The organism is Rahnella sp. CFA14(1/10), assembly GCF_004195095.1.
Taxonomy (GTDB): domain Bacteria; phylum Pseudomonadota; class Gammaproteobacteria; order Enterobacterales; family Enterobacteriaceae; genus Rahnella; species Rahnella perminowiae.
In genome coordinates this window covers 1-230,686 of record NZ_SEWS01000010.1, presented here as the reverse complement: position 1 = coordinate 230,686, position 230,686 = coordinate 1, and the positions used below count along the sequence as shown (strand labels likewise).

Here is a 230,686-nt window from a genome sequence, read left to right as displayed (position 1 = left end):
GTCCAAGTCTACCGTTTCCAGAGTTATCACCAACCAGACCAATATTTCGCCAGATGCCCGGGAGCGCGTGCTGGATGCCATCCGCACACTGAATTATCAGCCAAGTAAACTTGCGCGGGCGCTGACGTCCAAAGGTTTTGATGCGATTCTGGTGATTTCCACCCGTTCGACCAAAACCACCGCCGGTAACCCTTTCTTCTCCGAAATATTGCAATCCATTGCCCTGAGAGCTGAAGAAGAGGGTTTTGATGTTATTTTGCAAACATCCAAAAATAGCGAAGAAGATTTGCAAAAGTGTGTCGCGAAAATAACTGAAAAAATGGTGAAAGGCGTGATAATGCTCAGTTCGCCTGCCGATGAATATATCCTGGAGCAACTGGATAATTGTCAGGTGCCGGTGATGGTGATTGGCAATATTGAAGGAACGTATCAGCACGTTTTCTCCGTCGATACCGATAATTTTCAGGACAGCTACCGGCTGACAGAACATCTTATTTCGCTCGGTCACCAGGATATTGCCTGCCTGCACGCGCCGCTGGATTACCACGTATCCATTGATCGTCTTGCGGGATATAAGCGCGCCATGCAGGATGCCGGTCTGCCCGTGCAACCCGACCTGATGATTGACGGCGGTTATACCACAGAAAGTGCCTATCTGGCGGCGACAACATTATTGCAATGTGCCCGTCCGCCGACAGCCGTTTTCGCCACCGATGCCGTGAAAGTCATGAGCATTTACCGTGCGACCCATGAACAGAAAAAGATCATCCCCGACGAAATTTCCATCACCGGTTACAGCAGTGACAATATTTCCCCCCTCCTTTCTCCGGGGCTTACTGGCATTGAAATTCCTATCCGCGAGTTAGGCTGTCAGGGTTGCGGTTTATTATTCGATAAAATTTTTGACCGCCCCGGCACTCACTCCCGCACGCTGGTGCCGACCCAATTGGTGGTGAATCATTCCGCCATACCGCTCGCGGCCAGAAAATAAAAACCCCAACCGGAAAAACGGCTTCCGGTTGGGGATGAGAGGCATCAGAAAGAATAGGTCACACCGACACCGGTATAATGGAATTTGGTCTTCGCATTGGCGCTGGCATCGGTATTATCGTGCAGCTGCAATTCGTAGGCATATTCCAGTGAGATGGCAAAACCGTTAGGTAAAGGCTGATTGATTAACAGCCCGAATCGCGTATCAGTTTCGCCCTCACGCTCTGCGCGGTCATCATTGTAATAATAGGTATCCAGCGTCCGGCGGGCATAAGGTGTAAGCACGGTTTTCCCGCCGGAGAACAGATCGACACTCACCGGCAAATAGATACGCGCCTCCTGTTTGGCGAATTCGCCACGCTGGCTGTCACCGGTATTCCATCCGCGATCTAAATAATAACTGACCTGCATTGCGATATCGTCGGTGAAGCTGTATTTCAAACCCGTCTCACCTTCAAGCTCTTTATTCAGATAGCCGTTATCATCCATACTATTATAATAATTATACAACGCCATCCAGCCGTTATATTTCAACGCAGGACTGAGTGAAACCGACCAGTCTGGCTGAATGGTATAACGCTGGGTATTATAAGAACTGCCCTCTTTCTTCTTATCTTCATTATATTGCCACTGGTAGTTCCTGAAACCGAGCATCAGCCCCAGTGCATAATCTGCATTATCGGCAAACTGATAATGCGCATCGAATTCAACCTGATTAAACCAGTCGCTGCGTGTGTTTTGGGAATAATCAACATTATGATCTTCCTGATAAAACGCGCCGTATAAGTTCCACTTCCCTTTGCTGAAGTTAACAAATACCGTGGGTTCATAAGCGCCGTCTTTATCGCCCTGACCTTCTGTGTTCTCAGTTTCCTGCATGGCACCGATCTGCACCTGCCAGGGTTCGGCAGGTAACGCTGCGTTGCCGATCGGTACCGGTGTCAGCATTTCCGGTGAGTTATGATCTTCATTTTTATTCACGCTTTCGCTCTCAGCGGAAAAAGCCGACGAGCAGACTGCGCCGCATAATAATGCGGCAGCCACTTTTATTTTCATTATAATAATTCCTTTTACAGTAGGGACGGATGGATATTAAAAACAGCTAACCTCTTTTAAAATTCGTATTATTTATACATGTTAGTGAAATGGATTATTAATCTGCGGCAATCACTTGCTCTGTGTCACCATCAAAGAAATGACATTTATTTATATCAAAGCGCAGGGGTAATAATTGCCCGGCCTGATAATCGGTATTCGCGTTTGAACGGCAAACAAACTCATGACCGCCAACCGAGCAATACAACATAAATTCTGCACCGGTCAGTTCAGCCACTGTAATTCGCGCATCAAAATGTGCACTCTGCTGCTCCGCACCGGCAATATCCTCAGGTCGGATACCGAGTACCAGCGGTTTACGCTGATAACCCTGCGTATTCAGTATCGCCAGTTTGTCTTCAGACACCGGAATACGCAGGCTTTCCGTCACGAAAAAGTCACCATCCAGCGCGCCGCGGATAAAGTTCATCGCCGGAGAACCAATAAAACCGGCCACAAACATATTTTGCGGATGGTTATAGACCGTCTTAGGCGCGCCAACCTGCTGGATAACGCCGTCTTTCATGACCACAATCCGCGTTGCCATGGTCATGGCTTCGGTCTGATCATGAGTGACATAAATCATTGTCGTATTGAGTTTATGATGCAACTTGCTGATTTCAGCACGCATCTGTACCCGCAGCTTGGCATCAAGATTCGACAGCGGTTCGTCCATTAAAAAGACTTTGGCATCCCGCACAATGGCACGCCCGAGCGCAACCCGCTGACGCTGGCCGCCGGATAATGCCCCCGGACGTCGCGCCAGGTACTCATTCAGCCCGAGGATCTGCGCCGCATATTTCACCCGCTGGCTGATTTCCTCCGGCGCAATTTTTCTCAGCTTCAGGCCAAACGCCATGTTGTCGTACACCGACATATGCGGATACAGCGCATAGTTCTGAAATACCATGGCGATCTCGCGATCTTTCGGCGCGACGTCGTTCATCCGCACGCCGTCGATCAGCAGATCGCCGGAAGATATTTCCTCCAGCCCCGCGATCATGCGCAGGGTCGTGGATTTTCCGCAGCCGGAGGGGCCGACAAACACGATAAATTCTTTATCCGCGATCTCCAGATTAAAATCCTTCACCACGTGAACCTGCTTGTCGTAAATTTTCTGAATGTGTTGCAGTGTAATCTGAGCCATAATTTTCCCTTAAATGTCAGCGTGATGACGCAACCATTGCTGCCGGATAACCGCCCAAGACAGCCCCTCAGTAGAAGCCAGACGGTAATTTGCCCCTTCCAGCGTCGCACCAATGCCTATGGCGAAAATACCGCCGGCACGCAGGGCATCAATGCCCGCCTGCGCATCCTCAATCCCAACGGCATGTTGCGGCGAGATATTCAGCGCCTCGCAAACGTTGAGAAAAATTTCCGGATGGGGTTTGGAATGCTTGATACGGCGGGTGTCCGCGACATAATTGAAAGCCTGCTCCAGTCCCAGCGCCCTCAGCACCCGCGGGGCATTTTGTGAAACGGAAGCCAGACCGGTAAGCACACCCTGCTCGTGCAGCGTATGCAGCAATTCCCCCATCCCCGGCAAAATATCCGTCGTGGTCAGTCCGGCAAGTAAGCCGACATAATCAGCATTTTTCTCAGCAGCCATTGCGTCACATTCGGCCTGCGTAAAACTCCCGGTTTTTCCGCCCGAGGCGAGGATCCTCAGCAGTGATCCCTGACGACTGACGCCTTTGAGCTGCTCATTAAACCCAGTATCAATGTGGATCCCGATGCGCTGCGCCAGCCGTTGCCAGGCCATAAAGTGCAGATGGGCGGTATCCACCACCACACCGTCGAGGTCAAAAATGACGGCACGCGGCAGCAGGGGTTTAGTTTTCATCATGAGATCCTTCCAGAACGAGGCTTTCCGTAAACATATGAGAGATGCCGTTGATCCAGACCTTCAGCGGCCGGGCATCCGTTTTGCTGAGAATAAATTGCTGTGGTTCGAGGGTGACCATCAGGCGCGTTCCGCGCCAGTTCAGGGGGAACTGCAACCGCGTCCAGCCCTGCGGCAGTGAGGGCCAAAAATGCAGCTCACCTGACTGATAATCCAGCCCCGCAAACCCCATCAGTGCCCCTGTCCAGATAGCCGCAGCGGCTGCCGCATGAATGCCGTCATCCGAAGAATGAGGTTCCTCGCCCAGATCGATGCGGCACGCCTCGCGGTAAAACTGCAATGCCTGCGCTGTTTGCCCGGTCCGGGCGGCAACAATCGCATGCACCGATTTGCTCAGCGAAGAATCATGAATCGTACGCGGTTCATAAAAACGGAGATTGGCAGCCTGGCATTGTGGCGTGAACTGCGCGGGCAGCAGTTGCATGAGCATGACCACATCGGCCTGTTTGAGGATCTGCATCTCGTTGATTTCTGCACGGGAATAGTCCAGCAAAATGGCCTGTGTACCCTGCCGGGATTTATAGGGAGTCAGGTCGCACTGAGGTTTGCTGAGAAAGGAATCATCCTGCGCGATCACGCCCTGCGCATCGGGCTGCGGCAGGTACAGGTGCGTCAGGAAATCTTCCGCCTGTGTGAAAAATGCAGCATCCTGGTGATTAAATGCCTGCAAATACCGGCAGGCTTCCTGGACGTTGTACTGCGCCATATAATTGGTAAACGCATTATTATCAATATGTTCGGTATATTCATCCGGCCCGATGACATTGAGAATTACCCACCGGTCCCCACGCCGTTCAGTGCGGCTCATCCAGAACAGGGCTGTCTCTTTCAGCAACGCCAGCCCCATTTGTTGCATAAATTCAGCGTCGCGCGTGGCCTGAAAATAGCCCACCGTGGCATAGGCGATATCCGCCACCAGATGATGCTCAGCTAACGCTGATGCCACCCGTTGCCGCTGACCGGTACGGATATTGATCGCCGCGAATTCCGGCGTTTCCTCTTTCCCGCTGAACGCACTTTCCCACGGGAACAGCGCCCCCTGATAGCCGTTACATCTGGCTTTCTCCTGCGCCTGCACCAGATTCCGATAGCGGTATTCCAGCAGTTTTCGCGCCTGTCCGGGCGCATTCAGCAGCGCAAAAGGCAGGATAAATATTTCGGTATCCCAGAATACATGCCCTTTATAGCCTTCGCCGGTCAGTCCTTTCGCCGCCACACTGGCACGCGCATCATGCGCCGGGATCATCAGCTTCAGGTGATAAAGCGCAAAATCCAGTGCACGCTGATCCTGTGGATGATCTGACGCCACGCAGACCCGCGATGCCTGCCAGTAATGCTGCCAGTGACGGGTATTTTCCATCAGCAGTTGTCCGTAACCTTGCTGTGCATGCACCGTTAAGGCTTCCAGGCAGCGTGCAGCGAAGGTGTTTTCAGGCAGGAAGTCCGCATCGAGCGATGTGGCAATCCAGCTGAATTTCTCCAGCGTGACCGCTTCACCGGCAGATAACGGCAGGCCGATATGTTGTAATAACTGACGGTTTTTCGCCGAAAAACTGCTGCTGGCGCGGGCGGGAAACAGGCACTGGCTGGTGATGACCGCCTGCTGCTGGCCGTCTGTGGTCTCATACCAACCCTGTAAAACGTTTTGATCGAAAACCCGCACCGAGCGCTCGTTCAGATGCTGCCTGCCGCTGTTGGTCTGCGTGGCATCCATGCCGGTACTGACGCACAGATGCGCGTCAGTATCCAGTGCGGTGACCGTTAAACGGCTCGCCACCAGCATCAGCGGAGAAAGCGCCACAAAACGACGGGTTTCGATTTTGAACCGCTGCCCGGCGGGCGACTGCCACACCAGTTCGCGGTAAAGCTCGCCGTTCATGGTGCGCAGTTCGCGCTGACAGGCAATCAGGGTGCCGGAAAGCAACGATAAACTTTCGCCGTTCAGCTCAATACGCATGCCGGTAATATCCGGCAGATTGACCAGTTCGGTGACTTCCGTCGCATTCGCGCGGTGATAAAAACCCGCGACAAACATGCCCCGCTGCTGGTCGGTATAGGCTTCCTCGTGACAGCCACGGATGCCAATCCGGCCATTGCCACAGGCATGCAGGCTCGCGTACTTATTCAGGCGATGGGGTGAAAACGGTGCTTCGGGCAGGATCTGAGGCTGGATCATAAATACACACTCTCTCCCGACTCTGCCGACGCATAGATTGCCGCCACCAGTTGCTGGACCCGGTATCCCTGTTCAGCATTTGCAACATCTGCCCTGTCTCCGCGCACTGCCCCGACAAATGCCTGAACGCTGCGTGCATGGCGTTGATCGTCAGCAACGTCCCGGTGGAATAACCTCACCAGTTCGCCCTTTTCATCGGTATATACCTGTACAGGAAACAGCGTGGCACCGGCTTTATCACCGCAAAACTCAACGTTCATGACCGACTGTGGCTGTATGTTCAGCGCAAACGAAGTTTCCAGACGCAGCAACCCGCCGTTGCAAAACTCAATAGCGGCAAATACCGAATCTTCCACGCTGTATTTCTGCGGATCCCAGCGTCCGAACTGCCCTTCACTTTTACGGTTGCCGATTTTCTGAAACATCTGTGCGGTCACCTTGCGTACCGCCGGAAAACCGAGCACGTAGAGGGCGGCATCCAGCATATGAATGCCGATGTCGATCAGCGGTCCGCCGCCGGACTGCGTTTTATCCGTAAAATTTCCCCAGCCGGGCACACCGCAGCGGCGTAGTGCCCGTGCGGTGGTGACATAGACCTCACCCAGTTCACCGGCTGTGACTTTTGCGCGTAAAATGCGTGCATCTTCGGCGAAACGGTGGTGAAAATCATAGGCCAGTAACCGTCCGGCCTGTTCTGCTGCCTGCCACATTTCCAGCGCCTGTGCGGCGCTCATAGCCGGTGGTTTTTCACAGAACACATGACAGCCGTGCCGCAATGCCGTGATCACCTGCTGATGATGGAAAAGGTTGGGCGTACAAATGCTGACGATATCGGGATGTTCAGTTTCCAGCATTTCTTCCAGCGAGGTACAGGCGCGGGCGATACCGTTACGCTCTGCAAATGCCTGCGCGCGCGCCCTATCGCAGTCCACGACAGCCACCAGCTCAAGCCCCGGAAGCTGGCGGTAACAGGCCGCATGGACCTTTTCCGCCACCTGACCGGCACCGACCAGCGCCACTTTCAGCGTTCCTGCCGTACTCGTTATAAATTCCATTTTGCGGCCTGTCCGTCAGAGTAAATTGCGAAGATAGGTCAGGGAATCCTGATAAGCCTGTGCCGGATTTTCTGCCCGCACACGGCATTCGTAGACGATATAGCCGTCGTAACCATCTTCTTTCAGTTGCTGAAATGCGCGACCAAAATCAATACTGCCGCTGCCAGGCTGGTAACGGTGATTGTCAGCAATGTGGACGTGGCCGAGCAGATCACGTTGCTGATGGAATGCAGCGCTGAGGCAGTCCTCCTCAATGTTCATATGGTAAAAGTCGCCGATGATTTTGACGTGCTCAAGCGCGCCTTCTTCGATATAACGGCGTGCCTCTGCCAGCGTGTTTATCATGTGATCCTGATAGCGGTTCAGCGGCTCCAGATACACCGTTGTGCCGGTGCGTCTGGCCACATTTTCCAGCTCCCGCAGGGATGCGCTGACCGCCAGACGGTCGCCCGCCTGACTGCGCGGCGAGGTCATCGGCGGCAGGCGATAGGTAAACATGCCCCAGGCGGCAGGCACGATGATCCCTTTACCGCCGGCCTGCGAAAGCGCTTCCAGAATCGCCGTGATTTGCTGCACCCCGTTCAGACGACGCTCTTCAATGAAATCGCCGATCCAACCCTCATAGCCGCCGCAGGCAGTGATCACCGGCAGGCCGGTTTCGGCAATGGCGGCTTTCACGTCGTCAAGATGGTTCACCAGCAATTTGCCGTCGATCTCAAAGCCGTCGAAACCCATTGCCTTGATAAATTTGAATTTCTCCAGAATGTTTTCCGGGAAGAACGCCTGATTTTGTGTACCGATTTTCATGTCTAAGTCCTTTTAGAAAGTGATGCCGAGTTTGATGCTCTGATCAGGATGTTGATCGACGTATTTCATGTAGCTTTCCGCGCTGTTGCTGAACGTGACCACCGGGTCGATCAGATCATCGCAGTTCAGGTAGCCGTTCATCAGCAGTTCCCAGCAGGCGTCTTCGATGCGTTTACGGCTCCAGCGGGGATAGTCAGGATTAGGTTCGCTGCATGCGCGGGAAAAGATGATTTTGGCGTTGTTGAAGTGGGCTTCCCGCCCGAGGTTAAAGCCTTCGGCGAAAGGTTTGGCAAAGGCGACATAAGAAATAGTGCCGCCGTAAGCGATGCCGCGCAGCGCCGCCTGCAACGCCTGGGCGTTGCCGCTGGTTTCGATAATGACGTCAGCACCCAGCTTGCCGGTGAGCTTTTTAATCTCCAGTCCGATGTCAGTGCCGATCGGATTAAACACCGCATCCGCGCCGTTTTTCAGCGCAATCTCCCCGCGTTTTTCCAGCGGATCGACGCCAATCACGATGCTCGCACCGGCCTTTTTCGCCAGTTGCACGGCGATTTGCCCGATGGCACCCAACCCGACAATCACCACGAAATCCCCCACGCGGACATTGCCGTCGCGCACACCGCTCATGGCAAACTGTGCCGGGTCATAACAGACAGCGTTTTTCCATGAGGCACCGGCGGGCATTTTGCGTAATTTGTAATTGTTCACGGCGTTGACGATCACCGTTTCGCTCAGCGGTCCGTAGGTACAGACATCATCACCCAACGCGTAATCCGTCACCTCGTCGCCCCTTTCGCAGACGGTGCCCACCACCATGTTGCCGAGCTGGAATTCGCCGAACACAATACCCCGCGGCGCATCTGCCGGACGCGGCACAAACATGCCCCATTCAGCAGAAAATTCTTCGTCGATAAACGGGCTGACGCCGCGAAAATCTACCACTTCGGTGCCGTGTTTCGGTGCGCCAAATTTCACGCGAATTTTGACTTCATGCGCCGCGACCGGGCGGTCCGCATAATCCATCAGTTCAGCCACGCGCGGCTGGGTTGCGACCAGTTTTTTCATCGGATATTCCTTCATCTTTCATCAGTCAATTTAAGGGGTTACGTCAGCCTTTTACGCCGCCGTCGGTAAGATTGCCTTTGATAAAGCGCTCAGACAGTGCATACATCAGCACCACCGGCAGCGCGGTCACCAGCGAAGCGGCCATCATTCTTCCCCAGACATAATCCGGTGTACTGAACAGCGTGTTCAGTCCAACAGGCAGGGTGAAATTGGCGGAACTGGAGAGGAAAATCGAGGCAAAGAGATAGTCATTCCACGCCACCATAAAGCAGTACACAAATACCGAAATGATGCCCGAGATCGCCAGCGGCACGGTGATGTAGAAAATGATTTGCAGCCGGTTGAGGCCGTCCATCATTGCCGCTTCTTCAATATCGTGAGGAATGGTGTCGAAGTAACTTTTCAGCATAAACACCGCAGTCGGTAACGTCTGGACCACCATGGTGATCACCAGTGCAGTCGTGGTGTCGTAGAGTCCCAGTGCCGATATGATTTTAAACAGCGGTACCACCAGCAAAATGCCGGAAAACATGTAGACGGTATAAAAGCTGGCATTGATGGTGACGCGCCCTTTAAAACGCAGTCGCGACAACGCATAAGCGCCAAGAATGCCGAAAAACACGGCGATCACAGAGGCCAGCACCGACACGGTCAGGCTGTTTTTAAAATAACTGAGGAACGGGAAAATCTGCGGGTTGAAAATATCCACGTAATGGTGGAAATCCCACGCCTGCGGGAACAGCGTCGGATGACGGGAAATCGCCTCTTTGCTGCTTTTGAACGAGGTCATCAGCATGATGAAAAACGGAAATAACATCACACCCAGAAAAATCAGCAGGCTGACATAAAAGCCCGCTTTGCGCAGGATCTTGCGGTTAGTTGCTGCCATTGATATTCACCCGTTTTCTGGCAAGAAGAATCACGATAAAGATCAGGGCAAACAGCACCATGGATATGGCAGCGGCTTTGCCTAAATCATTAAAAGCAAAGGCGGTTTTATAGAGATACACACCCAGAATATTGACCTTGTTGGTCAGCAGATAGACGTCAGCAAACATGTAGAACATCCAGATCGCGCGCAGCGTGACCACCGTTGCCAGTACCGGCATGATGGCGGGCAGCGTGACGATGCGGAATTTCTGCCAGGCATTGGCACCGTCCATACCTGCGGCTTCGTACAAGGATTTATCGACGGTCTGCAAAATCGCCAGAAATGAGATAAAGGCATAGGGGAAGTAGCGCCAGATGGCGAACAACACCACCAGAATAAAACTACTGACCGGGTTGTCGAACCACAGCGGGGCATCTCTGAACAGGTGCAACATGTCAGCCCCGATCACATTCACAATGCCGTAGCCATTGTTGAACATGTATTTCCAGGCGAATACCAGCGAAATGGAAGGCGTGACGTAGGACAATATCACCAGCGAACGCGCCGTTTTGCGAAAGCGGAACTGACGGTTAAAAAACAGCGCGACGCCCAGCCCCAGCCCGGTGCTGCCCGCGACGACCAGCGCGGTGTACCAGAATGTCACCCACAGCGAATGATAAAAGCCCGGGTCACTGAGAATGCTGAGGTAGTTATCCAGCCCGACAAACCGGTTATCGAGACGCGGATTCAGCGGGATTTGCAGAAAACTGATCTGAATATTCGACAGCATCGGATACGCCACCAGCAGCCCCAGCAAAAGGATGCTGGGGGCGAGCAGGAGCAGCGCAAACCGACCGTCAGAATGGTTAAATTTACGTAATTTCATCATCTTCCCTGAGAGTTCAGGCTCCTGCGTTTAGCGTTTTTGCATCAGTGTTTCGATACGCTTTTGCCCTTCCGCCAGCGACTGCTGCGGATCCTTCTTCCCGACGGTCACGCTATTGAGCATTTCGCTGAGTACTGCGGAACCTGTGATATCGCCCATTGCCGCGAAGTTTTTCTCCCCAACGGAACCGAAGACCTGCACGTTAGCAAACTCGTTCACCAGCATTTGTGGCAGCGTGCCAAATGCCTTAATCACCGGGTTGTTTTGCCAGGTGGCGTTACCGGTCACGCCTTTGGTCACCGGTAACGCGGCACCCGGCGACATCAGCACCCACGCCGTGGCGTTATCCGGTTTTTCGAGGAAGCTCACCCACTGTTTGGCAGCTTCACGCTCAGGCGTATCCAGCCCGTTAGAAATGGTCAGTGAGGTGATGGTGCCGTAAACAGCTTTGGATTTTTCGGTCGGCACGGCAAAGCCGAGATCGTCAGCTTTACCTTCGCTGTACACCGCCGGAAGAATATAAGTGGAGTAAATTGCCATTGGCACCGTGCCGTTCATAAAGGCGTCTTTGATTTCCATGACATCATTGGAGCCGGGCATGGAGAAGGTGGCAAGCTGACGGTAATAGGCCAGCGCCTGTTGCATTTCCGGCGTATTCACCGTGATTTGCCCCTGTGCATCAAAGACGTTGGCATTATTGGAAAGCGCAAACTGCGAGAAAGCCTGTTCGGTCAGGACACTTTCAGCAGTCGGTAACGCGATGCCGTATTTTTTCCGGGCGGGCTGATTAAATGCCGTGGCAATGCGGGTGATATCCTGCCAGTTTTGCGGCGCGGAAAATCCGGCCTCGGACAGTTGTGATTTGTTGTACCAGATCCCCTGTATCCAGCCGTGGATAGGAACGCCGGTATAGTGCTGGCCCTCTTCCGTGCGCACGATGCGTAATACGCCGGGATAAAACTGGTCTGCACCGATGCCGTCGATCACCTGCCTGATGGCATCACGGTCAATCAGTTGTTCCTGATCCATCACTTTGGCGTAATCGTGACTGACTTCGATAACGGCCGGCAGTGCGCCGGTACGGGCCAGCGTAATCACTTTGGTGTTGTAGGCGTCTTCTTCTACCGGCACCGGTTTAATGGTGATCTGCGGATTTTCCTGTTCAAATTGCGCGATCAGCTGATTAATCACCACCTGACGTTCCTGCTCGACCGAAGAATGCATAAACTCAATGGTAACTTGTTGCTCTTTAACATCCTCACAGGCCGATAAACATAATACGGATAAGACTAACGGGGTTATAAGGATATATTTTCTTTTCATTGTTATATTCATGAACATCTCCTTTGCTAATTTATAGCCAGCCGGAATCACTGGCCTGTGAAATATCAAACCATTAGGCTATTAAGCATTTAAATAACGACTTCTTTAATGACACAACCAGATATATTGGTAAGCCTTTAATGTTATTTCTCCGTGGCATTCCAAAGAGAGATGGCCAGGTAAAACCTGATAACTCCCCGAAGGGAAATTTATCTGAACAGGTGTTGCGGAAAGGTTGAACAGGCAAACTATTTCTTCCTTACCCTGCCCCCGGGTAAAAGCAAACACACTTTCATGGCATTCAATGACACGCATCGGCGCACAAGGATGAAATGCCGTTTGTTCAGTCCGGCAGGCGATTAATTTTTTCAGTTCGCAAAATACCCGTGCACGTAATGAATCAGGTTTCGACAATATCTTTTCAATTTCCGTGACATCATATTTTTGCCGGTTAATTGCCCGGTTATGCCCCGCGATTTTTGTGCCCTGAATATCGTTACGTGAACCGAGAATACTTTGAATATACACCGCAGGAACACCGGGGAACGCCAGCAAAATGGCGTGCGCCAGCATGAAGCGCTGCAAACGGATATCATCACCGTCCGCCTGCCGGTTCAGCGCATCCATATAGGTGACGTTGATTTCATACGGACTGGTGCTGCCATCCGGATTATTTTTATACGACACCCGTGCGCCTTCCTGTTGCAGCGCCTCCACCAGCCTGAGGATTTCCGGTTCCGGCAGTAATCCCCGCAACGGATTGAGGCCAATGCCATCATGTGAAGCAAGAAAATTAAAGAAGGTAGTGGCGGGAGTACAGGCATCCAGACCGGCGGCCCAGCGTTTCAGCGTTTCGCCATTTTCACAGTGTATGGCATGCAGAACCAGTGGTGGCAGCGGGAACTGATAGACCATCTGCGCTTCATCATACCCGTTACCGAAGTAACTGATGTTGTCCTGATGTGGCACGTTAGTTTCGGTAATAATCACGGTGCCGGGGGAAACATAATCCACCACAGCGCGGAATAACTTCACCAGTAAGTGCGTTTTGTGCAGATGAATACAGGAGGTGCCGGGTTCTTTCCACATGTAGCCGACCGCATCGAGACGCACATACTCAGCGCCTTCTGCGAGGTATTTCAGCAACACGTCCAGCATATCGCGCAACACGTCAGGATGCGCAAAATTCAGGTCGATCTGATCCGCGCTGAAGGTGGTCCAGACATGGCGGGTTTCGCCATTTTCACAACGGAACGCGGTTAACAGCGGCGACTGTCGGGGGCGGGTCACGCCAGATAAATCACTATCCCCGTTCAGGCTAATAAAATAGTTTTCGTATTTCGGATTACCCGCCAGAAATTGTCTAAACCATTCACTGCTGGCGGAAATATGATTGCACACATAATCAAACATCAGCCGTGAAGATAATCCAAGCTTGCGAACATCTTCCCAGTCCCCCGCCACCGGACTGACTTGCTGATAATCAATTACGGAGAAACCATCATCCGACGAATAAGGATAAAACGGCAGAAGATGCACAATATTAAAAACATCCGCCAGATGACGCTGATAAAAATAATCAAATACGGAGAGTGTTTTTTCTTGTTTGTTTGTGAACTGATCTGCATAGGTGATCAATACCACATCTTTTTCATCCCATCCCTGTTTGGCAGTATAGGCCATTTCATTTCTGGCAACTTCAATACGTGTAAACAGATCATCTAAAAATACCGGTGACAGTTTCCCGGCATATATGTCTTTCAGTAATCCCTTAATAGCTTCCATGATTCTTCCTTTTTCGTGGGACCGCTCCCACGAAAAAGGAAACTACTCCTGCGTCCGGAAGTTGTCAACGAGGCAAACAGGCCGGAAGAATCAATACAGGGAGAAAAAGAGAATTATTATTGCAATCTGTGAGCAGATTCAAAATAAAGAGGATAAACAAATAAAGGATAAAAAAGCAGGGATTATCCCTGCTTATCCATCTTCTCAACAATCTTCTTCTCGACCTCAAACGGGTCGATACCACGCAGTTGCAGGCGACGGAAACGGATGATGTTAAATCCGTTCATCAACAGAAAACTGCCTTCAATCAGTGAGCCACCAATCGAGCCAAGCCAGATGTTATGCGCTACCCAGCAACACGTAGAGCACCACATAATGCAGCGGGTTGTCAGTCCGCTGGTGCGGAACAGTGCCCAGGTACTGACCACGGTCGCGCCGACGGGCAAGAGTTCAACCCAGTGGTGGGCACGGCTTAGCCCGAGCACCAGCGTCAGAACGATGAAAATCACCATAATCCACTGATTACGGGTACGCAGGGAAATCAGTGTGCGCAGGGAATTGAGTAAGGCGCTCATGCCTGCAGGGGCAGCCCCCATCATCAGAAAATGCACGCCAATAATCGCGCTGTAGGCAGAAAGTTGTTGTTTAAAGCGGCGGTCGCTGCGGTTGAAAAACATTGTGATGCCAACCATAAAGGCCACAACACCCACTGACTGGGCAAACCAGTAATACGTCATTTGTCAGGCGTCTCATACGTGAAATGCTTACGCTGCAAAAGCAAACGGCGCTTCATAATTGAAACGCCGTTTCATTCTAACGAGAAAACTGAACTGTTACAATGTGACACCGCTTTTAAAGATGGCTAATTCGCGGAAATCATTAAGTTCGTTTTTGGCTTTGCGGCCATCAGCGATCGCAACGATCAGATCCACAAATTCACCCAGCAACTGATCCATACTGACATCGTGGATCAGGCGTCCGGCATCAAAATCGATCCAGTGCGGTTTTTTTGCTGCCAGTTCACTGTTGGTGGCCAGTTTCACTGTCGGCACAAAGCCGCCGTAAGGCGTGCCGCGTCCGGTACTGAACAGCACCATATGACAGCCTGCACCGGCCAGCGCACTGGTGGCGACGGCGTCGTTGCCCGGCGCACTTAGCAGATTCAGCCCAGGCATAGTCAGGCGTTCGCCGTATTTGAGTACGTCCACCACCGGGCTTTGGCCCGCTTTTTGGGTACAACCCAGCGATTTTTCTTCCAGCGTGGTGATACCCCCGGCTTTGTTACCCGGAGACGGGTTCTCATAAATCGGCTGATTATGTTCGATGAAGTATTGTTTGAAATCGTTCACCATGTGAACGGTTTTCTCAAACGTACTTTCATCGCGGCAACGGCTCATCAGGATCCGTTCTGCGCCAAACATTTCAGGCACTTCTGTCAGCACGGAAGTACCACCGTTGGCGATCACATAATCAGAGAAACGTCCCAGCAGCGGGTTAGCCGTGATACCCGACAAGCCGTCAGAGCCGCCACATTCCAGCCCGAATTTCAGTTCGCTGAGTTTACCGGGCACACGTTTGTCGTCACGCATTACGGCATACAGTTCGCGCAGACGTTCCAGACCCGCTTCCACTTCGTCGTCAAATTTTTGCAGCGTCATGAAACGCACGCGCTCTTCATCGACTTCGCCCAGCGTTTCACGGAATACGTCCACCTGATTGTTTTCACAACCGAGGCCGATCACCAGCACCGCACCGGCGTTCGGATGGCGTACCATGTTTTGCAGCATCGTACGGGTGTTCACATGGTCATCGCCCAGTTGCGAACAACCAAACGGATGCGTGAACAGGTAAACACCATCGGTGCCTTCCGCATCATTGGTCTCTTTAAGGAAACGTGACTGGATCTGACGCGCGATACCGTTGACGCAACCGACGGTCGGGATCAGCCACAGTTCGTTACGGATCCCCACCTGTCCGTTTTTGCGGCGAAAGATCTGCACATCGCGATCCGCCATTTGTTCCGGCAGGCTGGCGAAGTCCGGCTGATACTGATATTCGTCCAGATCGCTCAGGTTAGTTTTGCCGTTTTGCGAATGGATATGCACACCTGGTTCAATCGCCGTCAGCGCATGCCCGATCGGCAGACCGTATTTCACGATGTTTTCCCCCGCCGCAATCGGGCGCAGAGCAAACTTATGACCACGTGCAACAGGCTGAGGCAACACCACGGTGTAACCGCCTGCTTCGACCTGCTCACCCGCGTCGATATCGCGCAAAGCAACGGCGACGTTATCAGCGGTATGGATTTGAATGATACTTTGCATAGTTGCTCTCTTAGCTGTAAGCCGCCAACGCATCGCGCATGCCACGGTCTTCAATTGACTGCAATTGTTCGGTCACTTTTGCCGTCAGACCCGGCACGGTATTCAGATCACGTCCCCAGTGTTCTTCATCCGCCAGCACGGTCTCGACCAGCCCGGCCAGCGGCAGGCTGCCGTTGCGCACGTTGCCCCAAAGTTCGGAGAAGCGGCTCAGCCAGTGTGCATCGTCCTGCAGCGGATAAATTTCACCGTTACGTTCGCCACGATAAAACGCCAGCAATGCTGCCAGCGCAAACGTCAGGCGCGGCGGCAGGAGCTGATTCTTTTCCTGGCTCGCCAGCAGTTGCGGCAGAATGCGGGTGCGGTATTTGGTCATACCGTTCAGGGCAATCGACAGCAACTGATGCTGGATGAACGGGTTGCGGAAACGGCTGAGTACCGCCTGAGCAAAGGACGTCAGTTCATCCTGCGGCAAATCCAGCACCGGAGAGATTTCCTCGGCGATCGCCAGTTCGACAAAGCGGCTGATTTGCGCATCATTCATCGATTCGCCCACGGTATTCAGCCCTGACAGGAAGGCCACAGGCACCAGTGCGGTGTGCGCGCCGTTAAGGATCGCCACTTTGCGTTCTTTATACGGTTTGATGTCGTCAACCAGGCGGATATTCAGCGGCAGTTTGTCCAGACGCAGTTCCTGAGCGAGACTTTTTGGCCCCTGGATCACGAACAGATAGAAGTGTTCGGCGCTGTCGAAGAAACTGTCCTGATAGCCCAGTTCTTCCTGCAGGCTGTCAACTTCACTGCGCGGATAACCGGTGACGATGCGGTCAACCAGCGTTGAACAGAAGGTGTTGCTGCTTTCCAGCCACTGAGTAAATGCCGCTGGCAACGCCCACTGTTGTGCGTAACGCAGCACCAGTTCCTGCAATGCTTCACCGTTGTAGTCGATCAGTTCACAGGGCAGCAGAACCCAGCCTTTATCAGCCGCACCGGAGAAATGTGTGAAACGTTCGAACAGTAACCGGGTCAGTTTGGCCGGGAAGCTGGCCGGAGGCGTATCGTCCAGACGGTCACTTTCCACATAGCTGATACCCGCTTCAGTGGTGTTAGAGAACACGAAGCGGATATTCGGATCGTGGGCCAGCGCCAGATACTCATCAAACTGATGGTAGATATTAATTTCACGGTTAACGGAGCGGATGATCCGGGTATCACGCACCGTTTGCCCTTGTTCGTTCAGGCCGCTGATGATGGTGGTATACAGGCCATCCTGCGTGCTGAGTGAAGGCGGGAAGTCGGTGTCAATCGGACGAACCACTACGATCCCGGCATCCAGATCGGTATGTTCGTTCAGCAGGTCGATTTGCCAGTCGACAAACGCCCGCAGGAAATTACCTTCACCGAACTGAATAATTTTGTCCGGATGTTGACGGCCAGGGAAGTCACGGCGATTTAACCTTTGCATCTCACATTCACCTTAATTTGCTCAGACTCCGGTCTTTGAGGGCGGGAAAATTGCCCCGTGGCCGTCGTTGTCTATTGGGATAGTTGTTTGTTATTTAAGTATTTATTTTCAGGAGCGCAGGAACCTGCGCTCCGTCGTACTGCTCAGTTCCTGCAGATCAATTCAGTTCAATCTGGAAATACTGTTTCGCATTATCGAAGCAGATGTTTTTTACCATGCTGCCCAGCAGTTCGATGTCTGCCGGTGCTTCGCCATCTTCCACCCAGCGACCGATCATCTGGCACAGAATGCGGCGGAAGTACTCATGACGCGTATAAGACAGGAAACTGCGGCTGTCGGTCAGCATGCCAACGAAACGGCTGAGTAAGCCCAGGTTAGCAAGCTGCGTCATCTGACGTTGCATACCGTCTTTCTGGTCGTTAAACCACCAGCCGGAACCGAACTGCATTTTGCCCGGCATCCCTTCTCCCTGGAAGTTACCGACCATGGTGCCGATCACTTCGTTATCACGCGGGTTCAGGCAATACAGGATAGTTTTTGGCAGGCCACCGGCCAGACCTTGTGCGCCCAGTAATTTAGACAACGGTTCAGCCAGCGGCTGGTCGTTAATCGAGTCAAAACCGACGTCTGCGCCAATCAGCTGGAACATACGGGTATTGTTATTACGCAGCGCGCCAATGTGATATTGCTGTACCCATTCACGACGTTGATATTCAGACGCCAGGTACAGAAGAACGCCGGTTTTGAACTGAGCAATTTCTTGTGCAGTTGGCGTTTCACCACTCAGACGACGGGCCAGAATGCCATCCAGCGTTGCGTCATCCGCTTCACCATAAACCACCACATCCAGCGCATGGTCTGACACTTTGCAACCGTGGGCCGCGAAGTGATCCATACGTTTTTTCAGGGCATCGCGGAGATCGCTGAAACGGGTAATGGACACATCTGCGGCAGCTTCCAGTTTCTTCATGTAATCCACAAAGGTTGCCGCTTCGATGTTGAAAGCTTTGTCCGGGCGCCAGCTTGGCAGCACTTTGATATCAAAAGCGGAATCCAGGGCGACAGCTTTATGATGTTCCAGTGAATCGATAGGATCATCCGTGGTACCGACCATTTTCACGTTCATCTGTTTCATAATGCCGCGGGCAGAAAATGCATCCTGCGCCAGCAATTCATTACCACGTTCCCAGATTTCGCCTGCGGTAGACGGCGAAAGCAGTTTACCGGTGATGCCAAACGGACGGCGCAGCTCAAGGTGAGTCCAGTGATAAAGCGGGTTACCGATAGTGTGAGGAACGGTTGCCGCCCAGGCGTCAAATTTTTCGCGGTCGCTGGCATCACCCGTACACATACGTTCAGGCACACCGTTGGTACGCATTGCGCGCCATTTGTAGTGATCGCCTTTCAGCCAAATGTCATACAGGTTTTTGAATTTGTAGTCCTGCGCAATCAGCTCAGGCGGCAAATGGCAGTGGTAGTCAAAAATGGGCTCATCTTTCGCGTAGTCATGATACAGGCGACGTGCGAATTCAGTGTCGAGAAGGAAGTCTTCCGTTAAAAACTGCGCCATCTTAAGTTCCTCATCATCAATTCTGTAGAGTTATCACTCAATGGTGCGAAGTTATCACACCAATTTAAGCTATCGTCCAGTACTTTTTAACGGACAAAAGCCGCTAAACCGCCTGATTTCATTCCAAAAAAACAAACTAATTCTCTGTAAAACAATGGCTTTATCGCCATCAGGTACTGGTGCTTATTATCCTCACAATCAGAGTGTCATTTTGTGATGTCACTCAAACTTTAAATCTGTATGACAAGTTAATTGATGCCCAATGTAATAAAAGTTCGGTGATTCTTTAATTACACCTTTCCCTTCAGCCTGCCCCCGCCCGTGCCACAGCGGAGCACCATCACGTAAGGCTCCGGCGACCGGATGCTCATTTGTCGTACGGATTATCTCTCATAAATGAACAAATAAGGTCGTTCATTAACTGTGCGTTTTAAATGTGATCGTTTCGTAAAGTTGTTACACCAATTACGTTTCGATAATCAGATTGTCATTGTTACTGATGGTTCTAAAAGTGTGAAGCTGATCATGCCAAAGGCCACTTTCATTGTAAAATCAAGTAAATAAGTCTGTAGTTAAAAAACTTACGTAACCACACAATATAAATGTGGTTTTGTGATGTCATTCAAATTTTAAATCTGTATGACAAGTTATCTTTGCATCGCCCGGACAAGAGCGTCAGAGATTACCTGCCACGTCCCTTCGCTGTTGCCCGGGCAAAACACTTCCCGGGTGCAGTCATCCCTGGCGAAGCAGTAATTCTGGTGTTCAGGACGTTCATCGGACACTTACGCACAGATAACAATAACGCAGTGCGTAATAACACGGGCAGCTCCCAGTGAAATCATCTGGCGGCCACGTTCCCGAAAATACTTTAAGGAAGCCAGAACCCCACGCTTGTTCAGGTGGTGCGAAATGCGCCCTGACAGCCTGATGTTGTCATCGCCGGATTATTTACTGGGAGAGAGTTAAATGGGTAAGATTAAAGGGTTACGCTGGTACATGATCGCCCTGGTGACATGCGGCACTGTATTAGGTTATTTGACACGTAACGCCATTGCAGCCGCAGCGCCAACGCTGATGAGCCAGTTAAACATCACCACACAGCAATATTCATACATCATCGCCGCCTATTCTGCCTGCTATACCCTGATGCAGCCGGTCGCCGGTTACGTTCTCGACGTCATGGGCACCAAAGTAGGCTATGCCATGTTCGCCATCATGTGGGCAGTCTTCTGTATGGCGACCGCGCTGGCGAGCAGTTGGGGTGGCCTGGCTATCGCCCGCGGTGCCGTCGGTATGGCTGAAGCCGCGATGATCCCTGCTGGCCTGAAAGCCAGCAGTGAATGGTTCCCGGCCAAAGAGCGTTCTATCGCCGTAGGTTACTTCAACGTCGGTTCATCAATCGGCGGGATGATTGCGCCGCCACTGGTCGTCTGGTGTATCGTGATGCACAGCTGGCAACTGGCCTTCATCATTACCGGTGCACTGAGCCTGATCTGGGCGCTGAGCTGGCTGGTCTTCTACAAGCATCCTAAAGATCAGAAGAAACTCAGCACTGAGGAACGTAATTACATTCTGGAAGGTCAGGAAGCACAGCATCAGACCAACAACGGCAAGAAAATGTCTGCCTGGCAGATCCTGCGTAACCGCCAGTTCTGGGGCATCGCGCTGCCACGTTTCCTGGCGGAACCTGCCTGGGGGACGTTCAATGCCTGGATCCCGCTGTTTATGTTCAAAGTGTATGGCTTTAACCTGAAAGAAATCGCGATGTTTGCCTGGATGCCGATGCTGTTTGCAGACCTCGGTTGTATCCTGGGCGGCTATCTGCCACCGTTATTCCAGAAGTACTTCAAAGTTAACCTGATCGTTTCCCGTAAGCTGGTCGTGACCATGGGGGCGGTTCTGATGATTGGCCCTGGCATGATTGGCCTGTTCACCAGCCCTTACGCCGCTATCGCTTTATTGTGTGTAGGTGGTTTTGCTCACCAGTCACTGTCCGGTGCGCTGATCACTCTGTCTTCTGACGTGTTCGGTCGTAACGAAGTGGCTACTGCCAACGGTCTGACCGGGATGGCAGCCTGGATGGCAAGCACCATGTTTGCTCTGGTGGTCGGTGCGCTGGCCGATACCATCGGTTTCAGCCCGCTGTTTGCGGCCCTTGCTGTCTTCGACCTGCTTGGTGCCATCATCATCTGGACAGTCTTGCAGAACCGTTCTGCTGTAGAACCTGTCCCGGCCCCGCTGAAAACCGCGAAAGCCTGAGTTCTTGTTTGTCAGCCCGGTAAGTATCTTTACCGGGCTTTGCTTTTTCTGCCCTTTCTGCGGTGCCTTTCTGTCCAATGTACGGTGCATCAACCTTTCGTAAAACGTATACTGGCACTGGTATAATAAATTTACAGGTCTGTCCGACACTCACTTCTTACAGGTTTCACTACTTTAAAGAGCACTCATATGGAATCCACAGACACCAGACGCCTCTATCAACAACTGGCTGCCACGCTCAAGGAACGCATCGAAACAGGCTTATATCCGGTTGGCGAGAAGCTGCCCGCCGAACGTCTGATTTCCGATGAAATGGATGTCAGCCGCACGGTCGTGCGTGAAGCGATTATCATGCTGGAAGTTGAAGGTTATGTAGAAGTCCGTAAAGGGTCGGGAATTCATGTGATGTCCAATCAACAGCGCCACCTTGTGGTGACCGATTGTGGCAGCGAGTTTGGTACCGCCGGTCCGTTTGAGCTGTTACAGGCACGTCAGTTGATTGAAAGTAACATCGCTGAATTCGCCGCCACGCAGGTCACAAAGCAAGACATCATGCGTTTGATGGAGATTCAGGAGCATGCGCGCCAGGAAGACCGCTTCCGCGATTCCGAATGGGATTTAAAATTCCACGTGCAGGTGGCACAGGCCACGCAGAATAATGCCCTGGCGACTATCGTGGAAAAGATGTGGAGCCAGCGTTTGCATAACCCGTACTGGCGCAAACTGCATGAGCACATCGATGAGAAGTCTATTGAGAGCTGGTGTGAAGAACATGATCTGATTTTGAAAGCCTTGATCCGCCGTGATCCGCACGCCGCCAAACTGGCGATGTGGCAGCATCTGGAAAATACCAAACAAATGCTTTTCCGCGCCACCAGCGATGATTTCGAGTTCAACGTAGACCGTTATCTTTATTCAGAAAACCCGGTTGTTCATCTCGATCCGCCGTTACTGAATACTAAATAAATTCCCCTTAAGGCAGGTTAATTCCCCCAACCTGCCTTTTTCCAGCTTCTGCTTTCTCCCCGTCAATCCTGTCAGGCACTGTCGAGTAGTGTCAGTCAATGTAAAACCCTTTTCCATAATGTGCTTCAGACTTAAATGATCGGTCTCAACACGCTATATTTACCTGTCTGAGTTATTGTTATTTTGTTACAGTTAGACCACTTTTTTTACCCGTTCAGGCCCGGTTAAACAGGCGCCGGGACGCGTAAATCCCCGAAGAACTCATGACCAGAAGCCCGCCAGGGAAAAGGCGACCTTATCAGTAAAACAGGCAGCGTCGAGACGAATTCTCCGCTGATGTCTTTCGCTGACCCACTGAAAATGATGGAGTTTTACTACACCGATGGAAATTATCAGTTCGCTTATCGATGCCCTCTGGCAGCAAGATTATAAAACCCTGGCTAATCCGCAATTAGTCTGGGCGTTGTACCTGATTTTATTCATGATTATTTTTCTGGAAAACGGCTTGTTGCCTGCGGCTTTTTTGCCGGGCGACAGCCTGCTGATCCTGGTGGGCGTGTTGATCGCCAAAGATGCCATGAATTTCCCCCTCACCATTTTCCTGCTGACCAGTGCGGCCAGCCTCGGTTGCTGGCTGAGTTACGCTCAGGGAAAATGGCTGGGCAACACCCGAATAGTACAAAGCTGGCTGGCCCATTTACCTGTGCATTATCATGAACGTGCGCACGCACTTTTCCATAAACACGGTCTTTCCGCCTTGTTAGTCGGGCGTTTTCTGGCCTTTGTACGTACACTGCTGCCAACCATTGCCGGGCTGTCAGGCCTGAGCAACAGCCGTTTCCAGTTTTTCAACTGGGCCAGCGGGTTGTTGTGGATCCTGATCCTGACCTCGCTGGGGTATTTCCTCGGTAAAACCCCGCTGTTCCTGAAGTACGAAGATCAGGTGATGAACTGCCTGATGCTGCTCCCTGTCCTGCTGCTGGTCGGTGGCCTGGTCGGTTCGATTGTCGTGTTGTGGCGCAAAAAACATGCAGACCGACAGAACAAAGGCAAGAACGCATAATGAAGCGCAGATTGTTCAAACGTTCATTTATCTGGCCTGTGCTGCTCATACTGCTGGCCGCCGCCGCTATGATCGGGCTGGCAGTATCACGTCTGCCGGCACCGGCCGGCGCGCTGCAAATCCGCCCCGCCAGAGCGGGCATCTCCTTACCTGATGGTTTTTATGTATACCAGGGGCTGAGCCAGCACGGCATCCATATTAAAAGCATTACGCCACTGGATGATGCTTTGGTGGTGCAACTGGACACCGCCTCACAACGCAAAATGGCCGAAACCGTATTACAGGACATTTTGCCAGCCGGATTCATCATCCGGTACTACGAACCTCCGCATGATAAAACCTGGGTGGCTAAACGGGATCTTGACCGCATCAAATTTGGATAAGAAAACGCGCAGGATTTGTCTCATATCACCGCCTGTTCAGCGGTGATATGATTTAGACGCTACACATTCAGGAAAAAATCATTAATGGAATTAAGTGCCACACTCACTTAAACGTCAAAAGGAAACCTGACGATGAAAATCACGCTATCTGCCCTCACGCTTGTTCCTGCATTGCTGTTCACCACAGCCGCTTTTGCCGCACCTCAGCCGGAAAGTTGTGTAACCAAACAACAGGAAATCCAGAAACAAATCGGCGAAGCCCGTGCGCATAACAACCAGAACCGCATTGACGGTCTGGAGAAAGCATTACGTGAAAATAAAGCGCATTGCACCGATGCAGGTCTGAAAGCTGAAAACCAAAAACGTGTTGATGAAAAACGTGAAAAAGTTGCCGAACGTGAGCAGGAGCTGAAAGAGGCTCTGGCCAAAGGCGATCACGAAAAAATCCTCAGGAAACAGCAAAAACTGGAAGAAGCGACGTCAGAACTCAAAGAAGCGGAAGGCCATTAATCGCTTTTCAGCCTGACAGATTTTATCTCATGCCACAGCTGATTTTCAGTGATCTTGCCTTTTGAAACAGACGATTCGCATTTGCGATCACCCGAATATCCGCTATGTTAAAAGTTCGAATCAGTTAACGTATGGAGTGACTTACACATGGCTAGTAATACATCAGAACAACTGCGCGCTGAACTCAAGTCATTGGCGGACACCCTGGAAGAAGTTCTCCAGACCTCTACCGACAAGCCGAAAGCTGAACTCGATAAACTGCGTGGTAAAGCAGAATCCCTGCTCAAAGATACCCGTGAGCGTCTGAGTGACACAGGTGATAAAATTGCCTATCAGACCAAAGAAATTGCGGGCAAAGCTGACGATTATGTGCGTGAAAAACCCTGGACGGGCGTCGGTATTGGTGCCGCGGTCGGTGTTGTGATTGGCGTTCTGTTAGCCCGCCGCTGATTATGGCTGAACCAATCAAACCTGCGCCACAAGGGCCGGGAAAAGGGTTATTTGACATCGTTTCACGCATTGCTACCGTGGTGGTAAGCATTGTTGAAACACGTGTCCGGCTGGCCGTGGTTGAGCTGGAAGAGGAAAAGGCCAATATTTTCCAATTGCTGCTCATGGCTGGCATTACCCTGATATTTACCGCCTTTGGTCTGATGAGTTTGCTGGTGGTTTTATTCTGGGCCATTGACCCGGCCTATCGCCTTACGGCGATAGCAACGACGACCGGCGTGTTGCTGCTTCTGGCGGTGATCCTGGGTGCAATGACGCTGGCGAAAGCCAAACGTTCAACCCTGCTTAGCCTCACCCGTAAGCAACTGGACATCGATCGTGCCCTGCTGGAAAAGGATGACGAGCTATGAGTATCCCGAACCGTGCTATCGAAAAAGTCAGGTTGATGCGCAAAATTGAGCGTCAGCGCAGCGAGCTTTCTCAGGCCGGTTCAGACTGGCTGGATGCCACCGCGAAAGTGGATCACTATTGGGTAAAACTCGTGGATATGCGTAAATATCTGGTTGTCGGCTCCAGTCTGCTGGCCGTTTACGGTATTCGCCATCCCAGCGCAGTGGTTCGCTGGTCACGGCGCGCTTTCGGCATCTGGGGCACCGTAAAATTGTTCCGTAAAACCCTCGGCAACAAATAGTCTCAACCTCCGCAATCAAAAAGGGCTGATGGGCAAACCATCAGCCCTTTTCTTTTTGAATAACAACCCCGTGGCTGTTCAATTTATTTGAATCATTCAGACAGATTTACTTGCTAACATAACTTATTCATCCGACTTATTATCTCGTCATCAACTGATGCGGTAACGGCAGGAAACATTTTCCGACCGGGCCGGTAACACTTTTAACCCAATTTGGGTATATCACTCTCGGAGTCGAAGATGAACAAGTTACAAGACACTGCTTTGCTGGTTGCGCGTATTTTGATGCCAGTGCTTTTTATCGTTGCAGGCTGGGGCAAAATTAACGGTTACACCGCGACTGCGGGCTATATGACGTCTATGGGCGTGCCAAGCTTCTTCCTGCCACTGACTATCTTGTTAGAGTTTGGCGGTGGTCTGGCCATCTTGTTCGGCTTCTTTACCCGCACCACAGCGCTGATCACGGCAATTTTCACTATCCTGACGGCTCTGATCTTCCACACTGATTTTGCACAGGGCGTGAACCAGATGATGTTTATGAAAAACCTGTCTATCGCTGGAGGATTCTTCGTCCTGTTTGCTTCCGGTCCTGGTGCATTCAGCATCGACCGTCTGATCAAGAAAAACTGGTAATTGCTCCGACACCAGGGAGTGACAGCTCAGCTATAATTAAATAAGACACTATGTCAGACCTGCAGGGCGATGTGATTTATCACCTCGCCCTTTTTTATTACTTATCGGTAAATCTCCCCTAAATCATTCGAGTTGCATCAAGGCGGCAACTGAGTAAATCCCCGGGAGCATACAATAGTATGTGACTGGAGTTTGAGAAGACAGCCAACGCAGAGGCAGCTCGAAGGATGATGGGGAAGGAGGAAAAATGGGGCAACTAGTCAATGGCGTTTGGCAGGACACCTGGTACGACACCAAGTCAACCGGCGGTCATTTCAAACGTTCAGCAGCGCAGTTTCGCAACTGGATAACGCCTGACGGTGAACCGGGCGAGCATGGCGTTGGCGGCTTTACCGCAGAACGTGACCGTTATCATCTGTATGTTTCACTGGCCTGCCCGTGGGCGCACCGCACCTTACTGATGCGAACCCTCAAAGGACTGGAGGAGATTATTCCGGTATCTGTGGTACATCCGCTGATGCTGGAACACGGCTGGACGTTCGGCACCGATTTTCCGGCAGCCACCGGCGACGATTTGTATCATCTCAATTATGCCTATGAAATCTATCTGCGGGCGCAGAATGATTACACCGGCCGCGTCACCGTGCCGATCCTGTGGGATAAAAAGCAGCAAACCATCGTCAGCAATGAATCCGCTGATATCATCCGCATGTTCAACAGCGCATTTGATGCCGTGGGTGCCAAAGCCGGAGATTACTATCCGCAGGCATTACGCTCAGAGATTGATGAGATCAATGAGTGGGTGTATCCGCAAATTAACAATGGTGTCTATAAGGCGGGTTTTGCAACGTCTCAGGATGCCTACGACGAAGCGGTTGAGGGTGTGTTTAACGCGCTGTCCCGTGCTGAGGAATTGCTGAGCAAGCACCGCTATCTGACCGGCAATCAGCTGACCGAAGCGGATTTGCGTTTGTGGACCACGCTGGTGCGTTTTGATCCGGTGTATGTCACTCATTTCAAATGTGACCGCTACCGCATCAGTGATTACCCGAATCTGTATGGTTTTCTGCGTGATATCTACCAGATGCCGGGCATTCGTGAAACGGTGGACTTCGCGCACATTCGTAATCACTACTTCCGCAGCCATGCAACCATCAACCCGTATGGCATTATTTCCACCGGACCGGCGCAGGATTTAGACTCTGAGCACGGCCGCGATACCCGTTTTTGATTTCGTTCTGCTCCTTCCCCTTTCACCAGGGGAAGGTTGGCATCGGGTATGGGTTTACTGAATAAAAACGCTATGACTTCACTTCCCGCGTAGCCAGTAGCTTTGGAATTTCACGCAGGAACCAGGCTTTCGCCTCACCCATGCTGTCGCGACGCCACGCCATGATAATATCGATTTCACGGTTATATTCCGCACTCACCACCCGCAAACGCCCTTCCTCGATATCTTTCTCGACCATCGGATAAGGCATTGTCGCCACCCCTAATCCCGCCAGTAACGCTTTACGCTTCTCTTCAATGGTGCTGACCGTCAGACGCTGCTGTTTATCCAACAACTGAACGGTTAATACCGGACGCTCACGGGCAGTATCCGCCACGGCGATCCCGCGATATTTAACCCGGCTGACTTCCGACAGCGGCTCGGCTTCAAGGTGGATCGGGTGATCCGGCGCGGCCACATAGATACTGGCCAGCTTATACAGTTTACGGCTGTTAATTTCGGTAGAAGATCGGAAATGCATATCCGGCGCGATCACGATATCTGCGCGGCCTTGCTCAAGACGTTCCCACGCGCCGGCCAGCACTTCGGTGATCAGAGAAACCTGCGTATTGGCTTTCAGCGCCAGCTTTTCAATCAGCGGGAACAGTTGCGCGGCCGGCGATAAGGCTTCACAGACAATGGTGATATGGGTTTCCCAACCGCGGGCCAGCGCTTCGGCATCCACCGTTAGCTTGTCTGCAGCTTCCAGCAACACCCGTCCGCGCTCAAGCAACATCCGGCCAACATTGGTGAATTTTGTCCGATGACCTGAACGGTCAAATAACACCACATCCAGTTCTTCTTCCAGTTTCTGCATGGTGTAGCTCAGTGCAGACGGGACGCGGCCCAGCTCATCAGCAGCTGCGGCGAAACTCCCCCTGCGGTCAATCGCATCCATGACCCGTAATGCTTCCAGTGTGAGTGCGCGATCCTTAGCCATTCTTTTCTCTTTCAGGAAATTTGAATATAGCGACCAGATTAACTGGCTAACAATCACACGTCCAGACGCTTACCATTTATACATCGAAATTTTTAAGAGAGGCGACCGCCATGATTACCAGCAGAACGGCAAAAGAGTGCGGTACCGCTGACTTTGGCTGGCTCCAGGCACGGTATACATTCTCCTTTGGCCATTACTTTGACCCCAAACTGATGGGATATGCGTCTCTGCGCGTCCTGAATCAGGAAGTGCTGGCACCCGGCGCCAGTTTCCAGCCACGCACCTATCCTCGCGTGGATGTGCTGAATCTGGTGTTACAGGGTTCAGCGGAATACCGTGACAGTGAAGGCAACAGTACCGGGGTCAGTGCCGGTGAAGCCGCATTGCTGTCGACGCAGGCGAATGTCAGTTACAGCGAACTGAATACCAGCACCACCCGGCCACTGACACGGATGCAACTGTGGCTGGATGCCTGCCCTGAGCATGAGAATCCGCTGACGCAGAAAATGACGCTGCCGGAGGTCACGCATTTCCTGCTGGCCTCACCGGACGGTGAAAACGGGAGCCTGCAACTGCGGCAAAAGGTGTGGATCCATCATCTGGATTTAGCGGCAGGTGAAAAAATTACGCTGCCGGTACGCGGGCCACGCGCATATTTGCAATCGATTCATGGCCAGGTGGATGCTCTGGGATCAGCCAGCCGTGAACTGCAAAAACTGGCCTGCGGTGATGGCGCATTTATCCATCAGGAAAACAGCCTGACGGTTTGTGCCTGCACCCCGTTACGGGCGCTACTGATTGATATGCCACTCTGATTCTCCGGCCCTTGTTATAAAAACCACACCGCACAAATTCTTTTGTGCGGTTTTTTGTACACCTGTTTATCAGTTTCCCTCAGGGAAATGCTATCCGGTCCTGCTTTTTTCGTCCTGTCATCGTGCAATTTGCGGGACAGACTAACCTTTTACCGTGATTCGATGGGACAGACCCCATATCCTTTCAACTGTCTGAAAAACAAATAAATAACCTCAAAACAGTCAGTTATTAAAAGTCATGAATGATCATTAATATTGATACTTAAATCTTTATATTGATGTTTGTATTTATAATATTCATTTAAATGATCTTACAGGTTGTATTTTGATAATTAAATTATAATTTATTTTTTGTCTTCTTTATTGCCCCATTATCTATACGAACGCTTTATTTTGATTTATGCTTTTCAACGCTGGTCAGGAAAATGGGGGTTTATAATAAGGAGTGAGATGCACTAATAGCTTTAAAACGTTAGACATAACATTAAGACTTTAGTCTTACATTCTATTTTTATATTACTCCCACTGTATTTCAGCGGGATCGTATTACTATGTCATTTTATAAATATATTTCAAGCCTAAGGATTAAGGTATGAAAAACGCAATTAATGCGCTAAAGCGCAAAGCAAATCAATATCAGGAACTTAAGAAACAACGCGGTGTGACCTTACTGGAAATCATCATCGTGCTGGGCATTATCGGTATTATTGCTGCAGGTGTTGTAATCCTGGCAAACCGTGCCTTTACTGCGCAGGATATCAGTGATTTAGCCGATAATACCAACTCAGTGCGGGTAGGGACGACTGAAGCTTATAAAGACAGTGCAGAATACCCTGCGATGGTGAGTGCTGTTGATCTAACTAAGTCGACAATTGGTACTGCAACCGACACGACTGGCTCAATAATTTCTACGTTAGTTAAAATGGGGAAAATTTCTGCGGCTGAAGCCTTTAATGGCATGTCAAATGATGCGTTTGAAATTGGTGGGGTTAAATACGTCTCTGAAGATGCAAAAGCGAAAGGCTTCTATCTGGTGATAAACGGGCTGGAAACAGAAGACTGCCGTAACATTGCTTCCCAGCTGGGCGGACAATGGGATTATGTGGCTTCTGGTACTGCCGCAGCCGGCGCACTCGTAACACCACAACCGGAAGAGTTATCCGGCGAACCTACCACGTCTATTCTCAAAACCCTGACTGCCGATACCCTGAGTCCGACAACCATCGTGGCTGCAGGATTCTGCGATGCATCAACAGGTTCAGATAATGCGCTGATTTTAGGCAGTAAATAATTGTTTTTATGAGTACAGGAGCCTGCGACCGTTATCGTTGCAGGCTCATTTTCGATGACTTCCATAACGATGGGAATTTTTATGCCAAAGGTAAGCAACAGCAAAGGTTTTACCTTACTGGAAATGATCGTTGTAATGGGAATCATGGGTCTCATTTTTACTTCATTCGCTCTCTTTAAAAAGAAACAAATAGAATCAGTGGCCAGAGAAAACCTGACCAATATTATTGCGAACGAAGTGCATGGCATGTTGCAATTTATTAACAGGGATGAAATTCAGATTACTGAGGACAGCGACGCTGATGGTGAAATGGATTTCATAGTGAACCCGCTTTTCGACAGAACGATTTCTACAGCTAATGAAAAAGGTAAAACTTATGGCTGGCGTGTAGAGGATCAGGCTTTCAGCACTGACCCGAAAGACACTGACCATTTTATTCAGTGGGATAACACATTGTCTCGTGGTTATTTCACCAGCCATCGCTGTTACAGCACGGGCAACAAGAAAGTCGCTGATAAGGAATTCAAGGTAGAAGATTTAGCCTGCAATCAACCGGCAAACAACCAGGATAAATCTCTGGTATTAGAACGTGTGGATCTGGTGGGTGACGAAGAGACACGGACTATTGATCGCGTTGATTTCTACGTGAGTTTTCATCCGGGAATTAACGGTAAAAATGATATGGATAAATTTACTATCGAAAATTATGCGACAGCGTTTAGTAAAGCATTCACTCATTACGACCTGGCATATCAACACGCTGATTATATCTATCGGCGGGAAGCAAAGGGCACCGATGTAGCAAATTTCGGCACCGGCTGGAAACTGCTGAAAACCCATGACGCGAAGACAAATGACGAAGCGGTACCTTTCGGCAGCATGGTGTCCTACCTCGATAAGATTGACCAAACTGCCGCTCAGCTGGGGGTTAGGTTTAGTTTTAAGGCAGGTATGGGGAAAGTGATAAAACCCGATGGTTTAGTCGGCGTGGATAAGCTCTGCTGGAATCTTAAAGAAAATATGATGACGCATTGCCTGGAAGTTGAAGACGGTACAGGCCGGAACAATGAGGAAGGCGTCATGCATCTGACAGCCAAAGATGCCAACAACCAAACTGTAACGGGAACATTAATGGCGAATGTTATTTTTGAAGGTGAAGCTTTCGATCCTGAAAAAGGAAATATCATTGCGCTCATGACCAGTCCGGTTGTTTCCTATCACTCCTTTGGCAATAAAAAAGACAGGGGCACCAATGATGTCATTATTGATGACCCAGATAACTATGATAAAAGCGTCACCGATGAGCCGGGGTATATTAAAATTCCGGTGCAAAAATGCCCCTTAGCGCCTCCGGCCCCGGGTAATCCCCAAAATGCGCCGCGAGTACTTTATCCACGGCTGGCTGCTGCAATCTCATCCATTGTCGCTGATGTAGGCAAACAGGGAAACGCGGGCAGCGAAAGTGAAGGCGGGGAGGATTTTTCTGATTTCTCCAACAGCGAAAATAACCGGACAACGACAAAAGGCGTTTTAGATCATTTAAGCGGTGTTGCCGTGCAGGTGAATCTCATCCGGGAGAATGACAAGAAAATATCTCCTGACGATTACTGGGTCATCAGCGCCACCAGTGGCGTGTTTGATAATATTTCAGGGAAAGGTGTCAGTGTCATTAATCCAAGTTCACTTTCAGTTGTGCTGACTTCATGGTGTAGCTCGATCAAACAACCCGCTGCTGGGGCTGATGCCCCCATGCCGCCCTATTAGCGCAACGTAAATGAAGGTACGGCACTGTATTTTTATGAAAAATTTCAGGATGAAATAAGATGAAAATTAATATGATTGGATGCGTTATTATACTGTCCGTGGCTATGGGGCAATATGCACATGCAATGGTCAATGCCGATGGCACTATTTCAGCAACATCTCAACCCCCTTCAGTGAGTACATCCTCACAAACAGGCCGCAACCCCTTCTCCGGCGGGAATTCTCCCGCGTTGCCCATTCCTGCTGAACCTAAGGGCGTCTTATCAACTCCTTTACAAGTGACTTTGTTATTGAATAGCGGTGATCTGCTGAGCCAGGGTTTACAGAAATGGGCCAGGGACTTCGGATATAAATTACTTTGGCAAAGTAAAAGTGATTATTTAATTTTTAGCCCCATCACCCTGACAGGCAAAAATGAAGACGAGGTGCTGACAGGTTTAGGGGATCTTTTTGCTTCTGAAAATTATGGATTAATCATCAAAAACTATCAGAAGAACCGCGTTTTACTTGTTGATGATATGTAACGACTGATTTTCAGGATAAGGATATATGAAAACTAGAATTGGATTAATTACATTGGTATTGCTTATTCAGGGGTGTACCCATGAATTCAATCAGACATTTGCACGTGAAAATGTTAAGGATACATTACCGGGAGCGACTTCTGCAGGAGAAATGAAAGTTAAACCTTATGTGAAATATGATGCTGCTTATTTAGGTAAAAAAGTGGATTACAGTTCTACGCGGCAAACACTGCTCGCTAAGAAAGTTACTGTGAACTCCTATGAACCCACTGATCTGAATACCGTGCTCGATGCTTTACTCGCGCAAACAGGTGTCAGCCATAAAGTAAATTTGGCTTTCCCCGACCAGAAAGGCCTTGAAGGCGGTAAAGTAAACATTGAAGCACACAGCATTAATTTCACAGGGACTTTTGAAGAATTCATGCGCTATGTTTCAGCCCTTTACGATGTGAATACTACCCTTGATGAGAATAATATTCTTAAAGTGGATGCTTATAGCGTCTATGCCATAAAACTGGATTTTTATGGAGAAAATAATAAATTTGAAGCCAGTCTCGATCTTTCGAATGATGCGGTTAGCAATGGGGGACTTAAAGGTAAATCAGAAACTAAATTCGAATCTACATTTTGGGATGACGTTGAAGACATGGCAGAAAAGTATGTCTCAAGCGGCATGTATACCGTATTTAAAGATGCTTCCATCGTAACGCTAACCGGACGGCCGTCAGAATATAAAGCGTTGAATGATGTGTTGCAAAAATACCAGGCTGACAATAATCGCCAATTCATTGTCACCTACAAAATTTTCACACTCAATAAAGAGAAAATGGAAGAGTATGGTGCAGGTCTGAACATGTCCTATATAGACAGCGGTGAAAGCATTGTTATTAATACTGCCATGATGAGTACAATGGATAGTGGAATGACGCTCGGTGCGGGTGCTGATCATGCACTCAGTGTATCGGCCAAATTGAACGCACTCTATTCCCTGACGGGCAGTAAAGTTCTGCAGAGCGGGACATTTGTCACCCGTAATAACACGCCGGTACCGCTCAATATGACAAATTCTCAATACTATGTTTCCGGGCGAACACGCACCATTAATAATGATAATGGTCAGGAAGATGTAGAGATCGAAACCTCTGAAATCATCACCGGCACCAGTTTTATTATTACCCCACGGATCAATAAAGACGGTCGGGTAGAAGTCACCAGCGGTTTTACCAAGAGTCAGTTAAATTCTATTGATGTTTTCGACACCGTACAGTTGCCCAATGTGACTACCACCGAGATGTTTAACTCTACAGCGGTTACGCCGGGCAGTTTACTCATGGTCGCGAAGTATGAAATGAATGACCTGAGTAAAAATAAAGAATATCAGTTGTTAGGTTATGGTGAAAATACGGCTGACGATGAGAATACCGTCGTGATGGTTGTGGGTATTGACTATTATCGTGCACCTCTGAATCATTAATTATTGGATGTGACAGTCATGTTAAATACACTATCGCACAATAACATATTGACCGGTTTAATCTGGGACTTACCCATACACGATAATATGGCGCCGGGATATCTAAAATGGATGGCAAACATACGGCGTAGTCACCGGAGATATATTTATAGTGTTCAGGGGGATGCTGAAGTCAGTGAGCTTATCGGTTATTCTGAAAGAACATCTCCGGGTTGTGAACCTTTTGCTGTCCATCTTAGAAATCTCTATGGTGACGGATTCTATTATTTTTCTGCAGGTAAAGGACAGATTTACTTGCTGATGATCATGGACGGTATCATTATCAGCGGCAGTGACTGTGTTATTACTGAAAATTTCTTTCAGGAAATGGTGGCTTCGTTGCCTGAGTCAAAATACGCCAGACTTCAGGTAACTGAAATTTCATTGGCGCAATTAGACACTATTGCTGAATCTTGTAAATCAAATCAGAAAATTTTCAAAAAGAAACAACGTATGTTTTGGAGCGCAGTAGGATTTGGCATATTTTTGTTACTTATTGCGTCATCTGTTTTTCTATATACTATTATTTCCGGATAAAAAATGATCAAAAAATTAAAATTACGGAAAAATACGCTACCGGTTTCTAAGAATACTAAATTAGGTATTGCCGCCGCCACTCTGGTATTGTTGATTGCGGCAGGTTTTGCCGGTTGGTATTACTTAGTGTATGAACCTGGTCAGGAACTGAAAGCAAAAAAAGTTCGTGAACAAACACAACTGGCCGCAGATGTTAAAGCTGTTGACGCCTTCTATTTGAAAGCGCTCACGGGAGGAAGTATTTCGGCCTTCACTAAACTGGCCGTTGAGATAACCAATAGTTATAGTAAATTGTATAACATGAATTATACGAATGAAACATTCTCTTGTGATGCACAAAAGTGCGCATTCAGTTATCAGTTAAGCAAGGGAGCGATATTTAGCGTTGCCCAAAAAATTTTCTGGGGAAAAACCTATAACGCCAACTTTTCTGAAAACACTTTTGATTTTACAGAGGTAAAATCGGGTCTCAGCGAAAATCCCCTCCTGAATGCCTATAAAAGGAAGCAGGAAATTTCGCCTCCTGCCTGTAGCAATGCATTGAATTATATTTACTCCTATAACTCTGCGACGGGAAGCGAACAGGCGCTGAAAATAACCGCCCTGCCAGGCGCTGCTGTAATAGCAACTGAAAAGAAAATCTCACAGAGAGGTAAGGCGAAATATTACGGTTTAAACGTTATTTCGTGGGAAATGTCACTTCCCAAACCACTTCATTATCTGGATATATTGAAGATCGCCAGCGTACTGGAACGTCATGCCTTTAGGGACGCTTTTATCATTCAAAAAGTTGATAGTAGCAAGGAAAATAAAATTACAGGAGTAATGGTATGCAGAAGCGGAAAATAATCCTCACTACCCTGGTCGCTTTATTTTCGACCAGCAACTTTGCTGACGAGATCAGCACAACCGGTCAGAATACCTCTCCCGTCCCTGCGCCTGTACAGGAACATATTTCCAGGCTGATGGAAGAAGACATGCAGTTTAATCAGTCTCAGCGACTGCTTTCCCAGCAACTTGCCTTGGCGAAATTACGGCTTGAGATGGCGAAAATCAAAAATGAAGCAGCTGAACTGAATCCGGTATCTGCGATGCCAATGATGAACGACGGGCCTTCAGGCGAAGAGCCGAAAACCGAATCAGCGCCGGTGGATGAGCCCCGGGTGATGATGTTGTCGCAAATTGCAGGCATTACCAAAGCGGCTGTTTCAGTGGGCACGAAAACAGTATTCGTGCGTATAGGTGAAGTCTTCTCTGCTAACGGAAAGCGCTATACGGTACATCAGGATAAAAACGGGCAGCACTCATATGTTCAGGAAATTTCCCGGTGATCCTCGATTTTGTCCGGCTTACCGAAGAATCCCTTCACAATGGTGAATGGACTTTCTCTGAAATAGAAGATCATATGCTTCTGGCCCGCTCGCAGGGGCAGGAGTTTCTGGTCTCCCAACGCTCTGTAGTAGAAGAGTTGCATATTATTCAATATGAAATTCGCAAACTCAATGATGTTCATCGTCATCAGGTACTCGGGGTAGCGGGGGTCAGCGAAAGCGTTTATTTCAAAATTTTCGAGCTGGTTTCATTACAGAAGCTCAGCAGTGTGGCCCTGGATATCAGTGAAACGCAGAAAGAGCTCGAGGCGATATTAATTGAAGCGGTAAATATGGGGGCCAGTGACCTGCATATAACCCGCAACGATATCCTGGCTCAGCTGGAAGTGCGTGTAAACGGTATGTTGGTGCCCATGATGCAGATGGCATCCAGCAAATGTGATGAACTGGTTTTCGTGCTGTATAACGTCCAGGCCAGTACACGTGACACCACGTGGAACCGCACCATTCCGCAAAGCGCCAATATCCTCTACACACTTAATAAACTCAGTTTCCGCTTCCGCTATGCGCATTTCCCCATTTTTGGTGAGACGAATGATTGCTATCACGCCGTGTTACGTATTATTCCTTCCGGATTATCGAAAAGTGCCGTCGCAAATCTTAGCAGGCTGGGTATTTCAGATGATGAGTTGGAAGATTTAAAAAAAATCCTCAGTAATCCTTATGGTGCTTACATCATTGCCGGTACGACCGGTTCGGGTAAATCTACAACGCTGAAGAATTTAATGGAATGGCTGCAAATAAACCGCTACAGCAGCAGAGGGTGTTTCCTGACGGTAGAAGACCCGGTTGAGTATCAGATCTTCGGTGCCAAACAAAGCTCTGTCGTCAGTGTAGAAGGCGGTGGTTTTCATTCTGCGATTAAATCTGCACTGCGCCGGGATCCGGACGTTCTGATGGTGGGAGAAATACGTGACAATATTTCGGCCAATGCGCTTGCCGGTGCCGTAGAGAGCGGGCACTACTGTTTCACGACCGTGCATGCCGGGAATATCGTCTCATTACTTCAGCGTTTATCTGCGATGGGTATCACCAGCGATAAACTTTCTACACCCGGTTTTATTGCCGGATTGCAGTGCCAGAAGCTGGTTCCGGTTATTTGTCCCCATTGTCATCGTTCCGTTGAAATGACATTCGGTGGAAAAATAATGTCGCTATATGAACAAAATGAATCTGGTTGCGTTCATTGTAAATATACCGGCATCAGCGGCAGACAGCTGGTGATGGAGTATATGCTTCCCACTTACGATGAACTGGCGGCGATTTCAAAACAGGAATGGTTGCAGGTTTATACCCTATGGCGGAAAAAAAGGCTGTCAGCACCTGGCCTGAGCGAAGGGTTTGAAATAAAAGAAAAGGTCTTCGCTGAGATACTTCGCGGTCGGGTTTGTGCAGCCTGGTTTAGCATGGAATTTGGTGACGTCGAACAGGAAAACATGGCGGTGATCCTTGGCAAAATTCAATAAAAAACAACGATTATTTCTCTATAAATTCTGTGCTGACATGATCAGCACAGAATTACCACTTTACGATTCTTTGTTAAAACTTCAGGTTGAAGGAAAAAGCCTGTTGGGATCTGGCTTTGCCAAAAACATTGGCATATTAACCAATAACATGAAAGCAGGTCTGACGGGTGCATCTATTGCGGTCATGTTTGATGGCCTTGTTCCACAAAGTGAGCTGAGTGTTATCAATGCAGCCGAACAGAGCGGCAGTCTCGCTGACGGGTTTATAACCTTAGTTAATGTCATCACTTATAATAGTGAGTTAAAGAAAAAACTGACGTCTGCCGTCCTCTTTCCTTTCATTATGCTGATCCTGTCATTAACAGTGATCGCAGGCTACTCTGTCAAAGTATTTCCTGCCTTTGAAAGTGTTGTCCCGGTGACTAAATGGCCAGGTATCACCCAGTCACTTTATTCTTTTGGTCTATCCCTGGTCGCAGGGTTATGGATCTACATGTTAATTGCTATTATTTTGACCGTCTTTATTATCCGGTTTGTCATGATTAATCTTTGCGGCTCATTCAGGAATAAATTTCTTGACCGCATTTTACCCTTTTCCACTTACAAGCAAATTGCGGCCTCTATCTTCCTCAACAATCTGGCGCTAATGCTTAAGAATGGGATCCCACTGAATGATGGCCTGGCGATCATTTTATTGAACTCCAACCGATGGCTGAAAAATCATATCAACACTATGCGGGAGAAAATGGCGATAGGGTTAGGATACGGTGATGCGCTGAACACCGGATTATTTGGCCCTGAAACTTTGCTAAACATTAGCCTCTATGCGGGCTTATCGTCATTTAATGAAGTATTAACCTCTGTATCGCATAAATCAAGAGAGCATATCAGAGAATATATTCAGAAATTATCCGGTTTACTCAAGTCATTATCTACCCTCGTTTTAGGTGGCTGTGTTATATGGGTTTTCGCAGCACTGTTCGCCCTTTCAGATACATTAGGGAAAATGGGCGCAAGCGGTTCTTTTTAAAAGGATGTATGATGAAAAAAATAATTATGCTTTTCATTATCTTGAATATAGTATCGGTTAATAGCTTTTCGGCCAAGATACCTAAAGGAGGCGCGTTCAAATTTGCTGAACCTGATAGCGGTGGCGGTACAGCACAACCGCTGGATATGCCTCTCGCGTTACCTATTGCTAATTTTTTTGGATATACCCGAAGTGGTAACAAATATTCCTATGAGGAGAAAAACTCCCTGCCAATTGCAATAAATATTATGTATATAGAATCCTCTTCCGGACAGGTTCCTGCCCAGCGTTTACCGGAGATAACAGATGACAATTTTGATTTCTCAGAACACTACCTTCACTATGATACACAAGCCAATTACAGCTGGGTGAGTGGCGGTAAAGAAGGAGACTGGGGCCTCCCCATCATTAATGCGAAACCCTATCAGAAAGGCGACCCTTTCCCGGCAATTACGGCATGTTCAGGTACGCCTGTCACCCTGAAAGAACAGCGTTATAAATGTAAGCCAGCAATGACGAGCTCGACGCGAAACCTCTCTTTATATGATGAACTGATTGAACTGGCCGCCAGCAAAAATCAAAAATTATGGGTTGGCACGGTTATTTTCCCCCGGGCTTCAGACGGCCCTGAAGGTAATACCAGTAATAACAGCACGGGAGGGGAAGGACATGAACTGGTTGTTTATCTTCCTCATCGCCATATGGAAGTCATACACTTAGAAGCCTTGTTGCTCGGCGATGCGGATGGAAGTGAGCAACGGCTTGCAGCATGGACACTCCAAAGTGATGACGGAGAATATTTCGTACCCTATACAAGTTTCAGGATCAACAATGATTATCCTGCCAATTATGCTTTCGTTTCAAACGGGAAAGATACGCTCAATCATCGTAAAACGGAGAGTATGTATCTTATTCCCTACTACCTGGATAACGAGAGGATAGCCATAACAGATGTTGCTGCAATTCATACTCGTCTTGCCGGAGGTGTGCATTGGTCGGGGCTCTGGCAAGGAGAGGGGGCTATTAACGAGCAAGGTATACGGGGTAGTGATATATTTACATGCCTGAATGGTGCTAAAGGATCGGTGGATGATTATACCGACTTAGCCCATTTCCAGGATCCGGCTGTCGATTCGTTTAGGGAAGTGCCCGGTTTCAATATTATCCATGTTCCGGAAGGGCAGAAAGGATTTACCTTTGCACAAATGATGGAAAAGCAACCGACATCAGACAATGCTTATATTTGCGACACCAAAGGCACTCAGTTATTTTCGCAGCGATTAGAAATTGCAACGGAAGAACGACCAAATATATTCATTGATTTTATGGAAGTAAAAAAAGGTATCACAGAGAAATAATGCTCCCACTGAAAATACCGTATTCTTCCGTTCATTCTCGCAGGGAATTTTTTAATGACGCTTTTCTATTTTTGGTTTTATCCTATCATGGCACTGATATTCGGATTGTTTATTGGCAGCTTTATTAATGTAATGATTTACCGGCTTCCGTTAATGATTTTTTCTGAATTAAGCCCGGAACCGGATGCGGTAAAAGTAAACCTCTGGTGGCCCCCCTCCCATTGTCCGGCATGTGGGGCGCCGGTCTGGAAACGTGACAATATTCCTGTTCTGAGCTGGTTGTGGCTGAAAGGCAAGTGTCGTCATTGTCAGAGCACTATCTCTCCACAGTATCTGATATCCGAAATACTGTGCGGTAGTGTTTTTACCTTGCTGACCCTGGTGGCGCTGCCGCAGTTTACTGAAATTCAGGTCTGTTGCTTTTTCCTCTATTTCTGCCTGCTCTACAGCTTGTCAGTGATTGATTTTCAGCATTTGATTTTGCCTGACGGTTTAGTATCGCTGCTGCTATGGAGCGGCTTACTGGGTTCGGTTTTGGGTACGACTGATATTGCGCCTCGCTCAGCGATTTGTGGCGCAGCGCTTGCCTGGCTTTTGCTTTATACCCTCATGGCAGCCTATGAAAAATTACGTGGCCGCGAAGGATTAGGTTATGGCGACGTTAAACTGATGGCTGCCATCACCGCCTGGCTGGGCATGGAAAAACTCCCTGAACTGATTCTCTGGTCTGCAGGGTCCGGTATTATTGTTTACCTGCTCTGTACAGTACTCAACAAACGCCGGTCGCTGGATGAAGACCATCCTGAATCCGCCAAACATTACATCCCCTTCGGACCTTCAATCGCCATGGCCGGACTGGTGATGTTTTTTATTGAGCGACTTTAATCCATGCGCCGGGTATTACTTTTCCTGCTGCTCATTCCGCTTTTAACTCAGGCGACGGACGATGTGGCGGTAACGCTGGCTCTGATTCAGGCTACGCGTCCCGATGTTGAAGTTATTGAGGATCATTTTTCTTCAGCAATGTTACTGACTGCCCCAGGAGACAAAGTATCAGAGGGGAATACAGAGACATCAAAAACATCGTCAATTCGCTATCCCCACTTCCTTTCGCCATTAAATATTCCGTTGCGGATCACGTCCCCGTTCAGCCTGCGGTGGCACCCCCTCATGCAACGTTTTTCCCCGCATGAGGGGACTGATTTTGCCGCGCCACGGTTAACGCCGGTGCTGGCTACGGAGAAGGGGATCGTCGTGGAAGCCATGTCTCATCCGACTGCGGGAAATTACGTGGTAATACGTCATCCGCTCGGGTGGCGTAGCCGCTATCTGCATCTTGACAGGATCACTGTGGCCACCGGGCAAGAAATTGAACGGGGCAAAGTGATTGGCTACTCCGGGAATACCGGACGCAGCACCGGGCCACATTTGCATTTTGAGCTGATGTATCACGGGCAGACAATGGATTCAGCAAAACTCCTGTCGGCTTCAGAGACAAATACTGTTCTGCCTGCCGCAGCCGTCAGTCCGCCGAAACCTGCGGTTCCGAAAATTATATTGGTCACGGAAATAGGCGGTCAGGAAAAAGTGATGGTGAAATATAAAGGGAAAACGATCTACGCCGGTGCAAACCAGACAGTGTTTGGACATTACAAAGTTCTGTTGCAGAACGGACGTTATCGTTTGTACAAGCTGTCCTGAAGGGAACAAAAGCGGGTGTATCCCTGAGGGGAACACCCGCTTTTGTTTTCAATGGAGTGGAGTTGACCGTTAAGCCGGGTTCTGTCGTGGACAGTCATTCGTCTAGGCCAGCAATCGCTCACTGGCTCAAGCAGCCTACCCGGGTTCAGTACGGGCCGTACCATGTGAACCCCTATTTGGCCTTGCTCCGGGTGGAGTTTACCATGCCACGAACTGTTGCCAGCCGCGCGGTGCGCTCTTACCGCACCCTTTCACCCTTACCTGATCCCGCTTGCGCGGGCCATCGGCGGTTTGCTCTCTGTTGCACTTGTCGTAAGCTCGCGCTTCCCAGGCGTTACCTGGCACCCTGCCCTATGGAGCCCGGACTTTCCTCCCCTCCTTCTGTCTCCCCCGAAAGGGACGGCAAAGAAGCGGCGACTGTCTGGTCAACTCCGCGGCGGATAATAGGGTATTACGCCCTATTTGTCACCCTCTTGCTCATCAAGCGCGTATTTATACAACGCATTCTTCTTCACACCGTGGATTTCAGCGGCCAGCGCGGCAGCTTTTTTCAGTGGCAGTTCTTTTTGCAAAAGCGCCAGAGTACGCAGGGCTTCTGCCGGTAACGCTTCGGTATCCACTTTATGGCCTTCAACAATCAGCACCATTTCGCCGCGCCGGCGCGTTTCGACCTCCTGCACCCAGGCCAGCAGCTCGCCGACAGGCGCACCGTGAATATTTTCCCAGGTTTTGGTCAGTTCACGCGCCAGCACCACATACCGCTCAGGCCCCCACACTTCGACCATATCCTGCAGACTGTCGAGTAAACGATGCGTTGATTCATAGAAAATCAACGTGCGCGGTTCTTCAATCAGTGACTGCAACGTATCTTTACGGGATTTGGTTTTAGCGGGCAGAAACCCTTCGTAACAGAAACGATCAGAAGGCAAACCCGCCGCACAAAGGGCGGTGATCGCCGCACAGGCACCGGGTAACGGCACCACGCGGATACCGGCTTCGCGGCAGCGACGCACCAGATGATAACCGGGGTCATTAATCAGCGGCGTACCGGCATCCGAGACCAGCGCAATGGTCTGGCCTTCCTGCAATTTCGCCAGTAAATGCTCGGCTTTCTGCTGTTCGTTATGGTCATGCAGCGGGTACATTTTTGCGGTGATCGCGAAATGTTGCAGCAGCAATCCGGTATGGCGGGTATCTTCTGCAGCAATCAAATCGACACTGTTCAGTACGGCCAGCGCGCGTTGGGTAATATCCCCTAAATTGCCAATTGGCGTCGGTACGATATACAGCGTTGAGGCAGAAATATCTGCTTGATCGTCTTGATTCATTGTTTCATCCGGATTGCCGATTTAATATTGAGCATCTTAAAAAAACATCACTGGAAACTGAATGCCTTCCTCAATGACCTTTCGTACCCGTTCGGGACGTTTACTCCCTGCCATCATCGTGGCGATGCTTCTCGCCAGCTGTTCTGGCCAGGCGCCGCAGGCACCGACAGAAAGTGTCCAGGGTGCAGCGTCCGGCAGCTCTGACTATTATTTGCAGCAGGCGCAGCAAAGCAGTGATGATAACAAGGCTGACTGGCAATTGCTTGCAGTGCGTGCCCTGATACGCGAAGGCAAAGCGCCTCAGGCGGCGGAGCAACTGGCTAAAGTACCGCAAAATCTGACCGCCGCTCAAACCGTCGAGCAGCAACTGACCAGTGCAGAAGTGCAGGTTGCGCTGAAAAATTATCCGGCAGCCGCCACCAGCCTGAGCCAGCTCGACCCTCACAGTCTGACCAACGATCAGAAAGCCCGTTATTATCAGGCGCAAATCGATGCCAGCCAGGGACGCACCAGCCTCGGCGTGATCCGCGCCTATATCGCACAGGAATCGCTGTTACAAGGACAGCCACATCAGGACAATATTGACCACACCTGGATGGCGTTGACGCAGCTGTCCCCGCAGGACGTCAGCAGCATCGTGATCAATGCTGATGAAAATACGTTGCAGGGATGGCTGGATTTACTCAGCGTATGGCAAAGCAACAAGCAGGATCCTGATTTGCTGAAAGCCGGGATTAAAGACTGGCAACGTCGTTATCCGGTGAATCCGGCAGCGAAAAGTCTGCCAACTCAGCTTAATAATGTGCTGACCTTCCAGCCTGCCTCAACCGGCAAAATTGCACTGTTCCTGCCGATGAGCGGCCCGGCACAAGTTTACGGGAATGCCATTCAGCAGGGCTTTAATGCGGCCATGAACGGTCAGATCAGCCTGCCGGCGCCGCAGGCAGCAACGGCGGATGCTAACGCACAACCGCAGGCACCGGCTGACCCGAACGCGGCCGTCAGTACCTCCGCACCGGATGCCGGCGCACAAAACACCCCGGCGCAGACCGATCCTTCACCGGCCCAGCCGGCCGCAACGCCGGCGGCGGCCCCCGTTGCCAGCAGTAATGCGCAGGTGAAAGTGTATGACACTAATGGTCAGCCGCTGGCCGCACTTCTGACGCAGGCTCAGCAGGATGGCGCAACGCTGGTTGTCGGTCCGCTGCTGAAAGATCAGGTGAATGAACTCTCTTCTGATCAGACCCCGCTGAATGTTTTAGCGCTCAATCAGCCAGAAACTGAGAAAAACAGCCCGAATATCTGTTACTTTGCGCTCTCGCCGGAAGACGAGGCACAGGATGCTGCGCGCCACATGTGGTCTGAGCAGAAACGTACGCCGCTGTTACTGGTGCCGCGTGGCAACTTCGGCGACCGTATCGCACAGGCTTTTGCTAATGAATGGCAGAAACTGGGCGGCCAAACCGTGCTGAAACAAGGTCTCGGTTCAGCCGGTGAATTACGTTCTTCTATCGGCAGCGGTATCCGCCTGACGGGTACGCCGGTCATCGCCAGTGATGCCGCCGCGCCAGCACAAGCGCAGGGCGTGACTATTGGTGGCATTACTATCCCGGCACCGCCAACAGATGCACAGATTACGCAAGGCAGTACCGGGGGGGCGGTGGATTCCGTCTACGTTGTCGCGACACAAAGTGAACTGACGCTGATCAAACCGATGCTGGATCTTGCCGTAAATGGCCGTTCACATCCGGCAGTCTATGCCAGTTCACGTAGCTACCAGGCAGGTGCCGGGCCGGACTACCGTCTGGAAATGGAAGGCGTACAGTTTAGCGATATTCCGTTGCTGGCAGGCGGTAACCCGGCGCTGATGCAGCAGGCAGCCGCGAAATTTGGTAACGATTATTCACTGGTTCGTCTCTATGCGATGGGTATCGATGCCTGGAGTCTGGCGAATCACTTCTCCCAGATGCGCACATTGCCTGGCTTCCAGGTTTCCGGCAGCACCGGAGATTTGAGTGCCAATGGCAACTGTGTCATCCACCGTAAATTGCCATGGCTGCAATACCGCCAGGGCTCGCTGGTGCCAGTTTCTTCTTAAGAGAAAACTGAAACAGCATGACTGAGATCGGAATTCTCAACGATTACAGGTACAAGGACGTACTGATGAAGCCTTTTTTGTCAAAGACGCGGGCGTGCGGCGATAAATACGAAGCCTTTGCACGGCGCTATCTCGAAAAAGCCGGGTTAACCTTTGTGGCGGCCAATGTGGCCTGCCGTGCCGGTGAAATTGACCTGATTATGCATGACCAGCAAACCTGGGTGTTTGTTGAAGTTCGTTACCGGCGCAACGCCAGTTTTGGTGGCGCAGCGGCCAGCGTAACGGTTCAAAAACAGCAGCGCCTGTTACGCGCTGCGTCTTTCTGGCTTGCAGGAAAGAATGCAAGCTTTGACACATCATCTTGCCGTTTTGATGTTTTTGCCATCACCGGCAGCCAGGTAGAATGGCTGCGTGATGCCTTCAATGCGGAATAAATATTACGACGACTGACTGGACGACAACCCGTGCTGGATAGAATCAAAGTCTGCTTTACAGAAAGTATTCAAACTCAGATTGCGGCGGCAGAAGCTTTGCCTGACGCGATTTCCCGCGCCGCGATGACGCTGGTGCAATCGCTGCTCAACGGCAATAAAATTCTGTGCTGCGGCAACGGCACCTCTGCGGCAAACGCACAGCATTTTTCCGCCAGTCTGATTAATCGTTTTGAAACTGAACGACCGAGCCTTCCTGCAATCTCATTATGTGCAGATAACATTGTGCTGACTGCGATTGCCAACGATCGTCTGCATGAAGAAATTTATGCTAAACAGGTGCGCGCCTTAGGTCAGGCGGGTGATGTTCTGCTGGCCATTTCTACCCGCGGCAACAGCCGTGATATTGTCAAAGCCGTTGAAGCAGCGGTAACCCGTGATATGACTATTGTCGCATTAACAGGTTATGACGGCGGCGAACTGGCGGGTTTACTGGGGCCTCATGATGTTGAGATCCGTATTCCGTCTCATCGCAGCGCCCGCATTCAGGAAATGCATATGCTCACAGTTAACTGTCTCTGTGACCTGATAGATAACACGCTGTTCCCACACCAGGACGATTAAGGAGATCACATGAAGGCGAGTCCTCTCTTTGCAGTATTGTTAAGCGCCCTTCTGTTACAAGGCTGTGTCGCCGCTGCGGTAGTTGGTGCAGCTGGCGTCGCAACAAAAACAACGACTGACCCACGTACGGTCGGTACGCAGGTTGATGACAGCACGCTGGAAGCCCGTGTTTCTAACGCGGTGAGCAAAGATAAACAACTGAAAGACGAAGCCCGTATCGTGGCGACAGCGTATCAGGGTAAAGTCCTGTTAACCGGTCAGGCACCGACGGCGGATATGGCCTCACGCGCCAAACAAATTGCGATGGGTGTTGAAGGCGCAACGGAAGTGTATAACGAAATCCGTACCGGTAAACCGGTCAGCATGGGCACAGCGTCTATGGACACGTGGATCACCACCAAAGTCCGTTCTCAGCTGCTGACCAGTGATTCGGTTAAATCCTCTAACGTCAAAGTCACTACCGAAAACGGCGAAGTGTTCCTGCTGGGTCTGGTGACGCAGGAAGAAGGTAAATCTGCGGCGGGGATTGCTGCTGGCGTGAGCGGCGTTAAACACGTCACTACGGCATTTACCTACGTCAAATAATTCAGTGCGTGATAACAAAAAGGACAGCCTGCGTGCTGTCCTTTTTTGCGTTAATGACCCGTACTAATGAAGTTTATGTTCTTGCAGAAAAGACTCCCCGCCGAGCTGGCTCATCTGGCGCAGTATCCATTGCTGACGGCGAATGACATACGCGGAAGGCGCGTTGACTTTGAACAGGTGCGGATTCGGCAACACGGCCGCCAGTAACGCAGCCTGAGAAGCGGTCAGGCGACTGGCTGGCTTATGAAAGAAATGCTGCGCAGCCTGCTCGACGCCAAAGACGCCGTCGCCAAACTCCACAATATTCAGGTACACCGTCAGAATGCGACGTTTTGTCCATACGGTTTCAATGCCCACCGTCAGGCCGGCCTCCAGCCCTTTACGCACCCAGCTGCGCCCGTCCCACAAAAACAGGTTTTTAGCGGTCTGCTGGGACAGTGTGGAAGCCCCCCGCATTTTTCCGCCGTCTTTATCCAGCACCGACTGAATAGCATCGACATCAAATCCCCAATGGGTCGGGAATTTTTGATCTTCTGCTGCCATTACCGCGAGCGCCATGGGTGAGGAAATCTCACGCATTGGCACCCAGTCCGAATGAGCAACATAGCCAAAATCACCGGTCAACCATGCGGAAATCTGCCGTTCCACCATCACGGCAGAAAAAGGCACGGGTATAAAAGAAAAAAGAAGGATGCCCGTTATCCATAAGCTGAGTAAGAGCAGGATTGCGCGTTTCATCCATAACAGCGGCAACCGCAACCCGCTCTTTCGAGTCATTTTATTCATTTGGCGCTTTCCACAACACATCCGACCATCTAATCAATCTCAATAATAACCTGCAAGATCAGGCTAGCGAAATGGTGAACAATATTGCTAACAACTCAGCAATAACAATGAAACTTTTACTTACATTCAGCCCAGGTAATTCCGATTAAACTACTGCCATCAAGGAGTTCCGGCAAATAGCCTGAAATGCTTACTTTTTTCACGATGGATAATTTTTAAGCAAAAAAGTAAAATACTTGTAACCTAATCCGCGAAAAATACATTAGCAAAAATTATGATTAAGATCGGCAAAAGTGAATCAATTCTCATCGATTATTCATGGGCGAACGGATGCACTAAGTCAAATAAATTACCCGTGATGTATAAAAATCAGCATCCCGGATGACTTTTTATCAGATAAAAAACACATCAACCTAAGTGAAATTTTTTCATTTAACATAAATTTCAGGTCGCTTGGGGTTTCCGAAAAGCCAGTTCGTTAAAATTCAGCATAAAAACAGATATTACAAAGAGTTATACATTGTTTTAGATTTTATAGAACCGGTTTCAGAAACGAGCATATCGCAAATCCGCCGGTAAAACAGTCTGCTCGTGTTCAGTTCCATAAGCAAAATTGCATGTCGCCGATACAACATCAACAGGCTTCATTTGTATTCTGTGAAAAATCCTGCGATAAAGGCTTGATGTTTTGTATAGACAAAGACTAATCTACATCACAGTTTTTAATGAATGTTGTAACAGCCTTGCTTATATTTGTTATGTTGATTGCTACAGGATGTATTAGACTTTAAAACTGAATTCCAAGACCTGCGAAAACCAAACCCTAAAAACTATCGTGGGTTACCTCTTTCCCTGGTGTTGGCGCAGTATTCGCGCACCCCGGCCTCGGCTGGGGTTATTTTTTTTCAGCGTTTGCCGTCCAGTCACGCAATACTTTGATGTCATTGCGCCATTCAGCCTTCAGCTCATCAACCCATTCCTGAACATTATCCCACCAGGCAGGCAGCGTCGGGGTCTGGATCTGTTGTGCCAGTTGCTGTAAATGTTTCAGGCCAACGGAACCGGCCGCCCCTTTGATTTTGTGGCCTTCCTCGGCAATCCCTTTCTGATCTCGCGCGGTCATGTTGGAATCCAGCACAGCCAGATAGCCCGGCATCATTTTTTCAAACATATCCGCACTCTGATAAATCAGTTTCGCCCCGACCAGGTCGATGTACTGCTCGAGCATGGCGGTATCAAGCAACGATTCGCTGTCTTTCATCACTACAGGCTCCTTTTCCAATACGCAAACGTCAGGCTGATGATCCCAGAACTGCTGAATCATCGTGGTCAGTGCGGAAACAGACAGCGGCTTGCTCAGCACATCATCCATTCCCGCATCAAGATACTCTTTTTTGTCTTTCAGCACGTTTGCTGTCAGGGCAATCAGCGGCGGCAGAGATTGCCCGGCGTAATCGGTACGTAGCTTACGGGCGATATCCAGTCCGGTCATGTCCGGTAGCTGAATATCCAGCAGCACCAGATCGAATTCGTCGGGATCAAACATCTCCAGCGCATCATGGCCGTTCATCGCCACTTCAACGCTGTTGCCTAACTTCTCCAGCACCGAACGCGCCACAATCACGTTCAGCTCGATATCTTCGACCAGCAGCACATGCAGCGCCGGTAACGGCATGTCTTCTTCGTCACCGGCCAGATCAGCCGGTGCATCCAGCATCGGTGCGCGGACAGTCAGCGTAAAGCAGGAGCCCTGCCCCGGCACACTGCTGACGGTGATATCGCCGCCCATCGCCTGCGCCAGACGTTTTGACACCGCCAGTCCGATACCCGTACCGGTTGCCGGTTTACCGCCGTTGCGATCTTTTACCTGATAATACATGGCGAAGATTTTGTCCTGCTCATCCTGCGGGATCCCCAGACCGGAATCGCGCACAACAAAGCGCAGCATATCGTTCGGCTCATAATGCACGCTCAGTACAATCTGACCTTCGCGGGTAAATTTGACGGCGTTGCCAATCAGGTTCCATAAAATCTGGCGCAGACGCGTGCCGTCCGTCGTAATGCTGCGCGGCAACGGCAGATCAGGCTCCATGATAAATTTCAGCCCTTTCGGCTGAGCCAGCAGGCCGGAAAGATTTTCAAGATCAGTCAGGAATTCGGTAAAATCGACCGGCTGGTTATCAAGCTGCACTTTGCGGCGTTCGATCTTATCCATTTCGATAATATCGTTGAAGATATTACCGAGGGTGATGGCGCTGACATGGATAGTTTTCAGGTAGCTGTGCTGTTCTTTATCCAGTTCAGTATCGAGCAGTATGCGGCTTAGCCCGACGATGCCATTAAGCGGTGTACGCAGCTCGTGGCTGATCGTTGAGATAAAGGTGGTCTTCTCACGGCTGGCATTCTCTAACGCGTCCTGATAGCGCTTACGCTCGGTAATATCGCGTCCGAAGCCCATCAACCCGTGCCGCTTGCCGATGCGGTCATAAAACGGCACTTTGCGCAATTCAAAGCAGGCTTTACGTCCGTCCGGATAGACCAGCCATTGTTCGTAGGTCAGGGAAACATTGTGACGGAAAACCTTCTCGTCAGTCTCAACCACTTTCTCGGCGATATCCGGCGTGTAAACATCGTTAGGCGTCAGGCCGATCAATTGCTTCTCACTTTTGCCGGTCAGCAGTTCCATCGCACGGTTACAGCCGGAGAATTCTTTGTCTTCGTTACGGTAATACACCAGGTCCGGCGAGGCATCGAGGAAAGAGCGTAATAATGCAGATTGCTGACTCAGTTCGATTTGCGCCTGTTCGCGGTGCTGCATTTCAAGTTTCAGCTTATCGACCACCGCCAGACGTGCTTCTTCCGCTTTCACACGGTCGGCGATTTCCTGATTCAGCTGGGTGATATTGTCTTTGAGTTGCTGATTAAGTTCGAGGTCTCGGTGGCGCATTTCCTCCAGTTTATCGACCAGACGCGCTAAACGCTGACGTGACTCTTCAAGCTGTTCAACCACCACCGACAGGAAATAAACCGCCCAGGGCGTAATCAGCAAACCAAAGAAGATGGAACGAACGACGTCGATACTCTCAACCTGCCCGCGCAGGAGCATAGTGACCGCCATCTGGACAATCATTGCCAGCACCACCAGCGCAGATGCCAGCAACAGTGAAAATCTCACCAGCCCCAGCTTGACCATCAGATCGACATAATACTGCGCTAAAACCCGGATTTGCTTCATAACGTTTCCCTTAAAACGAAGTCCTCTGAATCATACCGCAAAACCTCCCCGGCGTGATGGCAGGGCATAAATTGAACGTGAAGTTTGCGAGATGCACCTTGCAGGGGCTTGTCATGGTGCAATGCAGGTAAGGGGGGCAGAGTATTGACTATTATCTGCGGTGATATTATTAATATCGGCCGGCTTTATCAGGCCGCAAGCATCGCCAACTGCCGTCCGGCTAACATTTTTTCCTTTTATCCTCCGAATATCTTCCCTGCCGGCGTATTTCGCACAGGCATAACTATTCATTATTACTGCAAATAAAGTCACTCCTGGCAGTATGAATAATTCTTATTACAAACCCGCGACTAACACATTATTACTGTCAGGTTAAAAACAGTGACAAACCGCATGTGCACAGCATTTTCCAGTATAAAATACTGGTAATTACGCCCCTGCCAGCATGGTGCGGAGATCTTACGCTTTCCCCATAGTGAGTCAGCTCACACTTTACGGGCATGACCCTATCGAAAATACGCCAATAAAAACACCATAAATTAAATATATTTCAATAAGTTAAATCGCTTTATATCACTTTTAATATAACTTAAATCGCCATTTGACCTGTCTGTGCTTTCTCGCTAAGTTGGGAGTCCGCTGGAAGCAATCTCGACGGGTGAGCAACTCGTCATATTTATGCAGTAATTGAAGACTCCCTCATTAAAACAAGTCAACCACCACTTGTGAGAACCATCACGAGAGGACTTTGACGGAGATGTCCGGGCAATCAACGCACCGCAAGAGTGCGCGAAATTGCGGATAAACCTCTGTGTATAAGCCCGCTCGTGATTGGTGTGAGAGTCTCGCAGAGCCTGGGGAGGTTCACGTAATGTTGTACGATAAATCCCAAGAGAGGGACAACTGTGGTTTCGGCCTGATCGCCCATATAGAAGGCGAACCTAGCCATAAGGTCGTGCGTACTGCGATCCACGCACTGGCCCGTATGCAACACCGTGGTGCGATCCTTGCTGACGGCAAGACCGGCGACGGCTGTGGCCTTCATTTACAGAAACCTGACCGCTTCTTCCGCATGATTGCCGAAGAACGTGGCTGGCGTCTGGCGAAAAACTATGCCGTTGGCATGCTGTTCCTCAGCAAAGATGAAAAAGAAGCGGAGGCAAGCCGCCGCATTGTTGAAGAAGAGTTGCAAAACGAGACGCTGTCCGTGGTGGGCTGGCGTGACGTTCCGACTAATCCGGACGTACTTGGTGAAATCGCGCTTTCCTCCCTGCCCCGCATCGAACAAATTTTTGTCAACGCGCCCGCCGGCTGGCGTCCGCGTGACATGGAGCGTCGCCTGTATATGGCGCGCCGCCGCATTGAGAAACGCATTCAGGATAAAGACTTCTATGTCTGCAGTTTCTCCAACGTGGTCACGATCTATAAAGGCCTGTGTATGCCGGCGGATCTGCCACGCTTCTATTTAGATCTGGCCGACCTGCGCCTGGAATCGGCCATCTGCCTGTTCCATCAGCGTTTCTCGACCAACACCGTACCGCGCTGGCAGCTGGCTCAGCCTTTCCGCTATCTGGCGCACAACGGTGAAATCAACACCATCACCGGTAACCGCCAGTGGGCACGTGCCCGTGCGTATAAATTCAAAACGCCGCTGATCCCTGATCTGCAAGATGCTTCACCTTTCGTGAATGAAACCGGTTCGGATTCCAGCTCGCTGGATAATATGCTCGAACTGTTCCTGGCAGGCGGGATGGATTTGCTGCGCGCCATGCGCTTGCTGGTGCCGCCAGCCTGGCAACAAAACCCGGACATGGACGACGACCTGCGCGCGTTCTTCGATTTTAACTCCATGCACATGGAGCCGTGGGACGGTCCTGCCGGCATCGTAATGTCAGATGGTCGTTATGCCGCCTGTAACCTTGACCGTAACGGGCTGCGCCCTGCGCGCTATGTCATCACCAAAGACAAGCTGATCACCTGTGCCTCTGAAGTTGGCATCTGGGATTACCAGCCTGATGAAGTGGTCGAAAAAGGCCGCGTCGGACCGGGCGAGCTGATGGTGATCGACACCCGCAGTGGCAAAATTCATCACTCCGCTGAAACCGATAACGACCTGAAAGGCCGTCACCCTTACAAACAATGGATGGAGAAAAACGTCCAGCGTCTGGTGCCGTTCGAAGACCTGCCGGAAGATCAGGTGGGCAGCCGCGAGCTGGAAGATTCGTTACTCGAAACCTTCCAGAAGCAGTTCGGCTACAGCAGTGAAGAACTCGATCAGATCATCCGCGTGCTGGGTGAAAACGGTCAGGAAGCCGTCGGTTCCATGGGCGATGATACGCCATTTGCCGTGCTCTCCAGCCGTCCGCGTATCGTGTATGACTACTTCCGCCAGCAGTTTGCGCAGGTCACCAACCCGCCAATCGATCCGCTGCGTGAAGCCCACGTGATGTCTCTGGCGACCAGCATTGGCCGTGAGATGAATGTGTTCTGCGAAGCCGAAGGTCAGGCTCACCGCCTGAGCTTCAAATCGCCAATCCTGCTGTGGTCTGACTTTAAACAGCTGACCACGCTCGACAGCAAGCATTATCGCGCTGAAACACTGGATATCACGTACGATCCGACCGAACAAAATATGGAGCAGTTCGTCCAGAAACTCTGTGACGAAGGCGAACAGAAAGTGCGTAACGGCGCGGTTCTGCTGGTGCTGTCTGACCGCAACATCGCCCCGAACCGTCTGCCGCTGCCTGCGCCCATGGCCGTCGGTGCGCTACAGTTGCGTCTGGTTGAGAAAAGCCTGCGCTGCGATGCCAACATCATTGTTGAAACGGCCAGCGCCCGTGACCCGCACCATTTCGCCGTGCTGATTGGTTTCGGTGCCACAGCGGTTTATCCGTATCTGGCCTACGAAACGCTGGCAAAACTGGTTGACTCGCAGGTCATCGAGAAGAAATACCGTGAAGTGATGCTGAATTACCGTAACGGCATCAATAAAGGCCTGTACAAGATCATGTCCAAAATGGGCATCTCAACCGTTGCCTCTTACCGTTGCTCTAAACTGTTTGAAGCGGTCGGTCTGGCGAAAGATCTGTGCAACACCTGCTTCAACGGCGTCGTCAGCCGTATCGGCGGTGCCGGTTACAGCGACTTCGAACAGGACTTGCTGAACCTGTCCAAACGCGCATGGCTGAAACGCAAAACGTTGGATCAGGGCGGTCTGCTGAAGTTTGTCCACGGTGGCGAATACCATTCCTATAACCCGGACGTGGTCACTACCCTGCAAACTGCCGTCAACAGCGGTGATTACGACGATTATAAGAAATACGCCAAACTGGTTAACGAACGTCCGGTGGCCACGCTGCGCGACTTGCTGAAAGTCACGCCTAAAGGCCAGCCGATCCCTGTTGATCAGGTTGAACCGGCGGAAGGTTTATTTACCCGTTTCGATACGGCTGCAATGTCTATCGGCGCACTGAGCCCGGAAGCGCATGAATCTCTGGCCGAGGCGATGAACAGCATCGGCGGACGTTCTAACTCCGGGGAAGGCGGCGAAGATCCGGCGCGTTACGGCACCAATAAAGTGTCCCGTATCAAGCAAGTTGCATCGGGTCGTTTCGGGGTAACACCGGCGTATCTGGTGAATGCCGATGTTATTCAGATCAAAGTGGCGCAGGGTGCAAAACCAGGCGAAGGCGGCCAGTTGCCGGGGGACAAAGTGACGCCGTACATCGCGAAACTGCGTTATTCCGTGCCGGGCGTAACCCTGATTTCTCCACCGCCGCACCACGATATTTATTCCATTGAAGATCTGGCGCAGCTGATTTTCGACCTGAAACAGGTCAACCCGAAAGCAATGATTTCGGTGAAGCTGGTTTCTGAACCGGGCGTCGGCACTATCGCCGTCGGCGTGGCAAAAGCCTACGCCGATCTCATCACGATCGCTGGCTACGATGGCGGCACCGGCGCAAGCCCGCTGTCTTCCGTGAAATACGCCGGCTGTCCGTGGGAACTGGGGCTGGTGGAAACACAACAGGCGCTGGTGGCGAACGGGCTGCGTCACAAAATTCGTCTGCAAGTGGATGGTGGCCTGAAAACCGGCCTCGACATCATCAAGGCAGCGATTTTGGGGGCAGAAAGCTTTGGTTTCGGGACCGGCCCGATGGTGGCGCTGGGTTGTAAATACCTGCGTATTTGCCACCTGAACAACTGTGCAACGGGCGTGGCAACTCAGGATGAAAAACTGCGTCGCAACCATTATCACGGACTGCCGGAACGTGTGACGAACTACTTCCGCTTCATTACCCAGGAAACCCGTGAAATCATGGCCGCGCTGGGCATCAGCCAGCTGGTGGATCTGATTGGTCGTACCGATTTGCTGACTGAGCTGGACGGTTTCACCGCCAAGCAAAACAATCTCGACCTTTCTGCGATACTGGCAACGGCCACACCGCATGAAGGTAAATCTGTGTACTGCACAGAAAGCAACCCGGCATTCGATAAGGGTCAGCTGAATAAAGACATTCTGGAACAGGCATCACCCCATATCGATTCGAAGCAGAGCAAAGCGTTCTACTTTGATATCCGCAACACTGACCGTTCAGTGGGTGCTATGTTGTCCGGGGCGATTGCGGAGAAACACGGTGATCAGGGTATGGCGGCTGATCCGGTGCGCATTAACTTCAATGGCACCGCGGGCCAGAGTTTCGGCGTCTGGAACGCTGGCGGCGTAGATTTAATGCTGACCGGCGATGCAAACGACTATGTGGGCAAAGGCATGGCCGGTGGCCGTATTGCCATTCGTCCGCCAATCGGTTCTGCATTCCGCAGCCACGAAGCCAGCATCATCGGCAACACCTGTTTGTATGGTGCAACCGGTGGCAAAATGTTTGCGGCAGGCCGTGCGGGTGAGCGTTTCGCTGTCCGTAACTCCGGTGCTATCACTGTGGTAGAAGGCATCGGTGATAACGGCTGTGAATATATGACCGGTGGTATTGTGTGTGTGCTCGGCCGTACCGGCGTCAACTTCGGCGCAGGCATGACCGGTGGTTTCGCTTATGTCCTTGATGAAGATGGCGAATTCCGCAAACGTGTTAACCCGGAACTGGTTGAAGTCCTGGAAGTGGCCGATCTGGCTATCCATGAAGAGCATCTGCGCGGTTTGATCATCGAACACGTACAGTTGACCGCATCGACCCGTGGTGAAGAGATTTTGGCGAACTGGCCGGAGTGGGCGCCTAAATTTGCCCTGGTAAAACCGAAGTCCAGTGATGTCAAAGCATTGTTGGGTCACCGTAGTCGTTCCGCAGCTGAGCTGCGGGTACAAGCGCAGTAAGAGGTTAAGATGAGTCAAAACGTTTATCAATTTGTCGACTTACAGCGTGTTGATCCGCCTAAGAAAGCGCTGAAGATCCGCAAAATTGAGTTTGTGGAAATTTATGAGCCGTTCTCAGCGACGCAAGCCGCCTCACAGGCAGACCGCTGTCTGTCGTGCGGTAACCCTTACTGTGAATGGAAATGTCCGGTACATAACTATATTCCGAACTGGCTGAAGCTGGCGAACGAAGGCCGCATCATGGAAGCGGCAGATCTCGCGCACCAGACCAACAGCCTGCCGGAAGTCTGCGGGCGCGTTTGCCCGCAGGACAGACTCTGCGAAGGTTCCTGCACCCTGAACGATGAGTTCGGTGCAGTGACCATCGGTAACATCGAACGCTATATTAACGATAAAGCCATTGAGATGGGCTGGCGTCCGGATATGTCTCACGTACAGCCAACCGGCAAACGCGTGGCGATTATCGGCGCAGGGCCGGCGGGTCTGGCCTGTGCTGATGTCCTGACCCGCAACGGTGTGAAAGCGGTGGTTTACGATCGCCATCCGGAAATCGGCGGCTTGCTGACTTTCGGCATCCCGGCCTTTAAGCTGGAAAAATCGGTGATGACCAAACGTCGTGAAATCTTCACTGAGATGGGTATCGAGTTCCAGCTCAATACTGAAGTCGGCAAAGACGTCACCATTGATGCACTGCTGGCAGAATACGATTCTGTGTTCCTCGGCGTCGGGACTTATCAGTCAATGCGCGGTGGTCTGGCGAATGAAGATGCACCGGGCGTTTACGATGCCCTGCCGTTCCTGATCGCCAATACCAAGCAACTGATGGGTTATGCCGACAGTCAGGAAGAGCCTTACGTCACCATGGATAAAAAACGTGTGGTGGTGCTGGGCGGGGGTGATACTGCGATGGACTGCGTGCGTACCTCAATCCGTCAGGGTGCTACTCACGTGACCTGTGCATACCGTCGTGATGAAGAGAACATGCCGGGCTCACGTCGTGAAGTGAAGAATGCGCGCGAAGAAGGGGTTGATTTCAAATTCAACCTGCAACCGCTGAGCATCGAACTGAACGATTCTGGCCGCGTATGTGGTGTACGCATGGCGCGTACTGAACTGGGCGCACCGGATGCTCATGGTCGTCGTCGTGCTGAAATCGTGGCGGGTTCCGAACATGTAATGGAAGCCGATGCCGTGGTGATGGCGTTTGGTTTCCGTCCTCATAAAATGGAATGGCTGGCAGCCCACGACGTTGAGCTGGATACCCAGGGGCGTATCGTGGCACCGGAAGGCAGCGATAATGCCTTCCAGACCAGCAACCCGAAAATCTTCGCCGGTGGCGATGCGGTTCGCGGTTCCGATCTGGTGGTGACCGCTATTGCTGAAGGCCGTAAAGCAGCAGAAGGCATCATGAACTTCCTCGAAGTCTGATCCATCGCCTCATAAAAAGGTCTGCTAACAATGGTTGGCAGACCTTTTTTACGCATAACTCAAAAGAATTCCTCATGACATCCCCTTTTCTGCCGGTTATTCGTCGAATATCCTCATAGCGTCAGGCTCAGCTTCGGTTCAAGCGAATAACGTGTTCAATGATGACACAGCAAATCTGCACTGCCGGAAGGAGAAGTCAGCGGACTGAAGGCAATAAAAAACCCCGCGTAACAACGCAGGGTTTAAGCACGGAACCGGACTGAGTGGGTTGTTACTTCACTACGCGCAGTGCCGGACGACCACCGCGTGGCGGCGTTGGCGGCTCATCGTTCGGATCTTCTTCAGCCACATCGGGCAAATCGCCATCAATGACTGACATCGTCGGTTCTGCCGGCTCATCAGCGCTCAGATCCCCCTCAAAGGCACCTTCGGCTTCATAAGCTGGTTCCGGTTCGAACATGGTACCAGCACCGTTTTCGCGGGCATAAATCGCCAGAACAGCGGCAATTGGTACAAACACGTTACGCGGTACGCCACCAAAACGGGCATTAAAGCGTACGTCATCGTTACCCAGTTCGAGATTGCCGACAGCACGCGGCGCAACGTTCAGGACAATTTGTCCGTCACGCGCAAACTCCATCGGCACCATCACGCCTGGCATCGTTACGTCAACCACCAGATGCGGGGTTAACTGGTTGTCGAGCAACCAGTCATAAAAAGCCCGCAGCAGATAGGGGCGACGCGGAGACATGTCGGTCATCTCCATACCTTAACCTCGGGTATGCAAACGCATTTCGCGCTCTGCTTCGGTCAGGGAAGCCAGGAAAGCATCTCGTTCGAAGACGCGAGTCATATAACCTTTCAGCTCTTTAGAACCGGCACCGGCCAGTTCAATACCCAGTTCCGGCAAACGCCACAGCAGCGGAGCCAGGTAACAATCAACCAGGCTGAACTCTTCGCTCTTGAAGTAAGGCATGTATGAGAAGATTGGCGCAATAGCCAGCAGCTCTTCACGCAATTGCTTACGCGCGGCATCGGCTTCGCTTGCCGAACCTTGCTCGATCTGACGCATCAGCGAATACCAGTCATTTTCGATGCGGTGCATCATCAGACGGCTCTCACCACGGGCAACCGGATAAACCGGCATCAGCGGCGGATGCGGGAAGCGCTCATCAAGATATTCCATGATGATGCGGGATTCGAACAGGGTCAGTTCACGATCAACCAGCGTCGGTACAGTGCGGTAAGGGTTGAGGTCAATAAGATCCTGCGGCAGGTGATCCATCTCAACCTGCTCGATCTCGACACTGACACCTTTCTCCGCCAGTACGATACGTACCTGATGGCTAAAAATGTCGGTCGGGCCGGAAAACAGCGTCATTACCGAACGTTTGTTGGCAGCGACAGCCATGAAAACCTCCAAGTTTATCTAGAATATTACAGCGAGTTATCGCCAGCCTGCAGTTTTTGTCCCGTAGTTTCATAGACAACCATCGGCAAGGCGAACCCAGCCAGGAAGCGCGGCAACGTCAACTGCTCGGCGAACAGGTACAAAAGTGTGTGATAGTTTACCAGATTTTACGCAGGCTGTGGGGCACGGTGAAACGATTTCATGGCGAATTGTGTGTCAGGAGATCATTTTCTTCCGCAATTACCGAAAAAAAGACATAAAAAAACCCGGTGAAACACCGGGTTTTTGACGCTGATTTTCGTGCCGAAGCACTGAGCTGCAAAAGCAGCAGAAAATTAACGTTTGGAGAACTGAGGACGACGACGTGCTTTACGCAGACCGACTTTCTTACGTTCAACCTGACGAGCATCACGGGTAACGAAGCCTGCTTTACGCAGTTCGCCACGAAGATTTTCGTCATATTCCATCAGTGCACGGGTGATACCGTGACGGATAGCACCAGCTTGACCGGAGATACCACCACCTTTAACGGTGATGTACAGGTCGAATTTCTCAACCATGTCGACCAGTTCCAGTGGTTGACGAACTACCATGCGGGCAGTTTCACGACCAAAGTACTGTTCCAGGCTACGCTGGTTAATTACGATGTTACCACTACCCGGTTTGATGAAAACACGAGCGGCGGAGCTTTTGCGGCGACCAGTGCCGTAGTATTGATTTTCAGCCATTGCCTATAATCCCGAATTAAATGTCAAGAACTTGCGGTTGTTGCGCCGCATGAGTGTGCTCGTTACCCGCGTAAACTTTCATTTTACGGTACATTGCACGACCCAACGGGCCCTTTGGCAACATGCCTTTAACCGCGAGCTCGATCACGCGTTCAGGACGGCGAGCGATCATCTCTTCAAAGGTCGCTTGCTTGATACCACCGATGTGGCCGGTGTGATGGTAATAAATCTTGTCGTTACGCTTGTTGCCAGTGACAGCAACTTTTTCTGCGTTCAGAACGATGATGTAATCACCAGTATCAACGTGCGGAGTGTATTCCGCTTTATGTTTGCCACGCAGACGGCGGGCCAGTTCAGTGGCCAGGCGACCTAAGGTCTTGCCGGTAGCGTCAACTACGAACCAGTCACGTTGTACGGTTTCCGGTTTAGCTGTAAAAGTTTTCATTAAAAGCTTACCCAATTAAAGTTACACGTTGGCGAACACCCGAACGCTTACTTGTTTATAAAATAAGTATTTGAGGTTCACACGACCATCGTCCAGCAAACCTACCCCTTCGAATAGCCAATGCTGGCACTTATAAAGTTTCGGGAAAAAAACTTTGTAGTAACGTGGGGTCGCAAGATTATAGAGAAGTCTCCTGCAAAGATCGAACCCTTTTTCGACAAAAAGGAAGATTTCCCTCCCCGCCTTCTGAGGGTTCACCCTGCAGGCTTTACTGACGCTTTTTATACCACGAACTGATCAAAAAATAACCATACAAAAAATCACGGCAGATGCGGCCGTCTGAGGTACTCCTCGCTCTGCATCTCCTGCAGACGTGACAGACAACGCTGATATTCGAATTTCAGCCGTTCGCCCTGATAAATGTCAAACATCGGGACGGCGGCGGAAATGACCAGTTTTACATGGCGCTCGTAGAATTCATCGACCAGCGCCAGAAAACGCCGGGCTGCGTTCTCACTGTCTGCGCCCATCACCGGCACATTGTGCAGCAGTACGCTGTGATAGATTTTCGACAGCGCAATATAATCGAGCTGGCTGCGCGCCTCTTCACATAAGGTATGAAATTCCACCGCCAGCACGCCATCAACGGCGGCAATAGCCTGCAGCGGACGATGATTCACTTCCAGCAGCGGTCTTTCGCCCGTCTGCGCACCGCTGTGATTGCCGGTCAGTTTCCCTAACATTGAATGCATCGCGTCAGCAGTTTCCGGCCCCGCAGGTGTCAGCCATAAATTGGCCTGCGTCAGCGTGCGCAAACGGTAATCGATACCTGCATCCACATTGAGCACATCGCAGTATTCTTTAATCAGATCAATCGCAGGCAGGAACCGTGCCCGTTGCAGGCCGTTGCGGTACAGCAAATCAGGCGGAATATTTGATGTCGCAATCAGCGTGATACCCCGGGCAAACAGGGCCTGCAATAACGTCGCCAGCAGCATCGCATCGGTAATATCCGAAACAAAAAACTCATCAAAACAGAGCACATCGGTTTCTGCTTTAAAGCGGTCCGCGATCACTTCCAGCGGATCTTCCTGCCCCTGAAGTTGCGTCAGTTCCTCATGGACGCGCAACATAAAACGGTGGAAATGCAGGCGAAGCTTGCGATCACCGGGCAGGCTGTGGAAAAACAAATCCATCAGCCAGGTTTTGCCGCGCCCCACTCCGCCCCACATATACAGCCCCTGTACCGGTCGCGAAGGGGTTTTCTGCGGACTTTTGGTAAACAAACGACTCAGCAACCCGCCACGGCTGGCAGACCGGGGACGTGTCAGGGGCTGCGCGGACAATGCCTGGTAAATCGTATCGAGCTGTGCGACAGCTTGTTTCTGAACGGCATCCGCCTGGAACTCACCGGCATCCACAGCGTTCTGATAAAGAAAAAGGGGTGATTGAGATTGCATCTTCGTTAACGTCCCTGAGAAAAAAATTTTATGTTTTTCACGTCGTTTAGCCGCTTTTTTGCCGTGGATTCGCCGCTTTTCCCGGCTGTCTGTGTATGAAAAAACCAACAGATGGCAGTGATTTTCCCCGCAGGATTCCACTCTGACAAGGTTAACGGTTATAGTGGAGCTATTGCATGACGCATGCGTGTAACAATTACGTTAAAACCATTGTGTAAAAAAGTTAAGTCATAAAAGTTACGTGAAAAAGCCCTGCGGGACAACGAAGTCAAAATAGGAGTCATTATGACCTGGGAGTATGCACTCATTGGATTAGTGGTCGGTATCGCAATTGGTGCGGTGGCGATGCGCTTTGGTAATCGTAAATTACGTGATCAACAAGTCATGAAAAACGAACTGGAGAAAAGTAAAGCCGAACTCGACGAATACCGTCAGGAGCTGGTGGGCCATTTTGCCCGCAGCGCAGAGTTGCTCGATAACATGGCGACGGATTACCGTCAGCTGTATCAGCACATGGCTAAAAGCTCCAACAATTTACTGCCCGATATGCCTGAGCAGGATAATCCGTTTAATTATCGTCTGACCGGTTCTGAAGCCGATAATGATCAGGTGCCGGTGCAAATGCCACGCGATTATTCTGACGGCGCGTCCGGTTTGCTGCGTGGCGAGCGTCCGGTTCGTAAATAACAGACGCCCCTGACCTGCACAACAATCGTTATGCAGTTACGGCACATGTCCCGTGCGTGTGCCGTTCTCAAGACCCTTCCCGTGTTGTGAATCACCGTTCTGTTATCCATAACTGACGTCCATTACAGAAAGCGAGAGTGTTATCGTGATGAAGAAAAAGTTATTTTTGCTCAGTGTGTTAGCTGTTAGCCTTGGATTAACTTTCGCTTCTGCGCCTATGGCGAATGCGGCTTTACCAACGGAAGTTCAGGGACAACCTTTGCCAAGTCTGGCACCGATGCTGGAAAAAGTATTACCCGCCGTCGTGGGCGTTCAGGTTTCCGGCACCCAGCCGCCAAGTGCGGATGTACCACCAGAATACAAGTTCTTCTTCGGTCAGCAGGATCCGGAACCCAATCAGGGGCCGCAGCCTTTTGAAGGGCTGGGTTCCGGTGTCATTATTGATGCCGCCAAAGGCTACGTGCTCACCAATAATCATGTGGTGAACAACGCGGATAAAATCAACGTTCAGCTCAACGATGGCCGCGAATACAAAGCCAAACTCATCGGCAAAGACGATCAGTCCGATATCGCGGTGATCCAGCTGATTGATGCTAAAAATCTGACACAAATTACGATGGCGGATTCCGATAACCTGCGTGTAGGCGATTTTGCCGTTGCCGTGGGTAATCCGTTTGGGCTCGGCCAGACCGTGACATCCGGCATTGTTTCTGCCCTTGGCCGCAGCGGCCTGAACCTTGAAGGGCTGGAAAACTTTATTCAGACTGATGCGTCGATTAACCGCGGTAACTCCGGTGGCGCGCTGCTCGACCTGAAAGGTGAACTGATTGGTATCAACACCGCCATCATTTCCTCGCAGGGTGGCAGTGTCGGTATCGGTTTTGCTATTCCGGTGAACATGGCGAAGAATCTCAGCCATCAGCTGATTGAATTTGGCGAAGTGAAACGCGGCCTGCTGGGGATCCGCGGCAGCGAAATGACACCGGAACTGGCACAGGCATTCAAACTCGACAGCCAGCGCGGCGCTTTCGTCAACGAGGTGTTGCCGGATTCGGCAGCGGCAAAAGCCGGTATTAAACCGGGTGACGTGCTGATTACCCTGCAGGGTAAAACGCTGAGCAGCTTTGCTGAGTTACGCGCGAAAGTGAGCACTGCCGGCCCGGGAGTCACGATGCAGATTGGTTTGCTGCGCGATGGCAAACCGATGACTGTCAGTGTCACGCTGGATAAAAGCCCGGCCGTGGAAGTCAGCATTGAGAAACTCAATCCGGCATTACAGGGTGTGACGCTCAGTGATACCACCGATAAAAAGACCCAAGGTGTGCATGTTGATGACGTGAAGAAAGGCACGCCGGCGGACCAGATCGGCCTTGAAAAAGGTGATGTGATTATTGGTGTCAACCGCGAGCCGCTCGAAAATCTGGCAGCCTTCCGCAAAATTCTGGAAAGCAAACCGGACCTGATCGCACTGAGCATCTTGCGTAAAGGACAAAATATCTACTTATTCATGCCGTAAAGCGTTGAAAATCGGACGCAGGTGCTGCTGCGTCCGATTAAGTCATGCTATTCTTCCCTCACTTTTATCTCGCATCCCATACACCCATGTTTGTTAAGCTCTTGAGATCCGCTGTTATCGGCCTGATTGTTGCTGGCATTTTGCTGGCGGCGGTACCTATGTTGCGTAAAAACATCACAGAACCGCTGTTTGACAAAAACTTCGCCCAGAACAGCGAAGAACCCGTCAGTTATAACTCAGGCGTCCGCCATGCTGCTCCGGCCGTGGTGAATGTCTATAACCGCAACATGGGTAACAGTACACAGAACGAACTGGCCATCCGCACACTGGGTTCCGGTGTGATCATGAACGACAACGGCTATATCCTCACCAATAAACACGTGATCAATAATGCCGATCAAATTATCGTCGCCTTGCAGGATGGCCGCGTATTCGAAGCGTTGCTGGTCGGCTCTGACAGCCTGACTGACCTGGCCGTGCTGAAAATCAACGCCGGAAATCTGCCGGTCATCCCGATTAATCCACATCGTACCCCGCATGTCGGTGATGTCGTGATGGCAATCGGTAACCCCTATAACCTCGGTCAGACAGTCACACAGGGCATTATCAGCGCCACCGGTCGTATTGGCCTCAGCCCGTCCGGCCGCCAGAACTTTCTGCAAACCGATGCCTCGATCAATCAGGGTAACTCCGGCGGTGCGCTGGTGAATTCGCTCGGGGAACTGATGGGGATTAATACGCTGTCCTTTGACCAAAGTAATGACGGCGCCACGCCGGAAGGCATCGGCTTTGCTATCCCGACCGCACTGGCGACAAAAGTCATGGGCAAGCTGATTCGTGATGGCCGTGTTATTCGGGGTTATATCGGGATCAGCGGGCGTGAAGTTTCCCCTCTGCACGGGCCGAACAGCGGACTGGATCATATTCAGGGAATTGTGGTGAACGAAGTCACGCCAAATGGCCCGGCGGCAAATGCGGGTATGCAGGTCAGAGACGTGATTATTAACGTCAACAACAAACCGGCCGTTTCCGCTATCGAGACCATGGATCAGGTAGCAGAAATTCGTCCGGGAACCGTCATTCCGGTAGAAATTATGCGTGATGGTCAGAAACTGACATTGCAGGTTACCGTGCAGGAATATCCTGACCACTGACAACCATTCATTGCAGAAACGAAAAAGCCGGAAAGGTTTCCCCTTCCGGCTTTTTTATTGCGCAGGCGTTATGAATCACTCGCCTTTAAAGCGCTCGATTTTTGCACCCAGCTGACGCAGTTTATCTTCGATACGCTCGTAGCCACGATCGATGTGATAAATACGGTCAACCACGGTCACACCTTCGGCAATACAACCCGCCAGAACCAGACTTGCAGAGGCCCGTAAATCGGTCGCCATCACCTGAGCGCCAGACAGTTTTTCAACGCCATGGCAAATGAGGGTGCTGCCTTCGATTTCAGCGTGTGCGCCCATACGGATCAGTTCAGGTATGTGCATGAAACGGTTTTCAAAGATGGTTTCGGTGATCACACCTGTACCTTCTGCTACCAGGTTCAGCAAGCTGAACTGCGCCTGCATGTCAGTCGGGAAGCCCGGATGCGGCGCGGTGCGGAAGGTCACTGCTTTGGCGCGTTTGCCATGCATATCGAGACTGATCCAGTCTTCGCCCACTTCAATATCGGCACCGGCTTCACGCAACTTTGCCAGTACGCCATCCAGCGTATCAGGTCGGGCTTCGCGACAGGTAATCTTGCCACCGGAAATCGCCGCCGCCACCAGGAAGGTGCCGGTTTCGATACGGTCAGGCACCACGCGGTAAACCCCGCCGCCCAGACGGGCAACACCTTCGATGGTAATTTTATCGGTGCCCGCACCGGTAATTTGCGCACCCAGTGTATTGAGGAAATTCGCGGTATCGACGATTTCCGGCTCACGCGCGGCATTTTCAATAATGGTGGTGCCTTCAGCCAAGGTCGCCGCGCTCATGATAGTGACCGTTGCGCCCACGCTGACTTTATCCATCACAATGTGCGCGCCTTTCAGGCGGCCATCGACAGAGGCTTTCACATAGCCTTCTTCCAGAACAATGGTCGCGCCCAACTGTTCCAGACCCGTAATATGCAGATCAACAGGACGTGCACCGATAGCACAGCCGCCCGGTAAAGAAACTTCGCCGCGACCGAAACGCGCCACCAGCGGGCCAAGCGCCCAGATGGAAGCACGCATGGTTTTTACCAGATCATACGGCGCACAAAACTCATTCACCGCACTGGCGTCAACGAAAACAGAACCGTTACGTTCGATTTTGGTGCCCAGCTGGCTCAGCAGCTTGATGGTGGTATCGATATCTTTCAGGTGAGGAACGTTCTGGAGTTCAACAGGTTCTTCAGCAAGCAGTGCGGCAAACAAAATAGGAAGTGCTGCATTTTTTGCACCAGAGATAGTGACTTCACCACTCAGGCGAGTCCCACCCTGTACACGAAATTTATCCATTATGACTGCTCTCTATTTATTAAAACGACAGGTCAGATAGGAGGAAGCTGCCGGAACGCCGGCAGTCTTATAAACCGCTCAGTTTACGGTCACGCGCCCATTCTTCAGGGGTATAAGCCTTGATAGACAGAGCGTGGATTCGATTGTCGGCGATGTATTCCATCAGCGGCGCGTAAACGGTCTGTTGTTTTTTCACGCGGCTCATGCCATCAAACATCGCACCAACGACAATGGCCTGAAAATGACTGCCATCGCCAGTAATGTGGGCTTCGTCCAGTGCCAATGCCTTCATCAGCACGTCTTTAATTTCACTCGTTTCCATAGGGATCTATTCTTCTGAAGAATCATAACAGCCCGATATCTTATAGGGATTGGCGCAATTCTTAAACCACGAAAAAGCCCCTGACGAAGAGTTTCGCACAGGGGCTTTATGGACATACCGATAACGCTTCATATCCCACAGCCTAACCCACGGGAACTGCTCAACTATTTATTCAACAGAACAAGTCGTGGTCTCCGACGGAATAATGTCCTGAAGGTTATACAAAGCAATCAGTGTTCTCAGCCTGTCAGTGATACCCGCAATCGTCAGCGTAATCCCCTGCTGACTGGCTTCCTCGCGTAAATGCACCAGCAAAGCCAGGCCAGAAGAGTCAACACGCGCCAGCCCGGAGACGTCCAGACAGGTCACGCCGGGCATCAGCTTTTTGCGTACATCCCAGAATGCCACCAGCGTTTCGCGATCTAACTCACCGTGCAACGACAGTCGCGGCGGCTGCGATTCCCAGCGCAGGGCTTCACTCATTGTTGTTTATCCAGCGTGATCGGCTGAGCAGCGGCTTGTTTCAGGCGCTCAGTCAGGCCATCAATACCTTTCTGGCGCAAAATATCTGCCCATTCGTTCTGTTTGGTCGAAATCATGCTGACGCCTTCGGCGATCATGTCATAAGCCTGCCAGTCGCCGGTGCGGCTGTTTTTACGCCACTGAAAATCCAGACGAACCGGAGGACGGCCGTTCGGATCGGTAATCGTGACACGGATAGCAATGATGTCTTTACCCGCGTAGGACTGCTCAGGCTGCACCGTATAGTTCTGGCCGTTGTACATCGCCAGAGCCTGGCCGTAAGCCTGTTGCAGGTAGTCTGAGAACGCCGCGAAGTAAGCGTCGCGCTGTGCAGGTGTCGCCTGTTGGTAATAGCGGCCTAACACCAGCGCGCCGGCGTATTTGATTTGCACATACGGCAACAATTCTTCACGAACAATCTGGCGCAGATAGTTAGGATCCTGCTTGATTTTCGGTTGTTCGGTTTTGAGGCGGGTGAAGGTTTTGCTCGCCGCTTCATTCATCACGCTGTAAGGATTGGTCTTGTCCACGGCGGCATTCGCCAGCGGAGCCATAACCACCAGCAGTGCAGCGATCACTAAACGTTTAAACATACTTATTTCCTCTTTTATGGAGAATCCGTGATGGCAAATTGTTAATGGGCAGCCGGTTGCGGCGCCGTATTGGCGTCAGGTGCAGCATTCCCTGCAGGTGCCGCCGTTGCGTCAGGATCAGCCTTACCATCGCCACTCTTATACAAGAACTGACCAATCAGGTCTTCGAGAACCAGCGCTGATTTAGTGTCCTGAATAACGCCACCGTTTTTAAGGATAGTCGTTCCCATTTCAGGGTCTTCAAAACCAATATTTAACGCCAGGAATTGCTCGCCCAGCAGACCAGACGTGCGGATCGCCAGCGTACTGGTGCTCGGGATCTGGTTGTATTTCTGGTCGATATCCATTTCTACACGTGGAGAATAATTTTTATCGAGCGTGATGCTGCTGACGCGGCCGATCACCACGCCACCGACTTTGACCGGTGAACCGCTTTTCAGGCCACCGATATTGTCGAAGTCAGCAGAAATACGGTAAGTCGGGTCGGAGCCGATTGAACGGATGTCGGCCACTTTAAGACACAGGAAGATCACAGCAATCAAAGCGATGATTAAAAATGCGCCTACCCAGATTTCACTCTTTTTCGTTTGCATGGTTTAATTTCCAAACATCAGTGCTGTCAGCACAAAATCCAATCCCAGCACCGCCAGTGACGAATGCACCACAGTACGTGTCGTTGCCCGGCTAATCCCTTCGGACGTCGGTATCGCATCATAGCCATTGAACAATGCAATCCAGGTCACGGTGATAGCGAAAACAAGGCTTTTAATCAGACAGTTAAGCAGGTCGGTCCGCCAGTCTACGGCAGTTTGCATCGCTGACCAGAAGAAACCACTGTCGATGCCTTTCCAGTCCACTCCCACCAGCGATCCCCCCCAGATCCCCACGGCAACAAAAATCGCCGTCAGCAAAGGCATGGAAATCAGACCGGCCCAGAAACGCGGTGCCACAACGCGGCGCAGCGGATCAATGGCCATCATCTCCAGGCTGGAGATTTGCTCGGTGGCTTTCATCAATCCCAGTTCAGCGGTCAGCGCAGAACCCGCGCGCCCGGCGAAAAGCAGTGCAGTGACCACCGGTCCAAGCTCGCGCAGTAAAGAGAGCGCCACCATCATACCGAGGCTGGCCTCAGCGCTGTAGGTGGTTAAAATCAGATACCCCTGCAAGCCAAGCACCATGCCGATAAACAAACCGGAAACCAGGATAATCAACAGGGAAAGTACGCCAACGCTGTAAAGCTGCTTGATCAGCAGCGGCCATTGTTTGGCAAATTGCGGCTTACCGACCAATGCCCGAAAGAGCATCAGTCCGGCACGACCAAAAGACGCACAGGTGTTTATCCCGCGACGTCCGACTGAGGCGAGTGCCTTAGTTAACATAAGCAGATAACTCCATCATCCGAGCAACTCGGTTTTGTAATCACCGGCCGGGAAACGGAAAGGCACCGGTCCGTCGGCAATACCATCCAGGAACTGACGAACGCGCGGATCAGGATTATTTTGCAACTCCTCTGGCGTACCTTCTGCGATGACATGCTGTGCGGCCACGATATAGGCATAATCAGCAATGCTCAGGACTTCAGGCACGTCGTGGGAAACCACAATGCACGTCACGCCCAGCGCATGGTTCAGCTCATCAATCAGTTTGACCAGAACGCCCATGGTGATCGGATCCTGCCCCACAAAAGGCTCATCGAACATAATCAGCTCAGGGTCCAGCGCAATGGCACGCGCCAGTGCGACGCGCCGCGCCATACCACCGGACAATTCGGCAGGCATCAGATTACCGGCACCGCGCAACCCTACCGCTTCCAGTTTCATGGTCACCGTACTGCGCAGTAATTCCTCCGGTAATTTGCTGTGTTCACGCAACGGGAACGCCACATTCTCGAACACAGTCAGGTCAGTAAACAATGCACCGGACTGAAACAACATGCTCATTTTCTTGCGCGACTCGTACAGCTTGCGACGGGACAATGTCGGAATGTTGTCGCCGTCGAACCAGATTTCGCCGTTGTTGGGCGTAAGTTGACCGCCGATCAGACGCAGCAAGGTGGTTTTACCGATCCCCGAAGGCCCCATGATTGCGGTGACTTTGCCACGCGGCACTGTCATATTTATCTCTTCGAAAATGGGACGATCGCCACGCACGAAACTCATGCCTTTGATCTCAACCAGATTCGATTCGCTTTGACTCATTCAGTTTTTCCCTTCGGAATGCTTTCGCTAAGAATACGTCTGACACGCACAGGGTATCGTATAACTTTGGTATTTTTACAAAAACTTACCCCGGTTTCGTTACCAAAGTTGCCATCGATTTACTTTTCAGCCACAGATGGTCAAAATCAACCAATTACCATTTTAAATTAAAAGCCTTCATCGTCTAACATACAGGAACCTGGTGGCATTGTTTTCAGACAAAATGTCGCCTTAGCTCATGTTGACGAAGGAATCGCCTGCCCGTAAAGGCAACGAACCTCGCATTATACCCAATAAAGGATGTTTCATGCTTCTCGCTATCGTACTGATGATTGTCGGCTTGTTACTGTTAGTGTATGCCGCTGATCGTCTGGTGTACGGAGCCGCAGTGCTGGCACGCTCGATAGGCATCTCCCCGCTGGTAATTGGTATGACTGTCGTCGGCGTCGGAATATCTCTTCCTGAACTGGTCGTTTCCACCACCGCGGCTATCAACGATCAGATGGATTTGGCCATCGGAAACGCCATTGGTTCGAATATCATTAATATTCTTCTGATTTTGGGCGGTGCCGCCCTGATTCATCCACTTTCCGTTCGTTCTGATATATTACGCCGCGAACTCCCATTATTGTTACTGGTCACGGCTCTGTGTGGTTTTCTGTTAAGCGACGGAGAACTCAGCCGGCTTGATGGTGTTTTGTTGCTGGCCAGTGCAGGCGTGTTCATGATGCTGGTGATAAAAATCGCCCGTGCTGCCGAAAAAGAAGGCCTGGATACGCTGACCTATGAGCAAATGTCCGAACTTCCACAAGACAGCAGCAATACGGTCGCATTTTTATGGCTGGCGCTGGGCTTTATCATCATGCCCCTGGCATCGGGCATGATCGTTGATAACAGCACCGTCATCGCGCGTTATCTGGGTGTCAGCGAACTGGTGATCGGCCTGACGGTCATCGCCATCGGTACCAGTCTGCCGGAACTGGCGACCTTTATCGCCGGTGCTATCAAAGGCGAAGATGACATTGCGCTGGGTAACATCATTGGCGCAAACATTTTTAATACCTGTCTGGTGCTGGGATTACCCGCGCTGGTGGCACCAGGTTCGTTCAACCCGGACGCATTTCATCGCGATTATTGGGTCATGCTGGCGGTCAGCGTGGTGCTTTCCGGGCTATGCCTGATGCGTAAACACCGTATCGGCCATTTAGCCGGTGCATTATTGCTGTGTGGATTTATCGCCTATATGGCAGTGCTGTTCCTGTTACCAGACAGCATTGCCTTCTGAACTCTGTCAGGAACCGACTATGGCTAACGATACCTTCGCCCCCGGTTTTGATTTTCAGGCCGTCGGACGTGATGTACTGAAAACAGAACGTGAAGGACTTGAGCAGTTAGATCAATACATTAACGGTGATTTTACCCGCGCCTGCGAAAAAATTTTCGCCTGCAATGGCAAAGTCGTTGTCATGGGCATGGGCAAATCCGGTCATATTGGCCGTAAGATGGCCGCCACCTTTGCCAGTACAGGCACTCCGGCCTTCTTTGTGCATCCCGGTGAAGCCAGCCACGGTGACCTGGGCATGGTGTCAAAGCAGGATGTCGTCATTCTGATTTCCAACTCCGGTGAAGCCCATGAAATTCTGGGGCTGATTCCGGTACTCAAACGCCTGGGCATTACGCTTATCTGCATGACGTCTAACCCTGAAAGCACGATGGGAAAAGCGGCGGATGTCCATCTTTGTGTAAAAGTGCCCAAAGAAGCCTGCCCGCTGGGGCTGGCACCGACCAGCAGCACCACAGCGGTGCTGGTGATGGGCGATGCTCTGGCTGTCGCACTGCTGGAAGCTCGCGGGTTCACACCGGAAGATTTCGCCCTGTCACACCCTGGCGGAGCACTGGGTCGCAAGCTGTTGCTTCGCGTCAGCGATATCATGCACACCGGAGATGAGATCCCGCACGTCAGCCGCGAGGCGTCGTTACGGGATGCGTTGCTGGAAATCACCCGTAAAAATCTGGGCATGACGGTTATCTGCAACGATTTGATGAAAATCGAAGGGATTTTTACCGATGGGGATTTGCGACGCATCTTTGATATGGGTGTCAACATCAATACGGCATCAATTGCGGATGTGATGACGACAGGCGGCATTCGCGTACGTCCGTCACTGCTGGCAGTTGATGCGCTGAATTTAATGCAGGACAAACACATCACGTGTGTGATGGTTGCTGATGGTGACCAGTTGCTGGGTGTGTTACATATGCACGATATGCTGCGCGCTGGCGTAGTTTAATTGAGGAATTCCCTAAATGAGTAATAGCGCAGCCCTGGCGGAAACCTGCTACGGTCCGGTCAGTACGCAAGTGCTTGAACGGGCGAAAGCGGTCCGCCTGCTGATTTGCGATGTCGATGGCGTCATGTCTGATGGCCTGATCTATATGGGAAATCAGGGAGAAGAGCTGAAAAGTTTCAACGTTCGCGATGGTTACGGTATCCGCTGCCTGCTGACATCCGGCATCGAAGTCGCGATTATTACAGGCCGCAATGCAAAATTACTGGAAGATCGCGCTAAAACTCTGGGTATTCGCCACTTGTATCAGGGCCAGTCGGATAAGCTTTTGGCCTTCCGCGAACTGTTAGATACACTGTCTCTTCGGGCCGAAGAAGTGGCATACATTGGTGATGACCTGATTGACTGGCCGGTGATGGCCGAAGTGGGTCTTTCTGTGGCGGTTCAGGATGCACATCCTGTTTTGTTACCAAAAGCGCATTATGTTACCCGTATCGCTGGCGGGCGTGGTGCAGTTCGCGAACTGTGTGATTTGATTCTGCTGGCGCAGGGCAAGCTGGAGGACGCCAAAGGGCTGTCGATATGAGTAAAGCAAAACTTTGGGTTATTCTGGCGCTTACCGCCATTGTCCTGGTGCTGATTGGCTGGTCATTGTCTGACAACAGCGATGATGTTCCGCAGGTGGTTAACGATCAGGATCCGACTTATCAGACTTCCCACACCGTTACGATGGTATATGACCCGATGGGCAGCCTGACGTATAAACTGGTGTCAGACGAGGTAAAATATTACACCACGGATCAGGTGTCGTGGTTTACTCATCCGGTCGCGACCATGTATGACAAGAACAAAGTAGCCACCTGGGTATTACGTTCCGATAAAGCGAAACTGACTCAGGATAAGATGCTTTATCTCTATGGGCATGTGCAGGCCGATAGCCTGACGCCTGAGACATCACAGCTGCAAAGAATCAAAACGGACAATGCACAGGTTAACCTGACGACACAGGACGTTGCCTCAGACGATGAAGTGACGCTTTATGGTACAGGTTTTACATCTAACGGCATGAAAATGCGTGGTAATCTGCGTGATAAAACAGCAGAGCTGATCGAAAAGGTATCGACTTCCTATGAAATTCAAAGCAAAAAATAAAATCCGTGATCTTCTGATCGTCAGCTCATTGTTAGCCGTCAGCGTTCCGGCATTTGCCTTAAAAGACGACACAACGAAACCGATCACCATTGACTCGGCAAATCAGGCACTTGACGTCAACACCAATACCGCGACGTTTACCGGCAATGTGGTGGTGAATCAGGGCACGATCCAGGTTAAAGCCGATAAAGTGGTGGTGATACGTCCGCAGGGTGTGTCCGGTAAAGAAGTGGTAGAAGGTTACGGTAACCCGGTGACGTTCTATCAGATGCAGGACAACGGTAAACCGGTAAAAGGCCATGCCCAGAAAGTCCGCTACGAAGTGGAAAATGACCTCGTCACGCTGACCGGCAATGCTTACCTTGAGCAACTGGACAGCAATGTGAAAGGCGACCGCATTACTTATCTGGTACAGAAACAGCAAATGGAAGCTTTTAGTGATAAGGGTAACCGTGTGACGACCGTTCTGGTCCCTTCGCAGCTGCAACAAAAAGCGCCTGCAGCGGGCGGCCAGCCGACCAAAAAGAGTAACTGATATTTTATGGCTAAATTAATCGCAGAGAATCTCGCCAAGGCATACAAAGGCCGTAAGGTCGTTGAAGATGTCAGCCTGATGGTCAACTCGGGTGAAATCGTCGGGTTATTGGGCCCAAATGGTGCGGGTAAAACCACCACCTTTTACATGGTCGTGGGCATTGTCCAGCGCGATGCGGGCCGTATCATCGTTGATGATGAAGACATCAGCCTGCTGCCGCTGCATACCCGCGCCCGTCGCGGTATTGGTTATCTTCCGCAGGAAGCCTCCATATTCCGTCGTCTCAGTGTATTTGATAACCTGATGGCGGTGCTGCAGATCCGTGATGATCTGACCAAAGAACAGCGTAATGACCGCGCGAATGAATTAATGGAAGAGTTCCATATTTCTCATTTGCGCGATAACCTCGGTCAGTCACTGTCCGGTGGTGAACGACGTCGTGTGGAAATTGCCCGTGCGCTGGCAGCAAACCCTAAATTCATCCTGCTGGATGAACCGTTCGCCGGGGTTGACCCGATTTCCGTTATCGACATTAAAAAAATCATTGAGCATTTACGTGACAGCGGCCTCGGCGTACTGATCACTGACCATAACGTGCGCGAAACACTCGACGTTTGTGAACGCGCGTATATTGTCAGTCAGGGGAAATTGATTGCCCACGGCACGCCAGCCGACATTCTTGCTGATGAACAAGTTAAACGTGTTTATCTTGGTGAAGAATTCCGTCTGTGATCTGTGCCGCCGGAACCGTGCCTGTTTCCACCTACACTGAAACAGGCCGTCTCTGACAGAAGTGTTGCCGTTTTCACTCATCAACGGAATTAAGCCAAGATATGAAGCAAGGTTTGCAACTCAGACTCAGCCAACAACTGGCTATGACTCCCCAGTTACAACAGGCCATCCGCTTGTTGCAACTGTCCACGCTTGAGCTCCAGCAGGAGATCCAACTCGCGCTGGAGAGCAACCCTCTGTTGGAACAAACTGACCTTCATGAAGAAATCGACTCGGTAGAAGCCACCGACAGCGAGGGGTTAGACACCCGCGAGGCGCTCGAGCAAAAAGATATGCCGGAAGAATTGCCGCTCGACGCGACCTGGGATGAGATTTACACCGCAGGCACGCCGTCCGGTACCGGTAATGATTACAGCGACGACGAGCTGCCCATTTATCAGGGTGAAACTACCCAGACCCTTCAGGATTACCTGATGTGGCAGGTTGAGCTGACGCCGTTTTCTGATACTGATGCCGCGATTGCCACATCAATTGTCGATGCGGTGGATGACACCGGTTACCTGACCGTCTCCCTTGAAGACATCCTCGAAAGCGTCGGTGATGAAAACATCACGATGGACGAAGTTGAGGCCGTGCTTAAACGCGTTCAGCGTTTTGATCCGGTGGGGGTGGCAGCACGTGACCTGCGCGATTGTCTGCTGATCCAGCTGTCTCAATATGCCACTGACACGCCTTTCATCACTGAAGCCCGTCTTATCATCACCGAACATCTCGATTTGCTGGCGAACCATGATTTCCGCGCACTTATGCGATCAACCCGGTTAAAAGAAGATACACTCAAAGGAGCGATGCTTCTGATCCAGTCTCTGGATCCGCGTCCGGGTCAGTCGATCAATACCGGCGAATCCGAATACGTGATCCCGGATGTGCTGGTGCGTAAAGTGTCAGGGGTCTGGACGGTAGAACTCAATTCCGACAGCATTCCGCGTCTGAAGATTAACCAGCAGTACGCCGCGATGGGTAACTCCACACGCAGCGACAGCGACGGGCAATTTATCCGCAGCAACCTGCAGGAAGCCAAGTGGTTAATTAAAAGCCTGGAAAGCCGTAACGACACGCTGTTGAAAGTGACGCGCTGCATCGTTGAGCAGCAGCAGGCGTTCTTTGAACTGGGTGAAGAATTTATGAAACCTATGGTGCTGGCCGATATTGCCAGTGCCGTGGAAATGCACGAATCGACGATTTCACGCGTGACGACACAAAAGTTCCTGCACAGTCCGCGTGGTATTTTCGAACTGAAGTATTTCTTCTCCAGCCATGTCAGTACAGACAGCGGCGGCGAGGCATCGTCAACCGCGATCCGGGCGCTGGTGAAGAAATTAATCGCAGCGGAGAATCCTGTAAAACCGCTCAGTGACAGCAAGTTAGCAACCCTGCTTTCCGATCAGGGAATTATGGTTGCGCGCCGGACTGTCGCCAAATACCGAGAGTCTTTGTCCATCCCGCCCTCAAACCAACGTAAACAGTTAGTTTGACCTCAACAGAGAAGGAAGACATTATGCAGCTCAACATTACCGGACATCACATTGAGATCACGGATCCCCTGAGAGAGTTCATCACGTCGAAACTGGCTAAGCTCGAGCAGTATTTCGACAGGATTAATCAGGTGTATGTGGTGTTGAGCGTGGAAAAGGTGCAGAAAGTAGCGGAAGCCACTTTGCATGTGAACGGAGGCGAATTACATGCCACCTCGGAACATCAGGATATGTACGCAGCGATTGATGGGCTGGTTGATAAACTGGCCCGACAGCTGAATAAACATAAAGACAAACTGAAACAGCACTGACATTCATGTAGCCAACCCTGTGCTACAAACCTTCGGGCATCGGCTTGTGACCTTCGGGAAACGAGCCGATATAGCTTTAAGGGTGAAACAGCGCAAAAGTGAAAGATGACATGATTAACGATACTGCAATGCAATTAACGTCGGTGCTTAATGCCGAATGCACCAAAAGCGGCGTTCATTGCGCCAGCAAAAAACGCGCACTGGAAATCATCAGCGAGCTGGCCGCCAAACAATTAAATTTGTCGCCACAGGTGATTTTCGACGCTATTTTGACCCGCGAACGTATGGGGAGCACCGGGATCGGTGCCGGGATCGCCATCCCGCACGGTAAGCTGGAAGAAGACACTTTACGTGCCGTTGGCGTGTTCATTCAGCTTGAACAGCCGATAGCTTTTGACGCCATCGATAATCAGCCGGTAGATTTGCTTTTTGCCTTGCTGGTACCGGCAGATCAATGTAAAACCCATTTACATACATTATCTTTAGTCGCGAAGAAATTAGCTGATAAAACAGTATGTCGCCGTCTGCGTGGTGCGCAAAGCGACGAAGAACTGTTCCAGATAATGACTGAAAACGAATAAATTGCTGATTCCCGGTACGGTGCCGGGAAAATGAATTCTGAACACTGAATGCCAGGGGAGTGTCACCATGGTGCTGATGATTGTCAGCGGCCGTTCCGGTTCCGGGAAGTCGGTTGCCCTACGGGCATTAGAAGACATGGGTTTTTACTGTGTGGACAATTTACCGGTGGTGTTATTGCCGCAGCTTGCCCAGACACTCGTTGAACGTAATACGTCAGCGGCCGTGAGCATTGACGTCCGTAACATGCCGGAAACACCCGAAGTTTATGAGCATGCGATGTCACAACTGCCGGAGAGTTTTTCGCCGCAGCTGTTATTCCTTGATGCCGACCGTAATACTTTGATCCGCCGTTACAGCGACACCCGTCGTCTGCACCCGCTTTCCAGCAAAAACTTGTCCCTCGAAAGTGCCATTGATGAAGAAGCCGATCTGCTCGAACCGCTGCGTTCGTCGGCGGATCTGATCATCGATACCTCCGAAATGTCCGTGCATGAACTGGCAGAAATGCTGCGTACCCGTCTGCTGGGTAAACGCGAGCGCGAACTGACCATGGTGTTTGAATCCTTCGGCTTCAAACACGGCATACCAATTGATGCGGATTACGTCTTCGACGTCCGTTTTCTGCCGAACCCGCACTGGGATCCGAAACTGCGTCCGATGACCGGCCTTGATAAGCCGGTGGCGGCGTTCCTCGACCGTCATACTGAAGTGCATAACTTTATCTACCAGACCCGCAGCTACCTCGAACAGTGGCTGCCAATGCTGGAAACCAACAACCGCAGCTATCTGACCGTCGCCATTGGCTGTACCGGCGGTAAACACCGTTCGGTGTACATCGCAGAGCAACTGGCCGACTATTTCCGTTCCCGCGGGAAGAATGTGCAGTCCCGCCATCGCACGCTGGAAAAACGCAAATCATGACGGTGAAACAAACGGTAGAAATCAAAAACCGGTTAGGCATGCACGCCCGACCGGCAATGAAATTGTTTGAACTGGTGCAGAGCTTTGAATCAGAAGTTATGCTGCGCAACGGCACGGGCATAGAAGCGGAAGCCAGCAGTGTTATCGCGCTGCTGATGCTCGACTCCCCGAAAGGCCAGAAAATCGAAATCGAAGCCACGGGGCCCGACGAAGAACAGGCGCTCACCGCTGTCGTAAATCTGATCAACTCCGGTTTTGACGAGGACTAATCCCCGTCATATTTCAAGTTGCAGGTGCGTTGGCTGCGCTCAGTTACCCGAATCACTTACCCGTGTAAGCTCATCGGGACTCCTTCGTTTGCCACCTTCCTCAACTCGAACTATTTTGGGGATAAGTAAGATTTTAAATGCGTGAAAGGCAATCTATTGCAATTGCCTTGAAGCTTTCAAAATTCTCACTGCTCAGCAAACGGCTCATTGAGCGTTCCCGCACAAACGTCACGAATAAATCGTAAATCGCCATCGCCTCTTCATAATCTGCTTTGCTGATCGCCAGCAGGAAAATTACGTGTGCGGTCTCCCCTTCACCCCATGCAATGCCCTGGGGAGAGAGCAACGTGATTACCACGGTTTTCTTTGCCAGCAACCCCAGCGAGTGCGGCAGCGCAATGCCTTCACCCAGCATGGTCGAGACAATCTCTTCACGCTCTACCACCGACGGATAAAACGCCTGATCGACATAACCTTCCGCTTCCAGCTGCGAGCACACATGGCGGAATAACTCCGCCTGCGTCATCGGTTCATTGATGATCATAAAATGTTTTTCGTCGAAGAATTTTTCCAGCATATAAGGCCGCGTGCGGTCTACCAGAACCAGTTTACCGAGCTGCTCCATTTGGTATTCGGTCGGGAATGGCGACAGCACCACCACCGGCTTATTTTTCTCACTGATGCGGGCATTGGAAATAATAAAATCTTCGTCGATGTGTTCCAGTTGCTCATAATCACGCAACGTCACAACCTGCTTCATCACCAGTTGCGGATACTTGCGATTAATCTGCGCCTGAATCATGCGGATTGTCGAATTGCCGGTATCACATACCAGCATCACCTGCGGGTGTCGCTGGTAGCCGATATTGTAATGCCGCTCCAGCCCGACGCCGATGTGCAGCACCAGAAAACCAATCTCGTTTTCGCTGAGTGTATACGGCGTGTATTTCCCCCAGCTTGAAACCGCCGCCAGCGTGACGTCATAGGCCATCGGATAATGCTGTTTGATGTTGTTTAGCAGCGGATTGGGAATATTAATCTGATACTTCACCCGCGTAATCATGGTTTTAATGTGCGTCAGCAGATCAGCACGCAGCTGCTTATCGCCTTGCAAATCATAGTTATAGTGCGAGTTGATATACGAAAGAATGTAATCGACCAGCGATTCATCATCATCTGCATTGATGTCTGTCGGCAGAATTTGCTGTACGCGACGCGCGGCGATATTCACCCGCAGATACGCTTCTTCAGAGGCAGGAATTTCCTTGCCAACCAGCGCTTTCAGCTCTGCCGCCAGCCTTACAGAAACCTGTTTCACCGCCGGGTCGCCATCTTCGGCATCAAAATCAGTCAGCGGATAGCCTCTGGCGATACGCTTAATGGCCACCGCACAATAAAGGATCAGATAGTGCTCGCCCTCATCAGTCAGTTGAATAGAAGACTGACTCAGAAGCTGATGCATAAAGCGCGTCAGTGGCACCAGCGCTTCCGGTTCCAGGCTTTCCGATTTGAGCAGCGGATTGGTTTGTTCTTCAGCATCGAGCTGAAACAGCAGGTCAGTCAGGCAGGCACGGATTGCCAGCTCAGCGCCAAACAGCTTCATGCCATAGCGCGGCTTGGTTTCGATATTCAGGTGATAGCGGGCCAGATGCTCCCTTACCTCAGCCATATCATTTTGCAGAGTTCCGCGGCTGACAAACCATTCATCGGCCAGATCTTCCAGCTTTAATGAAAAGGCAGAAGTCAAAAAGCGGATCAACAACGTCTTCACCCGCCCGGCGGCTGTGCGGGGTGTCGGATTCGGTTTAGGTTGTGTCGATTGCTGCAACGACGAGAACAGGCCATGGTCATCAATCCGTAGCTGATATCCGCTGCCACGACTGTGTATAAAAGTCGCGCCATAGTCTGCGATGATTTCATTAAGCGCAGTGATATCCGCACGAACCGTTCGCGTCGACACCGACAGACGTTTTGCCAGTTCGTCCTGAGGCAGCGTTTCGGTTTGCAGCGCATCAAACAGTTGCGCCAGACGTTGATTGGGAAATCTCACCATAGTTCTTCCAGTTCGTTTCAACGGGCCCCCGTTCACAGCAAATGCGTGTCGCGAACGGGGGTGTCACTGTTGCCGAGCCATTTAAGGCACCATCACCCTCGGTGAAGGGCTGCCCACCGTCACATAACTATCGGCAAAAGACAGCGTGCCGCTTTCGGCTGATACCTTGAATCTGGTGATGTTATCGCTTCGTTGATTCATTGCGTAAATATATTTGTCCTCCGGCAGCAAGTGTCAGAACCTTAACCCACCAGTTTTCTGACGCTGGCCAGCAGGGTTTTCACATCCTCAGGACGCGTATTACCCGATGCACTGTCGATGATCGAGCTGTAAATATGCGGGATGATTTTGGTGACACCTGCCGCCAGCGCGATTTCCATAATCGGCTCGAAGTTTTCCAGGTCGATACCGCCGGTCGGCTCAAGCCAGAAATCCTGTTCGGCACAGGCACGGGCCACGGCAGCGAATTCGTCACGGGTTTTCAGGCCCCCCATCGGGAAATACTTCACCGAGCTGCCCCCCATGTCTCTGAGCAGCGCAATGGCCGTTTCTACCGGCACAATCGCGTCAGCAGAGCCTGAACTCAGCGGTCCGGTATTGATTTTCACCAAACCCGCTTTACCGGTTGGCGAAATCAGACCGTTCACCACGCTGTCATTCTGCCCCAGCAAGGCACGGCTGGTGCCGACACCGGTAAAGACCTGGTTGACGTGTTGCGGCTGAACCTGTGCAGAAATCTGGCTGACCATCAGCGACTGACGCGGATCGCCTGCGCCTAACCCGACGGACAAAGCGTTTTCAATCAGCGCCGCATATTCCTTCATATCCGCTACCGCGCTGGCCACATCCGCGTAATTTTTTGACAGCACGCCGACCAGCACGTGGCCTTCTGCGGCTTCATAGATATCACGCGCATTGTTTTTTGAGCCGGCCAGAACGTTCAGACACACACGGTCACGGTAGAAGTTCGGAGTCAGCTTCATGCGTTGTCTCCCTTGAAAAGTTGTTTAAAACGTTGTGCGACGATGGCAAGCTGAGGCGGCGTTACGCTGCGTACGTCGACTTCAATCTTGCCTTCATTGGCCCGGTAACCACGAAAATAAATCGCGATATCGCCGCTCTTCATGGCGTCCACAATGGCTTTGGTTTTCCAGCCGAGTACGGCTTCATCGAAAGTAATTTCCGTGCGGGCGATATCACGTCCGGCGCTGTCCCAGACCACGCGGCCAGTCACACCCTTAATTTCGTTCAGGCTGGCAATGAATGGCGTCATCTTGTCGACCATTTCCTGTCCGGTGGTTTTCGGCAGGGTGAGATAGCTTTCGATCGCCTGCGTCAGGCCGAGAATGCCTTCTTTGCCGACTTTCATCGCACGGCCAATGCCGCCGGATTGCAGTTTTACCCATTCGACATACTGTTTTTTACCGAGCACCAGGCCACTGGTCGGCCCTTCGATGGCTTTAGCACCGCTGTAAATCACCAGATCCGCACCCGTTTCGTAATAACACGTCAGATCTTCTTCAGCGGCAGCATCGACGATCAGCGGCACGTTATGTGCACGCGCCACTTCGGCGGCTTCGGCGACTGATAAAATACTTTTCTGCACCGAGTGGTGTGATTTGATGTACATGATTGCGGCCGTGCGCGGCGTAATGCAGGCGGCAAGTTGCGCGGCAGAACATTCGTTGGCATAACCGGCTTCCACTACCTTGCCGCCGCCCATCGTCACCATCGTTGCGACCGGCGCACCGAAATTCACGTTGTGGCCTTTTGGCAGCACGATGTCGTGCGGAATGTCCAGCGGCGCGGCATGCAGGTTTTCCAGCAGCCAGGCATCATCTTTCACAATCACCGCCGCGACAGATTGCGCGATCCCGGCCGAGGCGCAGGAGACGACCACCGCGCTTTCGACGTGAAGCAATTTCGCGATGTAAGCGCCGGTTTTGTTCACCAGATCTTTCATTTCAAAGTAATGATTCAGACCGGTATTCACTACCGCTGCCACTTCCTCGCGCGGAGTAGAAACACCCAGTGCCGTCATGCGACCTGATGCGTTAATAACCTGTTTTAAATCATATTTTTCATATAAAGATTGTTCAGAAGACATGAGCAGATTTCCCTTCTTCGGTTAACAGGATGACACCCGCGACCACGGCGGCCAGGGGCACCAGCACACTTTCGCCCTTCGCGGACTTTCCTTCGGAATCAATAAACACCTGCGGTGCCTGACGTAACTCGAACAGTGTCAGATCGGCATCTGCGCCTGCGTCCAGACGGCCTTTGGCAGGCAGACAGAGTGCACCGGCGGCGTGAGTGGTCACGCAATCAATGACCTGTGGCAATGTCATGCCGACGCTGAAGAACTTCGACATTACGGTCGCCAGACTGTGAACCGGCCCGTTCAGGCGGTTGCGGCAATAAATATCGGAGCTGATGGTGTGCGGCAAAATGCCCTGCTTAATAGCCAGTTCTGCTACTTCAAAGCTGAAACTCGCAGTGCCATGACCGACATCCAGCAACACGCCACGGCTGAGCGCACGCTTAACGGAGTCGCGCAGTACGCCTTCCGGCGAGAGAATGCGGTTCGGCTTGCCGTTATAACAGTGAGTAATGATGTCACCTGAGGTCAGCAAATCAGCGATTTCATCGAGGTTCGGCGGGTTATTGCCGATATGCACCATCAGCGGCAGAGGAGCGTTTTCCTGCTGTATTTCTTTGGCGCGCACCAGCGGTTTCAGACCGTTCTGCCCGACCACGCTGCTGCTCATGCGTGCTTTGATACCAATGATAAAACCGGGATTTCGCGCGATGGCATCACGCACGCCGATCTTGTCAATCTGCGTCATATCCGCCAGTTCGTTTTGCGTCACAATGCCGGTGCGGGCGATATTCAGGAAAGCATAAACATTGGTTTTCGCCTTACGGGTGATCTGATAGAAATCGTCGATATCATTTGCGCCGGTGCTGCCGGCATCCGCCACGGTGGTGACACCGCAGGCGACCCCGATCAGATCAGCTTCATCATGATAAATCGGCGATTTCGGGTAACAGTGAACATGGGAATCGATCCAGCCAGCGCTGGCGTAAACCTTACCCTGCAGATCGAGAGTCTGGCGGGCAGTGGCACCGGGGGCCAGTGTGCCAATGGCGGCAAATTTGCCGTCGCGAATTGCAATATCAGTCAGGCTACCGTCTGCGCGTAATGCCTGCCGGATGATTAAGTCATACATACGACATTCTCCATAACCTCGGGCATCAGGAGTGCTCCTGACGCCCGTTTACCGCTGATCCGCTGCTGTTGCTACAGTGAAACAGGGAAGATAGCGCCCAGCACCATCGCACCGAGAATGGCACCACCGGTAATCGGCTTCTGCCACAAATAGAAACCCAGCGCACCCATCAGCGAGCCCAGACCGATAGGAATCGATGCCGCCATTGCTGACAGGATAATCAGCGGCCCGAGGAAGCGGCCCGAGGCGTTACCCGCGCCCATCATGACGTCAGCACCGTAGGTTGAATTGCTCTGATTGATGGTAAATTTACGCGCCAGAATGATGATGTATCCCACGGCTAACCCGAGGATCAGGCCGGTCACCAGTGAGGCCGCGAAGTTCGCCACCGGAAAGATGATCCCGGCGCCGAGCAACAGTGCCGGAACGCCCAGGCCGATACCGGTCTGGATCGCGCCGCCGATATCGAGAATACCGACCAGCGAGCCTTCGATGATGCGGGCAAACAGGAAACTGGCACCGAAAGCCGCCACTGCGCCGTACACGCCGGTGTCCATGCCGGAACGCAGCATCGACACAAAGGCCACTTCGTTAAACGCGCCGATGCCGTACAGGTAATACATATGTGTCCCGGCGAAAACGCCGGAAGACAGCAGTCCGACAAAGATCGGGAACGACCACTCGGCGTACCAGAAACCACGTTTGGCTTGTTCTTCCATTGTCATGCTCCCTTACTTACCGCTGAGTGAATTGTGAATGCCGTTCAGCCATGTCGGGACGTCCAGCATGAATGACTGCAACAGCTTGACGTCGAACCCGCGGAAGAAGCCGCTGAGGACAAACAGCGCGATAATCGCCGCCATCATCACTTTGGTGACGTGGTTCCAGCCGCTTTCTTCAACACCTTTACCAATCAGAATACCCAGCACCAGACCCGGCACGGCGTTACCCATGATCATCTGCGCCATACCGCCAAAAATGGTGGCCCAGAAACCGGAACGACGCCCTGCATCGATTGCCGCCAGCCAGAAAATTACCGGCATCACGGTGTTTACCAACAGGTTAGCCGCAGGTACCAGCACTTTAATTGCCGTAACCTGTAACGCTGCAGGTACCGCAGAGGCGGTAGTGTTGAGGAAGGCGACCACAATCATGCCGATGATGCCGCCCGCAATCGCCATCTTGCGCGGGTCGTGCAGGGTTTCAGCCACATTGCGGTTTTTGAACATCAGGGCGGCGGTTGCCCAGTGAGGAATAATGCGGTGGTCAACGTCCTGAGTGAAAGAACCTGCCGCCACGGAAGAAGCCCAGGCGTTGAAGAAGAAGCCGAGACCAAAGGAGAAATGTGAAGCCGGATCGCCTTCACAGGAGTTTAATTCCCCAAGCGTACGAAAAGCCCCCATTCCCTGCACGGTGGGTGCATGAAACATACGTGCGGCACCCGCACCTACGCCCACACCGACCAGTCCGCCGATAATAAGCGACTTAAATAAAATAATTAAAAACATCAGTATATCCTTGTCATTTATAGCTAACGTTTTTATTTCGTGACAAAAACTACCTGTTCCGTATTAATAACAGTCAGGTTGACGGTAATGTCTAACGCCACGTAATAACTCTTTCTTTCCCTGGCCAGAAAAAAGAACAGAAACTTTTCCCTTTTGACTGATTCTTCTGCCTTTATTATCTTGACGTCCTGCGGTTCAATGCGTAGCAAGACATTATTGGCAGATGACTTGAGAACCGTTCTCTGAACCTGACTCAGTGCGGAAGAAAAGGCGGCAGCCTTATTTTCGCCTTTTCCTTCAACCCGGACCGTCGTGGTTAATTGTTGCTTCATTACGCCTGACCATACTTCTTGTTATAAGCTTCAACCAGACGCTGCCCCAGTTCTTCTTTATCCATAAAGCCGAACCCTAATACCAGACAGCCTTCGTTAATTGCCGTAACTCCTTCATCCACGGAGCGCATCCCATATTTAGCTTTATATCCGTATTTGTTTTGTGCGGTAATCGCACCCGCACCGCCACTGCCGCAGAAAGAAATACCTAAGCTGGCACCCTCTGCTTTCATCACATCGCCGAGTTTCATATCTGCTGCCATGCCAGGGACAACAATGGCTTTTCCACCCGCTGCTTCCACGCCTGCTGCCACTTTCTGGCCTTTCCCTAAACGGTCGCCGATCACCACTAATACTTGTCCCATGTTTCACATCTCCGGATTAATTAATTCGCTAAATTTTCGGTAAAATTTATTCAGGCTCATTATCTCTTGCGACTTCGAAATGCACCGAGAGTAAATACGCCTCCTCAATCGGTAAATTTCCAAACCAGCTGACCACTTCCTCTGCCATTTGCATGGACTCGGCAGAAATTTCATCAAATAAATCTTTCTCGACATCAGGTAACGGCTCGCCGGTAATAGAGCGTAATACCATGGCTTTAACGTGTGACGTTAACATCTGCAACTGAACATCTGTGGTGTAGATATTCTTTGCACTTTGCATCGCCTGAATATCCTTTAATACTTGCTCTGTTATCGCCGCCGCATCATTCAATCCAATCCGCCCGGCCCCGTTCACAGATGCGCTTGCGTTATTCACTCGCGATTACCTCTCTCCTTGTCTGACTCACTATTTCCAGCCGTTTATTTTGTCTGTCTTTACCCTAACCCCGCGTACATTTCCTGTGTAGAGGGTCTTTTTCCAGTTCGAAGTGGAAATACGATGCGCTGAGCAGATCTCATTCGCAAAACGAAAAGTTAAGTCGCCATATCACTGAATATTGCGGCATGTAGCAGCGTATTTCGCTGGTAATCGGAATTTTCGCAATACGGATTAATTCCCACACAATGCTTTCATTTCCGCCTGAGAATGCCTAGTATCAAAGAACACATGCAAATTACCGACACCCCCGCGCTTACCCGCGGGGGTGTTATTTTTTGCCGACCGGCACCCCACCCGCATGAGGCGGGTGATGCAAAAGGAACCACGGAGAATGTTATGAGTAAACCGACACTGATCATCAACGAACTTGACGCAGAACGCCTGGATACACTGCTGGCACAACCGGCCTTTGCCAACAGCCCGGTGGCCGATGCACTGAACGAAGAGTTAGATCGCGCAGAGATTTTGCCGCCTGAGCAAATTCCGGCCGATGTGGTCACGATGAACAGCAAGGTGCGCTTTACAGAAGGTAAAGACGGCGAAGAACACATCCGCACGCTGGTGTATCCGGCAGCATTGCAGGACAGCAACGAGCAATTATCGGTGATGGCTCCGCTCGGTGCTGCGCTGCTGGGGCTGCGCGTGGGCGAAAGCATTACGTGGGAAATGCCCAATGGTGCTGAGAGTGACATTACCGTGCTGGAGTTGTTGTTTCAGCCGGAGGCAGCGGGAGAGCTGAGACGTTAAGGGTTTTCTTTTGCAGAAGCCGCTGCAATGGCGGCTTTACTTAAGAATGAGAAAATTTCGGTTTCTCATATGCAGAAGCCGCTGCACAGCTTTACTAAAGACCGAGAACATTTCGGTTTCTCACCTGCGGTGATCGCTTAACGCGCAGCGCCGAAACCGCCCAAGAGGGAGAAGTGCTTTCTCCCTCTTGGATCTCCCTCCGCTTTTTTACTGCGCGCTGTCGCTGGCGGCTATGTTTCAGGTAACGCGGAGACAGGCTGGAAATCTGAAACATAGCCAGCGAGCGGAGCGCGCAGTTTAAGACGTGGAAATTCCAAAGAGGGCTCGTCTTAGCCCTCTTTGGTCGGTTTCGGCGCGAAAGACCGAGCGATCACCGCGATTAAAAAACCGAAACTTTCACCGCCCTCAGCATTGAGAATGCCGCTCAGACACCGGCCATCTGCTTACTTAAACTTCTTGTGGTTCTCATTCCTTGTGGCTTTAAACCCTTCCGCTTCTTTCTTCGCTTCATCAATCTTTCCGGCTTTCGCCAGTTCTGACGCCTTATCAATCTGTCCGATCAACGTATCCAGCCCTTTGTGATAATCCTGTATTTCAGGGCTGTCAGGGGCTTTACCTTTCAGTTTTGGTGGCGTCGCTTTTTTCGCGTCTTCGGCAGCCGCTTTCATGTTTGCCAGACCCGTGGTCAGCTCGGCCTGATCGTTGGTTTTCAAAACCTTGCCGTAGTTATCAGCAATGGTGTCCATGTCCGTTTCTAAATCTGCTGCCAGTGCTGCCGTGCTGCTTCCGAGCAGGGCTATCACCGCTAACGCCATCAGTTGTTTACGCATGATTTTCTCTCTGTTGTTATTTATTTGTTAGATAAAACGACATTACTTGTAAGGCTTTATAAAAATAAGCTGAGAGAGAGAAAAACGGCATGAATTTTTTGTAAAGAATTAAAGCAGCGATCGGGCGACCGCTGCTTCAGGAAGGGTTATTCGCCAGCGATTTTCATTGCGGGTAACAGCACGGAACCACACTGGATATTGCTGCGAGTCTCGATATCGCTACCAATCGCGACCATGTTGCGCCACATATCTTTCAGATTACCGGCAATGGTGATTTCGCTAACCGGATATTGAATTTCACCATTCTCGACCCAGAAACCGGCCGCGCCACGTGAGTAATCACCGGTGACGCCACTGACGCCCTGTCCCATCAGCTCAGTGACGACCAGGCCTTTATCCAGTTTACGCAGCATGCCTGCGAAATCATCCCCCTGACCCGCGATGCGCCAGTTGTGGATGCCGCCCGCGTGACCGGTGGTTTGCAGACCCAGTTTACGGGCGGAATAACAGGTCATCAGCCAGTTTTGCAGCACGCCGTCTTTGACGATATCACGACGCTCGGTGCGCACACCTTCGCTGTCGAAGGGCGTGGAAGCCAGTCCCTGCAACAGGTGCGGATGCTCTTCAATAGTCAGCCAGTCCGGCAGGATTTGCTTACCCAAGCTGTCGAGCAGGAAAGACGATTTACGGTAAATGCTGCCACCGCTGATCGCCCCCACCAGATGCCCGAACAGACCCGTCGCCACTTCGGAAGCGAACAATACCGGTGCCTGCATGGTCGGTAATTTGCGCGGAGCCAGACGTGACAAGGTGCGGCGGGCACACTCGGTGCCGACCCACTCAGGGTCTTTCAGATCACTCATTTTGCGGGCGATGGAATACGCATAGTCGCGCTCCATCTCACCTTCGTGTTCAGCAATCACTGAAGCGGAAATGGAATGACGCGTTGAGCAATAGCTCTGCAACATGCCGTGGCTGTTGCCAAAAACGCGGATACCGTAATGGCTGTTGAAACTGCCGCCTTCGGTATTGGTGATGCGCTTATCAGCCTGCAAAGCCGCCTGTTCAGCACGGGCGGCCAGCTCGATACAGCGATCCGGATCCAACTCTTCCGGGTGGAATAAATCCAAATCCGGCGCATCAAATGCCAGCATCTCTTTGTCCGCCACACCCGCGAACGGATCCGGCGAAGTATAACGGGCAATATCCAGCGCTGCCTGCACGGTGCGGGAAATGGCATCCGGGCTTAAATCAGTAGAAGACGCGCTGCCTTTACGGTTCTGATAATAAACGGTAATCCCCAGTGCGCCGTCGCTGTTGAATTCAACATTTTCGACCTCGCCAAAACGGGTGCTGACGCCGATACCGGTGGTTTTGCTGACCGCAACTTCGGCGGCATCTGAACCCGCTTTCGCCAGTTCCAGCGCCTGAGATACGGCCTGTTCCAGGGTTTTACGCTGCTGCGCAACTTGATTGACTACATTCATCGGCATGCCATCGCTTATGAGATTAAGAGGTTGTTCTACACGGGTATTCAGAAACTAATATCTTTGAGTCTAACAGAGACTCGCCATAATTTCGCATTCACACCGGCGTTGTTATGCCCAAAGTTGCAACAGAACATGGATGTATGCGGCATAACCCTGCATAATGCCGCCGAAGCAATAAAGCACAATCAAACTGACAGGATTACCTCGTTAAGAGGAAGCGCCCATGACAAAGAAAATTGACGACTGGCACGATGACGTTCCCGAAACCAACGAGAACGACGATGATGATGAAATCATCTGGGTCAGTAAAAGTGAAATCAAACGTGACGCCGAGGCGCTGAAAGATCTCGGTGCGGAAATGGTTGAGCTGGGTAAAAACTCGCTGGACAAACTGCCGCTGGACGACGATCTGCGTGCAGCCATCGACTTAGCGCAGAAGATCAAGAAAGAAGGCCGTCGCCGCCAGTTACAACTGATCGGTAAAATGCTGCGTTCACGTGATGTTGAACCGATCCAGACGGCGCTGGATAAGCTGAAAAACCGCCATAACCAGCAGGTGTCACTGTTCCATAAACTGGAAATGCTGCGAGATCGTCTGGTCGAAGAAGGTGATGATGCGATCCCGCCGGTTTTGGAATTGTATCCGGAAGCCGACCGCCAGCAACTGCGCGCGCTGATCCGTAACGCGCAGAAAGAGAAAGCCGCAAACAAGCCGCCGAAATCTTACCGCCAGATTTTCCAGTATCTGCGCGAACTGGCTGAAGGTCAGGAATAAAAAAACAAAAGCCCGCCTTTTTACTTAACCGAAAATGGCGGGTTTTTTCTTTTCAGCCTTTGGCCTTTGCGACCGGTTTCTCCAGTAAGTTCAGCCGCAGCTCGCCTTCCAGTTCTTCTTCCGCTTCTTCAAACAACAGAATCAATGCGCCGAAACGACGTTTACGGCTGGCATTCAGATTAATGAAATCTATCTCAACCGGCAGTGTTATTCCGCCCGTCACCTCATCCCAGAGTGCATCCAGATTCGCACCAAAGCTGTCGGTCAGTTCAAGCTGACGGACGAACTCACGGTAGAATGCGGGTAAATCCGGGATGTGATTAAAATCGAAGCTCATTTTATTCATCGACATTACTCCACCCGAACGAAGTTCTGATAATGGTCTTTACTGACATAAATCAGCCCGTCGCTGGCAAACAACACCCGGTCTGCCCCGCGACGCCCGCAGCGATAGTTAATATCCGCTTCATGCCACACCCTTTTATACGCCGAAGGCAAACGCCCTTCCCGGTTTGAGAACCGGTCACCGCCAATCGCTTTACCGGGTAATACCTCACATAAATTCCCGGCACGGGCATCCCAGCCCGCTTCGCGTGCCTTTTTCTTGGTGATGTAATTTTCAGGCAATTGATGATTCTGGCGCAAATAGCCGATCACTGTTTGCTCATCGGTACCCGGGACTATTGTGCCCTGATTATATGTCGCTTTAGCGACAACCTGCCCCGCGATACCGCACAGCGCAAAAACCACGGCGGCTGCCATCACCAGAGTGCGCGAACGCAGCCCGTTAAATGCCTTCATTGACGTCCTTTGTATTAAGCCGAATGAATATGTTCCTGTTTATTGTTTCTTAAAAAACAGCTTCTGGAAAGCTGACTTAAAGGTTCCCTAAATGCAGCGTTTTCACCTGCAAATATTCTTCCAGTCCCAGCACCGAACCTTCACGTCCCAGGCCGGATTCTTTTACGCCACCAAAAGGCGCGGCTTCGTTGGAAATCGCGCATTCGTTAATGCCGATCATCCCGCTTTCTATGGCATCCGCGACACGGAAAATACGTTGCAGATTCTGGCTGTAGAAATACGCCGCCAGCCCGAAAGGTGTATCGTTGGCGCGCTTAATCACTTCTTCTTCCGTTTTGAAACGGAAACAGGCCGCCAGCGGGCCGAAGGTTTCTTCATGCGCCACTTTCATGTCATCGGTAACATCAATAATCACTGTCGGCTGGAAGAAGTTGCCACCGAGTTTATGCCGCTGACCGCCCTCCATCAGGCGTGCGCCTTTCTCCAGCGCGTCCCTGACGTGTTCTTCGACTTTCTCCAGCCCCTTGATATTGATCAGTGGCCCGACAATCACACCTTCGTCCATGCCGTTGCCGACTTTCAGTTTGCGCACTTCTTCCACCAGCCGTGAGGTAAATGCCTCGTACACCCCGTCCTGCACGTAAATGCGGTTGATACATACACAGACCTGACCGGAATTGCGGAATTTACAGGTGATCGCGCCCTGCACGGCCGCCTCAATGTCGGCATCGTCAAACACGATATAGGGGGCATTACCGCCCAGTTCCATTGACACTTTCTTCATGGTGTCGGCGCTGTTGCGTACTAATGTTTTGCCGATTTCCGTCGAGCCGGTAAAGGAGACTTTACGTACCGCGTCGCTGGTCATAATCACTTCACTGATAGCACCGGTGTCACCGGCCACGCCGTTAATCACACCGTCCGGTACGCCCGCATCCTGTGCCAGTTGCAACAAAGCAAATGCAGACAGCGGAGTGTTACTGGCCGGTTTGATGAGGCCGGTACAACCTGCCGCCAGCGCCGGTCCCAGTTTGCGGGTCAGCATCGCCAGCGGGAAATTCCATGGCGTGATTGCCGCCACCACGCCGACCGGTTCGCGTGTCGCCAGGATGCGTGAGCCGGATTTGGCCGGAGGAATGATTTCGCCGTTGGCACGTTTGGCCTCTTCGCTGAACCATTGCAGATAGCTTGCAGCGTAATCGACTTCACCCAATGCCTCTTTCAGCGGCTTGCCCTGCTCGGCAACCATCAGTTCACCCAGGAATTGTTTATTTTCCAGCATCAGTTCATACCAGCGATGCAAGATTTCAGAACGCGCTTTCGCCGTGGTTTTACGCCATTGTGGAAAAGCGTCGCTGGCCGCCTTCACTGCAGCTTCCGTTTCCGCCTTTCCGGCCTTTGCCACTTTGGCGACCACCTCGCCGGTTGCCGGATCCAGCACATCGAAGGTGTCTTTGGCCTCAAGCCATTTACCGCCAGCAAAATAGCCGGTCTTAAATAAAGGATGTGCGGAGAGTTTTTCAATCTGGGCAGACATAAGGGATCCTCCTGATTTATGCCATTCAAAACGGAATATGGCAGTAAGTATAGACGCTAAAAACCGGGACGAGGTCACAAGGCGTTTAGCGTTCTGTGCTTGTAACATTCAGTTACACCGGACTTTTCTGCTGAGATTGTGGAAAATATCCGCATAACCCTGATGTTTTTCCTGCCCCACACAGGTGCACCGCGTGACCTCTGCGCGATCTTTTTGCGCCATCAGATAGCATGCAAACCATAAGCACTGTGTATTTACGCCCGCCACGGTGCTGTGTGGCGAAAATCACATTACTGGCATGGTTCATGCTCAATACCCTCTGACCGCGCAATCCCGGCGCGGGTGCTAATTCCCTTTTTTGGCAGTGAAGATTTCTGCCGTCTTCCCAACTCTTCAACCCTAAAGAGGATCCTATGACTCAGGGGACTTTGAAAAAAAAATTAGGCCTGGTGGATCTGACCTTGCTTGGTGTCGGATCCATGATCGGTTCAGGATGGCTCTATGCGGCACTCACCAGTTCCGGCTATGCGGGTGGTTTAACCGGCTGGGCCTGGTTGCTGGGCGCCGTGATGGTGCTGTTGATCGGGCTGGTATTCGCCGAGCTTTCAGCGGCTATTCCGCGGGCGGGTGGTTTTGTACGCTATCCGAATTACACCCATGGGAATGTGGTCGGTTTTGTGATCGGTGTAAGTTCCTTACTGGCGTATACCAGCACGGCGGGCGTGGAGGTGGAAGCTGTGCGGCAATATGCCATGTACTGGTGGCCCGCGTTAGGTCAGTCCGACGGCAGCCCGACCCGCCTCGGCTTTGTGATGCAAATCGTTCTCCTGGTGTGTTTCTTCCTGCTTAACTACTGGAGCGTCAGTTTCTTCGGGCGCATCAACACCATCATCACGACGTTCAAATTCATTGTGCCGCTGATGGTGATCGTCACCTTATTTGGCTATTTCCATGGCGGCAACCTGAGCGTGCCAGGTACCGCACCGGGGGGGATCCACGGTATATTCTCCTCCCTGACCGGCGCAGGAATTGTGTTTGCGTATCTCGGATTCCGCCAGGCGGTGGATTTCGCCAGTGAGGCGAAAAACCCGCAGCGCAATATCCCGATCGCCATCATGCTGGCTATCGGCATCAGTTTTGTTATCTACATTCTGTTGCAGTTCGCCTTTATGGGTGCGGTACCAACCGACATTCTCAGCGCACACGGCTGGGTGGGGCTGAAAACTATCTTCCAGTCTCCGTATGCCGATCTGGCCCGCAGCCTGGGCATAACGTGGCTGATCAACCTGATCCTGATTGATGCAGTGATTTCACCGGCAGGTACCGGAAATATCTATCTCGCCGGGGCTTCCCGCGTGCTGTTTGCCTGGGCAAAGAATGGTCATCTGTTTTCGATTTTCGCCAAGGTCGATCCGAAATCTGGCGTACCACGCGGCGCCCTCTGGCTGTCGCTGATACTGGCGATTGCGTGGACGCTGCCGTCTGAGTTTCAGGTCTGGGGCGGGCTGATTGGTGCCGTCACTTCCGCCACCGTGTTTACCTATATGCCCGGCCCGGTCAATGCCGGTGTTATGCGCTCACGGTTGCCCGATTTGCCGCGTCCGTTCCGACTGCCGGTTTTCGCCCTGCTCAGCCCGCTGGCATTTGTCGCCAGTACCCTGCTGATTTACTGGAGCGGCTGGTCAGTGAATGAGCTGCTGATCCCGATACTGGTGATTGCCTGGATGGCGTATGTGTTGTTTGGTAAGAAAGATCAGCATTTCAAACGTGATGTCCGGAGCGCATGGTGGTTGTTGGCGTATTACATCGCCATTTTCATTCTCTCTTATTTCGGGACTTACGGTGGCACCGGCACCATTTCAAGCCCGCTGGATATGGTGCTGGTGGTTATCGCGACGCTGGTTTGCTATTACTGGGGTGTGGCTTCCGGACATGAAAAACTGGAAATCCCGCCGGATATGGAGGAAGAAGACCCGCCCGTCAGCCCGCGACGCGAGACCCGTGTCGCATAGTTGACTCAATGAAATTGTCGCACGTTCACATTTCTTTTTCCGGTCAGTAGACTGCGGTTTTACCCCGTAAATTTCTGATGAGGGAACAGGATATGTCAACGCGCGAAAAGATGAATATGGGCGAGCTGTATACAGACATGGGCGAAGGATTGCCGGAGGAACGTCGCGCCGGAAAAGAGCGCGTGTATGATTTTAACCTCACGCGACCGTCCGAAGAGGCAAAGCGCCTGGATTTGCTCAAAAGCATTATGGGCAGTCTGGGCAAATCCTGCTGGATAGAGCCGCCCTTGCATGTCGCGTATGGCTCGCATATTCATATCGGCAATCACTTTTACGCCAACTTCAATCTCACGGTGGTGGATGACGCCACGGTGACGATTGGCGATAACGTGATGATCGCGCCAAATGTGACCCTCGCCACGGCAGGTCATCCTATCGACCCTGAAATCCGCATCACCGGACAGCAATTCTCCCTGCCCATCATCATCGAAGATAACGTCTGGCTGGGCACTGGCGTGATGGTGAATCCGGGTGTGACCATTGGCCGGAACAGCGTGATTGGCGCGGGCAGCGTGGTCACGAAGTCCATTCCAGCCGATGTGGTTGCAGCAGGTGTGCCGTGCCGGGTGATACGCCCGATCACCGCAGCTGATCGCGAAACGTTTTTAAGATAATGAGGCCCGAAAGTAGAAAAGGCCGGTGCATTCATTTATGCACCGGCCTTTTATTTTCACTGTCCTGGTGAGTTATCAGGCCAGGAAAGCATGCTGATAACGTTGCAGCATGTCAGTGAGACGCCTTACCGGCTCGGTCACTTTCAGCGGTGCGTCGTACTCGACCAGCTTTTCCTGATACTCACCCAGCTCTTTCAGTAACCGCTGGTAATAATAGGTGCGCTTGCCTTCACCTGATGCAGAGACCACGTGATCGGCCGTATTACGGATTTTTTTGTGGAACGCAGACAGTTCGTCATTCACAGGCACTTCTGCCAGTTTCATGCGCTGGTGCGCGATAATCAGCATCAGCGCCAGACGGTATTTGTCGATATCGTTCGGGAACATCACCAGCAACTGATTAAGCTGGTGATAAAGCGCAGGAAGGTGGTTTTCACGACGCCGGTACGCTTTGGTGGTCAGCGCCGACACTGCGCTGCTCATGAAACGGTTAAGCAGCGTACGGCCGGTTTTCTCACGGGATTTATCCCGCACAATCAGTAACACCGCCATCGCGATCACCGTACCTATCGCCTGCCCCATCGCGTTATCCAGAAACGACGTGACGTTAAATACCATCGGATTGCTGAGCACCAGAATATTAATGGTACCCGCCAGCAATCCGAGCATACCGAGACGACGCTTGGTCACTTCGATACCGATAAAGAAAGTGAAGATCCCCAGCATCAGACACAGCAGGAACAGACTCTGCTGCGTCGCGGGCATAATCAGCATAAACATCATCGAACCGACCGGGATCGCCAGCAACATGCCGATGATGAAATCCATAGCCATGCCTTTCGGATTTGGCGTACGCATCGCCAGCGAGGTCACCACAGCAATGATAATCACGCAGCCGCTGGCCGATGTCCAGCCGGTCCACAACCACATCAGGCAGCCGATAGCTGTTGCAGTGAAGGTTCGCAGGCCGTTGACCAGCGCATGGTGACGTTCTGCCGAAACAGGCCGCACCACCACTTCGCCGTCAAGCACACCGTTTTCTGTGGCGCTGATACTGCTGTTGGTCTGGATGCCTTTCATCAGCAACAGCGCACGGGTGCCGGCACCGGTCCAGGCGCTGACCGTCATGAGCACGTTATCACTGTGCATGCCGGTAATTATCTGGCGCAACTGCTTCAGCCTGCGGTGTACATCCGCCACGTTTTCAGCGGGTTCAGCAAACAACGCCTTCAGTTCAGGCGAAATCCGATCCGGTGAGTTTTGTAAAATCAGATAGGTTTCACAAGCCTGCGTGATCATGCTCAGGGAGGTGCTATGCAGCGCTTTCAGGCGACGATTACATCGCTGCCAGCGCGAAGATTCCATCATCAGGCTGCCACGCATACCGTTCAGCGCGGTGGTGCTTTTTACCAGATTATTCCAGGACTTATCGATATCTTCCTTTGTGCCGCTGTTCACGCAAATCCGCATCAGCGCAAACTGATCCAACATCAGCTGGCTGACGGCACGGTCGATATCTTTTTTAATAGAACGGGGAGAGAACAGCAGGTCAGCGACGATGGCGCAACAAATCCCGATCACGATTTCACTGCAACGCTCAACCGCAAACTGCGGCGTTTGCAGGGGGGAACTGGCGGACGTCACCACAATAATCAGCGCGGTATACCCGGCCAGACCCAGCGCATACGAGTTCTCAATACGCACCAGCGATGACCACCAGGTGCACACGCCCGCCCAGATGCAGCACAGCAACAGCATAACGACCGGCGCGCGGGCGGTGGCAATCACGATCACCAGCGCCGCGATACAGCCGATAAAAGTGCCGATAACACGCAGAAAACCACGATGACGAATAGCACCGGCAAAGGGTTCTCCCCCCGCGGCCAGCGCAGGGCCGGATGTCACTATGGCGGCGGTCATGGCCGACCAGCGCGGGGTTTCGAGTTGCAGATAGAATCCGAGAACCAGTGCACCCAGGATCGCGAACGTCAGCTTGCAGGCAAAACGCACACGCGGGATAAGTACGCTATTCATCTTTCCGGCCTTAACCAAACTCTCTCAGACGATGCAGGAGGCGAAGGAACGGGGATCCTTCATCTTGTTTACGGTCATGGCTGCCGGTAATCACCACCGTCGCCGTGGTACCTGCCGGATAAGGATGTTGCTGATCTTCGGCATCAAGCAGGATTTTCACCGGCACACGCTGCGCCAGGCGCACCCATTCGAGGTTGCTGTCGATAGTCGCCAGACCGTTGGATGCCGCAGAAGAGGAACTGTTTGTCACCGCGGCCGCTACGCTGTCGACTGTACCGTGCATGATGCGGTTGCTGCCGAGCGGCGTGATTTCCGCACGGTCACCTTTTTTCAGCCCGGACAGTTTGGTTTCTTCAAGATAGGCAAGAATATAGAAGGAATTTTTCTTCACCAGCGCCACGGCGGTCGAACCACGGTTGATGTAGTTACCCGGATGGACGGTCAGGTTAGTGACCCAGCCGTCGGCAGGTGCCACCACCACCGTACGTTCCAGATCCAGCACCGCCAGATCCCGTGCAGCCTGCGCTTTCGCCATCTGATGTTGAGCGGTTTGCAACACGTTATTTGCCTGATCGATTTCTTCCTGCGACATGGCCTGAACGCCCAGTTTCACACGGCGTCCGGCTTCGCGCTTTTTCTCAGAAACCAGCGCCTGGTAATACGCGACGTCAGCGCTCGCTTCGTCCAGCGCCTGCTGGTAGCGCGGCTGGTCGATTTTGAACAGCACCTGGCCTTTCTTCACCAGTTGGTTATCAACCACCGGCACATCGGTAATCAGACCGGTGACATCGGGCGCGATAGACACCACGTCAGCGGTAAATTTGGCATCACGGGTCCATGGAGATTCTGTATAGAACGCCCAGGCTTTGAAGATTGCGATGACAGCCAGCACGACAAGAATCAACGTTATTGTGTAACGTATTATTTTTATGGAGAAATTTTTCACAACGCCCTCAGACGAACATGCAGGAGATCAGGTAGAAAAGACAGCAGTACAAAGCTGTGTTGAACAACGCCGGGTGCCAGACAAAGTCGTAAATTCCGGTGGGTTGCAATACACGCCGCAGCAGAAAAAATACCACCAGCGCCAACAGTATTTCAAAAAACACCGGAGGAAACGACAATCCGAAAATCACCATTACCGGAAGCAAACTCATCAAAAATTCCTTACATTATTACGACGGACAAACGCATAACGTCCCGCGCACGCATTATTTATTATTTTAGGCAACGGCACGCGACCCCGATGAAAAATAATTCAACGGGAGCAGAGCAATGAAGCTGCAAAGTTGCCAGGGAAGTGTGCGAAGGTAAGCATGATGTCAGGAAAACTGAAACCTGAGCTTTATCGCCCGGAAGGGTATATTAGCGTGCTTATTATCAACTAATCAACGTTCTGTGATCTAAATCACTTTTAAGCCAGAGTTAACAATGGACCGATTAAAACGCATGTCGATCTTTGCTCAGGTAGTGGAAAGCGGCTCCTTTACTGCGGCCGCACGACGCCTCGACATGAGCGTTTCCGCCATCAGTCAGACGATCTCAAAGCTGGAAAATGATTTACAAATCAAACTGCTAAACCGCAGCACCCGCAGTCTTGGCCTGACGGAAGCCGGTAAGCTTTACTATCAGGGTTGCCGGAAAATGTTGCACGATGTGCGCGAAGTACATGAACAATTGTATGCCTTCAACAACACCCCGACCGGCACATTACGCATCGGCAGCTCATCGACAATGGCACAAAATGTTCTTGCTGCGATGACCGCCGAAATGCTCACTGAATACCCCGGCCTGACGGTGAATCTGGTGACCGGCATTCCGGCACCGGATCTTATCGCCGACGGGCTGGACATGGTCATCCGCGTGGGTGCGTTGCAAGACTCCAGTCTGTTCTGCACCCGCCTGGGCTCAATGCCGATGGTGGTATGCGCGGCACACAGTTATCTGGCGCAGCACGGGACGCCGGAGAAACCGGCAGATATGGTGAATTTCTCATGGCTGGAGTACAGCGTCCGCCCGGACAGCGAATTTGAACTGATCGCCCCCGAAGGTATTTCGACCCGCATTACTCCGCAGGGCCGCTTCGTCACCAACGATTCGCAGACCATGATCCGCTGGCTGAAAGCCGGTGTCGGTATCGCGTATGTGCCGCTGATGTGGGTCATTGAAGAGATCAATGCCGGTGAAGTGGAAATTCTGTTCAGGAGCTATCAGTCTGATCCGCGGCCGGTTTACGCGCTGTATACCCAAAAGGACAAACTGCCGCTGAAGGTCCAGGTCTGTATTGATTATCTGACGGATTATTTCAAACGGGTGAGCAAGGTGTATCAGGGATACCGGCAGGGGATAAAAGTCACCCAGTGGAATTAAACCTCCCCGTGTGAAAGGGGAGGGATAACATCGAAATAATCTTCTACTACGCAGTGCCGCCGACGGTCAGATTATCCAGCTTCAGGGTGGGCTGACCGACCCCGACCGGCAGGCTCTGACCTTCTTTACCGCACACGCCAACCCCTTTATCGATCGCCAGATCGTTGCCGACCATGGAAATCTGTTGCATTGCTTCAATGCCCGAGCCGATCAGCGTCGCGCCTTTCACCGGTTTGGTGATGCGGCCTTTTTCGATCAGATACGCTTCGGACGTCGAGAATACGAATTTACCCGAGGTGATATCCACCTGCCCCCCGCCGAAGTTGGGCGCATACAGGCCATATTCCACGCTACTGATGATATCTTCCGGCGTTGATTTCCCGGCCAGCATATAGGTATTGGTCATACGCGGCATCGGCAGATGTGCGTAGGATTCGCGGCGGCCGTTACCGGTCGGCGAAACCCCCATCAGACGCGCATTCAGCTTGTCCTGCATATAGCCTTTCAACACACCATTTTCGATCAGCACATTGTACTGACCCGGCACACCCTCATCATCAATCGCCAGTGAACCACGCAGACCCGGCAGCGTACCATCATCCACCACGGTACACAGTTCAGAGGCCACACGCTTGCCCATCTGACCGCTAAATACCGAGGTCCCGCGACGGTTAAAGTCACCTTCCAGACCGTGACCTACCGCCTCATGCAACAGCACACCCGGCCAGCCGGAACCCAGCACAACAGGCATGCCGCCAGCCGGTGCGGCGACTGCCGTCAGGTTCAGCAATGCCATACGTACAGCATCACGGGCAAAGGCTTCCGCGCGCACTTCACCGTTCACGGTTTCGAGGAAGTAATCATAACCGACACGACCGCCGCCGCCACTGGAGCCACGCTCACGACGTCCGTCCTGTTCAACCAGAACGCTTACGGACAGGCGCACCAGCGGGCGAATATCTGCCGCCAGCGTACCGTCAGTGGCAGCCACCAGCACATGTTCATACACGCCGGTGATGCTGGCACTGACTTCCTGCACGCGCTTATCGGCCGCACGGGCAATCTTGTCGACGCGGTGCAGCAGTTCGATTTTTGCTTCACGCGGCAGGCTTTGCAGCGGATCCAGCGGAGAATAAAGAGATTTGTAGGCAATTTCACCCAGCATATGCGCTTTGCCATTGCCCTGTTCGCGGACAATACTGCGGGCAGCTGTTGCGCTGAGGTTCAGGGCATTGAGCGTGATTTGGTCAGCATAGGCAAAACCGGTTTTTTCACCGCTTACCGCACGGACACCGACACCCTGATCGATATTGTAAGAACCGTCTTTGATGATGCTGTCTTCGATCACCCAGGCTTCGTGGAAGCTGGACTGGAAAAAGAGATCGGCATAATCGAGACGACGTTCAGACAACTGGCCCAAAATGGAAAACAGATCCTGATGACTCAGATTATTAGCAGTTAGTAACTGCTCACTGACTAAGGCCAGACTCATAGATGTTCACTCTCTTTTAGACGAAAGTCCGGCAGGCAGACTGAGGTTTACACAGTCTGCCTGCAAGACAATCCATTGTTACAAGGTTATTAACAGCCTAACACAGCACGAAAGAGGTTTCCTGCCACCTTCACCCGAAGCATTACTGCGCAGCGGCCACTTTTGGATGTTCAACGGGTTTACGCAGAATTTCGTTAATACGAGGTTCGGCGATGGTGCCGTCAATCTGATAGCGGATAAGCGAGATTTTATTCCACAACGGTGCCAGCACTTTACTGGCAGCGAAAACGGCAACCCCGACCACCGGATTGATAACAAATGCCGTCGCGACGCCCACTGTGGCGGAAATTTCCGGCGCAATGACCGCTTCGAGATCCAGTTGCTGATTGACGAAATTGACTTTCCCGGTGATAGCGATATCCGCTTCCAGACCATCAATCAGCAGGTCATCGGTATGAAGTACGCCGTCTTTAATCCAGGCGGTGGATTTGATCGAGTCAAAATAGAAGCCCTGACCAAAGGTATCGCTGAAATCGAGACGCAGTTTGCGCAGCAACGCATCGAAGCTGATCAGACGCAGTAACTGTCCGGCGCGACCCGCGCCGATATCCGCAATTTCGCCTTTACCCAGCGTGTTTTTCAACGTGCCGTTCAGTGTGCTGACATCAGGTTTCCACGGCACCGATTTCCAGTGCAGATCAAAGTTAATATCAAACGGCGCACCTTTCAGGGGGGTGGTCACACCAAAGAATGACATTGCCTGCTCAATATTTTTACCGGTCAGTTTGCCTTTGAGACCGGTGTTCTCGCCCTGCCCGTTCTGCGTCCAGTCGCCCTGCACATCAAGCCGCGCGACGCCGGTATCAATCAGACCGTTACGCAACATCAGCTGATCGCCCTGTGGTGTCAGGTCAGCATTCACCTTGCGGAAATTCTGACCGAGGAACCAACAGGCTTCGCAACGCAGCTGTAATGACGGCCAGCTGGCAAACGAAATCTTATTGGTAGCAAACGGATTACCGCCCGGCTGTGCGCTGCCGGCCACATCTTCCGGCGTCCATTGCGGATTGAAATAAACATATTTCAGCTTTGCCAGCCACGGACCGTTGTCATTCATATTCAGCCTGCCATCGATTTCCTTACCTTTGGCGCTGACTTCCATGCCCTGATGCCCCTGAACCGAGGTGAGAATCAGATCGTTCCAGACCTGCCCGCCTAGCGTAAGCGCAGGTGTTGTCAGGATGATCTGGTGCGGGAAGCTGAAACCCGCCAGTTTAGTATTGGTATCCTGCGTCGCTTTATCCGGCGACAGCAAACCCAGCCAGCTTTCACCGTCAAGCGCGGGCAGATGAAGTGTCAGGCTGCTGTCATCCGGCAAGGGGGGTGTCTTTTTACTGTTTTCCTGCCAGGAGGCGCGATCCAGTTGGAGTTGTTTGCCCAGCAGCCAGCGGCTGTTGAACTGGTCTTTACCCGCCAGCACCCCTTGCAGATTAAAGCTGTGAAGGTCACCTTTAACGTTCACTACCAGCGGCATCGCATGCCCGGCTTTCTTATCCAGGGGATCGGGTAAGTGACTGCTCACATCTTTCAGATCGGCGTTCACATTGACGGTGTACGTCGGCGTACCTTTATGCGGCAGCGTGATATTAACATCGCCTTTCCACGGCGTTCCGCCAGAGATTTTACTGGCCGCCGCCGCAGGCAAGCCGGGGATTTTGGACAACTGCCAGTTCGCATCCAGCCCGACCTGTACGTTGAAATTATCTTGCAGTTCCTGCGTGCTGAACATCACGTTGACCGGTTGACCGAACCAGTTACCGGTGAGCCGGTTACTTTGCAGATTGCCGTTGTCATAACTGAACTGGCCGCTGAGCTGGCTGATTTTGCTGTTCAGCGGTTTGATAAACAAGCTGTTGTTATTGAGCGTGACGCCACCGGATGCGTGCACCACTTCGCCATCCAGTGGAATATCAAGATGTAAGCGACCATTCACTTCGCCGCCAATCTGCAATTCCTGTAACGCCGAACCCAGCGAATCATGCAACGGCGTATCCATGAAATAGTCGCCGATATCTTTACCCTGCCCGCGAAGGTCAGCATCAATAAACAGTTTTTCTTTCAGGTAGTCAGGGATATTGGCAACGACGTTATTACCGTCAACGTTGCCCAGTTTGGTGTGCGCGGCTTTCATAAAGAGGCCGTCATTAAGGAAATCAAGATCGATATCCAGATCGGTCAGCGCTGGCCAACCAGGCTGGAATTCAAAGGTCGAGTGGCGTAGCGGAACCCAGACCTCAAACTGCCCTTCGTTCTTTTTGAACGGGAAATGTTGAGGATTGCCGTTAAAAGTCAGCGTGGCGTTATCCACCTGACCAGCCCGGATCGCATCGCTCAGATAATTCACCAGATGTTTACCCATCAGCGGCTCAGGGAAGTAGCGCCAGGCCTGACCGGCGTCATATAAGCGAATACCGGCCAGAATATTCAGCCACGGCTCGCCTTCGGCAGGCTGGTTGTAGCGGAAATCGCCTTTCGCCCACAGTGCGCTCGCTTTGACATCCACGTCTTTACCCGACAACGACCAGCCTTCTTTACCGTTGGTCCAGTTAAAGGTTCCGGTCGCTGTGCTGACGTCCAGCGGTGCACGGAACATTTCGCCGAACGGCAGCAGACTGTCTTGTAATTTCACCGTCATCTGCCCGTCCGCGACGCTGCCTTTCAGACCACCGCTGAAATGGTTAACGCCTGGCAACAGTTCCCAACGCTGCCAGCTGACATCGCGCCAGTTCACATCAAAACGGGTCTGTTCCGGCTGCTTAAGCGGAATATCCAGCGCGAGGCGAGCCACATTACCGGCAGGTTTTAAATCCTGCCAACGCTCCAGCAAGGCCGGGGTCAGAAATGAGAAAGTCGGGATCACCGGTCCTAAGCGTTCGAGTTGCAGATTTGTGCCGCGGATACGCAATTCTTCGCCCTGCGAGGGGCCGAGGAAATTATTATTTTCGGGCAGATAAAGCGCTTCAAGACGCCCTTTTGGCCACGCCACGCCGTCAGTTTTCAGATTCAGTTGCTGCGTACCCATCTGCCAGCCGTTACCCTGGCGGCTGCCGTGCAAAGTCAGGTTATCAACATCGAGGCGGTGCGCATCGTCACCGTTTTTCCAGGTGGCAGAGCCATTTTTCAACAGCGCGTCACCGGCATAAACATCGCCATTACGTACGGTCAGCCAGGCGGCCAGACTGAAGTTAGCACTTTCCAGCCCCGTATTGTTGCGCAACCACCGACTGAACCACGGTTTCATGTCGATATCGTCGGCCTGAAGATAAATTTTACCGTTATTGAGCAGACCGTTGGTATCGTTCAGATCCATACGCAACTGCACAATGCCATGCTGCCCGTTAAAGCTCGACAGGCTAAGCTGCCCTTCGGCGCGATGGCGGTTGTGACTGTTCAGCCAGGTCAGCTGAGGAATATCAAATTCTGCACGCGGGCCGGAAGGCGTCAGGAAGGAAATGCGGCTGTTGCGCAGATCGAAATGGTCGACCTGTCTGAGGAAGATATCACTGACTCGGTTTGGCTGGATGCCATTGCCTTTGTTGTTAGCGCCCCCCAGCGTGCTGTTTAAATCCAGCTGTAAATTGTAGAAAGTGAGGTCGCGGAACTGCCAGCGGAAATGCAGCAAGGATTGCCAGACGTCCAGCGCCAGCGTAATGCGCTGAACCTGCCACGTTGAGTCCGGCAAGGTGACCTGAAGGCCACGGATCTCCATGATCGGACCAAAGGTTTTCCAGCTGGCGCTCACTTGCGATAATTCGATCGGTACGCCCGTGACCGCCTCAACTTTCCCGACCAGTTGATCCTGAAAACGGGTCAGTTGAGGCAATGCCAGCCGTAAGCCACTGATCACCAAAGCCACTATCACGACAAGGGTTGCGCTGGTGGTTAATAAAATACCGGGCAGTCGCCTCAAACCTCTCTCCTTGTTTTCCATTCCATGCTGGCTTTCACCTGCACAGACGGCAATGGAAACCTTTAACTTCTTGATGCTTCAGACGATTAGCCATCGGATCACATCATGACGACATCGAACTGTTCCTGACTGTAGAGCGGCTCAATCTGCACTTTCACCTGCTTGCCGACGAAGATTTCCACCTCGGCCAGTGCATGGGATTCTTCCCCCTTGAGCGCTTCCCCTACTGCGGCAGACGCGTAAACCAGGAAGCGATCGGAATCGTAGGCATGATGCACACGTACGATTTCACGCAGAATTTCATAACAGACAGTTTCAACAGTTTTCACCGTGCCGCGGGCATGGCAGGTCGGACAATCGCTGCACAGCACATGTTCGACGCTTTCGCGGGTACGTTTACGGGTCATCTCCACCAAACCGAGCGCGGAGAAACCGTGAATACCGGTTTTCACGCGGTCTTTAGACAGCGCCTGCTCAAGGCTGTGCAGCACACGGCGACGATGATCTTCATTGGACATATCAATAAAGTCGATAATGATAATGCCGCCAAGATTGCGCAAACGCAGCTGACGGGCAATGGCCTGCGTCGCTTCGGTGTTAGTGTTAAATATCGTGTCTTCCAGATTACGATGACCGACAAACGCCCCCGTGTTGATATCCACAGTGGTCATGGCTTCGGTCTGATCAATAATCAGATAGCCACCGGACTTGAGTTCCACCTTACGCTCAAGCGCACGCTGGATTTCGTTCTCCACATCGAACAAGTCGAAAATGGGTTGCTTACCGCTGTAATGCTCCAGTTTACTGGTCATTTCCGGCATGTATTCGCTGGTGAATTCGACCAGCAATTCATACGTCAGGCGGGAGTCTACACGGATGCGGTCCAGTGCCTCACCGGCAAAATCACGCAACACGCGGTGCGCCAGCGCCAGTTCTCCATACAGCTTGCACTTGGTTTTATTGCGACGCTTGCGTTCCATTACCTTGGTCCACAGACGTTTCAGGTAGGCCGCATCTTGTTTGAGTTCTTCTTCGCCCACGCCTTCGGCTGCAGTACGAATAATATAGCCGCCGTGCTCATCACAATATTCCGAGACAATACGTTTGAGACGGTCGCGCTCGGCTTCACTTTCAATACGCTGCGAAACGCCAACATGGGACGCGCCGGGCATGAATACCAGATAGCGGGAAGGCAAAGTAATGTCTGTCGTCAGGCGTGCGCCCTTGGTGCCAAGCGGATCTTTTACCACCTGCACCATCAGATCCTGGCCCTGATGAACCAGCTCAGCGATGTCACGCACATGGAAATTTTTCTGCTCGTCACGCGCCACACATTCAGTATGCGGCATAATGTCTGACGCATGTAAAAAGGCGGCCTTTTCAAGACCGATATCAACAAATGCCGCCTGCATACCTGGCAGAACACGACTGATACGCCCTTTATAAATATTGCCGGCAATCCCGCGCTTGGTCTCGCGCTCAATATGGATTTCCTGCAGAATGCCACCGTCAATGTAAGCCACGCGGGTTTCAGACGGGGTGACATTGACCAGTAATTCAGCTGTCATGTTTTCTCCTAAGCTCGCGTAAGGCAGAAAATTCATTCAGCAGTTCCTGGGTTTCCACCAGAGGAAGCCCCACAACTGCATAGTAACTGCCGCGAATTTCACGGACGAAACAACCGCCCTTTCCCTGAATACCATAAGCGCCCGCTTTATCCATGGGCTCACCGCTCAGAATATAATGTGCAATATCGTCGGAGGATAGTGAACGGAAGGTGACATCGGTCACAACCACCGTATTGAGGCAATCCCGACTGTCGGCAAACGCAATGGCGGTCATCACCTGATGTTGTTTTCCGGACAATGCGTTAAGCATAATAGCGGCCTGGGCTTCGTCACGTGGTTTTTCCAGGACGTTACCATCAAGGACCACAATCGTATCTGCGCCAAGCACCGGCAAATCTTCTGCCGCGACCGCCACACCGGCCTGCGCTTTATCTTTCGCCAGTCGTAAAACATAATCTTGCGGGGCTTCGCCAGGCTGACGCTCTTCTGCAACGTCAGTCATCAGACGCTCAAAAGGCAGTTCCAGCAGGGCCAGTAATTCACGGCGACGTGGTGATCCGGAAGCCAGATAAAGTGCGGTCATAACATCCTCATTGCACAGCAAACTGACGACGGATTTTACGCATCAGCAGGAACAGCCATGGCCACAGCACACCGTCGACCACACTGCTCCAGAAAACTTCAGGCCGGAATGACACGTTGACGACCAGGAATTCCCCCCAGAACACCATGACATCCACAGCCAGTGAAAGCACCATGACAATCAGCGCTTGTTGCCACAGCGCCAGGTTACGGAATAGCTGGAATTTGAACGCGACCAGGTAGGCGGTAATGGCAAAGGCCAGTGCGCGAATACCCAGCGTCGATCCCAGGATCAAATCCATGATAAAGCCGACAACAAAACCGGTACCCACGTTGACGCGATGCGGTAATGCCATCACCCAGTAAATCAGGATCAGCAACAGCCACGACGGCCTGAACATATAGATCTGTTCAGGCCATGGCATCACCTGCAATAGCATGGCTATTAAGAAGGATAGCCAAATAATCCAGCGTCCGTGGCTCCGGTAGCTGTTCATTCTGCCGCTCCCTGAACAGCAGACGTACTGGCAGGCGCAGTGACTGTTCCGGTTGCCGGTGGAGGAACAGGTGCCGGCGGCCCCATATCTCCCGGAGGCGGCAATACTTGCGGCATCATTTGCATCAGGCGCTCATTGGCAACGCGATGCACTTCATCCGGCGGTAAAGGGTGCTCGCCATTGCGGTCAGACCCCCACAACAATAGCAGGTAACGCAAACGTTGCAGACCGGCGGTCGGACGTGCCTGTATCACGGTATAGGCACGCTGATTATCGACCTTAACCGAAGATACCACGCCGACCGGATAACCTTCAGGGAAACGCCCCCCCAGACCGGACGTCACCAGCACATCACCGACACGAATATCGGTATTGCTTGGCAGATGCTCAAGTTGCAAGTCATCAGCACAACCGCTACCGGCAGCGATAACGCGGATATCATTACGCAGTACCTGAATCGGCAACGCATGTGAAGCATCACAAATCAGCAGTACACGGCTGGTCAGTGCGGCAACAGCAACAACCTGGCCGACGACGCCTTTATCACTGATAACAGGTTGCCCGATATACACACCGTTGTTGCTACCTTTATCGATGACGATCTGATCGCTGTAAGGATCATTGCTGGTGGAGAGCACCTGCGTCACCATTTTATGCTCGTCCTGACGCAACGGTGATCCCAGCAACTCGCGCAAACGGGCATTTTCTTGTTTGTATTGGCCAAGCAACATCAGGTCGCTGTTTTTCAGCAACAATTCCTGACGCAAAGCGCGGTTTTCAAGTTCCAGCTGACCACGGGTGGCAAAAGTAGAGGAAACCTGATCTAAGAATTCACGCGGGGCATTGGACAAAAAATAGAAGGGACTGACGGCCGTATCCATATAGGTGCGGATTTTAACAAACGTACCTATTTTACTGTCGGCAACAATCAGGACAATGGCCGTGAGAATAGCCAAAAAAAGTCGCAGTTGCAGGGAAGGCCCCCTGCTAAAAATTGGCTTCATAAAATATGCGAGTTCCTCGGCAACAGAAGATTTCAGCCAGTCGAAGTAAAGACTTCCCCTGACAGAAAGGCGGCAATCTCATGGGATAGCCAAAACACTGGCAGAGCTTTATCGCTCAGCCAGTGTTTGCGCGGATCCACATTGAACACTGCACACTTCACGTTGCAGGTTTTACCTGACGGACAACCACCTTCCCGGGCAGACTATTCTTGTTTGCAACAAGACTTGCTTAAATCAGCCAGTCTTGGCTGAGATTACTCTTCGCTGAATAAGTCGCCGCCGTGCATGTCGATCATTTCTAATGCTTTACCACCGCCACGGGCGACGCAGGTCAGTGGATCTTCTGCGACAACAACAGGGATACCTGTTTCTTCCATCAGCAGACGATCAAGGTTACGCAGTAATGCGCCACCGCCGGTCAGCACCATGCCGCGCTCGGAGATGTCGGAAGCCAGTTCTGGCGGACATTGTTCCAGCGCAACCATTACCGCGCTGACGATACCGGTCAGCGGCTCTTGTAAGGCTTCCAGAATTTCGTTGGAGTTCAGCGTGAAACCACGTGGAACACCCTCAGCCAGGTTACGGCCGCGCACTTCGATTTCATGCACTTCATCACCTGGATAGGCAGAACCGATGCTGTGCTTGATACGCTCAGCCGTTGCTTCACCGATCAGTGAACCGTAATTACGGCGTACGTAATTAATGATAGCTTCGTCGAAACGATCGCCGCCGATACGCACAGAAGAGGAATACACCACGCCGTTCAGGGAGATGACGGCAACTTCTGTGGTACCACCACCGATATCCACCACCATTGAACCGGTCGCTTCAGATACCGGCAGGCCGGCACCAATTGCCGCCGCCATCGGCTCTTCAATCAGGAACACTTCACGCGCGCCTGCACCTTGTGCAGATTCACGGATAGCACGGCGTTCAACCTGAGTTGCACCCACTGGTACACACACCAGCACGCGCGGGCTTGGGCGCATGAAACTGTTGCTGTGAACTTGCTTGATGAAGTGTTGCAGCATTTTCTCCGTCACGAAGAAGTCAGCGATAACGCCGTCTTTCATTGGACGAATAGCGGCGATATTGCCAGGAGTACGACCCAGCATCTGTTTTGCGTCGTGACCAACAGCAGCAACGCTTTTAGGTGAACCAGCACGATCCTGACGAATAGCCACAACGGATGGCTCATTCAGCACGATGCCTTGTCCTTTTACATAAATGAGGGTATTGGCGGTACCCAGGTCGATGGACAAGTCGTTGGAAAACATGCCACGAAATTTCTTAAACATAACGAAGGGATAATCCTGCTAGCTGGGGGCGGAAAATAAAATCCGCCTACTTTACCAACCACGCGAAGCAGCGACAAGGCGCAAAAACGTCCTGCTTCCGTGAAAATTGTCCGCGATGTCGCCATTCACTTGCTGTGACTTTTTGAGGCTGATGGCACTGCGAAATAATTCTGTCTCGCAGGCTCGGTTTACCTCGGGCAGGCACCCAGGCGAAGTAGCAACACCGCACATAAATTCTTACACTTTTACCAACATCTTCCCTCCATCTGCGGCCTGAGCACAAGCACCGGCTAGCAGACAAGGGCGTAGGTCAAAAGCTGGCTCATTCTACGTTAAATAATGCATTAACGGTCACTTAAACATCGCGGTTGTGTGAATATTTTTTACCGACCGGTTCAACAGGCTCCGGACCGGCAAAAAAATCCCCCTGCCCGCCGTGGATCCCGCTTTTCAGCAGGACAGCCCATTCCTCTTTTGTCCGCACGCCGGAGGCAAATACCCGCGCCTGAGTCCCTTCGCATGCACTGAGTAAGCTTTGTACAAAGAGCTGATTTTCAACCCTTTTATCAATGTCACGCACTAATCCAGGATGAAGCTTGACTCTTTCCACGGGAAAAGTTTTCAGATAAGAGGTACTGACCACCGTCAGTCCGGCCTGGGAAACAGCCAGACGACAGCCTAAACCCTGTAATAATCTGATCGAAGGACGTAGCCGGTCGGTATGTTGACAGAGATCGGCCTCAGCAAGTTCAATCAAAATTCGATTTCGTTGCGATCTTTCGCACTGCAGCAAGGTATCGCGCAGCCAGCGCACAAATGAGCGCTGCAATAATGAATCAACCGTCAGGTGAAATGCTAACGTTTCGTCCGGCCAACGGTTAAGTAACGGAATAATCTGACTTAACATCACCCGGTCAAAGCTTTGCGAGAGTCCGAACTGCACCACCAGCGGAATAAACTCCGCCGCCAGCAATTCCTGCTCACCATCGAAGACCCGGCGCTGTAATTCACGGTGATCGGGTTTGTTGTCCCGGGTGAACGCGGGTTTCTGATAAAGACGCGGGCCGCCGCGCGCCAGTGTATTTTCAAGCAGTGTCCGCCAGCGCACACTGCCACGGCCTTTTTCCGGCACATTTTTATCGTAAATAAACCAGCTGTTACTTCCCTGGAACGCCGCATGCCGCGTCGCCTGCTCAGCCATATCCATCACCTGATCCGGTGTCTGGCCGAAACGGTAAGCACTGATGCCGATATACATCAGCGCGTCACGGTCAATCAGCGACGAGGTCGGCAGAACGCCAAGCGCATTGACGAGCTGGGAGGCCATCACTTCCGCTTCCTTTAAGGTACGGTGTGGCAACAGCACGGCAAAATCACTGTGGAAATAACGTGCCAGCAGCGCATCGACATGACGCATCACGAATGTCGATAACAGATTCACCATCGCCGAACGCAGTTCTTCGACCACGGCCTGACCGTGCGTTTCGCGCATAGTGTCGAAATCTGGCAAGCGCAATAACATCAGCACACCGTGCGCCCCCTTTTCTTCCAGTTGTGTCGCAAGCTGATTGTCAAAGAACAGGCGGTTACTGAGGCCGGTTTGCGCATCCTGCTGAGCATAAGCGCGGATCAGGGTATCCACGCGGCTGCGCTGCTCGCGTGCTTCATTCAGATCCGTCAGCAGACGATCTATTGCGCTGCTGGCAGCATGCGGCCATTCGCCCATATCACCGGACAATCCTTCACGTTCGCCGCGTAATATTCTGACCGCGCGGTCTTCCAGTTTTTCCACGCCGTCCGTTTCCTGACGTAACCAGCGAAAACTCAGCAGCAGCATAGCCAGCATGAGCAGAATGGCGATCCCAATCGTGAATGTAGAACGCAGGGAGCGGATATAGCTGCTGACAGGATCAACATAGGAAATATGCAGCGACATGGCGTGATTTTGCATCAGCGGGATAATGGCAGTGTCATATTCCGGCATCACGCTGTCCCACGAGCGATGCACATCCGGACGCTCATGGTATTCAAAAACAGTGGTGTCATTAAGTTTGACTTCGATATCAGTCACATCGAGCATGCGCATAGCCTGTGGCATCCAGCGCTGGGCTTCTGCGGGAGTGTGCGTCAGCAACGCCTGATCATAGGTTGTGGCAAGCGCCTGAAGGTGTTGCTCAGTGTCTTGTTTATTCAGATAGATAAAGCTGAAAGTGACGCCAAGCAACATCAGTAACATTGCCAGCGCGACTAACATCGTCATCAGTGCCGATAGTCTGGTAGTAAATCGCATCCCTGTGCCTTACTCGCTACGGTGAGGAGGAAACAAACCCTTTCTCTGAGCCTGCTACGAAAAAACGCCGCTACTATAAAACAGAAAAACGCGATGAAAGGAGAAATTTACCAAAGAGTCGTTTGTATACATTCATAGCATAGCAATACAAAAACCAATCAATTCGGAATTCTTATATAAACAGTAAACGCTGACTCAATATCTGCCGGCAGGATGCGATTTTTTAGCGCGATATCTCGCAAAGCCGCCGTTTTCACGCCATGCTCTGTCTATAACCATAAAAAAATGAATCGCAACAATGAGAATGCCGGAGAATGCCATGTTCACACCCCGCAAACTGACCGAAGCAGACGTCACACCCGAAAGTATTTTTTATGACCGACGCAAAGTTTTGCAGGCGCTGGGGATCAGTGCCGCGGCACTCGCAGTCCCTCAAAACGCACGTGCGGATATCCTTTCCTGGTTCAAAGGTCATGACCGCCCGGCCGCCCCAGCCGGTAAACCGCTGGATTTCACCAAGCCTGCCGCTTATCAAAATGACCTGACACTCACCCCCGAGGACAAAGTTTCCGGCTACAACAACTTCTATGAGTTCGGGCTGGATAAAGCCGATCCTGCCGCCAATGCCGGGCAACTGATCACGTCACCGTGGACGTTAAAAATAGAAGGCGAAGTCGCTAAACCGATCACGCTGGATATGGATGACATCATGAAGCGTTTCCCGCTCGAGCAGCGTATCTACCGGATGCGTTGTGTTGAAGCCTGGTCGATGGTGGTGCCGTGGGTGGGTTTCCAGCTGAGTGAAATTCTCAAACTGGCAGAGCCGACCAGCAAAGCGCGTTATGTCGCCTTTACTACCTTATATGATCCGGAACATATGCCAGGGCAGAAAGACCGTTTTATCGGCGGCGGGCTGAATTATCCCTATGTTGAAGGGCTGCGTATAGATGAAGCGATGAATCCGCTGGCGATGCTGACCGTGGGTGTTTATGGCAAAGCACTGCCGCCACAAAACGGCGCACCCATCCGTCTGACCATTCCATGGAAGTACGGCTTCAAGGGGATTAAATCCATCGTGAACATCAAATTTACTCAGGATGAACCGCCGACCACCTGGAACCAGATTGCCTCCAACGAATACGGATTTTATGCCAACGTGAACCCGCATGTGGATCACCCGCGCTGGTCGCAGGCGACGGAACGTTTTATCGGTTCCGGCGGGTTGCTGGACGTTCAGCGCCAGCCGACGTTGCTGTTCAATGGCTATGCCGATCAGGTGGCGTCGCTGTATCACGGTATGGATTTGCGTAAGTTCTATTAAGGAAGAGGACGTTCAGCTATGCGTCGTTTAAGCCCTGCCAGTATTACCGGATTGAAAGTCATTATTTATCTTGCTGCCATTCTGCCCTTTCTCTGGCTCCTGCTGTCCATCAACCAGGGCTGGTTCAGCGCCGATCCGGCAAAAGATATTCAGCATTTTACCGGTAGGATGACTCTGAAATTTTTGCTGGTGACACTGCTGGTGACGCCTGTCGCGCGCTATGGCAAACAACCATTGCTGATCCGCACCCGTCGTTTGCTGGGATTATGGTGTTTCGCGTGGGGAACCCTGCATCTTCTGAGCTATTCATTCCTCGAACTGGGGATTAACAATATCCGCCTGCTGGGCAGCGAGCTGATTTCCCGCCCGTACCTCACACTGGGTATCATCTGCTGGATCCTCCTGCTGGCGCTGGCCTGTACGTCGACACTGTGGGCCCAGCGTAAAATGGGCGCTGGCTGGCAAAAGCTACATAATCTCATCTATCTGATCGCCATACTGGCGCCGATCCATTACCTTTGGTCAGTCAAAGTGTTGTCACCACAACCGATCATCTATGCAACACTTGCCGCCATCGTGCTGGCCTTGCGCTATAAAAAATTCCGTCAGTGGCTGCGATAAACCGGGGAAAGCGCGTAGGCACAGCCTCTCAGAATTTCGCCAATTGCGCGCACATTCACCCGTCGAGGGTTGATTATCTTCGCTGATAAGACCAGTATTTAGCTGCGAATTGCCACGATATCATTATAATGCCCGACCTCATGCCGAAGATACGGGCTGATTTGCCGCGAAAAAGGTGACAAACCGGTGACATCAGGGTATTTTCTACAATCTTTGTCTAATTGCCGGAGATAGGCTCACAATGGCGCATAAGTTTGACATTTTGCTACTGAACGGACCTAACCTGAATTTGTTAGGGACCCGTGAGCCTGAAACGTACGGACACACCACGCTCAACGATATTGTTAAAGGTTTGGAAGTTCAGGCTGCTGCTGCCGGTGTGGCACTGAGCCATCTGCAATCCAACGCAGAACATGTCCTGATTGAACGTATTCATCAGGCACGCGGAAACGTCGATTTTATCTTGATCAATCCCGCGGCCTTTACCCATACCAGCGTGGCGCTGCGCGATGCATTACTGGGGGTATCGATTCCGTTTATCGAGATCCATCTGTCGAATGTACATGCCCGTGAGGCGTTCCGGCACCATTCCTATCTTTCCGACATCGCAGTGGGCGTTATTTGCGGACTTGGCGCAGATGGCTACCACTTTGCATTACAGGCAGCGGTTAACCGCTTGTCAAAAACCCACTAATTTCTACGCAAAAAGAGTCCGGAATCACACCCATGGATATTCGTAAAATTAAAAAACTGATCGAACTGGTTGAAGAATCAGGCATTTCTGAACTGGAAATTTCTGAAGGCGAAGAGTCAGTTCGTATCAGCCGTGCTGCACCTGCGCAGGCTTATCCTATGATGCAACAGGCTTATGCCATGCCTGTACAACAACAGCCAGGCCTGGCTGCTGCGGTTGCCCCTGCGGCTGCACCAGCAGAAGCGGCTCCGGCAGCAATCAGTGGCCATATCGTTCGCTCACCGATGGTAGGGACGTTCTACCGTACGCCAAGCCCGGACGCTAAAGCCTTCATCGAAGTGGGTCAGAAAGTGAACGCGGGTGATACCTTGTGTATCGTTGAAGCGATGAAAATGATGAACCAAATCGAAGCAGACAAATCCGGTGTTGTTAAAGCAATTCTGGTAGAAAGCGGCCAACCGGTTGAATTCGACGAGCCGCTGGTCGTCATCGAATAACGAGGCGTACCATGGTAGATAAAATTGTTATCGCGAACCGCGGCGAAATCGCCCTGCGTATTTTGCGTGCCTGTAAAGAAATGGGCATCAAAACCGTTGCTGTGCACTCCACCGCTGACCGTGACCTGAAACATGTGCTGCTGGCAGACGAAACCGTCTGTATCGGCCCTGCAGCTTCAGTAAAAAGCTATCTGAACATCCCTGCCATTATCGCGGCGGCGGAAATCACTGGCGCGGTGGCTATCCACCCGGGCTACGGTTTCCTGTCCGAGAATGCCGATTTTGCAGAGCAGGTTGAGCGTTCTGGTTTTATTTTCATCGGCCCGAAAGCTGAAACTATCCGCCTGATGGGTGACAAAGTTTCTGCGATCCATGCGATGAAAGCAGCCGGCGTACCTTGTGTACCAGGCTCTGACGGCCCGCTGGGCGATGATATGGACCAAAACCGTGCCTTCGCAAAACGCATCGGCTATCCGGTCATCATCAAAGCGTCTGGCGGCGGCGGTGGTCGTGGTATGCGTGTTGTCCGCAGCGACAAAGACCTCGAGCAATCCATCTCCATGACCCGTGCGGAAGCCAAAGCGGCTTTCAACAATGACATGGTTTACATGGAAAAATACCTGGAAAACCCACGTCACGTGGAAATTCAGGTACTGGCTGATGGTCAGGGCAACGCCGTTTATCTGGCTGAACGTGACTGCTCCATGCAGCGTCGTCACCAGAAAGTCGTCGAAGAAGCGCCAGCACCAGGCATTACGGAAGATCTTCGTCGTTTCATCGGCGAACGTTGCGCCAAAGCCTGTGTGGATATTGGCTACCGTGGCGCAGGTACTTTCGAATTCCTGTACGAAAACGGCGAGTTCTTCTTCATCGAAATGAACACCCGTATCCAGGTTGAGCATCCGGTTACCGAGATGATCACCGGTGTGGATTTGATCAAAGAACAGCTGCGTATTGCATCCGGCCAGCCGCTGTCGATCAAACAAAGCGAAGTGAAGGTCAAAGGCCATGCGGTGGAATGCCGTATTAACGCGGAAGACCCTAATACCTTCCTGCCAAGCCCGGGCAAAATCACCCGCTTCCACGCACCTGGCGGCTTCGGTGTTCGTTGGGAATCCCATATTTACGCAGGCTACACTGTGCCTCCGTACTACGATTCCATGATCGGTAAACTGATCACTTACGGCGAAACCCGTGAAGTGGCCATTGCCCGCATGAAAAATGCACTGGCAGAGCTGATCATCGACGGCATCAAAACCAACATTGAACTGCAAATGCGCATTATGGACGACGAGAATTTCCAGCATGGTGGCACCAACATCCACTATCTTGAGAAAAAACTCGGTTTGCAGGAAAAATAAAAAGACCGTACCGTTGCGTACTCTCTTATCAAGGCCGGATATTCCGGCCTTTTTTACGTTTTGAGGGGAGACAAATAAATGGCATTGGATAAACGTTTTTTGCAAGCCAACCGCGAAGCCCGCTGGGCATTCGGGCTGACGATTGCCTATCTGCTGGCATGGTGTTTTGCTGCGTATATTCCTGACGACAAACAGGGTATCACCGGTCTGCCGCACTGGTTTGAAATGGCCTGCCTGCTGGTCCCGCTGATTTTCGTTCTTTTAAGCTGGTTGATGGTTCGCGTGATTTATCGCGATATTCCGCTGGAGGACATTAATGCAGACTGAAGTCTTATTGCCACTGATTGCCTACTTACTGCTGGTTTTCGGGTTGTCTGTCTATGCCTATACCCGCCGCGAACAGGGCAACTTTCTGACCGAATATTTCCTCGGTAGCCGTTCAATGGGTGGTTTCGTACTGGCCATGACCCTGACCGCCACCTACATCAGTGCCAGTTCCTTTATCGGCGGCCCCGGTGCGGCCTACAAATTTGGTCTTGGCTGGGTATTGCTGGCGATGATTCAACTGCCTGCCGTCTGGCTTTCACTCGGCGTACTGGGTAAAAAATTTGCCATTCTTGCGCGTCGTTATAATGCGGTCACGCTGAACGACATGCTTTTTGCGCGCTACCGGAGCCGCTTACTGGTCTGGCTGGCAAGCCTGAGCTTGCTGGTGGCGTTTCTGGGTGCGATGACCGTCCAATTCATCGGTGGCGCACGCTTGCTGGAAACGGCGGCGGGTATTCCTTATGACACCGGTCTGCTAATTTTCGGCATCAGTATTGCGCTGTACACCGCCTTTGGCGGCTTCCGTGCCAGCGTCCTCAATGATGCCATGCAGGGGCTGGTGATGCTGCTCGGCACTATTTTGCTGTTGATCGCCGTCATTCACGCCGCAGGGGGGCTGCACAGCGCGGTAGATAAGCTCCGGCAAATCGACCCGAAACTGGTGTCCGTGCATGGCGGAGATGACGTCCTTTCACTGCCTTTTATGGCGTCTTTCTGGATTTTGGTGTGCTTTGGTGTGATCGGCCTGCCGCATACCGCTGTGCGCTGTATTTCCTACAAAGACAGCAAAGCGGTACACCGTGGCATTGTGCTCGGCACGATTGTGGTCGCCGTTTTGATGTTCGGTATGCATCTGGCCGGCGCGCTGGGACGTGCGGTATTGCCTGATCTGAAAATCCCAGACCAGGTTATCCCGACATTGATGATCACCGTACTCCCCCCTTACGCCGCCGGTATCTTTCTTGCCGCGCCGATGGCTGCCATTATGTCGACCATCAATGCGCAACTTTTGCAGTCATCAGCGACTATCGTTAAAGACTTGTACCTCGGTATTAAACCGGAGCAACTGACTAACGAGCGTAAGTTAAAACGCTTATCAAGCTGGGCCACCTTTATACTGGGATTATTGGTGTTGCTGGCCGCATGGCGTCCGCCGGAAATGATTATCTGGCTGAACCTGCTGGCATTCGGCGGGCTGGAAGCGGTGTTCCTGTGGCCGCTGGTGCTCGGTTTGTACTGGGAACGGGCAAACGCTGCGGGCGCGCTGAGCGCAATGATTGTTGGCGCAGTTTGTTATACCCTGCTCGCCAGTCTTGACCTGCATATTGCCGGTCTGCATCCGATTGTGCCGTCGCTGTTGCTGAGCCTGCTGGCGTTTTATGCCGGCAATAAATTTGGCAAACAGCCACGCGAAACCGTACTCAGGCCGTCCTGAACGGACGGTACTGCTATTACAGATTGTTAAGAAGAGAATGGCTATGCCTTGGATCCAACTGAAGATTAATACCACCGGTAACGACGCGGAAACGCTGAGTGATGCGCTTATCGAAAGTGGCGCGGTATCCGTGACTTTCCAGGATACTCACGATAACCCGGTTTTCGAACCGCTGCCCGGCGAAACCCTGTTGTGGGGGGATACTGACGCTATTGGCCTTTACGACGCGGAAACCGATATGGACGAAGTGATCGCTATACTGGAAAACGCACCGCTGCTGGGCAAAGGTTTTGCGCATAAAATCGAACAACTGGAAGACAAAGACTGGGAACGCGAATGGATGGATAACTTCCATCCCATGCGTTTTGGCGAGCGTCTGTGGATTTGCCCGAGCTGGCGCGATGTGCCGGATCCGAATGCCGTGAACGTCATGCTGGATCCGGGGCTGGCGTTTGGTACCGGTACTCACCCGACCACGGCCATGTGTTTGCAATGGCTAGACAGTCTGGATCTGAACGGTAAAACCGTGATCGACTTCGGTTGCGGCTCCGGCATTCTGGCGATCGCCGCGCTGAAGCTGGGCGCAAAGCATGTGGTCGGGATCGACATCGATCCGCAGGCCATACAGGCCAGCCGTGATAATGCCGAACGTAACGGTGTTTCAGAGGGTCTGTCGCTGTATCTGCCGCAAGACCAGCCTGAGGATCTGTCGGCCGACGTGGTAGTCGCCAACATTCTGGCAGGCCCTTTGCGCGAACTGGCTCCCCTTATCAGTGTACTGCCGGTCGCAGGCGGCCATCTGGGACTGTCCGGCGTACTGGCCAGCCAGGCACAAAGCGTGGCGGATGCCTATAAAGACAAGTTTGACCTGGATCCGGTGGCCGAGAAAGAAGAGTGGTGCCGCATCACCGGCATTAAAAAAGCCTGATTTATGTTCCCCGCTCTTTCTGTTTGTGCAGAAAGAGCGGATTTTCTTCTAAAACTCTTTTACGACCTGTTCTCATATTTCTCCTGCCGCACAAAACCCTTACACTTTGCGAGGTTTTATTACTCAACACATGAAAGGGATATCTCTTGAAAGGAAAATTATTCTCTGCCGCGCTGGCCGCACTGACCTTGTCAGTTTCTGCACAACCCGCCTGCGCAAACGAAGCGTCGCACTGGTCATATGATGGCGACACTGCCCCGCAAAACTGGTCGAAACTCAGCCCTGATTTTTATCTGTGTGAACAGGGTAAAGCACAGTCGCCTATCGATATCAAAGATGCATTACAGGTGCACCCCCGCCCGCTTAAGCTCAGCTATCAGTTGCCACCGGTCAGTGTCATTAACAACGGTCACAGCGTGCAGGTAAATGTTCAGCAGGGGGACTTCGTTACACTGGACGGCGAAAAATTCGTTCTGCAACAATTCCATTTCCATTCCCCGAGCGAAAATACCCTCAACGGTAAATCCTTCCCGATGGAGGCGCATTTTGTTCATATGAATGCTGAAGGGGAGATTGCGGTGATTGCGGTGATGTTTGAAACCGGCAAGGCTAATGCCGGACTGGAAAAAATATGGCAACAAATGCCTGATAAAGCCGGAGAACCTGTCGCACTGAAGACGAAAGTTGATCTTCTTAGCCTGATGCCAAAAGACCTGACGCATTACCGCTTCAGCGGCTCACTGACCACTCCACCGTGCACAGAAGGGGTACGCTGGCTGGTGGTTAAAGAGCCTCAGACATTGTCTGAAACCCAGTTGGAGAAATTCCAGCATGCGATGCATCATGCGAATAATCGCCCGGTGCAAGGGCTGCATGGCCGGGTCATCGTCGCGCAATAATTGCGCTTCCCCTTCAAGGCAGCAGAGCGGGCCCGCTGCCTTATTTTTAAAACCTGGATGCCCTTCCTCTATTCCATGTATTCTCTGCGATATTTCATACACAGAAATATATCGGCTGAAATATGACTCCCTGTTATTTTCCGTAGCCGGTATATCACTCAATACTGTCTGATAAATTACAGTCTCGTGATCTCGTCTTCCTGATTAACATAATCATTAAGATTGTTAAAGCATACTGACAGCTCCTGGCACTCCTGATTAATTCCAGGATATTCTGAGCGAGGCAGGTACCGGGAAAATATGGATGAAATAGGCTCGCATTCCCAGGGCGGCATAACTTTAACGCCACCCAGCCAGTAAACCACATTATTGGCGACCTGAGGATTACCCCGGTTACGGTAAAGCCATCTTATTTCAGCGCTGGTAATATCGCCCGGTCTCTTTTCAATAACCCGCTCAAACGCGATTTCATCAAGGATAAAATGCACCCTTTTATTTCTGGTTTTGGTTTGAAACTCCAGCCCGGCTTTACTGGCCCGAATCCATGCTTCTTTAGCAATATCGAGGTTTGTATTAGACTTTTTGGGGGGTAGTTGCCGTATCCTCGCATTTTTCAAACGAGAAATATCCACTTCAACCGTTTTTCCCCAGTGTATGTATTGTGCCTGATGAACTGATTTTATCTGGTGAGGAGATATTCCGTTTTCCAGGTTCCATTTTTGATGGTTACGTAAAAAATGCTTAAATTGGATCGCCCTTTTCGGATCCGCGGTCGCTTCTCCTCTTGAGCGGATTTGTCTATCAGGCGAGTAAAACTTTCCGGGCGCATGCAGCCGGTGGCTTATTTTTGAAACATTGACCACACTGTTGGTCAGTTGATTTTGAATAATAATATCCTGTCGTTTTCTCCCGTGGCGTAATATTTTAATAAATATACCGTTGTCTCTCATCATGCTTCTAATTGCCCGGCACACCGCATCCCGGGGAGCATCCAGACCATAAATAATGTCCCCGTTTTGAAATTCTTCAATAATTTGTTCAAACATGACCCGTCTCCAAAATAAGGGGGTGATCATAATTCAACCAAATAGTAATAAAAATCCTGTTTCTCTACATGATACATTTAGCATGCTTATTATTAGAGTTTATCCCATACGCTGGGAGCGGAGAAAAAGGGGAACGGCGCAGCCTTTAGGCCAGACAAGTCTGAACTCATCCTGCGGCAGTCGGTGAGACGTATTTTTGACCAAAGAGTGATCTACATCACGGAATTTTGTGGTTGTTGCTGCTTAAAAGGGCAAATCTACCCTTAGAATCAACTGTTATATCAGGGGGATTCAGAGAGATATTAGGAATTTGCACAAGCGCACAATTTAACCGCATCATGATAACGCCATGTAAAACAAAGATAAAAAAACAAAATGCAGTGACTTACATCGCAAGCAAGGCATTTTCTTATCCAATTGCTCAAAGTTTGGCCTTTCATATCGCAACGAAAATGCGTAATATACGCGCCCTTGCGGACATCAGTATGGTCATTCCTAGTTCATGCGCATCGGACACCACCAGCTTACAAATTGCCTGATTGCGGCCCCGATGGCCGGTATCACTGACCGACCATTTCGTGCCTTATGTCATGCGATGGGGGCTGGGATGGCAGTATCTGAAATGCTCTCCTCCAATCCGGAGGTGTGGCGGACGGATAAGTCACGTTTGCGTATGGTACATAACGATGAACCGGGGATCCGCGCCGTGCAAATTGCCGGTTGTGACCCCGAAGATATGGCGGCCGCTGCACGAATTAACGTGGAAAGCGGTGCGCAAATCATTGATATCAATATGGGCTGCCCGGCCAAGAAAGTGAACCGCAAACTGGCAGGTTCTGCATTACTGCAGTATCCGGATTTGGTTAAACAAATCCTGACGACCGTTGTGAATGCAGTAGATGTGCCAGTCACGTTGAAAATCCGTACTGGATGGGCACCGGAACACCGTAACTGTGTACAAATTGCCCAATTGGCTGAAGACTGTGGAATTCAGGCCCTGACAATTCATGGCCGAACCCGTGCCTGTCTCTTCAATGGAGAAGCAGAGTACGACAGTATTCGGACAGTTAAGCAGAATGTTTCCATTCCGATTATCGCGAATGGCGACATAACTGACCCGCATAAAGCCAGGGCGGTACTCGACTACACCGGAGCTGATGCTCTGATGATAGGACGTGCCGCTCAGGGGAGACCCTGGATCTTCCGGGAAATCCAGCATTATCTGGACACAGGGGAGTTGTTACCTCCACCTTCTATGGGTGAGGTTCAGCGCTTGTTAATAGGGCACGTACGGGAATTGCACGACTTTTACGGTCAAGGCAAGGGATTCCGTATCGCCCGTAAGCACGTTTCCTGGTATCTCCAGGAGCATGCCCCAAATGACCAGTTTCGGCGCTCCTTCAACGCCATAGAGGATGCCAGCGAACAGCTGGAGGCGTTGGAAGCATATTTCGAAAATCTTGCGTAACAAAAAAGAGCTGACAGAACTATGTTCGAACAACGCGTGAATTCTGACGTACTGACCGTTTCTACCGTAAACTCACAAGATCAGGTGACTCAAAAGCCTCTGCGTGACTCGGTAAAACAAGCACTTAAGGGCTATTTTGCTCAATTGAATGGTCAGGACGTGAATGACCTGTATGAGTTGGTATTGGCTGAAGTTGAACAGCCACTGTTAGACATGGTGATGCAGTATACCCGTGGCAACCAGACTCGTGCGGCCCTGATGATGGGTATCAACCGCGGTACGCTGCGTAAGAAATTGAAAAAATACGGCATGAACTGATATTCATCAGTTAATGTCTTAAAAAGGCGCTTTTCCGTAAGGGGAGCGCCTTTTTGTTTTCTGCTTTATCGAAAAACCTTTAGTCCAAAATCTGCGCAAAACCTAATCCAGATCAACCCAAATGAGAATAATTATCCCCTGCATTCAGTGATTAAGAATTACTTTATAGAGACAATAAAATGTCTCCAGGAGTGATACTGATGAAGCAACTTTATCTCCGTTTTACCGCTGCACTGAACAAACCGGATCTGGCGATTTTGCTGTTGCGGATCACCTATGGCCTGCTGATTTTTCACGGCTGGCATAAGCTGCACGACGGACTGGGCGGCATTCAGGGCATGCTGGCAGGATATGGTATTCCGGCATTTGTCGCCTACGGCGTGATCATTGGTGAGGTGATCGCTCCTGTTATGATGATACTGGGGATTTTCACCCGCCTCGCGGCGCTCTCTGCGGCTGCGACCATGGTCGTCGCCTGGCTGATGGTTGGTGTCCACCACACCTTCGCGCTCTCTCCGGTCGGCGCATGGGCAATTGAAGATATCGTTTATTATTTCATGGCTGCTGTGGTGATCGCGCTGTATGGCAGTGGCCGATATTCTGTGATGAGTAATCCATTATATCGCTGATACTCCCCTTTTCAGCATGCTTCGCCAAAGGAGCGTGCTGAAATATCCTGCGGGTGTAACTGCGACGTCTGAAGGAAAACTCCCTTCTTTCGGTAGCGTTTTCATTTTGTTGTGTAAACCCTTCCGTAAAGAAACAGTAAATAGTGCGTTTATCGGACGATTCCCCTCTGCGGTTAGATCACGCGGCATGTTATACTTGCCTCAAGAGTCGTATTCGCCCCGCTCAACGCCTACGGACAGCCCTTCAGCTTCGCGATCCCGCCTTTTAAAATTATGTCTTGATTAAGTAAAAGTGAGTCAATTTGTGTACTTTCGAAAACGTTTACACCTTGATGTTGTCCCACTCTTTAACAGACAATCCGTATCGCGACTGAGCAAACCCCTGACGCGTTACCCCCGGTTTTTTATGCATATGATTGGGCTTTTATGACATCTCCTCGTTTTCGCGCATCTTTTTTACGTCCACGTTACTGGCTGACCTGGTTTGGTCTTGGCGTTCTGTTCCTGCTGGTTCAACTCCCTTATCCGGTGTTAAATCGCCTCGGCATCTGGTTGGGCCGAACGTCCATGCGCTTCCTGAAACGCCGTGTATCAATAACGCGCCGTAACCTGCAATTGTGCTTCCCGGATCTCCCTTCTGATCAGGTCGAAGCGCGCATCATCAGCAACTTTGAATCCCTCGGCATGGGTCTGCTGGAAACCGGCATGGCCTGGTTCTGGTCGGACGCCCGTGTAAAACGCTGGTTTGACGTCAGCGGCCTGCATAACCTGAAAAAGGCGCAGGAAAATAAACAGGGTGTGCTGGTGATTGGCGTACACTTTATGTCGCTGGAATTAGGCGGCCGTGCGATGGGCTTATGTCAGCCGATGATGGCGATGTACCGTCCGCACAACAATAAAGCGATGGAATTTGTGCAGACCTGGGGCCGTATGCGGTCTAACAAGGCGATGCTCGATCGCAAAGATTTACGCGGTATGGTTCACGCGCTGAAAAAAGGCGAAGCCGTCTGGTTTGCACCGGATCAGGATTACGGCCCGCGCGGCAGCGTATTTGCCCCTCTGTTTGCGGTCGATCAGGCCGCAACCACCAGCGGAACCTTTATGCTGGCACGTCTGGCAAAACCTGCGCTGGTGACTGTCGTGCTGGTACGTAAAGCTGGCGGTACCGGTTATGAACTGGTGATCCAGCCTCAATTACAGGATTACCCGCTCGATGATGAAATGGCAGCCGCCGCCTACATGAACCGGGTAATCGAAAAAGAAATTATGCGTGCACCCGATCAGTATCTCTGGCTGCACCGCCGCTTTAAAACCCGCCCGGCGGGTGCACCTTCGCTTTATTGATAAGCGCAAGAGTGGATAAACCCTCAGCCCGATGCCACCGCGTCGGGCTTTTTTCATTCATCGCATCCCATTAAGAGATCTGTAACTTTCATGGCTAAAAAAAACGACGCAACACCGTCTATCTTCGACCATCTCAAAGATGATGACAGCTTTGACCTCTGGGGACGTTCAGGCCTCAGCACCGCGCTCAATAAAGCCAAACCCAAAGCACCGGATAGCGACCAGATCGCGGCTGCACGCAAACTGATCACAGGCAGTAAAGATCAGGCCAAATAAGACGTCCCGTTTTTCTCCGCTGCACTGCCCCGGTTTTACACCCCGTTATGCCAATTTATCTCTCAGCTCATCCGAACTGAGAGATTTGCTCATGGTTTTGCCTCATTTTTTTTCCAAATATGAGGGCATATTTCACTTCGCTGCAAACATCGCGATCTGCACTCCAATATTGAAATATTCCGCACTCATTTAAGGCAGTCACATTGACCACGCACTGAAAGAGAGCAATAAATTTTATACACCTCGTCAATGTTACTGTGCAATTCCTCTATGCAACTTGATTGATGGGGCATTTTTCATGTTGGCACTCCCTTTGCAAAGACAGGTGCAGAGGGCGTTGCCCCATAACAGACAGGGTGCTCCGGCACTCACACAATAATAATTTTCAGTTTTGTCTCACAGGACGCTTTATGAAAAAAATATTGCTCTCAACACTGATTGCCGCAGCAAGCTTCGTGACACTGGCTGGTCAGGCTCATGCAGGTACCACTCTGGATGCAGTAAAAAAGAAAGGCTTTATTCAGTGCGGTATTAGCGATGGCTTGCCAGGCTTCTCTTACGCTGACTCCAAAGGCAAATTTACCGGTATCGACGTTGATGTGTGCCGCGCGGTGGCTGCTGCGGTGTTTGGTGATTCTGAGAAAGTGAAATATACCCCGCTGACCGCGAAAGAGCGCTTCACCGCCCTGCAGTCTGGCGAAGTGGATATCCTGTCCCGTAATACCACCTGGACCTCTTCCCGCGATGCGGGCATGGGCATGATTTTCGCCGGCGTAAACTACTACGACGGTATCGGCTTCCTGACCCACCAGAAAGCGGGTCTGAAAAGCGCCAAAGAACTCGATGGCGCAACGGTCTGTCTGCAGGCCGGTACAGATACCGAGCTGAACGTGGCTGATTACTTCAAAGCCAACAAAATGACTTACACCCCGGTGACCTTTGACCGTTCAGATGAAAGCGCCAAAGCGCTGGACTCCGGTCGTTGTGACACCCTGGCTTCTGACCAGTCTCAGCTGTATGCACTGCGTATCAAACTGGGCAAACCGGATGATTTCATTGTGCTGCCGGAAGTTATCTCTAAAGAACCGCTGGGACCTGTTGTGCGCCGTGGTGATGAAGACTGGCTGGCGATCGTTCGCTGGTCACTGTTCGCGATGCTCAATGCTGAAGAAATGGGCGTGACTTCTCAGAACGTTGTTCAACTGGCGGCTAACCCGACGACACCTGATATGAGCAACCTGCTGGGCAAAACCGGGACTTACGGTGCTGACCTGAAAGTGCCTAACGACTGGGTCGTGAAAATCGTTAAGCAAGTGGGTAACTACGGCGAAAGCTTCGAGCGCAACGTCGGTCAGGGCAGCGAGTTGAAAATTAAACGTGGCCAGAACGCCCTCTGGAATAAAGGCGGCATCCAGTACGCTCCCCCTGTCCGTTGATTTTATCCTTCGTACTTGACGTTGCAGCGGCGTTAGCGGCATTCGGTCACCCGAATCACTGACCCGTGTCAGCTCATCGGGATTCCCTCCCTTGCCGCCTTGCTGCAACGCCAGTTACTTTGGATAAACAAAAGTTCAGTCTGATAAAGGAAGCTGATGGACCGGTCGTTCCCCGGTGCATCACTTCCACTGTTTTACCTGCAGGTCGAGGTTCTTATGTCGCAACGCCCAACCGGAAAAGTCTCGTTCTCGCTGGCAAACCCAGCCGTACGAGCCTGGATTTACCAAATTTTCGCGGTGGTGTTGCTGGTGGCCTGTCTGGGTTACCTGCTCCACAACACCATTACCAATCTGACAACACGAGGGATCACCTCGGGATTTGCGTTTCTTGAAAAAGGTGCCGGTTTCGGCATTGTTCAGCATCTGATTGACTATCAGGAAGGCGACACCTATGCGCGCGTATTTGTTATCGGTCTGCTGAATACCCTGCTGGTTTCTGCGTTGTGTATCGTTTTTGCCTCGATTCTCGGGTTCATTATCGGCTTAGGGCGCCTTTCCGATAACTGGCTGATTCGTAAAGTCTCGACGGTGTATATCGAAACGTTCCGCAACATTCCACCGCTGCTGCAAATCTTCTTCTGGTATTTCGCCGTACTGCGTAACCTGCCGGGGCCGCGTCAAAGCCTGAATGCTTTTGACCTGGCTTTTGTCAGTAACCGCGGTCTGTACCTGCCGTCACCGGAACTGGCACCGGGAAGTCTGGCGGGTTTTATCGCCGTGCTGCTGGCTATTTTTGGCATCATTGCACTGCAACGCTACAACCATTTCCGACAGATACACACCGGCCGGATCTGGCATATCTGGCCTTGGGCGATTGTCATGATCGTTGTATTTCCGGCGCTGGCACACCTGTTTTTCGGGCCTGCATTGCACTGGGACGAGCCTGCGCTGCGCGGTTTCAACTTCCGTGGCGGCATGGTGTTGATCCCGGAACTGGCAGCGTTAACGCTGGCGTTATCGGTCTATACCTCAACCTTTATCGCCGAAGTAATCCGCTCCGGTATCCAGTCTGTTTCGCACGGTCAGCATGAGGCCGCCCGTTCGTTAGGTCTGCCGAATCCGGTCACTCTGCGTCAGGTCATTTTGCCGCAGGCGATGCGGGTGATTATTCCACCACTGACCAGTCAGTATCTGAACATCGTGAAAAACTCTTCTCTGGCGGCAGCAATTGGCTATCCGGATATGGTATCGCTGTTCGCCGGTACCGTGCTCAACCAGACCGGTCAGGCGATTGAAACCATTGCTATTACGATGTCAGTCTACCTGATCATCAGCCTGGTAATTTCCTTCCTGATGAACATTTACAACCGCCGTATCGCACTGGTCGAGCGTTAAGGGAATCCCATGACAATGACAACACTTCCTCCGGGAGTCAGAGCCGTGAAGCCCGGTACGCCACTTGGTATCGCCGTGCTCTGGGCGCGTAAAAATCTCTTCTCCAGCTGGTTTAACAGCCTGCTGACTTTGTTCTGTATATGGCTGATGTGGCTGGTGATCCCCCCGTTGTTGAACTGGGTGATTTTCCAGGCCAACTGGGTCGGCACCGCGCGCACTGACTGCACCAAAGCTGGCGCGTGCTGGGTCTTTGTCCATGCACGTTTCGGGCAATTCATGTACGGGCTGTATCCGTTCGATCAACGCTGGCGTATCAACGTCACACTGATCGTCGGTCTGCTGACTCTTGCGCCGATCTTCTTTAAAGCCATGCCCCGGCGCGGACGTTATATCGCGTGCTGGATGGTGCTCTTCCCGATTTTCACCTGGATCATGCTGTACGGCGGTTTCCTGGGGCTGAGTCGCGTCGAAACCCGCCAATGGGGCGGCCTGACGCTGACGCTGATCATTGCCGCAGTCGGTATTGCCGGTGCGTTACCGCTGGGCATTATGCTGGCGCTGGCACGGCGTTCAAGCCTGCCTGTCGTGCGCATTCTCTCAGTGATTTTCATCGAATTCTGGCGCGGCGTGCCGCTTATCACCGTGCTGTTTATGTCCTCGGTGATGCTGCCGCTGTTTATGACCGAAGGGACAAATATCGACAAACTGGTGCGTGCACTGGTGGGGGTTGTGTTGTTCCAGTCCGCGTACGTCGCGGAAGTGGTACGCGGCGGGTTACAGGCGCTGCCGAAAGGTCAGACCGAGGCCGCCGAGTCACTGGCGCTCGGCTACTGGAAAACGCAAGGCTTAGTCATTCTGCCGCAAGCGCTGAAAATGGTGATACCGGGTCTGGTCAATACCATTATCGCGCTGTTCAAGGACACCAGTCTGGTGATCATTATCGGCCTGTTCGACTTGTTTAGCAGCGTTCAGCAAGCCACCGTCGATCCCGAATGGCTCGGCATGTCGACCGAAGGCTATGTCTTCGCCGCCGCCGTCTACTGGATTTTCTGTTTTAGCATGTCGCGTTATAGCCAGCATTTGGAAAGACGCTTTCACACCGGACGTTCCGCACACTGAGGTAAACCATGAGCGACCATCAAGTCACTGAAAACCAAAATATGATGATCACGCTGGAAAACGTGAACAAGTGGTACGGACAGTTCCACGTATTGAAAGATATCAACCTGAGCGTGAAACCGCGTGAACGTATCGTGTTATGCGGCCCTTCCGGCTCCGGGAAGTCAACGACCATTCGTTGCATTAACCATCTGGAAGAGCACCAGCAAGGGCGCATCGTAGTGGACGGCACTGAACTGAACGATGACTTGCGCAATATCGAACGCGTACGCACCGAAGTCGGTATGGTATTTCAGCACTTCAACCTGTTCCCGCATCTGACCGTGTTGCAGAACTGTACCCTGGCGCCGTGCTGGGTGCGTAAGATGCCGAAGAAGGAAGCCGAAGAACTGGCGATGCATTACCTGAAACGTGTGCGCATCGCCGAACATGCGCATAAATTCCCCGGTCAGCTTTCCGGTGGTCAGCAGCAGCGCGTAGCCATCGCCCGTTCGCTGTGTATGAAGCCTAAAATCATGCTGTTTGATGAACCCACGTCTGCACTCGACCCTGAAATGGTGAAAGAGGTACTGGACACCATGATTACGCTGGCAGAAGAAGGCATGACTATGTTGTGCGTGACGCATGAAATGGGCTTTGCCAGAACCGTCGCCGACCGGGTGATCTTTATGGATCGCGGGGAGATCGTCGAACAGGCACCACCACTGGAGTTCTTCGCCAATCCGAAATCAGCGAGGACGCGGGAGTTCTTATCGCAGGTGATCCATTAAGCTGAGGCCGCAGCTTGACCGGCATATGAACGGAATGGTGAAGGTTTCGGTTTCTCAATAGCGGTGCTCGCTTAGCGGCTGCCGCCGAAACCGCCCAAAAGGGGAAAGTGCTTTTCCCCTTTTGGATTTCCCCTCGCTTTTTCAACACGCGCTATCGCTCGCTGGCTATGTTTCAGCCACCACAGTGACAGGCTGGAAATCTTGCCGCTGCGCGGTTCCTTCCCTCGGTCCTGGAGCCTCTGGTCTCCAGGCCGCTCCGTTCAGCAAGCTTTCTGAATCGCCCGCAGGCTTTTTTAAAAGAAGATGGTGAGGTTGTGAGGTTAACGTTGAGGCCGGTTCCAAAATATCGCCGGACGAGAGGTGGAAAACCGCGCGGTAGTTTGCGCGGGTTGTAACCCGACGGGAGGGCACCGCGCAGCGGCGGGATTTTGCGGCTGTCGCTGCCGCACCTGAAACATGGCCAGCGAGCGAAGCACGCAGTTAAAAAAGCGCGGAGTCCAGAGGCCCGCGCGTTACCGGGTCTCTGTTCGGTGTGGGCCGACGCCCACAACCTTGAATTTGAACTTAAAGTTTCAGATCTTTTTCAAAAGATCATCACCACATCAGCCCCCCGATCACCGGCGCAATCACGACCGTGACAACCCCCGCCAGCATCATCACCAGGCTCGACACCACACCTTCTTCCGCACCCAGTTCATAAGCTCTCGCCGTGCCCGCACCGTGTGACGCCGCACCGAAACCGGCACCTTTTGCGAGACCGCTTTTTACCGCCAGGCGCAGAAACAGCATATCGCCGACCGCCATACCAAAGACGCCCGTGATCACCACAAACAGCGCCACCAGATCCGGCTGGCCACCCATTTGTTTAGCGGCGGCCAGCGCAAAAGGCGTAGTGATGGAGCGAACCGCCAGGCTGCGCTGGATTTCTTCCGGCAGCGTCAGCATGCGTGCCAGCCAGACCGAACTGCTGACGGCAACCACTATCGCCGTCAGCACGCCTGCACTGAGTGACATCCAGTGACGACGGATCACTGCCATATTTTCGTAAACCGGCACCGCAAACGCGATGGTTGACGGCCCGAGCAACCACAGCAACCAGTGCGTTTCACCGATGTAATCCTGATACGACGTATGCGTCACCACCAGCAAAATCACCAGCACGATGGGTGTGAACACCAGCGGCATCAGGAGCAATGTGCGTTTCTGGCGGTACAGTTTTTTGTTGCCGTAATACAGCCCGAGGGTGACCACGAAACACAACATGCTGATCAGTAAATCAGTCACGGTTTGCCTTCCTCGCCGCCAGACGTTGCTCCAGACGATACACTTTATCAACGACCACTGCGGTCGCCCCGAGCGTCAGCATCGTGCTGATACCAATCACCAGAAAGATTTTCCAGCCTTCGATCATCAGCAACTGGGCGTAATTCACCACAGCCACCACGGCCGGCACAAAGAACAACAGCATCTCTGCCAGCAGCCAGCGGGAACCGGCTTTCACCCATTTCACCGGTAAAATACGGAACATAATCAGCAGCAAAAGCATCAGCATCCCGACAATATTGGCAGGCAAAGGCAGATGGAGCGCAGTGACAAGGCGATCGGCTATAACGAATAACACCGCATACAGCACCACCTGAACAGGGATCTGGCAACGGGTCAGCAGGGACGGCGCTTTAGTGCGCAACGCCAACAACATGGGAATAACCTCGAAAGAGGAAAGAGTGGAAAAGAAGTATACGCTGGCAGGAAACTGGTAAAGAAATGAATTAAAATTATAAAAATGATTCCAGTTTGGAATACTTCGTGACTCGCCGATCTGACCGGGAAAATATCCGCCCATGGACGTTCGTACCTTACGCTATTTTGTCGAAGTGGTTCGCCAGCAGAGCTTTACCCGCGCAGCGGAAAAGTTATTTGTCACCCAGCCGACAATCAGCAAAATGCTGCGTCATCTGGAAGAAGAACTGGCATGCACGCTGATTGTCCGCGAAGGACGCCGCTTACGGCTGACCGACAGTGGTCAGGCGTTGTATCAGCGCGGCCTGAATATTCTTGAAGAGTTTCGCCAGCTGGAAGCAGAACTGGAAGACATTAACTCGCTGAAATCCGGTCATTTACGGCTGGGCATCCCCCCGATGGTCGGTACGCAAATTGCGCCGCTTATCGGCAGCTTTCGCCAGCAATATCCCGGCATCGAACTGATTATTTCCGAGTTTGGCGGCCTGACGGTGCAACAGGCGGTGATATCCGGCGAACTGGATCTGGCCCTCACCGCCCTGCCGGCGAACGCTGTGCCTTCTATTGCCTCTCTGCCGCTTTTCAGCCATCCGATGTGTGTGGTGATGCCCCGCACCCCGCACTGGCTGAACAGGACGCGTATGTCGATAAGCGAACTGGCTGAAGAAAGCATCCTGATTTATAACGAAGATTTTGCCCTGTACCGCCAGCTGATGGATGCCTTCGCCTCACACGGTTTTACGCCAAAAATTGCGGCACGCAGCGGGCAATGGGATTTCCTGGCAGCGATGGTACAAACCGGTATGGGTGTGGCGATTTTGCCGGAACCGGTCTGCCAGCGGCTGGATAAAAATGCGCTGATGTGGCTACCGCTGGATCCGCTGATGCCGTGGCAGCTCGGGCTTATCTGGCATCAGGGCAGTTATCTCTCGCACAGTGCGCAGGCCTGGATCACTCTGTGCAGGGATTACTGGAAATAGCGGGAAGTTAGTGGGAAATAAAAACCGCGTGAACGTTGCAGCACACGCGGTTCCTGATATTGCTTGTAACTTTTACACTTCTTTTTCGACTAACAATGCTTCGAGTAAGTCCAGATCATGCAGCAGTTTTTGCAGGGTCTCGTTACTGATTTTCTGCGTGGCGCGCAGATGATAAAGCTCACCACGTTCCGCACGCAGTGCAGTCAGACGGAAGCGGCGCTCCAGATTTTCCAGCTTCAGCGCGGTTTCCATATCATCACGGTTTGCCGTGCGTCGTCGTAACGTCCCGATCACCCGCGAACTGATCTCCTTCAGCGTCTGTTCATCGATATTTTCTTCGGTATCTGCCGCCAGACGTTCTTCCATTTTATGCAGGCTTTCGATCGCCACTTCTGCTGCGATCGATTTCGCCATGCGTTCTTCTTCACGGTAGGTCGTGCCGTCAGCCACCACCACACCTCTGAGCAGGAACGGCAAGGCAATCACGCCTGCGATCAGTGAGAAAAGAATGACGCCGGTCGCCAGAAAGACCAGTTGATAACGCGACGGGAACGCCGAACCATCAGCCAGGAATAACGGAATCGACAACACACCGGCCAGCGTAATGGCCCCTCGCACACCCGCAAAAGAGGCCACCCATAGCTCACGCGTGCTGTAGTTGCCAAACAGCAGCGGTTTCTTTTTCAGAAAACGGTTGCTGAAACTCTTCATTACCCACAGCCAGACGAAACGCAGGATCAGCAGCGCAAAATAGATAATCCCGACGTCGGCAAACAGATGCCATGTCACAATAGACGGGTCGTGTGTGGCCTGATCGATAGAGTTCTCAAGGATCCCCGGTAATTGCAGGCCCAGCATGATAAACACCATGCCGTTGAACACAAACTCAAGCATCGCCCACACGCTGTTCGCGCGCAGGCGCATCGCCAGTGGCGCGTTACGTATAATGCCGGACTGGCTGATGGTCATCCCCGCCGCCACTGCGGCCAGAATGCCCGACACACCGATATGTTCGGCAATCAGATACGAGGCGAACGGCAGCAGCAGCAGGAAGACAATTTGTGTCGCCGGATCATCACCGCTCCAGCGGCTCATGATGCGCAGCGATTTACTGTATAACCACGTCACCGCCACACCGGCCATCAGGCCGCCGATCGCCACTTTAAGAAATTCGACCGTTGCACCGCCGACGGTAAAAATCATCGTGCCCATCGCCACAGCAATAGCAAATTTCAGGGAGACCAGGCCGGATGCGTCATTCATCAGCGCCTCACCTTCCAGCACGCCCATGATCGACTTCGGTATACGCCCCTTACCGACAATCCCGCCCAACGCCACGGCATCGGTTGGTGAAAGCACGGCTGCCAGCGCGAACGCGGCCACCAGCGGGATATTCGGCACCATCATATAAATCAGATAGCCAATACCGACGACGGTGAGTAACACCAGCACCAGTGCCAGCCCGAGAATTTCGCGCCCGTGGTGGAGGAATTCGCGGGTCGGGGTTTTCCAGCCATCAGCAAACAGTAACGGCGGGATAAAAAGGACGAGAAACAGCTCAGGATCGAAATCCACATGCAAACCAAAATTTGGCCAGGCCAGCAAGGCACCGACAGCAATCTGCATTAACGGAAGAGGAACCTGAAACGGCAACATTCTGGTGACGACGCCGGAGAGCGACACCACCAGAATCAAAATCAGAATGGTAAAGAAGATTTCCATGCTTTCCTTAGACTCTTGTTTTTATAAATTTCAGCCAGACGCAGGTGAGTGAGTCCGGAGCGAACTAAGGAATAGTAGATCAAAAGGAGATGTGATTTAAATCAGTGCGTGCGGTTACATCAGAGAGGATTTGCTCCTCCCCCTGCGAAGAGGGAGGAGCAAACAGATCAGATCGCCCATCCGCCCGCATAAAACGCCACCAGCGCCACAGCGATAATCACCGTGCCAGCGTTAAGTTTACGCCATTCGCCGGAGAAAATACGGCCAATCACCAGTGCGCTGAAACCGAGCATGATGCCGGTGACAATGTTACAGGTCAGAACAATAAAGACCGCGCAAAGTAACCCTGACATCGCGTCAACAAAATCGCTGAAATCCAGTTTGGTGACATTGCTGAGCATCAGCAGACCAACGTACATCAGCGCAGGTGCGGTGGCGTAAGCAGGGACCAGATAAGACAGCGGAGACAGGAACAACATCAGCAGGAATAGCACACCGACCACGGTGGCTGTCAGGCCGGTTTTACCGCCAGCCGCCGTGCCGGCTGCCGATTCGATATAAACCGCAGCCGGAGAAGCGCCAACCAGGGAAGCGAAAATACTGCTCACGGAGTCAGCCGTCAGGGCTTTTCCGCCGCTGATGATCTGCCCGTTTTCATCCAGTAGATTGGCCTGACCGGCGACCGCGCGAATGGTGCCGGTGGCATCAAACACCGCCGTCATCACCAGGGCCAGTACACTGGGTAATACCGCAGCTTTCAGCGCACCCATGATATCCAGATCGAAAATCACCGATTTGCCGTCAGCGCCTGCCAGAGAAGGTATCGCAAACAAACCCTGATATTTCACGGCAGGATCGAAGATCAGGCCGATAATCGAAATCGCGATAATCACCAGCAAGATGCCACCCGGAACACGCAGTTTCTCCAGGCCAAAAATCACCGCCAGACCGAGTAATGTCATCACTACCGGGAAAGAGGTGAACGCGCCAAGTGCCACCGGTAAGCCGTCCAGCGGGTTTTTCACCACCAGGCCAACACCGTTGGCGGCGATCAGTAACAGGAATAAACCAATACCGATACCGGTGCCATGCGCAACGCCTGTTGGCAGATTGCGCAAAATCCACGAACGGATGCCCGTCACCGAGATAATAGTGAACAAGACGCCCATCAGAAATACCGCGCCGAGTGCCACCGGTACGCTGATATGCTGGCCCAAAACCAGACTAAAAGCGGTAAAGGCAGTCAGAGAAATGGCGCAACCAATCGCCAGCGGCAGGTTTGCCCACAGGCCCATCAGCAAGGAACCAAAACCGGCAACCAGACAGGTCGCAACAAATACTGCACTTGGCGAGAAGCCTGCTTTGCCGAGCATGGATGGCACGACAATGACCGAATATACCATCGCCAGAAAAGTCGTTAAGCCCGCTATCACTTCCTGACGGACATTACTGCCACGCGCACTCATTTTGAAAAAAGCATCAAGCGGGCTTTTTGGCGCAACGGCGCTGCCCGCCTGAGGTTGTTGACTCGACATGGAAAATCCTCTGAATGTCTTTACTGATTAGCCGGCGTGGTCATTATGAAACCGTTTCTGCACGTTCCTTTCCTTATTTGTCGTCCTGAATCGCCGGAAAAAGCGTCAGAACGGCAAAGCAAACGTTTAACTCGCAGCGCGTATGGCGGGGACTCATTAAAAAAAACGCCCCAAATAATTCATGTTGCAGGAAGGCGGCAAGGAAGGGAATCCCGATGAGCTTACTCAGGTAAGTGATTCGGGTGACCGACCTAGCCAACACGTCTGCAACGTGAAGTATGAAGGGGAGGTACGCAAACGATTATCTCGCCTTTAACCGGCGCACATCAACTGTGAATGGCAATAATTTACCGTTGTCCGGTCAATAAAAACGCGATTGTGGTGGAAATTTATCCGGTGGCAAAAAAGGAAGAAAAAGAGGCGAAATAAATAGCAGGGTATTTATTGTGGTTTATTTTTATCAGGCGTTGATTGCGTACCCCATCATGCGCAATCAATGCCTGAATAATATAAAAGCGCGTAATGGATTAACGTAAAATATTAAATGGTCCGCCGTTTTCCAGCGCCTTCTGATAGGCCGGACGTGCAGTCACATTTGATAGCCAGGCATTCAGTTGCGGGTATTTCCCAAGTCCGGACCGGGCATTGATCGCTTCTATCGGGAAACTCATCTGAATATCTGCTGCGCTGAACTGATAACCGGCAAAATAAGGATGAGTTACCAGGTGCTGTTCAAGATAATCCAGATGAGTATGGATCTGTTTATCCAGATAATTTTTCTGCACGCCCTGCCCGATCGCGCCGGCAATCGGGCGGATCAGCCATGGCATTGGCGGTTGACCCAGACGGCTGAAAATCAGCTTCATGACCAGCAAAGGCATCAGCGATCCTTCAGCGTAGTGCATCCAGTAACGATATTGCTGACGCTCGGCAAACGCCGTGGGTTTCAGCGTGCCCGCATCGTCATACACCTCCTGCAGGTATTCAATAATGGCGCCGGATTCCGCGAGGATCAGTCCGTTATCTTCCAGTACGGGTGACTTGCCCAGAGGATGAATTTTTTTGAGTGATGCCGGTGCCAGCATGGATTTTTTATCCCGCTGATAACGTTTGATTTCGTAAGGAATGTCCAGTTCTTCGAGCATCCATAAGATTCGCTGCGAACGGGAATTATCCAAATGATGCACTGTTAACATAAATGTCTGTCGTCCTGTTTCATTTAATTATTTGTTAACTATAGACAACGCTTTCAAAACGCGTATCTGTTTCGTTTTAAAACCCTCCCTTTCTTCAGGATTAATTTATCAAAAAACTTTTTATTTGATTAAAATCACTTACGGATTAATCTTAATTACATGAAAAAAATATCGTAAGTTCATTCGCCTTTAATAATTCTTAATGCCATTATCGCCGGATAAAAATCAGCCCGTCGCTATCGACTCTCTCTTTGTGGAGCCTCACATGTTTTCCAGTAATTACAACAATGTGCTTGTGATGTTTTCGTTCATTGTTGCAATGCTTGCCTCTTATACCGCGCTAGATATGGCGGGCCGGGTCGCCACCACGGAAGGAAGGGCTTCCCGACTTTGGTTAACAGGTGGCGCCATTGCAATGGGCATCGGCATCTGGTCGATGCATTTTATCGGCATGCTGGCTTTTAATTCTCCGATGCCGATGGGTTATGACCCTTTCATCACCCTGCTTTCTATGGTGATCGCCATCATTTCCTCAGCCTTCGCGCTGTGGCTGGTCTGTCTGCAGGAATTACCGACCAGACGATTATTTGCCGGTGCCTTACTGATGGGCGGTGGTATTGCCGCTATGCATTACACCGGTATGGCCGCCATGCAGATGATGCCGCCCATTACCTACGATTACCGCTGGGTGGTGCTCTCTGTTGTTGTTGCGATTGTCGCTTCCGGCGCGGCGCTGTGGATGGCATTCAATTTGCGCCAGCAGTCGCCTAATGTCCGCCTGCTGCGCATCAGCGCTGCGGTGATAATGGGCACCGCGATTGTCGGTATGCATTACATCGGCATGGAGGCAGCCCGATTCCCGACGGACAGTCACAGTATGGCAGCGTTCAGCGGCGTGGATAATAACTGGCTGGCGTTACTGGTGATTGTGGTCACGCTGGCGATTCTGGCCATCACCTTGATCATCTCTATTCTCGATGGCCGGATGCAGGCACGCACCTCAATTCTGGCGTCTTCTCTGGCACAGGCAAACCGCGAGCTGACCCAACTGGCGCTGCACGACAATCTGACCCGTTTACCTAATCGTTTGTTGCTGGAAGACCGCATGAGTCAGGCACTTCAGAAAGCGTTGCGTGGTGAATCGCAATTTGCGGTACTGTTTCTGGATCTCGACGGGTTTAAAGCGGTTAACGATGCCTTCGGCCATCACATCGGCGATCAGCTGTTAATTTCCGTCACTGAACGTCTGCAATCACAGCTCCGGGCGGCGGATACGCTGGCGCGTCTCGGCGGCGATGAATTTGTACTGCTGGTTGAAATCACCGAACCGACCGATGCGTCACAACTGGCCGATAAGCTGGTACATCTGATTGCACGTCCGTTTTATGTTTCCCGCTATGAACTGCTGGTCTCTGCCAGCGTGGGGATTGCAGTATATCCGGGCGATGGAGAGAATGAGCGCGAGCTGATGCTCAATGCCGACGCCGCGATGTATCACACCAAAAATTCCGGTCGCAACGGCCACAGTTTCTTCCAGCCGTCGATGAACGCCAACGCGCAAAACCAGTTGCAGATGCTCAATGATTTGCGTCTGGCGATTGAACACCATGAGCTGCGCCTGCACTATCAGCCAAAATTTATTGCGCCTTACGGGCCGGTGAGCGGCTTCGAAGCACTGCTGCGCTGGGAGCGCGGGGGTAACATCCTCAGCCCTGATGTATTTTTGCCGCTGGCAGAAAAAACCGGCCTGATTATTCCGATCGGCGAATGGGTGCTGAACGAAGCCTGTCGCCAGTTACGGGAATGGCATATGGCCGGACATACGCAATGGACGGTGGCGGTGAATCTTTCCACATTGCAATTTGAACAGACGAATCTGGTCGAAATGGTGATAGAAACCATTGAACGCCATCAGATCCCGCCTGAAATGCTCACGCTGGAAGTCACCGAAACCACCGCCATGCGCAACCCGGATAGCAGCGTAGAAATTCTGGAGCGCCTGACACAGTACGGCGTAAAAGCCTCGATTGATGATTTCGGTACCGGCTATTCCAGCCTGCTCTATCTGAAACGTCTGCCCGCCAGTGAGCTGAAAATCGACGGCGCATTTATTAACGACCTGATTGCAGGCAGCGAAGATGCCAGTATTGTTTCTGCGATCATCGCCCTCGGCCAGACGCTGAATCTCAAAGTGGTGGCCGAAGGCGTTGAAACTACCCAACAGCAGGAATTCCTGACGCAACTGGGCTGCGATACTTTGCAGGGTTATCTTCTGGGACGTCCGATGACGCCCCAACAAATTGCCCAACACCCCGATACGGACTGGGAGTCAAAACTCCCCCTGACGCATAAAGGCTGATGCGCGCGGCTCAGGCTGTCGCCGTGCGGAAAAACCGCACGGCGTTGCGCAAATCAATGCTTTGTTCCGTGAGGGATTGCGCCGCTGCCGCCGCCTGCTCCACCAGTGCGGCATTCTGCTGGGTAACCCGATCCATCTGATCAACGGCAATCCCCACTTCGTGAATACCGGTGTGCTGCTCAGAACTTGCCGTCGAGATTTCCCGGACAATTTCTGCCACTTTATTCACCGAGCTGACGATCTCACTCATGGCTTTACTGGCGCGATCGGCCTGCTGTGACCCTTCGGCAATTTTGCTGACGGTGCCCTGGATCAGATCTTTAATTTCTTTTGCCGCCTGCCCGCTTTTTTGCGCCAGCACCCGCACTTCACTCGCTACCACCGCAAATCCTTTGCCCTGCGTACCGGCACGCGCCGCCTCCACAGCGGCGTTCAGCGCCAGCAGGTTGGTCTGGAAGGCAATGCCTTCAATCACGCTGATGATATTGATGATTTCATTCGAACTGCCCGAAACATCACGCATATGTGCCTGCATCCCCGTCACAATTACGCCGCCCTGAGACGCCGTTTTCGAGGTTTCCAGCGCCAGCTGACTCGCCTGCCGGGCATTCTCGGCATTCTGGCTGACAGTCATGGTCAGGTTTTGCATATTGGAACTGGTCTGCACCAGCGAGGCCGCCTGTTCTTCGGTGCGCTGTGATAAGTCCACGTTGCCTTGTTCAATTTCACTGGCGGCATGATTGATGGATTCACTGCCTTCCATAATCTGATGAATGGTTTTATTCAGTTGCTGATTCATGCCGTTCAGCGAAGCCAGCAAACTGCCATTATCACCCGGTTTCAGCGTGATTTTTGCCGCCAGATTACCGGCGGCAATTTCACGCATGATGGATGCGGCATATGCCGGCTCCCCGCCGAGCTGCTTCACCAGCGTGCGCGCCAGCAGCAGCGCCATGGCCAGTGAAAGAATAAAGGCCACACAGACCAGCACTAAAAACATCGCGCTGGCCGTATGGTAACTGCTGCGGGCATCCGCTGCCGCCGTTTCACTGTTGGTCAGCTCGTTTTTGACCAGCGTTGCCAGATCCGCCATCAGTTGTGTGCGGTATTTACGTGAGTTATCGCCACTGATTTGTGTGGCCTGCGCAATATCATTGCGCTCAACTGCCGCAATAACCTGATTATTCGCCAGCGAAAACTGCTCAAAATTAGCGACGATCTGCTTAAACAGATCTGACTGACTGCCGCCGCTGTTGAGCTTCAGATACGCATTTTCCGCGTTTTTAAAGGTGGCCACTGCCTGAAGGATTTCGCCCCGGTGCCCGTCACGCGGTGCACCCTCCGGCGAGGCGATATATTGCACCTGCTGCAGGCGTAACTCTGCCAGCGTGCCACGCATCACCAGCGGATACTGCACACCGGGAAGCCGGTAAGCGCGGTAGTTTTCAATCTGCTGATTGCTGCTGTTAAGCAGCCAGGCTGACATCGCCGCCAAAATTAACAGCAAACTCAGGACGAGTGCAAATGCACCCAGCAAACGGGCAAGTATGGAAAGGTTGATGATCTTTTTCATCTGGGCACATCGGAAAGTCAGTGACAGGAAACACTCATAACGGCCGGAACAGAGGGAACTTTAGTAAAAATGAAACTATATTTCATTTTGTTAAATGCTGACTTTCGAAATGTAATTTTAGGGTTACCGGACGAATTTTTCATGTTACCGGCCAGCGTTAAAAATAGGATCTGACAGACGTTTCGACAATTTGCTCTCTCATAAAGAGAGAGCGATTACCGCCACTTACTTCGGTTCAAATCCGGGCCATAGCGGAATGACTGCCGATAGCAGATCCGCCGTGCCGGCGGCTACTGACATATGGCGATAATCCTCAATGCCGTCTGCGGTGCTGGCAAATTTGACCACAGTGTCCAGTCCGGCTTCCTGGCACAGCACCGTGCCACCTGCAATGTCCCACAGCGTCGTGCGGCGTTGCAAATGCCCGCCGATAATACCTTTTGCCGCAAACACCATGCCGACGGTCGTGCAGCGATAGCAATGCACCGACCAGTCTGCTGCACGCAGGCCCTGATAAAATGCCGAGGCTTCGTCGAGTTTGTCGTCCGAGCTGTCACCCAGCGACACAATCTGCACATCTTCAAAACGATCATCACGACGAAACGGCTTGCCGTTGAGGAAAATCCCCTTGCCGGATTCTGCCGCAAACAGATCATTTAATACCGGCAGCGCCACTATACCGATCAACGGCTTTTTATTCTCTACCAGTCCGAGTGATACGCCCCACAGCGGCGAACCACGCAGGAAATTCGACGTTCCGTCGATCGGGTCGATCACCCAGCAAGGGGCATCCGTCAGTACGCCCCCCATCTCTTCACCGATCACCGCGTCCTGCGGGAAATGCTGCGCCAGCTGGCTGCGGATAAACTGCTCGACCGCCACATCAGCTTCAGAAACGAAATCCTGGGTGCGTTTACTGCTGACCTCGATGGCGTCCCGGCGGTTAAAAAAACCCAGCGCCAGTTCAGCGGCCTGTGCCGCAATCTGACCGGCAATCGCCAGACGCGCCGACATCGTTGTGTTCGTCATCATAAATCCTGATTTTTCAGTCTGAAGGAAGTAAGTCACCTTTATAGAATGCACCGGAATCGATGAATAAAAAATGACAAGCTGTCACTTGCCAAACCAGTGCTAAACATTCTATATCTGTGGGCTGCCACTTTCTGAAGCCTGCCGGAGGCTGTCATGCCAGATGCCGCTCATTGGTTCCCCTTTCTGTTAATTTGCCTCGGGCTGGTGTTAACGCCTGGCCCGAATATGATTTACCTGATTTCGCGCTCGCTGTGTCAGGGGCCGAAAGCCGGTCTGATTTCCCTGGGGGGCGTTGTGCTGGGCTTCCTGTTTTACATGCTGTTTGCTGCGCTCGGTATTACCGCGCTGGTGATGGCGGTGCCATTTGCCTATGATGCCCTGCGTATCGGCGGTGCGGCGTATCTGCTGTATATGGCGTGGCAGGCGGTCAGACCCGGTGGCCGCTCACCGTTTCAGGTCAGGGAGTTACCACGTGACAGCAATAAAAAGCTGTTCACCATGGGGCTGGTCACGAACCTGCTGAATCCGAAAGCGGCGGTATTATATCTGACACTGTTGCCGCAATTCATCGTGCCGGAACAGGGGCATGTGCTGGCACAGTCACTGATTCTTGGTGGCTCGCAAATTCTGATCAGTGCGTCAGTTAACGCACTCATTGCGCTTTCGGCCGGTTACATCGCCGTTTTCCTGGCAGGACGGCCTGTGTGGATGATCATCCAGCGCTGGTTTATGGGCGCAGTACTGGGCGGACTGGCAGTGCGTATGTTGCTGGACGGACGTAAATAACCGGCCATTTGTCACCGGTTATATTCAGTTTCGCACCAACGCTATATAATCCTCTGCATAACGAAATCAGAGGATTTTTCCGTGCACCCATTTTCATTGCGTTTTTTGCCCTCGGTTACCCTGCTCGGGCTGGCCCTGAGCCTGTCTTCCCCTTCCGTTTTTGCCACCCGCCAGATAACCGATCAGCTCGGCCGTCAGGTCACGCTTCCTGATCAGGTTAACCGTGTCGTCGTATTGCAGCATCAGACCCTCAACCTGCTGGTTCAATTGGATGCCACTAAAGATATTGTCGGCGTACTGAATAACTGGCAGCGGCAACTGGGCAACGGTTATGTACGCCTCGCGCCGGAACTGGCGAAAACACCGGTGGTCGGCGACCTGACCAGCGTGAATCTGGAAAGTCTGGTGGCACTGCATCCGCAAGTGGTATTCGTCACCCACTATGCACCGCAGGAAATGATCGACCAGATCAGCCAGACCGGGATCGCCGTCGTGGCGGTTTCACTGCGTGATGATCCGAAAGGCGAAGAACACATGATGAACCCGGTCCTGCCTGATGAAGATAAGGCGTATACCGAAGGGCTGAAGAAAGGTATTGCGCTGATTGGCGAAGTCGTCAATCACCAGAAACAGGCACAGGCGTTGATCGACTATACTTTTTCTCAGCGCCAGTTAACCGCCGGGCGGCTGAAAGGTGTTCCGGCCAATCAGCGGATCCGCACATATATGGCAAATCCCGATCTGACCACTTACGGTTCCGGCAAATATACCGGCCTGATGATGGCCCATGCCGGTGCGATGAACGTTGCTGCCGCGACAGTAAAAGGGTTTAAGCAGGTCGCGCTGGAACAGGTGATCGCCTGGAACCCGCAGGTGATCTTCGTACAGGATCGTTATCCGGAAGTGGTCGGGCAGATCACCGGTGATCCCAAATGGCAGAGTATTGATGCGGTCAAAAATCACCGTGTTTATCTGATGCCGGAATATGCCAAAGCCTGGGGCTATCCGATGCCTGAAGCGCTGGCGATTGGCGAACTGTGGATGGCGAAGAAACTCTACCCGCAAAAATTTGCTGACATTGATATGCACAAACAGGCTGATGCTTATTATCAGCGCTTCTACCGGACAGATTTTAAATCGGCGGCAGATGCGGCGCGCGCGGAGAAATAGCCTCGTCTCCGGCGCTTTACGCGGAGGCAATGTGATAAGGAGACCTGATGACAAAGACGATTAAAGTGCTGGCGGCAGGGAGTTTGCGCCGCGCATGGGCACCGTTGTGCGATGCCTTTACGGAAGAGACGGGCAACAAAATCGACGTAGAATTCGGCCCCGCCGGGCTGTTGCGCGAACGGATCGAACAGGGCGAAAAGGTCGATCTGTTTGCTTCCGCCAACACCGCGCATCCGCTGACGTTGCAGCAGCACGGTAAGGCGCTGGAAGTGGAGGCCTTTTGCGGTAACAGCCTGTGTGTCACCGCCCGAAAAGGGCCGGAACTGGAGAAACTCAACTGGTTGAGCGTGTTACTGGATCCCCGTTTTCGTCTGGCGACGTCCACACCGCAAAGCGATCCTTCCGGTGATTACACCTGGCAGATGTTCGAACTGATTGAAAGGCGGCATCCTGATGCCGGGGCGATTTTACGCAACAAAGCACTGCGTCTGGTGGGCGGTGAAAAATCGGCAAAAATCCCGGCAGGTAAACTGGCGGCAGAATGGCTGATCTGCAGCGGTCAGGCCGATGTTTTCATCGGCTACACCAGTTATGCCACGCTGTTACGGGAAAACGACGCGCTGGAAGTCTTCAATATTCCGGCAGATTATAACGTGCGGGCCCGTTATGCGCTGGCGACCTGCACGGAGAAAGGGAAACCGCTGGCAGACTTTATTCTTTCAGAAACCGGCCAGCGTATTTTGCAGAACGCAGGTTTTTGCGGAAAACATGCGGTAATGCCGGAATAGAGGACCTACAACCATGCCTTAGTGATCGAGGTCTCTTTCCTTCATTGCCCGCTGACGGTCGTAATACTCATCTTCAGCGGCAGTGATTTCATCGAGCAGCGAATCCACATCGGCTTTATGCGTATCTTCGGTGAACAGCCCGGTCAGAATAGTTTCCGGCGTCAGTTTGCCGTCTTCGTACAATGCCCAGATTTCTTTGGCGAAGCGCGTTTCCAGCAGCTGCGGTGCGAACCGGCCGTAGTACTCCGTCATGTTATTCACATCGCGTTCGAACATCGATTCGGCGTGATTATTGGCAGCGGCATCGACGGCCTGCGGCAGGTCGATAATCACCGGCCCTTCGGCATCCATCAGCACGTTAAACTCCGATAAGTCACCGTGAACGATACCGGCGCACAGCATGCGCACGATGTTGCGGATCATGGTCTCAAAATCGGCTATCGCTTCTTCTTCCGTCAGGATGACGTCACTGAGGCGCGGCGCGACCACGCCGTCAGCATCGGTGATAAGCTCCATCAGCAGCACACCGTCCAGACAAATGTAAGGTTGCGGCACGCGCACACCGGCATTCGCCAGACGGAACAGCGCATCCACTTCGGCTGTCTGCCAGGATTCTTCCTGCTGTTTACGCCCGAACTTTGACCCTTTTTGCATCGCACGCGCGTTGCGGGTGTTACGGACTTTACGGCCTTCCTGATACTGCACGGCCTGTTTGAAGCTACGTTGTGTCGCTTCTTTATACACTTTGGCGCAACGGATCTCTTCACCGCATAACACGGTGTAAACGTCGGCCTCTTTGCCACTTTTCAGTCGACGGACCACATCATCAATCAGGCCGTCATCCACCAGAGGTTGGATTCTATTTGGGATTTTCATGCAGCCTTGTACCTTATTTCAGCGCATGAGGGAATGACCTGCGCAATATTCCCTGCATTACACACCAGACACGCCGTTCGCGTCATCCTTTCTGATCCTTATCGCTCACTGTTCTCAGGGGTACAGTTTAACGTAGTGGCGATGGAGTGGATACTTTATGCACATACGTTATCACTTTTTAGCCGTTCTTTTCACCGGTAAAACCCCTCAGAATTTTATTGCAACAGCATTAAATTTGGCTTAAATAATTAATTCACGCCCGATAATTATTTCCTTCTGTAAGTAAAATCTGCGGTGAGAAAATTTTTATGCTTCCGGAACTTTTTATCAATTTTAAGCTTTTCGTGCTGTTTACCCTTCGTTTATTTAAGCCCAAAAATGGTATACGTTCCGTTTACAATAGAGGTGGTACTGTGCCGGTAATTTCCCGTTGCAGGTCTTTCTGATATGAATACTATTTTAATAACCGGTGCCACTGGTTTTGTTGGCGGAGCTGTCGTCGAATATTTTCTGCGCCAGCAACTTACCACCAATAATGCATTATTACTCTTAGTCAGGGCTGACGATAAAGCGACGGGACTCGCCAGAATTATTGATAACCTGAAGAAATTTGAATTAAATGATGCCCATTTTTCTGCACTGAATGAGCAATCTATATTGACCGGTGACCTGGCCGAACCGGAAAGTTTTATTCATGACGCACGTTTAGATAATGTCACGCACGTTATTAACTGCGCTGCGATCGCCTCTTTTGGCAATAATCCGGCTATGTGGCGCGTAAATGTCGAAGGTTCACTGACCTTCGCCAAACGCATGGCACAGGTCAAAGGTTTGCAGCGATTTGTGCATGTCGGCACGGCAATGGCATCAATGCCGGATAAAGACAGCGTTTTCTACGAAGGTATGCCGGACAACGAACAGAACGAAGATCTGGTGCAGTACACGGCTTCCAAGCGCGCGATTGAGAATCTCGTCCGCGCCGAATGCCCGTCGCTGCCGTTCGTGGTTGCCCGACCGTCGATTATCGTCGGCCACACTCAGCATGGTTGCCAGCCTTCAAGCAGCATCTTCTGGGTGTTCATGATGGCAATTAAACTGAAGAAATTCACCTGCACGCTCGACGATCAGGTGGATGTCATTCCGGTAGACTATTGCGCGATGGTGCTGGTAAAACTGTGTCTCGCCAAAAGCCTCAGCCATAATTTCTATCATATTTCTTCCGGCGAAGAGATGTGTACACCATTTCATGAAATAGATACTTCGGTGGCAAAAGCCAATAATGCGCCGCGGATTATCAGTGAATATGAACAAATCAGTTATCAGGAATTTACCGGCATCCGTAAACAATTTAAAGATGTACTCGGCCCGTGCAATGATAAAATCATTCTACGCGCAATTAAACTTTACGGCGGGTTTGCGCAGTTAAACGTGAAATTTGATAATTCCCGGCTACTGGACATGGGTATTCCAAAACCAGCCGCCTTCAATAGCTATATTGATAAATGTGTTTCCTCAACCCGCGGTCAGTCTATTAGTGAACTGATGCAGGTGGATTTTAAATAAACCCGGCGTCTGTTAAATAATTAATATTTCCTGACATCATTCTCGTGGCATTCAGGCGGCAACTGAATGAGACCCCGGGAGCTTACATAAGTAAGTGACCGGGGTGAATGAAGGCAGCGTGAAGCATGACGGGGATCAGACTAAGCCATTGCGGCCATAGAGACGATATCCCTCGCGCTGATTGAGCCGGTCATAATAGGCCGTCACTGCCGGTAAGGCCGGACGCGACATGGGTGTCATCGACCAGCGGTTCACCGCCAGCCCGATGTGAATATCCGCCAGCGTAAAATTATCGCCCAGAATGTAATCGCCGCTACGCTGAAGTTGTTCTTCGAGCATTTGCATGTGACGGTTCCATTCACTGACACCGGCGTCAATCAGTGCCGGATCCTGATGCTGCGGGCTGTTGCGCGCCAGCGCCGGAAACGCATAACGCCAGGAATTATTCAGTTCACCAGCTTGCCAGTCCATCCACTGCTCGGCCAGGGCACGACGTTTCGGGTCGGATGACAGCAAATCTTCACGTCCTTCACGCGCCGCCAGATACCGGCAAATCACGTTGGATTCCCACAGCACAAACTCGCCGTCGATCATCACCGGCACCATCGCATTCGGGTTCAGCGCCTTAAATTCCGCTGTCTGGACAGACTGAAAACCCGAACCATACTGCTCCTGTTCAAAGTCCAGCCCCAGTTCATGACAGGTCCACAACACTTTACGTACATTGATCGACGGTGATTTACCCAGAATCTTTAGCATGGTTGCTCCTGTTAATGTGATGCATGAATAGCCGGTCACGACGGACGAACGAAGATCCGCGTGGCTGAGCCATGATAAGTGGTATCGGTTTGAGCCACGAAACCGCACTTTTCCGCCAGACGAACGGAGGCCTGATGTTCCGGCGCAATAATGCAGCATAGCTGGCGATCGACATGTGCACCGGCCCAGTTCAGCACCGCCTTTGCCGCTTCAAAGGCGTAACCTTTGCCGTGAAATGCCGGCGAAATCACCCACCCCATTTCTGCCATGCCATTGAGCGATGGCGTGATGTCACGCTGATAATCCGCCAGACCCATTTCGCCGACAAACGCACCTTCTGTACCCTGCAATTTTTCGAACACAATCCAGTAACCAAAACCGAGCATCTGCCAGTGACCCGGATAACGCAACAGGCGGCTCCAGCTGGCTTCGCGACCTGACGGTGTACCACCGATATATTTCACGACGGCCGGATTGGCCCATTGCGCGGCAATGTATTCAAAATCATCAATATGATGACCCCGTAAAATCAGACGTTCGGTTTCGATAACGGGAGCGGAGGTCTGCATGGTTTTTCCTGAATAAGGTGAAGAACCATTACGTTAGCACCGTAATTGCCCAGACAGGAAGAGAGGTTTTAGCAGGAAATAAAAATCAGGTAATAATGCCGCCACGCAGCGCCGTCGGCGTTATGCCGCGCACAGATTTGAAGCGGTTACTGAAATGACTGGCAGAGCTGAAACCGCATTCGAGCGCGATTGTGGTGATGTCCATCCGGCTGGTTTTTAGCAAATTTTCCGCGCGGATCAGGCGGGCATTCATCACGTACTGGTGCGGCGCCATCCCCATGCTTTGTTTAAACATGCGGGCAAAGTGGAATTCGCTGAGTTCTGCCAGCGCGGCAAGCTCCGGCAGTAATAAAGGCTCCGCGAGATGGGTATGAATATAATCTTTCAGGCGGTTGAGAATATGCGGTGCCAGACCGCCGCGTACCGTTGGCAGCGCCCATTGCAGACGAGTGTAATGTTTCACCAGATGCGCCATCAGCAGATTGGCGGCGCTGCTCAGCATCAGCTGATTACTGTTTTCCTGCCACTGACTGCTGAGCAAAAAGTGGCGATATAATAACGTAATTTGCGGATCTTCTTCGAATGTGCGTTCTTCCAGCTCAATCGCTGCCGGGCTGCGATCCCAGGTCTGCTCCACCAGATGCCGCAGATGTTCGTCGGAGCAATACAGATGCACAAACGATAAATCGTCGCGCACATCCCAGCTCGACATACTGCCTTTGGGCATCAGACAAAAACGATCCGGCCCGCCGCCGTTACGCCAGCCACTGCGGGTTTTGTGATAACACTCGTAGCCATCGGCCACGTACAGGCTCAGCGTATGGTGATCGGCGCTTTCCTGATTCACGATGTCATTTTTATTCGACCACGCCGCCAGCTGAATGCCGGAACCCAGCGCCACACTGTCATGCAGAACCGCTTTATGCTGACGCAGCGTTTCGAAAGCCTGATAAACCTTAGTCATGACATGCCCGTGTGGAAGAAAGATGACGCTCATTTTACGGTTTTTCCCCGCCGCAGAGCCAGATCTTGCTGAGCTGGTGACCGGAAAAATGCGCAAGAATATGCAACTCAGCGCAAATCGCTGAAAGCCAGACGCCTGCCGTTACCGCAGAATTCCCTCAGTCATTACTTTTCGGGTGAGAGAATTCTATGAATGCACTGCTTTATATTTTGGTGATCCTGATCTGGGGCACCACCTGGTTTGCGATTTATCTGCAACAGGGGGACGTACCGGTGACGGTGTCCGTTTTCTACCGTTTCCTGCTGGCTGCGGTGATCATGCTGCTGGCATTGCTGGCAACACGCCGGTTGCGCCGCCTGGCGCTGAAAGATCACCTGTTCTGCGTGGTTCAGGGTTGCTGCGTTTTTTGCTTCAATTTTTACTGCTTCTATCACGCCGCAGCCTACATCACCAGCGGGCTGGAATCGGTGATTTTCTCGATGGCCGTACTGTTTAACGCCTTCAATGGCATGCTGTTTTTCCGCCAGAAACTGGCTCCGGCAGTGATCCCGGCGTCGGTTCTCGGGCTGGCAGGCATTATCACATTGTTCTGGCATGATCTGAGTGCGGCACACATTGCACCGGAACTGCTAAAAGGCATCGGCCTCAGCCTGCTCGGCACCTACGGCTTCTCGCTGGGGAATATGATCAGTTCACGCCATCAGCGTCACGGGCTGGATGTGCTTTCCACAAACACCTACGCAATGTTTTACGGCACGGCAGTCATGGGCGCGCTGAGTCTGGTGCAGGGCGCTTCCTTTGCCATCGACCTGACACCGCAATATCTCGGCTCACTGGTTTATCTTTCCGTGTTTGGTTCGGTACTGGCCTTCGGTATTTACTTCACACTGGTTGGCCGTATCGGTGCCAGTCAGGCGGCCTACAGCACACTGCTGTTCCCGCTGGTCGCGCTGACGGTTTCAACATTTTATGAAGGTTATCAGTGGCACACTAATGCGGTTATCGGGCTGGCGCTGATACTGCTGGGGAATCTGGTGATGTTCTGTCGCCCAGGCTGGCGGGGGATGTTCAGGAGGAAGGCTGTTGTGGTTTAAGTAAATCCAGTAACGTCACACAATTGGCAAGGTCGCCGCAAACCGGCAGCCTTAGCCTTCATTGATATATGACACAGCTTCACTGACTGTAAAAATAGTCCAACCGGGCAAAAAAACGGGCTCCAGATTTACAGCAATTTTTTCCGATACCCAGGCAGCATCCAGAGTTATTTCTCTACCCTGCCCCGCATTTTCTATCTGATAACCCAGCTTGGGTAATGGATATTTCTTCATTTCTAATATATTAATATCGCCATGAATAGAAGTATCAGTAAGGGAATAAACGTCACTCCAGGTATTGACGTTATTAACGCCTTGTTGTAGTCGGCAAGCTTTTATAACTTGCATATCCGATGATGAAAGGAACATCCATCCATGCTGCGGTTTTTTCCGGTGACAATCGCGACAAACGACTTCTAGATTTTCTTCCGTATTATTATATTTCACACCATCTTTGTGGTGTACGTCGCACAAATTACGGTGTGAACTCATATCAACACCACAGTCACTGCATACAAAACCACTTCTCTTTCTTATCCTGTTAGATATTTCTTTCCAGTCTTCAGTATAGCCGCTATTTGTGGCGTTATATAAACCTTTAGGCATATAGCTAAAACAAGTACTGTAATGAGAAAAGAAATCTTTGAGCACAAAAGAAGCAAACACAATATGTCTAACGGCCTTATTAGCGCTTTCACGATAATTCAATTTCTCCAGACAATTTTTACAGACTTTAAGTTCGATATCCTGATGTTTTCCATGGCCATCGTCGATTTCGAAAAATCCATCAAGTCGGTTTGTTGCATGATAGCGACCAAAACGACCGTCCTGCCGCATAGTATCCAGCGTTTTACACCATGCAATATGAAATTTATTGCCTCTACCAGGATCAGCTATTGCAGAATCATATATTTGACTATGATCTCGGATATAAAGTAGAACCTGACGTCCCTTAAATGAAATCAACCCTGTGCCGGCATCCAACTCACTAATGTTGATTTTTATACCGCTTTCCAATTCAACATCTAAAGGTTCAAAACTCACTGACTTTTCGCCCAAAATAAAACCCGATCCTTCTGGTAGCATGCGTTTTCCCAGCCGGATTAATTCAGATAAGTTAATATTAAGTTTCATTATATTACTCCTGAATTATCCGTCGAATCTGCAACTCAGCATTAGTGACGACTTTAAAGGTGACTCGTCTTGAGCGGCTCGGGTCTTCTCTGCCAGAAGCGTTAAGCACGGGGTGTGATGATGAGTAACCTACTGCTGAAAAATGAGATTTTATCCAAGGCCGCTGGCTTTTAATTTCATCCATTTCATAGACATATTCCAGTACTGTTCGGGTTCTACCTTGCGACAATTCCATATTGTTAAAATAAGCAACATCACGGTCAGATGTCCCGGTCCAGTCACTACTGGTATGGCCTTCAATTCTGACTTCAGTAATATGTTCTTTAAATTTATCAAGCACGGTAAGATACCGGGGAAAGAAGTTATCGAGAGTAGACTTAAATCCTAATTGAAGATCCGAGCTACCTGTTCTGAACAATACATCTGGGGATTTGAAACGAAATTCTAATGTTTGCTTATCAATTTCAGCATCCCAGTCAGGCAGATCTTTGGCAAACTCCATTTCAAGCGCATTATAAAGTTCTATTTGTGCATTCTGATAAGCAACGGCGACTTCTTTGATCTTATTTTTTTCTACCTGAACATAGTGCATATAAGCAACAGAAATAAAAAGGAACACCATCATTAACCCCGCCATCAGATCTGACATGGATATCCAGTGTTCATTGTCCTGTTTTTTAACTTCCACAGGTTTACCTAAGAATTTCTCCATTTTTTACCTGCGCTCATTGCTGTTAATCATCGACTTAAGTTGCCCCATAACAACCTGATATTCTTTAATTAACTGGTCATAGTTATTTATGAAGCCTTTACTGATCGAAATAAGTGAATCAGCCAGGATTTGTAATTCACGATTCATTTCACGATCGGTTGCCTCTCCGAAGGCTTTGAGCTGACTATTGATTGCCTCTCCAAAACGACCTAGGGAATCATTAACATGTTCGGTAAGTCCGGAGTTTGCCTTATCAAACGAACTCTGCAGAGTATCCAGCATATTGCTCGAATTACTTTTCAACGCGCCAGAAAGTTCATCAGACTGAGTTTTCATCATTGCGGAAAGGTCCGCAGAATGATCTTTCAGTTTTCCTCCCATGTCGGATACAGAGATTTGCATCGAAGTAAGAAGTTCAATGGCGCTGGACTTCATTTCCTCCACAGTTTCTCCAAGAGAGGATGTCAGGACTTCTGAGGAGTTCGCTACGTCATGTGCCATAGAAGCAAAAGATTGCTGGGTTTGCGTTACGGAGTTTCTGAAACCTTCTGCACCTTCATCCAGAGCAACACGCATAGAGTTAGCATTGACCAACAACTGTCCGCCAGTCTGTTCCAGCGAAGCACTGACACTTAAAGCACCGGCTTTTAATTGTTCCCCAACTTCATCCAGTTTCATTTGAATTGCAGGGACAGCTTCGGTGGCTTTATCTCTTAAGGTCGCGAAAGCGTCTAAATGCCTTGAAAGTTCATCAATCTGATGCTGATTGACCTTCAATACATTTTGCAGTTCTGCCATTGCGAGAGGGATTTCTTTGCACTCTTCCCAAATACCCGCGACAGAATTTTTTGTCTCCATAAGCGAATCAACACTTTGCTTATATTGCTCACTCATCACTTCGACTTGGTCTTTATAAGCACCTTGCCATTCAACGAGTTTTTTAACAGAACTGTCTAAGGCCTTAAAATTCTCACCAAATTGTTCCGTAAGGTTATTATTAAAATCGACAATGACTTTTCTCAGGGCATCGATGATTTGCTCTGTTGCGCCTTTTGCCATCAAATCGCCAAAGTGAGTCAGTTCAGCCCATAATTTCTGACTGAACTCTTCATGATGATTTCTTTGCAATTTAGAAATATCACCCATGTCAGTGCGCAACAATTTCAATTGCCCCACTAAAGAGACCTCATCATTTCCATCAAAACCGAACGCAATTCGTTCTAAAAGCTTGTGCTGCGACTGGAGAACCTGGTGAATATGATCAGGCGTCACCGCTTCTGGCTGGGCTACATTCATACCGTTTGGCCGGGGGGAGGAGAGCATCGTATCTAAAATATTAAATGCTAGAGCACCTAACATACCGACAATACTTGTAATAAATGCTGTTTTTAATCCCCCCAATAAGACAGGAATGCTGCGTTCTATATTGGTTGTATCGAAATGCAAAAGTCCAATCACGACCCCTACGAAGGTCCCCAAGATCCCAAGCGCAGTCATTAAAGTCGGTGCGTATTCCAAAAAACGGGGTGATTTACTCTTATACCTGGCATATAAAGCACCAAAAAAAACGAGTACAACAGCCCAAATAAAACAATCGGTTATCGTTGATGAATCCATTGCACTTAACAAAGATTCCAGCACTTTTGACAGCATTGTGATCCTTTTGGAACATGAAAGAAGCAAACGCCGAAAGGCTATGCTTGAATTAACTATTGCTGTGAATTCTGAAAACAATCGTTATCAGAAAAAGGGGACATAAAATACCAAGAAAGTTGCAATAAAGGCATGATAAATATCATTTACAACGGATTATTACTTTTACTGAAAACGAACTATTTTACCTTAGTTATTATTATACTTTTAAGTATCATGAGATAAGCAAGGGCTAATGAGGAAGTGTACGTAGAATACCGGTACGTACAAAAAATCGCTCGACAACTCTACTCCTCGTGTTGCATACCTTAACGACCGCATCCTCAGAGATGCACGCCCTACAGAAAATAATGAGGAGAATAAAATGCCTTTTGTACGTATTGATATGGTTGAAGGAAAACCTGAAACCTACCGCAAAACCGTCGGCGAAGTGGTCTATGACGCGCTGCGCTCAGCTCTTAATGCGCCGGAAAACGACAAGTTTATTGTCATCTCCGAGCACTCTCCGGCAGAAATGATGATTTCTCCTGATTATCTGAATATCCAGCGCAGCCCGAACTGCATTGTGATTCAGGTAACGCTCAACGCCGGCCGTACACTGGAAATGAAAAAGGCGTTCTATCACGCCGTAGCTTACGGGCTGCATGAAAAAGTCGGATTACGTCTGGAAGATGTGTTCATCAGCCTGGTCGAAGTGCCGAAAGAAAACTGGTCCTTCGGCAACGGCGAAGCGCAATACGCATGATACGTGGCCTGAAGATTAACTTCAGGCCAGTAAGTTCTCACCGCCAATCAGCGGAATAATCCGGGCAAGTACATCGTTAAACACACCATCTTCGGCAACAGCGATAAACTTAGCCTGCCGGTGCCGCCAGTCCATTGTATGTATCAACGTGGTGGCAACCACATAAGGTGCGCTCAGATTGTTGAGCGGCACTTCGGTCGGCGCGCCCCGGATACTGCTGCTCACCGGCATACAAATCACCAGCCCGGTAACCTGATTATAAGTTTCATGAGACAGGATCAGCGCTGGTCGATATTTGCCTATTTCCTTTCCTTTGGTGGGTTCAAAATCCAGCCAGCAAATATCCCCGCGCTTTGGTAAATACATTAATAATCAAGCTCCCTGTCAGTCGGTTCTGCCAATTCATCAGCGTGAGCATTATACGCGCTCAGCCCCGATAACAAGCTGGCCTCAGTGACCTTCTGCTTTTCGGCTTTACGAATTTGCAGCCCGTCTTCAGAAATCTCGATATCAACGACATCACCTTCCTCGAATTGTGGAATTGACTTCAAATTTCCGGACAGCCTTAACGCGATGCTGTTACCCCATTTCTGTAATGTGGCCCGAGTACGCATGTTCATTTCTCCACCGTTGTATCTACAAAGAGTATACAACCAAAAACCCGTCACAGTATTCCTGGTACGGGTTTTTGCGAGCTGCATTCCGGCTTTTTATTTTCCTGCGTTAAACGGAAGGATTAAATAATCCCGCCATTCACCTTCAGCGTCTGGCCGTTGACCCAGGCACCGTCGGGTCCGGCGAGGAAGGCGACCACGGAGGCGATATCCTCCGGCTGACCGAGGCGTTCGAGCGGCGAGGTTTTGGCGATGGTTTCCACCAGTTGTTCGGATTTACCGTTGAGGAATAAATCCGTTGCCGTCGGGCCAGGCGCCACAGTATTGACGGTTATCTGGCGGCCGCGCATTTCTTTGGTGAGCACGCGGCTCAGCGCCTCGACAGCGGCTTTGGTCGCGGCATACACGCCATAAGTCGGCTGATATAACCCGACAACCGTTGATGAGAAATTGATAATACGTCCGCCGTCGTGCAGGTGTTTCGCCGCTTCACGCAGCGTGTTGAAAGTGCCTTTCAGGTTGATATCGATAAGGCGGTCGAATGTTGCATCGTCGGTGTCGGCGATAGCGGAAAGCGTCATAATACCCGCATTATTCACCAGCACATCCACGCCGCCAAACGCCTGTTCCGCGCTGGCAAACATCCGGCTGACCGCCGCCGCGTCGCTGACATCCGCCTGCGCGCTGATGGCTTTTCCGCCTGCCTGTTCAATTTTGCTGACCACCTCGTCGGCTTCTGACGCACCGCGTGAGTAGTTCACAATCACGGTAAAACCGTCGCGCGCCAGACGCTCTGCGATGGCGGCGCCGATACCGCGTGATGCGCCGGTGACCAGCGCGACTTTCGGTTTGGATGGAGTCATGATGCGTTCCCTTTTTTCAGTGATTCGGATCTGTTGTCGGTGAGGAAAGCGTAGCCGATTGACGCTGCCGGATAATTACCTGATATTCGTTATCACTATCCGGAAAAGGTGAACAATTATCATGGATAAGCTCGACAGCATGCAGTTATTCACCCGCGTGGTGGAACTGCGCAGTTTTACCCAGGCTGCACAGGCGCTGAACCTGAAACGCTCGACGGTGACCGATGCCATTAAGCAACTGGAGTCGCGGCTGAACATCCGGCTTCTGCAACGCACCACCCGCCACGTCAGCCCGACGCTGGATGGCGAAGCCTATTATCAGCGCTGTCTGCGTATCCTGGCGGATGTGGAAGATGCCGAGATGGCCTTTGCCGGTGCGCAGCCAAAAGGGCTGTTGCGGGTGGATGTGCACGGGTCGATGGCGCGGCATTTTCTGCTGCCCGGCCTGCCGGATTTTCTGGCGCAGTATCCCGACATTGAGTTTTACATGAGTGAAGGTGACCGGCTGGTGGATCTGGTGCGGGAAGGCATCGATTGCGTGATCCGCGCCGGAGAGCTGAAAGACAGCGATATGGTGGCGCGGCCGCTTGGTACGTTGCCGGAAATTACCTGCGCCAGCCCGGACTATCTGCAACGTTGTGGAACGCCAGCAACACCTGACGATCTGGCCGGTCACCGGATGATTGGTTTTCGTTCCAGTGCGACCGGCGGGCTGCTGCCGCTGGTTTTTCAGCAGCAAGGCAAAACACGCGAAATCCTGCTGCCAACCAGTTTGTCAGTCAACGGCGCGGAAAGCATGAAAGAAGCCGCACGGCGCGGGATGGGAATTATTCAGGTGCCGCATTACGGTCTGCTGGAGGATCTGGCACAGGGAAGCCTGGTGCAAATTCTGGCGGATTTCCCGGCCGGTTCGCTGCCGGTTTCCCTGCTTTACCCGCGTAACCGCCAGCTTTCGCCCCGTGTGCGGGTGTTTATCGACTGGATGGTGAAAGAGTTTGCGCGGCGTGATTCGCATCTGACATGATAGTTTTTCTGCTCAGAAGGCATGACGTCACAACGTTAACGATTGGGAGAAGCCGATGATCACACCTGCTGTATTGCTGCATATCGGCAGCGAAGAAACACAAGTTATCGTCCGTAATGATGATAGCGAAGATAAAACTTTGCTCCTGACACTGGGCTCTCAACTCACCTCCGTCGGCTATTTCCGCCATTCACCGCCGACGCCGGATGAAATGGAAACCGCCATTATGGTGGTCGAAGATGAAGTGACGCGCATCCGGCACGACATTCCACCGGGCGCTAAATTATTCAGCACAGACAACGACATCCGCGTGCTGGCCCGCATTGCCGGTGAGGCGGAAAACGAAGTAATGACGTTGTCGCGGGATGCAGTGGAACGCACGTTTGACCGGCTGGCGCTGGTGATTAATGGCCGTCCTGCGCATTTCGAAGGCATTCCTGACGGCAATGATTTCGCCGCCACACTGCTGATTTTGCGCGAGTTTATGCATCATCTGCAATTTGATGAAATTGTGGTGAAAGGGACGAAGTTTGAGATATCCAGGTAAGCATTAAAGAGAAAAGAACAGCCCCGGACGGGGCCGCTAATACGTTAGCCCTGGATCAGGATTTACTTTTTCCCTGCCCGTGGATGTCGTAATAATTGAGCACGAATTCGAGATCGAAGGTTTTCGAGTGGAATGTCTGTTTAAGTTTTTCCTGTAAAGGTGCTGGTAAAGCTAAAAACCGACCTTCTGTTTTTATCACAGAGGGATTTGCACCTGGCGAAAGGACAATCAAAGATTCGATCACTGTTTGATAATCTTGCCCGCTATGTGCGCTTTCAGGAAAACTGCCCGCATAGGCAATCATACTCAGCATATATTCATATTCTTGCTGTTTAATACAGGATTTCAGCGATTCATTTTTAAAGTAAATAAGCGCAGTAGATATCGTTTCCCGATCAAAAGGCTTCAGATCTTCTGCGGTGATTTTCGGCTTTTGTTGCTCTTTTTTGTCACATAGCGTGGTTTGCCTGCCCAGGCTGTCCATCGCAGATTGCATTGCCTGTTTTAGTCTTAATGGCTCCGGCGAGATATCCTGACTGGCAAATACGCTCAGAGGAAAAAAGAGTAATAGTGCGGTTAATGGTAAGAGCTTCACATTCATTCCTTAAATGTTTAACGAAGGATTTCCATTATATTTCCTGTCTCCAATTTTAAATTAATAAACATCACATCCCCGATAAATAAAAAGCCTCCCTGAAATATTCAGAGAGGCTTATATTTTCCGTTTATTTAATTACGTTACTGCAATGGATTAATGATTTTTTAATACCGCAGGATCCGATTCCATCAGTACCATCCCGCTCAGATCCGGCAATGTCTGGTGATCCAGATAATCCCGGAACGACATCCGCGGAGCGTTATTTTCCCAGGCGGATTGCAGCTTGCCGAGCAGGTCAGTAGTTTTCGACGTGATTTCCGGCGTGGTGATGTCGGATTCCAGCGCACCTTTCACATATTTCTGAATATGTGTTGAGTTGGTGGCGGACTGATCCACCGACGCACTCACCAGCGCACCTTTGTGATATTGCACGGACGTCGTGCTTTCTGCCGTGTCATCAATCTGGTAGTAAAGGTAATTCTGCGAGTTACGGTCGCTGGTCAGATTCAGTTTCAGCCCCGGTGTCAGCGACTCATGGTAGCTGGCGACCAGATGTGACTGCTGTTTCTGCGTGATATTGCGATCCTGCGTACTGGTGCCGGTGATGGTGCTGGCCTGCGACACCTGATAAGAGAATGTATCCGTTTCATCCGGGCGCATCGGATTGGTAGAACTGACCGGCGTCTGCGTCACCGAGGCCGTGAAATCCGCCAGTCCGGTCATCATGTTTTTATCGGTTTTGGTCAGCGAGAAATACACCGGCTCAGAACCCCGGCTTTTATAGGTTGTCGCCGTATCGCCATAATTGCTGTTCAGCGCGGTAAAAGCCTCTTTGAACATGGTCATCAGCGAATCATCAGCATTGCCACGATTACCCGCACTGTTGATCTGTTTGAGATAGCTGTTCAGCGCCTGCTTTTGCTGGTTTTCTGTGCCGAGCAGTGCGCGCTTACTCATGTCGACGCTGATATCCACCGTACCGGCAATACCGGTCGATTTCACTGAGCGGGTATTGGCATCAGCGTGAAAATCCAGCGTCTGAGTATGGGTGGTGCCCAGCGTAGCGTGTAAATCCACCGATGACAGTACCGAGGAATCAAACTTCGTCAGACCGCTCAGATCCAGCTTCGGCGGCTGCGCCGTCAGACCATCAATCGCTTTCTGGAAACCTTCCGCCAGCCCCGCCAGCGCTTTGCGATCGGCATCACTGAGCGTGCCTTTGCTGACATTCACCTGCACGCCAAGACCGTCATCACCACTGCCCAGCGTAATATCCACCCGTGCACCGCTGGCGGTTTTAATACTCAGGTTTATCTGATTATCGGCTTTGGTATGGAGTTGGGACTGGGCAGCCACATTGGCCGCCGCAGTGGCCTGCGAAGCCGAAGTTTGCTTTATTACCGATTGCGAATAACTGCTGCCGTCAGTGGTAAAACGCTCAAGCAGCGCCGCGCCGAGCCCGGCAAAACGCGACGCATTGCCGGCGTTGCTGAAATTCGATGCGAGTTTGGAAGACATCAGGTCGCTGGAAGAGCGTTCCCAGGCTAATACCGGTTTGGTAATGGTATAGACCGGCGACGTGGTGTCCGTCTGGCCGATAATCACCGCTGCTGATTGCGCCGTTGAAGCCTGCTGCTGACTGGCGGCGGAGGACACCGCCGTCAGTGATTTTGTCGTCGTAACCAGTGTATTAAGCGCCTGATTACCTGCCGAGGAGATAACTGTCATCCCGATAAGTCCCTATGTTTTGCGCCGTAGCGCCAGTGGATACCCTAATCCTTCTGATGTTATTTTCGGCAAAAACGCAGGGAACTTTAAGGATGTGTAAAAATTTATTTCTTTTAAAAACCTCCCCGGATTTATTCCAGCGGCCCACCCAGAATGGTTTCACACATACCGGAAAGAATGCGCTCGCCGGTTTCACTTTTCAGATCTTCGTACCATTGTTCGGTCACGGCCATTTCTTTGCCGTGAGTGACATCGCAGCGTTTACGCGCTTTCAGCACCAGATCCTTCACGCGACAGGCGCGTTTCTCCTGATAACGCAACAGCGCATCTTCGATGCCTAACGAATTGGTTTGCAACATATTCGCCAGTACGATCGCATCTTCCATTGCCGCACAGCCGCCCTGCCCGATATCCGGCGTGGTGCTGTGGCCGGAGTCGCCGAGCAACGCAATACGGCCTTTGACCAGTTGCATAAAGGGTTCGATGTCGTGGATTTCAACGCGGTTAGTGGTCTCCGGGTTGATCTGACTGATCAGTTTTTGCACCGGTTCTGCCCAGCCCGCAAAGTAACCCTGCAAATCATCGCGCACGGTGGTGCGATCCTGCGGCAAGCCTTTCGGCAGCGGCACGTCAAAGAAAAAGTAGAAACGGTTGCCGCTTACCGGCATCAGTGAAACGCGTTTACCCTCGCCGACAAATGTCGTCCATTGATCGGCAGGCGCAATACTTTCATCGATTTCTACCAGACCGTTCCAGTTGACGTAACCGGCGTAGCGGCGCTCCGTCGCATAGCCCAGCACATGCTGGCGGATAATAGAATGGGTGCCGTCGGCCGCAATCAGTAAATCGCCGGTCGCGGAGGTGCCGTCGTCAAACCAGGCGGTGACGCTGTCGTCAGATTCCTCAACATGCGTCACGCGCTTGCCGAACTGCACCTTATCGCGGCCATAGGTATCAAGCAGCATTGATTGCAGTTCAGCACGCGCCACCGGATAGGGTTGTTCGCCAACGCTCTGGATCAGCGGTTCCATACTGAACCGCGTCATGGTCTGCCCCTGCTGATAGTCTTTGTAGGCCATGAAGCGCATATTGCCGCCGAGTTCACGAAGCGCCTCTTTCATGCCGAGATAATTCAGGCATTTGACGCCGTTAGGCCAGATAGAAATCGCCGCGCCTACCGGTTTGATCTCCTTCACCGCCTCGTATACCGCCGTTTCGATACCAAAACGCTTCAGCGCAATCGCCGCACATGCACCGCCAATCCCGCCACCAATCACGATCGCTTTCATATTTTTCTCCCCTGAGTCTCTCTGGAGAAAAGCAATTTCTGTACCACAAAAGCGATTTGCCGCCGGAGCCTTGTATACAATCTTAAGTACAATCCGCCGCAGCCCTGAACGGGAAAAAAATGCGCTAAAACGAGGCGCTGTTTTGACGCAATGGCGGCGCAATGAGCCAGCCTGGTGCGTCGGCAAAAGATTGAGAGCGGTAAAAGCCAGAAAAACAAAAAGCCCCTTTCGGGGCTTTTTGTTTTTCTGACAGAGGAGCCCGAAGGCAACAAATCAGAACGGGATATCGTCGTCGAAATCCATTGGTGGTTCGTTGTTCTGTGCTGGCGCGTTGTTTTGCGCAGCCGGACGTGCCTGCTGGCCGCCGCTGAACTGGTTGCCGCCTTGTGGTTGCTGAGGCTGACCCCAACCGCCCTGCTGGCCGCCTGCGGATGGCTGACCGCCACCTGCTGGTGCGCCGCCGCCGGCACGGCCGCCGAGCATCTGCATGGTCCCACCCACGTTAACCACGACTTCGGTGGTGTATTTTTCAACGCCAGCCTGATCGGTCCATTTACGGGTTTGCAGTGCGCCTTCGATGTAAACCTGGGAACCTTTCTTCAGGTATTCGCCCGCAACTTCAGCTAATTTACCGAACAGCACAACACGGTGCCATTCCGTTTTTTCTTTCTGCTCGCCGGTCGCTTTGTCACGCCAGCTTTCAGACGTTGCCAGTGTAATGTTGGCGACTGCACCGCCGTTAGGCATGTAGCGGACTTCCGGGTCTTGCCCCAGATTACCGACGAGAATAACTTTGTTTACGCCTCTGCTGGCCATGTGGATTCTCCTGATGATGTATGTCGTGGCTGAAACCACAGTTTGGGGTGTGAGGAACTCACTTCGCGACATTATAACCACAAAACGTTGCCTTCGTACCATGGATGTAAAACGTTGGGATTTTCTTTCCAGATTGTTCAGCAAACATTCCATCGTTACATCGAGTACTGGATATACATTCAGGTTTTGGGGTGGCACAGGCTGTGATTTGTGTCATAATTGCGCGTTACGTTCTTCTCTGTGCCCGATTCGATGACTGGCGCGAAACAGGTTTTCACGGCGGTCACCGGCACGGTGAGCTATCAAGTTAATCCGGGAATGATGAATGGATAAGATCGAAGTTCGGGGCGCACGCACCCATAATCTCAAGAATATCAACCTGATTATCCCGCGCGACAAACTGATTGTTGTCACCGGCTTATCTGGTTCAGGCAAGTCTTCTCTGGCGTTTGATACACTGTACGCCGAAGGCCAGCGCCGCTACGTCGAGTCGCTGTCAGCCTACGCACGCCAATTTTTATCCTTAATGGAAAAACCGGACGTCGACCATATTGAAGGTCTGTCTCCGGCGATTTCGATTGAGCAAAAATCAACATCACACAACCCGCGCTCTACCGTCGGGACCATCACGGAAATCCACGATTATCTGCGCCTGCTGTTTGCCCGCGTGGGCGAGCCGCGCTGCCCGGATCATAATATTCCGCTGTCAGCCCAGACTGTCAGCCAGATGGTGGATAACGTACTCGCGCAGCCGGAAGGCCAGCGCCTGATGTTACTGGCGACCATCATCAAAGACCGCAAAGGCGAGCATACCAAGACGCTGGAAAACCTGGCGTCGCAGGGCTACATCCGTGCGCGTATTGATGGCGAAGTCTGTGACCTGTCGGATCCGCCGAAATTAGAACTGCAGAAAAAACACACCATTGAAGTGGTCGTCGACCGCTTTAAAGTACGTGACGATCTGGCCCAGCGTCTGGCGGAATCGTTTGAAACCGCGCTCGAGCTTTCCGGCGGTACCGCCGTGGTCGCCGATATGGATGACCCGAAAGCGGAAGAAATGCTGTTTTCGGCTAACTTTGCCTGTCCGGTGTGTGGCTACAGCATGCGTGAGCTTGAACCGCGTATGTTCTCGTTCAACAACCCGGCCGGTGCCTGTCCGACCTGTGACGGACTGGGCGTACAGCAGTTTTTCGATCCTGATCGTGTGGTGCAGAATCCTGAGCTTTCACTGGCAGGTGGCGCGATCCGTGGCTGGGATCGCCGTAACTTCTATTACTTCCAGATGTTGCGCTCGCTGGGCGAGCACTATGATTTCGACGTGGAAGCGCCGTTTAATGCACTGAGCAGCGACGTACAACATGCCATCCTGCACGGTTCCGGCAAAACTACGATTGAATTTAAATACATCAACGATCGCGGTGATACCTCGATTCGTCGCCATCCGTTTGAAGGCGTGCTGCACAATATGGAACGCCGTTATAAAGAAACGGAATCCAGCGCGGTACGTGAAGAACTGTCGAAATACATCAGCAACCGTCCGTGTACGTCCTGCCGTGGCACCCGTCTGCGTGAAGAAGCCCGTAACGTGTTTGTCGAAGAAACCACGCTGCCGGAAATCTCCGATTTCAGCATCGGTCATGCGATGGATTTCTTCCGCAATATGAAACTCAGCGGCCAGCGCGCCAAAATTGCTGAGAAAGTGCTGAAAGAGATCGGCGATCGCCTGAAATTCCTGGTGAATGTCGGATTGAATTACCTCTCGCTGTCTCGTTCTGCGGAAACACTGTCCGGCGGCGAAGCCCAGCGTATCCGTCTGGCAAGCCAGATTGGTGCCGGTCTGGTGGGCGTGATGTACGTACTTGATGAACCTTCCATTGGCCTGCATCAGCGCGATAACGAACGTCTGCTGGAAACACTGATCCACCTGCGCGACCTCGGTAACACGGTGATTGTGGTTGAGCATGACGAAGACGCCATCCGCGCCGCTGACCATATTATTGATATCGGACCGGGCGCGGGCGTGCATGGCGGCGAAGTGGTGGCTGAAGGTACGGCTGAAGACATTATGGCGACCGAGAATTCACTGACCGGGCAGTTCCTGAGCGGCAAACGTGAAATCTCTGTACCGGCACAGCGCGTCCCTGCGGATGCGGCAAAAGTGCTGAAACTGTCGGGCGCTAAAGGCAATAACCTGAAAGACGTCACGCTGACGCTGCCGGTTGGCTTGTTTACCTGTATCACCGGCGTGTCCGGCTCCGGTAAATCGACGCTTATCAACGACACGCTGTTCCCGCTGGCACAGCGCGAACTGAATGGTGCGACGATTGCTGAAGCCGCGCCGTACCGTGAAATCGAAGGCCTGGGACATTTCGATAAAGTCATAGACATCGACCAGAGCCCGATTGGCCGTACGCCGCGCTCCAACCCGGCGACCTATACCGGTATTTTCACGCCGGTGCGCGAGCTGTTTGCCGGTGTGCCGGAATCACGTTCACGCGGCTACACGCCGGGGCGTTTCAGTTTCAACGTCAAAGGCGGCCGCTGCGAAGCCTGTCAGGGCGATGGCGTGATCAAAGTCGAGATGCACTTCCTGCCGGATATTTATGTGCCGTGTGACCAGTGCAAAGGCAAACGCTATAACCGCGAAACGCTGGAAATTAAATACAAAGGCAAGAGCATCCACGAAGTGCTGGAGATGACCATTGAAGAAGCGCGTGATTTCTTTGATGCCGTCCCTGCGCTTGCGCGTAAATTGCAGACGCTGATCGACGTCGGTCTGACCTACATCAGCCTTGGCCAGTCCGCGACCACGCTGTCCGGCGGTGAAGCACAGCGTGTGAAACTGGCGCGTGAGCTGTCCAAACGCGGCACCGGTCAGACGTTGTATATTCTCGACGAGCCGACCACCGGCCTGCACTTTGCCGATATCCAGCAACTGCTGGAAGTGCTGCATCAGCTTCGTGATCAGGGCAATACTATCGTGGTGATTGAACACAATCTGGACGTGATTAAAACCGCGGACTGGATTGTCGATCTCGGGCCGGAAGGTGGCGCGGGCGGTGGACAGATTCTGGTCGCCGGTACACCGGAAACCGTCGCGGAATGCAAAGAATCGCATACCGCGCGCTTCCTGAAACCGCTGCTGGAACGCCACAGCCAGCAGGCGAAGAAAACAGCGTAATCTTTAAGCGCCGATCAGCGCCCTCCCCTGCGAAGGGGAGGGCGCTGAGATCACTTAAATATCTTCTGCACAAACTCCGCATAGGCCGGGCGCCAGACGTCCATTTCGTGGCCAAGCTTCGGGTATTCGTGGTAATCGAATTTAATCTTTTTCTCTTCCAGCTCGGTTTTCAGTCCGGCGATATCCTTGCCCGTTACCACATCTTTTTCGCCGACAACGACCGTAAAGTTTTTCAGCTGCGCGTTGATTTTATCCGGTTCGGCGAAGCGTTTCTCAACGTCGGCATTCGGCACCGTCGTGGTACTGACACCGCTGAAGGTCGCCAGCCAGCCGAACTGGTCGAGGTGCGTCATGCCGCTGACCAGCGTCTGATAACCCCCTTGTGACAGCCCGGCCAGCGCGCGTCCGGCGGCATCATCACGTACGCGGAAAGTTTTGGAAATCAGCGGGATAATGTCACCGGTCAGTTCTTTATCGGCAGCGGCAGCATTGCGCGGATAGAATTCCTTGCGACGATCTTTGGTGACGTAATCTTCCGGCACCACCCCTTTGGCATCGGTTTCTGTATCCGGGATCACCACCAGCATCGGCACGATTTTTTTCTCCGCCAGCAGGTTATCCATGATTTGCGGAATGCGACCCTGATCCAGCGCCGAGCGGCCGGTGTCGCCAAAACCGTGGTAGAAATAGAGCACCGGCAGCGGCTGTGAGGCATCGCTGTAACCCGGTGGCGTCCACACCGCGACCTGACGTTCAGAATTCAGCGCGACGGAATGATAGGTCAGCGTGCGCACTTCTCCGTGCGGCACCTTGTTCACATCCAGAATACTGCCCGGCACCAGAATCAGGCTGGTATTCACCTGACGCTGTGGCTTGGGCATTGCACTGCCCGGATCGGCAATCCGCAAGCCATCGACGTTGAAGAAATATTCATAGAGATCAGGTTTTTGTACATCTGACGTCCAGCTCCAGATACCTTTATCGTCCTTGGTCATCTGATGCGGAATGTACGTCACCGGCGTGGCACCGGTCACCACATCGACATGTTCAGCCGTCGGCGCATACAACCGGTAAGTGATGGTTAAATCAGGATTCACCGCCGTGATGTAATTCTTCGCAGGCACCGACGTATCAGGATCCTGCGGCAGGCTTTGCGCACTGACGGTCAGGGGAAACGGCGCACTGAGCGCCAGAATCAAAAGCGTGGCAAGATTCAGCCGGTTACGGGTCATCATCCTTTCCTTTTGGGTTGGCGTGAGCAAATGGACAACGTGCCCTTAAGTAACTCACTGTTTTTGCACAACTCTCAGAGTAGATTATTTTTGCCGTCAGCGGGCGTGATCGGCGTCACTGTTCAGAAGATGCGTCTAACGCATGAAGCTGAGGCAATGCACTCAGTCGCTGATAAGCAAAATCCCAGAATATCCGCACCTTGCGTGGCATCTGCTGGACCTGCTGCGCCACCAGTTGTACCGGCAAAGGCAAAGGTTCGAAATCCGCCAGAAGCCGTACCATACGGCCCGCCTGCACATCATCCTTCACCTGATACGACAGTAACCGTGCTATCCCCTGCCCGCTGCGCACCGCCAGCAACTGCGATTCCACATCATTGGAGAGCAGACGCGGCGACAACCGGACGCGCAAATCATCCTCATGCGGCCCGAAACGCCATTCGCAGATTTGCGTGCGCAGCGTGCCCGTCACCGTCTGATGCACCGCCAGTTCAGACGGATGCTTCGGTTCGCCATGCTGCGCCAGATACGCCGGGCTGGCGACCAGCACGCGGGTGACTTCGGCGACCTTGCGCGCGACTTTGCCTGAATCTTCCTGATGACCGATGCGTACCGCCAGATCTAACCCTTCGTCGATCAGATCCAGATTGCGGTCATTGAGTATCATTTCGATTTGCATATCAGGGTGTTGCGTCAGAAACTCCATCACCAGGGGCGCAACGTGTTTACGCCCGAACTGCACCGGCGCGGTGATGCGCAGCAGGCCGCTGAGCTGAGTTTCAGCGGTATCTTCTACCGCATTCTGATACTGGCTGAGCAGCAGCCGGGCTTTTTCCGCCAGCCGTGCGCCCGCTTCTGTCGGCGCCAGACTGCGCGTGGTGCGCTCGACCAGCCTTGCGCCGAACCGGTGTTCCAGCGAGGCGATGGCGCGGGTGATGGCCGGTGGAGAACGGTGAAGTTTACGGGCAGCTTCCGCCAGGCTGCCATACTGAAGTACAGCGACAAAAATCGCCATTTCATCCAAACGGTCCATAGATTCTTCCACAAAGTGAAACACTCAATTTCAATCTTCGTGGATCACAATCATCTGGCGCAAGAGTAATCTTTGATTCATACCTCAAAAGGAGACAACCCATGCCCGCCATTCAACTTTACAGTACGCCGCTTTCCGGTCACTGCCACCGCGTCATCCTGCTGCTGAACATGCTCAGTCTGCCCTTTGAAACTAAAGACGGCGGCAAAGAGGTTCGCCAGACCGCAGAATTCGCGCAGTTGAACCCGCTGCGACAAGTGCCGGTGCTGACCGACGGCGAACACATTGTCACCGACAGTCATGCGATTCTGGTGTATCTGGTGAAACGCTACGCACCCGACAGTCACTGGTTACCGGAAGATCCGTTCCAGGCGGCGGAAGTCCAAAAGTGGTTGTCCCGCGCTGCCGGTGAAGTGCGCTACGGCCCGGCATCTGCCCGTATGGTGAAACAATTCTCAGCACCGGAAGTGTATGAAAGTGCGCTGAAAGTGTCGGCAAAATTCCTGCCGCAGCTTGAACAGCATCTGGAAAACCACGAGTTTCTGGCGACGGAGCGGGCCACGATTGCCGATCTGGCCTGTTACAGCTATGTAGCGGCGGCACCGGAAGGCGGCGTTTCGCTGGCGGATTATCCGGCGATTCACCGCTGGCTGAAACGGATCGAAAGCCTGCCGGGCTTTACGCCACTTCCGGCGTTGCCACTGCCTGAGAACGCGGGGTAAAAGACGATGAATAACCCCTTCCATGCAGACGAAATCCTGGCGCAGGACATGGCAGGGTTTGACGTTTCCGCACACGGCATCCGCGATGCGATGCCGGAACAGCACCGGCTGTTTTTCGCCGCGCTACCGTATTTGTTTATCTCGACGCTGGATGACCACGGCTGGCCGGTGGCGACTCTGCTGACCGGCCCCGCAGGGTTTATCCGTACGCCGGACGCGTCGCATTTGCGGATCAATACACCGCGGCGGGATGACGATCCGGCGCTGGCCGCCTTACAACCGGGGAAACAGATCGGCGGGCTGGGGATCGATTTTTCCAACCGGCGGCGTAACCGTGTGAACGGCAGGATCGGGCGCATGGATAAAAACCGCATTGAGATCGTCGTCGATCAGAGTTTTGGCAATTGTCCGCAGTATATTCAGGTTCGCAAACTGGCCGATGTACCCGTCAGTTTGCCGCTGCCTGCGCGGGAGGATATGTCCGAACCGGATGCTGATGCTCGCGCACTGATTGCGCGTGCCGATACGTTTTTTATCGCCAGCCACGCACACGGCGGTGCCGATATGTCACATCGCGGCGGTCAGCCGGGGTTTGCGCATCTGGTGGGAAACCGTTTGTGGGTGCCTGATTTTCGCGGTAACCGTTATATGAATACGCTGGGGAATTTACTGGCAGAACCGCGTGCGGCACTGCTGTTTATCGATTTTGAGAACGGTGATGTGCTGCATCTTCAGGGACACACGCAGATCCACTGGCACCCGGAAGATATTCCAGGGCCTGCGGGCGCAGAACGTTACTGGAGTCTGGACATCATACGCGCGTGGCGTTTTCGTGGCGCACTGCCGTGGCGGGCTGAGGCGGCAGACTTCTCCCCCTCAACACTTAACAGCGGCAACTGGCCGGACAATCAGCGGCCGATTTCCTGACGTATCGCTTCCGGCAGACCGGATACCACCAACGCATAAGAGCCGTCGATCAGATAATAAAACTGGGAATCGGGCAGCGAACCGTCGAGGAATACCGTATTCCAGTGTGCTTTGTTGAGATGATCTCCCGGCACGATATCCGGATGTGTTGCACGTAATTGCTCTGCCAGCTCCGGGCTGGCTTTCAGCGAAATGGCCTCGCGACCGTCGATTTCACACACCATGGCGAACATCGCATCGCCCACTTTTACCTGATTTGCGCCGCGCTGATTTTCAACACTTTGCTCCGCACCGGGTTTCCCCATGCAGTAGGTCAGCAATTCTGAACTGGTCATGCCTGGATTTCTCCTTGTAACGTGATGACGATCCGGCGTTGTCCGCCGTCGATCCGATGTTCGCCCATCCAGATCCCCTGCCAGGTGCCAAGCAGCAACCTCCCCCGGGAAACGGGCAGCACTAATGATGCACCTAACAGCGATGACTTAATGTGACCCGGCATATCATCGCGGCCTTCATAGTCATGCTCGTAGGGCGCGTTTTCCGGCACGGTACGCATGAAATGTTGTTCCATGTCGTAGCGCACGGTCGGGTCACAGTTCTCGTTCAGCGTCAGCGACGCTGAAGTGTGCTGAATAAATAAATGCATCAGCCCGGTTTGTACTTCATGCAGACGCTCAATTTGGCTGACCACTTCATCGGTGATCAGATGGAAACCCCGCGCTTTCGCGCCGAGCGTAATAGTTTGCTGATGCCACATATACTTTCCACATCCTTTCAGCCGTAAATTCAACTGTAGTAAGTGTGCAACAACATGGCTAAAAATAAAGGCGGGAGACGTAAAGAGCCGTAAAGATGAAAAAGGCCGCCCCATTATCCGTTCATCGTGGCGACCTGCTTTTTTATTGTATGACGGCGGAAAGATTGCTTTTTTCAGCCGGTGTTTCAGGCTCGTTATCTTTTTTGCGCTGAGCGATTTCCTCAATTATTTTCGCGAAGCGTGCTTCGTTCAGTTTATAAAAGAGGCCCATGATGATGGCGGCGGTAATGGCAAGTAAGCAGGGCCAGACAAAGATCAACTGGCGTAAACCGAGTAAGGTCGCGCTGCCCTGCACCGCATTCGGGATATAACCGATTTGCGTCAGCATAATTCCCGGCAGGAAACCGGCAAGCGCGGCAGATATTTTCCGTGAAAAGGTATAACCGGTATACACCGAGCCTTCGGCACGAATACCGGTTTTCCATTCGCCGTAATCCACGGTATCCGGTACCAGTGCCCAGTTCAGGCTGTTGACAAATGCGGTGCCAAAGAATGCCATGCAGGAAAACAGCACAAAGCTTAACGAGCTGTTTCCCCAAAAGAAGTTAAGTATATCGCCGGTTGCCCACAGCAATAATCCTCCCAGGTATACCTGCTTTTTGCCGAAGCGTTTCACACAACCCGGTACCAGAAACACGCCAATCAATATGCAGCCCATGCTGAAAAAACCCATCCATGACAGCAGATGAATATCGTGGAGAACGTACTGCGTGTAATACACCTGGATCGCCAGTTTGATATTAAACGCCGCCAGCGTACACAGGTTGGCGAGGCACAGTACCAGTAACGGCGGATTACGGAATATGGCGCGAAATGACCGCAGGATACCGGATTTATGTTCCGCAGGCGTAATCCCGACGTAACGCTCCCTGACGCCGCGATAACACCAGCCCATACACAGAATACCGCAGGTGGCAAAAATCAGCGCGGCACAGAAATATCCCACCGAAGGGGAATTGCCCAGCAACGCCTGGACAGGCATAAACCCGACCGTACACAGCAGCAACCCGAGTGTGGCACCGCCCTGACGCCAGGCGGCAAGCTGCGCCCGCTCATGCGGATTTTTGGTGATAGCCGGCACCATCGCGCCGTAAGAACAATTCATCAGGCTGTAGAACAAGCCGAACAACATAAACAGGACAGTGGCGAGTGCCGTTTTTACCGGCAGACCGAAATCATTCGCCATAAACTGCGCCGTCGCAACCAGCCCGACCGGCACGGAGGCATATAAAATGAACGGCCTGAACTTACCCCGGGCTCCAATATGACGACGGGAATCAAGTAACACGCCGGTCAGCATATCGGTAAACGCGGTGAAAAACTTCGCCACCAGAAAGATGATGCCGCCATAAAACGCCGGCATGCCCAGCTCATCAGTATAAAATTTCAGGAGATACAGCGTCCCGATACACAACATCAGGTTCGAGCCAAAATCGCCCATTCCATAGGCACACTTCTCCCGCAATGTCAGCGGATCAGGGTGATGAAAATCCTTCATGGCAATCCTCAAAGCGCCCCGCAGGGCGCTGTTACAGTGAATGCACTATGCCGTCTGCTTACGCTGTTCAATTTCCGCAACGATGCGCACGTACATTTTCTCGTTGAGGTTATAGAAACAGCCCATCGCCACGATGGTGATTGCCGCCAGCACACAGGGATAAATGAAGATCAACTGACGCAACCCTTCCTGCGTGTGCGCCGACTGCACAACATTGGGCACATAGCCGATTTGCGTCAGCATCAGGCCGGGGAAAAATCCTGCCAGTGCCTGTGAGACTTTGCGAAAGAAGGTGAAGCCGGTGTAAACCGTACCTTCCGAACGAACGCCGGTACGCCACTCGCCGTATTCCACCGTATCGGACACCAGTGCCCAGTTCAGGCTATTGACGAACGCCGAACCGAAGAACGCCAGACAGGAGAATGCGACGAAGCTGACGGAGCCGCTGCCATAGAAGTAGTTGAGGATATCGCCGACGATCCACAGCGCCAGACCGCCGATATAGACTTTTTTCTTGCCGAATCGTCTGACGGCGGCAGGCATCAGGAATACGCCGATGAAAATGCATCCCATGCTGAAAAAGCCCATATAGGAGAGCAGAATAGGGTCGTTCAGCACGTACTGCGTGTAATACACCTGAATCGCCAGCTTGACGTTAAACGCCCCCAGCGTACAGAGATTGGCGATACACAGGATGAACAAAGGACGGTTACCGGCGATGGCGCGAAATGACGGCAAAAGCCCCGGTTTTTGCGTCTGATTTGCAGGCTGCGCCTCGCCATAACGCTCTTTCACTCCGGCATAACACAGCCACATAAACAGCAAACCCACCAGCGAGAACAGCGTCGCGGCAAAGATATAACTGCGCTGCGCATTACCTTCGAGCAGATTCATTACCGGCACAAAACCGACAGTGCACAGTAGCAGTCCCAGTGTGGCACCGCCCTGCCGCCAGGCCGCAAGCGACGCACGCTCGTCCGGATTTTTGGTGATGGCAGGCACCATCGCGCCATAGGAGCAGTTCATCATGCTGAAAAACAACCCGTACAACATAAACAGCAGTGTTGCCACGACGGTCTTACCGGTTATCTCAAACGGTGTGCCGACAAAGTTGGCGACCGCCAGCAGGGTGACCGGAAACGCGGCATACAATACGAAGGGACGGAATTTGCCTTTTGGGCCGATCTTACGCCGTGAATCCAGCATGATGCCGGTGCCCATATCGGTGAAGGCGGTAAAGAATTTGGCGATCAGAAAAATGATGCCACCGTAAGTGCCCGGCAAACCGAGCACGTCCGTGTAAAACTTCAGCAGGTACAGCGTGCCAATATCGAGCAGGATATTGGAGCCTAAATCCCCCATGCCGTACGCCAGTTTTTCCCTGAAAGGCAGGCGCAGGGTCGCGGGATTTTCCGGTGTTGTCTGACTCATTATGATTCTCCTTCATACGCCGGGGCGTGGTCGCCAACCCCGGCGGCTGAGTCTTATCAGATATGACGTAATGCACCGAACAGCGCTGCCCACTCGCTGTCTGCACGATAAAAGACCGGTGGCTGACCCAACGGTGCGGCCACCGTTACATCGCCGCCGTGATGCGTTTCGCCGGTCCAGATGTTGATCCAGGTATCCTGCGGCAGATACAGAGACCCGTCGCTGCGCCCTTCCTCATACACCGGTGCCACCAGCAGATCACGACCGAACAGATACTGGTATTTCAGGGTATACGTGCGGGCATCCTCTTCGTAATGCAGAAACAGCGGACGCATCACCGGTAAACCGCTTTGGCTGTTTTGCTGTACGGCCTGACGGATATAGGGTTTGAGATGAGTGAATACGCCGGTCATGCGGGCAAAATGCGCAATGGTTTCGGCGTCGCCGTCAAACTGCCAGTTATCGCCCGGACGGTTGCCTTCGTGGGTGCGCATCATCGGCGTGAAGGCGCTGAAATCGCACCAGCGCAGCAGCAATTCCTTGCTACGTTTCATCCCGAACAGTGTGGTGTAACCGCCGATGTCGCTGTGATGTAAACCGTGACCGCTCATCGCCAGAGACAATGCCGCCGGAATAACCGAGGCCAGTCCGTCGTCCAGACACCAGTCCACGTTCTGGTCGCCCGCCCACATCATCGTCGAATATTTCTGGCTGCCGGTGTAACCGGCACGCATAAAGAACAGCACCTCGCCGAGTTTGCCGGTTTCCTGCAGGGCTTCGTAGTTACATTTCGCCCACAGTGCAGGCCAGGCGTTATGCATGATTTCCGCGCTGATGCCGTTGTGCAGGAAAGTGTCGGTCGGCAGATATTCGCCAAAATCTGCCATCCATCCGCCGCAACCCAGTTCAATCAGGTTCTTTTTGATAACGTTTTTGAACCACTCATAGGCCTCCGGATGAGTCAGGTCCACCACGCCTGCATAGAACTCGCCAAACTCGACGTGATAATCACCGCCGCTGGCATCCCGCGTCAGGTAGCCTTTTTTTGCGGCTTCGGTGCATAAATCCCGGTCGCTGGCAACGTAGGGATTGATGTAAGAAAGGAACTGCACGCCCTCTTCTTTCCACTGCGGAATACGTGCGTCAAGCTGCGGATACAGTTCACTGTTCCATTTCCAGTTCCACATCACACGTTTACCGAACGAGGTCATGCGAATGCCGGACCAGTCCTGTGCCCAGATACCGTTAACCTTCACACCCGCTTCGCGCATCACGTCCAGTTTTTGCTGGCAGACTTCCGTACCGCCCTGAATGCCCAGCGTCACGCCGTCATACACCCAGTCCGGCAACTCAGGCTGGCGGCCTAACAGCGCGGTGAGTTTTTCCAGCAGGCTGATATAGTCGCTGGCGCATTCAAAACGCAGGGTGGCGTTATCTTCCCAAAAGGCCAGTTCATGGTATTCCGGCGCGCTGAAATCGAAATTCATATAGCCGCTGTTTTCCACATGGCAGTAATACTTTTGTGTGCTGACAAAGGTCGGCTGTGGGAAAAATGTCCAGTAATAGTCGCCGCCTGCGTTCTCTTTGCAGTCGGCCTGCCAGGTAACATAGGTTTGTTTGTTGCGCCCGACGCCCTGTTCGCTGGTCCACAGCGGGAAGGGTTTGCCGCGTAAATCGAAGTAAGAGAACTGTTCACCGCAGCCGTAAATATGATCTTCCGCCTGCGCCGACAGCCGCAACCAGATGCGGTTATGCCTGCTGTCGTCGTTTTGCAGGTTGAGCTGTAAACGCCCGGTATCATCGGTGGTGATAATCAGCGTTGCGCTGAGCGTACCACCACGGCTGAAACGCACTTGCCACCCCGCAGCCTGAGCGGTGATGGTGATATCCGTCAGCGCAACCTTTTCATTCAGGCGATCTTTAATACTGAAATTGCCACGAAACATAGCGATATCCGCTTCGCCGCCGCCAATCCATAAACAGGGTGCTTGCGCGGTATGACGTAAAATCAGGCGCTGCTGATAAATCAGCGAAAATTCATTATTACCGGCGGTAAATTCAATCTGAGTATTTTTATTTTGTAGGGTACTCATGATGGTCTCCGTGATTTTTATTTTGCATTGATGTCCAGCAGTCCGGCGGCCACGGCAGGTGCCAGCCCCGGCGCCAGCGGCAGACGCGGGATCACCAGACAATGCAGGAGATGATAAATATCCTGTTTGCCATCCCAGACTTTGGTAGTGACTTTATTGTCGGTATCGAGCTCCTGCCACCATGAACCATTTTCGTAATCCATCAGGTACTTAACGCAATAGTCCCACCAGGTCTGATACCAGGTTTCGTATTGCGCTTCGCCGGTAACACAATGCAGGGCATACGCGGTGCCCATCGCCTCAACAACCGGCCAGCGCACACGTTCACGCACAATGGGTTTCCCGTCCCAGCCGACGGAATAGACAAAACCGTCTGCGCCGTCCGGCGCCCAGGCATCGCGGATTGTGGCGTGGAACAACCCTTTTGCATCCTCCAGCAGCCAGGCCGGAGGCGTTTCAAAACGGGCTTCCAGCGCAGCATGAAGATGCAACATCAGGCGGCCCCATTCGATCCAATGCCCTGGCGTGCCGCCGTAAGCACGGAAACGGTGCGCCGGATTATCTTTGTTGTAATCGCGGATCGGGTTCCACTGCGTATCAAAATGCTCATTGACCCGGTATTCGCCGCGACGGGCGACGTCATGAATAATCACCGAGGCAATTCTCAGTGCGCGATCCAGCCATTTCCGCTCGTGCGTAACGTCGTAGACAATCAGGAAAGCTTCGACGGCGTGCATATTTGCATTGCCGCCGCGATAAGCTTCGGTTTGGCTGAACGCTTCATCCCACGACTCGAGGCACATCTGTTCATCTTCACTCCAGAAGTATTTTTCGATCACACCGATAGCCTGATCGAGTAACGTTCTGGCTTCCGGATGGCCGGTGGTGACGGCGCTGGCCGCGCCCAGTAAAACGAAGAAATGCTGATAACCTTGCTTCGAGGCATCCACCACGCCCTCATCGTTTACACAGGCGTACCAGCCGCCGTACTGTTTATCCGCCAGTGCGCCGTTAAGGGCGCGGATCCCGTGATCCACCAGCGCATACGCTCCGGGACGCCCCATGTCTGCGGCAACCGAATACACGTGCAACATGCGGGCGGTGATCCACAAATGGGTCCCCATATCCGCCCTGACTTGTCCGTTATTACCCAGCCAGCCGAAGCCGGTGGCGACGGCGGCATTTTTGCCGAATTCGAAGATCCGGTCGGTTTCCTGTGCAAGCCAGCGGTGGTGGCTCATCGTGTTAAACCATTTCATTTTCCACTCCTTTCGTTAGCGGCGGCGGGCCATCATGTCGTCGACAATCTCGCCCAGACGCTGCAATTTCGGCGCGGAAATATCCCTGAGCATAAGTTCGGTATCCGGTAAACCGACCACGGATGACCAGACTGCGCGGCCTGCGAGGAAACCGGAGGCGCCTGCCGTCATGGCGACGCTGACTGCGCGCGGAAAGAGTTTTTCATCAACACCTGAGGAGAGGATCACCCACGGCATATGAATGTGTTCATTGAGGTGTTGTGATGCGCGCAGCAGTTCGGCCTGTGTACCGCGCCCGCAAAGGGGCATTTCGACTTTATAAAGGTCAGCGCCGCTGTCACCGAGTTCTTTCGCGGCATCAATAATCGCCTGTTCGCGGTCAAATTTATCGCCACGGCGAGGCGGCCTGACCACCGGTTCGATAATGCTCAGCAGACCGTGCGCATGGCAGCGTTGATTAAATGTTTTCACCATCTCCAGACGTTGTTGCGGATCTTCATCGCTGCGCCACAACACCAGTAATTTCAGCGCCTTGCCGCCGTTTTCCCGGACCGCCTGTGGATCTACACTTTTGTCGATCACCACGCTGTCCACCGGCAAGCCGTTGCCCGGAATAAATTCGTCAGCCGCCACAATCATGGCGCAGTTTTGCGCGATGGCATTCTGCTCAACAATCTGGCGGTAACAGAACGGCTGATCGACCAAAATTGCAGAAGCGTACGGCGATAAAATCCGCGCGGCATTGACTTTAAAATCGGTCAGCACCTGATCGGTAACCGGAGCTTTCGCGCCGGCGGCCACGAACATTAAACGCATGGCTTCACGCTGGTCGACCGCCAGCATGGCGAATCCGCCGGACGGACGGGTGATATCGTTAAGGCTGTAGTGAGTCATTCAACTTTCCTTGGTTAAGGCGTTACGGATGTATTTTTTGTGTCAGACCGGCGCTGGTGCGCACCTGCTCAAGAATGGCCGTCCAGTCCTGACGTCCGCGTCCTGCGGCGCGTGCCTGGTTGTATACTTCACGGGAAGCCGCACCGAGCGGCATCGGCACATGCAGCTGATTAGCGACATCCAGCGCAATACCCAGATCTTTATGGGCGAGGTCAATCATGAAAGCGGGTGACACATCCCCTTTCAGCACTTTGTTCGGCCATGACGTGGTGAAGTGGCCTTTTCCGGCCGGTGTTCCGCTCATCACCTGCAGCGCCACATCGAAAGACAGATCCAGTGCCTCGCACAGCACGGCGGCTTCAGCGGAGAGCGCATTCAGGGCAATGCTCATGTAGTTGTTGATCAGCTTGACGCGGATCCCTTTGCCCGGCCCGCCCGCATTGATCAGTTCAGACCCCATCGCCATCAGCACCGGCGTTGCGCGTTCAACCTGTTCAGGCGTACCGCCCGCCAGCAGCAGTAAAGTCCCGGCCACTGCATGATCAGAGGTTCTGCCCACCGGCACATCCATCATGCTGAAGCCCTTTTCATGCATCTGAGCAATCAGCTTGTCGGTCTGTAACGGGTGAATTGTCGACATATCGATAACCAGTGCCGACGGGTTCAGGGTTTCGCAGACCCCCTCAGGGCCAAACAGAACCTCGCGTACCAGATCACCATTGGGCAGCATGGTGATAACAAAATCCGCACCCTGCGCCGCCTCTGCCGCGCTCTTAACGCCCGATGCGCCCTGATGTACCAGCTTCTGTACCGCCTGCGGGTTGAGATCGAACACCGCTAACCGGTGCCCCTGTTTAACCAGATTGGCCGCCATCGGAGCGCCCATTTGCCCCAGACCAATAAATGCCACATTTGCCATGCGTCTCTCCTTTGTGCTGATCAGACATGTCACTTTTTGATAATCAGCGGTGTCTTTGTTTGTCGTTTTTTGATCGTATTTGTAATTTAAAGTCAAAAAATTGACAGCCATCACTTTTTTAACAATTGGCTAAATTAAAATAACCTCATCAAAATACGCTTAAGGAATAGCCATGATTCGCATTGCCTGTGTCGGGATTACCGTAATGGACCGGATCTATTACGTTGAAGAATTGCCTGCGGGAGGGGGAAAATATGTCGCTGAAAAATATCATGAAGTGGGCGGCGGTCCCGCCGCTACGGCAGCCGTTGCGGCAGCCCGGCTGGGGGCGCAGGTGGATTTTATTGGCCGTGTGGGTGATGACGATACCGGAAACCGGCTGCTCACGGAGCTGGACTCCCTGGGGGTAAATACCCGGTACGTCCGCCGCGTGGAAGGCGCCAGCTCATCGCAATCCGCCGTTCTGGTGGACAACAACGGTGAGCGGATCATTATCAATTATCCCGGCCCGGATTTGCCCGCTTGTGCCACATGGTTACAGGCTATCGATTTTTCACAGTGGGATGTGGTGCTGGCAGATGTACGCTGGCATGAGGGGGCAAAACAGGCATTTACTCTGGCGCGTCAGGCGGGTGTAATGACGGTGCTGGATGCCGATGTGACGCCGCAGGATATCGCCGATTTAGTCGCTTTAAGCGATCACGCCGCGTTTTCCGCTCCGGGTTTACAACGGCTGACCGGAAAATCTGACGCCGGTTCTGCATTAGCCAAAGCCAAAACGCTCACAAAGGGTCATGTCTATGTCACACAGGGCGGGCAAGGTTGTCTGTGGCTGGAAAATGACAGGCTGCATCATCAGCCGAGCTTCGCCGTTAATGTCGTAGACACAACCGGCGCAGGCGATGTTTTTCATGGCGCACTGGCGGTCAGTCTGTCTCAGAACGCCTTGCCTGCCGAAGCGGTTCGCTTTGCCAGCGGGGTCGCGGCACTGAAATGTACACAGCCTGGTGGCCGCGCGGGGATACCTGACTGTGATCAGACCCGGTCTTTTTTGTCACTTTCTGTATAGAATACGACTCAGACGCTCATTTTGAAGGATGTATCCATGAGTCTTACTGAACTGACCGGCAATCCGCGCCACGATCAACTGCTCGCACTGATTGCCGAGCGCGGTTACATGAACATTGAAGAGCTGGCGGCGCTGCTGGATGTCTCGACCCAAACTGCCCGCCGCGATATCCGCAAACTCAGCGATCAGGGGCTGATCACGCGCCATCACGGCGGTGCGGGGCGTGCGTCAAGTGTGGTTAATACCGCCTTCGAACAGCGCGAGATTTCCTGGACGGAAGAGAAAAAAGCCATTGCGGAAGCCATCGCTGATTACATTCCTGACGGCTCGACAGTGTTTATCACCATCGGTACCACGGTCGAGCAGGTCGCCCATTCGCTGCTCAATCATAACCGCCTGCGGATTATCACCAACTGTCTGCGTGTCGCACATATCTTGTATAAGAATCCGCGCTTTGAAGTGATGGTGCCGGGCGGAACACTGCGTCCGCACAATGGCGGAATTATCGGCCCTGCCGCCACGGCTTTTGTTGCAGGATTCCGTGCCGACTATCTGGTGACCAGTGTCGGCGCTATTGAAAGCGACGGTGCCCTGCTGGAGTTCGACGTCAACGAAGCCAGCGTGGTGAAAACCATGATGGCGCATTCACGTCATATTCTGCTGGCCGCTGACCATACCAAATATCATGCCTCTGCAGCGGTCGAAATCGGCAATATCTCGCAAGCCACAGCGCTGTTCACTGACGAACTTCCGGCCGCCGGGTTGCTCAAGGTGCTGAAAAACCATCAGGTAGAAGTCATCAAAGTCAGCACGGCGGAATAAAAAAGCCGACATTTCTGTCGGCCTTTAAGCGTACCCTGTGACCGGGGTGAATGAGCGCAACCAACGCATCCGCAGCCCGAAATATGACGGGAATTTACTGGACCGCGGCGAAAGCTTCAGCCACTTGCCTGACGTTATGGTGATTCAGACCGGCCATGCAGACGCGGCCGCTGAGGATCAGGTAAACGCCAAACTCTTCACGCAGACGGATAACCTGCGCTTCGCTGAAACCGGTGTAGCTGAACATACCGCGCTGTTGCAGCAGGTAGCCAAAATCACGCCCCGGTAAGGCCGTTTTCAGGCTGTCGACCAGGGTGTGGCGCATTTCCAGAATACGGATGCGCATTCTCTCGACTTCCGCTTTCCACTGGGCGTTCAGGGCGCTGTCGCTCAGAACTTCTGCAACGACTTTTGCACCGAAGCTTGGCGGGCTGGAGTAGTTACGGCGCACGGTTGCTTTCAGCTGACCCAGCACACGTCCCGCCGCATCGCTGTCTTCGCAGACCACAGACAGGCCGCCGACACGTTCACCGTACAGGGAGAAAATTTTCGAGAAGGAGTTACTGACAAAGCAGTTAACGCCAGCAGAGGCCATCGCGCGGATAGCGTAGGCGTCGTCGTCAATGCCCGCGCCAAAGCCCTGATAAGCGATGTCGAGGAACGGGATCAGCTCACGCTGTTTGGTGATTTCAATCACCTGATCCCACTGTGCTGGCGTCAGGTCAGAACCGGTCGGGTTGTGACAGCACGGATGCAGGAGAACGATGCTTTGCGCTGGTAAACTTTTCAGGCGGTCAATCATCGCCGGGAAATTTACTCCCAAGGTGTCAGGATCAAAGTAAGGATAAGTATGCACTTTGAAACCTGCGCCACTGAAGATAGCCACGTGGTTTTCCCAGGTCGGATCGCTCACATAAACTTCAGAATTCGGGAAATAAAACTTCAGGAAATCAGCGCCAACTTTCAGTGCACCGGAACCGCCGACGGTCTGAATAGTCGCGATACGCTGTTGTTTCAGCGCCGGATGTCCGGCACCAAACAGCAGCGCCTGGATACCTGCACGATACGCAGGTAACCCTTCCATTGGCAGATAGACTGACGCGGCCTGCGGCCCGGCATTCAGTTGTTGCTCGGCTTTTTCCACCGCCGCCAGTTGCGGAATAATACCCTGCCCGTCGTAATAAAGACCGATACTCAGGTTTACCTTATCTTGTCTCGGATCGGTCTTGAAGCTTTCCATCAGCGACAAAATCGGGTCACCGGCATAGGCATCGACATGTTGGAACACGGTATACATCTCCTGGGTTGGGTTGAGTGGCGCTGCGATCCACGTCCGGTAAGCCGGCGCATCACAACTGTTTCACAGACTATCAAAGTTCGTTAAAAAAGATGACAACTATGTTGGCAATTTTCGGGCACGTATTGCATATCAAACCGGCCGTTCACCTGAGATTCTGATTTGCTGCTATGAGCTACGATCAAACCATCACCTCATCCATCCGGAGTACCGTAATATGACGACTCAATACGCATTGCAAAGTAAAGCCGCATTTGTTCAGGGCGGTTCACGCGGCATCGGTGCCGCTATCGTTCAGCGTCTGGCCAGCGAAGGTGCCAGCGTGGCTTTCACCTATGTCTCATCTGAAGATAAAGCGCAGGCGCTGGTGAAAACTATCGAAGCCAGCGGTGGCAAAGCGCTGGCGATTAAAGCCGACAGCGCCGATGAAAGTAGCGTCCGCTCCGCCATCGACAGCGCGGCGAAAGCATTCGGTAAAATCGATATTCTGGTCAATAACGCAGGTGTGCTGGCGTTCGGCGAAATCGATGCGCTGACGATGGATGATTTCGACCGTACCATCGCCATCAATGTGCGCAGCGTTTTTGTCGCCAGCCAACAGGCTGCGCGCCATATGCCTGACGGCGGACGCATCATCACCATCGGCAGCGTCAATGCCGATCGCATGCCATTCCAGGGTGGTGCTGTTTATGCCATGAGCAAATCAGCTATCGTCGGCCTGACCAAAGGTCTGGCACGGGATTTAGGACCGCGTGGCATTACCGTGAACAACGTCCAACCCGGCCCGGTCGATACCGATATGAACCCGGCTGACGGCGAAATGGCTGATGGCATGCGTTCTTATATGGCGCTCAACCGCTACGGCAAAGACAGTGAAATCGCCAGCTTTGTGGCTTATCTTTCCGGCCCTGAAGCGGGTTATATCACCGGTGCAAACCTGACGATTGACGGCGGCTTCGGCGCATAATTTATGCCGATGTACTGACAAAAATGGCGCAGGTCTCTGAACCCTGCGTCATTTTCATCCATGTCGTCAGACGCTGTAGCGCCCCGGCCGGTGATTCATTGCAATGATCAGATTGACGATCACCGCACCCAACACCGAAGCAATCAGCATTTCGTAACTGACGACGAACAGCGACGCCAGGACGATGCAGCAGTCCACACCCATTTGCAGTTTACCGGCACGGATACCGTATTTGTCCTGCAGAAACAGCGCCAGAATGTTCACGCCGCCCAGACTGGCTTTATGACGGAACAGCACAATAAAGCCGATGCCCATAATCACGTTAGCAAACAACGTCGCGTAGAATGGCTGAAGATGATCAAAGTGCACGAAAAGCGGATGCAGATCGGAGAAGACGGAAACCAGTGCAACAGCGGCAAACGTTTTCAGCGTGAACGGCAAACCCATACGACGAAAAGAGAGATAATAGAAAGGTAAGTTGATGATAAAAAAGGCCGTACCGAACGAAACCTGCGTGACGTAATGTGCCAGAAATGCCATTCCTGCCGTGCCGCCGGTCAGTGCGCCGACCTGCCGCAACATCACCACGCCAAAAGAGACCATCAGTGTACCGATAATGATCGCCAGCGCATCTTCAATCAGCGTATGCCCGATGCGCGGCTGTTCAACCGGCTGTTTGATGTCATCAAGAGTTGCCATAATTCCCCATACCCCAAAATAATAATCCTAACGTCTGATTTTGAGATAATTATTGAGATAGAGAATTAAGGCAATATTCACGCGCGTAATTTGCATCAAAAATCGAAAATAAGATTTTATGACGCGTTAATTATTCTTTACATGCACAAAACACGCATATTAATTCAAAATAATGCACCATAAAAGTGATATTGCACCAAAACAAATCACCTTAATAGTGCACACAAAATAAAGGGGGGATTTTTTCAGGCAATCGTCAATAAGCCGTTTTCTTTTAGACGGTTAAGCACTACCGATGTTTTTACATGGGAGACACTTTTATGCGCTGACAGGATTTGGCTGATCAACGTACTTAAACCGGCTAAATCTTTCACCGCAACTTTCAGCAGATAATCCGCATCCCCGGTGGTTTTATAGGCATCAATAATCGCATCAACTTCACCCAACATGCTGTGAAATGCATCGACCTGTGCAGGTAAATGGTTTATAAGCCTGACTTCAATCAGTCCAATCATCCCCAAGCCCAGTGCTTCCGGTGCCAGACGCGCGTGATAGCCGAGGATCATCTGAGCCTGTTCAAGACCTATCCGCCGACGTGAACACTGTGATGCTGACAGCCCCACCAGTTCGCTTAATTCCTGATTGGTCAGCCTTCCGTTCGTTTGTAATAAGGTCAGAATTTTAAGATCGTAATCATCAATGCTGTACATGGCAGTGTTCCTGTCGTTTTAATTTTTATGTGTCGGATTCTTATTGCAAAAAACATTCCCACTCTGGCCAGTTATAAATACTTCCCGGCGATTTTTTCTTATACTTGCGCATGATTTAAACGCAAGGAAAAAATAATGAAAAAAGTACTCTGCTCTCTCGTTTTGCTGTCTGCCTTGCCCGGTCTGGCAAAAGCAGATACCCCATCTTCACACCTTGAGCGCGTATTACAGAAAGGCTCGCTGAATGTCTGTACCACCGGTGACTATAAACCGTATACGTTTTTGAAAGAAAACGGAGAGTACGAAGGTATTGATATTGCGATGGCGGGATCACTGGCGGCAAGTCTGGATGTAAAAGTGAACTGGGTGCCGGTCACCTGGAAATCACTGCCGGACGAAATGAGCGCCGGGCATTGTGATATCGCGATGGGCGGAATTTCAGTGACGCTTAAACGCCAGCAAAAAGCCTGGTTCGCTAATGTATTGGATCAGGACGGGAAAATCCCGCTGGTGCGCTGTGAAAATGTGCGTCAGTACCAGACGATTGCACAGTTAAATCGCCCGTCCGTGCGCCTGATTGAACCGGCGGGCGGTACCAATGAAGCCTTCGTGCACAGCCATCTGCCGCAAGGCACGCTGGCACTGAGCGATAACGTGACCATCTTTCAGAAGCTGGTGGATAAGAAAGCGGACGTGATGATCACTGATGCGTCGGAAGCGCTGTATCAGCAGAAACATTATCCGAAACTGTGTGCGGTGAACCCGAAGAAGCCGCTGCAGTATGGCGAAAAGGCCTACATGCTGCCGCGTGATGACATAAGCTGGAAGATGTATGTCGACCAGTGGCTGCACCTGAGTAAAGCCACCGGCGAATATCAGAAAATTGTCAGCCAGTGGCTGGCGGTGAAAAAGTAAGGTTTAGTCGCCAATATAAACGCGGGCGACCCGCTCGCTGAGTTGGGTAATCAGCTCATAAGCACTGATACCGGTTGCCTGCGCAATGCGCTCAACCGGTAATTTCTCGCCCCAGAAAATCACCTCATCCCCTACGTTGTCTGTGGCTTCCGGCCCCAGATCGACGGTGATCATGTCCATCGACACGCGCCCGGCAACCGGCACCTCACGGCCATTAACCCACACAGGTGTACCATTTGGCGCACTGCGCGGATAACCGTCGCCGTATCCCATTGCCACCACACCAAGGCGGGTATGGCGGTCACTGACCCAGGTACTGCCGTAACCGACAGGTTCACCGGCGGCATGTTCACGTATGGCAATCAGGCTGGAAGTCAGGGTCATTGCCGGTTGAAGCCCAAAATCGCTGGCCGTTCCGGTTTCCATCGGCGACACACCATATAAAATAATGCCCGGGCGAACCAGATTCATATGCGATTCCGGCCACAGTAAAATACCGCCGGAAGCCGCAATGGATTTTTGCCCCGGCTTGCCTTTGGCAAATTCATTAAAGCAGCTCAGCTGTTTCGGTGTGGCATCGCTTTCCGGTTCATCCGCGCGGCAGAAATGGCTCATCATATTGACTGGCTGAACCACGTTTTTGCAGGCACTCAGACGCTGATAGAATGCATCGGCCTGTGCCGGATGGACACCTAAACGGTGCATACCGGTGTCGATTTTCAACCAGACATTCAGCGGACGCGCGAGATCAGCACTTTCCAGCGCCTCAAGTTGTTCGATGCTGTGAACGGCGGTATCCAGCTGATGGCCGACCAGCAGCGGTAATTCGCTGGCAGAGAAAAAACCTTCGAGCAGGAGGACGGGTTTTACCACACCGGCTTTACGCAGCATCAGTGCCTCACTGAGCCGCGAAACACCGTAATAATCGGCATCCTGCAGGCTGTGCACCGTCTCCAGCAGACCGTGCCCATAAGCGTTTGCTTTCACCACCGCAACCAGACGACTTTGTGTCGCCAGATGACGAACCCGTTGCAGATTGTGTCGCAGAGCGCGGCGATCAATGACAGCCGTAGCCGCTTTCATTTTAAGTCCTTTGCATGAAATTATTGAGGTTTTAGCAGCCTAAAGGGGCGTTATTGGCGCAGCCAGTTTGCGTTCGGCCAGCGCGGAAAAACCGGAGTGTACACGTAGTACACGAGCCAATCTTTCCAAAAAAAGTGAGCACTGCCCGGACACAAAATGGCAAGCAAAATAGCCCCACACTAATCTTCGTCGTATTGCGGGCCGCCATAGTTATCAAACCGCGACCACTGACCGTTGAAGGTCAGGCGGACGGTACCGATCGGGCCGTTACGCTGTTTGCCGAGAATAATTTGCGCGATGCCTTTTTCTTCACTGTTGTCGTGATAGACCTCGTCACGATAGATAAACATGATTAAGTCGGCATCCTGCTCAATGGAACCGGATTCACGTAAATCGGAGTTAACCGGGCGTTTATCCGCACGTTGTTCCAGGCTTCGGTTCAGCTGCGACAGCGCTACCACCGGCACCTGCAATTCTTTCGCCAGCGCTTTCAGCGAGCGGGAGATTTCGGCGATTTCCAGCGTACGGTTGTCGGACAACGCCGGAACGCGCATCAGTTGCAAATAGTCGATCATGATCAGGCTCAGGCCCCCGTGCTCACGGAAGATGCGTCGCGCACGCGAACGAACTTCGGTTGGCGTCAGGCCGGAGGAGTCATCGATATACATGTTACGTTTTTCGAGCAAAATCCCCATGGTGCTGGAAATACGCGCCCAGTCTTCATCATCAAGCTGACCGGTACGGATTTTGGTCTGATCGACGCGGGAAAGCGACGCCAGCATACGCATCATGAGCTGATCGCCGGGCATCTCAAGGCTGAAGATTAAGACCGGTTTATCCTGCATCATCGCGGCATTTTCGGCGAGGTTCATTGCAAAAGTGGTTTTACCCATCGACGGACGCGCCGCCACGATGATCAGATCAGATTTTTGCAGACCCGCCGTTTTCTTGTCGAGGTCAGCATAACCGGTTGAAACGCCAGTTACACCGTCGTGCGGACGCTGGAACAGCTCTTCGATACGGGAAACCGTGCTTTCCAGAATACGGTCGATGCTTTTCGGACCTTCGTCTTTACTGGCGCGGCTTTCGGCAATCTGGAATACCCGGGATTCGGCTAAGTCCAGCAGGTCTTCGCTGCTGCGGCCTTGCGGATCATAGCCTGCGTCGGCAATTTCATTAGCGACGGAGATCATTTCCCGGACCACAGCACGTTCACGCACAATGTCCGCGTAAGCACCGATGTTCGCCGCACTTGGTGTGTTTTTAGAAAGTTCTGCCAGGTAAGCAAAACCGCCGACAGAATCCAGATCGCCTTTCTGTTCCAGAGATTCAGAAAGCGTGATCAGGTCGATCGGCTTGCTCATTTCCAGCAAACGCTGCATTTCGGTAAAAATCAGGCGGTGCGGGCGACTGAAGAAATCATTGCTGACCACCCGCTCGGCCACGTTATCCCAGCGTTCATTGTCCAGCATCAGCCCGCCCAGAACGGATTGTTCAGCTTCCAGCGAATGCGGCGGAAGTTTCAAGCCTTCCATCTGGCGATCGCGGTTTTCGTTCTGTTGATTGGTCGGTTTTTTTGCTGCCATCTGTGGATTATTTCCTGCTCTAAGCGCCTGTTTTATGAGCGTCAGGTTTCCAAAAATCGGAGCCTGACTCGCGCGACAGTATAAACCATTTCAAAAGGGTATTAACCCTTAGTGCCGAAAATCTGGATTGTCCGGGACATTTAGCCTAGGGTTGAAATCAGTCTCCATCACGAGGAAAAAACATGGCAAAGCGCATCCAGTTTTCTGAAACAGGTTCCCCGGACGTCCTGCAATACGTTGATTATCAGCCCCGGGATCCGCAGGCAGGTGAAGTCCAGGTCGAGAATAAAGCCATCGGCATCAACTATATTGATACTTACGTGCGCAGCGGTCTTTATGCACCAGCCAGTTTTCCGGCGGGTTTAGGCACGGAAGCGGCAGGCGTAGTCAGCAAAGTTGGCAGCGGTGTCACTGACATCAAACCGGGCGATCGTGTGGTATATGCACAATCCGCGCCTGGCGCTTACAGCGAATTCCATAACGTGCCGCAGGAAAAAATTGCTCTTTTGCCGGAGGCGATCAGCTTTGAACAGGCCGCAGCCTCTTTCCTTAAAGGGCTGACAGTTTATTATTTACTGCGCAAAACCCATGAAGTTCAGGCCGGTGAAACCATTCTCTTCCATGCCGCAGCAGGTGGCGTAGGCCTGATTGCCTGCCAGTGGGCGAAAGCACTGGGTGTAAAACTGATTGGCACCGTGGGCTCCGATGAAAAAGCTGAACGTGCCAGACAAGCCGGTGCGTGGGAAACCATTAATTACCGGACAGAAGATATCGCAACCCGCGTGGCAGAACTGACCAACGGTGAAAAAGTCGGTGTGGTTTATGACTCCGTCGGCAAAGATACCTTTGAAAAATCGTTAAACAGCCTGAAACGCCGCGGTTTGCTGGTCAGTTTCGGCAATGCGTCCGGCCCGGTAAAAGGCGTAGATCTGGCGATACTCAATCAGAAAGGTTCGCTGTTTGTGACGCGTCCTTCCCTGAATGGCTACGTGACTAACCGGGAAGAACTGCTGGAAGCAAGCAGTGAGTTGTTCTCACTGATCGCCAGTGGCGCGATAAAAGTGGAGGTCAGCGATGCCCAGAAATTCCCGCTTTCCGAGGCAAAACGCGCACATGAAACGCTGGAAAGCCGCGTGACGCAAGGCTCGAGTTTGCTCCTCCCATAACAGTTTCCTTAAGCCATTGACGTTACAGCAAGGCAGCAAACGAATGCGTTCCGATGAGCTTACTCAGGTAAGTGATTCGGGTGAGTGAGTGCAGCTAATACAGCTGTGGTGGCAAGGGCGACGGGGAAAAATGCAAAAAAGGCTTTCACGGATGTGAAAGCCTTTTTTACTGCCTGACTCAGACGACCTCTGATATCAGACGGGTACTGCTGTAGGGTACTGCCGGGTAAATCCGCAGGGCGATGTCACTTAAGCGACTATTGTGTGCCTCAGCGGACTTGATGAATTCGTTTTACAGCCTGCTGGCTGCCAATGAATTCCATCCTAACAGTCACCCATGTTAAAAAATATGATTTATGTATTTCGACCGCACATTCTGATTCAGCTTGTGATCGCTAGCACATAAGCAAAAGTTATCGCTGCAACGGTTACATTTTTTTGCGCTCAAAACACAGCCAGCAATCACCATGATTTCATGCGGTTACGTAAATCTATAAATTGAAGCTGTTATTACGGCAAGCGACGGCGGCGGTATTTCGGCTCATCAGGCCGGAAATATGTCCGATAAATCCAGACCGTAATCACGGCCAGAACCAGCCATGGTAACATTTTTATAACAATAGCCAGGAAGCCGCCCAACATCATCAGAGCAAATGCTACGATCAGGGCCGCAACCATACCCAGCAGAGAAATGCCGGTCAGCATCAGCATAAAGAAAAAACCAAGCACGAAGAGAATTTCCAGCATCGGGTGCTCCTTAATAAGCCATGTGCAATAAGACGTAGCGTCCAAACACGTATTAGCAATTACAAGAAACGTGCCAGTATGAGGGGGTAAATAATATGTTGAATAATAACGGAAAAAATCTTCGCAGGCACGTACAGCCTGCGAAAATATAGTAAATTTGACTAATAAATAGTGATTTTACTCACCTGTTTTCAGGCCTGCGCTGTCACTTGCTGCTGAGCAACCATTTGCAGCGCCTGTTCGACCACATCGATACCCGCACCCGCTTTATGTGCATTCTCGCTAAGATGGCGACGGAACTGACGCGCTCCCGGCACCCCCTGAAACAGGCCGAGAATATGACGGGTGATGTGGCCGAGGTAAGTGCCTTTGCTCAGTTCCGCTTCGATATACGGATACAGCGCGCGGATAATATCCGGCCCGGTTTTTAGCGGTGCATCAGAGCCGAATAATTCACGATCAACGTTCAGCAACATACCCGGATTCTGGTAAGCCTCGCGACCGACCATCACGCCATCCATATGTTGCAGATGCGTTTTAGCTTCTTCGAGGGTTTTGATGCCGCCGTTAATGGCCATGGTCAGGTGCGGGAAATCACGCTTGAGCTGATACACGCGCGGATAATCCAGCGGCGGAATTTCACGGTTTTCTTTCGGACTGAGGCCGGAAAGCCAGGCTTTACGCGCATGAATAATGAAAGTATCGCAACCGCCGTTTTCAGAGACCTGACGGATAAAATCACACAAGAATTCGTAGCTGTCCTGATCGTCAATGCCGATACGGGTTTTGACCGTAACCGGAACCGAGACGACATCGCGCATCGCTTTAATGCAGTCGGCGACCAGCGATGCCTGCCCCATCAGACAGGCACCAAACATGCCGTTCTGCACACGATCAGACGGGCAGCCAACATTCAGGTTAATTTCATCATAACCACGCTCTTGCGCCAGCTTCGCGCAATACGCCAGATCGGCCGGGTTGCTGCCGCCAAGCTGCAATGAAACCGGATGTTCTTCTTCACCAAACCCCAGATAATCCCCTTTGCCGTGAATAATGGCACCGGTGGTCACCATTTCGGTATACAGCAACGTCTGACCGGTTAACAGCCTGTGAAAATGGCGACAGTGGCGATCGGTCCAGTCGAGCATCGGCGCAACGGAAAAACGCTGGGCGGAAAAAGAGGTGGGCTGGGGCATTGCGTGTTGAGTTTCTGACATCGGCCTGACATTCGCTGAAGGGGTTCGTGGTGCTCCCTCCGGCGCAACGCCAGAGGGAAGTTAATCGCTGATTATACCACAGAACAAAGATTCGGCATCGTATGGGGTTTAGTGGCTTTCGGACATCGCCGCTTTTTCAGCTTTTCGCTCGGCGTCGGTACGGCTGAGACGCTGCTCCAGTGCTTCGAGCGTCACCCCGCGAGTTTCCGGCACGTTGCACTGGATGAAAATCCAACCCGCCAGACAGATAACAGCGTAGATGAAGAAACTGCCCGCCGCACCCAGCGCTGCGTTCATCAGCGGGAAGGTGTAAGTCAGCAGGAAACAGGCGATCCACAATGCCAGCGTGCCCACCGCCATCGCGTTACCACGCACCCGGTTAGGGAAGATTTCAGACAGCAATACCCAGGTCACCGGTGCCAGCGTCATGGCATAAATGGCGATAGCCACCAGCACCAGCAGTAACACCGGTAACCCCGTGACACCAAACGAATAAGACAGTCCGATCAAAATATAAATGACGGTCAGCCCCGCAGACCCCAGTTGCATCAGGCGACGGCGGCCGATTCTGTCCACCAGCGGCAGTGCCAGTAAAGTGAAAATAAGGTTGATGAGGCCGGTGGCGACAATCGATTTCAGCGTATCGTTGATGTCAAATCCCGCCGAGGCAAAAATTTCCTGTGCATAGTTGAATATCACGTTGATGCCGCACCATTGCTGGAAAATTGCCAGCACAATCCCCATCAGAATGACCGGCCTGACGCGCGGTTCCCACAGCGTGGAAAACGGCACTTTCTGGTTTTCCGAGCCCAGTGACCGGCGGATATCCGCCAGCGTAACGCGGGCATATTCCACGGAACCGATCCGTTGCAGAACTTTTTCGGCCTGCGGATAACGGTTAGCTTTCGCCAGCCAGCGCGGGGATTCCGGTACCACAAACATCAGGATCAGGAAGATGGCGGCCGGGATAGCTTCAGCACCAAACATATAACGCCAGCCGGTCTGACCGTTCCAGCTCTGTAAAATGTCCGCCTGCACAGCGGCAGAGGCGACCGGTTCGGCTATCATCAGATTAATAAGCTGTGCGGCCAGCACCCCCAGCACAATTGTCAGCTGATTCACGGCCACAAAGCGCCCGCGCTTTTCTGCCGGACTGATTTCTGCGATGTAAACCGGGGCCAGCGCGGAAGCCAGGCCAATCCCAACACCGCCCACAATTCGCCAGAACACAAAGCTGTTAAAGCTGAATGCCAGTGCCGTACCGACACCTGATGCAGTGAACAGAACGGCAGCGATAATCAGAGGCAGGCGACGTCCGTACCGGTCCGAAAGTGAGCCCGAACCTGCCGCGCCCAGAACACAACCCAACAGCGCGGAGCTCATGGCCCAGCCAGACATTGCCGCATCGGTGATGCCGAAATACGCCTCGTAGAAAGGTTTTGCGCCGCCGATCACCACCCAGTCATAGCCAAACAATAAGCCGCCGCAGGCAGCCACCAGACAAATCATCCACACGTAGGGCATATTCAAAGCTTTTGAGTCAGACATAAGCATTCCTCATTCCGGGATGTTAATCGTCGCGCTGTGCAGCGACATTTGCTGTGTCAGAGATTCGCCGGGAGATAACACCCGCAGCGAGCCCCCGTGCGGCAAATGATGATCGTTTGCCGCATGGGTCATGGGTTCAAAACAGAAGAAATCATGCTGACAACCGGGGTCAAAACGGCTGTCGGATATAAACAGGAAGAACACCGGGCAGTCCGGAGACGTGGTCAGCCGCAGCGTATGGCCGGATTCTGGCCAGACAATCTCTGCCTTGCCATCCCAGCCGGAAAAACCGTTATTCACCCAGTGGCGGGGAAGGGGCTGAGGCGTGCAGAAATCCAGACCGGCAGGCAGCTTGTTATGGTGTTTGCCCGCCAGCCACTGCGCGTCTTCCTGCCAGTAACCGGACGCTGTTGCCTGAAGACGGGTGGTTTCGCTGAGCGGGAAAAACGGGTGCCATCCCAGCCCGAAAGGCAGAGGATCAGCCCCCTGATTGGTGATACATAAGCTGATATCCAGCCGGTTATCATGCAAAGAAAAATGCTGCTCCGCCCGATAGCAGTAACTGTCGCTGCGATGCGTAAACGCCAGCGTCAGCGCGACCTCACTCTGGAAAACGCATTGCCAGTTTCCCAGCCAGCCATCGCCATGCAGATAATGCGCGTCCCCGGTGTTGGGCGGCAGAGTGTAATGGCGGCCTTCAAAATCAAAAGCGTTGCCTTTCAGACGGTTACCAAAGGGAAGAAGAGGAAAACAGGCCGACTCTGCGGCTGGGGTATCCTCACTCAGTACTGACGGGCGCAGCAGAGGGACATTGTCATCCGCCCGCTTTGCCAGCAGTTGCAGGATAGTGCCGCCGCATGGCGACACAGTCAATGCAAGCCGATGATTTTCCAGAGAATACAGAGCCATTTTTCTCTTCCCCTTCACTCAGCAATCCGGTAATTGTGAAAAGAGATGTGCTTTGGCACAGGAAGGATCCAGCGCAAAGATTTGCTGCAACACATCAGCGTAAGCCTCGTTTTCCAGACCACGCAGGGCCAGCGCTTTCACCAGCAGACAATGAATGCGATGCTCTTTCTGACGATCGCTGGTAAGCACGACTAAATCCGGCAATGACACCGCGAAGAAATCAGCCTGAACAGGCTGGTCCGCTGTGCTCTCCGCCCATTCCAGCATGTGCCTGAAGACCTGACGGCTTTGCTCTATATCATTAAGTTTGCGCAGTGCCATACCCTGATAGAACAAATAATCTACCGGCTGATCATTGTAATAGCGCCGCTCGCCAATCCCTTTGTCACCCGCCGCCGCACGCTCAAACCAAGTCTGCGCCTGTTTATGCTGCTGAAGTTTTTGCGCACAAATACCCAGCCAGAAGCAGATATCGTTATCCGTTTGCCCGACCAGCCGTCCTTCGCTGAGGTTTTGCGGATATTCCAGCGCGGATAACAGCTGCGCCTGCGCGGCAATCACATCTCCTGCACTGAGATATTCAAACGCCAGCAACTGTTTATTCAGCAGATACTGACCGGTGATGCGCCCTTCACCGCCTTCCCATGGATGGAATTTCCGGTCAGCCAGCAGCGCCCGTGCTGCCTGTAACTGTCCGCACTGGTTATATAAACTGAGAAGTTCAGCGATCAGATCGTCACGCTGTGTGGCGACGGACAACACTTTTTCCAACCGCGCCAGACGGATTTGCGGCGCAACGCCGGTCAGGCGATTAAGCAGATCAGATTCAAATAACAGCCGCGCATCCTGTGGCTGTAAACGGCACGCCTCTTCCAGACAGTGGTGCGCTTTTGCACTATCTTGCTGACGGTTCCACGCATCAATTCCCAGTCCGCGCCATGCATCCGCAAAGTCCGGTTCCAGCACCAGACAACGCTGCCAGCAGGCCACCGCCGTTTGTGTATTACCTTTGCTGTAATGGAAAGACGCCAGTAAATGCAAGGCAAATGCGTCATCAGGGAAAGCCTCAAGCATGCGAACTTCCGCCAGCCATTGCGGGAAACGAACATGCTGCGGGAAAGCATTTCGCGCTGCCAGACACAATGCCTCGCGCCCTTCTTTTTGCAGGGACGCTTGCAAATACAGCGGTAACGTTTCCTGACTTTTCAGCACGTCCAGCGCTTCGAGTGCCAGTGCATCCAGTCCGCAACCGGTCAGCTGAATGGCGATATTCATGGCGTTTTCGCCACGCCGGCCGGTGACATCGCGCAATTGCGCTGCCGATTTCGCATCAGGCGAAAGGTGATAACGCAGGAAGTGCAGAAGGTAATGCAGCGGGTAACGTGTTAAATGTGCTTCGATATACGTCTCGGCGTCCTGACCTAGCAGACACAGCAGCGTGGCTTTCAGTCCGATCAGGCCGTAATGATTCGCCTGCGTCGCCAACCCCTGCTCACAGAAACTCAGCGCCTGCGGATACTGCTCACGGCGGATGGCTATCCGTGTCAGCCCGAAGTAGCCCCCGGATTTAGCGTTGCCGCTCCAGACGGCGCGGTAATAGCTGTCAAAAGCCGCGTCAAAATCACCGGTCTCCTCAAGCGCGTTCGCACGAACGAGACTCGCCAGCCCGCATTGCGGATTCTTATTCAGTCTGTGTGCCCGGCTCAGCGCCACATCAGCAAAAGCCAGGGCCTGAGTAAAATTAGCCTGATTGTAGCTGAGTGTTGCCAGCGCCAGATTGCAGCGATAATCCAGCGCATCCAGTTCCACACCACGCCGGTAATAATTCACAGCCCCCTGACTGGCATGGTTGTATTGCTCAAGATGCTGACCGATAAACCAGGCCTCATCTGCAGAAGTGATGTCCTGCGCGGGCAAGGGCGCGCTGGCAGGCGACGGTAACGGCGTCTCACTGGCCTGATGTTCCAGATAGGACAACAGCTCTTGCCCCTGTTCATTCAGCAAGCGCAGCTGAAGGCGCGATGGGAATTCGCCACTCAGTTCGCCCTGAACCACGTCTCCAGGCTGCAAAGTCATGTCCTTTTCCAGCAGAATTTGCGTGCCATCTTCAGAACTGATCCTGATTTTCGCGCCTTGCAACGGACTGACCGCATAAATGCCCCACGCCAGTTTTGGCCCGTGACGCTCAAGTTTAATCACCGCCTGCCCGGAGGCATTCTGCACCGTACCCAGGGCACTGTAAGGCAGGAAGTTCTGAACGAAACACTTCTCCTCAAATGCATCCAGCCAGGTGAAATCCGGCTGATTATCGGTGAATACGCCGGTCATCAGCTCAATATAAGGCCCGTTGTTATCGGTCAGATTACGATCCCACGCACGACCGAAATCGCAGTTCCCCCACGTCCACTGCTTTTTACCCGGCGATACATGATGGTCAGCGATGTGCAGTAATCCGCCCTGCTGTTCGTGGTCATACGCGCCCACGAAGTCATAGTCAGATTTGTCGGCCATGTAGGACGTCGGAACGGGAATGTTTTTATAGCGCGAGATATCCACGCCCGCCGAGTAATCCACCTTATAATAGGTGCCGGTGGCTATCGGGAAGGAAGAAACGTCCCGTTTACCGTGATCGAAAACGGCGGTGACATCCGGCGGAAATACGCTCTGATGGCCATCACCGCCGGTAACTGCCGGATTAGCCCACCACAGGAAATGGCGCGGCGTCGGATTGCCGTTGTAAATTTTGGCGCTGATTTCCAGCAGCGCTTTATCGGGATAAAGGGTGAAACCGGTCATTACCTGCAAGCCGCGCATCGGTTCCACTTCGCCCATCCACACGGTTTGAGCACCGTTATCGTGTGCCTGAAGAGTGAAATCCACCGGCATAAAAGTGGTCGGACGGTGATGCTGCGGCCAGTTAAATTCGATACCCCCGGAAATCCACGGCCCCAGTAAACCGACCAGCGCGGGTTTCACCACTTCGTTGTAATAGACAAAATCACGCTGTTTTATTTTGTCCCAGGCACGGTGGACACGACCACCCAGCTCCGGTAGCAGCATGATTTTAAGAAAATCATTTTCCAGATACAGCGCCTGATAGGTTTTCATAACCTTCTCACCGGTCAGCGTATCCGTCACGCCGTACGGATATACCGCACCGGAAGACCCCTGATAAACCCGGTGTGCCAGAAACATCGGGTGCGTGTCCTGTTTTCCTGTCAGCCAGGTCGGGAGCTCGATCGCTTCCTGCCAGACTTTTACCGCTGTGCTCATGATTTCCCCTCAGTGCGCTGGATCGAAATATCAATTTCGAGATTCTACGCAGCGTACTGACAGGGAGGATTTGCTACGGTCACGCAATTCAGTAAACGGGGTTTAGTAAATGTCGGTAACCGGATTGAATAATCTGCGGCTGCGTCAGTTCAATAAGCAGGTGCTGATGACGTTGCTATATCGCGAGAAAAATGCCAGTAAATCCACGCTGGCCAGGCTTTCCCGTCTGTCGATCCCGGCCGTCAGTAAGATCCTCGACGATCTGCAAAATGATGGCTTAATCATCCACAGTCCGGTCAATTTACACTCGCGCGGGCTGGGCGGCGGAAGTTACCAGATAGCCACCGACGGCAGCGCCGTGCTGTGCCTGAATATCACGCCTTACCGCATCGAAAGTATTCTGGTCAGCAGACTCGTTTTACCGCTGAGTGACTATCAAATGACGGAGATTTCGGTCAGAACGCCGGATGCACTGCTGACGCAAATCGAAGCCTGCTTTCATCAGTACAAAAAAAGCTATCCCGGACTGAAAATCCGGCTGGCACTGGCGATCCACGGGCAGGTTAATCCGACTACCGGCGTATCACAGCGGATGCCGCAGGCACCCTGGACCGGTGAAATTGAGATTAAGTATCTTCTGGAAGAAAAGTTGCAAACTGACATCCTGATGGACAATGACTGCATCATGCTGGCGCTGGCGGAGAAATGGCAAGGCATTAATTATCATCAGGATTTTTGTGTAATTAATGTCGATTACGGCATCGGTTCTTCCTTCGTGATTAACCAGCAAATTTATCGCGGTAATCTGTTTGGCAGCGGACAAATCGGCCATACCATCATTGATCCCCAAGGCGACCGGTGCGCCTGCGGACGATATGGTTGCCTCGAAACGCTGGCCTCATTGTCAGCATTAAAGAAAAAGGCCCGTCAGCTTGAGCCTGCGGATCCGGCAAGGAGAACGCCTTCAACACAGGAACTGATCGACCGCTATCATCGGGGTGAAAGTGCCATTTGCGAGCAGGTTATGGAAGGTGCCCGCGCGCTGGGGCTGAGTCTGTATAACTTTCTCAACATTCTGAATATCAATCACATTTATCTTTATGGCCGCAGTTGTGGTTTTGGCGATGCCTGGCTGAAAACCGTCTGCGGACAAAGCGGCCTCAATCCCTTTGATCGTATCGATCACGTCAAAACTCAGGCGACGCATATTGCACCGGGAATACTGAGCCGGGAGCAGCAGATTATGGGTATCGGATATCTGTATGTGGAAAAGGCGCTGGACGCGATGGCAGGTTGAATGGCGCATAATTCGTCGTTTTGGTGCAAGCATGGTAAAATCATCACGGGTCGCATGATGTGGCCTCTTTATTCCAATCTGCGCTCAGAGACCGTTGCCATGACCCTGAATAACCCGGAAAAATTACTTTCACAAGCTGAAGAGCTTTGCCAGCAGCGCAATGTTCGCCTGACCCCGCAGCGGCTGGAAGTACTGCGTCTGATGACGCAACAACCCGGTGCGATCAGCGCCTATGATTTGCTGGATCTGTTGCGTGTGAGCGAACCTCAGGCGAAACCGCCAACGGTTTACCGGGCGCTGGATTTTCTGCTGGAACAGGGGTTTATTCACCGCGTTGAATCTGCAAATAGTTATGTTCTCTGCCATCATTTTGAAGAGCCAAGCCATACTTCTGCGCTGTTTATCTGTGACCGCTGTGGGCTGGTCACCGAAAAAACCACCGATGGCATTGAAGAACGCCTGGCAAAACTGGCAATGGAATCCGGTTTTGATCTTCGCCATTCTGTGGTGGAAGCGCATGGATTATGTGCAGAATGTAAAGTAGTGGAAACCTGTGACAGCCATGACCGGTGTGATCACGACCACAGTATAGTGGTGAAAAAACGCTGAGAGATGAAGGTGTTACGGAAGAGGAACTGAAAGACTGCGGGAAGGTGAAATGCAAAGGTTGGGTACTTCCGTGTACCCGTATCCTGAATTGTTCCGGGTAGGAGCAGCATTTTTCAGGATACGTCACTGATATGCGAGGGGGAGTCGCATGTTACCAGTGATATTTATTTTTGGTTTCCCATTCATTGAGCTCTTTCTCGGCCTGATCTTTCTGATAGCCATAGCGCTCCTGAATTTTACCCACTAACTGATCACGTTTACCTTCAACCACTGTCAGGTCATCATCAGTCAATTTACCCCATTGTTCTTTCACTTTCCCTTTGAACTGTTTCCAGTTACCGTCGGCTTGATCCTTATTCATAATAATATCTCCTGTTACCTTGGGTTTTGTGAACTGCATTTCTGGCTTGCAGTTCGTCCTTAACACTTCAAAGGTTAGTAGAGAATCTCGATTAATCCTCCTGAAACAGAGATAAAACCCGTTATTAGGATTAATCCAAAGCAGGAAATAACGCCAGGGCGGGGTTTATTCCTTTGAAAAGCATACAAATCATTCCGCATGAAGCGAAAACCAGGTGTCGTGCCGCCAGTAACGGCACCAAATCCAGCCAAGGGATAATCCCCGCATCCCCAGGAAAACCGTCAATGCCAGCCACAAGGCATGGTTGCCCAACAGCGGTAAGCTGAAAAGCGTCAGCCCGTATCCTATCGCCGCCACGACCATACTGTTACGCATATCCCGCCCGCGCGTGGCACCGATAAACATGCCATCCAGTAAATAACACCAGACAGCTACCAGCGGCAGGATGATTTGCCAGCCCAGATAATGGTCCGCCAGTTCGCGTAACTCAGGTAGTGACGTCAGCGCATCAATGATCGCCCCGCCTGCAAGCGCATAAATCAGGGCAAAAATCAGGGCAACCAGCCCGGCCTGACGGCACGCGGCATGCCAGACATCCAGCAATTTCTGGCGATTCCGGGCACCGAATGCTTCACCGGAATGCGCTTCGATAGCATAGGCAAAACCGTCCAGCGCAAAAGCGGTGAAGGTCAGCAGGTTCATCAGCACCGCATTCACCGCCACGATGTGGCTGCCAAGCCGTGCGCCGAGAACGGTCAGTGAGGCAAAGCAAAGCTGAAGCAGAAGTGAACGCAACATAATGTCGCGGTTAAGCCCCAGCAGACGGCGCAGGTTACCACGCCAGGCCGAGGTGATTTGTGCGCCGGTTATACCCCGTTGCTTCATTACCCGCCAGACAAAGTACAGCCCGATAAATAGCGTGAAATACTCGGAACTTGCCGTCGCCATGGCAGCACCACGCACATTCCAGCCCAGCCCCATCACCAGCCACAGATCCAGAATGATATTCAGCAGATTCCCGGCAATCAGCAAAATCACCGGCCCGCGAACATACTGAATGCCCAACAGCCAGCCAAGGATCACCAGATTCGCCAGTGAAGCCGGGGCACTGAACCAGCGAATTTCGATAAACAGCCTCGCCTGTTCAAGCACCGGTTGGCTGCCCCCGACGATATGAAACGCCTGTTCCATCAGGGGGTGCCGGAACAACACTATGGTGAGACCAGACAATACGGCCAGCAGAAAGGGTTGTACGAAAGCGCGCGCCAGCAACCGGTTATCATTCGCGCCCAGCGCCTGAGCGGTCATGCCGGTGGTACTCATCCGTAAAAAAAGTAAGAGCATAAAGAGGAAAGTCGTGATCATCGAACCCACAGCCACTCCGCCGAGATAATCCGGGCTGTCGAGATGACCGATCACCGCCGTATCCACAAGCCCGAGAAGAGGCACCGTGATATTTGAAAAAATCATCGGCAATGCCAGCCTCCAGAGCGCCTTATCAGCGGGGCTTAAAAAGGTGTTTTTGAGTGTTTGTCGCGGGGAATGATGTTGCATAGAGAATCTCATGCCGGAGGTTCAGGTTATGCCTGTAAGTGACATCGCCCCGGAAGGGGCGACAAGATGAAACGTTAAAGCTTAGCGGTATGTCAGAGGCGGCTAACGAACCCGCAAATCAACAATATGACCATTGGGATCAAGAATTTGACCCAGTAATATCTGACCGAGTCATTCGAGTTGCAGGAAGGCGGCAAGTAAAAAAATCCCGATGAGCTGACAGGAGTCAGTGATTCGGGTGAACGCACGCAGCCAACGCATCTGCAGCCCGAAGTACGAAGGTCAGATCCAGTCACCGTTGCGGATGACGCCTACGGCCAGCCCTTCAATGCTGAAATTCTGCTCACGTAAATCAACCACGATCGGCTGGAAATCGCTGTTTTCAGGCAATAACTGCACCACACTGCCCTGTTTTTTCAGACGTTTCACGGTGACTTCATCATCTATACGGGCCACAACAACCTGTCCATTACGCACGTCTTGCGTTTTATGTACAGCCAGCAGATCGCCATCAAGAATACCGATATCACGCATCGACATACCGCTGACACGCAGCAGGAAATCGGCACTCGGCTTAAACATGGCCGGATCGACCTGATAGTGTCCTTCAATATGTTGCTGGGCCAGCAACGGCTCACCGGCAGCAACCCGGCCGATCAGCGGTAAACCCTCTTCTTCTTCCATCAGCAAACGAATGCCACGTGATGCGCCGGAAACAATCTCAATAACACCCTTACGCGCCAGCGCTTTGAGATGCTCTTCCGCCGCATTGGGGGAACGGAACCCCAGACGTGATGCAATCTCTGCGCGGGTGGGTGGCATACCGGTGGTGGAGATATGATCGCGAATAAGGTCGTAGACCTCTTGTTGTCTGGTCGTTAAAGCTTTCATTCCGCCCCCTGGTTGTTTATACAGTCTTGCTGTGAGTATATACAGCTAAACGATCAATGAAAACCTAAGATTGAATAAAAACAGGGCATAACGTTGATTCCTGGAATGCAGATTCCAAATCAGAACCATCGTGGCCAAAAGATGCTGACCCAGACAAAAAACGCCAATATGATGGTCAGAAGTACGGCAGCCGAGCCGATATCTTTTGCACGACCTGAAAGTACGTGAAACTCAGATCCGATACGGTCTATCGCGCATTCTACCGCGCTGTTGAGCAGTTCAGTGACACAGACCAAAACAACGGATCCCACCAGCAGAATGCGTTCTACGGGGCTGACATCAAACCAAAAAGATAACAAAATTAACGGAATAGCGACGCTGGCTTCCTGGCGAAAGGCCGCTTCATTTTGCCATGCCGCTTTCAGCCCTTTCCAGGAATAGCCAGCTGCTTTATAAATTCGGGTAAATCCAGTGACTTGGTTAGCCATTTCTTTTACTGATCCTTAGAGAATTTGCCGCACTTTATACCCCAAATAGTCGGGGTGCAGAAAGGCGGTAAAGAAGTGAATCCTGATGAGCTTACATGAGTAAGTGATTCGGGTGAACGTCTTAAGCCAACACCCCTGCGGCTTGAAATAAGAAGGGTATTGCATCACCACAGATCTCATCTGAGCTTTCTGGTATCCTTGCGGCGAAATGGCTAACAAGAGGCTTCACGTTTTTATGTCAGGTTGGCGTAGACTTTATTACACATTATTGAATTTACCGCTCTCATTGCTGGTAAAGAGCAAGGTCATACCTTCAGATCCGGTTACCGAGTTGCATTTAGACCCGACGCGGCCGATTTTGTATGTATTGCCCTATAATTCCAAAGCCGATTTGCTGACGTTGCGTGCGCAATGTCTGGCACAGAATCTGCCTGATCCCCTTATTCCGCTGGAAATTGACGGAACCCTGCTGCCAAGCCATGTCTTTATTGCTGAAGGTCCGCGCGTATTCTCTTATTACACGCCGAAGCAGGAATCCGTAAAGCTGTTCCACGACTACCTTGATTTGCACCGCAATAACCCGGATTTAGACATTCAGATGTTGCCGGTGTCGGTGATGTTTGGTCGGGCACCGGGCCGTGAAGGTCAGGATGACACGCCACATCTGCGCGTACTGAACGGCATCCAGAAATTCTTCGCTGTGCTTTGGCTGGGGCGGGACAGTTTTGTCCGCTTCTCCAATACCGTTTCCCTGCGTTATATGGCGACGGAACACGGCACAGATAAAACCATTGCTCAAAAGCTGGCACGTGTGGCGCGGATGCACTTCTCCCGTCAACGTCTGGCCGCCGTTGGCCCACGTCTTCCGGCACGTCAGGACTTGTTCAACAAATTGCTGTCCTCAAAAGCCATTGAAAAAGCGATTGAAGACGAAGCCCGCAGCAAGAAAATTTCCCACGAAAAAGCCCAGCAAAATGCCATCGCCCTGATGGAAGAGATTGCCGCTGACTTCTCTTATGAAGCCGTGCGCCTCTCTGATCGCGTACTGAGCTGGACGTGGAACCGTTTGTACAAAGGCATCAATGTTAATAATGCTGAGCGTGTACGCCAGCTGGCGCTGGACGGTCAGGAAATTGTGTATGTGCCCTGCCACCGCAGCCACATGGACTATCTGCTTCTGTCTTACGTGCTCTATCATCAGGGGCTGGTACCGCCGCATATTGCCGCTGGCATCAACCTGAATTTCTGGCCAGCTGGCCCGATTTTCCGCCGTCTGGGCGCGTTCTTTATTCGTCGAACCTTCAAAGGCAACAAGCTCTATTCAACGGTGTTCCGTGAATATCTGGGCGAACTATTCAGCCGTGGTTATTCGGTGGAATACTTTGTGGAAGGGGGACGTTCGCGAACCGGACGCCTGCTGGAGCCGAAAACCGGTACGCTGGCCATGACCATTCAGGCCATGCTGCGAGGCGGTTCACGCCCGATTACGCTGGTGCCAATTTACATCGGTTATGAGCACGTCATGGAAGTGGGCACCTATGCCAAAGAATTGCGCGGTGCGACTAAAGAGAAAGAAAGCCTGACGCAAATGCTTAACGGCTTGCGCAAGCTGCGCAATCTCGGCCAGGGTTATGTGAACTTTGGTGAACCGCTGCATCTGACCACTTACCTGAACCAGAATGTGCCGACCTGGCGTGAAGCCATCGACCCGATCGAAGCACAACGTCCGAGCTGGCTGACGCCAACGGTACAGGATTTAGCAGAACAGATCATGGTGCGTATCAACAATTCAGCAGCAGCCAATGCCATGAACTTGTGTTGTACCGCGCTGCTGGCCTCACGCCAGCGTTCACTGACCCGTGAACAACTGACCGAGCAAATAGACTGCTACCTGCAATTACTGCGTAACGTACCTTACAACGCGGATTCAACGGTGCCGGATCTGACTGCCGATCAGTTGCTCGATCACGCGCTGAACATGAACAAGTTCCAGGTTGAGAAAGACAACATTGGCGACATCATCGTACTGCCGCGCGAACAGGCCGTTCTGATGACGTACTACCGCAACAACATCCATCATATGCTGGTGTTGCCGTCGCTGATTTCAAGCATTGTGATGCATCACCGTCAGGTCAGCCGCGCGGAATTACTGCGTCAGGTCGAACTGATTTATCCGATGCTCAAAGCCGAATTGTTTATGCATTTCGAGACGACTGAGCTGCCACAGGTATTGGATGTTTTGACGCTGGAACTGGCACGTCAGCAAATCATTCATCTTGAAGATGATGAACTGACCCTTAATCCGGCGCGGATCCGTACCCTGCAACTGCTGGCGGCCGGTGTACGTGAAACGCTGCAACGCTACGCGATTACCTTCTCCCTGCTCACCAATAACCCAAGTATCAACCGTGGTGCGCTGGAGAAAGAGAGCCGGATTATGGCGCAGCGTTTGTCCGTACTGCACGGTATCAATGCCCCTGAATTCTTCGATAAAGCCGTTTTCTCGACGCTGGTCGGTACACTTCGCGCTGAAGGCTATATCAGTGACAGCGGTGATGCCATTCAGGAACAAACACGTGAAATTTATCTCATGCTCAGTGATCTGATGACATCAGACATCAAGCTGACCATTGAGAGTGCGGGTATGCCGTCTGATTTGCCGCAACCGACTGCCCCTCCGGCGGAGCCGAAGCTGGATGTGCGCGATACCAATCATTAACCGCCATTAGCGCCAGCCAGTGCTGGCTGCATAAAAACGCCCGGACTCTTTACGGAGGCCGGGCGTTTTTTTATGGGCGTTGAATCAGTTCAGGAATATTTACAACGTGAACCCTGACAGGCTCATCAGAATGCCGAGGAACAGCACCAGCCCGACATAATTGTTCTGGCGGAAAGCCAGGAAACAGGCATCACGTTCACGTTTGGCAATCAGCTTCTGCTGATGTACAAACAGCGCAGCAGCCAGCAGCAGCGACCAGTAAAACGGTGCACCGAGCTGGGAAAGATGGCCGACAATGCCCATCAGCACCAGCGTTGCCAGTTGCAGCAGGCCGATGATCAGCGTGTCAAAACGACCAAACAGAATCGCTGTCGATTTCACGCCGATCTTCACATCATCGTCACGATCGACCATCGCGTATTGCGTATCGTAAGCCACCGTCCAGCAGATATTTGCCACGAACATTAACCAGCAACTGAGCGGCACACTTTCGCTCACCGCCGCATAAGCCATCGGGATAGCCCAGCCAAACGCTGCGCCTAAAACGACCTGAGGCAGATGACTGACGCGCTTCATGAATGGGTAAATCCATGCCAGCGCCAGTCCGGCCAGAGACAGTAAAATGGTCATGCGGTTAAGCAGCAGAACCAGCAGGAATGACACCAGCACCAGTCCGACGAATAATATTTTCGCCTGCTTGCCAGTGATCGCCCCGCTCGGCAATGGCCGTTGAGCGGTACGTTTTACATGACCATCAAATTTGCGATCGGCGTAGTCATTCACTACGCAACCGGCGGCACGCATGAAAAACACGCCCAGCACGAAGACCAGCAAAATCTTCGCAGAGGGCATTCCGCCACCGGCTACCCACAGCGCCCATAACGTTGGCCACAACAGCAACAATGAGCCGATCGGCTTATCAATACGCATCAGGCGGCAGTAATCACGCCATGTGCCCTGAGTCATACTTCCTGACACTCTTTGTTCTCCTGCTTGGTTAGTCTGACTCATTCCTGCTCCGCCTGGCTTTGCGGACGATGAACCGGTGAGTCCGGTAGGAAAATTTCGGTCAACAACAGCGGCTTGTCAGACAAGCGCAGGCGGGAACGGCGTGCCCATAACTCGCCCTGCTCACTGTGTAATTGACCCAGATGGATATAATCACGGGACAGATTATTGCCACTGAACAGGTAGCGGCCCAGCGGCACAGTCCCTAAATCGACCAGCGCCAGATCTGGCCCGGTCAGTGTTTCTTCAGGAATGACCGTGCGCCCCAGCAGCCACGGTTGTGCGTCACCAAACAATACGATTTCCCGGATCCAGTAACGGGCGCTTTCCGGCAACTGCTGCGCCTCGCTTTCACCCAGTTCTTCGCGGCTGACAAAACATTCGTTTTGCGGTTTCACGGTGACGGTCACACCCTGTTTTTCAAACCGGCGGGTCATGGATCCCATTTCCATCAGCCAGTCAGCCACATCCGCAGGCACCTGCGAAGGATCGTCAAACCAGTGGATCGGGGATTTTTCGGTGGAATGGGAATCAGACATCAATAGCTCCGTAATGAAGGTGTTCATACCTCCAATGAATTATCTGCCTCACATTCTAGCGTATGAATGCGAGGCAGTAATTGCCTCATTTATTCGCGACGCAGACGTTCGCCATTGGCCAGGAACAGCGTCACAACCAGCACCAGGATGGCGCAGGCGTAAACCAATGTGTCGTAAGGACTTTTGTGATCAACGATGATCAAACGGATGATCGCGGTGATACCGATGTAAATGAAATAGCGTAAAGGGAAATGATAGCCCGATGAAAAATATTTAATTATCAGGGCAATAAACTCAAAATAGAGGAAGTAAATCACAATCCCCTCGATGAGCAGATACGAGGACGACTGATCGTTATTCACGAACAGCACCATTGCTAAGTGGTAGGTTTCACGCCCGATAAAAATCATCAGGATTGCGGCCAGTCCTAATAAGAATATGTTCAAAATTCGCTGCATAATGACGGATATCATTAATGCCCGCTTTGATCCTGCCATGTGATCTACATCCCACTTTTGTTATTAATACCCGCAGAATACCACAGAGTCAGCACAGGAAAAGCGCCATTAAAAAAGGGCCAGCCGGTGAAGGCTAACCCTTTTATTTTGACGTATAAAAACCTTAATGCCCTAAATCATTCGTGTTGCATCCAGGCGGCAACTGAATGAATCCCCGGGAGCATACACAAGTATGTGACCGGGGTTCATGAAGGCAGCCAACGCCGGGGCAGCGCGAAGGATAACGGGTATTAGCGCCAGTTTTTGAAGCGGTTGATCAGACCGTTAGTCGAACTGTCATGCCCGGTCACGTCTTTGTCATCTTCCAGTTCTGGCAGGATACGGTTTGCCAGCTGTTTGCCCAGTTCTACACCCCATTGGTCGAAGGTGTAGATGTTGAGGATCACGCCCTGAGTAAAGATTTTGTGTTCGTACATCGCGATCAACGCACCCAGGCTGTAAGGCGTGATTTCACGCAGCAGGATGGAGTTGGTCGGACGGTTCCCTTCGAACACTTTGAACGGCGCAACGTGTTTCACGTCTTCCGGTTTTTTGCCCTGATCGGCGAATTCTTTCTCGACAACGTCCAGAGATTTACCGAATGCCAGCGCTTCCGTCTGGGCGAAGAAGTTAGACAGCAGTTTCGCGTGGTGATCGCTCAGCGGGTTATGGCTGATGGCTGGCGCAATGAAGTCACAAGGGATGATTTTAGTCCCCTGGTGAATCAGCTGATAAAACGCATGCTGGCCGTTAGTGCCCGGCTCACCCCAGATGATCGGGCCCGTCTGGTAATCCACCGGATTACCGTTACGGTCAACGAACTTACCGTTAGATTCCATGTTGCCTTGCTGGAAGTAAGCGGCAAAACGGTGCATGTACTGGTCGTATGGCAGGATAGCTTCGGTTTCAGTGCCGTAGAAATCGTTATACCAGATGCCGATCAGTGCCAGCAGCACCGGCAGGTTTTTCTCAGCCGGCGTATTCGCGAAGTGTTTGTCCATTGCATGAGCACCGCTCAGCAATTGTTCGAAGTTATCGAACCCAACAGACAACGCGATAGACAGACCGATTGCTGACCACAGAGAGTAACGACCGCCGACCCAGTCCCAGAATTCGAACATGTTGTCGGTATCGATACCAAACTCGCTCACTGCTTTACCGTTGGTAGACAGCGCAGCGAAGTGTTTCGCCACGTGTTTGTTGTCGCCGGCAGTTTCCAGGAACCAGTCACGCGCGCTGTGGGCGTTGGTCATGGTTTCCTGTGTGGTGAAGGTTTTTGATGCCACCAGGAACAGCGTGGTTTCCGGAGACAAATCTTTCAGCGTTTCAGCGATATGCGTGCCATCTACGTTGGAGACGAAATGCATATTCAGATGATTTTTGTACGGACGCAGTGCTTCAGTCACCATGAACGGACCGAGGTCTGAACCGCCGATCCCGATGTTCACCACATCAGTGATGGCTTTGCCGGTATACCCTTTCCACTCGCCACCGATAACGCGCCCGGTGAAACCTTTAATTTTCGCCAGAACTGCGTTCACTTCCGGCATAACATCTTTGCCGTCCACGATGATTGGTGTGTTGCTGCGGTTACGCAGGGCTACGTGCAGAACAGCACGGTCTTCGGTGCGGTTGATCTTCTCGCCAGAGAACATCGATTTGATTGCGCCCTGAAGGTCAGTCTCTTTCGCCAGCGCCTGCAGTTTATCGAGCGTCTCTGCAGTGATACGGTTTTTAGAGAAATCGACCAGCATCTGGTCTTCAAACGTGGCAGAGAATTTGGAGAAACGATCACCATCTTCAGCAAACAGATGGCTAATCTGCACATCTTTCATCTTGTCGAAATGCTGCTGCAGGGCTTGCCAGGCAGCGGTCTGAGTTGGATTGATATTTTTCATAGCAATGCTCTTAGGCTGAGAATAAATATGAGGTAACTGTCCCGATTGTAGCCTGAAGTTCCCGGGAAGAGATGCCTTTTCTTGCGATAGGTCAGATCTGCTTAATCACAATGACAGAGAACAATATTAGATGAGAATCGCTCAAAATGTAGCGCATGCGCTGCCTGACCGTTGACAGACGGGCGATAAACGGCTATTCCTAAGCGCCTAACTCGCGCGCTCGGTGCGCGAGCCAGAAGAGGCGCGTCGCCCAGGCAGTGTATCGGAGGAGCCGAAATCCTACGAAGATACATCAGGGGGAGCGGCGCCGAGATCATAAGCCCGCGGCAGGCGAACGATCGACTACAGGGGCTGAATCCCCTGGGTTGTCACCGGAACACCCCAAAAGGGTGTCGGCTAGGTGGGGCGCTTCTGGGTGTATCGTAGTATCTCTACGCCTGCTCCCGTTTCCCGCTCTTCCCTTTGTGCCAATTCTTATGGAATCGATGGCCGTCATGGTATGACGACCCGGACACGAGGTTTTACATGAATCACGCAGTATCCCGCAACGCCAGTCAGCAGCCTTTGGGTAATGTCATCGTCGCCAAATTCGGCGGTACCAGCGTGGCGGATTTCGACGCAATGAACCGCAGCGCGGATATCGTGCTGTCGCGTCCTGAAGTGCGTCTGGTTGTCCTCTCCGCCTCTGCGGGCGTCACCAATTTATTAGTCGAGCTGGCCGAAGGTAAAGAAACCGAACGACGGGTGTTCCTGCTTGATGAAATTCGGCGCATCCAGAGCGCTATCATCGACCGCCTCGATAATCCGACAGTGATCCGCGAAGAAATCGGCCGCATGCTGGAAAATATCGCTATGTTGTCAGAAGCGGCGAGCCTGGCGACATCTACCGCGCTGACTGACGAACTGGTGAGCCATGGCGAACTGATGTCTACTCTGCTGTTTGTTGAAATCATTCGCCAGCGTAACGTGCCGGTGGAATGGTTCGACGTGCGTAAAATTATGCGCACCAATGATCGCTTTGGCCGGGCGGAGCCAGATACTCAGGCATTAAACGAGTTAACCGTTCAGCAGTTGCAACCGCGCTTGCAGGACGCTCTGGTGATCACACAAGGTTTTATCGGTTCTGAAGGCAAAGGGCGTACCACGACACTTGGCCGTGGTGGCAGCGATTATACCGCCGCATTGTTAGGCGAAGCGCTGAGCGTTTCCCGGGTGGATATCTGGACGGACGTACCGGGGATTTATACTACCGATCCACGTCTGGTGCCGGCGGCAAAACGTATTGACCGTATCGCATTTGAAGAAGCGGCTGAAATGGCGACTTTTGGTGCGAAAGTTCTGCATCCTGCAACGCTGCTGCCAGCGGTGCGCCGCGGTATTCCGGTGTTTGTAGGCTCGAGCAAGGACCCGTCAGGCGGTGGCACCCTGGTGTGTGATACCAGCGATAATCCGCCGCTGTTCCGCGCGATAGCCCTGCGCCGCAGACAAACGCTGGTCACGCTGCACAGCCTGAGCATGCTCCATTCACGCGGTTTCCTCGCCGAAGTGTTTGGCATTCTGGCTCGTCACAGCATCTCTGTTGATCTGATCACAACGTCCGAAGTCAGCGTCGCACTGACGCTGGATACCACCGGTTCCACATCCTCGGGTGACAGCCTGCTGACCACCTCGCTGCTGACAGAATTATCCTCACTGTGCCGCGTGGAAGTCGAAGAAAATCTGGCACTGATCGCGATTATCGGTAACAAACTGTCACAGGCCTGTGGCGTCGGCAAAGAAGTCTTCGGCGTACTGGATCCGTTCAATATCCGCATGATTTGCTACGGCGCAAGTAGCTACAATTTATGCTTCCTGGTGCCGGGCAACGATGCCGATCAGGTTGTTAAAACTCTACACCGCAACCTATTCGAATAAGGACGGGCGCGGTATCTGAGAAGACCGGGCCACGTGCCCGGTCTTTTTTTTGTCTGTACTTTTGCAAAACAACAAAGACAAGGATCATCCTCAATGTTAGCCATAATAACCCGCCTGTTCCCGTTGTGGGCCGTGCTGTTATCCGTCGCGGCCTACTATTCGCCCGGCACGTTTACGCCGATCGGCCCGCACGTTTCTACCCTGCTGATGCTGATCATGTTCGCGATGGGCGTCACTCTCGAATTCGGTGATTTCAAACGCGTACTTTCCCGGCCCGGCCCGGTTGCTGCCGCTACTTTCCTGCATTATCTGGTCATGCCGCTGGCGGCATGGGTACTGGCAAAGCTGTTCCATATGCCCGCAGATTTATCGGCGGGGATGATTCTGGTTGGCAGCGTGGCCAGCGGAACTGCTTCTAATGTCATGATTTATCTGGCGAAAGGCGACGTCGCGCTTTCCGTGACGATTTCTGCGGTTTCCACGCTGGTTGGCGTTTTCGCCACGCCATTGCTAACACGTCTGTATGTTGATACGCACATCAAGGTCGATGTGGAAGGCATGCTGTTGAGCATTTTGCAAATCGTCGTCATCCCGATTTTAGCCGGTCTGATTATTCATCATCTGTTCACGAAAACCGTAAAACGCATCGAACCGCTGCTGCCGCTTTTCTCAATGGTGTGCATTATCGCCATTATCAGCGCCGTCGTGGCGGGCAGTCAGGGCTTTATCGGTTCTGTGGGACTGATCGTGATTGTGGCGGTTATTCTGCACAACGGCATTGGTTTACTGAGCGGTTACTGGGGTGGAAAACTGTTTGGCTTTGACGAAACCACCTGTCGCACGCTGGCGATGGAAGTCGGGATGCAGAACTCAGGCTTAGCCGCGACGCTGGGGAAAATCTACTTCACCCCGCTGGCCGCACTGCCGGGTGCATTGTTCTCGGTCTGGCATAATCTTTCAGGTTCTTTGCTGGCCGGTTACTGGTCCGGCAAACCGGTCAAAAAAGACTGATGTCCAGACCGTAAAAAAACAGCAAAAAGAAACGGGCGCCTTCCTCAGCGCCCGTTTTTATTCGTACTACACCCGTTGCGCATCATCATTCGGTTCGCGCTGCTCGTCTTCCTGCTCATCCTGATCCAGCACGTTATACGCCACCGCACAGAACAGTGAGTTCAGACGTTTCATATCTCCCAGTAACCCGAGGTGGAGCGAACTGGTTTCAATACTCTGCACATTATGCTGATGCAAGCGATCAACATGGGCATGCGCGTAACGGCGGTCAAGAATGCGGAAGCGGTGTTTGGAACGTCGCAGACGGCGTGCGCTGGTGAGATCGTTTGACAGGAATACCCCCAAACTCAGACGCAGATTATCTTGTAATTTTTCATGTAAGGCATCCAGTTCCACCAAGCCTTCCGGCGAGAACGCGCGGCGCGTAGCGTGGGATTTGGCGGTGATATCGCCGGTCATACGTTCGATAATGTCACCGGCCTGTTCGAGGTTGAGCGCCATTTCGATAATTTCTGCCCAGCGGCGGGAGTCATCTTCGCCCAACCCTTCTTTATTGATTTGCGCCAGATACAGTTTGATGGCGGTGTACAACACATCAACGTCATCGTCGAGACGCCGCACTTCGCGATCCTGCGCCAGTTTACCGTGCATCACTTCCCGGTTGAGGATCAGCATATGTTCGACCACGTCGCCCATGCGCAAAGTCTCGCGGGCGGCATTGGCCAGCGCCAGCGTCGGTGTATCTATCGCGCTGACGTCAAGATGACGCGGGCGCAGACGCGGATCATCTTCCGGCACATCGGCAATCATCATCTGGCAAATCTTCGCCATCGGCGCAGTCAGCGGCACCATTGCCAGACAACGGATCAGGTTGTAGAACATGTGAAAATAAATCACCAGTTCCTCATCCGGGATCCCAAGCCGCGTCAGTTGGGTCGACAACGGTCCGACAAACGGCAGCACAATCACTAAACCAATCAGTTTAAACAACGTGCTGCCGAGCGCGACCCGGCGACCGGCAGCGTTCATTTTACTGGCGTTAATCATCGCCAGCAGCCCGCTGCCAAGATTGGCACCGATGACCAGACACAGCGATACTTTAAGCGAAATCACGCCGGTTGCGGCAAGGGTTGCTGTCAGCAACACGGCAGCCAGGCTGGAATAACTGATAATGGCAAACACTGCGCCGGTCAGAGCATCGAGCAGTACATCACCCGTCAGTGAGGAGAATAAAACTTTCACGCCGGAGGCCTGCATGATCGGTGTTGCTGCGCCCACAATCAGTTCCAGCGCCAGTAAAATCAGACCCAGTCCGATACCGACGCGGCCCATTTGCCCCGCGCGGGTTTGTTTACGGCTGAGGAAGAATGCAACACCGACGAAAATCAGCAGCGGAGAAAGCCAGGAGAGATCGAAAGTCAGGATACGCGCCATCACGGCGGTCCCGACATCTGCACCGAGAATAATCACCAGTGCCGGCGCCAGTGCCACCAGCCCCTGCGATACAAACGACGTGACCAGCAGCGCGGTAGCATTACTGCTTTGCACCAGCGCAGTTACGCCAATCCCCGCCACAAACGCCAGCGGTTTTTTCTCGACACTGTTACTCAGAACACGGCGCAGATTGGCGCCAAAGACGCGCATGATGCCGGTACGCACGATGTGCGTACCCCATACGAGCAGAGAAATAGCAGACAACAGATGCAAAAGGGTTAACACGAAAAAACAGCTCCATTAACGCCAGGCATAGACCGGCCATCCTGCCTGCCGGGCGTGCTGGAGCAGGATGGCGTCCGGATTCACCACCACAGGCTGCCCAACGCGCGTCAGCAACGGCAGATCATTATGGGAATCCGAATAAAAACTGGCTGATTGCAACAGGGATTCGTCCTGATTGATGAGTTCAAGTAACCGCGAAACTTTGCCTTCGCGGTAGGTCATCGTCCCCTGTGTGGCGCCGGTAAAGCGCCCTTCTTTGATTTCAACACCAATCGCCAGCGTTTCATCAACACCAAGGAAACGGGCAATTGGCTGCACCAGATGTTCACCGGACGCGGAAATAATCACCGTCCGGTCGCCCTGTGCGCGGTGAGCAGCCAGACACTCACGCGCCTGCGCGTAAACACGCGGGGCAATCACATCCTGAATATAATTCGCGACCATTGCCGCGACATCACGTTGACGGCGGCCGGACAGCGGCACCAAAGTACAACGCATGTACTCCTGCATATCCATCTGGCCGGCAGCGTATTGCTGCATCAGTGCGGCATCTTGTTGCAGGAAAGCCTGTTCATCGGCCACCCAGCCATTGGCCACCATATAGGCTGACCACAAACTCGAACAGTCGCCGCTAATCAGGGTTTCATCGAGATCAAACAGCGCCAGTTTCATGCAACTTCCCGTAACGTAACAAGATCTAACTGTAGACCAATATCGCTGCCATCGGCACGAAGTGAGGCCACAGAGCGGTTTAAGACATCCACAGAAAGCTCAACGCCATGCGCTAAAACGCGATAACGCACGACGTTACCGAGCAGGCTGTGGCTGATAATTTTAGCCGGAATGCCTTCAGTCAGTTCACACATCGTGACCGACTCCGGCCGGATGGCGACGCGACCGGTATAACGTATGCCGGTCAGCGCCATCGCCTGTTCAGGGTTTAACAGATTGTAACTGCCGATAAAGCCTGCGGCGAACGCATCCACCGGTTCAGTATACAGGGTTTCGGCGTCAGCATTTTGGACGATTTGTCCTTTGTTCATCAGCACAATCCGATCGGACATGGTCAGCGCTTCTTCCTGATCGTGTGTCACGAAAATCGCCGTCAGGTTCATTTCACGCTGAATACGGCGGATTTGCTCACGCAAATGCTTACGGATACGGGCATCGAGCGCGGAAAGCGGTTCATCAAGCAACAACAGACGCGGCTGTGTGACCAGTGAACGCGCCAGCGCCACACGCTGACATTGGCCACCGGAAAGCTGATGCGGATAACGTTTGGCATAGTCGTTCATTTCCACCAGTTCCAGCACTTCACCGACGCGGCGATGCAACTCGGAAACCGGTATCTTTTGCATTTTCAGGCCGAACGCGACATTAGCTTCCACGGTCATATTCGGAAACAACGCATAACTCTGGAAGACCATACCTATACCGCGCTGCTGCGGCGGCAACGGCACAATATCCTGCCCCTGTATCAGAATTTTTCCGCTGTCCACCGACGTCAGCCCTGCGAGACAGCGAAGCAGTGTGGATTTCCCACAACCGCTGGGTCCCAGCAGCGTGACGAATTCACCCTCTTGTGCTGAAAAATCGATGTTGTTGAAAATTTGCGTCGGGCCGTAAGACTTATTGAGTTGAGTAACCTGTAAATACGACATAATCAGCGCTTTCCTTTGTTCAGGATGTTCGCCACCCAGGTGAAAATCAGGACGACCATGAAATAGGAGATGACCAGTGCGCTGGTAAAATGGCCGCTGCCATTGCGCATGTTATAGAGGTAAACCTGAACCGTTTCATAACGGCTGCCCGCCAGCAGGTTGGCGAATACAAATTCCCCGATCAGGAAGGAAAACGACAGCAGGACGGCAATCATTCCGCCTTTACGTAAGTTCGGTAAAACCACCAGCAGTGCCGCTTTCCAGGTGCTGGCCCCGAGCAGGTGCGCCGCATCCATCAGGTCACGCAGGTTGATCGCCTGCATGTTGTTGGAGATGGCGCGATAGATAAACGGCAGCGCGATGGTGAAGTAACAACCGATCAGGATCCACGGCGTGCCGGTCAGCGCCAGCGGTTCAGCGGAATAGAGTTGCATCAGACCGACCGACGACACCACGGGTGGCACGGCGAACGGCAGTAAGATCAGGATATTCATCAGCGCATCAAGCTTTGGAAAATAGTAAGCAATCACAAACATGAGTGGCAGGATCAGCACCAGCGAGAGGAAAAGTGTGCCAAAACACACCAGCAGCGAGTGCCAGAGCGCAATCAGGAAACGCGGATCACTCCACAATTCCACCAGCCATTTGAGGGTAAAACCGCTCGGCAATATAGTGGCACCCCATTCCAGCACCAGCGCATAGACCAGCGTCGCCAGCAGCGGCAACATCATGACAATCAGTAAAATCCAGATCACCACACGGTGGTAAATCGCTTCAGAGCGCGACATTTTACGTTCCTTTTTTTGCCCGTCAGCTGCGCTGACTGAGATAACTTTTACGCAATAACCACTGATGGATCAGCGTGATAAAGGCCATCAGCACCACCAGCAACATCGCCAGCGCGCTGCCCATGTTCGGATCGAGAGAAATATCCCCCGAGACCAACGCCGCGATACGCACCGGCACCACGTTAAAGTTACCGGTGGTCAGCGCATACACCGTGGCATACGCGCCAAGGGCATTGGCCAGCAAAATCACGAAGGTACCGAGCAAGGCCGGGAACAGCACCGGAATACCAATATGACGCCAGTAACGCCAGCGTCCCGCGCCCAGCAAGGCTGCTGACTCACGCCAGTCCTCCCGCAGCGCATCAAATGCCGGATACATCAGCAACACGCCGAGCGGGATCTGAAAATAGGTATAGAGAACAATCAGGCCGTCTTTCGAATAGAGGTCAAAGTGTTCCATCAGGCCATATTTTTTCAACAGCAGCGTCAGGCAACCATTCAGGCCAAGCAGGATCACGAAGGCGAAGGCCAGCGGCACCCCGGCAAAGTTGCTGGTCATGTTAGTGAACGACATGACAAAATCGTGCAGCTTTGTCGGGCCTAACTGGCGAAGTGAGTAACTGCCCACCAACGCGATAAGCAAGCCGTATAAACTCGACCAGATGGAAATATCCAGCGAGAAACGCATAGCCTGTAAATAGAACGGTGATGTCAGAATATCGGTGTAATTGCCCAGTCCCCAGGCTTCATACGTCTCACTGTAAAAACTGCTCACCGCAATCCATGCCAGCGGCGCCAGCTGAAAAGCGATGAAAAACACCAGAAATGGCAGCATAAACAACGCCGCAATCCACTTAGCTTTCATCGGGTATCCTCTAAAAGTGACGGGATTCAGGCCAGTAATGCCGCGCAATGTGGCTTATCGTGGGCAATATTAAGGATCTGACAAACGGTTCCGCACAACTCGGTCTGCAACGGTGCGGCCTCTTTGAAGCTGAACGCACTGCCAAAAACGAACAGCGGTACCTGACGCTCCTCCGGCAAAATTCCGCCGTGACTGCGGTCATCATTCATGCCGTGATCCGCGGTCACGATCACCTGATAACCGGCATCCAGCCAGTCACCCAGATAGCGTGACAGAATGCCGTCTGCGATCCGTGCTTTGTTACGATATTGCGGTGTCGACAGGCCGAATTTATGCCCGGCATCATCAATGTTCATCGGATGGATCAGCAGGAAGTCGGGATCATGACGACGTCGCAGGCTTTCGGCATCATCGAACAAATGCGAATCAGGATAACTGTCGTCGTAATAGAAATGACCGTGCTGGATAGCCAGCGATTCATCACTGGTGTGACGATCACGCGGCGGGTCAAATGGTGTGCGGTTGTACAGCTCGCTGACCCAGTGATAAGCCGCCGCAGCCGTCGTCAGACCGGCGTCGCGGGCATAGTGAAAAATACTGCGTTGTGTCGATAACCGGTCAACATGGTTATGAACGATGCCACTCTCCACCGGCGTGATGCCGGTGAGAATGCATTCATAAAGCGGTCGGGACAGCGAAGGCAATTCGCATTCCAGTTGATACAAGCGGCCACGTCCTGCGGCACACTGCGCCTGTAAATAACCCATTGTGTCGTTGCCGACCTGATAATTCAGGCCGTCGAGAACTACCAGAATGCTTTTCATTACATGTATGCCTTTCATTTCTTACAGGTGTTGTCATTAACCAATGCTTTCGCTGCCCGGTTCTTCTTATTTTTAGGAATTTATTGCTGCATGTTGATCATGACGTTTTCCTGCCACAGGCGCGGCAAGGTTTTCGCACTCTTGTCCCAGGCAGCCGGATCGGCAATCGGATGTGCATTTTTGTATTCACTGGATGGCAGCAGTTTGGCTTTTACATCGTCTGGCAGAGTGATGTGGTCAGCACGGATCGGGCGGGCATAACCTTGTGCTAAGTTGATCTGGCCAGCATCAGAGAAGATGTATTCACGTGCCAGTTTTGCCGCATTTGGGTGTTTGGCGAATTTGTTGATGATGGTGGTGTAGCCGGACGTGATAGTGCCATCCGATGGGATCACCACATCGAAGCGGGTTCTGTCGATTTTGTCGCGATAGCTCAGCCCGTTGAAGTCCCAGACGACGCCAACCTGCACCTCACCTTTCTCCAGAGAAGCGATCACCGGGTTCGTCAGACTCAGACGTCCTGCTTTCGCCAGTTTGCCGAAATATTCCAGACCTGGTTTTAGATCCTTTTCATTCCCACCCATCGCGTAAGTTGCCGCCAGCACGCCGTTTGCCGCCTGCGCTGCGGTGCTCACATCACCAATAGTCACTTTGTATTTGCTGTTGAGCAGATCAGCCCAGCTGTGTGGCTCATCTTTAACCTGCGATTTATCAATGATGAAGGCGATAGTACCGGTGTAAGCGAGCGCCCACATACCGTCTTTATCTTTTGCCCAGTCGGGTACCTGATCCCAGGTTGTCGGTTTATAAGGCTGGGTCACGCCTTTTTGCACAGCAACCGGTCCGAAAGCAGCGCCCACGTCACCAATATCAGCACTGGCATTGTCCTTCTCTGCCAGGAATTTGGCGATTTCCTGGGCGGAACTCATATCGGTATCACTGTGTTTCAGACCATATTTAGTGCTCAGATCACTCCATGTTCCTTTCCAGTTCGCCCAGTCATCAGGCATACCGACACTGTTTACCGTTCCTTCGGCTTGTGCCGCTTTGAGGAGTGCAGCAGGAGGCTCAGCGGCAAATGCCGGTGAAGCGGAGAGGACAAGCGCGCTGGTTAACACAGAAGCGAACAACTGTTTCATAACGGATGCTCCAGATGATAGTGTGTGAAGTGCTGGTCTAGTCCAGCAAGAACCAAGCCAATCTAACGCTCAATTGTGATAATTATATGTCAGCGCGAAAAAGCAGCAGTTTTAAGCTGATCGCTGTTAACGGGCGCACATTATTGACACGATGCAGAGTCAGATTGGTGCAAAAACGCACTGAAATGAGGCTTGCTAACCGATGAGTGAATCGCAGACCACCCTTGCCGTTATCTGCAAGGCATTGAGCGAAAGTATTGCAGCCGGGGCATTTTCTGCAGAGGGAAGGCTGCCTTCTGAGCGCGCGTTGAGTGAACAGTTTTCCACTACCCGTATCACATTACGGGAAGCATTGAGCCAGCTTGAGGCACAGGGTCTGATTTACCGGGAAGTGCGCCGGGGCTGGTTTGTGTCCCCACCGCGCATTATTTATAACCCGCTGCAAAGAAGTCATTTTCACGCGATGGCGAAAGATCAGGGACGCAGCGCAAAAACCGAAGTGATCGATGCGAAGTACTGTCTTGCCAGTGATACGGTGTGTCAGAAGTTATTAGTGCCGGCAGAGAGTGAGGTGATTTGCATAAGACGGTTACGTTATATCGATAGCCGTCCGGTACTGTATGTCGAGCACTATCTTAATCCGCTGTATTTTCAGGATATTCTCAGCGCTGATCTCACATCATCGCTGACCGATCTGTATGCGCTGCGCTACGACATTCATTACGGACGCGTACGATTTGATATGGTACCTACGTTGCTGAGTGAAGAAGCCTCGCATGCGTTGAGAGTGGCACCCGGCAGCCCTGCACTGTTTATCACGCGAACCAACCGTGACCAGCACGACCGGGTCATCGACTGCGATTTAGAATACTGGCGCTATGACGCACTGCACATTGATGTGGAAGTGAGCTGAATTCGTAAGGAAATCAAGGGGAAAAAATGCCCGTTAACGGGCATTTATATTATTAGTCGGCATCGTAACCCAGATTAGGGGCTAACCATCTTTCCACTTCTGCGACCGGCATGTTTTTACGCGCTGCATAATCTTCAACCTGATCACGCTGGATCTGCGCCACAGCGAAGTATTTACTGTCAGGATGGCTGAAATACCAGCCGGATACAGCTGCCCCCGGCCACATGGCAAAGGACTCGGTCAGTTGCATACCGGTATTGGATTCGACATCCAGCAGCTTCCAGATTTGCCCTTTTTCAGTATGTTCAGGACAGGCCGGGTAACCGGGTGCCGGGCGTATTCCCTGATAATTTTCGCGGATCAGTTCTTCATTGCTCAGGTTTTCTGTCGGCGCAAAACCCCAGTACACTTTACGTACCTTCTCGTGCAGGTACTCTGCGAACGCTTCTGCCAGACGGTCTGCCAGAGCCTTGATCATGATTTTATTGTAATCATCATGCTGCTTGTCATACGCCTCGGCCAGCGCATCTTCCTCAAGCCCGCCGGTTACGGCAAATGCCCCCATGTAATCTTTTTTGCCACTGGATTTCGGCGCAACAAAGTCAGCCAGACAGTAGTTGGCGAAATCGGTTTTTTCCGTTTGCTGACGCAGATGATGGCTGACCACCAGCACATCCTGACGGCGTTCGTCGCTGTAGATTTCGATATCATCGCCCGTGCGGTTTGCCGGGAACAAGCCCACTACACCACGCGGATTCAGTAATTTTTCAGCGGAGAGTTTATCCAGCAAATCGTTGGCATCCCTGAACAGGCGCTTCGCTTCCTCGCCGACAACTTCATCTTCAAGAATGCGCGGATATTTGCCCGCCAGCGACCAGGTCATAAAGAACGGTGTCCAGTCGATGTAATTACGCAATGTTTCAATGCTGGCTTCCACTTTCTGGATGCCCAGACGGTGAGCCACCGGCGGCGTGTAAGTTTCCCAATCGATAAAAGTCGCGTTGTCGCGGGCCACTGCCAGACTCACCGGCGGCGTGCGCGGTTTTTTACGACCATGCTGGATACGTACGGTTTCATACTCTTTACGCGTTCGTCCGATAAACGCATCGCGCTGATCATTGGACAACAACGCAGAGACGACGCCCACAGAGCGTGAAGCGTTTTGCACATAGCAGGTCGCACCACTGTAATTTTGTTCTATTTTCACCGCTGTGTGCGCTTTCGATGTGGTTGCGCCGCCAATCAGCAACGGCATGGTGAAACCACGGCGTTCCATTTCTTTTGCCACGTTGACCATTTCATCCAGCGACGGGGTGATAAGCCCGGAAAGCCCGATAATATCGACGTTTTCTTCAATGGCAGTTTTCAGAATTTTGTCAGTCGGCACCATCACACCGAGATCAATAATCTCGTAGTTATTACATTGCAGCACAACACCGACGATGTTTTTGCCAATGTCATGCACATCGCCTTTTACCGTCGCGAGAAGAATTTTGCCGTTGGTCTGGCCCTTTTCCTTGCTGGCTTCAATGTACGGCTCCAGATAGGCCACCGCTTGTTTCATCACACGCGCGGATTTCACCACCTGCGGCAGGAACATTTTGCCAGCACCAAACAGGTCACCGACCACATTCATACCATCCATCAGCGGGCCTTCGATCACTTCGATAGGACGCGCGGCCAGCTGACGGCACTCTTCAGTATCCAGTTCGATAAATTCGGTAATGCCTTTCACCAGCGAGTATTCGAGGCGTTTTTTTACTTCCCAGCTGCGCCATTCCGCCTGCTGCTTATTCGCTTCGCCATCTTCCTTGCTGCCACGGTATTTTTCGGCCAGTTCGAGCAGACGCTCAGTACCATCATGACGACGGTTGAGGATGACATCTTCCACGGCGTCGCGCAGTTCAGCCGGTAAATCATCATAAATCGCCAACTGGCCGGCGTTGACGATACCCATATCCATACCGTTGCGGATGGCGTGATACAGAAAGACAGCGTGAATGGCTTCACGCACCGGTTCGTTACCGCGGAACGAGAAGGACACATTGGAAACACCGCCGGAAATCAACGCATGCGGCAGTTGTGCTTTAATATCAGCACAGGCTTCGATGAAATCAACGGCGTAGTTATTGTGCTCTTCAATACCGGTCGCTACGGCAAAGATGTTCGGGTCGAAAATAATATCTTCCGGCGGGAAGCCGACCTTTTCAGTCAGCAATTTATAGGCACGGCGGCAGATTTGAATTTTGCGGGCACGGGTGTCCGCTTGCCCGGTTTCATCAAATGCCATGACCACCACGGCTGCGCCGTAGCGGCGAACCATACGGGCATGGTGCAGGAAGGCTTCTTCGCCTTCCTTCATGGAAATGGAGTTAACAATCCCCTTGCCCTGGATGCATTTCAGGCCTTTCTCGATGACGTCCCATTTGGAGGAGTCGATCATGATCGGCACACGGGCGATATCCGGTTCACCGGCAATCAGGCTGAGGAAACGCACCATCGCCGCTTCGGCGTCGAGCATTCCTTCATCCATGTTGATGTCAATAATTTGCGCGCCACTTTCTACCTGCTGACGGGCTACAGCCAGCGCTTCCGCATACTTTTCTTCTTTAATCAGTCGCTTGAAACGCGCGGAGCCGGTCACATTGGTACGTTCACCGACATTCACAAACAGCGTCTGTGGATCGATGGTCAGCGGTTCCAGCCCTGCCAGACGGCAGGCAACAGGAATGGTCGGCAAAGCACGGGGCGGCACGCCTTCCACGGCTTTCACCATCGCCGCAATGTGCGCAGGCGTGGTACCACAGCAACCACCGACGATGTTCAGAAAGCCCGAGCGTGCCCATTCGGCAATATGCTCAGCCATTTCTTTAGCTTCGAGATCGTATTCACCAAAGGCGTTAGGTAAACCGGCGTTCGGGTGTGCGGTGACATAACATTCTGCAATACGGGATAACTCAGCCACATACTGACGTAATTCATCAGGCCCCAGGGCGCAGTTAAGGCCAAAGGTGAGCGGTTTCACATGGCGTAATGAGTTATAAAATGCTTCGGTTGTCTGGCCGGACAAAGTACGGCCCGAGGCATCGGTAATCGTGCCGGAAACCATGACCGGCAAGACAATACCCATCGCTTCGAATTCGCTTTCAACTGCGAACGTGGCGGCTTTAGCATTAAGTGTGTCGAATACGGTTTCGATCATGATCAGATCGACCCCTCCTTCGATCAGCGCACGGGTAGATTCCCGGTAAGCGTCAACCAGCTGATCGAAAGTTACGTTACGGAATGCGGGATCGTTAACATCAGGGGAAATCGATGCCGTCCGGTTGGTCGGGCCTAACACCCCGGCGACATAACGCGGTTTATCCGGCGTACGGGCAGTCCACTCATCGGCGCACTGTCGCGCCAGCCGCGCGGCCTCATAGTTAATTTCAGCCGACAAGGATTCCATATGGTAGTCAGCCATTGCAATCGTGGTGGAGTTGAACGTGTTGGTTTCGAGGATATCTGCACCGGCAGCAAGATAACCGTTGTGGATCTCGATGATCACTTCAGGTCTGGAGAGCACCAGCAGATCATTATTGCCTTTAAGATCGCTTTCCCAGTCAGCAAAACGCTCACCGCGGTAATCTTCTTCTTCCAGACGATAGCTTTGGATCATAGTGCCCATGCCGCCATCCAGAACCAAAATGCGCTGTGCCAGCTGCTTATGTAGCGCCTCAACTCGATTAGTCACTTTCACCTCATCACCCATCACGCACACCCGGCAAATTATTCATTCATGCGCCGGAAATTATGGTCAACATCCTAGCATATCTTCCTCAGCCAAAAGGCCGCGCTGACGTGAGACTTTTTCAATTCGGGAAGACATCCCGCAAACGCCATGCAACACATCGGATGAGCGTAAAGGCACGTTGCGATCCATACTGTAAAAACGAAAACCAATTCCAAAAATGATTTTTCTTCGCCAGCTTTTGGCGCATCTTACAAGGAACAGGCTCATGGCAACGTCCGTATCGGCTCCGGCCAAACGTGCTAAGAAAACTAAAGCTGCTGCCGCCAACAGCAGTGCTGCAACCGGACAAGTTCAGTCCCTGACGCGTGGCCTTAAATTGCTGGAATATATTGCCGAAGCTCAGGGCAGCGTGGCGCTGACCGATCTCGCCCAGCAAGCGGGTTTACCCAACTCCACCACCCACCGCCTTCTGACCACCATGCAACAGCAGGGGTTTGTTCGTCAGGTCGGAGATTTGGGCTTGTGGACCATAGGCTCGCACGCTTTTATCGTGGGCAGTAGTTTCCTGCAAAGCCGTAATTTACTGGCCATGGTACACCCGATGCTACGCCGCCTGATGGAGGAGTCCGGCGAAACGGTCAATCTGGCCGTGCTGGATCACAGTGATTATCAGGCGATCATTATCGATCAGGTGCAATGTAATGCCCTGATGAGAATGTCCGCGCCTATTGGCGGAAAATTACCCATGCATGCGTCAGGTGCCGGCAAAGCGTTTCTTTCAACCCTGCCGGAAGAACGTCTGGCAAAACTGCTGCACAAAATCGGTCTGCACAGTTATACGCCGTTAACAAAAACGTCTCCGGCGAACCTGAAACAGGAGCTGGCAGATACCCGTAAACGCGGTTATGCCTTTGATGATGAAGAGCATGCGCTCGGTTTGCGTTGTGTGGCGACCTGTATCTATGACGAGCATAACGATGCCTATGCAGCCATTTCCATTTCGGGTCCGGTTTCGCGCATCACCGACGACCGGGTGACGGAACTGGGGGCTCTGGTGATCCACGCGGCGAAAGAAATCACGCAAGCCTACGGCGGCGGAAAACACTGAGAGAGATGCTGAAATCCCACCATTATGATGCGGCAGGATTTCAGTTTATTAACGATGGCTAAAACGCCGCGAACGGCGATAAGCAAAGACATCTTCGACATGCCCCTCACGGATCCTCTGCTGCAAACCGCGCCAGTAACTGGCGCTGAAAAGGTCGTCGTGTAGCGTTTCAAACATCTGACCAAGGCGTTTGTCACTGCAAAGAAAATGCCGGAATTCCTCGGGAAAAACATCACCTGGCGCAATGCTGTACCAGGGTTCACTGGCCAGTTCATCCTCCGGATAACGTGGCGCGGGAATATCGCGAAAATTCACTTCGGTCATGTAGCAGATTTCATCGTAATCATAAAATACTACCCGGCCATGACGAGTCACGCCAAAATTCTTAAACAACATGTCTCCGGGAAAGATATTAGCCGCAGCCAGTTGTTTAATTGCATTGCCATATTCTTCAATCACATCATGAAGCTGCTTAGTGCTGGCCTGTTCCAGATATAAATTCAGCGGCGTCATACGCCGTTCAATATACAGGTGCCTGAGCGCAATGCTGTCTCCCAGATCTTCAATCTTGGCAGGTACTTCACGCTGTAGTTCAGCCATCAGTTCAGGACTGATATTTTTCTTCGGCAGAACAAAATGCTCAAACTCCTGCGTATCGGCCATCCGCCCGACACGATCATGTTCTTTCACCAACTGATAGCAGGCTTTGACCTGTGCTTCGGTCACTTCTTTCTGCGGCGCAAAATTATCTTTTATCACTTTGAACACCCGGTCACTGTCAGGCAGGGTAAATACCAGCATGACCATTCCTTTAACACCGGGTGCGATAATAAAAGACTTATCGGTTTGCGCCATAAAGCGCAGATGTTCACGGTAACATTCGGTTTTTGCATGCTTCTGGCAACCGATAGCGCTGTACAGCTCAGCCGTGGTTTTGGCCGGTAGAATCTCACGTAACCACTCAACCAGCGCGCCAGGCTGCGGTGCATACACCATAAAATACGAGCGGGCAAAGCCAAAGACTATACTGGCATCGTTGCTTTCGGTAAGACAGGCATCAACAAACAACTGCTTCTGATGACTGCTGAGATGCACCGGCAATAACATAGGGAATACCTGCGTGCCGGTCCTGATTTTACCGATTATCCATGCGGCTTTATTGCGATAAAAAATCTCGGTGGCAATCTCAATATCAGCCTCTGCAAGCCACTCTGCGGGGAAACGTTGTTGTAATGCCGTAGCAATATAATCTACGTCACGGTGCGTATTCTCCCAGGGTAAGCGCACCGGCAGGTCATGAAGAACTCTTGCGAGTGTGCCGGCAAGCTGGCCCTGAACCGGGTAAAGACGTGACAAAGGACGGGCGCAATGTTGCGGCCACCGGAAAGGCTGCTCACTGAAAATAAAAAGTTTGTCTGCGGTCAGATCGCGATGTTTGAAAATGCGGCAATAGACTGAATTAAAGAAACTTTCGGCTATTTCAGCCCGCGGATAATCAGGCAGTAATCCGGAGTAACACGCCTTTACGCGGATCAGAAACGCGGCATCATAAAAATGCGGGCCGGTAATGCATCTGAGCTGGGCAACCACCAGCCCGACATGGTGGTCATACAAATGGATACGTTGCTTCATTGCTGCCTGTACCGCCGGCCAGTCGGCATTTTCAAAGCGCTGCTGTGCCCCCGATGTCACCTCGAGAAAGCGGCCATACTGTGCGTCGAATCCCTGCAAAATAGTCTGCGCAATCAACAACTCTATACGCATAGTGGCGACTCCCGGAGGAAAAAGACCCGGCTTTTACCGGGCCTGATAAATATCAGTGTGCCGCAGAGGAAAACTGCTGTTCTTCGGTAGAACCGGTGAGGGCGGTGACCGAGGAACGGCCGCCCTGAATGATGGTGGTGACTTTATCAAAATAACCGGTTCCGACTTCCTGCTGGTGCGAGGCGAAAGTGTAGCCGCGACTTATGGCTGCAAATTCCGGTTCCTGTACTTTGTCGACGTAGTGCTTCATCCCCTCTCCCTGCGCATAGGCATGAGCAAGATCGAACATGTTGAACCACATGCTATGGATACCTGCTAACGTAATGAACTGATACTGATAGCCCATCGCGGCCAGTTGGTCCTGGAAACTGGCGATGGTTTTATCATCGAGATTTTTCTTCCAGTTAAACGATGGTGAACAGTTATAGGCCAGCAATTTTCCCGGGAACTCTGCATGAATGGCCTCGGCAAAACGCTGAGCCAGTGCCAGATCAGGCGTTGATGTTTCGCACCATACCACGTCGGCATAAGGTGCATACGCCAGCCCGCGACTGATGGCCTGCTCAATACCGGCGTGTGTCCGGTAGAAGCCTTCATGCGTTCTTTCGCCGGTAATAAACTGGCTATCATAAGGGTCGCAGTCTGACGTCAGTAAATCTGCCGCATCAGCGTCAGTACGCGCCACCAACAGCGTCGGGACGCCAAGAACATCAGCGGCAAGGCGCGCGGAGACCAGTTTCTGCACCGCTTCCTGAGTCGGCACCAGAACTTTGCCGCCCATATGCCCGCACTTCTTCACTGCGGCAAGCTGGTCTTCAAAATGAACAGCGGCAGCACCCGCTTCAATCATGGATTTCATCAACTCAAAGGCATTGAGTACGCCGCCAAAACCGGCTTCAGCATCGGCCACAATCGGCAGGAAATAGTCGGTATAGCCCGGCAGCCCAGGTTCAATGTTATTGGCCCACTGAATCTGGTCCGCACGGCGAAAAGTGTTGTTAATGCGCGCCACCACTTCAGGTACCGAATTTACCGGATACAAAGACTGATCGGGATACATACTGGAAGCTGTATTGGCATCTGCGGCAACCTGCCACCCGGAAAGATAAATGGCTTCGATACCCGCTTTTGCCTGTTGCAATGCCTGTCCGCCGGTCAGTGCGCCAAGACAATTCACATATCCTTTACGCGATCCACCGTGGAGTAAATCCCACAGGCGCGCCGCACCGTGCTGTGCCAGCGTACATTCAGGATTGACTGAGCCACGCAGGCTAATCACGTCTGCCGCCGTGTAAGGTCGGGTAATATTTTTCCAGCGCGGCTGGTTCCAGGTTTCTTCAAGCTGCTGAATCTGCTGAGTACGGGTCGTTTTCATGGCAAATGCTCCGGTCTTTTTATGTGTAGGGTAAGAAGAATCAGGCCAGCAGCTGATAGCCGGGCAGGGTCAGGAAATCGATTAATTCGTCCTGTGTGGTGATTTTTTCCATCAGCGCAGCTGCCTGTGTGAACCGTCCTGCGCTGAAGCGTTGGTCGCCCAACTCCTGCTGAATGACCAGCATTTCTTCGTTCAGCATGTGGCGGAATAACGGCTTCGTCACGGGTTGTCCGTCATTAAGCGTTTTGCCGTGGTGGATCCATTGCCAGATTGATGTACGGGAGATTTCCGCCGTGGCGGCATCTTCCATCAGCCCGTAAATCGGGACACAGCCGTTGCCAGAAATCCAGGCTTCGATGTATTGCACTGCGACGCGGATATTGGCGCGCATACCCTCTTCAGTACGATCGCCTGAACATGGTTCGAGCAACTGCCCGGCAGTAATTTCGGCGTCTTCTTCGCGTAATACGTCCAGTTGATTTACGCGGTCACCCAGCGCTTTATCAAACACTTCCAGTACCGTGTCAGCCAACCCGGGGTGTGCTATCCAGGTACCATCATGTCCGTTATTCGCTTCAAACTCTTTGTCCGTCCGGACTTTGTTCAGTACCCATTCGTTACGCTTAACGTCTTTGCTTGGGATAAATGCCGCCATGCCACCCATCGCAAATGCGCCACGGCGATGACAGGTTTTGATCAGCAGACGCGAGTACGCACTGAGGAAAGGTTGCGTCATGGTCACAGACTGGCGGTCAGGTAATACACGATCAGCATGATTCTTCAACGTTTTGATATAGCTGAAAATGTAATCCCAGCGACCACAGTTCAGTCCGACGATGTGAGCACGCAGGTGGTAAAGGATTTCATCCATCTGGAAAACCGCAGGCAGGGTTTCAATCAGCACCGTGGCTTTAATCGTGCCGCGCGATAATCCTGCATAATCCTCGGCAAAACTGAAGACCTGGCTCCACCAGTCAGCCTCATGATAAGACTGCATTTTTGGCAGATAGAAGTAGGGGCCACTGCCTTTTGCCAGTAAGGCGCGATAGTTATGGAAAAAATACAAAGCGAAGTCGAACAAAGAACCGGGAATAGCCTCACCCTGCCAGTTCACATGCTTTTCGGGTAAATGCAGACCACGTACACGACAAACCAAAACGGCCGGATCGGGCTTGAGTTGATAAATCTTGCCGGATTCATTGGTGTAGCTGATCGTCCCCTTCACCGCATCGCGTAAGTTTATCTGCCCTTCGATAACTTTCTGCCAGTCCGGAGCAAGGGAATCCTCAAAGTCCGCCATAAAAACTTTTACATTAGCGTTAAGCGCGTTGATCACCATCTTGCGTTCAACAGGACCGGTGATTTCTACCCGGCGATCCAGTAGGTCTGCCGGGATACCTCGAATCTTCCAGTTTGATTTTTTTATGGAATGTGTTTCCGAAATGAAATCAGGTAACGTCCCCTGATCTATCTTCTGCTGTACGGCAATTCGATCGGCGAGTAAGCGGTTACGCAGCGGGGTAAAACGGATAACCAGTTCAGATAAAAAATCAACGGCTTCTTCGGTCAGAATCTGTGCTTCATTTTCACCAAACCGGCGCGTAAAACCAAGCTGACTGCGGGTAATTTGCTCAGACATCATTTATCTCCTGATTTATCTGTTTAATCTGCCAGAGCACTTCACTGAACAGACGCTGTTACGGTCGAAAACACACCGGAGATGCCCCCATGCTCCTGAGGCGATCTTTCTCTGGTCATTTATTGCCCGATAGATTTAAGCGTAATCAGTAATTTCATAAAATCAAAAACGATTTCCATTTTATTTTTTATTGTAAAAATAATTAATTTTAATCAATGAGATAGGAATGAATTATTTTTTCGTAAAATGGTAATGAATTTCGGATGAGGGGGGACAGGCACAGAAGGAAAGGATCAGATAAAGGGATCCGGGGATAAGAAGAGGATGAGCAGACGACCGGCAAGATCGTCTGCTGAAATCATGAAAAGAGGATTATTCGAGGGTTGGATTCATCTGGCGCAGATCAAACGGTGTGATCTGATAAACATAATAATTCAGCCAGTTAGTGAACAGCAGGTGACCGTGACTCCGCCAGGTCGCCTTTGGGGCGAGCTCGGCGTTATCCTGCGGGAAATAGTTGTAGGGCATTTCCGGCGATAAACCCGCCGCCACATCCCGCAGATACTCACCAGCCAGCGTTCCTGCATCATACTCAGGGTGTCCGGTAACAAAAGCCATCCGTTTATCTTTGGTTGCAAAGAGATAGGCACCGGCTTCGTCGGATTCGGCGAAGATCTCCAGATCCGTATGCTGGCGGAGCACATCTGCCGGAAAATCTGCATAACGGGAATGAGGTGCCAGAAAGCTTTCATCAAAGCCCCGGGTCAGTAATGCCAGCGGTTGTAACGTCTGATGGGGATATACACCAGACAACTTCGTTTCACGGGTCATCTTAGGCAGGCCGTAAAGCACATTCAACGCCGCCTGAACCGCCCAGCAAACAAACAGGGTCGATGTGACATGTTCTTTAGCCCAGTGAATAGCGCGCTCAATTTCCGGCCAGTATGCTACATCACAAAAGTCGACCAGGCCTAAAGGTGCACCGGTAACGATCAGTCCGTCATAGTTGTCATGTTGAATATCTTCAAAGTCACAATAGAAATTATTCAGATGCTCGGCAGGGGTATTTTTAGATTCCCGACTGTCAATGCGTAACAGCTGCACATCAATCTGCAAAGGAGAGTTGGAAAGCAGTCGTAAAAACTGATTTTCGGTCTCAATTTTCTTCGGCATCAGGTTGAGAACCAGCACCTTAAGAGGACGGATCTCCTGCGTTTTTGCCCGTGATGACGTCATAACAAAGACGTTCTCATTACGCAGGAAATTCACCGCTGGTAATTCATCTGGAACCCGGATCGGCATAACAACTTCCTCACTGCATCCATTTATACGTTTAGACTTCTAGATAGCTGAAGATATCGGTTTTTGATTAAGATGTCGAGCCTGCAAACGTTAAGTGAAAATATTTCAACTTAAGTTATTAATTTAGATTATCTGGTTATAAAGGGAAGCAAATGAGTGTTCAGGAAGGGATAAAAAGAGAAATTAAATTGCAGATCATGGCAACGTACTGAGTAAATAATGTACACAATACCCTAAATTCCCCATAGCCAAAAGCCCCGCACTTTCGTACGGGGCTTTTGGCTTTATTTGATGCCTGGCAGTTCCCTACTCTCGCATGGGGAGACCCCACACTACCATCGGCGCTACGGCGTTTCACTTCTGAGTTCGGCATGGGGTCAGGTGGGACCACCGCGCTAGTGCCGCCAGGCA

210 protein-coding genes, 1 rRNA gene, 1 other RNA gene, 1 pseudogene and 1 riboswitch (1 of these 214 cut by a window edge) are annotated in these 230,686 nt (G+C 52.0%); of the genes and pseudogenes, 92 read left to right on the top strand and 121 right to left on the bottom strand.

Annotated elements, in window-relative coordinates; all coding sequences use genetic code 11:
- Positions 1-991, top strand: the 3' portion of a protein-coding gene (locus tag EVX52_RS20295; RefSeq protein ID WP_129992002.1) for a LacI family DNA-binding transcriptional regulator. The gene continues 41 nt to the left of window position 1, outside the view; the window shows 991 of its 1,032 coding nt (coding positions 42-1,032); the start codon falls outside the window, past its left edge; it ends in the stop codon at positions 989-991.
- 44 nt (positions 992-1,035) lie between these two features.
- On the opposite strand, the gene EVX52_RS20290 is transcribed toward EVX52_RS20295, so the two are convergent.
- From EVX52_RS20290 to uxaC, 15 genes are all read right to left on the bottom strand, one after another.
- On the bottom strand, positions 1,036-2,046 hold the full coding sequence (locus tag EVX52_RS20290) for an OmpG family monomeric porin (RefSeq protein WP_129992001.1): 1,011 nt from the start codon (positions 2,044-2,046) through the stop codon (positions 1,036-1,038).
- 97 nt (positions 2,047-2,143) lie between these two features.
- Positions 2,144-3,232 carry an ABC transporter ATP-binding protein gene (locus tag EVX52_RS20285; protein ID WP_129992000.1) on the bottom strand — a complete coding sequence of 363 codons (1,089 nt, stop codon included), beginning with the start codon at positions 3,230-3,232 and terminating at the stop codon, positions 2,144-2,146.
- 9 nt (positions 3,233-3,241) lie between these two features.
- Entirely contained in the window at positions 3,242-3,928 is a 687-nt protein-coding gene (pgmB, locus tag EVX52_RS20280; RefSeq protein ID WP_129992015.1) for a beta-phosphoglucomutase, read from the bottom strand.
- Positions 3,918-6,164, bottom strand: coding sequence for a glycoside hydrolase family 65 protein (locus tag EVX52_RS20275; protein WP_129991999.1), 2,247 nt, complete (start codon positions 6,162-6,164; stop codon positions 3,918-3,920). The genes pgmB and EVX52_RS20275 overlap by 11 nt, the downstream gene beginning before the upstream one ends.
- Positions 6,161-7,219 (bottom strand): Gfo/Idh/MocA family protein, encoded by a 1,059-nt coding sequence (locus EVX52_RS20270; RefSeq protein WP_129991998.1) that lies wholly within the window; start codon positions 7,217-7,219, stop codon positions 6,161-6,163. The genes EVX52_RS20275 and EVX52_RS20270 overlap by 4 nt, the downstream gene beginning before the upstream one ends.
- Positions 7,220-7,234: 15 nt before the next feature.
- Positions 7,235-8,026, bottom strand: a complete 792-nt coding sequence (locus EVX52_RS20265; protein ID WP_129991997.1) for a sugar phosphate isomerase/epimerase — start codon at positions 8,024-8,026, stop codon at positions 7,235-7,237.
- A gap of 12 nt (positions 8,027-8,038) precedes the next feature.
- Positions 8,039-9,091, bottom strand: coding sequence for a zinc-binding alcohol dehydrogenase (locus EVX52_RS20260; RefSeq protein WP_129954677.1), 1,053 nt, complete (start codon positions 9,089-9,091; stop codon positions 8,039-8,041).
- Between the two features lie 43 nt (positions 9,092-9,134).
- Positions 9,135-9,980 (bottom strand): carbohydrate ABC transporter permease, encoded by an 846-nt coding sequence (locus EVX52_RS20255; RefSeq protein ID WP_129954678.1) that lies wholly within the window; start codon positions 9,978-9,980, stop codon positions 9,135-9,137.
- Positions 9,967-10,848: a carbohydrate ABC transporter permease gene (locus EVX52_RS20250; RefSeq protein WP_129954679.1), complete on the bottom strand. Its 882-nt coding sequence runs from the start codon at positions 10,846-10,848 to the stop codon at positions 9,967-9,969. Before EVX52_RS20250 ends, EVX52_RS20255 begins: the two co-directional genes overlap by 14 nt.
- 30 nt (positions 10,849-10,878) lie before the next feature.
- The gene (locus EVX52_RS20245) at positions 10,879-12,171 is read right to left on the bottom strand and encodes an ABC transporter substrate-binding protein (protein WP_205952698.1); all 1,293 of its coding nucleotides are present in this window, start codon (positions 12,169-12,171) and stop codon (positions 10,879-10,881) included.
- A 105-nt stretch (positions 12,172-12,276) separates the two neighbouring features.
- Positions 12,277-13,956: an alpha-amylase family glycosyl hydrolase gene (locus EVX52_RS20240; RefSeq protein WP_129991995.1), complete on the bottom strand. Its 1,680-nt coding sequence runs from the start codon at positions 13,954-13,956 to the stop codon at positions 12,277-12,279.
- Positions 13,957-14,138: 182 nt separating this feature from the next.
- Positions 14,139-14,693 (bottom strand): YgjV family protein, encoded by a 555-nt coding sequence (locus EVX52_RS20235; RefSeq protein WP_129954682.1) that lies wholly within the window; start codon positions 14,691-14,693, stop codon positions 14,139-14,141.
- A 96-nt stretch (positions 14,694-14,789) separates the two neighbouring features.
- Positions 14,790-16,280, bottom strand: a complete 1,491-nt coding sequence (locus EVX52_RS20230; RefSeq protein ID WP_129954683.1) for a UxaA family hydrolase — start codon at positions 16,278-16,280, stop codon at positions 14,790-14,792.
- Between the two features lie 10 nt (positions 16,281-16,290).
- On the bottom strand, positions 16,291-17,742 hold the full coding sequence (locus EVX52_RS20225; RefSeq protein WP_129991994.1) for a tagaturonate reductase: 1,452 nt from the start codon (positions 17,740-17,742) through the stop codon (positions 16,291-16,293).
- 157 nt (positions 17,743-17,899) lie between these two features.
- Positions 17,900-19,312, bottom strand: a complete 1,413-nt coding sequence (uxaC, locus tag EVX52_RS20220; protein ID WP_129954685.1) for a glucuronate isomerase — start codon at positions 19,310-19,312, stop codon at positions 17,900-17,902.
- Between the two features lie 969 nt (positions 19,313-20,281).
- On the opposite strand from uxaC, the gene EVX52_RS20215 reads away from it, so the two are divergent.
- From EVX52_RS20215 to EVX52_RS20170, 10 genes are all read left to right on the top strand, one after another.
- Complete coding sequence (locus EVX52_RS20215; protein ID WP_129954686.1) at positions 20,282-21,574, top strand: MFS transporter; 1,293 nt, start codon at positions 20,282-20,284, stop codon at positions 21,572-21,574.
- Between the two features lie 189 nt (positions 21,575-21,763).
- Positions 21,764-22,540 (top strand): transcriptional regulator ExuR, encoded by a 777-nt coding sequence (gene exuR / locus EVX52_RS20210; protein WP_129954687.1) that lies wholly within the window; start codon positions 21,764-21,766, stop codon positions 22,538-22,540.
- A gap of 382 nt (positions 22,541-22,922) precedes the next feature.
- Positions 22,923-23,603, top strand: a complete 681-nt coding sequence (locus tag EVX52_RS20205) for a DedA family protein (protein ID WP_129954688.1) — start codon at positions 22,923-22,925, stop codon at positions 23,601-23,603.
- Positions 23,603-23,986, top strand: coding sequence for an EnvZ/OmpR regulon moderator MzrA (mzrA, locus tag EVX52_RS20200; protein ID WP_129991993.1), 384 nt, complete (start codon positions 23,603-23,605; stop codon positions 23,984-23,986). The genes EVX52_RS20205 and mzrA overlap by 1 nt, the downstream gene beginning before the upstream one ends.
- A gap of 132 nt (positions 23,987-24,118) precedes the next feature.
- Positions 24,119-24,496 (top strand): DUF1090 domain-containing protein, encoded by a 378-nt coding sequence (locus EVX52_RS20195; RefSeq protein ID WP_129954690.1) that lies wholly within the window; start codon positions 24,119-24,121, stop codon positions 24,494-24,496.
- Between the two features lie 147 nt (positions 24,497-24,643).
- The gene (locus EVX52_RS20190) at positions 24,644-24,946 is read left to right on the top strand and encodes a YqjD family protein (RefSeq protein ID WP_129954691.1); all 303 of its coding nucleotides are present in this window, start codon (positions 24,644-24,646) and stop codon (positions 24,944-24,946) included.
- Between the two features lie 2 nt (positions 24,947-24,948).
- The gene (locus tag EVX52_RS20185) at positions 24,949-25,356 is read left to right on the top strand and encodes a phage holin family protein (RefSeq protein ID WP_129954692.1); all 408 of its coding nucleotides are present in this window, start codon (positions 24,949-24,951) and stop codon (positions 25,354-25,356) included.
- The gene (locus EVX52_RS20180; RefSeq protein WP_129991992.1) at positions 25,353-25,637 is read left to right on the top strand and encodes a YqjK-like family protein; all 285 of its coding nucleotides are present in this window, start codon (positions 25,353-25,355) and stop codon (positions 25,635-25,637) included. Before EVX52_RS20185 ends, EVX52_RS20180 begins: the two co-directional genes overlap by 4 nt.
- Before the next feature lie 240 nt (positions 25,638-25,877).
- Positions 25,878-26,270, top strand: a complete 393-nt coding sequence (locus EVX52_RS20175) for a DoxX family protein (RefSeq protein WP_129954694.1) — start codon at positions 25,878-25,880, stop codon at positions 26,268-26,270.
- 247 nt (positions 26,271-26,517) lie between these two features.
- Positions 26,518-27,501: a glutathione S-transferase family protein gene (locus tag EVX52_RS20170; RefSeq protein WP_129954695.1), complete on the top strand. Its 984-nt coding sequence runs from the start codon at positions 26,518-26,520 to the stop codon at positions 27,499-27,501.
- Positions 27,502-27,571: 70 nt separating this feature from the next.
- On the opposite strand, the gene EVX52_RS20165 is transcribed toward EVX52_RS20170, so the two are convergent.
- Entirely contained in the window at positions 27,572-28,480 is a 909-nt protein-coding gene (locus tag EVX52_RS20165; protein WP_129954696.1) for a LysR family transcriptional regulator, read from the bottom strand.
- Between the two features lie 110 nt (positions 28,481-28,590).
- Here EVX52_RS20165 and EVX52_RS20155 point away from each other — a divergent pair, with 110 nt between their 5' ends.
- The 13 genes from EVX52_RS20155 (at position 28,591) to EVX52_RS20095 (ending at position 41,870) form a co-directional block, all read left to right on the top strand.
- Positions 28,591-29,295, top strand: coding sequence for a pirin family protein (locus EVX52_RS20155; RefSeq protein WP_129954697.1), 705 nt, complete (start codon positions 28,591-28,593; stop codon positions 29,293-29,295).
- Positions 29,296-29,887: 592 nt separating this feature from the next.
- Positions 29,888-30,586, top strand: coding sequence for a prepilin-type N-terminal cleavage/methylation domain-containing protein (locus EVX52_RS20150; RefSeq protein WP_129991991.1), 699 nt, complete (start codon positions 29,888-29,890; stop codon positions 30,584-30,586).
- Positions 30,587-30,667: 81 nt separating this feature from the next.
- Positions 30,668-32,350: a type II secretion system protein gene (locus EVX52_RS20145; protein ID WP_129991990.1), complete on the top strand. Its 1,683-nt coding sequence runs from the start codon at positions 30,668-30,670 to the stop codon at positions 32,348-32,350.
- A 59-nt stretch (positions 32,351-32,409) separates the two neighbouring features.
- The gene (locus EVX52_RS20140; RefSeq protein ID WP_240783490.1) at positions 32,410-32,874 is read left to right on the top strand and encodes a TcpQ domain-containing protein; all 465 of its coding nucleotides are present in this window, start codon (positions 32,410-32,412) and stop codon (positions 32,872-32,874) included.
- 25 nt (positions 32,875-32,899) lie between these two features.
- Positions 32,900-34,348: a type II and III secretion system protein gene (locus tag EVX52_RS20135; RefSeq protein WP_129991989.1), complete on the top strand. Its 1,449-nt coding sequence runs from the start codon at positions 32,900-32,902 to the stop codon at positions 34,346-34,348.
- Between the two features lie 18 nt (positions 34,349-34,366).
- Positions 34,367-34,924: a pilus assembly protein gene (locus tag EVX52_RS20130; RefSeq protein WP_129991988.1), complete on the top strand. Its 558-nt coding sequence runs from the start codon at positions 34,367-34,369 to the stop codon at positions 34,922-34,924.
- A gap of 3 nt (positions 34,925-34,927) precedes the next feature.
- Positions 34,928-35,773 carry a hypothetical protein gene (locus tag EVX52_RS20125; RefSeq protein ID WP_129991987.1) on the top strand — a complete coding sequence of 282 codons (846 nt, stop codon included), beginning with the start codon at positions 34,928-34,930 and terminating at the stop codon, positions 35,771-35,773.
- Entirely contained in the window at positions 35,755-36,255 is a 501-nt protein-coding gene (locus tag EVX52_RS20120; RefSeq protein WP_129991986.1) for a hypothetical protein, read from the top strand. The genes EVX52_RS20125 and EVX52_RS20120 overlap by 19 nt, the downstream gene beginning before the upstream one ends.
- Positions 36,252-37,781, top strand: a complete 1,530-nt coding sequence (locus tag EVX52_RS20115) for an ATPase, T2SS/T4P/T4SS family (RefSeq protein WP_129954704.1) — start codon at positions 36,252-36,254, stop codon at positions 37,779-37,781. The genes EVX52_RS20120 and EVX52_RS20115 overlap by 4 nt, the downstream gene beginning before the upstream one ends.
- Entirely contained in the window at positions 37,765-38,811 is a 1,047-nt protein-coding gene (locus tag EVX52_RS20110; RefSeq protein ID WP_129991985.1) for a type II secretion system F family protein, read from the top strand. Before EVX52_RS20115 ends, EVX52_RS20110 begins: the two co-directional genes overlap by 17 nt.
- An 8-nt stretch (positions 38,812-38,819) precedes the next feature.
- Positions 38,820-40,169, top strand: coding sequence for a hypothetical protein (locus EVX52_RS20105; protein ID WP_240783489.1), 1,350 nt, complete (start codon positions 38,820-38,822; stop codon positions 40,167-40,169).
- A gap of 54 nt (positions 40,170-40,223) precedes the next feature.
- The gene (locus EVX52_RS20100) at positions 40,224-41,054 is read left to right on the top strand and encodes an A24 family peptidase (RefSeq protein WP_129954707.1); all 831 of its coding nucleotides are present in this window, start codon (positions 40,224-40,226) and stop codon (positions 41,052-41,054) included.
- A 285-nt stretch (positions 41,055-41,339) separates the two neighbouring features.
- Entirely contained in the window at positions 41,340-41,870 is a 531-nt protein-coding gene (locus EVX52_RS20095) for a M23 family metallopeptidase (protein WP_238483591.1), read from the top strand.
- 54 nt (positions 41,871-41,924) lie between these two features.
- Here the strand turns inward: EVX52_RS20095 and rnpB are convergent.
- An RNA gene (gene rnpB, locus EVX52_RS20090) (RNase P RNA component class A) lies at positions 41,925-42,303 on the bottom strand.
- Between the two features lie 25 nt (positions 42,304-42,328).
- A complete protein-coding gene (rsmI, locus tag EVX52_RS20085) occupies positions 42,329-43,198 on the bottom strand; it encodes a 16S rRNA (cytidine(1402)-2'-O)-methyltransferase (protein WP_129954709.1) in 870 nt (289 codons plus the stop codon).
- A gap of 61 nt (positions 43,199-43,259) precedes the next feature.
- Between rsmI and EVX52_RS20080 the strand changes: the two genes are divergently transcribed.
- The 4 genes from EVX52_RS20080 (at position 43,260) to dolP (ending at position 46,936) form a co-directional block, all read left to right on the top strand.
- Positions 43,260-45,296 carry a penicillin-binding protein activator gene (locus EVX52_RS20080; RefSeq protein ID WP_129991983.1) on the top strand — a complete coding sequence of 679 codons (2,037 nt, stop codon included), beginning with the start codon at positions 43,260-43,262 and terminating at the stop codon, positions 45,294-45,296.
- 65 nt (positions 45,297-45,361) lie between these two features.
- A complete protein-coding gene (locus EVX52_RS20075) occupies positions 45,362-45,730 on the top strand; it encodes a YraN family protein (RefSeq protein ID WP_129954711.1) in 369 nt (122 codons plus the stop codon).
- Positions 45,731-45,760: 30 nt separating this feature from the next.
- Positions 45,761-46,351 (top strand): DnaA initiator-associating protein DiaA, encoded by a 591-nt coding sequence (gene diaA / locus EVX52_RS20070; protein WP_013577230.1) that lies wholly within the window; start codon positions 45,761-45,763, stop codon positions 46,349-46,351.
- Positions 46,352-46,360: 9 nt separating this feature from the next.
- Positions 46,361-46,936, top strand: coding sequence for a division/outer membrane stress-associated lipid-binding lipoprotein (gene dolP / locus EVX52_RS20065; protein WP_013577231.1), 576 nt, complete (start codon positions 46,361-46,363; stop codon positions 46,934-46,936).
- A 63-nt stretch (positions 46,937-46,999) separates the two neighbouring features.
- Here the strand turns inward: dolP and mtgA are convergent, their stop codons facing one another.
- Positions 47,000-47,722: a monofunctional biosynthetic peptidoglycan transglycosylase gene (mtgA, locus tag EVX52_RS20060; protein WP_129991982.1), complete on the bottom strand. Its 723-nt coding sequence runs from the start codon at positions 47,720-47,722 to the stop codon at positions 47,000-47,002.
- Positions 47,723-48,617: 895 nt separating this feature from the next.
- On the bottom strand, positions 48,618-50,957 hold the full coding sequence (gene arcB, locus EVX52_RS20055; RefSeq protein WP_129954713.1) for an aerobic respiration two-component sensor histidine kinase ArcB: 2,340 nt from the start codon (positions 50,955-50,957) through the stop codon (positions 48,618-48,620).
- Between the two features lie 871 nt (positions 50,958-51,828).
- Between arcB and gltB the strand changes: the two genes are divergently transcribed.
- Both gltB and EVX52_RS20045 read left to right on the top strand, forming a co-directional pair.
- Positions 51,829-56,286, top strand: a complete 4,458-nt coding sequence (gltB, locus tag EVX52_RS20050) for a glutamate synthase large subunit (RefSeq protein ID WP_129954714.1) — start codon at positions 51,829-51,831, stop codon at positions 56,284-56,286.
- Between the two features lie 9 nt (positions 56,287-56,295).
- Positions 56,296-57,714: a glutamate synthase small subunit gene (locus EVX52_RS20045; protein WP_129954715.1), complete on the top strand. Its 1,419-nt coding sequence runs from the start codon at positions 56,296-56,298 to the stop codon at positions 57,712-57,714.
- Between the two features lie 271 nt (positions 57,715-57,985).
- Here the strand turns inward: EVX52_RS20045 and sspB are convergent, their stop codons facing one another.
- From sspB to zapE, 5 genes are all read right to left on the bottom strand, one after another.
- Entirely contained in the window at positions 57,986-58,480 is a 495-nt protein-coding gene (gene sspB, locus EVX52_RS20040) for a ClpXP protease specificity-enhancing factor (protein WP_129954716.1), read from the bottom strand.
- 3 nt (positions 58,481-58,483) lie between these two features.
- A complete protein-coding gene (sspA, locus tag EVX52_RS20035) occupies positions 58,484-59,125 on the bottom strand; it encodes a stringent starvation protein SspA (protein ID WP_129954717.1) in 642 nt (213 codons plus the stop codon).
- Between the two features lie 335 nt (positions 59,126-59,460).
- The gene (rpsI, locus tag EVX52_RS20030) at positions 59,461-59,853 is read right to left on the bottom strand and encodes a 30S ribosomal protein S9 (RefSeq protein WP_013577238.1); all 393 of its coding nucleotides are present in this window, start codon (positions 59,851-59,853) and stop codon (positions 59,461-59,463) included.
- Between the two features lie 16 nt (positions 59,854-59,869).
- A complete protein-coding gene (rplM, locus tag EVX52_RS20025; RefSeq protein ID WP_013577239.1) occupies positions 59,870-60,298 on the bottom strand; it encodes a 50S ribosomal protein L13 in 429 nt (142 codons plus the stop codon).
- A gap of 320 nt (positions 60,299-60,618) precedes the next feature.
- The gene (gene zapE, locus EVX52_RS20015) at positions 60,619-61,758 is read right to left on the bottom strand and encodes a cell division protein ZapE (protein ID WP_129991981.1); all 1,140 of its coding nucleotides are present in this window, start codon (positions 61,756-61,758) and stop codon (positions 60,619-60,621) included.
- A gap of 285 nt (positions 61,759-62,043) precedes the next feature.
- On the opposite strand from zapE, the gene zapG reads away from it, so the two are divergent.
- From zapG to degS, 3 genes are all read left to right on the top strand, one after another.
- A complete protein-coding gene (zapG, locus tag EVX52_RS20010; protein ID WP_013577242.1) occupies positions 62,044-62,445 on the top strand; it encodes a Z-ring associated protein ZapG in 402 nt (133 codons plus the stop codon).
- 148 nt (positions 62,446-62,593) lie between these two features.
- Positions 62,594-63,961 (top strand): serine endoprotease DegQ, encoded by a 1,368-nt coding sequence (degQ, locus tag EVX52_RS20005; RefSeq protein ID WP_129954721.1) that lies wholly within the window; start codon positions 62,594-62,596, stop codon positions 63,959-63,961.
- Between the two features lie 86 nt (positions 63,962-64,047).
- A complete protein-coding gene (gene degS, locus EVX52_RS20000; protein WP_129954722.1) occupies positions 64,048-65,115 on the top strand; it encodes an outer membrane-stress sensor serine endopeptidase DegS in 1,068 nt (355 codons plus the stop codon).
- Positions 65,116-65,190: 75 nt separating this feature from the next.
- Here the strand turns inward: degS and murA are convergent, their stop codons facing one another.
- The 7 genes from murA to mlaF all read right to left on the bottom strand — a co-directional run bounded on the left by murA (position 65,191) and on the right by mlaF (position 70,085).
- Positions 65,191-66,450 carry a UDP-N-acetylglucosamine 1-carboxyvinyltransferase gene (gene murA / locus EVX52_RS19995; RefSeq protein WP_129991980.1) on the bottom strand — a complete coding sequence of 420 codons (1,260 nt, stop codon included), beginning with the start codon at positions 66,448-66,450 and terminating at the stop codon, positions 65,191-65,193.
- Positions 66,451-66,517: 67 nt separating this feature from the next.
- Entirely contained in the window at positions 66,518-66,772 is a 255-nt protein-coding gene (gene ibaG, locus EVX52_RS19990) for a BolA family iron metabolism protein IbaG (RefSeq protein WP_129954724.1), read from the bottom strand.
- Positions 66,773-66,940: 168 nt separating this feature from the next.
- On the bottom strand, positions 66,941-67,255 hold the full coding sequence (gene mlaB, locus EVX52_RS19985) for a lipid asymmetry maintenance protein MlaB (RefSeq protein WP_129954725.1): 315 nt from the start codon (positions 67,253-67,255) through the stop codon (positions 66,941-66,943).
- Positions 67,252-67,887, bottom strand: a complete 636-nt coding sequence (gene mlaC / locus EVX52_RS19980) for a phospholipid-binding protein MlaC (protein WP_129954726.1) — start codon at positions 67,885-67,887, stop codon at positions 67,252-67,254. Before mlaC ends, mlaB begins: the two co-directional genes overlap by 4 nt.
- 41 nt (positions 67,888-67,928) lie before the next feature.
- Complete coding sequence (gene mlaD / locus EVX52_RS19975; RefSeq protein WP_129954727.1) at positions 67,929-68,480, bottom strand: outer membrane lipid asymmetry maintenance protein MlaD; 552 nt, start codon at positions 68,478-68,480, stop codon at positions 67,929-67,931.
- A 3-nt stretch (positions 68,481-68,483) separates the two neighbouring features.
- Positions 68,484-69,266: a lipid asymmetry maintenance ABC transporter permease subunit MlaE gene (mlaE, locus tag EVX52_RS19970; RefSeq protein ID WP_015698890.1), complete on the bottom strand. Its 783-nt coding sequence runs from the start codon at positions 69,264-69,266 to the stop codon at positions 68,484-68,486.
- Positions 69,267-69,281: 15 nt separating this feature from the next.
- On the bottom strand, positions 69,282-70,085 hold the full coding sequence (mlaF, locus tag EVX52_RS19965) for a phospholipid ABC transporter ATP-binding protein MlaF (protein WP_129954728.1): 804 nt from the start codon (positions 70,083-70,085) through the stop codon (positions 69,282-69,284).
- 307 nt (positions 70,086-70,392) lie between these two features.
- Between mlaF and EVX52_RS19960 the strand changes: the two genes are divergently transcribed.
- The 11 genes from EVX52_RS19960 to npr all read left to right on the top strand — a co-directional run bounded on the left by EVX52_RS19960 (position 70,393) and on the right by npr (position 78,410).
- Positions 70,393-71,370, top strand: a complete 978-nt coding sequence (locus tag EVX52_RS19960) for a calcium/sodium antiporter (RefSeq protein WP_129954729.1) — start codon at positions 70,393-70,395, stop codon at positions 71,368-71,370.
- A 19-nt stretch (positions 71,371-71,389) separates the two neighbouring features.
- On the top strand, positions 71,390-72,376 hold the full coding sequence (gene kdsD, locus EVX52_RS19955; protein ID WP_129954730.1) for an arabinose-5-phosphate isomerase KdsD: 987 nt from the start codon (positions 71,390-71,392) through the stop codon (positions 72,374-72,376).
- A 16-nt stretch (positions 72,377-72,392) separates the two neighbouring features.
- Complete coding sequence (gene kdsC / locus EVX52_RS19950) at positions 72,393-72,959, top strand: 3-deoxy-manno-octulosonate-8-phosphatase KdsC (RefSeq protein WP_129954731.1); 567 nt, start codon at positions 72,393-72,395, stop codon at positions 72,957-72,959.
- Entirely contained in the window at positions 72,956-73,525 is a 570-nt protein-coding gene (gene lptC / locus EVX52_RS19945; RefSeq protein WP_129954732.1) for an LPS export ABC transporter periplasmic protein LptC, read from the top strand. Before kdsC ends, lptC begins: the two co-directional genes overlap by 4 nt.
- Positions 73,503-74,060 (top strand): lipopolysaccharide ABC transporter substrate-binding protein LptA, encoded by a 558-nt coding sequence (gene lptA, locus EVX52_RS19940; protein WP_129991979.1) that lies wholly within the window; start codon positions 73,503-73,505, stop codon positions 74,058-74,060. Before lptC ends, lptA begins: the two co-directional genes overlap by 23 nt.
- A 6-nt stretch (positions 74,061-74,066) precedes the next feature.
- Entirely contained in the window at positions 74,067-74,792 is a 726-nt protein-coding gene (gene lptB / locus EVX52_RS19935; protein ID WP_013577257.1) for an LPS export ABC transporter ATP-binding protein, read from the top strand.
- 101 nt (positions 74,793-74,893) lie between these two features.
- Positions 74,894-76,327, top strand: coding sequence for an RNA polymerase factor sigma-54 (rpoN, locus tag EVX52_RS19930; RefSeq protein ID WP_129991978.1), 1,434 nt, complete (start codon positions 74,894-74,896; stop codon positions 76,325-76,327).
- 23 nt (positions 76,328-76,350) lie between these two features.
- Positions 76,351-76,638, top strand: a complete 288-nt coding sequence (gene hpf / locus EVX52_RS19925; RefSeq protein WP_013577259.1) for a ribosome hibernation promoting factor — start codon at positions 76,351-76,353, stop codon at positions 76,636-76,638.
- Between the two features lie 98 nt (positions 76,639-76,736).
- Positions 76,737-77,219, top strand: coding sequence for a PTS IIA-like nitrogen regulatory protein PtsN (ptsN, locus tag EVX52_RS19920; RefSeq protein WP_173362074.1), 483 nt, complete (start codon positions 76,737-76,739; stop codon positions 77,217-77,219).
- 67 nt (positions 77,220-77,286) lie between these two features.
- Positions 77,287-78,141: an RNase adapter RapZ gene (rapZ, locus tag EVX52_RS19915; protein WP_129954735.1), complete on the top strand. Its 855-nt coding sequence runs from the start codon at positions 77,287-77,289 to the stop codon at positions 78,139-78,141.
- The gene (gene npr / locus EVX52_RS19910) at positions 78,138-78,410 is read left to right on the top strand and encodes a PTS phosphocarrier protein NPr (protein ID WP_120131579.1); all 273 of its coding nucleotides are present in this window, start codon (positions 78,138-78,140) and stop codon (positions 78,408-78,410) included. The genes rapZ and npr overlap by 4 nt, the downstream gene beginning before the upstream one ends.
- A gap of 133 nt (positions 78,411-78,543) precedes the next feature.
- Here npr and EVX52_RS19905 read toward each other — a convergent pair whose 3' ends face one another.
- The 10 genes and pseudogenes from EVX52_RS19905 to EVX52_RS19860 form a co-directional block, all read right to left on the bottom strand.
- Positions 78,544-80,463, bottom strand: a complete 1,920-nt coding sequence (locus EVX52_RS19905; RefSeq protein WP_129954736.1) for a transcription antiterminator — start codon at positions 80,461-80,463, stop codon at positions 78,544-78,546.
- A gap of 81 nt (positions 80,464-80,544) precedes the next feature.
- Positions 80,545-80,688 (bottom strand): annotated as a pseudogene (locus tag EVX52_RS19900) (beta-propeller fold lactonase family protein); the annotation flags it as partial.
- Between the two features lie 17 nt (positions 80,689-80,705).
- On the bottom strand, positions 80,706-81,446 hold the full coding sequence (locus tag EVX52_RS19895) for a KDGP aldolase family protein (RefSeq protein ID WP_129991977.1): 741 nt from the start codon (positions 81,444-81,446) through the stop codon (positions 80,706-80,708).
- A complete protein-coding gene (locus tag EVX52_RS19890) occupies positions 81,443-82,570 on the bottom strand; it encodes a DgaE family pyridoxal phosphate-dependent ammonia lyase (protein ID WP_129991976.1) in 1,128 nt (375 codons plus the stop codon). Before EVX52_RS19890 ends, EVX52_RS19895 begins: the two co-directional genes overlap by 4 nt.
- Positions 82,560-83,693 (bottom strand): amidohydrolase/deacetylase family metallohydrolase, encoded by a 1,134-nt coding sequence (locus tag EVX52_RS19885; RefSeq protein ID WP_129954739.1) that lies wholly within the window; start codon positions 83,691-83,693, stop codon positions 82,560-82,562. Before EVX52_RS19885 ends, EVX52_RS19890 begins: the two co-directional genes overlap by 11 nt.
- Before the next feature lie 71 nt (positions 83,694-83,764).
- Positions 83,765-84,412 (bottom strand): DUF4310 family protein, encoded by a 648-nt coding sequence (locus EVX52_RS19880; RefSeq protein WP_129954740.1) that lies wholly within the window; start codon positions 84,410-84,412, stop codon positions 83,765-83,767.
- A 12-nt stretch (positions 84,413-84,424) separates the two neighbouring features.
- Positions 84,425-85,201, bottom strand: a complete 777-nt coding sequence (locus tag EVX52_RS19875) for a DUF4311 domain-containing protein (RefSeq protein WP_129954741.1) — start codon at positions 85,199-85,201, stop codon at positions 84,425-84,427.
- A 32-nt stretch (positions 85,202-85,233) separates the two neighbouring features.
- Entirely contained in the window at positions 85,234-85,533 is a 300-nt protein-coding gene (locus EVX52_RS19870) for a DUF4312 family protein (RefSeq protein ID WP_129954742.1), read from the bottom strand.
- Positions 85,533-85,898, bottom strand: coding sequence for an SFCGS family glycine-rich protein (locus tag EVX52_RS19865; protein WP_120508349.1), 366 nt, complete (start codon positions 85,896-85,898; stop codon positions 85,533-85,535). The genes EVX52_RS19870 and EVX52_RS19865 overlap by 1 nt, the downstream gene beginning before the upstream one ends.
- A gap of 46 nt (positions 85,899-85,944) precedes the next feature.
- Positions 85,945-86,295 carry a PRD domain-containing protein gene (locus tag EVX52_RS19860; RefSeq protein ID WP_129991975.1) on the bottom strand — a complete coding sequence of 117 codons (351 nt, stop codon included), beginning with the start codon at positions 86,293-86,295 and terminating at the stop codon, positions 85,945-85,947.
- A 399-nt stretch (positions 86,296-86,694) separates the two neighbouring features.
- On the opposite strand from EVX52_RS19860, the gene rnk reads away from it, so the two are divergent.
- Positions 86,695-87,105, top strand: coding sequence for a nucleoside diphosphate kinase regulator (gene rnk / locus EVX52_RS19855; protein ID WP_015698907.1), 411 nt, complete (start codon positions 86,695-86,697; stop codon positions 87,103-87,105).
- Positions 87,106-87,548: 443 nt separating this feature from the next.
- On the opposite strand, the gene cybC is transcribed toward rnk, so the two are convergent.
- Together cybC and pmbA are read right to left on the bottom strand one after the other, a co-directional pair.
- A complete protein-coding gene (gene cybC / locus EVX52_RS19850) occupies positions 87,549-87,935 on the bottom strand; it encodes a cytochrome b562 (RefSeq protein ID WP_129954744.1) in 387 nt (128 codons plus the stop codon).
- A 146-nt stretch (positions 87,936-88,081) separates the two neighbouring features.
- Positions 88,082-89,422 (bottom strand): metalloprotease PmbA, encoded by a 1,341-nt coding sequence (gene pmbA, locus EVX52_RS19845; protein ID WP_129991974.1) that lies wholly within the window; start codon positions 89,420-89,422, stop codon positions 88,082-88,084.
- Positions 89,423-89,648: 226 nt separating this feature from the next.
- Between pmbA and yjgA the strand changes: the two genes are divergently transcribed.
- Positions 89,649-90,200: a ribosome biogenesis factor YjgA gene (yjgA, locus tag EVX52_RS19840; RefSeq protein WP_129954746.1), complete on the top strand. Its 552-nt coding sequence runs from the start codon at positions 89,649-89,651 to the stop codon at positions 90,198-90,200.
- 52 nt (positions 90,201-90,252) lie between these two features.
- Here yjgA and EVX52_RS19835 read toward each other — a convergent pair whose 3' ends face one another.
- The 3 genes from EVX52_RS19835 to EVX52_RS19825 all read right to left on the bottom strand — a co-directional run bounded on the left by EVX52_RS19835 (position 90,253) and on the right by EVX52_RS19825 (position 92,538).
- A complete protein-coding gene (locus EVX52_RS19835; protein WP_129954857.1) occupies positions 90,253-90,546 on the bottom strand; it encodes a barstar family protein in 294 nt (97 codons plus the stop codon).
- 5 nt (positions 90,547-90,551) lie between these two features.
- Positions 90,552-91,001 (bottom strand): ribonuclease domain-containing protein, encoded by a 450-nt coding sequence (locus EVX52_RS19830; RefSeq protein WP_129991973.1) that lies wholly within the window; start codon positions 90,999-91,001, stop codon positions 90,552-90,554.
- Between the two features lie 76 nt (positions 91,002-91,077).
- Complete coding sequence (locus EVX52_RS19825) at positions 91,078-92,538, bottom strand: NAD-dependent succinate-semialdehyde dehydrogenase (RefSeq protein ID WP_129954748.1); 1,461 nt, start codon at positions 92,536-92,538, stop codon at positions 91,078-91,080.
- A gap of 413 nt (positions 92,539-92,951) precedes the next feature.
- On the opposite strand from EVX52_RS19825, the gene EVX52_RS19820 reads away from it, so the two are divergent.
- Together EVX52_RS19820 and EVX52_RS19815 are read left to right on the top strand one after the other, a co-directional pair.
- Positions 92,952-94,550, top strand: a complete 1,599-nt coding sequence (locus EVX52_RS19820) for an APC family permease (protein WP_129991972.1) — start codon at positions 92,952-92,954, stop codon at positions 94,548-94,550.
- A 92-nt stretch (positions 94,551-94,642) separates the two neighbouring features.
- The gene (locus EVX52_RS19815; protein ID WP_129954750.1) at positions 94,643-95,224 is read left to right on the top strand and encodes a maltose acetyltransferase domain-containing protein; all 582 of its coding nucleotides are present in this window, start codon (positions 94,643-94,645) and stop codon (positions 95,222-95,224) included.
- 75 nt (positions 95,225-95,299) lie between these two features.
- On the opposite strand, the gene aaeB is transcribed toward EVX52_RS19815, so the two are convergent.
- Genes aaeB through aaeX form a run of 3 tightly spaced genes read right to left on the bottom strand, consistent with a single transcriptional unit; the run spans position 95,300 to position 98,415 of the window.
- Positions 95,300-97,258 carry a p-hydroxybenzoic acid efflux pump subunit AaeB gene (gene aaeB / locus EVX52_RS19810; RefSeq protein WP_129954751.1) on the bottom strand — a complete coding sequence of 653 codons (1,959 nt, stop codon included), beginning with the start codon at positions 97,256-97,258 and terminating at the stop codon, positions 95,300-95,302.
- A 10-nt stretch (positions 97,259-97,268) separates the two neighbouring features.
- Positions 97,269-98,204 (bottom strand): p-hydroxybenzoic acid efflux pump subunit AaeA, encoded by a 936-nt coding sequence (aaeA, locus tag EVX52_RS19805; RefSeq protein ID WP_129991971.1) that lies wholly within the window; start codon positions 98,202-98,204, stop codon positions 97,269-97,271.
- Between the two features lie 7 nt (positions 98,205-98,211).
- A complete protein-coding gene (gene aaeX, locus EVX52_RS19800) occupies positions 98,212-98,415 on the bottom strand; it encodes a p-hydroxybenzoic acid efflux pump operon protein AaeX (RefSeq protein WP_015698919.1) in 204 nt (67 codons plus the stop codon).
- Between the two features lie 274 nt (positions 98,416-98,689).
- Here aaeX and aaeR point away from each other — a divergent pair, with 274 nt between their 5' ends.
- On the top strand, positions 98,690-99,628 hold the full coding sequence (aaeR, locus tag EVX52_RS19795) for an HTH-type transcriptional activator AaeR (RefSeq protein WP_129954753.1): 939 nt from the start codon (positions 98,690-98,692) through the stop codon (positions 99,626-99,628).
- A 46-nt stretch (positions 99,629-99,674) separates the two neighbouring features.
- On the opposite strand, the gene tldD is transcribed toward aaeR, so the two are convergent.
- The 8 genes from tldD to csrD form a co-directional block, all read right to left on the bottom strand.
- A complete protein-coding gene (tldD, locus tag EVX52_RS19790) occupies positions 99,675-101,120 on the bottom strand; it encodes a metalloprotease TldD (protein ID WP_129954754.1) in 1,446 nt (481 codons plus the stop codon).
- Positions 101,121-101,262: 142 nt separating this feature from the next.
- Positions 101,263-105,090, bottom strand: a complete 3,828-nt coding sequence (gene yhdP / locus EVX52_RS19785) for an AsmA2 domain-containing protein YhdP (RefSeq protein ID WP_129991970.1) — start codon at positions 105,088-105,090, stop codon at positions 101,263-101,265.
- A 98-nt stretch (positions 105,091-105,188) separates the two neighbouring features.
- Positions 105,189-106,658: a ribonuclease G gene (gene rng, locus EVX52_RS19780; RefSeq protein ID WP_013577287.1), complete on the bottom strand. Its 1,470-nt coding sequence runs from the start codon at positions 106,656-106,658 to the stop codon at positions 105,189-105,191.
- Positions 106,648-107,241: a nucleoside triphosphate pyrophosphatase gene (locus tag EVX52_RS19775; RefSeq protein ID WP_129991969.1), complete on the bottom strand. Its 594-nt coding sequence runs from the start codon at positions 107,239-107,241 to the stop codon at positions 106,648-106,650. The genes rng and EVX52_RS19775 overlap by 11 nt, the downstream gene beginning before the upstream one ends.
- Before the next feature lie 7 nt (positions 107,242-107,248).
- Complete coding sequence (gene mreD / locus EVX52_RS19770) at positions 107,249-107,737, bottom strand: rod shape-determining protein MreD (RefSeq protein ID WP_129954757.1); 489 nt, start codon at positions 107,735-107,737, stop codon at positions 107,249-107,251.
- Positions 107,734-108,741: a rod shape-determining protein MreC gene (gene mreC, locus EVX52_RS19765; protein ID WP_129954758.1), complete on the bottom strand. Its 1,008-nt coding sequence runs from the start codon at positions 108,739-108,741 to the stop codon at positions 107,734-107,736. The genes mreD and mreC overlap by 4 nt, the downstream gene beginning before the upstream one ends.
- Positions 108,742-108,995: 254 nt before the next feature.
- Positions 108,996-110,039: a rod shape-determining protein MreB gene (mreB, locus tag EVX52_RS19760; RefSeq protein ID WP_013577291.1), complete on the bottom strand. Its 1,044-nt coding sequence runs from the start codon at positions 110,037-110,039 to the stop codon at positions 108,996-108,998.
- Between the two features lie 355 nt (positions 110,040-110,394).
- The gene (gene csrD / locus EVX52_RS19755) at positions 110,395-112,329 is read right to left on the bottom strand and encodes an RNase E specificity factor CsrD (RefSeq protein ID WP_129991968.1); all 1,935 of its coding nucleotides are present in this window, start codon (positions 112,327-112,329) and stop codon (positions 110,395-110,397) included.
- Between the two features lie 319 nt (positions 112,330-112,648).
- On the opposite strand from csrD, the gene msrP reads away from it, so the two are divergent.
- From msrP to EVX52_RS19710, 9 genes are all read left to right on the top strand, one after another.
- Positions 112,649-113,650: a protein-methionine-sulfoxide reductase catalytic subunit MsrP gene (msrP, locus tag EVX52_RS19750; RefSeq protein ID WP_129991967.1), complete on the top strand. Its 1,002-nt coding sequence runs from the start codon at positions 112,649-112,651 to the stop codon at positions 113,648-113,650.
- A gap of 18 nt (positions 113,651-113,668) precedes the next feature.
- Complete coding sequence (gene msrQ, locus EVX52_RS19745) at positions 113,669-114,271, top strand: protein-methionine-sulfoxide reductase heme-binding subunit MsrQ (protein ID WP_129991966.1); 603 nt, start codon at positions 113,669-113,671, stop codon at positions 114,269-114,271.
- A 241-nt stretch (positions 114,272-114,512) separates the two neighbouring features.
- Positions 114,513-114,965 carry a type II 3-dehydroquinate dehydratase gene (aroQ, locus tag EVX52_RS19740; RefSeq protein WP_095924388.1) on the top strand — a complete coding sequence of 151 codons (453 nt, stop codon included), beginning with the start codon at positions 114,513-114,515 and terminating at the stop codon, positions 114,963-114,965.
- Positions 114,966-114,997: 32 nt separating this feature from the next.
- On the top strand, positions 114,998-115,462 hold the full coding sequence (accB, locus tag EVX52_RS19735) for an acetyl-CoA carboxylase biotin carboxyl carrier protein (protein ID WP_013577296.1): 465 nt from the start codon (positions 114,998-115,000) through the stop codon (positions 115,460-115,462).
- A gap of 11 nt (positions 115,463-115,473) precedes the next feature.
- Positions 115,474-116,823: an acetyl-CoA carboxylase biotin carboxylase subunit gene (accC, locus tag EVX52_RS19730; RefSeq protein ID WP_129954762.1), complete on the top strand. Its 1,350-nt coding sequence runs from the start codon at positions 115,474-115,476 to the stop codon at positions 116,821-116,823.
- Between the two features lie 84 nt (positions 116,824-116,907).
- The gene (locus tag EVX52_RS19725) at positions 116,908-117,150 is read left to right on the top strand and encodes a YhdT family protein (RefSeq protein ID WP_165383762.1); all 243 of its coding nucleotides are present in this window, start codon (positions 116,908-116,910) and stop codon (positions 117,148-117,150) included.
- Positions 117,140-118,585, top strand: coding sequence for a sodium/pantothenate symporter (gene panF, locus EVX52_RS19720; protein ID WP_129954764.1), 1,446 nt, complete (start codon positions 117,140-117,142; stop codon positions 118,583-118,585). Before EVX52_RS19725 ends, panF begins: the two co-directional genes overlap by 11 nt.
- Before the next feature lie 43 nt (positions 118,586-118,628).
- Positions 118,629-119,513: a 50S ribosomal protein L11 methyltransferase gene (prmA, locus tag EVX52_RS19715; RefSeq protein ID WP_129954765.1), complete on the top strand. Its 885-nt coding sequence runs from the start codon at positions 118,629-118,631 to the stop codon at positions 119,511-119,513.
- A gap of 146 nt (positions 119,514-119,659) precedes the next feature.
- Positions 119,660-120,412: a carbonic anhydrase gene (locus tag EVX52_RS19710; protein ID WP_129954766.1), complete on the top strand. Its 753-nt coding sequence runs from the start codon at positions 119,660-119,662 to the stop codon at positions 120,410-120,412.
- 176 nt (positions 120,413-120,588) lie between these two features.
- Here EVX52_RS19710 and EVX52_RS19705 read toward each other — a convergent pair whose 3' ends face one another.
- Positions 120,589-121,458 carry a hypothetical protein gene (locus EVX52_RS19705; RefSeq protein ID WP_129954767.1) on the bottom strand — a complete coding sequence of 290 codons (870 nt, stop codon included), beginning with the start codon at positions 121,456-121,458 and terminating at the stop codon, positions 120,589-120,591.
- A gap of 502 nt (positions 121,459-121,960) precedes the next feature.
- Here EVX52_RS19705 and dusB point away from each other — a divergent pair.
- The 9 genes from dusB to EVX52_RS19655 all read left to right on the top strand — a co-directional run bounded on the left by dusB (position 121,961) and on the right by EVX52_RS19655 (position 130,213).
- The gene (gene dusB, locus EVX52_RS19695) at positions 121,961-122,926 is read left to right on the top strand and encodes a tRNA dihydrouridine synthase DusB (RefSeq protein WP_129954769.1); all 966 of its coding nucleotides are present in this window, start codon (positions 121,961-121,963) and stop codon (positions 122,924-122,926) included.
- A 21-nt stretch (positions 122,927-122,947) separates the two neighbouring features.
- Complete coding sequence (fis, locus tag EVX52_RS19690; RefSeq protein WP_004097144.1) at positions 122,948-123,244, top strand: DNA-binding transcriptional regulator Fis; 297 nt, start codon at positions 122,948-122,950, stop codon at positions 123,242-123,244.
- Positions 123,245-123,444: 200 nt separating this feature from the next.
- Positions 123,445-123,873 carry a DoxX family protein gene (locus tag EVX52_RS19685; protein ID WP_129954770.1) on the top strand — a complete coding sequence of 143 codons (429 nt, stop codon included), beginning with the start codon at positions 123,445-123,447 and terminating at the stop codon, positions 123,871-123,873.
- Between the two features lie 426 nt (positions 123,874-124,299).
- On the top strand, positions 124,300-125,217 hold the full coding sequence (gene lpxP / locus EVX52_RS19680; protein ID WP_129991964.1) for a kdo(2)-lipid IV(A) palmitoleoyltransferase: 918 nt from the start codon (positions 124,300-124,302) through the stop codon (positions 125,215-125,217).
- A gap of 90 nt (positions 125,218-125,307) precedes the next feature.
- Positions 125,308-125,493 carry a hypothetical protein gene (locus EVX52_RS19675; protein WP_129954772.1) on the top strand — a complete coding sequence of 62 codons (186 nt, stop codon included), beginning with the start codon at positions 125,308-125,310 and terminating at the stop codon, positions 125,491-125,493.
- Between the two features lie 410 nt (positions 125,494-125,903).
- Positions 125,904-126,929 (top strand): amino acid ABC transporter substrate-binding protein, encoded by a 1,026-nt coding sequence (locus EVX52_RS19670; RefSeq protein WP_129954773.1) that lies wholly within the window; start codon positions 125,904-125,906, stop codon positions 126,927-126,929.
- A gap of 216 nt (positions 126,930-127,145) precedes the next feature.
- Positions 127,146-128,324: an amino acid ABC transporter permease gene (locus EVX52_RS19665; RefSeq protein ID WP_129991963.1), complete on the top strand. Its 1,179-nt coding sequence runs from the start codon at positions 127,146-127,148 to the stop codon at positions 128,322-128,324.
- A gap of 9 nt (positions 128,325-128,333) precedes the next feature.
- The gene (locus EVX52_RS19660) at positions 128,334-129,443 is read left to right on the top strand and encodes an amino acid ABC transporter permease (RefSeq protein ID WP_370278360.1); all 1,110 of its coding nucleotides are present in this window, start codon (positions 128,334-128,336) and stop codon (positions 129,441-129,443) included.
- Positions 129,444-129,451: 8 nt separating this feature from the next.
- Entirely contained in the window at positions 129,452-130,213 is a 762-nt protein-coding gene (locus EVX52_RS19655) for an amino acid ABC transporter ATP-binding protein (protein ID WP_013577309.1), read from the top strand.
- A 594-nt stretch (positions 130,214-130,807) separates the two neighbouring features.
- Here EVX52_RS19655 and EVX52_RS19650 read toward each other — a convergent pair.
- Positions 130,808-131,497, bottom strand: a complete 690-nt coding sequence (locus EVX52_RS19650) for an LrgB family protein (RefSeq protein WP_129954775.1) — start codon at positions 131,495-131,497, stop codon at positions 130,808-130,810.
- Positions 131,490-131,912: a CidA/LrgA family protein gene (locus EVX52_RS19645; RefSeq protein ID WP_129954776.1), complete on the bottom strand. Its 423-nt coding sequence runs from the start codon at positions 131,910-131,912 to the stop codon at positions 131,490-131,492. Before EVX52_RS19645 ends, EVX52_RS19650 begins: the two co-directional genes overlap by 8 nt.
- Positions 131,913-132,054: 142 nt before the next feature.
- On the opposite strand from EVX52_RS19645, the gene EVX52_RS19640 reads away from it, so the two are divergent.
- Positions 132,055-132,933, top strand: a complete 879-nt coding sequence (locus tag EVX52_RS19640) for a LysR family transcriptional regulator (protein ID WP_129991962.1) — start codon at positions 132,055-132,057, stop codon at positions 132,931-132,933.
- A 72-nt stretch (positions 132,934-133,005) separates the two neighbouring features.
- On the opposite strand, the gene EVX52_RS19635 is transcribed toward EVX52_RS19640, so the two are convergent.
- From EVX52_RS19635 to EVX52_RS19625, 3 genes are all read right to left on the bottom strand, one after another.
- Entirely contained in the window at positions 133,006-134,655 is a 1,650-nt protein-coding gene (locus tag EVX52_RS19635; protein ID WP_129954778.1) for a Na+/H+ antiporter, read from the bottom strand.
- Between the two features lie 167 nt (positions 134,656-134,822).
- Complete coding sequence (locus EVX52_RS19630; RefSeq protein WP_129991961.1) at positions 134,823-136,190, bottom strand: NCS2 family permease; 1,368 nt, start codon at positions 136,188-136,190, stop codon at positions 134,823-134,825.
- Positions 136,191-136,717: 527 nt separating this feature from the next.
- Positions 136,718-137,386 (bottom strand): glutathione S-transferase family protein, encoded by a 669-nt coding sequence (locus EVX52_RS19625; protein WP_129954780.1) that lies wholly within the window; start codon positions 137,384-137,386, stop codon positions 136,718-136,720.
- A 265-nt stretch (positions 137,387-137,651) separates the two neighbouring features.
- On the opposite strand from EVX52_RS19625, the gene EVX52_RS19620 reads away from it, so the two are divergent.
- Positions 137,652-139,745: a bifunctional diguanylate cyclase/phosphodiesterase gene (locus tag EVX52_RS19620; RefSeq protein WP_129991960.1), complete on the top strand. Its 2,094-nt coding sequence runs from the start codon at positions 137,652-137,654 to the stop codon at positions 139,743-139,745.
- 10 nt (positions 139,746-139,755) lie between these two features.
- Here the strand turns inward: EVX52_RS19620 and EVX52_RS19615 are convergent, their stop codons facing one another.
- Positions 139,756-141,318 (bottom strand): methyl-accepting chemotaxis protein, encoded by a 1,563-nt coding sequence (locus tag EVX52_RS19615; RefSeq protein ID WP_129991959.1) that lies wholly within the window; start codon positions 141,316-141,318, stop codon positions 139,756-139,758.
- 225 nt (positions 141,319-141,543) lie between these two features.
- Complete coding sequence (locus EVX52_RS19610) at positions 141,544-142,350, bottom strand: inositol monophosphatase family protein (protein WP_235173413.1); 807 nt, start codon at positions 142,348-142,350, stop codon at positions 141,544-141,546.
- Positions 142,351-142,503: 153 nt separating this feature from the next.
- Between EVX52_RS19610 and EVX52_RS19605 the strand changes: the two genes are divergently transcribed.
- The 3 genes from EVX52_RS19605 (at position 142,504) to EVX52_RS19595 (ending at position 145,094) form a co-directional block, all read left to right on the top strand.
- On the top strand, positions 142,504-143,136 hold the full coding sequence (locus EVX52_RS19605) for a LysE family translocator (RefSeq protein ID WP_129954783.1): 633 nt from the start codon (positions 142,504-142,506) through the stop codon (positions 143,134-143,136).
- 81 nt (positions 143,137-143,217) lie between these two features.
- Positions 143,218-144,306 carry an ABC transporter substrate-binding protein gene (locus EVX52_RS19600; protein ID WP_129954784.1) on the top strand — a complete coding sequence of 363 codons (1,089 nt, stop codon included), beginning with the start codon at positions 143,218-143,220 and terminating at the stop codon, positions 144,304-144,306.
- 47 nt (positions 144,307-144,353) lie between these two features.
- A complete protein-coding gene (locus EVX52_RS19595) occupies positions 144,354-145,094 on the top strand; it encodes a molybdate ABC transporter substrate-binding protein (protein ID WP_129954785.1) in 741 nt (246 codons plus the stop codon).
- 18 nt (positions 145,095-145,112) lie between these two features.
- Here EVX52_RS19595 and EVX52_RS19590 read toward each other — a convergent pair whose 3' ends face one another.
- A complete protein-coding gene (locus EVX52_RS19590) occupies positions 145,113-145,970 on the bottom strand; it encodes a PA4780 family RIO1-like protein kinase (RefSeq protein ID WP_129954786.1) in 858 nt (285 codons plus the stop codon).
- A gap of 447 nt (positions 145,971-146,417) precedes the next feature.
- On the opposite strand from EVX52_RS19590, the gene EVX52_RS19585 reads away from it, so the two are divergent.
- Positions 146,418-147,533, top strand: a complete 1,116-nt coding sequence (locus EVX52_RS19585; RefSeq protein ID WP_129991958.1) for an SDR family oxidoreductase — start codon at positions 146,418-146,420, stop codon at positions 147,531-147,533.
- A gap of 135 nt (positions 147,534-147,668) precedes the next feature.
- On the opposite strand, the gene EVX52_RS19580 is transcribed toward EVX52_RS19585, so the two are convergent.
- From EVX52_RS19580 to EVX52_RS19570, 3 genes are all read right to left on the bottom strand, one after another.
- Complete coding sequence (locus EVX52_RS19580; protein WP_129991957.1) at positions 147,669-148,292, bottom strand: glutathione S-transferase family protein; 624 nt, start codon at positions 148,290-148,292, stop codon at positions 147,669-147,671.
- 35 nt (positions 148,293-148,327) lie between these two features.
- Positions 148,328-148,861 carry a GNAT family N-acetyltransferase gene (locus EVX52_RS19575; RefSeq protein ID WP_129954789.1) on the bottom strand — a complete coding sequence of 178 codons (534 nt, stop codon included), beginning with the start codon at positions 148,859-148,861 and terminating at the stop codon, positions 148,328-148,330.
- Positions 148,862-148,946: 85 nt separating this feature from the next.
- Positions 148,947-149,825 (bottom strand): AraC family transcriptional regulator, encoded by an 879-nt coding sequence (locus EVX52_RS19570; protein WP_165383761.1) that lies wholly within the window; start codon positions 149,823-149,825, stop codon positions 148,947-148,949.
- Between the two features lie 188 nt (positions 149,826-150,013).
- On the opposite strand from EVX52_RS19570, the gene EVX52_RS19565 reads away from it, so the two are divergent.
- Positions 150,014-150,919, top strand: a complete 906-nt coding sequence (locus EVX52_RS19565; protein WP_129991956.1) for a DMT family transporter — start codon at positions 150,014-150,016, stop codon at positions 150,917-150,919.
- Between the two features lie 51 nt (positions 150,920-150,970).
- Here the strand turns inward: EVX52_RS19565 and zorE are convergent, their stop codons facing one another.
- The 3 genes from zorE to zorA2 form a co-directional block, all read right to left on the bottom strand.
- The gene (zorE, locus tag EVX52_RS19560) at positions 150,971-152,053 is read right to left on the bottom strand and encodes a type II Zorya anti-phage system protein ZorE (protein ID WP_129954792.1); all 1,083 of its coding nucleotides are present in this window, start codon (positions 152,051-152,053) and stop codon (positions 150,971-150,973) included.
- Positions 152,054-152,057: 4 nt separating this feature from the next.
- Positions 152,058-152,690, bottom strand: a complete 633-nt coding sequence (gene zorB2 / locus EVX52_RS19555) for a type II Zorya anti-phage system protein ZorB2 (RefSeq protein ID WP_238483592.1) — start codon at positions 152,688-152,690, stop codon at positions 152,058-152,060.
- A gap of 78 nt (positions 152,691-152,768) precedes the next feature.
- Positions 152,769-154,418 (bottom strand): type II Zorya anti-phage system protein ZorA2, encoded by a 1,650-nt coding sequence (zorA2, locus tag EVX52_RS19550; protein WP_129954794.1) that lies wholly within the window; start codon positions 154,416-154,418, stop codon positions 152,769-152,771.
- Positions 154,419-154,782: 364 nt separating this feature from the next.
- On the opposite strand from zorA2, the gene EVX52_RS19545 reads away from it, so the two are divergent.
- On the top strand, positions 154,783-155,163 hold the full coding sequence (locus EVX52_RS19545) for a tautomerase family protein (protein ID WP_129954795.1): 381 nt from the start codon (positions 154,783-154,785) through the stop codon (positions 155,161-155,163).
- A gap of 21 nt (positions 155,164-155,184) precedes the next feature.
- Here the strand turns inward: EVX52_RS19545 and EVX52_RS19540 are convergent, their stop codons facing one another.
- From EVX52_RS19540 to EVX52_RS19530, 3 genes are all read right to left on the bottom strand, one after another.
- Positions 155,185-155,529: a type II toxin-antitoxin system PemK/MazF family toxin gene (locus EVX52_RS19540; RefSeq protein ID WP_129954796.1), complete on the bottom strand. Its 345-nt coding sequence runs from the start codon at positions 155,527-155,529 to the stop codon at positions 155,185-155,187.
- Positions 155,529-155,783, bottom strand: coding sequence for a transcriptional regulator (locus EVX52_RS19535; RefSeq protein WP_235173420.1), 255 nt, complete (start codon positions 155,781-155,783; stop codon positions 155,529-155,531). Before EVX52_RS19535 ends, EVX52_RS19540 begins: the two co-directional genes overlap by 1 nt.
- 116 nt (positions 155,784-155,899) lie before the next feature.
- Positions 155,900-156,640 (bottom strand): SDR family oxidoreductase, encoded by a 741-nt coding sequence (locus tag EVX52_RS19530; RefSeq protein WP_129991955.1) that lies wholly within the window; start codon positions 156,638-156,640, stop codon positions 155,900-155,902.
- 121 nt (positions 156,641-156,761) lie between these two features.
- Here EVX52_RS19530 and EVX52_RS19525 point away from each other — a divergent pair, with 121 nt between their 5' ends.
- Together EVX52_RS19525 and EVX52_RS19520 are read left to right on the top strand one after the other, a co-directional pair.
- Positions 156,762-157,664, top strand: a complete 903-nt coding sequence (locus EVX52_RS19525; RefSeq protein WP_129991954.1) for a LysR family transcriptional regulator — start codon at positions 156,762-156,764, stop codon at positions 157,662-157,664.
- Between the two features lie 55 nt (positions 157,665-157,719).
- On the top strand, positions 157,720-158,211 hold the full coding sequence (locus tag EVX52_RS19520) for a hypothetical protein (protein WP_129991953.1): 492 nt from the start codon (positions 157,720-157,722) through the stop codon (positions 158,209-158,211).
- A 55-nt stretch (positions 158,212-158,266) separates the two neighbouring features.
- Here the strand turns inward: EVX52_RS19520 and EVX52_RS19515 are convergent, their stop codons facing one another.
- From EVX52_RS19515 to EVX52_RS19500, 4 genes are all read right to left on the bottom strand, one after another.
- Positions 158,267-158,806, bottom strand: a complete 540-nt coding sequence (locus tag EVX52_RS19515; protein ID WP_129991952.1) for a hypothetical protein — start codon at positions 158,804-158,806, stop codon at positions 158,267-158,269.
- Between the two features lie 156 nt (positions 158,807-158,962).
- Positions 158,963-160,537: a hypothetical protein gene (locus tag EVX52_RS19510; RefSeq protein WP_129991951.1), complete on the bottom strand. Its 1,575-nt coding sequence runs from the start codon at positions 160,535-160,537 to the stop codon at positions 158,963-158,965.
- A 131-nt stretch (positions 160,538-160,668) separates the two neighbouring features.
- Positions 160,669-161,826 (bottom strand): FAD-dependent urate hydroxylase HpxO, encoded by a 1,158-nt coding sequence (gene hpxO / locus EVX52_RS19505; RefSeq protein ID WP_129954802.1) that lies wholly within the window; start codon positions 161,824-161,826, stop codon positions 160,669-160,671.
- 273 nt (positions 161,827-162,099) lie between these two features.
- On the bottom strand, positions 162,100-162,642 hold the full coding sequence (locus EVX52_RS19500) for a single-stranded DNA-binding protein (protein WP_095924349.1): 543 nt from the start codon (positions 162,640-162,642) through the stop codon (positions 162,100-162,102).
- 325 nt (positions 162,643-162,967) lie between these two features.
- Here EVX52_RS19500 and uvrA point away from each other — a divergent pair, with 325 nt between their 5' ends.
- Positions 162,968-165,823, top strand: coding sequence for an excinuclease ABC subunit UvrA (gene uvrA / locus EVX52_RS19495; protein ID WP_129991950.1), 2,856 nt, complete (start codon positions 162,968-162,970; stop codon positions 165,821-165,823).
- A gap of 50 nt (positions 165,824-165,873) precedes the next feature.
- Here the strand turns inward: uvrA and EVX52_RS19490 are convergent, their stop codons facing one another.
- Both EVX52_RS19490 and EVX52_RS19485 read right to left on the bottom strand, forming a co-directional pair.
- Positions 165,874-167,055 carry an esterase gene (locus tag EVX52_RS19490; protein WP_129992011.1) on the bottom strand — a complete coding sequence of 394 codons (1,182 nt, stop codon included), beginning with the start codon at positions 167,053-167,055 and terminating at the stop codon, positions 165,874-165,876.
- Positions 167,056-167,170: 115 nt separating this feature from the next.
- On the bottom strand, positions 167,171-168,088 hold the full coding sequence (locus EVX52_RS19485; protein ID WP_129991949.1) for a LysR family transcriptional regulator: 918 nt from the start codon (positions 168,086-168,088) through the stop codon (positions 167,171-167,173).
- A 101-nt stretch (positions 168,089-168,189) separates the two neighbouring features.
- Here EVX52_RS19485 and EVX52_RS19480 point away from each other — a divergent pair, with 101 nt between their 5' ends.
- On the top strand, positions 168,190-168,810 hold the full coding sequence (locus tag EVX52_RS19480) for a glutathione S-transferase (RefSeq protein WP_129991948.1): 621 nt from the start codon (positions 168,190-168,192) through the stop codon (positions 168,808-168,810).
- Positions 168,811-168,816: 6 nt separating this feature from the next.
- Positions 168,817-169,737, top strand: a complete 921-nt coding sequence (locus tag EVX52_RS19475; protein WP_129991947.1) for a pyridoxamine 5'-phosphate oxidase family protein — start codon at positions 168,817-168,819, stop codon at positions 169,735-169,737.
- Here EVX52_RS19475 and EVX52_RS19470 read toward each other — a convergent pair.
- From EVX52_RS19470 to yihU, 8 genes are all read right to left on the bottom strand, one after another.
- Positions 169,719-170,072, bottom strand: a complete 354-nt coding sequence (locus EVX52_RS19470; protein WP_129954807.1) for an MmcQ/YjbR family DNA-binding protein — start codon at positions 170,070-170,072, stop codon at positions 169,719-169,721. The two genes, EVX52_RS19475 and EVX52_RS19470, sit on opposite strands and share 19 nt — an antisense overlap.
- Positions 170,069-170,494 carry a secondary thiamine-phosphate synthase enzyme YjbQ gene (locus tag EVX52_RS19465; RefSeq protein WP_129991946.1) on the bottom strand — a complete coding sequence of 142 codons (426 nt, stop codon included), beginning with the start codon at positions 170,492-170,494 and terminating at the stop codon, positions 170,069-170,071. The genes EVX52_RS19470 and EVX52_RS19465 overlap by 4 nt, the downstream gene beginning before the upstream one ends.
- 142 nt (positions 170,495-170,636) lie before the next feature.
- A complete protein-coding gene (locus tag EVX52_RS19460; protein WP_129991945.1) occupies positions 170,637-172,052 on the bottom strand; it encodes an MFS transporter in 1,416 nt (471 codons plus the stop codon).
- Positions 172,053-172,097: 45 nt separating this feature from the next.
- Positions 172,098-173,483: an MFS transporter gene (locus EVX52_RS19455; protein WP_129954810.1), complete on the bottom strand. Its 1,386-nt coding sequence runs from the start codon at positions 173,481-173,483 to the stop codon at positions 172,098-172,100.
- A 56-nt stretch (positions 173,484-173,539) separates the two neighbouring features.
- The gene (locus EVX52_RS19450) at positions 173,540-175,576 is read right to left on the bottom strand and encodes an alpha-glucosidase (RefSeq protein ID WP_129991944.1); all 2,037 of its coding nucleotides are present in this window, start codon (positions 175,574-175,576) and stop codon (positions 173,540-173,542) included.
- Between the two features lie 17 nt (positions 175,577-175,593).
- A complete protein-coding gene (gene yihS, locus EVX52_RS19445; protein WP_129991943.1) occupies positions 175,594-176,835 on the bottom strand; it encodes a sulfoquinovose isomerase in 1,242 nt (413 codons plus the stop codon).
- Between the two features lie 15 nt (positions 176,836-176,850).
- On the bottom strand, positions 176,851-177,729 hold the full coding sequence (gene yihT / locus EVX52_RS19440) for a sulfofructosephosphate aldolase (protein WP_129991942.1): 879 nt from the start codon (positions 177,727-177,729) through the stop codon (positions 176,851-176,853).
- A 22-nt stretch (positions 177,730-177,751) separates the two neighbouring features.
- Positions 177,752-178,759 (bottom strand): sulfolactaldehyde 3-reductase, encoded by a 1,008-nt coding sequence (yihU, locus tag EVX52_RS19435; RefSeq protein ID WP_338019986.1) that lies wholly within the window; start codon positions 178,757-178,759, stop codon positions 177,752-177,754.
- Between the two features lie 61 nt (positions 178,760-178,820).
- Between yihU and EVX52_RS19430 the strand changes: the two genes are divergently transcribed.
- Together EVX52_RS19430 and EVX52_RS19425 are read left to right on the top strand one after the other, a co-directional pair.
- The gene (locus EVX52_RS19430) at positions 178,821-179,717 is read left to right on the top strand and encodes a sugar kinase (protein WP_129991941.1); all 897 of its coding nucleotides are present in this window, start codon (positions 178,821-178,823) and stop codon (positions 179,715-179,717) included.
- Between the two features lie 36 nt (positions 179,718-179,753).
- Positions 179,754-180,539, top strand: a complete 786-nt coding sequence (locus tag EVX52_RS19425; protein WP_129954816.1) for a DeoR/GlpR family DNA-binding transcription regulator — start codon at positions 179,754-179,756, stop codon at positions 180,537-180,539.
- 94 nt (positions 180,540-180,633) lie between these two features.
- Here the strand turns inward: EVX52_RS19425 and EVX52_RS19420 are convergent, their stop codons facing one another.
- Complete coding sequence (locus EVX52_RS19420) at positions 180,634-181,827, bottom strand: amino acid aminotransferase (RefSeq protein WP_129991940.1); 1,194 nt, start codon at positions 181,825-181,827, stop codon at positions 180,634-180,636.
- A 226-nt stretch (positions 181,828-182,053) separates the two neighbouring features.
- Here EVX52_RS19420 and EVX52_RS19415 point away from each other — a divergent pair, with 226 nt between their 5' ends.
- Entirely contained in the window at positions 182,054-182,803 is a 750-nt protein-coding gene (locus EVX52_RS19415) for a 3-oxoacyl-ACP reductase family protein (protein WP_129991939.1), read from the top strand.
- Positions 182,804-182,869: 66 nt separating this feature from the next.
- Here EVX52_RS19415 and EVX52_RS19410 read toward each other — a convergent pair whose 3' ends face one another.
- Together EVX52_RS19410 and EVX52_RS19405 are read right to left on the bottom strand one after the other, a co-directional pair.
- Positions 182,870-183,502, bottom strand: a complete 633-nt coding sequence (locus EVX52_RS19410) for a YitT family protein (protein ID WP_129954819.1) — start codon at positions 183,500-183,502, stop codon at positions 182,870-182,872.
- A 245-nt stretch (positions 183,503-183,747) separates the two neighbouring features.
- On the bottom strand, positions 183,748-184,212 hold the full coding sequence (locus tag EVX52_RS19405) for an Lrp/AsnC family transcriptional regulator (protein ID WP_129954820.1): 465 nt from the start codon (positions 184,210-184,212) through the stop codon (positions 183,748-183,750).
- A gap of 135 nt (positions 184,213-184,347) precedes the next feature.
- On the opposite strand from EVX52_RS19405, the gene EVX52_RS19400 reads away from it, so the two are divergent.
- Positions 184,348-185,127 (top strand): transporter substrate-binding domain-containing protein, encoded by a 780-nt coding sequence (locus tag EVX52_RS19400; protein ID WP_129991938.1) that lies wholly within the window; start codon positions 184,348-184,350, stop codon positions 185,125-185,127.
- A 3-nt stretch (positions 185,128-185,130) separates the two neighbouring features.
- Here the strand turns inward: EVX52_RS19400 and alr are convergent, their stop codons facing one another.
- A complete protein-coding gene (gene alr / locus EVX52_RS19395) occupies positions 185,131-186,210 on the bottom strand; it encodes an alanine racemase (RefSeq protein ID WP_129954822.1) in 1,080 nt (359 codons plus the stop codon).
- Positions 186,211-186,389: 179 nt separating this feature from the next.
- Positions 186,390-187,796: a replicative DNA helicase gene (gene dnaB / locus EVX52_RS19390; protein ID WP_129954823.1), complete on the bottom strand. Its 1,407-nt coding sequence runs from the start codon at positions 187,794-187,796 to the stop codon at positions 186,390-186,392.
- Between the two features lie 182 nt (positions 187,797-187,978).
- Here dnaB and EVX52_RS19385 point away from each other — a divergent pair, with 182 nt between their 5' ends.
- A complete protein-coding gene (locus EVX52_RS19385) occupies positions 187,979-188,962 on the top strand; it encodes a quinone oxidoreductase (protein ID WP_129954824.1) in 984 nt (327 codons plus the stop codon).
- A 510-nt stretch (positions 188,963-189,472) separates the two neighbouring features.
- Here the strand turns inward: EVX52_RS19385 and pspG are convergent.
- The 5 genes from pspG to EVX52_RS19360 form a co-directional block, all read right to left on the bottom strand.
- A complete protein-coding gene (pspG, locus tag EVX52_RS19380) occupies positions 189,473-189,709 on the bottom strand; it encodes an envelope stress response protein PspG (RefSeq protein WP_129954825.1) in 237 nt (78 codons plus the stop codon).
- Between the two features lie 191 nt (positions 189,710-189,900).
- Positions 189,901-190,905: a tRNA dihydrouridine(20/20a) synthase DusA gene (gene dusA / locus EVX52_RS19375; protein ID WP_129991937.1), complete on the bottom strand. Its 1,005-nt coding sequence runs from the start codon at positions 190,903-190,905 to the stop codon at positions 189,901-189,903.
- A gap of 129 nt (positions 190,906-191,034) precedes the next feature.
- The gene (locus tag EVX52_RS19370; RefSeq protein ID WP_129954827.1) at positions 191,035-192,474 is read right to left on the bottom strand and encodes a sugar porter family MFS transporter; all 1,440 of its coding nucleotides are present in this window, start codon (positions 192,472-192,474) and stop codon (positions 191,035-191,037) included.
- A gap of 9 nt (positions 192,475-192,483) precedes the next feature.
- On the bottom strand, positions 192,484-193,383 hold the full coding sequence (locus EVX52_RS19365) for an aldose 1-epimerase (protein ID WP_129991936.1): 900 nt from the start codon (positions 193,381-193,383) through the stop codon (positions 192,484-192,486).
- 18 nt (positions 193,384-193,401) lie between these two features.
- Positions 193,402-196,656 (bottom strand): DUF5107 domain-containing protein, encoded by a 3,255-nt coding sequence (locus EVX52_RS19360; protein WP_129991935.1) that lies wholly within the window; start codon positions 196,654-196,656, stop codon positions 193,402-193,404.
- A gap of 109 nt (positions 196,657-196,765) precedes the next feature.
- On the opposite strand from EVX52_RS19360, the gene EVX52_RS19355 reads away from it, so the two are divergent.
- Positions 196,766-197,953 carry an ROK family transcriptional regulator gene (locus tag EVX52_RS19355; RefSeq protein ID WP_129991934.1) on the top strand — a complete coding sequence of 396 codons (1,188 nt, stop codon included), beginning with the start codon at positions 196,766-196,768 and terminating at the stop codon, positions 197,951-197,953.
- A gap of 99 nt (positions 197,954-198,052) precedes the next feature.
- Complete coding sequence (gene zur, locus EVX52_RS19350) at positions 198,053-198,562, top strand: zinc uptake transcriptional repressor Zur (RefSeq protein WP_129954862.1); 510 nt, start codon at positions 198,053-198,055, stop codon at positions 198,560-198,562.
- 151 nt (positions 198,563-198,713) lie between these two features.
- Here the strand turns inward: zur and EVX52_RS19345 are convergent, their stop codons facing one another.
- The 4 genes from EVX52_RS19345 to EVX52_RS19330 all read right to left on the bottom strand — a co-directional run bounded on the left by EVX52_RS19345 (position 198,714) and on the right by EVX52_RS19330 (position 201,856).
- Complete coding sequence (locus tag EVX52_RS19345) at positions 198,714-198,923, bottom strand: CsbD family protein (RefSeq protein ID WP_013577368.1); 210 nt, start codon at positions 198,921-198,923, stop codon at positions 198,714-198,716.
- Positions 198,924-199,112: 189 nt separating this feature from the next.
- A complete protein-coding gene (dinF, locus tag EVX52_RS19340) occupies positions 199,113-200,477 on the bottom strand; it encodes an MATE family efflux transporter DinF (protein ID WP_129991933.1) in 1,365 nt (454 codons plus the stop codon).
- 282 nt (positions 200,478-200,759) lie between these two features.
- Entirely contained in the window at positions 200,760-201,368 is a 609-nt protein-coding gene (gene lexA, locus EVX52_RS19335) for a transcriptional repressor LexA (protein ID WP_129954832.1), read from the bottom strand.
- Between the two features lie 119 nt (positions 201,369-201,487).
- Positions 201,488-201,856: a diacylglycerol kinase gene (locus tag EVX52_RS19330; RefSeq protein ID WP_129954833.1), complete on the bottom strand. Its 369-nt coding sequence runs from the start codon at positions 201,854-201,856 to the stop codon at positions 201,488-201,490.
- Positions 201,857-202,091: 235 nt separating this feature from the next.
- On the opposite strand from EVX52_RS19330, the gene plsB reads away from it, so the two are divergent.
- Positions 202,092-204,575: a glycerol-3-phosphate 1-O-acyltransferase PlsB gene (gene plsB, locus EVX52_RS19325; RefSeq protein ID WP_129991932.1), complete on the top strand. Its 2,484-nt coding sequence runs from the start codon at positions 202,092-202,094 to the stop codon at positions 204,573-204,575.
- Between the two features lie 99 nt (positions 204,576-204,674).
- Here the strand turns inward: plsB and ubiA are convergent, their stop codons facing one another.
- From ubiA to pgi, 4 genes are all read right to left on the bottom strand, one after another.
- A complete protein-coding gene (gene ubiA / locus EVX52_RS19320) occupies positions 204,675-205,541 on the bottom strand; it encodes a 4-hydroxybenzoate octaprenyltransferase (protein WP_205951617.1) in 867 nt (288 codons plus the stop codon).
- Between the two features lie 41 nt (positions 205,542-205,582).
- Complete coding sequence (gene ubiC / locus EVX52_RS19315; protein ID WP_129954836.1) at positions 205,583-206,122, bottom strand: chorismate lyase; 540 nt, start codon at positions 206,120-206,122, stop codon at positions 205,583-205,585.
- Between the two features lie 89 nt (positions 206,123-206,211).
- Positions 206,212-206,619 carry a phosphate-starvation-inducible protein PsiE gene (gene psiE, locus EVX52_RS19310; RefSeq protein ID WP_129954837.1) on the bottom strand — a complete coding sequence of 136 codons (408 nt, stop codon included), beginning with the start codon at positions 206,617-206,619 and terminating at the stop codon, positions 206,212-206,214.
- Between the two features lie 251 nt (positions 206,620-206,870).
- Positions 206,871-208,517, bottom strand: coding sequence for a glucose-6-phosphate isomerase (gene pgi, locus EVX52_RS19305; RefSeq protein ID WP_129991931.1), 1,647 nt, complete (start codon positions 208,515-208,517; stop codon positions 206,871-206,873).
- A 228-nt stretch (positions 208,518-208,745) separates the two neighbouring features.
- Positions 208,746-208,936: riboswitch (Lysine riboswitch) on the top strand.
- Between the two features lie 106 nt (positions 208,937-209,042).
- On the opposite strand from pgi, the gene lysC reads away from it, so the two are divergent.
- Together lysC and panS are read left to right on the top strand one after the other, a co-directional pair.
- The gene (gene lysC, locus EVX52_RS19300) at positions 209,043-210,431 is read left to right on the top strand and encodes a lysine-sensitive aspartokinase 3 (protein ID WP_129991930.1); all 1,389 of its coding nucleotides are present in this window, start codon (positions 209,043-209,045) and stop codon (positions 210,429-210,431) included.
- 93 nt (positions 210,432-210,524) lie between these two features.
- A complete protein-coding gene (gene panS / locus EVX52_RS19295; protein ID WP_129954840.1) occupies positions 210,525-211,442 on the top strand; it encodes a ketopantoate/pantoate/pantothenate transporter PanS in 918 nt (305 codons plus the stop codon).
- A gap of 66 nt (positions 211,443-211,508) precedes the next feature.
- Here the strand turns inward: panS and EVX52_RS19290 are convergent, their stop codons facing one another.
- From EVX52_RS19290 to EVX52_RS19260, 7 genes are all read right to left on the bottom strand, one after another.
- A complete protein-coding gene (locus EVX52_RS19290) occupies positions 211,509-213,161 on the bottom strand; it encodes a Na/Pi cotransporter family protein (RefSeq protein WP_129991929.1) in 1,653 nt (550 codons plus the stop codon).
- 15 nt (positions 213,162-213,176) lie between these two features.
- Complete coding sequence (locus tag EVX52_RS19285; protein ID WP_129954841.1) at positions 213,177-213,833, bottom strand: HAD family phosphatase; 657 nt, start codon at positions 213,831-213,833, stop codon at positions 213,177-213,179.
- Positions 213,830-214,822: an ABC transporter ATP-binding protein gene (locus tag EVX52_RS19280; protein ID WP_129991928.1), complete on the bottom strand. Its 993-nt coding sequence runs from the start codon at positions 214,820-214,822 to the stop codon at positions 213,830-213,832. The genes EVX52_RS19285 and EVX52_RS19280 overlap by 4 nt, the downstream gene beginning before the upstream one ends.
- Before the next feature lie 2 nt (positions 214,823-214,824).
- A complete protein-coding gene (locus tag EVX52_RS19275) occupies positions 214,825-215,610 on the bottom strand; it encodes an ABC transporter permease (protein ID WP_129991927.1) in 786 nt (261 codons plus the stop codon).
- 22 nt (positions 215,611-215,632) lie between these two features.
- Positions 215,633-216,475, bottom strand: coding sequence for an ABC transporter permease subunit (locus EVX52_RS19270; RefSeq protein ID WP_129954844.1), 843 nt, complete (start codon positions 216,473-216,475; stop codon positions 215,633-215,635).
- Between the two features lie 26 nt (positions 216,476-216,501).
- Entirely contained in the window at positions 216,502-217,299 is a 798-nt protein-coding gene (locus EVX52_RS19265) for an alkaline phosphatase family protein (RefSeq protein WP_129991926.1), read from the bottom strand.
- A gap of 80 nt (positions 217,300-217,379) precedes the next feature.
- Complete coding sequence (locus EVX52_RS19260) at positions 217,380-218,438, bottom strand: ABC transporter substrate-binding protein (RefSeq protein WP_129954846.1); 1,059 nt, start codon at positions 218,436-218,438, stop codon at positions 217,380-217,382.
- Positions 218,439-218,640: 202 nt separating this feature from the next.
- Here EVX52_RS19260 and EVX52_RS19255 point away from each other — a divergent pair, with 202 nt between their 5' ends.
- Positions 218,641-219,351 carry a UTRA domain-containing protein gene (locus EVX52_RS19255; protein WP_129991925.1) on the top strand — a complete coding sequence of 237 codons (711 nt, stop codon included), beginning with the start codon at positions 218,641-218,643 and terminating at the stop codon, positions 219,349-219,351.
- Between the two features lie 52 nt (positions 219,352-219,403).
- On the opposite strand, the gene metH is transcribed toward EVX52_RS19255, so the two are convergent.
- Positions 219,404-223,105: a methionine synthase gene (gene metH / locus EVX52_RS19250; RefSeq protein ID WP_129991924.1), complete on the bottom strand. Its 3,702-nt coding sequence runs from the start codon at positions 223,103-223,105 to the stop codon at positions 219,404-219,406.
- Between the two features lie 247 nt (positions 223,106-223,352).
- Here metH and iclR point away from each other — a divergent pair, with 247 nt between their 5' ends.
- Positions 223,353-224,195 carry a glyoxylate bypass operon transcriptional repressor IclR gene (gene iclR / locus EVX52_RS19245; protein WP_129954849.1) on the top strand — a complete coding sequence of 281 codons (843 nt, stop codon included), beginning with the start codon at positions 223,353-223,355 and terminating at the stop codon, positions 224,193-224,195.
- Between the two features lie 48 nt (positions 224,196-224,243).
- On the opposite strand, the gene aceK is transcribed toward iclR, so the two are convergent.
- The 5 genes from aceK to rrf form a co-directional block, all read right to left on the bottom strand.
- Entirely contained in the window at positions 224,244-225,959 is a 1,716-nt protein-coding gene (gene aceK, locus EVX52_RS19240) for a bifunctional isocitrate dehydrogenase kinase/phosphatase (RefSeq protein ID WP_129991923.1), read from the bottom strand.
- Positions 225,960-226,011: 52 nt separating this feature from the next.
- Positions 226,012-227,334: an isocitrate lyase gene (gene aceA / locus EVX52_RS19235; RefSeq protein ID WP_129991922.1), complete on the bottom strand. Its 1,323-nt coding sequence runs from the start codon at positions 227,332-227,334 to the stop codon at positions 226,012-226,014.
- A gap of 40 nt (positions 227,335-227,374) precedes the next feature.
- A complete protein-coding gene (aceB, locus tag EVX52_RS19230) occupies positions 227,375-228,973 on the bottom strand; it encodes a malate synthase A (RefSeq protein ID WP_129992010.1) in 1,599 nt (532 codons plus the stop codon).
- A gap of 372 nt (positions 228,974-229,345) precedes the next feature.
- On the bottom strand, positions 229,346-230,275 hold the full coding sequence (gene metA, locus EVX52_RS19225) for a homoserine O-succinyltransferase (RefSeq protein ID WP_129991921.1): 930 nt from the start codon (positions 230,273-230,275) through the stop codon (positions 229,346-229,348).
- Between the two features lie 293 nt (positions 230,276-230,568).
- A 5S ribosomal RNA gene (gene rrf, locus EVX52_RS19220) occupies positions 230,569-230,684 on the bottom strand.
- Positions 230,685-230,686: the final 2 nt, after the last annotated feature.

Coding starts and splice junctions, on each gene's coding strand:
- EVX52_RS20290 (WP_129992001.1), bottom strand. CDS start 2,046: ATGAAAATAAAAGTGGCTGCCGCATTATTATGCGGCGCAGTCTGCTCG.
- EVX52_RS20285 (WP_129992000.1), bottom strand. CDS start 3,232: ATGGCTCAGATTACACTGCAACACATTCAGAAAATTTACGACAAGCAG.
- pgmB (WP_129992015.1), bottom strand. CDS start 3,928: ATGAAAACTAAACCCCTGCTGCCGCGTGCCGTCATTTTTGACCTCGAC.
- EVX52_RS20275 (WP_129991999.1), bottom strand. CDS start 6,164: ATGATCCAGCCTCAGATCCTGCCCGAAGCACCGTTTTCACCCCATCGC.
- EVX52_RS20270 (WP_129991998.1), bottom strand. CDS start 7,219: ATGGAATTTATAACGAGTACGGCAGGAACGCTGAAAGTGGCGCTGGTC.
- EVX52_RS20265 (WP_129991997.1), bottom strand. CDS start 8,026: ATGAAAATCGGTACACAAAATCAGGCGTTCTTCCCGGAAAACATTCTG.
- EVX52_RS20260 (WP_129954677.1), bottom strand. CDS start 9,091: ATGAAAAAACTGGTCGCAACCCAGCCGCGCGTGGCTGAACTGATGGAT.
- EVX52_RS20255 (WP_129954678.1), bottom strand. CDS start 9,980: ATGGCAGCAACTAACCGCAAGATCCTGCGCAAAGCGGGCTTTTATGTC.
- EVX52_RS20250 (WP_129954679.1), bottom strand. CDS start 10,848: ATGAAATTACGTAAATTTAACCATTCTGACGGTCGGTTTGCGCTGCTC.
- EVX52_RS20245 (WP_205952698.1), bottom strand. CDS start 12,171: ATGAAAAGAAAATATATCCTTATAACCCCGTTAGTCTTATCCGTATTA.
- EVX52_RS20240 (WP_129991995.1), bottom strand. CDS start 13,956: ATGGAAGCTATTAAGGGATTACTGAAAGACATATATGCCGGGAAACTG.
- EVX52_RS20235 (WP_129954682.1), bottom strand. CDS start 14,693: ATGACGTATTACTGGTTTGCCCAGTCAGTGGGTGTTGTGGCCTTTATG.
- EVX52_RS20230 (WP_129954683.1), bottom strand. CDS start 16,280: ATGCAAAGTATCATTCAAATCCATACCGCTGATAACGTCGCCGTTGCT.
- EVX52_RS20225 (WP_129991994.1), bottom strand. CDS start 17,742: ATGCAAAGGTTAAATCGCCGTGACTTCCCTGGCCGTCAACATCCGGAC.
- uxaC (WP_129954685.1), bottom strand. CDS start 19,312: ATGGCGCAGTTTTTAACGGAAGACTTCCTTCTCGACACTGAATTCGCA.
- EVX52_RS20215 (WP_129954686.1), top strand. CDS start 20,282: ATGGGTAAGATTAAAGGGTTACGCTGGTACATGATCGCCCTGGTGACA.
- exuR (WP_129954687.1), top strand. CDS start 21,764: ATGGAATCCACAGACACCAGACGCCTCTATCAACAACTGGCTGCCACG.
- EVX52_RS20205 (WP_129954688.1), top strand. CDS start 22,923: ATGGAAATTATCAGTTCGCTTATCGATGCCCTCTGGCAGCAAGATTAT.
- mzrA (WP_129991993.1), top strand. CDS start 23,603: ATGAAGCGCAGATTGTTCAAACGTTCATTTATCTGGCCTGTGCTGCTC.
- EVX52_RS20195 (WP_129954690.1), top strand. CDS start 24,119: ATGAAAATCACGCTATCTGCCCTCACGCTTGTTCCTGCATTGCTGTTC.
- EVX52_RS20190 (WP_129954691.1), top strand. CDS start 24,644: ATGGCTAGTAATACATCAGAACAACTGCGCGCTGAACTCAAGTCATTG.
- EVX52_RS20185 (WP_129954692.1), top strand. CDS start 24,949: ATGGCTGAACCAATCAAACCTGCGCCACAAGGGCCGGGAAAAGGGTTA.
- EVX52_RS20180 (WP_129991992.1), top strand. CDS start 25,353: ATGAGTATCCCGAACCGTGCTATCGAAAAAGTCAGGTTGATGCGCAAA.
- EVX52_RS20175 (WP_129954694.1), top strand. CDS start 25,878: ATGAACAAGTTACAAGACACTGCTTTGCTGGTTGCGCGTATTTTGATG.
- EVX52_RS20170 (WP_129954695.1), top strand. CDS start 26,518: ATGGGGCAACTAGTCAATGGCGTTTGGCAGGACACCTGGTACGACACC.
- EVX52_RS20165 (WP_129954696.1), bottom strand. CDS start 28,480: ATGGCTAAGGATCGCGCACTCACACTGGAAGCATTACGGGTCATGGAT.
- EVX52_RS20155 (WP_129954697.1), top strand. CDS start 28,591: ATGATTACCAGCAGAACGGCAAAAGAGTGCGGTACCGCTGACTTTGGC.
- EVX52_RS20150 (WP_129991991.1), top strand. CDS start 29,888: ATGAAAAACGCAATTAATGCGCTAAAGCGCAAAGCAAATCAATATCAG.
- EVX52_RS20145 (WP_129991990.1), top strand. CDS start 30,668: ATGCCAAAGGTAAGCAACAGCAAAGGTTTTACCTTACTGGAAATGATC.
- EVX52_RS20140 (WP_240783490.1), top strand. CDS start 32,410: ATGAAAATTAATATGATTGGATGCGTTATTATACTGTCCGTGGCTATG.
- EVX52_RS20135 (WP_129991989.1), top strand. CDS start 32,900: ATGAAAACTAGAATTGGATTAATTACATTGGTATTGCTTATTCAGGGG.
- EVX52_RS20130 (WP_129991988.1), top strand. CDS start 34,367: ATGTTAAATACACTATCGCACAATAACATATTGACCGGTTTAATCTGG.
- EVX52_RS20125 (WP_129991987.1), top strand. CDS start 34,928: ATGATCAAAAAATTAAAATTACGGAAAAATACGCTACCGGTTTCTAAG.
- EVX52_RS20120 (WP_129991986.1), top strand. CDS start 35,755: ATGCAGAAGCGGAAAATAATCCTCACTACCCTGGTCGCTTTATTTTCG.
- EVX52_RS20105 (WP_240783489.1), top strand. CDS start 38,820: ATGATGAAAAAAATAATTATGCTTTTCATTATCTTGAATATAGTATCG.
- EVX52_RS20100 (WP_129954707.1), top strand. CDS start 40,224: ATGACGCTTTTCTATTTTTGGTTTTATCCTATCATGGCACTGATATTC.
- EVX52_RS20095 (WP_238483591.1), top strand. CDS start 41,340: ATGCAACGTTTTTCCCCGCATGAGGGGACTGATTTTGCCGCGCCACGG.
- rsmI (WP_129954709.1), bottom strand. CDS start 43,198: ATGAATCAAGACGATCAAGCAGATATTTCTGCCTCAACGCTGTATATC.
- EVX52_RS20080 (WP_129991983.1), top strand. CDS start 43,260: ATGCCTTCCTCAATGACCTTTCGTACCCGTTCGGGACGTTTACTCCCT.
- EVX52_RS20075 (WP_129954711.1), top strand. CDS start 45,362: ATGAAGCCTTTTTTGTCAAAGACGCGGGCGTGCGGCGATAAATACGAA.
- dolP (WP_013577231.1), top strand. CDS start 46,361: ATGAAGGCGAGTCCTCTCTTTGCAGTATTGTTAAGCGCCCTTCTGTTA.
- mtgA (WP_129991982.1), bottom strand. CDS start 47,722: ATGAATAAAATGACTCGAAAGAGCGGGTTGCGGTTGCCGCTGTTATGG.
- arcB (WP_129954713.1), bottom strand. CDS start 50,957: ATGAAGCAAATCCGGGTTTTAGCGCAGTATTATGTCGATCTGATGGTC.
- gltB (WP_129954714.1), top strand. CDS start 51,829: ATGTTGTACGATAAATCCCAAGAGAGGGACAACTGTGGTTTCGGCCTG.
- EVX52_RS20045 (WP_129954715.1), top strand. CDS start 56,296: ATGAGTCAAAACGTTTATCAATTTGTCGACTTACAGCGTGTTGATCCG.
- sspB (WP_129954716.1), bottom strand. CDS start 58,480: ATGGAGATGACCGACATGTCTCCGCGTCGCCCCTATCTGCTGCGGGCT.
- sspA (WP_129954717.1), bottom strand. CDS start 59,125: ATGGCTGTCGCTGCCAACAAACGTTCGGTAATGACGCTGTTTTCCGGC.
- rpsI (WP_013577238.1), bottom strand. CDS start 59,853: ATGGCTGAAAATCAATACTACGGCACTGGTCGCCGCAAAAGCTCCGCC.
- rplM (WP_013577239.1), bottom strand. CDS start 60,298: ATGAAAACTTTTACAGCTAAACCGGAAACCGTACAACGTGACTGGTTC.
- zapE (WP_129991981.1), bottom strand. CDS start 61,758: ATGCAATCTCAATCACCCCTTTTTCTTTATCAGAACGCTGTGGATGCC.
- zapG (WP_013577242.1), top strand. CDS start 62,044: ATGACCTGGGAGTATGCACTCATTGGATTAGTGGTCGGTATCGCAATT.
- degQ (WP_129954721.1), top strand. CDS start 62,594: ATGAAGAAAAAGTTATTTTTGCTCAGTGTGTTAGCTGTTAGCCTTGGA.
- degS (WP_129954722.1), top strand. CDS start 64,048: ATGTTTGTTAAGCTCTTGAGATCCGCTGTTATCGGCCTGATTGTTGCT.
- murA (WP_129991980.1), bottom strand. CDS start 66,450: ATGGATAAATTTCGTGTACAGGGTGGGACTCGCCTGAGTGGTGAAGTC.
- ibaG (WP_129954724.1), bottom strand. CDS start 66,772: ATGGAAACGAGTGAAATTAAAGACGTGCTGATGAAGGCATTGGCACTG.
- mlaB (WP_129954725.1), bottom strand. CDS start 67,255: ATGAGTGAAGCCCTGCGCTGGGAATCGCAGCCGCCGCGACTGTCGTTG.
- mlaC (WP_129954726.1), bottom strand. CDS start 67,887: ATGTTTAAACGTTTAGTGATCGCTGCACTGCTGGTGGTTATGGCTCCG.
- mlaD (WP_129954727.1), bottom strand. CDS start 68,480: ATGCAAACGAAAAAGAGTGAAATCTGGGTAGGCGCATTTTTAATCATC.
- mlaE (WP_015698890.1), bottom strand. CDS start 69,266: ATGTTAACTAAGGCACTCGCCTCAGTCGGACGTCGCGGGATAAACACC.
- mlaF (WP_129954728.1), bottom strand. CDS start 70,085: ATGAGTCAAAGCGAATCGAATCTGGTTGAGATCAAAGGCATGAGTTTC.
- EVX52_RS19960 (WP_129954729.1), top strand. CDS start 70,393: ATGCTTCTCGCTATCGTACTGATGATTGTCGGCTTGTTACTGTTAGTG.
- kdsD (WP_129954730.1), top strand. CDS start 71,390: ATGGCTAACGATACCTTCGCCCCCGGTTTTGATTTTCAGGCCGTCGGA.
- kdsC (WP_129954731.1), top strand. CDS start 72,393: ATGAGTAATAGCGCAGCCCTGGCGGAAACCTGCTACGGTCCGGTCAGT.
- lptC (WP_129954732.1), top strand. CDS start 72,956: ATGAGTAAAGCAAAACTTTGGGTTATTCTGGCGCTTACCGCCATTGTC.
- lptA (WP_129991979.1), top strand. CDS start 73,503: ATGAAATTCAAAGCAAAAAATAAAATCCGTGATCTTCTGATCGTCAGC.
- lptB (WP_013577257.1), top strand. CDS start 74,067: ATGGCTAAATTAATCGCAGAGAATCTCGCCAAGGCATACAAAGGCCGT.
- rpoN (WP_129991978.1), top strand. CDS start 74,894: ATGAAGCAAGGTTTGCAACTCAGACTCAGCCAACAACTGGCTATGACT.
- hpf (WP_013577259.1), top strand. CDS start 76,351: ATGCAGCTCAACATTACCGGACATCACATTGAGATCACGGATCCCCTG.
- rapZ (WP_129954735.1), top strand. CDS start 77,287: ATGGTGCTGATGATTGTCAGCGGCCGTTCCGGTTCCGGGAAGTCGGTT.
- npr (WP_120131579.1), top strand. CDS start 78,138: ATGACGGTGAAACAAACGGTAGAAATCAAAAACCGGTTAGGCATGCAC.
- EVX52_RS19905 (WP_129954736.1), bottom strand. CDS start 80,463: ATGGTGAGATTTCCCAATCAACGTCTGGCGCAACTGTTTGATGCGCTG.
- EVX52_RS19895 (WP_129991977.1), bottom strand. CDS start 81,446: ATGAAGCTGACTCCGAACTTCTACCGTGACCGTGTGTGTCTGAACGTT.
- EVX52_RS19890 (WP_129991976.1), bottom strand. CDS start 82,570: ATGTCTTCTGAACAATCTTTATATGAAAAATATGATTTAAAACAGGTT.
- EVX52_RS19885 (WP_129954739.1), bottom strand. CDS start 83,693: ATGTATGACTTAATCATCCGGCAGGCATTACGCGCAGACGGTAGCCTG.
- EVX52_RS19880 (WP_129954740.1), bottom strand. CDS start 84,412: ATGGAAGAACAAGCCAAACGTGGTTTCTGGTACGCCGAGTGGTCGTTC.
- EVX52_RS19875 (WP_129954741.1), bottom strand. CDS start 85,201: ATGTTTTTAATTATTTTATTTAAGTCGCTTATTATCGGCGGACTGGTC.
- EVX52_RS19870 (WP_129954742.1), bottom strand. CDS start 85,533: ATGAAGCAACAATTAACCACGACGGTCCGGGTTGAAGGAAAAGGCGAA.
- EVX52_RS19865 (WP_120508349.1), bottom strand. CDS start 85,898: ATGGGACAAGTATTAGTGGTGATCGGCGACCGTTTAGGGAAAGGCCAG.
- rnk (WP_015698907.1), top strand. CDS start 86,695: ATGAGTAAACCGACACTGATCATCAACGAACTTGACGCAGAACGCCTG.
- cybC (WP_129954744.1), bottom strand. CDS start 87,935: ATGCGTAAACAACTGATGGCGTTAGCGGTGATAGCCCTGCTCGGAAGC.
- pmbA (WP_129991974.1), bottom strand. CDS start 89,422: ATGAATGTAGTCAATCAAGTTGCGCAGCAGCGTAAAACCCTGGAACAG.
- yjgA (WP_129954746.1), top strand. CDS start 89,649: ATGACAAAGAAAATTGACGACTGGCACGATGACGTTCCCGAAACCAAC.
- EVX52_RS19835 (WP_129954857.1), bottom strand. CDS start 90,546: ATGAATAAAATGAGCTTCGATTTTAATCACATCCCGGATTTACCCGCA.
- EVX52_RS19830 (WP_129991973.1), bottom strand. CDS start 91,001: ATGAAGGCATTTAACGGGCTGCGTTCGCGCACTCTGGTGATGGCAGCC.
- EVX52_RS19825 (WP_129954748.1), bottom strand. CDS start 92,538: ATGTCTGCCCAGATTGAAAAACTCTCCGCACATCCTTTATTTAAGACC.
- EVX52_RS19820 (WP_129991972.1), top strand. CDS start 92,952: ATGACTCAGGGGACTTTGAAAAAAAAATTAGGCCTGGTGGATCTGACC.
- EVX52_RS19815 (WP_129954750.1), top strand. CDS start 94,643: ATGTCAACGCGCGAAAAGATGAATATGGGCGAGCTGTATACAGACATG.
- aaeB (WP_129954751.1), bottom strand. CDS start 97,258: ATGAATAGCGTACTTATCCCGCGTGTGCGTTTTGCCTGCAAGCTGACG.
- aaeX (WP_015698919.1), bottom strand. CDS start 98,415: ATGAGTTTGCTTCCGGTAATGGTGATTTTCGGATTGTCGTTTCCTCCG.
- aaeR (WP_129954753.1), top strand. CDS start 98,690: ATGGACCGATTAAAACGCATGTCGATCTTTGCTCAGGTAGTGGAAAGC.
- tldD (WP_129954754.1), bottom strand. CDS start 101,120: ATGAGTCTGGCCTTAGTCAGTGAGCAGTTACTAACTGCTAATAATCTG.
- rng (WP_013577287.1), bottom strand. CDS start 106,658: ATGACAGCTGAATTACTGGTCAATGTCACCCCGTCTGAAACCCGCGTG.
- EVX52_RS19775 (WP_129991969.1), bottom strand. CDS start 107,241: ATGACCGCACTTTATCTGGCTTCCGGATCACCACGTCGCCGTGAATTA.
- mreD (WP_129954757.1), bottom strand. CDS start 107,737: ATGAACAGCTACCGGAGCCACGGACGCTGGATTATTTGGCTATCCTTC.
- mreC (WP_129954758.1), bottom strand. CDS start 108,741: ATGAAGCCAATTTTTAGCAGGGGGCCTTCCCTGCAACTGCGACTTTTT.
- mreB (WP_013577291.1), bottom strand. CDS start 110,039: ATGTTTAAGAAATTTCGTGGCATGTTTTCCAACGACTTGTCCATCGAC.
- csrD (WP_129991968.1), bottom strand. CDS start 112,329: ATGCGATTTACTACCAGACTATCGGCACTGATGACGATGTTAGTCGCG.
- msrP (WP_129991967.1), top strand. CDS start 112,649: ATGTTCACACCCCGCAAACTGACCGAAGCAGACGTCACACCCGAAAGT.
- msrQ (WP_129991966.1), top strand. CDS start 113,669: ATGCGTCGTTTAAGCCCTGCCAGTATTACCGGATTGAAAGTCATTATT.
- aroQ (WP_095924388.1), top strand. CDS start 114,513: ATGGCGCATAAGTTTGACATTTTGCTACTGAACGGACCTAACCTGAAT.
- accB (WP_013577296.1), top strand. CDS start 114,998: ATGGATATTCGTAAAATTAAAAAACTGATCGAACTGGTTGAAGAATCA.
- accC (WP_129954762.1), top strand. CDS start 115,474: ATGGTAGATAAAATTGTTATCGCGAACCGCGGCGAAATCGCCCTGCGT.
- panF (WP_129954764.1), top strand. CDS start 117,140: ATGCAGACTGAAGTCTTATTGCCACTGATTGCCTACTTACTGCTGGTT.
- prmA (WP_129954765.1), top strand. CDS start 118,629: ATGCCTTGGATCCAACTGAAGATTAATACCACCGGTAACGACGCGGAA.
- EVX52_RS19705 (WP_129954767.1), bottom strand. CDS start 121,458: ATGTTTGAACAAATTATTGAAGAATTTCAAAACGGGGACATTATTTAT.
- dusB (WP_129954769.1), top strand. CDS start 121,961: ATGCGCATCGGACACCACCAGCTTACAAATTGCCTGATTGCGGCCCCG.
- fis (WP_004097144.1), top strand. CDS start 122,948: ATGTTCGAACAACGCGTGAATTCTGACGTACTGACCGTTTCTACCGTA.
- EVX52_RS19685 (WP_129954770.1), top strand. CDS start 123,445: ATGAAGCAACTTTATCTCCGTTTTACCGCTGCACTGAACAAACCGGAT.
- lpxP (WP_129991964.1), top strand. CDS start 124,300: ATGACATCTCCTCGTTTTCGCGCATCTTTTTTACGTCCACGTTACTGG.
- EVX52_RS19675 (WP_129954772.1), top strand. CDS start 125,308: ATGGCTAAAAAAAACGACGCAACACCGTCTATCTTCGACCATCTCAAA.
- EVX52_RS19670 (WP_129954773.1), top strand. CDS start 125,904: ATGAAAAAAATATTGCTCTCAACACTGATTGCCGCAGCAAGCTTCGTG.
- EVX52_RS19665 (WP_129991963.1), top strand. CDS start 127,146: ATGTCGCAACGCCCAACCGGAAAAGTCTCGTTCTCGCTGGCAAACCCA.
- EVX52_RS19660 (WP_370278360.1), top strand. CDS start 128,334: ATGACAATGACAACACTTCCTCCGGGAGTCAGAGCCGTGAAGCCCGGT.
- EVX52_RS19655 (WP_013577309.1), top strand. CDS start 129,452: ATGAGCGACCATCAAGTCACTGAAAACCAAAATATGATGATCACGCTG.
- EVX52_RS19645 (WP_129954776.1), bottom strand. CDS start 131,912: ATGTTGTTGGCGTTGCGCACTAAAGCGCCGTCCCTGCTGACCCGTTGC.
- EVX52_RS19640 (WP_129991962.1), top strand. CDS start 132,055: ATGGACGTTCGTACCTTACGCTATTTTGTCGAAGTGGTTCGCCAGCAG.
- EVX52_RS19635 (WP_129954778.1), bottom strand. CDS start 134,655: ATGGAAATCTTCTTTACCATTCTGATTTTGATTCTGGTGGTGTCGCTC.
- EVX52_RS19630 (WP_129991961.1), bottom strand. CDS start 136,190: ATGTCGAGTCAACAACCTCAGGCGGGCAGCGCCGTTGCGCCAAAAAGC.
- EVX52_RS19625 (WP_129954780.1), bottom strand. CDS start 137,386: ATGTTAACAGTGCATCATTTGGATAATTCCCGTTCGCAGCGAATCTTA.
- EVX52_RS19620 (WP_129991960.1), top strand. CDS start 137,652: ATGTTTTCCAGTAATTACAACAATGTGCTTGTGATGTTTTCGTTCATT.
- EVX52_RS19615 (WP_129991959.1), bottom strand. CDS start 141,318: ATGAAAAAGATCATCAACCTTTCCATACTTGCCCGTTTGCTGGGTGCA.
- EVX52_RS19610 (WP_235173413.1), bottom strand. CDS start 142,350: ATGATGACGAACACAACGATGTCGGCGCGTCTGGCGATTGCCGGTCAG.
- EVX52_RS19605 (WP_129954783.1), top strand. CDS start 142,504: ATGCCAGATGCCGCTCATTGGTTCCCCTTTCTGTTAATTTGCCTCGGG.
- EVX52_RS19595 (WP_129954785.1), top strand. CDS start 144,354: ATGACAAAGACGATTAAAGTGCTGGCGGCAGGGAGTTTGCGCCGCGCA.
- EVX52_RS19590 (WP_129954786.1), bottom strand. CDS start 145,970: ATGAAAATCCCAAATAGAATCCAACCTCTGGTGGATGACGGCCTGATT.
- EVX52_RS19585 (WP_129991958.1), top strand. CDS start 146,418: ATGAATACTATTTTAATAACCGGTGCCACTGGTTTTGTTGGCGGAGCT.
- EVX52_RS19580 (WP_129991957.1), bottom strand. CDS start 148,292: ATGCTAAAGATTCTGGGTAAATCACCGTCGATCAATGTACGTAAAGTG.
- EVX52_RS19575 (WP_129954789.1), bottom strand. CDS start 148,861: ATGCAGACCTCCGCTCCCGTTATCGAAACCGAACGTCTGATTTTACGG.
- EVX52_RS19570 (WP_165383761.1), bottom strand. CDS start 149,825: ATGACTAAGGTTTATCAGGCTTTCGAAACGCTGCGTCAGCATAAAGCG.
- EVX52_RS19565 (WP_129991956.1), top strand. CDS start 150,014: ATGAATGCACTGCTTTATATTTTGGTGATCCTGATCTGGGGCACCACC.
- zorE (WP_129954792.1), bottom strand. CDS start 152,053: ATGAAACTTAATATTAACTTATCTGAATTAATCCGGCTGGGAAAACGC.
- zorB2 (WP_238483592.1), bottom strand. CDS start 152,690: ATGGCGGGGTTAATGATGGTGTTCCTTTTTATTTCTGTTGCTTATATG.
- zorA2 (WP_129954794.1), bottom strand. CDS start 154,418: ATGCTGTCAAAAGTGCTGGAATCTTTGTTAAGTGCAATGGATTCATCA.
- EVX52_RS19545 (WP_129954795.1), top strand. CDS start 154,783: ATGCCTTTTGTACGTATTGATATGGTTGAAGGAAAACCTGAAACCTAC.
- EVX52_RS19540 (WP_129954796.1), bottom strand. CDS start 155,529: ATGTATTTACCAAAGCGCGGGGATATTTGCTGGCTGGATTTTGAACCC.
- EVX52_RS19535 (WP_235173420.1), bottom strand. CDS start 155,783: ATGAACATGCGTACTCGGGCCACATTACAGAAATGGGGTAACAGCATC.
- EVX52_RS19530 (WP_129991955.1), bottom strand. CDS start 156,640: ATGACTCCATCCAAACCGAAAGTCGCGCTGGTCACCGGCGCATCACGC.
- EVX52_RS19525 (WP_129991954.1), top strand. CDS start 156,762: ATGGATAAGCTCGACAGCATGCAGTTATTCACCCGCGTGGTGGAACTG.
- EVX52_RS19520 (WP_129991953.1), top strand. CDS start 157,720: ATGATCACACCTGCTGTATTGCTGCATATCGGCAGCGAAGAAACACAA.
- EVX52_RS19510 (WP_129991951.1), bottom strand. CDS start 160,537: ATGACAGTTATCTCCTCGGCAGGTAATCAGGCGCTTAATACACTGGTT.
- hpxO (WP_129954802.1), bottom strand. CDS start 161,826: ATGAAAGCGATCGTGATTGGTGGCGGGATTGGCGGTGCATGTGCGGCG.
- EVX52_RS19500 (WP_095924349.1), bottom strand. CDS start 162,642: ATGGCCAGCAGAGGCGTAAACAAAGTTATTCTCGTCGGTAATCTGGGG.
- uvrA (WP_129991950.1), top strand. CDS start 162,968: ATGGATAAGATCGAAGTTCGGGGCGCACGCACCCATAATCTCAAGAAT.
- EVX52_RS19490 (WP_129992011.1), bottom strand. CDS start 167,055: ATGACCCGTAACCGGCTGAATCTTGCCACGCTTTTGATTCTGGCGCTC.
- EVX52_RS19485 (WP_129991949.1), bottom strand. CDS start 168,088: ATGGACCGTTTGGATGAAATGGCGATTTTTGTCGCTGTACTTCAGTAT.
- EVX52_RS19480 (WP_129991948.1), top strand. CDS start 168,190: ATGCCCGCCATTCAACTTTACAGTACGCCGCTTTCCGGTCACTGCCAC.
- EVX52_RS19475 (WP_129991947.1), top strand. CDS start 168,817: ATGAATAACCCCTTCCATGCAGACGAAATCCTGGCGCAGGACATGGCA.
- EVX52_RS19470 (WP_129954807.1), bottom strand. CDS start 170,072: ATGACCAGTTCAGAATTGCTGACCTACTGCATGGGGAAACCCGGTGCG.
- EVX52_RS19465 (WP_129991946.1), bottom strand. CDS start 170,494: ATGTGGCATCAGCAAACTATTACGCTCGGCGCGAAAGCGCGGGGTTTC.
- EVX52_RS19460 (WP_129991945.1), bottom strand. CDS start 172,052: ATGAAGGATTTTCATCACCCTGATCCGCTGACATTGCGGGAGAAGTGT.
- EVX52_RS19455 (WP_129954810.1), bottom strand. CDS start 173,483: ATGAGTCAGACAACACCGGAAAATCCCGCGACCCTGCGCCTGCCTTTC.
- EVX52_RS19450 (WP_129991944.1), bottom strand. CDS start 175,576: ATGAGTACCCTACAAAATAAAAATACTCAGATTGAATTTACCGCCGGT.
- yihS (WP_129991943.1), bottom strand. CDS start 176,835: ATGAAATGGTTTAACACGATGAGCCACCACCGCTGGCTTGCACAGGAA.
- yihT (WP_129991942.1), bottom strand. CDS start 177,729: ATGACTCACTACAGCCTTAACGATATCACCCGTCCGTCCGGCGGATTC.
- yihU (WP_338019986.1), bottom strand. CDS start 178,759: ATGGCTGTCAATTTTTTGACTTTAAATTACAAATACGATCAAAAAACG.
- EVX52_RS19430 (WP_129991941.1), top strand. CDS start 178,821: ATGATTCGCATTGCCTGTGTCGGGATTACCGTAATGGACCGGATCTAT.
- EVX52_RS19425 (WP_129954816.1), top strand. CDS start 179,754: ATGAGTCTTACTGAACTGACCGGCAATCCGCGCCACGATCAACTGCTC.
- EVX52_RS19415 (WP_129991939.1), top strand. CDS start 182,054: ATGACGACTCAATACGCATTGCAAAGTAAAGCCGCATTTGTTCAGGGC.
- EVX52_RS19410 (WP_129954819.1), bottom strand. CDS start 183,502: ATGGCAACTCTTGATGACATCAAACAGCCGGTTGAACAGCCGCGCATC.
- EVX52_RS19405 (WP_129954820.1), bottom strand. CDS start 184,212: ATGTACAGCATTGATGATTACGATCTTAAAATTCTGACCTTATTACAA.
- EVX52_RS19400 (WP_129991938.1), top strand. CDS start 184,348: ATGAAAAAAGTACTCTGCTCTCTCGTTTTGCTGTCTGCCTTGCCCGGT.
- alr (WP_129954822.1), bottom strand. CDS start 186,210: ATGAAAGCGGCTACGGCTGTCATTGATCGCCGCGCTCTGCGACACAAT.
- dnaB (WP_129954823.1), bottom strand. CDS start 187,796: ATGGCAGCAAAAAAACCGACCAATCAACAGAACGAAAACCGCGATCGC.
- EVX52_RS19385 (WP_129954824.1), top strand. CDS start 187,979: ATGGCAAAGCGCATCCAGTTTTCTGAAACAGGTTCCCCGGACGTCCTG.
- pspG (WP_129954825.1), bottom strand. CDS start 189,709: ATGCTGGAAATTCTCTTCGTGCTTGGTTTTTTCTTTATGCTGATGCTG.
- dusA (WP_129991937.1), bottom strand. CDS start 190,905: ATGCCCCAGCCCACCTCTTTTTCCGCCCAGCGTTTTTCCGTTGCGCCG.
- EVX52_RS19370 (WP_129954827.1), bottom strand. CDS start 192,474: ATGTCTGACTCAAAAGCTTTGAATATGCCCTACGTGTGGATGATTTGT.
- EVX52_RS19365 (WP_129991936.1), bottom strand. CDS start 193,383: ATGGCTCTGTATTCTCTGGAAAATCATCGGCTTGCATTGACTGTGTCG.
- EVX52_RS19360 (WP_129991935.1), bottom strand. CDS start 196,656: ATGAGCACAGCGGTAAAAGTCTGGCAGGAAGCGATCGAGCTCCCGACC.
- EVX52_RS19355 (WP_129991934.1), top strand. CDS start 196,766: ATGTCGGTAACCGGATTGAATAATCTGCGGCTGCGTCAGTTCAATAAG.
- zur (WP_129954862.1), top strand. CDS start 198,053: ATGACCCTGAATAACCCGGAAAAATTACTTTCACAAGCTGAAGAGCTT.
- EVX52_RS19345 (WP_013577368.1), bottom strand. CDS start 198,923: ATGAATAAGGATCAAGCCGACGGTAACTGGAAACAGTTCAAAGGGAAA.
- dinF (WP_129991933.1), bottom strand. CDS start 200,477: ATGCAACATCATTCCCCGCGACAAACACTCAAAAACACCTTTTTAAGC.
- lexA (WP_129954832.1), bottom strand. CDS start 201,368: ATGAAAGCTTTAACGACCAGACAACAAGAGGTCTACGACCTTATTCGC.
- EVX52_RS19330 (WP_129954833.1), bottom strand. CDS start 201,856: ATGGCTAACCAAGTCACTGGATTTACCCGAATTTATAAAGCAGCTGGC.
- plsB (WP_129991932.1), top strand. CDS start 202,092: ATGTCAGGTTGGCGTAGACTTTATTACACATTATTGAATTTACCGCTC.
- ubiA (WP_205951617.1), bottom strand. CDS start 205,541: ATGACTCAGGGCACATGGCGTGATTACTGCCGCCTGATGCGTATTGAT.
- ubiC (WP_129954836.1), bottom strand. CDS start 206,122: ATGTCTGATTCCCATTCCACCGAAAAATCCCCGATCCACTGGTTTGAC.
- psiE (WP_129954837.1), bottom strand. CDS start 206,619: ATGGCAGGATCAAAGCGGGCATTAATGATATCCGTCATTATGCAGCGA.
- pgi (WP_129991931.1), bottom strand. CDS start 208,517: ATGAAAAATATCAATCCAACTCAGACCGCTGCCTGGCAAGCCCTGCAG.
- lysC (WP_129991930.1), top strand. CDS start 209,043: ATGAATCACGCAGTATCCCGCAACGCCAGTCAGCAGCCTTTGGGTAAT.
- panS (WP_129954840.1), top strand. CDS start 210,525: ATGTTAGCCATAATAACCCGCCTGTTCCCGTTGTGGGCCGTGCTGTTA.
- EVX52_RS19285 (WP_129954841.1), bottom strand. CDS start 213,833: ATGAAACTGGCGCTGTTTGATCTCGATGAAACCCTGATTAGCGGCGAC.
- EVX52_RS19280 (WP_129991928.1), bottom strand. CDS start 214,822: ATGTCGTATTTACAGGTTACTCAACTCAATAAGTCTTACGGCCCGACG.
- EVX52_RS19275 (WP_129991927.1), bottom strand. CDS start 215,610: ATGTCGCGCTCTGAAGCGATTTACCACCGTGTGGTGATCTGGATTTTA.
- EVX52_RS19270 (WP_129954844.1), bottom strand. CDS start 216,475: ATGAAAGCTAAGTGGATTGCGGCGTTGTTTATGCTGCCATTTCTGGTG.
- EVX52_RS19265 (WP_129991926.1), bottom strand. CDS start 217,299: ATGAAAAGCATTCTGGTAGTTCTCGACGGCCTGAATTATCAGGTCGGC.
- EVX52_RS19260 (WP_129954846.1), bottom strand. CDS start 218,438: ATGAAACAGTTGTTCGCTTCTGTGTTAACCAGCGCGCTTGTCCTCTCC.
- EVX52_RS19255 (WP_129991925.1), top strand. CDS start 218,641: ATGAGTGAATCGCAGACCACCCTTGCCGTTATCTGCAAGGCATTGAGC.
- metH (WP_129991924.1), bottom strand. CDS start 223,105: ATGGGTGATGAGGTGAAAGTGACTAATCGAGTTGAGGCGCTACATAAG.
- iclR (WP_129954849.1), top strand. CDS start 223,353: ATGGCAACGTCCGTATCGGCTCCGGCCAAACGTGCTAAGAAAACTAAA.
- aceK (WP_129991923.1), bottom strand. CDS start 225,959: ATGCGTATAGAGTTGTTGATTGCGCAGACTATTTTGCAGGGATTCGAC.
- aceA (WP_129991922.1), bottom strand. CDS start 227,334: ATGAAAACGACCCGTACTCAGCAGATTCAGCAGCTTGAAGAAACCTGG.
- aceB (WP_129992010.1), bottom strand. CDS start 228,973: ATGTCTGAGCAAATTACCCGCAGTCAGCTTGGTTTTACGCGCCGGTTT.
- metA (WP_129991921.1), bottom strand. CDS start 230,275: ATGCCGATCCGGGTTCCAGATGAATTACCAGCGGTGAATTTCCTGCGT.